This is a genomic window from Bradyrhizobium ferriligni (genome assembly GCF_056837965.1).
This window is the reverse complement of record NZ_JBXEJO010000006.1, coordinates 1-169693: the sequence shown is the minus strand read 5'-3', so window position 1 is coordinate 169693 and position 169693 is coordinate 1. Positions and strand designations below refer to the sequence as shown.

At 58.6% G+C, this 169693-nt stretch carries 124 protein-coding genes and 10 pseudogenes; 59 read left to right on the top strand and 75 right to left on the bottom strand.

Features of this window, described 5'->3' with window-relative positions; translation table 11 throughout:
• The first annotated feature begins 889 nt into the window (after positions 1-889).
• A complete protein-coding gene (locus AC1VNY_RS05350; protein ID WP_482404409.1) occupies positions 890-2323 on the top strand; it encodes an NEL-type E3 ubiquitin ligase domain-containing protein in 1434 nt (477 codons plus the stop codon).
• A 155-nt stretch (positions 2324-2478) separates the two neighbouring features.
• Here the strand turns inward: AC1VNY_RS05350 and AC1VNY_RS05345 are convergent, their stop codons facing one another.
• Positions 2479-2643: a hypothetical protein gene (locus AC1VNY_RS05345; protein WP_482404408.1), complete on the bottom strand. Its 165-nt coding sequence runs from the start codon at positions 2641-2643 to the stop codon at positions 2479-2481.
• Positions 2644-4113: 1470 nt separating this feature from the next.
• Here AC1VNY_RS05345 and AC1VNY_RS05340 point away from each other — a divergent pair.
• Together AC1VNY_RS05340 and AC1VNY_RS05335 are read left to right on the top strand one after the other, a co-directional pair.
• Positions 4114-4641, top strand: a complete 528-nt coding sequence (locus AC1VNY_RS05340) for a GNAT family N-acetyltransferase (protein ID WP_482404407.1) — start codon at positions 4114-4116, stop codon at positions 4639-4641.
• Between the two features lie 1859 nt (positions 4642-6500).
• Positions 6501-6887, top strand: a pseudogene (locus AC1VNY_RS05335) (helix-turn-helix domain-containing protein).
• Between the two features lie 333 nt (positions 6888-7220).
• On the opposite strand, the gene AC1VNY_RS05330 reads toward AC1VNY_RS05335, so the two are convergent.
• From AC1VNY_RS05330 to AC1VNY_RS05270, 13 genes are all read right to left on the bottom strand, one after another.
• Entirely contained in the window at positions 7221-7433 is a 213-nt protein-coding gene (locus AC1VNY_RS05330; RefSeq protein ID WP_482404406.1) for a TetR family transcriptional regulator C-terminal domain-containing protein, read from the bottom strand.
• A gap of 510 nt (positions 7434-7943) precedes the next feature.
• Positions 7944-9704 carry a nif-specific transcriptional activator NifA gene (gene nifA / locus AC1VNY_RS05325; protein WP_482404405.1) on the bottom strand — a complete coding sequence of 587 codons (1761 nt, stop codon included), beginning with the start codon at positions 9702-9704 and terminating at the stop codon, positions 7944-7946.
• Between the two features lie 250 nt (positions 9705-9954).
• Entirely contained in the window at positions 9955-10791 is an 837-nt protein-coding gene (locus AC1VNY_RS05320) for an SDR family NAD(P)-dependent oxidoreductase (RefSeq protein ID WP_482404404.1), read from the bottom strand.
• 611 nt (positions 10792-11402) lie between these two features.
• On the bottom strand, positions 11403-11609 hold the full coding sequence (locus tag AC1VNY_RS05315; protein WP_482404403.1) for a hypothetical protein: 207 nt from the start codon (positions 11607-11609) through the stop codon (positions 11403-11405).
• Entirely contained in the window at positions 11609-12718 is a 1110-nt protein-coding gene (locus tag AC1VNY_RS05310) for a nodulation protein NodZ (RefSeq protein ID WP_482404402.1), read from the bottom strand. The genes AC1VNY_RS05315 and AC1VNY_RS05310 overlap by 1 nt, the downstream gene beginning before the upstream one ends.
• Positions 12719-12886: 168 nt before the next feature.
• The gene (locus tag AC1VNY_RS05305) at positions 12887-14914 is read right to left on the bottom strand and encodes a carbamoyltransferase family protein (RefSeq protein ID WP_482404401.1); all 2028 of its coding nucleotides are present in this window, start codon (positions 14912-14914) and stop codon (positions 12887-12889) included.
• Positions 14915-15189: 275 nt separating this feature from the next.
• On the bottom strand, positions 15190-15981 hold the full coding sequence (locus AC1VNY_RS05300; protein ID WP_482404400.1) for an ABC transporter permease: 792 nt from the start codon (positions 15979-15981) through the stop codon (positions 15190-15192).
• 3 nt (positions 15982-15984) lie between these two features.
• Positions 15985-16902 (bottom strand): nodulation factor ABC transporter ATP-binding protein NodI, encoded by a 918-nt coding sequence (nodI, locus tag AC1VNY_RS05295; RefSeq protein WP_482404399.1) that lies wholly within the window; start codon positions 16900-16902, stop codon positions 15985-15987.
• Between the two features lies 1 nt (position 16903).
• Positions 16904-18613, bottom strand: a complete 1710-nt coding sequence (gene nodU, locus AC1VNY_RS05290) for a nodulation protein NodU (RefSeq protein WP_482404398.1) — start codon at positions 18611-18613, stop codon at positions 16904-16906.
• A gap of 14 nt (positions 18614-18627) precedes the next feature.
• Complete coding sequence (gene nodS, locus AC1VNY_RS05285) at positions 18628-19257, bottom strand: nodulation methyltransferase NodS (RefSeq protein ID WP_482404397.1); 630 nt, start codon at positions 19255-19257, stop codon at positions 18628-18630.
• A 12-nt stretch (positions 19258-19269) separates the two neighbouring features.
• A complete protein-coding gene (gene nodC / locus AC1VNY_RS05280) occupies positions 19270-20643 on the bottom strand; it encodes a chitooligosaccharide synthase NodC (protein WP_482404396.1) in 1374 nt (457 codons plus the stop codon).
• Positions 20644-20659: 16 nt separating this feature from the next.
• A complete protein-coding gene (nodB, locus tag AC1VNY_RS05275; protein WP_482404395.1) occupies positions 20660-21319 on the bottom strand; it encodes a chitooligosaccharide deacetylase NodB in 660 nt (219 codons plus the stop codon).
• Positions 21316-21948: a NodA family N-acyltransferase gene (locus AC1VNY_RS05270; RefSeq protein ID WP_482404394.1), complete on the bottom strand. Its 633-nt coding sequence runs from the start codon at positions 21946-21948 to the stop codon at positions 21316-21318. Before AC1VNY_RS05270 ends, nodB begins: the two co-directional genes overlap by 4 nt.
• A gap of 850 nt (positions 21949-22798) precedes the next feature.
• Here AC1VNY_RS05270 and nodD1 point away from each other — a divergent pair.
• The 11 genes and pseudogenes from nodD1 (at position 22799) to AC1VNY_RS05215 (ending at position 34959) form a co-directional block, all read left to right on the top strand.
• Positions 22799-23743, top strand: a complete 945-nt coding sequence (gene nodD1, locus AC1VNY_RS05265) for a transcriptional regulator NodD1 (RefSeq protein ID WP_482404393.1) — start codon at positions 22799-22801, stop codon at positions 23741-23743.
• Positions 23744-24367: 624 nt separating this feature from the next.
• Entirely contained in the window at positions 24368-25363 is a 996-nt protein-coding gene (nodD2, locus tag AC1VNY_RS05260; protein WP_482404392.1) for a transcriptional regulator NodD2, read from the top strand.
• 616 nt (positions 25364-25979) lie between these two features.
• Positions 25980-26189, top strand: a complete 210-nt coding sequence (locus AC1VNY_RS05255) for a hypothetical protein (RefSeq protein ID WP_482404391.1) — start codon at positions 25980-25982, stop codon at positions 26187-26189.
• A 122-nt stretch (positions 26190-26311) separates the two neighbouring features.
• Complete coding sequence (locus AC1VNY_RS05250) at positions 26312-27028, top strand: MerR family transcriptional regulator (RefSeq protein ID WP_482404390.1); 717 nt, start codon at positions 26312-26314, stop codon at positions 27026-27028.
• Between the two features lie 241 nt (positions 27029-27269).
• Entirely contained in the window at positions 27270-28421 is a 1152-nt protein-coding gene (locus AC1VNY_RS05245; protein ID WP_482404389.1) for a branched-chain amino acid ABC transporter substrate-binding protein, read from the top strand.
• Positions 28422-29080: 659 nt separating this feature from the next.
• The gene (locus AC1VNY_RS05240; RefSeq protein WP_482404388.1) at positions 29081-29263 is read left to right on the top strand and encodes a hypothetical protein; all 183 of its coding nucleotides are present in this window, start codon (positions 29081-29083) and stop codon (positions 29261-29263) included.
• Positions 29264-29323: 60 nt separating this feature from the next.
• Positions 29324-29581: pseudogene (locus AC1VNY_RS05235) on the top strand (transposase); the annotation flags it as partial.
• Positions 29582-29746: 165 nt separating this feature from the next.
• On the top strand, positions 29747-30775 hold the full coding sequence (locus AC1VNY_RS05230) for an LLM class flavin-dependent oxidoreductase (protein WP_482404387.1): 1029 nt from the start codon (positions 29747-29749) through the stop codon (positions 30773-30775).
• 1116 nt (positions 30776-31891) lie between these two features.
• Positions 31892-32266: a NolY gene (locus AC1VNY_RS05225; RefSeq protein ID WP_482404386.1), complete on the top strand. Its 375-nt coding sequence runs from the start codon at positions 31892-31894 to the stop codon at positions 32264-32266.
• A gap of 968 nt (positions 32267-33234) precedes the next feature.
• Complete coding sequence (locus AC1VNY_RS05220; protein ID WP_482404385.1) at positions 33235-33534, top strand: hypothetical protein; 300 nt, start codon at positions 33235-33237, stop codon at positions 33532-33534.
• A gap of 699 nt (positions 33535-34233) precedes the next feature.
• The gene (locus tag AC1VNY_RS05215) at positions 34234-34959 is read left to right on the top strand and encodes an outer membrane protein (RefSeq protein ID WP_482404384.1); all 726 of its coding nucleotides are present in this window, start codon (positions 34234-34236) and stop codon (positions 34957-34959) included.
• A gap of 326 nt (positions 34960-35285) precedes the next feature.
• Here AC1VNY_RS05215 and AC1VNY_RS05210 read toward each other — a convergent pair whose 3' ends face one another.
• From AC1VNY_RS05210 to AC1VNY_RS05200, 3 genes are all read right to left on the bottom strand, one after another.
• The gene (locus tag AC1VNY_RS05210) at positions 35286-36011 is read right to left on the bottom strand and encodes a helix-turn-helix transcriptional regulator (RefSeq protein WP_482404415.1); all 726 of its coding nucleotides are present in this window, start codon (positions 36009-36011) and stop codon (positions 35286-35288) included.
• Positions 36012-36497: 486 nt separating this feature from the next.
• Positions 36498-36791 carry a hypothetical protein gene (locus tag AC1VNY_RS05205; RefSeq protein ID WP_482404383.1) on the bottom strand — a complete coding sequence of 98 codons (294 nt, stop codon included), beginning with the start codon at positions 36789-36791 and terminating at the stop codon, positions 36498-36500.
• A 217-nt stretch (positions 36792-37008) separates the two neighbouring features.
• Positions 37009-37278 carry a hypothetical protein gene (locus AC1VNY_RS05200; RefSeq protein ID WP_482404382.1) on the bottom strand — a complete coding sequence of 90 codons (270 nt, stop codon included), beginning with the start codon at positions 37276-37278 and terminating at the stop codon, positions 37009-37011.
• Positions 37279-37600: 322 nt separating this feature from the next.
• On the opposite strand from AC1VNY_RS05200, the gene AC1VNY_RS05195 reads away from it, so the two are divergent.
• Complete coding sequence (locus AC1VNY_RS05195) at positions 37601-38317, top strand: sulfite exporter TauE/SafE family protein (RefSeq protein WP_482404381.1); 717 nt, start codon at positions 37601-37603, stop codon at positions 38315-38317.
• 873 nt (positions 38318-39190) lie between these two features.
• A complete protein-coding gene (gene hemN, locus AC1VNY_RS05190) occupies positions 39191-40525 on the top strand; it encodes an oxygen-independent coproporphyrinogen III oxidase (RefSeq protein ID WP_482404380.1) in 1335 nt (444 codons plus the stop codon).
• A gap of 236 nt (positions 40526-40761) precedes the next feature.
• On the opposite strand, the gene AC1VNY_RS05185 is transcribed toward hemN, so the two are convergent.
• Positions 40762-41286, bottom strand: coding sequence for a hypothetical protein (locus tag AC1VNY_RS05185; protein WP_482404379.1), 525 nt, complete (start codon positions 41284-41286; stop codon positions 40762-40764).
• 1403 nt (positions 41287-42689) lie between these two features.
• Between AC1VNY_RS05185 and AC1VNY_RS05180 the strand changes: the two genes are divergently transcribed.
• The gene (locus AC1VNY_RS05180; protein ID WP_482404378.1) at positions 42690-44057 is read left to right on the top strand and encodes a carbohydrate porin; all 1368 of its coding nucleotides are present in this window, start codon (positions 42690-42692) and stop codon (positions 44055-44057) included.
• A gap of 348 nt (positions 44058-44405) precedes the next feature.
• Positions 44406-44600: a hypothetical protein gene (locus tag AC1VNY_RS05175; protein WP_482404377.1), complete on the top strand. Its 195-nt coding sequence runs from the start codon at positions 44406-44408 to the stop codon at positions 44598-44600.
• Positions 44601-44626: 26 nt separating this feature from the next.
• On the opposite strand, the gene AC1VNY_RS05170 is transcribed toward AC1VNY_RS05175, so the two are convergent.
• From AC1VNY_RS05170 to AC1VNY_RS05155, 4 genes are all read right to left on the bottom strand, one after another.
• The gene (locus AC1VNY_RS05170; RefSeq protein ID WP_482404376.1) at positions 44627-44812 is read right to left on the bottom strand and encodes a hypothetical protein; all 186 of its coding nucleotides are present in this window, start codon (positions 44810-44812) and stop codon (positions 44627-44629) included.
• A gap of 17 nt (positions 44813-44829) precedes the next feature.
• Complete coding sequence (locus AC1VNY_RS05165; protein WP_482404375.1) at positions 44830-47052, bottom strand: hypothetical protein; 2223 nt, start codon at positions 47050-47052, stop codon at positions 44830-44832.
• A 444-nt stretch (positions 47053-47496) separates the two neighbouring features.
• Entirely contained in the window at positions 47497-48483 is a 987-nt protein-coding gene (locus tag AC1VNY_RS05160) for a pectinesterase family protein (RefSeq protein WP_482404374.1), read from the bottom strand.
• Between the two features lie 266 nt (positions 48484-48749).
• Complete coding sequence (locus AC1VNY_RS05155) at positions 48750-50048, bottom strand: glycoside hydrolase family 28 protein (protein WP_482404373.1); 1299 nt, start codon at positions 50046-50048, stop codon at positions 48750-48752.
• Positions 50049-50565: 517 nt separating this feature from the next.
• Here AC1VNY_RS05155 and AC1VNY_RS05150 point away from each other — a divergent pair.
• Together AC1VNY_RS05150 and AC1VNY_RS05145 are read left to right on the top strand one after the other, a co-directional pair.
• Entirely contained in the window at positions 50566-51489 is a 924-nt protein-coding gene (locus tag AC1VNY_RS05150) for an NAD(P)-binding domain-containing protein (RefSeq protein WP_482404372.1), read from the top strand.
• Between the two features lie 16 nt (positions 51490-51505).
• Positions 51506-51817, top strand: coding sequence for a DUF2478 domain-containing protein (locus tag AC1VNY_RS05145; protein ID WP_482404414.1), 312 nt, complete (start codon positions 51506-51508; stop codon positions 51815-51817).
• Between the two features lie 170 nt (positions 51818-51987).
• Here the strand turns inward: AC1VNY_RS05145 and AC1VNY_RS05140 are convergent, their stop codons facing one another.
• The 5 genes from AC1VNY_RS05140 to AC1VNY_RS05120 form a co-directional block, all read right to left on the bottom strand.
• Positions 51988-52767, bottom strand: a complete 780-nt coding sequence (locus AC1VNY_RS05140; RefSeq protein WP_482404371.1) for a hypothetical protein — start codon at positions 52765-52767, stop codon at positions 51988-51990.
• A gap of 977 nt (positions 52768-53744) precedes the next feature.
• Entirely contained in the window at positions 53745-60587 is a 6843-nt protein-coding gene (locus AC1VNY_RS05135) for a shikimate kinase (RefSeq protein ID WP_482404370.1), read from the bottom strand.
• Positions 60584-60763, bottom strand: coding sequence for a hypothetical protein (locus AC1VNY_RS05130; protein WP_482404369.1), 180 nt, complete (start codon positions 60761-60763; stop codon positions 60584-60586). The genes AC1VNY_RS05135 and AC1VNY_RS05130 overlap by 4 nt, the downstream gene beginning before the upstream one ends.
• Positions 60764-60946: 183 nt before the next feature.
• On the bottom strand, positions 60947-61621 hold the full coding sequence (locus AC1VNY_RS05125; RefSeq protein WP_482404368.1) for a hypothetical protein: 675 nt from the start codon (positions 61619-61621) through the stop codon (positions 60947-60949).
• Positions 61622-62658: 1037 nt separating this feature from the next.
• Positions 62659-62862, bottom strand: a complete 204-nt coding sequence (locus AC1VNY_RS05120) for a hypothetical protein (RefSeq protein WP_482404367.1) — start codon at positions 62860-62862, stop codon at positions 62659-62661.
• A 1459-nt stretch (positions 62863-64321) separates the two neighbouring features.
• Between AC1VNY_RS05120 and AC1VNY_RS05115 the strand changes: the two are divergent.
• From AC1VNY_RS05115 to AC1VNY_RS05100, 4 genes and pseudogenes are all read left to right on the top strand, one after another.
• A pseudogene (locus AC1VNY_RS05115) lies at positions 64322-64578 on the top strand (aminoglycoside phosphotransferase); the annotation flags it as partial.
• A gap of 305 nt (positions 64579-64883) precedes the next feature.
• A complete protein-coding gene (locus AC1VNY_RS05110) occupies positions 64884-65444 on the top strand; it encodes a calcium-binding protein (RefSeq protein ID WP_482404366.1) in 561 nt (186 codons plus the stop codon).
• 480 nt (positions 65445-65924) lie between these two features.
• A complete protein-coding gene (locus AC1VNY_RS05105; protein WP_240536970.1) occupies positions 65925-66764 on the top strand; it encodes a glycoside hydrolase family 12 protein in 840 nt (279 codons plus the stop codon).
• Between the two features lie 1045 nt (positions 66765-67809).
• Positions 67810-68823, top strand: coding sequence for a hypothetical protein (locus tag AC1VNY_RS05100; RefSeq protein WP_482404365.1), 1014 nt, complete (start codon positions 67810-67812; stop codon positions 68821-68823).
• A gap of 219 nt (positions 68824-69042) precedes the next feature.
• Here AC1VNY_RS05100 and AC1VNY_RS05095 read toward each other — a convergent pair whose 3' ends face one another.
• On the bottom strand, positions 69043-69315 hold the full coding sequence (locus tag AC1VNY_RS05095) for a hypothetical protein (RefSeq protein WP_482404364.1): 273 nt from the start codon (positions 69313-69315) through the stop codon (positions 69043-69045).
• A gap of 244 nt (positions 69316-69559) precedes the next feature.
• Positions 69560-69901: pseudogene (locus AC1VNY_RS05090) on the bottom strand (HipA domain-containing protein); the annotation flags it as partial.
• 167 nt (positions 69902-70068) lie between these two features.
• Between AC1VNY_RS05090 and AC1VNY_RS05085 the strand changes: the two are divergent.
• On the top strand, positions 70069-70278 hold the full coding sequence (locus tag AC1VNY_RS05085) for a hypothetical protein (RefSeq protein WP_482404413.1): 210 nt from the start codon (positions 70069-70071) through the stop codon (positions 70276-70278).
• On the opposite strand, the gene AC1VNY_RS05080 is transcribed toward AC1VNY_RS05085, so the two are convergent.
• Complete coding sequence (locus AC1VNY_RS05080; protein WP_482404363.1) at positions 70271-70642, bottom strand: recombinase zinc ribbon domain-containing protein; 372 nt, start codon at positions 70640-70642, stop codon at positions 70271-70273. The genes AC1VNY_RS05085 and AC1VNY_RS05080 overlap by 8 nt on opposite strands.
• A 293-nt stretch (positions 70643-70935) precedes the next feature.
• Here AC1VNY_RS05080 and AC1VNY_RS05075 point away from each other — a divergent pair, with 293 nt between their 5' ends.
• Both AC1VNY_RS05075 and AC1VNY_RS05070 read left to right on the top strand, forming a co-directional pair.
• Complete coding sequence (locus tag AC1VNY_RS05075; protein WP_482404362.1) at positions 70936-72045, top strand: Fic family protein; 1110 nt, start codon at positions 70936-70938, stop codon at positions 72043-72045.
• Positions 72046-72275: 230 nt separating this feature from the next.
• Positions 72276-72545 (top strand): hypothetical protein, encoded by a 270-nt coding sequence (locus tag AC1VNY_RS05070; RefSeq protein ID WP_482404361.1) that lies wholly within the window; start codon positions 72276-72278, stop codon positions 72543-72545.
• 629 nt (positions 72546-73174) lie between these two features.
• Here AC1VNY_RS05070 and AC1VNY_RS05065 read toward each other — a convergent pair.
• From AC1VNY_RS05065 to AC1VNY_RS05055, 3 genes are all read right to left on the bottom strand, one after another.
• Positions 73175-75646 carry an NEL-type E3 ubiquitin ligase domain-containing protein gene (locus AC1VNY_RS05065; protein ID WP_482404360.1) on the bottom strand — a complete coding sequence of 824 codons (2472 nt, stop codon included), beginning with the start codon at positions 75644-75646 and terminating at the stop codon, positions 73175-73177.
• A 717-nt stretch (positions 75647-76363) separates the two neighbouring features.
• Positions 76364-77401: a nucleotidyl transferase AbiEii/AbiGii toxin family protein gene (locus AC1VNY_RS05060; protein WP_482404359.1), complete on the bottom strand. Its 1038-nt coding sequence runs from the start codon at positions 77399-77401 to the stop codon at positions 76364-76366.
• Entirely contained in the window at positions 77398-78576 is a 1179-nt protein-coding gene (locus tag AC1VNY_RS05055) for a type IV toxin-antitoxin system AbiEi family antitoxin domain-containing protein (RefSeq protein ID WP_482404358.1), read from the bottom strand. Before AC1VNY_RS05055 ends, AC1VNY_RS05060 begins: the two co-directional genes overlap by 4 nt.
• Here AC1VNY_RS05055 and AC1VNY_RS05050 point away from each other — a divergent pair.
• Positions 78563-78919: a hypothetical protein gene (locus AC1VNY_RS05050; RefSeq protein WP_482404357.1), complete on the top strand. Its 357-nt coding sequence runs from the start codon at positions 78563-78565 to the stop codon at positions 78917-78919. The genes AC1VNY_RS05055 and AC1VNY_RS05050 overlap by 14 nt on opposite strands.
• A gap of 414 nt (positions 78920-79333) precedes the next feature.
• Here AC1VNY_RS05050 and AC1VNY_RS05045 read toward each other — a convergent pair whose 3' ends face one another.
• The 3 genes from AC1VNY_RS05045 to AC1VNY_RS05035 all read right to left on the bottom strand — a co-directional run bounded on the left by AC1VNY_RS05045 (position 79334) and on the right by AC1VNY_RS05035 (position 82412).
• Positions 79334-79747 (bottom strand): hypothetical protein, encoded by a 414-nt coding sequence (locus AC1VNY_RS05045; protein ID WP_482404356.1) that lies wholly within the window; start codon positions 79745-79747, stop codon positions 79334-79336.
• 610 nt (positions 79748-80357) lie between these two features.
• A complete protein-coding gene (locus AC1VNY_RS05040; RefSeq protein WP_018270149.1) occupies positions 80358-80564 on the bottom strand; it encodes a cold-shock protein in 207 nt (68 codons plus the stop codon).
• 219 nt (positions 80565-80783) lie between these two features.
• Positions 80784-82412: an acyltransferase family protein gene (locus AC1VNY_RS05035; protein WP_482404355.1), complete on the bottom strand. Its 1629-nt coding sequence runs from the start codon at positions 82410-82412 to the stop codon at positions 80784-80786.
• An 828-nt stretch (positions 82413-83240) separates the two neighbouring features.
• Between AC1VNY_RS05035 and AC1VNY_RS05030 the strand changes: the two genes are divergently transcribed.
• From AC1VNY_RS05030 to AC1VNY_RS05020, 3 genes are all read left to right on the top strand, one after another.
• Positions 83241-85481 carry a tetratricopeptide repeat protein gene (locus AC1VNY_RS05030; protein ID WP_482404354.1) on the top strand — a complete coding sequence of 747 codons (2241 nt, stop codon included), beginning with the start codon at positions 83241-83243 and terminating at the stop codon, positions 85479-85481.
• A 330-nt stretch (positions 85482-85811) separates the two neighbouring features.
• Complete coding sequence (locus tag AC1VNY_RS05025) at positions 85812-86990, top strand: MFS transporter (RefSeq protein ID WP_482404353.1); 1179 nt, start codon at positions 85812-85814, stop codon at positions 86988-86990.
• Positions 86991-87005: 15 nt separating this feature from the next.
• A complete protein-coding gene (locus tag AC1VNY_RS05020) occupies positions 87006-87425 on the top strand; it encodes a DUF3088 domain-containing protein (protein WP_482404352.1) in 420 nt (139 codons plus the stop codon).
• Here the strand turns inward: AC1VNY_RS05020 and AC1VNY_RS05015 are convergent.
• The 4 genes from AC1VNY_RS05015 to AC1VNY_RS05000 form a co-directional block, all read right to left on the bottom strand.
• A complete protein-coding gene (locus tag AC1VNY_RS05015) occupies positions 87380-88351 on the bottom strand; it encodes a LysR substrate-binding domain-containing protein (protein ID WP_482404351.1) in 972 nt (323 codons plus the stop codon). The two genes, AC1VNY_RS05020 and AC1VNY_RS05015, sit on opposite strands and share 46 nt — an antisense overlap.
• Positions 88352-88973: 622 nt before the next feature.
• Positions 88974-91013, bottom strand: coding sequence for a prolyl oligopeptidase family serine peptidase (locus AC1VNY_RS05010; RefSeq protein WP_482404350.1), 2040 nt, complete (start codon positions 91011-91013; stop codon positions 88974-88976).
• A gap of 719 nt (positions 91014-91732) precedes the next feature.
• The gene (locus AC1VNY_RS05005) at positions 91733-93553 is read right to left on the bottom strand and encodes an alpha,alpha-trehalose-phosphate synthase (UDP-forming) (RefSeq protein WP_482404349.1); all 1821 of its coding nucleotides are present in this window, start codon (positions 93551-93553) and stop codon (positions 91733-91735) included.
• A 210-nt stretch (positions 93554-93763) separates the two neighbouring features.
• Positions 93764-93922 carry a hypothetical protein gene (locus AC1VNY_RS05000; protein WP_482404348.1) on the bottom strand — a complete coding sequence of 53 codons (159 nt, stop codon included), beginning with the start codon at positions 93920-93922 and terminating at the stop codon, positions 93764-93766.
• Between the two features lie 1771 nt (positions 93923-95693).
• Between AC1VNY_RS05000 and AC1VNY_RS04995 the strand changes: the two genes are divergently transcribed.
• Positions 95694-95894 (top strand): hypothetical protein, encoded by a 201-nt coding sequence (locus AC1VNY_RS04995; protein WP_482404347.1) that lies wholly within the window; start codon positions 95694-95696, stop codon positions 95892-95894.
• 139 nt (positions 95895-96033) lie between these two features.
• Here AC1VNY_RS04995 and AC1VNY_RS04990 read toward each other — a convergent pair whose 3' ends face one another.
• The 4 genes from AC1VNY_RS04990 to AC1VNY_RS04975 form a co-directional block, all read right to left on the bottom strand.
• The gene (locus AC1VNY_RS04990; protein WP_482404346.1) at positions 96034-97203 is read right to left on the bottom strand and encodes a glycoside hydrolase family 18 protein; all 1170 of its coding nucleotides are present in this window, start codon (positions 97201-97203) and stop codon (positions 96034-96036) included.
• Positions 97204-97417: 214 nt separating this feature from the next.
• Positions 97418-97951 (bottom strand): DUF2285 domain-containing protein, encoded by a 534-nt coding sequence (locus AC1VNY_RS04985; RefSeq protein ID WP_482404345.1) that lies wholly within the window; start codon positions 97949-97951, stop codon positions 97418-97420.
• Between the two features lie 58 nt (positions 97952-98009).
• Entirely contained in the window at positions 98010-98201 is a 192-nt protein-coding gene (locus tag AC1VNY_RS04980) for a transcriptional regulator domain-containing protein (protein ID WP_482404344.1), read from the bottom strand.
• Between the two features lie 888 nt (positions 98202-99089).
• Positions 99090-99761, bottom strand: a complete 672-nt coding sequence (locus tag AC1VNY_RS04975; RefSeq protein WP_482404343.1) for a type VI secretion system ImpA family N-terminal domain-containing protein — start codon at positions 99759-99761, stop codon at positions 99090-99092.
• A 657-nt stretch (positions 99762-100418) separates the two neighbouring features.
• Here AC1VNY_RS04975 and aepX point away from each other — a divergent pair.
• From aepX to AC1VNY_RS04950, 5 genes are all read left to right on the top strand, one after another.
• The gene (aepX, locus tag AC1VNY_RS04970; RefSeq protein ID WP_482404412.1) at positions 100419-101288 is read left to right on the top strand and encodes a phosphoenolpyruvate mutase; all 870 of its coding nucleotides are present in this window, start codon (positions 100419-100421) and stop codon (positions 101286-101288) included.
• 454 nt (positions 101289-101742) lie between these two features.
• Positions 101743-102534, top strand: coding sequence for a phosphocholine cytidylyltransferase family protein (locus AC1VNY_RS04965; protein WP_482404342.1), 792 nt, complete (start codon positions 101743-101745; stop codon positions 102532-102534).
• 6 nt (positions 102535-102540) lie between these two features.
• Entirely contained in the window at positions 102541-103149 is a 609-nt protein-coding gene (locus AC1VNY_RS04960) for a CDP-alcohol phosphatidyltransferase family protein (RefSeq protein ID WP_482404341.1), read from the top strand.
• Positions 103150-103360: 211 nt separating this feature from the next.
• Positions 103361-104278, top strand: coding sequence for a branched-chain amino acid transaminase (locus tag AC1VNY_RS04955; protein WP_482404340.1), 918 nt, complete (start codon positions 103361-103363; stop codon positions 104276-104278).
• Positions 104279-104665: 387 nt separating this feature from the next.
• Positions 104666-105052, top strand: coding sequence for a hypothetical protein (locus AC1VNY_RS04950; RefSeq protein ID WP_482404339.1), 387 nt, complete (start codon positions 104666-104668; stop codon positions 105050-105052).
• An 812-nt stretch (positions 105053-105864) separates the two neighbouring features.
• On the opposite strand, the gene AC1VNY_RS04945 is transcribed toward AC1VNY_RS04950, so the two are convergent.
• Positions 105865-106893 carry an aminotransferase-like domain-containing protein gene (locus AC1VNY_RS04945; RefSeq protein ID WP_482404338.1) on the bottom strand — a complete coding sequence of 343 codons (1029 nt, stop codon included), beginning with the start codon at positions 106891-106893 and terminating at the stop codon, positions 105865-105867.
• Positions 106894-107764: 871 nt separating this feature from the next.
• Here AC1VNY_RS04945 and AC1VNY_RS04940 point away from each other — a divergent pair.
• Positions 107765-108589, top strand: a complete 825-nt coding sequence (locus AC1VNY_RS04940; RefSeq protein WP_482404337.1) for a class I SAM-dependent methyltransferase — start codon at positions 107765-107767, stop codon at positions 108587-108589.
• Positions 108590-108992: 403 nt separating this feature from the next.
• Here AC1VNY_RS04940 and AC1VNY_RS04935 read toward each other — a convergent pair whose 3' ends face one another.
• From AC1VNY_RS04935 to AC1VNY_RS04905, 7 genes are all read right to left on the bottom strand, one after another.
• The gene (locus AC1VNY_RS04935) at positions 108993-110081 is read right to left on the bottom strand and encodes a hypothetical protein (protein ID WP_482404336.1); all 1089 of its coding nucleotides are present in this window, start codon (positions 110079-110081) and stop codon (positions 108993-108995) included.
• A gap of 8 nt (positions 110082-110089) precedes the next feature.
• Positions 110090-111370, bottom strand: a complete 1281-nt coding sequence (locus AC1VNY_RS04930) for an extracellular solute-binding protein (RefSeq protein ID WP_482404335.1) — start codon at positions 111368-111370, stop codon at positions 110090-110092.
• A gap of 105 nt (positions 111371-111475) precedes the next feature.
• A complete protein-coding gene (locus AC1VNY_RS04925) occupies positions 111476-112324 on the bottom strand; it encodes a carbohydrate ABC transporter permease (protein WP_482404334.1) in 849 nt (282 codons plus the stop codon).
• Positions 112321-113295 (bottom strand): carbohydrate ABC transporter permease, encoded by a 975-nt coding sequence (locus tag AC1VNY_RS04920; protein WP_482404333.1) that lies wholly within the window; start codon positions 113293-113295, stop codon positions 112321-112323. The genes AC1VNY_RS04925 and AC1VNY_RS04920 overlap by 4 nt, the downstream gene beginning before the upstream one ends.
• Complete coding sequence (locus tag AC1VNY_RS04915; protein WP_482404332.1) at positions 113292-114470, bottom strand: ABC transporter ATP-binding protein; 1179 nt, start codon at positions 114468-114470, stop codon at positions 113292-113294. The genes AC1VNY_RS04920 and AC1VNY_RS04915 overlap by 4 nt, the downstream gene beginning before the upstream one ends.
• Positions 114471-115427: 957 nt before the next feature.
• On the bottom strand, positions 115428-116915 hold the full coding sequence (locus AC1VNY_RS04910) for an alkaline phosphatase family protein (protein ID WP_482404331.1): 1488 nt from the start codon (positions 116913-116915) through the stop codon (positions 115428-115430).
• The gene (locus AC1VNY_RS04905; RefSeq protein ID WP_482404330.1) at positions 116915-118060 is read right to left on the bottom strand and encodes an aminotransferase-like domain-containing protein; all 1146 of its coding nucleotides are present in this window, start codon (positions 118058-118060) and stop codon (positions 116915-116917) included. Before AC1VNY_RS04905 ends, AC1VNY_RS04910 begins: the two co-directional genes overlap by 1 nt.
• 1641 nt (positions 118061-119701) lie before the next feature.
• Here AC1VNY_RS04905 and AC1VNY_RS04900 point away from each other — a divergent pair.
• The 3 genes and pseudogenes from AC1VNY_RS04900 (at position 119702) to AC1VNY_RS04890 (ending at position 123081) form a co-directional block, all read left to right on the top strand.
• Positions 119702-120899: pseudogene (locus tag AC1VNY_RS04900) on the top strand (pyridoxal phosphate-dependent aminotransferase).
• Between the two features lie 57 nt (positions 120900-120956).
• The gene (locus AC1VNY_RS04895) at positions 120957-121757 is read left to right on the top strand and encodes an isocitrate lyase/phosphoenolpyruvate mutase family protein (RefSeq protein WP_482404329.1); all 801 of its coding nucleotides are present in this window, start codon (positions 120957-120959) and stop codon (positions 121755-121757) included.
• A 415-nt stretch (positions 121758-122172) separates the two neighbouring features.
• Positions 122173-123081, top strand: a complete 909-nt coding sequence (locus tag AC1VNY_RS04890) for a LysR family transcriptional regulator (RefSeq protein ID WP_482404328.1) — start codon at positions 122173-122175, stop codon at positions 123079-123081.
• Between the two features lie 604 nt (positions 123082-123685).
• On the opposite strand, the gene AC1VNY_RS04885 is transcribed toward AC1VNY_RS04890, so the two are convergent.
• Positions 123686-125191 carry a porin gene (locus tag AC1VNY_RS04885; protein WP_482404411.1) on the bottom strand — a complete coding sequence of 502 codons (1506 nt, stop codon included), beginning with the start codon at positions 125189-125191 and terminating at the stop codon, positions 123686-123688.
• 1102 nt (positions 125192-126293) lie between these two features.
• Here AC1VNY_RS04885 and AC1VNY_RS04880 point away from each other — a divergent pair.
• Together AC1VNY_RS04880 and AC1VNY_RS04875 are read left to right on the top strand one after the other, a co-directional pair.
• The gene (locus AC1VNY_RS04880; protein ID WP_482404327.1) at positions 126294-128087 is read left to right on the top strand and encodes a ThiF family adenylyltransferase; all 1794 of its coding nucleotides are present in this window, start codon (positions 126294-126296) and stop codon (positions 128085-128087) included.
• Complete coding sequence (locus tag AC1VNY_RS04875) at positions 128048-128620, top strand: M67 family metallopeptidase (protein ID WP_482404326.1); 573 nt, start codon at positions 128048-128050, stop codon at positions 128618-128620. Before AC1VNY_RS04880 ends, AC1VNY_RS04875 begins: the two co-directional genes overlap by 40 nt.
• Before the next feature lie 316 nt (positions 128621-128936).
• On the opposite strand, the gene AC1VNY_RS04870 is transcribed toward AC1VNY_RS04875, so the two are convergent.
• The 4 genes from AC1VNY_RS04870 to AC1VNY_RS04855 all read right to left on the bottom strand — a co-directional run bounded on the left by AC1VNY_RS04870 (position 128937) and on the right by AC1VNY_RS04855 (position 130644).
• Positions 128937-129128: a hypothetical protein gene (locus AC1VNY_RS04870; protein WP_482404325.1), complete on the bottom strand. Its 192-nt coding sequence runs from the start codon at positions 129126-129128 to the stop codon at positions 128937-128939.
• Positions 129129-129400: 272 nt separating this feature from the next.
• Positions 129401-129934 carry a DUF2285 domain-containing protein gene (locus AC1VNY_RS04865; protein ID WP_482404324.1) on the bottom strand — a complete coding sequence of 178 codons (534 nt, stop codon included), beginning with the start codon at positions 129932-129934 and terminating at the stop codon, positions 129401-129403.
• A 13-nt stretch (positions 129935-129947) separates the two neighbouring features.
• Positions 129948-130187 carry a transcriptional regulator domain-containing protein gene (locus AC1VNY_RS04860; protein WP_482404323.1) on the bottom strand — a complete coding sequence of 80 codons (240 nt, stop codon included), beginning with the start codon at positions 130185-130187 and terminating at the stop codon, positions 129948-129950.
• 178 nt (positions 130188-130365) lie between these two features.
• Positions 130366-130644: a DNA -binding domain-containing protein gene (locus AC1VNY_RS04855; RefSeq protein ID WP_482404322.1), complete on the bottom strand. Its 279-nt coding sequence runs from the start codon at positions 130642-130644 to the stop codon at positions 130366-130368.
• Between the two features lie 257 nt (positions 130645-130901).
• Here AC1VNY_RS04855 and AC1VNY_RS04850 point away from each other — a divergent pair, with 257 nt between their 5' ends.
• From AC1VNY_RS04850 to AC1VNY_RS04835, 4 genes are all read left to right on the top strand, one after another.
• A complete protein-coding gene (locus AC1VNY_RS04850; protein ID WP_482404321.1) occupies positions 130902-131126 on the top strand; it encodes a helix-turn-helix domain-containing protein in 225 nt (74 codons plus the stop codon).
• A 650-nt stretch (positions 131127-131776) separates the two neighbouring features.
• Positions 131777-132976, top strand: a complete 1200-nt coding sequence (locus AC1VNY_RS04845) for a pyridoxal phosphate-dependent aminotransferase (RefSeq protein WP_482404320.1) — start codon at positions 131777-131779, stop codon at positions 132974-132976.
• 41 nt (positions 132977-133017) lie between these two features.
• Entirely contained in the window at positions 133018-133860 is an 843-nt protein-coding gene (locus AC1VNY_RS04840; RefSeq protein ID WP_482404319.1) for an isocitrate lyase/phosphoenolpyruvate mutase family protein, read from the top strand.
• Between the two features lie 379 nt (positions 133861-134239).
• On the top strand, positions 134240-135148 hold the full coding sequence (locus AC1VNY_RS04835; RefSeq protein WP_482404318.1) for a LysR family transcriptional regulator: 909 nt from the start codon (positions 134240-134242) through the stop codon (positions 135146-135148).
• A gap of 264 nt (positions 135149-135412) precedes the next feature.
• On the opposite strand, the gene AC1VNY_RS04830 is transcribed toward AC1VNY_RS04835, so the two are convergent.
• The 3 genes from AC1VNY_RS04830 to AC1VNY_RS04820 form a co-directional block, all read right to left on the bottom strand.
• Positions 135413-135937, bottom strand: a complete 525-nt coding sequence (locus AC1VNY_RS04830; RefSeq protein WP_482404317.1) for a DUF2285 domain-containing protein — start codon at positions 135935-135937, stop codon at positions 135413-135415.
• Between the two features lie 67 nt (positions 135938-136004).
• Positions 136005-136196 carry a transcriptional regulator domain-containing protein gene (locus tag AC1VNY_RS04825; protein ID WP_482404316.1) on the bottom strand — a complete coding sequence of 64 codons (192 nt, stop codon included), beginning with the start codon at positions 136194-136196 and terminating at the stop codon, positions 136005-136007.
• A gap of 166 nt (positions 136197-136362) precedes the next feature.
• Positions 136363-136641: a DNA -binding domain-containing protein gene (locus AC1VNY_RS04820; protein WP_482404315.1), complete on the bottom strand. Its 279-nt coding sequence runs from the start codon at positions 136639-136641 to the stop codon at positions 136363-136365.
• Between the two features lie 783 nt (positions 136642-137424).
• On the opposite strand from AC1VNY_RS04820, the gene AC1VNY_RS04815 reads away from it, so the two are divergent.
• Positions 137425-137649, top strand: coding sequence for a helix-turn-helix domain-containing protein (locus AC1VNY_RS04815; RefSeq protein WP_482404314.1), 225 nt, complete (start codon positions 137425-137427; stop codon positions 137647-137649).
• A gap of 22 nt (positions 137650-137671) precedes the next feature.
• On the opposite strand, the gene AC1VNY_RS04810 is transcribed toward AC1VNY_RS04815, so the two are convergent.
• A complete protein-coding gene (locus tag AC1VNY_RS04810) occupies positions 137672-137872 on the bottom strand; it encodes a hypothetical protein (RefSeq protein ID WP_482404313.1) in 201 nt (66 codons plus the stop codon).
• A gap of 179 nt (positions 137873-138051) precedes the next feature.
• On the opposite strand from AC1VNY_RS04810, the pseudogene tnpC (AC1VNY_RS04805) reads away from it, so the two are divergent.
• A pseudogene (tnpC, locus tag AC1VNY_RS04805) lies at positions 138052-138718 on the top strand (IS66 family transposase); the annotation flags it as partial.
• 180 nt (positions 138719-138898) lie between these two features.
• On the opposite strand, the gene AC1VNY_RS04800 reads toward tnpC (AC1VNY_RS04805), so the two are convergent.
• The 8 genes from AC1VNY_RS04800 to AC1VNY_RS04765 all read right to left on the bottom strand — a co-directional run bounded on the left by AC1VNY_RS04800 (position 138899) and on the right by AC1VNY_RS04765 (position 152101).
• Entirely contained in the window at positions 138899-139645 is a 747-nt protein-coding gene (locus AC1VNY_RS04800; RefSeq protein WP_482404312.1) for an SDR family oxidoreductase, read from the bottom strand.
• 881 nt (positions 139646-140526) lie between these two features.
• A complete protein-coding gene (locus AC1VNY_RS04795) occupies positions 140527-142440 on the bottom strand; it encodes a UbiA family prenyltransferase (RefSeq protein WP_482404311.1) in 1914 nt (637 codons plus the stop codon).
• A gap of 1589 nt (positions 142441-144029) precedes the next feature.
• Positions 144030-145040: an NAD-dependent epimerase/dehydratase family protein gene (locus AC1VNY_RS04790; RefSeq protein WP_482404310.1), complete on the bottom strand. Its 1011-nt coding sequence runs from the start codon at positions 145038-145040 to the stop codon at positions 144030-144032.
• A complete protein-coding gene (locus AC1VNY_RS04785; RefSeq protein WP_482404309.1) occupies positions 145037-145474 on the bottom strand; it encodes an EamA family transporter in 438 nt (145 codons plus the stop codon). Before AC1VNY_RS04785 ends, AC1VNY_RS04790 begins: the two co-directional genes overlap by 4 nt.
• Positions 145475-145499: 25 nt before the next feature.
• Positions 145500-146912: an FAD-binding oxidoreductase gene (locus tag AC1VNY_RS04780; protein WP_482404308.1), complete on the bottom strand. Its 1413-nt coding sequence runs from the start codon at positions 146910-146912 to the stop codon at positions 145500-145502.
• A gap of 972 nt (positions 146913-147884) precedes the next feature.
• A complete protein-coding gene (locus AC1VNY_RS04775) occupies positions 147885-148262 on the bottom strand; it encodes a hypothetical protein (protein ID WP_482404307.1) in 378 nt (125 codons plus the stop codon).
• 955 nt (positions 148263-149217) lie between these two features.
• Positions 149218-151017 carry a hypothetical protein gene (locus tag AC1VNY_RS04770; protein ID WP_482404306.1) on the bottom strand — a complete coding sequence of 600 codons (1800 nt, stop codon included), beginning with the start codon at positions 151015-151017 and terminating at the stop codon, positions 149218-149220.
• Between the two features lie 883 nt (positions 151018-151900).
• Positions 151901-152101 carry a hypothetical protein gene (locus AC1VNY_RS04765; RefSeq protein ID WP_482404305.1) on the bottom strand — a complete coding sequence of 67 codons (201 nt, stop codon included), beginning with the start codon at positions 152099-152101 and terminating at the stop codon, positions 151901-151903.
• 85 nt (positions 152102-152186) lie between these two features.
• On the opposite strand from AC1VNY_RS04765, the pseudogene AC1VNY_RS04760 reads away from it, so the two are divergent.
• Positions 152187-152568 (top strand): annotated as a pseudogene (locus AC1VNY_RS04760) (transposase); the annotation flags it as partial.
• A 960-nt stretch (positions 152569-153528) separates the two neighbouring features.
• On the opposite strand, the gene AC1VNY_RS04755 reads toward AC1VNY_RS04760, so the two are convergent.
• Positions 153529-154446 carry a TauD/TfdA dioxygenase family protein gene (locus AC1VNY_RS04755; protein ID WP_482404304.1) on the bottom strand — a complete coding sequence of 306 codons (918 nt, stop codon included), beginning with the start codon at positions 154444-154446 and terminating at the stop codon, positions 153529-153531.
• Positions 154447-155942: 1496 nt separating this feature from the next.
• Here AC1VNY_RS04755 and AC1VNY_RS04750 point away from each other — a divergent pair.
• Entirely contained in the window at positions 155943-156695 is a 753-nt protein-coding gene (locus AC1VNY_RS04750) for an enoyl-CoA hydratase/isomerase family protein (RefSeq protein ID WP_482404303.1), read from the top strand.
• Positions 156696-156996: 301 nt separating this feature from the next.
• On the opposite strand, the gene AC1VNY_RS04745 is transcribed toward AC1VNY_RS04750, so the two are convergent.
• A complete protein-coding gene (locus AC1VNY_RS04745; RefSeq protein WP_482404302.1) occupies positions 156997-157287 on the bottom strand; it encodes a hypothetical protein in 291 nt (96 codons plus the stop codon).
• 107 nt (positions 157288-157394) lie between these two features.
• Here AC1VNY_RS04745 and AC1VNY_RS04740 point away from each other — a divergent pair, with 107 nt between their 5' ends.
• The 7 genes and pseudogenes from AC1VNY_RS04740 to AC1VNY_RS04710 all read left to right on the top strand — a co-directional run bounded on the left by AC1VNY_RS04740 (position 157395) and on the right by AC1VNY_RS04710 (position 161042).
• Positions 157395-157670 carry a transposase gene (locus AC1VNY_RS04740; RefSeq protein WP_482404301.1) on the top strand — a complete coding sequence of 92 codons (276 nt, stop codon included), beginning with the start codon at positions 157395-157397 and terminating at the stop codon, positions 157668-157670.
• Positions 157671-157719: 49 nt separating this feature from the next.
• Positions 157720-157857, top strand: coding sequence for a hypothetical protein (locus AC1VNY_RS04735; RefSeq protein WP_482404300.1), 138 nt, complete (start codon positions 157720-157722; stop codon positions 157855-157857).
• On the top strand, positions 157854-158207 hold the full coding sequence (gene tnpB, locus AC1VNY_RS04730; RefSeq protein ID WP_482404299.1) for an IS66 family insertion sequence element accessory protein TnpB: 354 nt from the start codon (positions 157854-157856) through the stop codon (positions 158205-158207). Before AC1VNY_RS04735 ends, tnpB begins: the two co-directional genes overlap by 4 nt.
• 50 nt (positions 158208-158257) lie before the next feature.
• On the top strand, positions 158258-159820 hold the full coding sequence (gene tnpC, locus AC1VNY_RS04725) for an IS66 family transposase (RefSeq protein ID WP_482404410.1): 1563 nt from the start codon (positions 158258-158260) through the stop codon (positions 159818-159820).
• A gap of 32 nt (positions 159821-159852) precedes the next feature.
• Positions 159853-160083, top strand: a pseudogene (locus AC1VNY_RS04720) (UPF0149 family protein); the annotation flags it as partial.
• Positions 160084-160205: 122 nt separating this feature from the next.
• Entirely contained in the window at positions 160206-160442 is a 237-nt protein-coding gene (locus AC1VNY_RS04715) for a hypothetical protein (RefSeq protein ID WP_482404298.1), read from the top strand.
• 399 nt (positions 160443-160841) lie between these two features.
• Positions 160842-161042, top strand: coding sequence for a hypothetical protein (locus AC1VNY_RS04710; protein ID WP_482404297.1), 201 nt, complete (start codon positions 160842-160844; stop codon positions 161040-161042).
• A gap of 2520 nt (positions 161043-163562) precedes the next feature.
• Here AC1VNY_RS04710 and AC1VNY_RS04705 read toward each other — a convergent pair.
• Both AC1VNY_RS04705 and AC1VNY_RS04700 read right to left on the bottom strand, forming a co-directional pair.
• Positions 163563-164029, bottom strand: a pseudogene (locus tag AC1VNY_RS04705) (IS66 family transposase zinc-finger binding domain-containing protein); the annotation flags it as partial.
• Positions 164030-166040: 2011 nt separating this feature from the next.
• Positions 166041-167035: pseudogene (locus AC1VNY_RS04700) on the bottom strand (transposase).
• Between the two features lie 450 nt (positions 167036-167485).
• On the opposite strand from AC1VNY_RS04700, the gene AC1VNY_RS04695 reads away from it, so the two are divergent.
• The gene (locus AC1VNY_RS04695) at positions 167486-168238 is read left to right on the top strand and encodes an enoyl-CoA hydratase/isomerase family protein (protein ID WP_482404296.1); all 753 of its coding nucleotides are present in this window, start codon (positions 167486-167488) and stop codon (positions 168236-168238) included.
• A gap of 48 nt (positions 168239-168286) precedes the next feature.
• Here the strand turns inward: AC1VNY_RS04695 and AC1VNY_RS04690 are convergent, their stop codons facing one another.
• Both AC1VNY_RS04690 and AC1VNY_RS04685 read right to left on the bottom strand, forming a co-directional pair.
• Complete coding sequence (locus AC1VNY_RS04690; RefSeq protein ID WP_482404295.1) at positions 168287-168691, bottom strand: helix-turn-helix domain-containing protein; 405 nt, start codon at positions 168689-168691, stop codon at positions 168287-168289.
• A gap of 806 nt (positions 168692-169497) precedes the next feature.
• On the bottom strand, positions 169498-169693 hold a 196-nt coding region (locus AC1VNY_RS04685; RefSeq protein WP_482404294.1), incomplete at its 5' end, for a hypothetical protein.

Here is a 169693-nt window from a genome sequence, read left to right as displayed (position 1 = left end):
CTGTCAACGCTTCGAAGTCGCCCTCACGGACGCCTCCGCATGACTCGGGGTCAGGGTGGGTCGCTACTCCTTTCCTGTATCGAACTTTCATCGACTATCCTTCGCCAGTTTCACTGGCGCACTACGCTTCCGTTGACGGCCGCATTGTTTGACGGAGGCGAGCGCTTCAGGTCCTACGGGTCATCCTAGGAGAAGTGCTATGGCGATTTCGCGGGCAAAGGTGACAGATCGGTCGAGCGGCGGCGTCGGTGGTCGCGAGATGAGAGGGAACGGCTAGTTGCAGCATCGCTCGAGCCCGGAGCACTGTTTCCGAGGTGGTTCGCATGGCCGGCCTTCATGTGAGCCAGCTGTTCAGGTGGCGCAAGGAGCTTGAGCCGCCTAATCGGCTGAGACCAACATGTCATGGAGTTCAATGAATACAGAACGGGCCCAGCCTCGCGCTGGCTTACCTTCCGAATCCGAAAGCACCGAGCCAACCTCTGGGGCCGCCGGGCAATCCCCTTCATGCCTGACGCAGTGGGCGTCAGCCCTGACGCGGTGGGCAACAGGAGCGGCCGCCGCCAACCTCGTCTCGTCGCAGGACCGCGTCCTGGCGACCTGGGCAGCGGAAGAGGGGCAGGGCGAAGACGAAAATCGGCAAGAGGGCGTCAACCGGACGAGGGCATGGCGGGACGAAGCTGATGTCGGAGACGAGCTGAATTTGTCGTCATTGTCCCTGACCGCCTTGCCTGCCTCACTCTTGCCCAGGCTCCGGACCCTCAATGTCATCGGTAACCAGTTGAGTAGCCTGCCGGCCCGGCTTCCGGGCGGACTCCGGGACCTCTACGCCTCTGACAACCGGCTGACCAGTCTGCCCGCCCTTCCGGGCAGGCTGCGGCACCTCCACCTCATGGCCAACGAGCTGGCCAGCCTGCCGGCAGAGCTGCCATCCAGGCTCCGCAGCTTGACTGTCGATAGCAACCAGCTCACCGATCTGCCCGCCCTTCCGGCAACGGTCGAGGAGTTCTCCGCCAGCAATAACCAGTTGACCAGCCTGCCCGATCTTCCGGCCAGGCTCCGCCGCCTGGATGTCAGCGAAAATCAGCTGACCAGCCTGCCCGATCTTCCAGCCAGACTGCGCTACCTGGACGCAAGCGACAACCAGCTGACAAGCCTGCCCGATATTCCGGCCAGACTTGGATACCTGAACGTCAGCGAAAATCAGCTGACCAATCTGCCCGAGACACTCCCGGTCGGCCTTGAAATGCTCGGCGCCAGTAACAACCAGCTGACCGGCCTGCCGGAGAGCCTGCTGACGCAACTCGGCAGCGCGTCCAGCATCGACCTGCGGTCTAATCCGATACCGGCCCCGGTGCTGGCCGATTTGGCGTCAGCCACGCGTGGCGCGGATTATGCCGGCCCGCAGGTCTTGCTGTCGATGCCGCTACAACCGGTGGAACATCAGCCGCGGCACCTGCACGAGGTTGTCGCGGACTGGCTCGCGGACGAGCCCGGCGCAATGGCCGCCTGGCAGGGCTTCGCCGCAGAGCCGGGTGCGCAGGACTTCGCACTCTTTCTCGAAAGGCTCGCGGGCACCGTGAACTATGGTCATCAGGCGTTCCGCGACCAGGTGGCCGAGAATCTGCTACAGGCCGCGATGAGGCCGCGGCTGCGCGAGCAGTATTTCGAGCTGGCCAATGGAGCGACTGCGTCCTGCGAGGACCGCATCACTTTGACTTGGAACGGTATGCAGACCGCACGCCTGAACTCTGATGTCAAGGATGGGCTTTATGACAATCAGCTCGACCAACTGCTCCAACACGGCCGTGTCATGTTTCGTTTGGGGGCGCTTGACGATATCGCACGCGAGACGGTCAGCTCGCTCCGTCGTGCCGACCCGGAGGCCAATGTCGACGAGATCGAGGTCTATCTTGCCTATCAGACCCAGCTACGGGACCGGCTGGAACTGCGCCACATCGCCCCTGATATGCGCTTCTTGAATCTCTCTGACGTCACGGCGAACGACGTTGCCAGGGCTGAGACGTCGGTGCGGGAACAGGAAGCGGCGGGTTTCGCGGATTTTCTGGCAACGCGCTGGGAGCCTTGGGATACGGTGGTGAGGCGGATCGCCCCCGATGATCATGCCGCGATGCGGGACCGGCTTGCCGATGCGATGGAAGATGAGTTTCCGACGCGCTTGAACGAACGACTCGCGGAGCCTGGCCTGACGGATGATGTCGATGCCCGGCGGGTGGTCGGAGCCCAGATCCTCGACGAAATCGCCCGTGAGATCAAAGGCGAGCTGATGCATAAGGTTCTCCGGGAGCACGGCCTCGAGCCCTGATCGATGCGATAGCCGCTACATACAGTCTCGTTTGGTCGTTACGGGACGAGCGATTGTTCAGGTTGAATGAATGCGGGCAGTTGCCGTCTGATGACCACCTCCGACCACTTCAGCGTGTTGTTCGCTCGCCGGCCGTACCTAGGAAACCCGCAATTCTAAACTTGTAAGCGATACCAGAGTTCAAGGTCATTGCTCGCCTGGATTTCGGCGAACAGACCATGTTCGCCGGTGCAAGGCTGTGTCAGGCCACGACTGGCATAGCCGGGGTTGAACTTGATCACGCGCAGGATACTTCGACAGCGCGGCCAATGCCGCTTCATGATTCGCTCATGTCGTAACCGATGTCGCTCTCCGCCACCGGGATAATACTTCATCTGGAACCCGTTTGTGACCTCGAGCGGAGTGCGCCGGCAGATCGGGAGCGGAGAACGTCTTGCTGAATCTCCGCTCCAATCGGCGGAAGATCCATAGCTCACTCAACGCCCAGCGCCGCCGGCATTCGTCGAGAACGCGCAAGCTTAAGGGAAACCGGAAATCAACCAAACGCTATATCCGATCATTTCCGGTAGGAAGTAATGGCGACGATAAACCAGGGCGCTCGCCGCAGGGCTACGGGGCCGCACGGCCGCCACTGCTGACCATCCGATAGGGCCTCGCGCGGCTCGCCTCCAGAATGTCGACGATCCAAAGTCACTTCAGCGCTCGCGGCTCGGCACCATGCCCGACGGAGGCCGATGACGTAAGCGTGACGGAAGAGATCGGAACCAATTTCGCCCCGCCCCGAGCGCGAGCAGCTACGCAGCGGCTTCGTCAGCTTTTCGAAAGCTTGCTCGGGTAGAACGTCTGCTCAGGTGATCTTGGACGTGAGGCTAGGTGGACCCGCACAATTCTGATCCATCCAATGTAACAGGTTGGTCGCAGGTTCAGCATGCCACCTCGGAAGAGCAGCAAGAGGGCCGGCGAGCCAATAGGCGTTTGAGCCGTCCTTGGCGACGGCGCTCCCAGCCAGTACCGGTAACTGTCCTCATCAGTCTGAAGAGGGCCGACCCTGAATTGATGACGCGACCAGTAATGCTGCGGCTCGGAATCTTAAAAAGGGGCACATTAGAGCAGTACCACCGAACTTCACCGATTGCTCGATGTTCTCCGCTTTCGACGTCAAGCGTTTGATCTGCGCAAATCAGCAATCCTATCGCTCACGTCAACGAATTCTACTAATCGAAGGATGAAGGCGCCGTTGAGCAATCTTCGCGTTTGCTGCGAGCCAGCTGCTCGCATTGCGATTCCGCCCAGCCCCCCTCAGAGGATGAGGAGAGTTTCATTGAAATGATGACTCGTGCCGATGGGCGCAGCGAGGCCGCCCTTGACCAGTATCACCCTGCTCTTCGCAGATTCTCCGAGGCACTTATCCTCGAGAGCCAGACGATATCTGGACTGGACCACGACTCGCGGGTCAAGTCCGCTCGGAGGCTGTTCCCGCGCGACAAGAATCTCATCTCCGCGTTAAATTTGTTTCGTGCTGCGGAGCTCTGCGCTAAATTTGGTTCGTAACACGGAGCCTACCTTCCGGTCCGGGCGCTTCGAGCGGGCAGCTGAGCATTGCAGCCTTGGCGGAGTAGTCTTCTATAGTCATTTGCCAGCTTCGGTTGGGTTGGCCGACACGGCACGTGACCACTTATGGCATTCAAGAGCATGTCGCTCTGATGGAAACTCGCTATTTCCGTGGCGTTGGCAATTGACCCGTCGTCCGAGCTAGCCGGGGGCGATCGGCTCGCTCCGTCCGAAATCAGATGACGGACGATATTCAGGTACGGCGCATTGGCGCTGATGAAGTGGATAAGCGTTTGGAGCGTCTCGCCGACATCCTCATTGACTGCGTCGCCCACGGCGACTCGGTCAGCTTTCTGCCACCGCTAACTCGACGACGTGCGCTGGTGTACTGGCGTAGCGTCGCGGACGCGGTCATTTGCAATGGATGCGTGTTACTAGCTGCGGAAGATCGCGCAGGTCAGATCGTTGGCACAACCCAGATGGTACCTGCCGCGTCTGAGAACCAATTGCATAGCGCTCGAGTCGACAAAGTCCTGGTTGAAAGAAGTGCACGCCGTCGCGGCGTCGGGCGCCGGATGCTCTCGGCCGTCAGCGAGTTAGCACGAAAAGAGGGAAAGACGTTGTTGACGCTTAGCACTACCACAGGTTCTGCTGCCGAGCGTCTTTACGCCAGCGAGGGATGGCAGCGGGTGGGCATCATCCCCGGGTGCGTGCTCGCCCCTGACGGAACATATCGCTCGGCGACCTTCTTCTACAAGCATCTCTGATACTGCAAAACTGGCTTCACGCTTGCTATCACAGACAAGATCTGTCCGGTCCTGTCCTGATAAATCATCATGGTCGGGGGCATCACTGACATTACCGCTTTATTTTATGACTTTGTGAACAACGACGACTTGGGCTCTCGATATGAGAATCAAACGGATCAGACGGTGGATCACTCAGCCGCCGCACGGCCTGTCATCACAATGGCGAGCAGACGATCGGCAAAGTAACGTCGATTTGCCGCTCTGGTTCTCAATCAACGTCCATAGCGCAGGGGTCGCGGAGCTTGAAGCAATCCCGACCATTGCGCTTGACATACTCACCCAGCTCCTAACATTTCGTCTTGAGTCCTCAAGATAGTGGGCATGTCGCCGCCATCTCAATATGGCGGGCGCCGGCGATTAGCGAATCGTGAACGAGCTCCACTAAGCCGTCGGATTATTTTGCTGCTCGGGCAGCCGTTGGATGAAGTGTGCGAGCCAGGCGAACGACCGCCATAAACTTTCGTATCGTTACGTGCCTCCTTGAGGCGCCCCATTTTTACCAAGGTTCAATTGAGCCCCTGATCACGATCCTCTTAGCTGCATGTGCGGCCGGCCACAGCGACATCTCATTCGTCTTCGCCGGCTTCGTCAACTGATAGCGCATCAGGAGGCCACAAATTCTATTTTTGGTCGGAGTGGCAGCCTATGCCGAGACGTGGATAGAGATACTGATGGAACCATTCGAGCTTGCGTGGTGCGAGTTCGAATACCAACGGGCTCTCAGATGCCTCGAAGCGAGGGAGAACAGGGCAGACGACGTCTGGTCCCGGAGCGCGGAGATTGAACCGTTCTGATCGGTCATGCTGGAGAACCTTGGGCCAAACACTCTATGACAGCGCACGGCCACGCACGCCACGAGCGGCGATACAGCGATCGAAAGCGCGCTCAAAGAATTAAAGAATTAGGCAGCACAGCCCCAATCAAAAGACCATCGCCAAGGAGCGTAAGGGCGCCTTCGTGCACGATGCACCGATGGGCTCAAGACCCTCCGCTCGATTGAGGAAGAGTCAGTCGTCGTTACCTTTCGCAAAAACACCTTGTGAGCCACACAATTCATCGAGAATTGGGTGCCCTTGCTGCGACGAACACAGTACGCAATGAAGACCAGTCTGGTTTCTTACCTAAGCGTGTCGTCTCGGTCCGATCGGAGCGCTTCATGCAGAAGATTCCGCGATCTCGCTTTGACGCTCTACGTTGCCGGAACGGCGGATCGACGTTCCGGGATCCGCTGAGGCATACTATGCGTCCGATGTGCGCTGTACGATCGTGTGATCGCCTTACCAACTTAGCGATATTGCAATCTTGATTGATGCAATGAGACGCGTGTGCACGCTTAAATCCTGCATTTGGTCGCCGTCTTCGTGGGGTTTCGACGCCTCCGAGGTGCGTGGAACGGTACCTACCTGGCGATATCGTCAACTACGAAGGCAATCTGATCGTCGCTTGTCGCTACGCAAGCGTGCCCTCCAGCATCTTGGTCAGCGCGGTTTCGTACGGCCCTCGAACTTCTCAGGCTCGAAAAGCCCTGTCCTATCGAATGCCTCGACTTCGATCATCTGCCGTACGAACAGGCTACCCTGATCATCTCGCAATGGACACTAACCACGGTTGTACGGAGGACGGCCCCCTTGACGTGTTGTAGCTCCGGTAGAGATACAGGAATAAAGCTGCGCCGGTGATAAGCATGCTCACAAATCCATGACAATTGAACTCGCGCTAGTTGCGGTTCGGTCGATATTCTGCCGAGCGTACTGTCGGAATGACGGATCCATGACCTAGAAGGCAGGGACTCTCGATCGTAAGAACGGCTCGCCAGAATGAATAGGTCAGCAGCAAAGAAGATCAAGCAGCGCAGTGCCGGCAAACCCCCGACATTGAGTTGGGCAAGCGGATTCGCCTGCGGCGTGTGGAGCAGACGATTTCGCAGGCCGAACTCGGCGATTAGCTCGGCGTCAGCTTCCAGCAGGTCCAGAAGTAACAGAAGGGCGTCAACCGTGTCGGCGCTGCCCGTCTTAGCAGGTCGCCACGTCCCCGTCACATTCTTCTACGACGATGACAACAATGCGCGCGAGGTTGAGAGCCTCCTGTTCCTGGACACCGCCTTCAGCCTGCGGCTGTTGCGCGCCTACAGCAAGGTCGAGGATCAGACCGTCCAGCGTCTGTTGGTGTCGTTGATGGAATCGATCGCCGCCGACGAGGATTGACCGGCACTCGACGTCAGATCGCGGCACATGGACGCGATCTCGTCTCAGGACCCACTCGCGCGGCGAGAACGGTCGATTGACTTGTACACGCCTCACTTTCAGCCGGTAATCTCAGGGCTGCTCTCCTCGATCACCGGCACCGCGTCCCCGATGTCGATACGCATCTGCTTGACGGATCGAGCGACAATCTGATCTCCGAGCTCGCTAACTCCGCCATTGACATCTCCCTCATGGTGAGGGGCGCCGCCTTGCGGCCGGTCTCCGGACGAAGCGTTGCCTCGCCGAACAAGCCATGAGGTCGAGCACGCGCACCACGTGCGGTCGTTCCCGCCGCTAACGGCCGTCTCGAACCCACGCACGAAAGGCGAAGCCGCGCGACTTGCTATGGAGTGGCGTCGTTGCGGCAGCCGCCAGGAAAAACGGCACGTTCTCCGCCACGTGCGTGCGGGTGTGCGCTCGCACTGCCTTTGGATCTTCGCCGAACACCGCCCGCATCAACAGCGGCGCGATTACGAGTTCGAGTAAGTACTGGGCCGTCTTGGTCACGCGCTCCGAGGTGGAGGCGGCGGAGGCTATGCCGTGCTTCGAGCCTAACGTCCTTTAGGACGCCGGCCGCGTGATGCGTGCCGCGTTTGCACATCATACGCCGACTTTCGCCAGATCGGGAAAGCGGCGCTTCGGTGACTGCCATACGGAAGCAATTTTTCTTCTGGGAAGGAGAAGGTGGCCTAGACGCCATGATCTAGCGACGAACTGGCGGGAAGAGCGGTGAACTTGATCGATGTCGGAGCTGTTGGCTGCCGTTGGTCGGCGACGCGACGGCGTCGGTCAGGGGCGGCACAGTTTTCAACCCCGTAGCGCGCCGACGGGTTCACCACCGCGCCGCTCAGTCCAGTTCTCGCTGCGCTCCAAGCGAACTCGCCCCCGGCCACGGCGGCAGACGGGCGGCTCCTCGCACGCGTGGTCAATCCGCCGCCGAGGGGGGCCGCCCTTTTTCAGATTTTGGTGGGATTGGATGCGCCTCCGAAACCCATTGTCCTCTCATGGTCCGCGCGTTCAGAACCGCTTGATCTCGATTCCGTACTTCCTCAGCGCGTAGCCAATCTGGCGCGGCGTTAGTCCGAGCAAGCGCGCAGCTTTTGCCTGTACCCAACCAGATTTTTCCATGGCCGCAATGACCCGCTCGCGATCGGCGATCTTCGCGCCACTTACGAGGACTGTGCCGAGGGGGGGGGGGTCCAGTGAGGCCAGTTCGCTGCCGACAAGGGGGGACGGCGCGGTCGCTTCTGACAGCGAAGTGATCGGCTTGGCGGGCACTGGGACGGGCGGTGCCGATTGGACTGTCGCCTCCTCCGACGTACTTTTCCACAGCATCGCGGAAAGGCACTGGCCGTGGCAGCATGCAAAATCATTTCTCTCGATCGATGGCCCAGCCGCCAGGGTCGCTGTGCGCTCGATGCAGTTTTCGAGCTCGCGGACATTGCCCGGAAAGCCGCAGTTCATCAACACATCGATCGCGCTCGCCTCCAAGGTCAGCATACGGCCGTTCACGCTATTGAAATTCCTCAAGAACTCGCGGGCAAGCAGCGGAATATCGCTGCGTCTTTCGCGCAACGGCGGCAGCAGCAGAGGAACAACGCTGATGCGATAGTAGAGGTCTGCGCGAAACTCGCTTCTTGCCACAGCTTCTTCAAGATTCTTGTTGGTCGCGGCTATGACTCGAACATCGACCTTTATGGTCTGGTTGCTGCCGACCCGCTCGAACTCCTGCTCCTGCAAGACTCGCAGCAACTTCGCCTGGAACGGGGCCGAAATCTCGCCGATCTCGTCGAGGAACAGCGTGCCTTTGTCAGCAAGCTCGAAGCGCCCCTTGCGCGAGCTGAAAGCGCCAGTAAAGGCACCTTTCTCATGGCCGAACAATTCGGATTCCAGCACTGTCTCAGGCAGTGCCGCGCAATTCAGCTTAATGAAGGGCCGCTTGGCGCGGGACGATGATTCGTGAATAGCCTTGGCTACAAGTTCCTTTCCGGTACCGGATTCGCCGCGCAGCAGAACCGTGCTGTTCGATTTGGCCACGACCGCGATCTTTTCGAGCAACCCACGCAGCGCCGGGCTGTCGCCAATGATCCCATGAACAGGTAGCTTCTTACGCTCTCGTACAGGCTGCCTAAACTCGAATAATTGCTTTTGCAGACGGTCCTTCTCCGCCATCAGCCGCTCGCGATCGCAGGCGAACAAGCGATGAAGCCTCACTGTCTGTCCTACCAGGTTGGCGATCATGGTGAGCAGCCGCGCATCATAATCGAGCCGGAGACTCGACCTTTCGTCACGGACACGGTCGAGCGTCAGTGTACCGACGACTTTCGGATCGATGCGGATCGGAACTCCGATGAACGACACCGGCATATTATCCGAGGCACCCAGCACTTCAAGGTCAGCTGCACTGAACGCTGGCTCTGTTGCCACATTCTCGGCGACAAGAGGCCTGTCGGTCGCAACGATCTGGTCGATTGCCTTCCGTGGCAGGCGCATCCGGAAGCGGTCGTCGCTGCCTTCGCTCCAGCCAGCACCCACGGTAATGTCCGGCATCCCGTCATCGTCGAACAGTGAGACGATACCGTGTCGCATCTGCACAAACGATTGCAGAAGGTCCACGACGTTGGCCAGCGTGACCTCGAGCCGGCAGGGAGCGGTGAGTATTTTCGATATTTCGAAGATTCCGGTCAGCGCGCTCTCGCGCAGCGGCTCGCCCGAGAGCTCGCGCTCCGTCTCTGGATGAGAGGCAGGTATCTCGCGTGCGGAAGCGATATGCAGCATGAGGCGGTCTCCGTTATTTTGATCATCCTCCCTAGCACCTTGTTCGGATTTGCGAGCTTCGTTTTGCATGTCATGCTCGATCTAGCGTCACGAGTTAACGAGATGACATAGAAGGGTAACACCTTTTCATGGCACGACGGTAACCTTACAGTGGCTTGATTTCATTTTTTTCGGGATAGATGCGCGACGTCAGCGTAGAACACGAGCTCCAGCGCTGACGCTCAAGCTAGCTGTTTGCCAGGCTTGCTCATCACAGATGTTGCCCACCATTGATCGGCACCTCGGCCCCCGTAACATAGCTTGCGGCATCCGAGCATAGGAAGAAGATGACCTTGGCCACTTCGTCGGGTGTTCCCACTCTGCGCAACGGGATGTTTGGCACGAGACGCGCTTCCGTGTCGGGCGACAACATGTCCGTCCTGATCTCGCCGGGCGCGATCGCGTTCACGCGAACGCCATGCGGCGCATAATCGTGGGCCATTTCGCGTGTGAGACTCGCAAGCGCAGCCTTCGACGTCGCATAGGCGCTGCCGGCAAACGGGTGCACCCGCGAACCAGCGATCGACGTCACGTTGACAATCGATCCTGACGCGGCCCTTAGCTCCTCAAATAAACCCTTCGCCAGCAGGATCGGGGCCACGAGATTCAGATGGAACACTCTCATCCAGATTTCGGTTGACGTCGTCAACGACGTCAGCCGGTCGCCATCGGACGTCTTCGGCGAGACGCCGGCATTGTTCACTAGTGCGTGCAAGGGTGCGCCCGCCAAGCGTTCCTTAACCTGCGCGACCAAGCGTGGCAGCATTTGATAATCGCTAAGGTCGACCTGGACATGATCCTCGCGCCCGGAGTCCCACGGGCACCACTCGCCATCGAACGGCTGGCGCGCGCAAGAAATGATGCGCCAACCGGCCTCCGAAAACAGCTTGGCAGTGGCATGCCCAATTCCGCGCGATGCCCCAGTGAGCAACATCGCCTTCTGCTCTCCCTGGTGGAGGCGGGCTTTATCGGCGCGAAAGGGACAGCCCAAGTGTGTCTCGGGCAGCGGACCTGCGACCAGATCGTCATTTGGCAGATCGAGACCCACGCCCGCCTCCTCTCCTGTAGCGCCGCTGGCGAACGCGTAGCAGGATTTGGGCCACTACGATGCACGCAAAGACGCTCCGGTTTTGCGTCCTAATGTCGCGCACGCCAAAGGCTTGGCGGATTCGCGACATGGTGCGTGTGCTTTGCGACATCGACGGTGCATCATCCACACAATGCCTGGAGCACTCTCGGTCACTGCTAGGACCAGACACCAAGCCGCGCTCTCGTGATCGAGATCCGAAGGAGCGAGGGATAAAGAACGCTCCTCGTCGAGGCAACGATCGGTCAGGACGGTGGAGACACCCAGTAGCCGTGTCGATATGAAACGAAACCTGACGCTCCAACTCCATATGTTAGGTTTTCTCGCAACTGATACCGAGCTCATCGCACCACATCGCTGCGCTGATTGGTTGCGCGATCACGAGCTGGGACACTGAATGTCCAACTCAATACTCGAACCCGAAGGGTCAGTCTGCGCGAGCGAGTGGCGGCCGCTGCAACGGAACTCACCGGCTCAACGTAACCTCCTTCGAAAACTTAACCCGCGATTGGCCATCGAGAAGCTTCACTTGCGGGTCCTCGCGAGGCCAGCCGAGGACGATATCCACCTCCTTAGCGCGGTGGCAGTCCGCTAATGCCGCTCTTGTCAAGATCGAGCTTCAGCGGACGGCATTCGGCCACCGCATCTTGCTTTTCTCCAGGGCAAGGGCACGTTGGAGCGTCGGTTTGGGCAATCAATTGCCGCCCCGAAACATAGTGGTAGTACTGCTCGATGCAAAAAGTGGCCATCAGATCGATGAGGCGGGTCACGACCTTCATCAAGCCACCAGCTCCTGTGAGGCTTCTTCAATCAAGATCAATCGGCTCGGATCGTTTAAATCGAATTCTATAACGCGTGGCGCAAAGAGGCGCGCGTAGCGCGTGAAAGCGCTGGTCGGAGGGAAACGGATCACGGTATCGCATCGTGCAAGGAGATACATCTCGATGAGAGCGGAAAAGCCGCCCTCGGCTCCGAGCGCCGCGCTGTGCAAAGGTCCGGCCTGGGGAGCCTGGAAGCGCTTTGGAATCGTGAAAACATCGGGAAAAATCGCTGACACCTTCTCAAGGACGAGCGCGCTGTCCGTGCACAGGAAAGCCCTGACAGGTTTTTCATGCGATAACGCCTCGGCCTTGTCGATCGCATTACAGACCTGTCGCAAGGCACGCTCGGGATCAGCCCAGTAGGGCGCATGCCCCATAATATCCTCGCCGTTGCCGTGCCGAACATGAATGCCGATCACGCTGTACGGCTCAAAGTGCTCACGGAAGATGGCGTCAATCCGCCCCTGAACTTCGGATCGCGGCTTGATGCTCCGAAAAATCTCTCGTTCAGCCTCCTCATCGCAGCGCCACATCAGGCAGGCATCACACACAACCGTATTTGCATCGCTATCCTGCTCGCTTTGGAACAGTTGATCCAGTTCATCGCGTTCTTGAAAAATCTGCTCGTCTGGCCGATAGGTGCAATCAAGAGTTGGCCTATTCCACCATTGCGGGAAGAAAGGTCCCGGAAATGAGCGCTGATTGATCTGGTCGTCGCAGATTACCCGTACGCCGGCAATCTCTTGAACCGGCTCGAAGAAGACCGGAAAGGCGTTGGTGAATGGTTGATCGAGATAACAGGACCCCCGCCAATCGATGACCAGCTTCCGTCCGGTCCGCTGGGCAAAACGCCACGCTGCAGCCAGCGACCACAGGCAGTCGCCCAAGCCCGTACGTCGTCGGGAAACAACGAACCGATCATTTTTCCAACCGCCAGGCATTTGCATTGCTTCCTTCCGGACTCCTGGTTGAACAAGAGACGTCATTGGAGACACCCCACATATGGTCCTGGCCGATGTTATGGTCGGCGCTTGTGCTGCTCGCGCGTTGCGTCGGTAGAACTTCATAGCAGCGCTATCCTCGTAGCGGGTTCCCTCAACGCTTGCCTCTTCTCTTCTATTAGAGCTGTTGCGCCGATATACCCGATTTCAACCGGATGCCTCTTGTGCCCTATTCCACTCGACCTAGCCTCCTGTACATGGAGGCGCAGCCTTGGCCATATACATGATCGCCGGTTATGCTTCGCCTAGCGCTTTAATGTGGACGCAAGCGGCGCGTGGCGGATGCAGCCGAACGCCCCGCTGTTCCCACAAGAGCCGCAGTTCCTTGACGAGATCTTCGCGCCGGGGCTGGTCCAGCATAGTTGTGTCGAGAAGCCAGCCGAGCGAGGCCTCCCCCTCGATCCGCACCAGCAGGTCGAAGAGCTCATGCGAGATACGCATGCTCTCGGGCCCCGAATGTCCGATACGGATCTCGCAAACCGTTTCCTGCCGATCTTCCGCTGTGTAGGCGCGAATACGATGAAGGGATGCATACGGAGGCAATGAAACGCCCAGTGTACACCAATCGCGCAGTGTTGCCGGCCGCTTCTTGACGAGGAATGGCCCAACTACAAGTCCGTCCAGGTCGGTCGTCAAGAAGGTGACGATGGCGTCTGAAACGGAATCGACGATCGGCTCGGCATTGTTGTTAAAGGACGTGTTTAGAAGAACCGGGATGCCGGTTCGCTTCTTGAATGCATTAATGACATCCCAATAGGCAGGATTTGTGTTGCGCGAGACCGTTTGCAGCCGAGCAGTTCCATCAACGTGCGTGACCGCACCGAGCACGCCATGGTGGGCCGCACGCACACGAACCACGAAGTTCATGAAGGGAAACTCCCGCTTGCCGCCTGGGAGCTCAAAGAACTCGCTTGCATCCTCCTCCAGCACTGACGGCGCAAACGGACGATAGCCCTCGCGCTTTTTGACCATCGCGTTTATCCGGTTCTTGTTTTCCGCCGGCCGCGGGTCGGCGAGAATGCTGCGGTTGCCAAGCGCACGCGGCCCGAACTCAGAACGGCCCTGAACCCAGCCGATGACAGCGCCATTTGCCATCCAGTCCGCTGCACTGGCTGCGATGTCATCACTACGTTGAAAATCGAGGTGGCCGGACCATGCAATGAGCTCGCGTTCTATGGCATGCTCGGTCCCGAGATCGGGTCCCCAATAGACGTCCGACAATCGCTCGCGCGGCGCGGGCCGACCCAGCTCGTTTGACATCATCAATGCAGCGCCGAGTGCGCAACCGGCGTCGTGCGCCGCGGGCTGGACGAAGATGTCGTCGAAAAGCCCGGAATAGAGCAGCTTACCGTTCATCGTGCAATTGTGGGCTACGCCTCCCGCCAGGCACAAGCGCTTCATGCCCGTCGCTTCGCGATGATGCCGCAGGATATGAAAGATGATCCGCTCCAGCGCTTCCTGCAGCGAAGCGCTGATGTCTCGATGCTGCTGCGTGAATGCCATCCCCTTTCGCCGGACCTGGATACTGCGGATCAAGGCCGGGCCGATTCGATCCAGATGTACCCGATAACCACCATTGTCCAACAATTCGTAGAACTGCGCGAAGAGCTCGCGATAGGGAGCAGGGTCACCATAGGGGGCAAGCCCCATCACTTTGTACTCGTCGAACAACCCGTAGCCGAGATAACGGATCGTCTCGAGATAGAACAGCCCCAGAGAGTTATGTTCTGGAAAGCTTACGAGTTGCGAAATTTCGGTGCCAGACCCCACCGCCAGCAGACCTGAGAGAAAGTCCCCGCCGCCGTCGACCGCAAAGATCAGGCTTTGCTCAAATCCAGACATGGCAAATGCGCTCGCGGCATGCGCTTCATGGTGATTTACGAAGGACACGCGCGACGCATCGACGTCGGTGCCGAATTCCCTTGCCAACAACTGGCGTAGCAACAGTTTGGCGTCCAACGGCACTGGCTGAGAAACAAACAGCCGCTCCAGCATGGTATTGCAGTAGGCTTCAGTCGCGTAGAACGCGATGCGGTCGATCTCGCCTAGCTCAACTCCTGCAGTCGAAAGGCAGTATCGGATCGAGTTGCTTGGGAACTTGTTGGAGTGCTTGACTCGATTGAGGCGCTCCTCTTCGACAGCAGCAAGCACACGGCCATCCCGCACGAGCACCGCAGCGCCATCGTGCAAAAATGTATTGGGCAGCTCGGGCGAGTTCTGATAGATTCTGTCCAGACCGCCACTCACTCCGAGACACAACATTCCGCTCTCCATTTAATCATGACAGGAAGGCCAATCGCCCTCCCAACTAAATCGTCTGTACCGTCACGCTCCTCGGCCACGCGGGCCAGGCAGAACAACCAATGCTCTTGCGAAGTCCGCCCCGGCGCCGAGCCGGCTCCGCCTGTTTAGGTGCTCGGCGTTCCCGCACCGTTCGACCGATCCGGCGGCGTACGCCCGGCTTGTTATAAAGCCATTGCGACTGCTCCTGTCGCAGCTCACGCTGCCTCAACCAAGACAGAGCATTGCGAACTCCGTCAACGCAGCAGACGGCGCCGAAACAATGCCGTCGACACAAAGAAAGGTAATACCGCGTACATGCAGAGCGCACCGACGTGGAAGGCAGCGCCGGCGCTGGCCGGGCGCTCCAGCATCGTCGGACGAATGAGATCGACCGAATGCGCCAACGGCAACAAGCCGGCGACCTGCTGAAAAGAGCTCGGCAGTTGGCTCATCGGAAAGACTGCGCCACACAGAAACACCATGGGTGTCAGGATTAGCGTCTGGTAAAACACGAAGTAGTCGTAACTTGGCGCAAGAGATATGACGACCATCGCCAGACTTGCGAAGACAAGGCCGGTCAGTGCGACCGTCGGCATCGTATACAAAATGGACGCCCAGGACGCATAACCCAGCGTCGCAGCGACAATCCCGATTGCTGTTCCTGCCAGAACAGACTTGCTGGCCGCCCACACCAATTCGCCCAGAACGACATCGCCGAGCGTGAGTTGTGTGGACAGGATTGCTTCCCAGGTTCGCTTGGCATCCATCCGAGCAAAGGTTGCATACATGGTTTCAAAGGTCGCGGACGTCATGGCGCTGGTCGCGACCATGCCAGCCGCCAGAAACGCGATGTACGAAGTCCCGTCAACGCGGCCCACGATTAGCCCAAGACCAAAGCCAAGGCCGAACAGGTTGGTTATGGGATCTGCGAGGTTGCCGAGAACAGATGCGAGTGCGACTTTCCTCCATGCCAGGAAGTTTCGACGCCATACCGCGATCCAGTTGTACGCGTTAGCCGGCATCAACGCCGCATAACTTTCACCCATCGCTCATTTCTCCATCTCGCGCCCGGTCAGCCGCAAGAACACGTCCTCGAGATTCGGCGGCCGCTGCAGAATGCGAAGGCCCGCTCGGCCGCGCAGCTGCACACGTACCTGCTCCGGATAGGGCGCAAAGCAAAACAGCGTCTCTCCACTCACTTCGATGTGCCGAGCATAAGGCCTGAGTGGTTCAACGAACTCATGTGGATCACCGCCATAGATCTCGACCACGTCGCATCCGATATGCTCGGCGATCAAGGCGTCCGGCTTTCCTTCGGCGATCTTGCGTCCACTCTCGAGCACGCAAAGCCGATCGCATAGGCGTTCGGCTTCTTCCATGAAGTGCGTGGTGAGCAGGATTGTCTTGCCACGCGCAAGCAGAACGCGCAAACGTTCCCAGATCAGGTGGCGCGCGTGCGGATCCAGGCCGGTCGTGGGCTCGTCCATCACGAGAAGATGCGGATCATTGATCAGGGCACGCGCCAGTGTCAGCCGACGCTTCATTCCGCCCGACAGATGCGCGACGCGCACGTCCGCCTTGCTTTCGAGCCGCGCAAACGCGAGCAACGAGGGTACGATCGTCTCGATCTTGCGAGCACTCATGCCGAAGTAGCGGCCAAATACCAGCAGGTTCTCGCGTACGGTGAATTCGAGCTCGAGATTATCGAACTGTGGCACAACGCCAATCCGCACACGTGCCACACGAGCGCGTGATGGCACAGGCTCATTGAGGACTGTAATCTTGCCCGCGTCCGGCGAGATCATCCCGAGCAGCATGCGCGCGATCGTACTCTTGCCGGCCCCATTCGGCCCAAGCAGGCCGAAGCATTCTCCGCGCGCGACCGAGAACGACAGCTCATCGACGATGATCTTATCGCCAAATGACTTTCTTACGCCGGCAAGGTCGATTGCGGTGGACATGTTCATCTTAGGCCGACAGAAGCCGTTCAGCGGACGTTGGCTTGCTTACGACCGTTTTGGTCCAGAGCAGACCGTCGCACCACACATGCTCTACGCGCCCCCATTGGCAGGCGGCGGCCGCGTCCGGGAAGAATCCTCGTCCGTGGAGGTTGGCACTCGTGTTGCAAAGCAACGGAATGCCCGTGAGCTGTTCGAACTCGACGAGCAGCTCGGCGATTTTGTGGGGAGAGTTGCGGGCGACTGTCTGCAACCGCGCAGAGCCGTCCAGATGGACGATAGCAGGGACTTTGTCGCGCCACTCCGCTCGGGTCTGGTGATCGAACAGCATATAGGGATCTGGCGTCCCGGGGCTGAAGATCTCAGGCGCCCGATCCTCCAGGCAAATCGGCGCCACCGGCCGGAAATGCTCGCGGCGCTTGATGTCGTTGAGATGATCCTTCATTGCCGGCGAGGTCGCCGCTGCGAGAATGCTTCTGCCACCCAACGCCCGCGGCCCAAGCTCGGCGCGTCCCGAAAGGAAGATTACGGGCGTGTTGTCGGCGAGAATGGCCGCAAGCTCACGGAGAGTGCATGGCGCAGCCTCCCATTCTGACGGACTTTCGCTGGCCTGCAGCGCCGGACCACTGTAGACTGACCATTCCAGCGGCCCGAACCCCTTTTGTGCCGCCATCGCGCTGCAAGCAGCGCCAATTGCCGAGCCGCTGTCATTTGGAAACGGCGGCACCCAGACATCGTCGAACAATCCCGTCGCGCGAAGCGCACTGTTCCACTTGATATTGAGCCCGCACCCCCCGGCTACGCATAGGTTTCTCGAGCCCGGAAGCGACGAGTGCCGCAGCAGAACCATCGCGATTTCCCGGACAAGAAGACGCTCCAGGAATACATGAAACGACGCCAGTACGTCTTCGGCTCGCTTGGCAGTCAAGCGCAGCGCGCTCGCCTCGAAAAACTCGTGCACAGCGGCAAGCGAGGCTTCCGCATTGTTGATGTCCGCGCGGTAGCGACGGGCCTGCTCCGTATCCGCAGCGAAGCGCTTTTCGTAAAGCTCCTGAAACACTGCCACGATGGTTTCGTCGACAGAGCCAAGGGCGATATAAGCCATCAGCTTGCCGGCGATGCCCAAGTCCCAATTAGTGCGATTCGGCTGCCTGTAAGGCCCGAAATGAAGGCCCGCGGCAGCATAGGCATGACCGATCATTGGAAACAGACTGGCAATGAGTCGCGCGCCTTGAGGTTCGACATAGTAGAGACGTGGAAAGATGCAGCCATCCCATACCAGACAGAACGCGGGTTTTCCGGCGCTGGCAAACGGGCTGGTGCTGTATGCCGAGGCGACGTGGCCCGTGACGTGCGGGTAACTCTTATAGGGAAACACCTTGCCGCCGAGGATCAGGCCATAGCCATCGACCGAATCCAGAAGGCCCTCGGCATGGCGCTCGACATATGGCGCCCCCTTCAACGCGATCGGAACCGCACCACTGAGAACCTGGAACTGCGACTCGATCTCTCCATCCCAGCCGTCGATGACGAACTGATCAATATCTCGTGGATCTAAGCCATGCTCAGCCAATGCGAGTACGACTGCATCGAGGTTATCGACGGATTGATACCGTGGATTGTTGCCACGCTTCTCTTGCTCTGTGCAAAAGACAAGCTGCCCGTCCTCGACGACAGCGATTGCCCCGTCATGTGTTAACTTGATGCCACAGATGCGCATATGACCCCCTGGCCCTAATGACCGTAATTTGAATGTTCTGACGAGTTAGTCGGCTTCCGGAACAGCACGAGCAAACAGTCTTCGTTGACCGACTCTGTATGGCAATGAAGACGCTCGATCTCGGATAGGCTTTCATTGAAGAGAGAAATCACTGTTTCAGCACCGGCAGCGTGCCCCCAGCGTCGACACGGGGCATCACGCGCAGATCCGAACACCAAAGCGCCATTTGGTGCAAGCATACCCACCAGGTTGAGGATGGCTGCGTGCATCTCGGCGATGTCCTTGAGGTAGTAAAGAACCTCGGCCACGACGATCAGATCAAACTGCTCGGCGGTCGAGAACCGCTGAATGTCGCAGGTTATCCACGCGATATTTGACCACCTTTTGGTCCGCTGGCGAGCACGCTCGATCGCCTGCGGCATGACATCGACCACGGTGACCCTTTGGCAGTGCGGCGCCAGCATTTCGGTGAATGCGCCGGCCGCACATCCGACTTCGAGGGCATGCACAACGTCGCCGTTGCAACGCGACAGCCGAAGCATCTGCGCGTATCGCTCCTGCTCGAACGAATTGCTGTCGAGCCGCCATGGATCATCGACAGACAATTCGCGCTCCAATAGCTTATAGTTCTTGTCCGATGTCACGGGTCATTCAACCTATTTGTAGGCGCTCGATCGATCGCGACCGCAAGCACTCTCGGTCGCCGCCACGCTCGATGCACGGTGCGAAAGCCCAGGCTTACGAATTGCGGCAGAGCTCACACCACTTTTTGCGGAGCTCATTCCGGCGGCCGAACGCGGGATGACAGCTATATTTTCTCCATCGCTTGACACCATGACTTTACGCGACAGCCAATCGCTATTGCTCAATGTACAAAGCGCGTAGGCTTTCAACGGCAACAAGAGAAAGATATTGATGGGTGTGTGAAGCGAGAAGCCGAGAAAGCGAATATCGCGAGCACGGAACGCTGCCACACTGCACCGGACCATCGTCATGGCCGCAATCGTCAGCACCGTCCACCAGGCCACCGACCCGTCGATGACGAACTGTGCGAGCGCAGCCAGTGATGACAGGGCGAGAAGCAAGGGGCCGAGATTTTGTCCGACAACGTCGAGCGTCAGATAGCGATCCAACTCGGGCAGCAAGCGCAACGCAAGAAACGTGTCCCGAAAGGTACTGCGCGCCCAGCGAAGTTGCTGTCGCAGATATGGTCCAAGGCTGTCCGGCACCACTGTTGCTGCGATCGCGTCGGGGACATACTCGGTTCGAAACCCCGCCTTGAGCATGAGGATAGTTAGATGACGATCCTCGCCGAAATCACTTGGCTTACCACGGAAGAATTGCGTTTCGTATTGATCAAGCAACAAGGCGAGCGCAGAGCGACGATACATGGCACATGGCCCGCAGCAACACATCACCGCGCCGAAGCGTGCCTGTGCCGCGCGCTCTTCGTTGCAGGCCAACCAGTACTCCATATCGATCAGCTTGGTCAGCCAGGTTTCGTTGCGATTGCTCGCTATCAACTGCCCCATGGCCGCGCCGACGTCAGGGTCTTGCATCTTCGATACGAGCTTCGTGACCACGTCGACGGCAATTATCGTATCCGAGTCGACGTTTAGGACCAGATCGCCGGAAGAGCTCCGTATCGCAGCAATCTGCGCCTTCCGCTTTCCGACGTTCTTGGCCATCAAGATGATGCGAAACCTCGGATCGCTCGCATAGATTTTGTGTACGGGTTCCACAAGATCGCGATTTGCGGATCCGTCGTCGACCACAATGACCCGCAGTTTTCCGGCGTAGTCTTGACTTGCAATCGACGCGAGGCATTCGGAGAGTGTGTTTGGGTCCTCATTGAAACAGGGCACGATGACATCCACGCTGGGCAGAACCACCCCGGCTGGTTCGAGATCGTTCTGCGGCGATGAGGGATTTGTCGGCTGAGCGTAAAGCGCCTGCGCGCTCTTGTAGATGGTCGAGAGCAGCGCATAAGACGAGACGGCGACGGCGCTGGTTGTAGCGAGCAGATCCATGGGGTGCCAGTTTTGTTCAGTGAAGTTGAGGAAGCGGATGGATTTCGAACCCGCGCAGTTGCAGTGCCGGAATCAGATATGCCAACGCTCTCACCGTCTGTTCACGCGAGGTGGCGTTGGTGCACGAACTCTCCTCGCCGGGCGGATATCCGTCGTGCAGGAGCACAATCGCGCCCGGGCGAACAGCCGCCAGCACTGAATTCACGATGCTATCAACCCCAGGACGCGACCAATCTTTCGGATCGATCGACCAGTGCATCGCAGCGAGGCCAGCCTTGGCTGACGTAGCAAGCACGTCTTCGGTCCATATGCCGTAGGGTGCCCGTATGTGCCGGGGCAACGCTTGCGGGCATGCCAATCGGATTGCCCTACTCGCCGTTAGCACCTCATCATGTATCTCCGCTGCTTCGCATCTGGACAGATCGGGATGCGTCATCGTGTGGTTTGCAACCTCGTGCCCCTCGGCGATCATTCGTCGAATGAGTTCAGGTTGGTCGGCCGCATACGTGCCGATAACGAAGAAGGTCGCGGGGACCCGATGTTGCGTCAGCACATCGAGGACTAGCGGCGTGCAAAATGGATTGGGCCCATCATCGAAGGTCAAGTAGACCGAGCGACTTCCGCTAACGTCACCGTAGTTGCGTCGCACCGCAGATAGGGGGATGAGTTCGTTCACAGCTCGGGCCCGTTCCGATCGATAATCGTTCCGGCCGGCCACTCGCCCATTGAGCGCCCCACCGGAAACACCACCACGAGCACGTCTTCGATGCGGATCGGCGACATATTGGGATAGACATCTGGCTGGGTGGAGCGGACGCGAATGCCAGACATGAGGGTTGCCAAGCCCTGCCTTCCGACCAGTCTGGTGAGATGCTTCTCAAGCGCAGGCCGGACCGTACCAAAGCCGAACGGCACCCCAAACTCCTGCAGCGCAGGATACATCACGCGCATCGAGTGGCTAATTCCAAGCCCCTCAAGATCTGGACGCACGGCATATAATCCAAGTTCGGCCACGAGAAGATCGACGCCGTCAATCTTGATGAAGCGGCGTAGTAGGCCGATATGAGCAGCGACGCCGCGCGCGTCGTAACCGATTGCGCGCACTTCAGGCCTTGCACCGGCCCAACTTCGATTACCCTCGAATGGCTGCGCATTGAACGCACCGGTCGGCCCATAGCTCTTACGGAAGAAGTCGGCAAGCTCGGCATGATCGGCGAGCTGCAGCTCGTTTTCCCAGCGAAGACTCCACTGGACCTGAGTGCGCGCGGAAGGCTCTTCCGCAGACGGGGGCACGGCAATATTCATGGCGGCCTTCTCTGCGCCAGTGGGGATGAGAGCGGATATGGTCACGTAAGACACTCGCTATTCGCCGAACCGTTGATCAATCTGGAATGTGTTGGCATGCGGCATCCGCGCTCGACTTTGCTCGCCAGGCCGCGCGAGAGCAGACCGAATCGGAATGGCGCCATCGTTGGCGGCGAGACGATCGCGCAGCTCGCGCGTGTCGTTCCGGCAATGCCATGGTCGACATATGCCCGGACATCCCAATGAGGCGATAGGGTTGTCCAGACTCTATCGGCATCCTGGGGGAGCTCCGCCGCGCCCAAGATCACGATCGGCATGAGCGTCTCTGACGGCTGGCCATCGATGCATGAAAGCTCATCGAGGGCGCACGCGGCGAGCACCAGATCAACTTCGGTCCTATGCATCTTCGACCCGCCTTGTATTGCGATGGACAGGCGCGCCATTTGGCCAGTCGCCGGAAATATTCGGCATCTGCGATCTGCGCACGCCGCTTGGTCGCGACACTAAGGTGAGGCTGAGCACGCCCTCAAGTGTACGCGGGTAAACGGCCGATATGGAAAGGGATGGAACACACATACGAAGGTTTATCGGCGCCTGCCTAGCGTCGCATCGCGTGAGAGTCGCACCTACAAGAGGCGCAACTCGCGTGCGGCAGAGATAGCCACTTCGCACACGGAATCGGCAGGTGCTCGCACGTCCAGGATTTCTTCTCGGAGCCCGCGTACGACCAATAGCCATTGTGGCATACCTAATTCATTTTCCAAACTGATGTTTGCTATCCAACCTTCCGCAGTTTGGTAAAATCGATTGTTTCGATAGAACACATCCACACGATGGATAGACTCACGACATGCGGTTCAAGGGACTTGATCTAAACCTTCTCGTTGCGCTCGATGCTCTGATGACGGAGCGCAACCTCACAGTGGCGGCGCGCAAAATTAACCTGAGCCAGCCCGCCATGAGCGCAGCGATCGCGCGGCTGCGCAGCTACTTTCGCGATGAATTGTTTACGATGAGAGGTCGCGAGCTCGTCCCGACACCCGGCGCGGAGGCGCTTGCGGGTCCGGTTCGCGAGACCCTGCTGCACATCCAACTCTCGATCATCTCTCGGGATGCGTTCGATCCGACCCTGTCGAGCCGGCGCTTCAGGGTCATTCTCTCCGATTTCATGACAATCGTGTTTTTTCGGAGAATTGTCGATCGTATCGCACAGGAGGCGCCTGCGGTGCGCTTCGAATTGCTGCCATTTTCCGATGAACCCGGTGAGCTGCTTCGCCGCGGCGAAGTGGATTTTCTCATCTTGCCGGAATTGTTCATGTCGAGCGCGCATCCTAAGGCGACGCTATTCGATGAGACCCTCGTATGCGTGGGATGCCGCACGAACAAGCAGCTATTGCGACCACTTACATTCGAGAAATACAATTCGATGGGGCACGTCACCGCCAAGTTCGGACGGGCGCTGAGGCCCAACCTCGAGGAGTGGTTCTTGCTCGAGCACGGCTTGAAAAGGCGCATCGAGGTTGTTGTGCAGGGCTTTAGCCTGATTCCGCCCATATTGTTGGACACGGGCCGTATAGGAACAATGCCTTTACGTCTCGCCAGACACTTCGAAAAGCGAATGCCCCTGCGGATCGTGGAGCCACCGCTCCCCCTGCCCACATTCACCGAGGCCGTGCAGTGGCCTGCGTTCCACAATACTGATCCGGCGAGCATTTGGATGCGGCGGATACTGTTGGAGGAGGCCTCCAACATGGCATCTGCGCATCGGGAGCCCCCAACGCGCAGGCGCTGCTAGGTTTAAGCGCTCCGCTCCGCGAGATGCAAACATCCTACTCGTCATTGGACGAGCGTGGCGGCTTTCTCATTTAACTTCCCGGGCGTCATGCAGCAAAACGCACGCGCGAGCTGTAAGAGATTGCCGGCTCGTGCGCCTAGTGATCCCGCAAAGCATGGTGTAGTGCGCTTGCAGGCAAAGTTCCGACACCATCGCGCGATCTTTTTGGAGCACGATCGCATTTGGTGACCGCCAATTAAATCGCTTGAACCCGACCTTGCGTCAGGTTGTAGTTTTACCTCCTGACCAACGTTGCGCTGGCGGACGTCGATGGAGCGCATCGGGCGAACTCATGGCTATGACGGGATAGGCACTCTGGCTGGCTTGCCAGTGGTGACTCGACTGATTCGAGTTGCGAGAGCGCCCGGAACCAACAAGCTCAATCAGGTTGGCCCTGCCCAACGGGCCCTAGCCCTAGATTGTCGTCCCAAATCCACGACGCGCCATTCTGCGATGATCCGCGAGCTTTTCTGCGATCGCACGAGAGGAACGGAGTTGATGGGGGCGAGCCAATGACGCCGCTTCAGATGCTGCCGTTGTCGCTTATTGTATGCACCGTAAAGACATCGCCTCGGATAATAAGATATGCGTTTCAACGGCCTGGACCTAAATCTTCTCGTCGCCCTTGACGCTCTAATGACTGAGCGCAGCCTTACCGCGGCAGCACGCAAGATTAATCTCAGTCAGCCGGCCATGAGCGCAGCCGTTGCCCGGCTGCGTTCCTATTTTAGTGACGAGTTGTTTGCGATGAGAGGCCGGGAACTTGTCCCGACCTCACGCGCTGAGGGATTGGCGGCGCCTGTTCGCGAAGCCCTGATGCACATCCAGCTCTCCATTATCGCGCGGGACGCGTTCGACCCGAAGCAATCGAATCGGCGGTTCAGGATCGGCCTTTCCGATTTCATGACGGTCGTATTTTTTCGACATGTCGTCGAGCGCGTCGCGCGAGAAGCACCCGCCGTCAGCTTTGAACTGGTGGCGCTCTCCGATGAGTGCGATGAGCTTCTCCGGCGCGGCGAGCTTGATTTTGTCATCCTCCCGGAACTATTCATGTCCAGCGCGCACCCGCGGATAGCCCTGTTCGAGGAAAGGCTCGTGTGTGTAGGCTGCGGCACGAACGGCGAGCTACGGCGGCGGCTTACATTCGATCGATACATGTCGATGGGCCATGTTGCGGTTAAGCTCGGAGTTGCGCGCAAGCCTCCCATCGAGGAGTCGTTCTTGCTCGATCGCGGTCTGAACCGACGCATCGACATTCTCGTGCACAGCTACGGCATGATCCCGCCCATGCTGATGGGCACGAGCCGGATAGGAACCATGCCTTTAAGGCTCGTTAAGCATTTCGAAAGAACGATGCCTCTTCGGATCGCTGAGCTTCCACGGCCGTTCCCAACATTCACCGAAGCGGTCCAATGGCCGGTCCTTCAAAACAGCGATCCGGAAAGCATCTGGATGCGAGAGATACTGTTGCAGGAGGCGGCTCGGATGACATCTGCGAGTGATGACTGCTCCATGATATACGCTTCAGAACAGGCGGACACTGAAGGACGCCTGACGAGGGTTGCCTCGCGACTATCGTGATTCAAGAACGTGCACGCCCCTATATCCGGCTGCATGTCTCTACAGCCGCACTTTAGACTTCTCCTGATCTAACTCGTTCTTGGATCATCAACGTCCAGCGGCTTCGCTGCCAACGGCAATCATGACGTTGTCGCGAGATTTGCAAGTTGGCATCCCATCCGACGTGATGGTGACGGTTCGAGTCACCTGTTGCGTTGTTTCAAAGGGCCCACCCACACGTCAGAAGCGGCGCACCAAGCGCTCGATACATTGTACGAGCCAGGCCCCGCCTTTGAGCGCGACCTCACGCAGCGGCGTCGTGTACGTGAGCAAGATCGGCTCGGGGCTCGCGCCGTCCGCGCTCAGAGCCAGTCGTGCTCCTAATGCGCGGAGCCGATTCGCTCGCCGACCCGCACGTGACGCGCGGCCAGCGCGCCGAGCGATTGTACAGATGACGGGAATCGCTCGTGCGATATTGCAAAACACCGGGCGCCTGTGTTGCCGTGTCGCATCAGCTTAAAGCGCCCTGCATGTTTATCGCTCTACGCCGCTGATCTGACTTGTTTTGGCCCTACCGCGGCCAAACGTCTTGACGACGTGCGCTGCCTTGGCGCAATGACAAACAAGGAGCCGACCGTTGGAACAGTACAGCGGCGTATTCGATCCGGAAGAACTCTCTGCCTTAGGAAGCCTCTTTGATGGCGCAATCAATGCGTTACCGCCGTCGATGCGAACGCCTGAAAATCGAACGGCAGTCGCCAAACTCATCTTGGATAGTACAGAGAGCGGCGCGTCTAGGCTGGCATGCCTGATGAACTTGTTGATCACCATTTCACCTAAGGGTTGATCGCCAACCATTCTGAGGATAGTCACCATCTCTTACGCTGGAATGGAAGACGATCCAGCTAGAGCTTTGAAATAGCTTGAATCATACGTGACGTCAGGTTGTAGGCTTTGAAATTGAACAACATGAGCAAAGCTACACCACGAAGGCGTCGATGGCGCATTGGCGAACTTGCAGAGGCGACCGGAGTGACGGTACGCACGCTGCATCATTACGAACATACCGGGCTCTTGGCCGCATCGGAGCGTACAGATGGCGGTCACCGGATGTACGATCGTGAAAGCGTCCAACGGGTTCATCAGATTCGCGCGCTACGTGAGCTTGGCTTCTCCCTTCACGAGATACGCAAGGCGATGGAGGGCACGACTTCACTCATTGATCTGCTGCGCACACATTTGGAGCGGATAGAACTTCAAGTCGCTCGAGCGACCCTGTTGCGAGATCGTTTACGCGACATGACGACAGGCAGTGAGATCCAGGTAAGTGTAGATGAGCTGCCTGCCACCCTGGATGCGATGTCTAAGGTCCAGACGCGTAGTCAGACGTCGTCCCGGTGTACGTGCAAATTGGCTGTAGAGCGCGAGGAGCGGTGGCGGCGAATCCGCGACGAACTGCGTGATTGCATGGATCGGGGCGAACACCCTTGCGGTGAGCGAGCGAAAGCTGTGGCGGTTGCAGCGCGGCTGCTGATCAGGGAAATCGCCGGAGCCGATTCGCGCGTTTCGACGATCCTGAAGGTCCTTGCGCGGTTGAGTGCCCCGCGCAGTCTGGCTGGTTGGGATCCTACTCTCATGCAGTATCTCGACCTAGCCCTTGCCGGGCTGGAGGATCAGCCGTACTGACGGCTTGGGCGCAGGCACGCGCGCAGCATCTCGCGGATCTTTCCGCCGAAGCCATGGTTGGATAGTTTCTCACAAAGGGGCTTGAACCGCACGTAACGTCAAATTGTAGGCTCTACCGTGGTCGCGGTGTGGCCAGCTGACGCGCATGACTCCGCGTGACAGAAGAAACCGCATCGAGGCTGGACGCAAGTCGAACCGCGAGCGCTGGCGGTGCACTTCAGCTGGGAATTGGAGCTCTACAATGTTGGGTCGGTGTTACGCTTTAGCTGCCAGTGCAGCACTAGTCTTCTGCGCCGCCGGCTCGACTACGCGCGCCTCCGACGTCAATATTGCCGTGGCTGGTCCCATGAGCGGAAGCAGCGCAGCGTTTGGCGCACAAATGCGCGGTGGAGCGGCGGCCGCCGTCGAGGCTTTGAACGCCTCGGGCACACTTCCCGATACCAAGCTGATATTGACCGTCGTCGATGACGCTTGCGATCCAAAGCAGGCCGTCGCAGTTGCGAATAAGCTCACAACCGAGCGCGTCAGGCTGGTCGTTGGTCATTTTTGTTCTTCTTCGTCGATTCCGGCCTCCGACGTCTACGACGAAGCAGGCATCATTCAAATGTCACCTGGCTCGACAAATCCTCAGCTGACAGAACGTGGCCTTAAGATGGTGTTTCGGATTTGCGGCCGTGACGACCAACAGGGTCTCGTTGCAGCTGAGTACATTCACGCAAATCACCATAACGAGACGATCGCAGTGCTCGACGACAAGAGCACGGCGGGTAAGGGCATTGCCGACGTGGTTGCGGCACAGCTTCAGAAATCCGGCGAGCACGTCATTCGAAAAAGCTATATAGCCGGCGAAAAGGATTACGCAGCACTGGTCTCAAGAATGAAGAAAGATGGGGTGCGGGTCGCCTATATCGGCGGCTATCATACCGAAATTGGACTGATCGTACGCCAGGCGTCAGAAGCAGGTGCTGGCCTCATCGTCATGGCAAACGATCCCCTGATGACCTCTGAATTCTGGGCCATTACCAGCAGTGCGGGAAATGGCACATTGTTCACCTTCATGCCCGACCCCGTCAAGAATGCCAAAGCGGCCGGCATCGTGGCCAGACTCAACGCTGCCAACCTATCAGCCGAAGGATACACGCTTTACGCCTATGCAGCAGTCCAAGCATGGGCAGAGGCGGTGAAGCGGGTCAGCTCTCTCGATGCTCGACGAGTGGCTAGCGCACTTCGCTCGCGGCCGATCGATACCGTGATCGGCCCAATACTGTTTGATCTTAAAGGAGACAACGCGGCTCCTGGATTTCTCGTTTACCGCTGGCGCGACGGGCATGTTGAAGCCGTCGAGCAGGACTGGTCGGGGACGACGCGTAACCTCCCACAATTCAACCCGTGATACAGAAAATGAAACGCCCTCATGACCTTGGTGCAGCCCTACTCGCGTGCACTCTTATACTCGCGGTTTTCGGAGCTTTTTTGGCGTTCGCTGCAGCGCTGGCAGAACTGCCTGACGTCGATCCACTGGGAGATGAGTTGCGTCCGATGATAAAAAAGTAGTGCTTGTGCAAACCCTCAGTGTTGCACGACCACCTTGGCAGGCATGTCTTGATCAGTTCGAGTTTGCTCTTTTTGGCTCACCGGCTCCTCCTCAAGTAGATCTCTACGCCGTCTGCAACGGCTCGGCGGCATCAAGTGTGGTTCCTTCCCACAACGTAGCCATGGAACTCAATTTGCAACGGCAATTTGCACCATCGAGCCGGCATACCGACAGATGCGCATGCACGCTGCACTCTATGAGCAGTCGCGCGCCGCGCGAGGTCCTGCGAACAGCACACGGCAAGACGACCAATTGGCCCTCCGGCCGAATCGCTCTCCACGTGACTTGCGTTGCCATCAATGGGCTCCCATTCCCGCTCTCCGCCGCCGCACTGGAAGGCTCGTTACCGTCCTCGCACAGCAATGCCGACATGCAAGGAAAAGCTCCACCTTGGAGCGATCCGCCGTCAGGCCGGCCGCCGCGACATGCTAATGGGCGGGCTACATGCGAGCCAGAATATGCTCGACATCAATGTGATCAGCCATGCCATCGGCGTCCGCATCTTTGGGCGCCGTTATGCCTTCGCGGACAACCTTCGGCCTGTCGGGCCTGAAAGGCAGGAAGTTGCAGCCGACTTCGCTGAACTTGACCCTTCTGGAGTCCCCTCCGCCCCAAGCGTCGTGCTGGCGCGTGGCAGCTGACCTCTTATTGGCAATTTTCTCCAGCTGGCGTGCAAGTCCTCCCCCGAGAAGGGCGGACGGATGAAGCGACCGAGATTCACGGAAGAGCACATTATCGCGATACTGAGGGAGCATGAGGCTGGCGCGAAAGCGGCCGATCTAGCTCGTAGGCACAGGATCTCTGAAGCGGCGATCTACAATTGGAAAGCCAAATTTGGCGGCTTGGACGTTCCTGCGGCCAAGCGATTGAGGGCCCTGGAAGAGGAAAACGTGAAGCTAAAGATGCTTCTGGTGGAGCACATGCTCGGTGTGGCGGCCCTGCGCGAGCTCCTGTCAAAGTAGTGATCAGACCGCCATTTGCAGATTCTCATGAGCTGATCACATCGTGCAAGCTCAGGCGGCACCCACCGAAGAGATAAAAGCAGTCGAATAACGAACGATCCGTCTTTGAGACCGACGGCATCAGGCAACTGGGACTTCTGTTCCACAAACGGAGATGATCAAGTGAAAAGCACCCCTCCTTCCAGACTAACCTGCGGCATTTTCGACCATTTGGACGACGACGGCCGCGATGTCGCACGACAATACGAAGACCGCCTCAAGTTGGCGGAGGTGTGTGATTCTCTGGGGTTTTACGCTTATCACCTAGCCGAGCATCACTGCACCCCACATGGCAGAGGGCCGTCGCCAAATCTGTTTTTATCCAGCGTCGCGCAGCGCACCCAGAGACTGCGCGTTGGTCCGCTGGTCCTGTTGCTCAACCTCTATCATCCTTTGCGCGCATTCGAAGAGATCTGCATGCTTGACCAATTGAGCGGCGGCAGGCTCGAGCTCGGTATCGGACGTGGCTCTCTGCCGACCGAATGGGGCTATTTCGGCATCAGCGCGGACGCGGCGCGCGAGCGTTATGAGGAAGCCAGCGAAATCCTGAATGCCGCGTTGAAGGGACATACGCTATCCTATCAGGGACGATTTTTTGACCTGAGTGAGATACCGTTGACCATAAGGCCTCACCAGCGTCCGTATCCGCCGACCTGGATCACGAGCAACCGGGCCGAGTCGGTGGAGTGGGCCGCCGCTAATGGCGCCAATCTGGCGTGCCAAGGCCGCTCCTCTGCTGTTCGAAACACTACGAACGCGTTCCGCTCGCATCGGGCGCGCCTGACAGACGCCGACGATCGGGAGCCGTTTCTTGGTCTGCTCCGCATGGTCGTGATTGCGCAGTCTGACCGAGACGCGCATGCGGCAGCGGAAAGCGCCTATCAGCGATGGCTCGAGAGCTTTAAATTTGTTTACGAGCTGAACGCCATTCCGACACCACCTACTCTGCCGCTGACCTTCGACGCAGCGCTCGAGAACGAATTGTGCGTCGTCGGAGCGCCAGCTTCCGTCCGACAGCTCCTTCTTAACCACATGGAGGAAGCAGGCGCCAACTACCTACTTTGCCAGCTTGCATTTGGGGACCTTCCGCTGGAAACTTCTCTATACACCGCAACCACAATCAGATCCGAGATCATCGCCAGCTTTGGCTGACAATGACGATCCGATTTTGGCACCTCAGACAGGCAGCGCGTCGCGACCTCCATCTATGATTGGCCGTCCGGCCGCCCCCGCATATCTAGGGCCTCCTGCCTTACTCAGCAGGAGGTCCAAAGACCGATGAGAACTGAATCTCCTCGATCACCATCGTGGTGCCCTCCCGGCCGATCTCGTCGGCGGTGACGTGCACTGATTTGGAGAGCGGCTGCATGTCAAGCCAACTCTATTCATATGCCGCTGGCCGCATGCATCATCCAGGGCAGGCGGATCTCGATAGCGCCCTATCCGCGAGTTGGATGCATCCCATCAAAACTTTCGATTTTACCGTTCTTAACCAAATACCCCATAGTCAATCGCCGATTTTCGGAAAGCGCCCTCCGCGAACCACGTGTGAAAATGACTCCAATTTGCTTCGAGCATAGTCGCAGGGCATCTTCAGCCACGCGTACCTGCATCCGCAATGGGACTTCCCCGTCGTGCAACTCGCGGCACGTGCCACCCGGTTATAGTCGGATGACGTTTCGCAGCGTCCCACGCGCAATCTACCGCGTAGTCGCCGACCATATTGTCGTCATTCTAAAGGCGCTGCAGGAGATTGGATCTCACGTACTCTTGTCGGTTGGGGTCCATGCGCGCGCCGGCTAGACTTCGGACAAGCGAGGCGCGCCCTAGGCCACGGCAACCCGGATTTGTCGCAGTGAACCGCTTGCCCACACCGTCACGCTGGCGCTACGAGGGCCTTGAGGAAATACCTGGCTGTCAGCTATCTGATCAGTCCATTTGCAGGACATATTTCTCCTGTCACGCGGAGACACTGCTGCCGACTTGCGAGGCTTCGCGCTGTTACTGCGCGCGCGCCTACGTCATCGCGGTCGGGGATTCTCACTCCGCTCGCGCCCTCGGTGCTACTCGGCGCCGTCCGCCTGCAGCTGCTTCCTGCACACCTGCACCGCAGTCATCTCATTCCATGGATTGCTCGCGACTGACTGCACGCGCGCATAGCTTTCTGCAGCTGCAATTCGTTCCAGCCACGGCAGCCCCGCGAACGGGGCAAGCTACGCACCTCATTACTTAGTCTACCCTGCTTTTCAATTACTCTGGAGCAACACCGTGGAACTCGACCCTTCCAATTCACGCATTCAAGACCTGAAGCACCGCATCGACCTGCAACTCGACATCGTTGCCGCCCTCATCGGCGAAGAAGGTGACGCCCTCGACGCGGTCCGGCTGCTTAATGCACTCACAAACGAAATGATAAATGCGGAGCTTACGCTCGGTCAGCTCAGCCATTCGAGGAACGGTGGCCGCCCTGGCGACGGACAAACAGCTCGAATGTCGGCAGACGGCGGCGTCTATCACCCAGAGGACCTTCTGGTTTTGGGCCGGCTTTTCGATCAAGCAGTGGCGGCTTTACCCGAGGCTCTGCGCACGCCCGCCAACCGAACTAAGATCGCAACGTTGATTTTGTCGCGTGCCGGGGGGTGACGTTCGATTGCGTGTTCTCCACCCCGTTGACGACGCGCTGAACATCAATCATGGCTGGGCCGTCGGCGCGCTGCGGTTTTACGCGCCGGGTACCGCGGCAGGGCTCAGGATTGATTGGGCTTATTGTCTCGCGAGCGCGTCGCTTTCGTTTCCCTGACATATTGCGGCCGTCCCCATCACTGCGAAGTGCGCACGGATGCTATCGCGCCGAGACGACACGATTGACTCTCAATTCAGCTGGACCTTCTCGTCTCAAGTACTTCACAGCTGTCTTATATGCCGCAGCTAATTTCTACAATCATAGCGAATGAATGCGAATCAACATATGCGGCGAAGCACAGGCTCCGTTGCCTCGTCCAATCCAATGTTTGACGACGTGGACCCCAATGGTCCGGCGCTGGTGTTGCGGCAACACTCTTGCGTCCCGCAACGCACTACATCCCGTGCGGAACGACACCATAGAGATCATCGCAATCGCCCTGCATCTCTCACCGACTTCTCTACTGCACTCCAGTTGAAGCAAAATGTCACACCAGGGCATTCGCACGGATCGAGCAACGGAAAGACGACCACGCCGTCGACATATGTCAGAACGTCAACAAGCAACGTCCGGAATATGTCAAGCGCTTTGAAGGTAAATCGTACAGAACGGACAATACTTTGGTCCTACCGCTTCGTTTTTTGAGGCTACGAATGTGGGAAAGGTTTCGTCCGCTACGGCCGTGGCGCCGACCAATATGGATCGCGCTGCTTGTTTTTTCAGAATCGTTTGAATTGAGCTTGGCATTACCTCGTTCGGTCATCCGCGCTTCAATAAGCGTCTATATAAATCTGATTGAAGCGTCGAGAGTTGCTTGATGCGCGAGCGCGCCGGCGGACCGATCTCTAGCCTGCTTGATAGGCCACCGGGCGCTCGGTGCTTCGAACCCGCTACTTCTTCGCGTTCAAGATATCGATTGGAGTTTGAGATGGATCAGATCTCATCCGAGCAGATGCAGGCGCCGGAAGCTCTCGCGAGCGTCGCATTTGACAAGGCGTGGCGCTTTGTCGAGAAGGATCCGCTGCTGGCACATAATCACAAGACAGTGCTTCATAACCGATTGCGAGCGTCCCTGGAGTATTCGATAAGGAACGGCGAACGGAATACCTTGCATCTGGCGAACGAGGCGATACGCAAATTGCGCGCGGAACTGGCAGCCTCAACCAAGCAGCAAGATCGCTCCGCGACAAGAACGATCAGCAATGTCACGGCCCGCCCGCCGTCTTAGGTAGCAGCTGAGCATTCTCGATATACCGTTGTCGAATTATCTCTCCACGACCATTCTGCGCCGAACCGCATTCTCAACCAATGTAGCTCCAAGCGCTGGACCAGTCGGCTAGAGTCAGAGCAAACGGCGACGAGCCGGGACAAGCTCGCTCTTCCTTGGCACTTGTGCATACAAAGATTTCATGCCCTACACTCGAAACGAGCTTGTACAGCTTCAGCGTAATGCCTCGTTTAGCGCGGCCGCATTCGCAAGGGCGGAGCAAAATAGCTACTAGGCCAGCCACGCCGCGCTTTTATGATTTTCCTCGGGTGCACAGAGGCCGTCGCGCATCGTGCAAGAGTTGCGGTCGCCGCGGTCGAGCCAGACCAGTCGTGGATTTAGCGGGTTTGCCGAAACCCACATACGGTTCCGTCATATCGTCGGTCATCACCCACGGATCATTTTCGATGAAACAATACGTTGGCCGGTCCATTGCCTTTCATTCATTCGGGGTTGCGTGCTTCGGTTTGACGTTCGCTCATTTTGCGCGCCTCTCGGATCAGGGGAGTGTGACGGCGATGGATATGCGCTGGACAATCTCACGCAGCGTTCGATTCAACCCATTTCTTGCGAAACAATGTTGTGCTGCAGTTACAGCAATTCGCGACGATGTTGTTAAGACGCATAGCGCCGGGGGGCATCAAAAGGAACAACACTCGAATGAAGAATTTGCTGATTCTGACTGCATGCATCGGCGCACTCGCTGCGGCCGCTCCCGCATTAGGCGCGGACTTTGCCGCGCAACCCCTCAACGTCAAGGCGCCTCCGCTGCCGGTTGCAGTCCCAATTACCGACTGGACCGGCTACTATGTCGGTATCAATGGCGGCTGGGGATCGAGCCGCAATTGCTGGGATTTCAATGGCGTCACTCCCGAGGGCTGCCATAATTCGGCTGGAGCCACTATCGGTGGCCAGATTGGCTATCGTTGGCAGATCTTCAATACGGTCTACGGCATCGAAGGTCAGGGCAACTGGGCCGATTTCAGCGGCTCAAATGTCAGCACCGCCTTCCCCGCAGACGTCATTGGCACCAAGACGGATGCGTTCGGCTTGCTCACCGGTCACATCGGCTACGCGTTCAATGCCGTTCTGCTCTACGCTAAGGGCGGTGCTGCGGTGACCAGCAACACCTATCACATCAATTCAGTGACTACTGGAGCCAGGATTACCAGGAACGACGACGTGCGTTGGGGTGGTGCACTAGGCGCGGGAGTCGAAGTCAGCCTCACGCCGACCTGGTCGGCTGGCGTTGAGTATGACCACTTGTTCATGCAGGGCAGCAGCGTGCTCTTCCCAACAACCGGCGTCGGCGATCGCGTCCACCAAGACGTCGATCTCATCTCGGCACGGCTCAATTACAAGTTCAGCCCGGCGTTTGGCAGATAGTGATATCCACACGCTTGTGGCGTCGAACCGAGATCCCCGACCATCGGCCGGGGGTTCTTTCTTCAAGTGCTTTTAACCAACAAGCAGACCTGCCGGATTTTTCGAAGCACCAGCTGTGCTAGCTGGATCATGGGCCGGATGAGACGCATCGCCGTGCTCCAACCCTCGTTGCGGAGCTCCGACTCGACGCGACGAGGGGTTGCGACCGCTTACCTCAACGGAAGCGCTGTCGCTGCATTTCAGTAAAAATGGCCCGCGCAAACACTTGCTGGAAGCCGGGAGCAACAATTAGCCGTTGGCGCTTGCTTCCCATTCGGGTGAGCGATTCAAAGAACATTGAGACGAATCGCCATAACGATTGCCTGGATCCGGCTGGTCGCCCCCAACTTTCGCATCGCATTCTTGATATGGAAATTGACGGTATTCTCGCTGATCTCCAAGATTTTTCCAATTTCCCATGACGATTTTCCCTCCGCCACCCACCGCATGCAACTGATCTCGCGCTGCGACAGAGCCACTTTTTTCTCCCCGCCATTATTGCAGGGACGTGCGATCTCGCCATAGGCGCTATGAAAGAGCGACGCCAAGGCGTTGAGATGGCCGATGCGGTCCTGAGGATCAACGTCGTCGGATGGAGATGCAAACGACACCACCGATACTCGGCCCTGCGGCCCAAACAACGGCACGCTCATACCGTGCTTCAAGCCGGCCTCTCTGGCCTCGTCCAGCACCCGTCTCTCATCGGGTTGAAGTTGATAGTGATCGGCGAGTTGATCCCATAGAAACGGTCGGGAGAGCATCGGCGTGCGCCGTACCACCGGATCGATGGTGTGATACTTGCGTTTGAAGTATCGGTCGCACCATTCTGGCGGCCACTTCACGGCCACGGTTGGGGGCGGATATTCCGCCAGGCGAAGTGGCTCAACGAAGTTGAGGGCGCCATAAGCAACTTCACTGAACCCCTCCTCGCTGGCGCAGTTTACAAGGAGCTCGAACAGTGCTCTGAGCGAATGCGTCTGGTTTGCGCATTCTGTGAAGCTAAAATGATCCATGATCGGCGGCTCAGGAGGCCGATCAAGATCGGTGTCGCTGCGTTCGATTGCGCTTGTTTCAGGCGGAGCCACGTTGCATTCCATGGCCTGAACTCCCGGGTTTGCTCTTTGAGAAGTCTGGAGCGCCCGCATGCTGCCCAGACGCCATTTCGAATTCGGTGCCCTGCCGCCCACTGCCGCGGCATGATCGTCTCCATCAGACAGCCGAGGCGCCGCCGCTATCCTGTGTCTGAAGCCGAACAACGCGGCGCAACCGTAGCGCCGATGCCCTCCAATATGATCTACCCGGCTTGCCAGTGACGCGCTGGCAATCTAGGGGTCGCCGCAGGGTCGGCCACTTTGATTGGCCTGCGCTCTCGATTCCTGACGCCCGCTGGCCCAGAACCGTCCGAGGGCGGGTTTGGCCGGCGTGCGCTGCTCGCGGATTTGAGAAAATGCGGCTGGGCTAACGGTTCAGCCGGCGATGCGAACCAATCGGTTGCGGCGTCAGCATAGGATCGTGCGAAATCCAGGTCCGGCCCGAATGAAGCTTCTCTGCATGTCAAAGCCGAGCACGAGCAGACTATGGGCACCGAGCTTCCTGAACGAGGTGAGCCAGAGCACGCCGACCCGCACGCCGGTGCCGGGTTCCAACTGCGTAATGTCACCGTCGATGCTCTGCTTGCCGCCAAAGGTGGGAGGGGCGTCATTTTTCTTCCTCCTCTTGCGGATTAGCATCGCCAGCACTTGGCCGATCCTGTACTCCGCCGCGGCGTCGAGCACGCGATCGATAAGCAACATGCAACAGAAACCGCAAAAGGTAACGACCTAACATCAATGCGCGGTCACTGCGGGGCGCTGGCGCGCAGGTCCGGCGCGAATAAATCGAAAGGGCGAATAGAAGTGGCGTCAACGATGCAACGAGAGATACGCGATGTCGCGAGAGCTTCTTGACGCAGAGGACACGTTGCATGCGCATCTCCAGAAGGGAGAGGACTTGGGATCTGACCAGCAAGTGTCATACCAATTTTTGTGTTTGCACAATCAATCGTGGAAACAAGGGCTTGGCAAACGGGCCATTCCTGTGCATGGCGCAATGAAGCAATAGCGACATCGGGAGGAAGCGCGACAGCACCATTTGCGCGAGCCACGGCACTAATTGATCCAGGTCAAAAAGAATGCCGTTCTCGCGACGGCAGCAGCCAATTTCTGACCTGAACGCACGGAGACCGGCCGATCCGAGAGGGAGGACAAAGGCGGGTCCGATCGCCGGCAACCGACCCAGCATGTGTAATGGCTCGGACTTCAACCGTGGACGTCAGGCGAGGCCGGGAGTAATGCCTACCCGACATGCGTTGTCCATCCACCGGTGGCTGCCAACGTCTTGCGCAGTCCAGTCAACTACCAACCTTGGCAATTGAGGGAGATGATCGTCACATGGCAATCGTCATGCAATTTGGACTGACTGTCGATCCGGTCGCGCATCCTGACTAAACTCTCGGAATTCAAAGCAACAACCCGACGAGAAAGACAATTGCGCCTCGCTTCGGGAGGGCATCCTTGATGCGGTTCGCAACCAAGGCGAAGGGCCTCGCCAAAGCCGGTGAACTATGTTTTCCCTGGTCCTGGCGATCATCTCACTGCTCTATACGACCGTTGGCCAGGCGGGGGGTACTGCATTCCTGGCGCTAATGGCTTTTTCTGCTCTGCCATCGACAGAGATGCGCCCGACGGCGCTTGGTCTCAACATCGTTGTCGCGACTTACTCTACATGGGTCTTCAACCGCAACAAAGTCGTTGACTGGAAAATGCTGCGTCCGCTTCTGCTTTCATCGACGCCGGCGGCATTTGCCGGCGGCCTTATGGTGCTAGGAGAAGACATTTATAAGACGCTGACCGGGGTCGTCCTTCTGCTGGCAGCAGCCGTGATGATCGTGCGGGGCGGAGGCGCCGCCGATCGCATTCACGAAAGTCCGCTCTGGGGAACGGTGAGCATTGGAGCGGCCATTGGCCTGCTTTCCGGCCTGACCGGCGTCGGCGGCGCAGTGTTCCTCGCTCCGACGCTCATCACCCTGAATTGGGCGTCGCCGAAGCAGACCGCTGCGCTGTCGCCCCCTTTTATTCTGGCTAATTCCACAATCGGCTTCGTTGGAGCTCTTTTCGCTGGTCAATTTCCGTCTTCGTATTTTGGGCTTTACGCAGTCGCCGCACTGGGGGGCGCCGTCGTGGGCACGATGATCGGCCTGAAATGGATGAGTCAGACAACTGTCAGGTTCATCCTCGTGGCGGTTCTATTCGTTGCCGGCATTCAATTGGTTCGCGCTTGATTGCGCAGCTGAAGCGCGACCAATGAGGACCTGAACTGCATAATCTTACGAAGATTGATAAACGGCAACCACGACGCCAAAAACAAGCGACATTAAGCGCTGAGGCGGAACAGAACCGTATCGTCAGATAGCGACTGCGTGTGAGAAGCTCGTCGGGCTCGCATCCGGGATTAGCAAAGCCTGACACTTCGTCGTGAATTGGTGACCTGCTTGTACTCGGCGATGGGACGACGCCGAGCCAAGGCGCCCCGACGCACTTTGCCGGGGTTGGAAGTGCGCCGGGTCCGCCCCAACATCATCAGTACATCCGTGACGATGCTTGCGGCAATGAGACAAGCAGCGTGGCGGAATTGAGGCCCATGCATATTTTTCAGCTTGGCGTCTTAAATGCTTTTGTACGCGGCTCCAAGGGACTTGAATCTCACGTAGCGTCAAGTTGTACGATCTCGCATTTGTCGCGCCTCATCTAATGCGCAACTTCTTGTCCATGGTTCGCCGGCCGAACGCGTCCTGCTCATGGCATTTATCTAAGAGGTGCAGCTTATAGCGAAGGTGAGCGACGAGAAGCCACTCGCCTATCGGACCTGCAATGGATGTAATTTGCCTCGCGGTGATGGTTCGAGATGGTGGATCACATCCATGCTATGCTTATGGGAGAAGTTTATATCTTCGCACGACACGCCAATGATGCGCCACCTGTTCCTGTGTCGCGCGCTCGTCCCTGGATACCCTCTCACGCCACGTCAGTCCCCAGGCAGCGATATCGAGAACGGAATTTCGATTTTGAAAGGTTCGGACCAGTTGACGTAACTCAAAGACACAGGAGGACGCATCGGTCAGCTTTGCGACCATATGATCATGGGAAGCCAAGCCTTGCAGACCGCACTCCTGAACAAATATTGCGATGCTCGCCTGCCTTGGTACACCATTTACCCAACTGTACCGGATTTCTCCACAACGATCGACGCCAAGACTAGTCAGACCTGGTTGAAGCGGCTGCCGGCCGGCGAACCTGTATCGCTCTATCTCCACGTTCCGTTCTGCCGGTCGATCTGCTGGTACTGCGGTTTTCCCACAGCCCGCACTCGCAGCGAACGGCCGATGCGCAATTACTTGACGTCGCTGCGGGAGGAGATTCGTTTGGTTGCAGAGCAACTGCCGCGCGCCTTGCCCGTCAACGACGTGCATTTCGGCGGCGGAACGCCGACCAGCATTGCGGCGGCCGATTTCCTAGCTCTGATGGAGTTCTTACGCCGCTATTTTGCCCTCAGCACATCGGCCAGCGTCGCCATCGAGATCGACCCGCGCGCGTTCACGACCGAAATGGCGGAAAGCTTAGGGGCAGCCGGGGTCAACCGAGCAAGCATCGGCGTGCAAAGCTTCGACCCCGAGGTTCAAAGGGCGGTCAACCGCCTTCAGAGTGAAACGCAGACGGCTTCTGCTGTCGAAAGTCTTCGCCTGCACGGAATAAGCCGCGTCAACTTTGACCTGCTTTTCGGACTACCGCACCAGACGGTGCAGTCCTGTGTGAACTCGGCAAGGACGGCAGTGGCCATGCGACCCGACCGGCTTGCGGTTTTCGGTTATGCGCACGTGCCCTCCTATATGAAACGTCAGCGCCAGATCGATGAGACGGCACTGCCGGACAATGTTGCCCGCGCCGAGCAAGCTGTGGCCATGGCGGAAACGTTGGTGTCTGCCGGTTACCGCCAAATCGGGCTCGACCATTTCGCCTTGCCGGACGACGAGCTCACGCTGGCACAAAAGGCTGGGCGGCTGCGCCGCAACTCGCTGGGTTATTCGGCTGATACCTGCGAGACCGTGATCGGCCTTGGGCCATCAGCCATCGGCCGTCTCCGTGACGGGCACGTCCAGAACGAGCCACAAACCGCTATTTACAGACGGCATATCAGAGCTGGCCGTCTGGCAACGTCGAAGGGCTGCTGTCTCACTGAGGAAGATCGGCTGCGGGCTGCAATTATCGAGCGCTTGATGTGCGATCTGCAGGCCGACGTGCCGGCACTCTGTGCTGCCCACGGATTTGATCCGATCGCGTTTCTCGAATCAGCCGACCGCTTGGAAATGCTCACTGAGGACGGGATAGTGGAGATCCGGTCCGGCTTCATCCGCGTCAAGCCCGAATACCGTTTTGTCGTGCGCGCTGTCGCTGCCGCATTCGACGCGCATCTCGACCGCACACCCTACTAAGCCACGCATCGAGCACGGTTTCGACGCATCACAACGCTGCTTGCGCATGACTGATCGAACAAGCGCAGGGTAATGCTGCCGATTGCATGCGGATCGCCTCGGCGAGCGTGACTTTTGGGGACGAGGCCGCGTTCGTAGGCTTCGGCAATCTATCGCAACAAGCCACTTTGCGAGCGTCGGTTGACTCCGCGAGCGCAGCCAAAAGAGCCGGCCACGCCTCGAACGGCATTAACCTGTCAAGGCTCCCCCATCTTCTGCCCCGCGATCACTGGCGCACCTCCGACGGAAACAGGCCCTTGTGGCTTGGACCGCTCGACGCGCCTCTCGGCGCGCTTCTTGGCCGGACTCGAAGCAGCTTGTAGGGGCGACGAAGAAGTGACGGAAGAAGCAGGAGACACAGGTGCTGGATTCTGCAAGGAATCAATCCGCGAAGCCAGCACCGTGAACTGCTCTAGGATCTCGTTGAGGCCCTTGCGCTGAGCATCGATGTGCCGGCTCAGCTCTGCAATATCATCGCTCACCTTCTCCTGCGCCCAGCGTATCTCGGTCAGGGATGTCCTGTCCTCCGCTGACAGGCCCATTGCGGAATTTGCGGGCCCGGCCGCCGGTGTCTCGACAAACCCTGCGAGGCTGCCGCCAAGTTGGGCTGCCGCCGCATACAAGCCGACAAGGACAAGAAGAAACACCAAACCCCAGCGAGTGCGCCACGACGAGCCATATAAGAGCGGCCGCAGGTCCGAAGTGGCCGCCTGATCAACCATCTCCATCGTCCCTTGCCCGACTCCCCGTTTCGATAGGCTTGTTTGGTTGACGCGAGTGCTCGCGATACTCACGCATCCCCCAGGGAGCTGCAGCCGTCCCGATGACATTCTTCAACTCGCCGACCATTTGCCCCTTGGCGCCAATGAAGCGGTTCGTCTTGACCAAGGCAAAGCGAGCACCCTACGCGGAACTTCCGCCATCATAGGGCTGGCGGTAGGCAAAAGTTCTCGTCTTCCTCGGCCATGGTGCAGCATTTCGCATCATAGTAGAACCTTGCAGATTTTTTAACCTGCCGGCGCCTGATGCGAACCGGCTGTTATTTCCTTCAACGCCGAGCTCTCGGCTTTCCGCGCAGCCGAGACCGGCAACTCCGCGGCGCTACGGAAAAGGCGCTCGAGCAGGCCATTGGAGCGCCAAGTGTTGAGCATGGCCAACTACCAATCCTGGCAGGTTGATCGAGACGACGGACACATGCCAAGCGTGCCCACGAAAGCTACGCGTCACAGCTAGGAACTCGGAATGCACCACAGATTTGGCCGTGCCGATGGAGCGGACGGAATTAGCGACTGCTCGGCCACAGCCACCGAAGCAGCTCGAAACCTGATTCTCCCGCTCTTCTGGGCCTTCATCGTGGACGGTGTGACGCGATCGCTGCGCGAACAGATTCCAAGGCTCTCTGGAATTCGCGGTCGTCGATCGCTTCGTCCTTGGCAGACCACAATACCAAGACAGCTTCGCGAAGCCACGGCTCCGGTTTGGCTGGCATTGCATTCCGGTGGCGGCCACTTCGTCGAAAACGGCATCTTCGAACAAAATGCTCGGCTCGGCTGCAATCCTCTACCCGCTGGTGGATCAACGTCGAGGTTCGAAATGTCTTGGCGGCGAGGACGGCTGCGGCTCCGCGCGCTCGCGGCCAACGGTTCTCGGCCAGCCAGCAAGCGCTGCTCACTCTCGGCAAATCGGGCCTGATGCACACGCAAGGTGCAGACCAGATCGTGCTCGCGCTTACGGGCAACCAGTCAGCAGGTCTAGTGAATCTCGCTGGGATAGACGTCCTGCTCATGAGGTCGTCCTCTCGTCCCCAGACGCCAAGGCTCGGGAGGTCCGTTCAGGACCAGTGAGGCCAACTTCCAATCCATTCATGGGTCGCAAAACAAGGATGCGAAACTACACTGTGTGTGATTGCTTTGTTGCGGCGACGACGCCTCGGACATCTTCGGCTACCACAGCACTTGCCTGCAGCTTGCGATCAGACAAGCCGCAACGGCGACTTGGCGTTGCGCTTTCGCTCGCGGCTTGTTTGGTCGGCCCGCCCGTTTTGGCACAAACTGCCGGTGAGCCTGTCCCCAGGAGCAACGCTGCGGAGCAAGCCACCAAGAGAACAACGCCGACGCGGCCCGATATGGCCACAAAGCTTCGGATCGGCGTGGTCAATCAGCCAATTCGACTTCATGCCTCGGCGCTGGCATCAGCTCCCAACTTGCCTCTCATAAAGCGCGGCAGCGCCGGTCGGATTGCTCAGACGCAAACGCGAAAGACGATCGACCCCTTCGCACGCTTTGATGCTTTCAGAGAAAAGGGGATCTGGCTCAACATACCCGGCCCCGCTGATACGATTGATCAGGACAAGAATGGCGTTAGGTCCGCACTGGCAGACGTCGGCATCGGCTATATCGGCTGGACGCACAACACTTTTGCAAACAACCAGCTGCCGAATGCAGCCAGAAGCAGCATCGCCAACCAGCTCTATATGGGGCAGAATCCGACGTTTGCTACGGCGAACTTCGTGATCGTCACATATGATCTCAGCCGGTTTGGCATTCCCGACGGACAGATTGTCGTTGGAGCCGAGCAGCAATACTGGACATGGAAGCGACCTGGACCAGATCGAGTAGGATTGAATACACTCGCCTACTATCAAACGTTCCTCGATAGGAAATTCGAACTCAAACTTGGCTATCTCAGAAATGCGAATGAGTTCACCGGCACATTGTTTGGAGGAATTTCAGGATCAAACATGTTTGCCCTGTTCCAGGCAGGGATGAGCACCAACGCCGCGCCGACGCCCGCCGCCAACCTGAAGTACAATTTTGATGATCACTTGTACAACAAAGTCTCCGTGCAGCGCTCAATCAGTCCAGATGGTCCCTATGCGCAAATAACCGAAAATCCTTCGGGCTTGAATTGGAGCACAACCAATGCCGGCATTCTGTTCATGGACGAACTTGGCTACAAGAGCAAGGCCGCTCCCGGCGTACCCGACACCTGGCTGCGGGCCGGCATTGGTTTAAACAGCAGCCGCTACAAGAATTTGGTAGATCCGGATCAACAAAGGGAGAGCGGGAATAACTTTCATTACATCGCTGCTGACAGGCAGCTTTGTCAGAGTGACATTGAGGGAACGCCATCTCGCGGCATCTATGGCGGATTCTCCATCATGGGAGCTCCACCTGACCTAAACAGGATCAGCCAGTATTACGAGCTTCGTCTTTATGCGAAGGGACTATTTGACAGTCGGCCCAGTGATTTGATTGCTCTGGTTGCCAACAACACAACCTGGAGCAGGTTTGCAGTGGATGCTGCCTTGGCTAAAGGGCAGCTTACGCATCACGATACCACAGCCATCACGGGAACATATACCGCGCATATCGCTCCCGGGATATATGGAAGCATCGGATTGTCATACATTCATAACCCGACAAGCATCACACACATGCCGCAAACGGAGCACGCCCTCAATCTGTTGGTGTCTACGCTGATATTTTTCTAACTCATCGAGAATGTCCACCACTTCAGCCCCGGACTCTCACCTCTGCTGAATTGCTGCCGATCGCGGCGACGACTGGCGAGACGGACCGCGGAGCGATACGCGCTCGACGACGAGCGCACTATCTGCGCTTTCGTGCCACCGCTTCCAAGTCGGCAGCGGCGCCAGAACTCCAGTTGTGACGCTGCACCCATCGTCGCACTTCTGCCGGGTCGAACGAGTGCCCCTCGGAATGAAGCTTATCGAGCGTGCGCTGGCACAGCGCGCTGGCTTCAGTATCAATTGGGCCTCGACCGATAGACCGCGTACCTGCAAGCGCTTACGAAAGAGCTCGACGATCCCGGCAAGGGCATGCTCGAGGCGTACCTCACGCCATACATCAAGCCCGCCGTCTCCGATCTCAAGGTTCATATTGAGGGCGCCAAAGGCTTGGACGGAGGGATCGGTGACGCGGACACTGTCTATGGACGCAACGACGACCCCGCCGTGAAAGCCCAATACGAACAGCAGCAGCTCAAGCGGGACGAGCAAATCAAGGGCTCCTGATTATTCCGCCTTCGGCCCGATAAGAATTACTCGAACGGAACCTTGAGAAGGCGGCTGATCTCAGAGAGCCTGCTGGCGTAGAGGCGGCTTTTTCCGTATTCGTACTTTTGCACTTGGTGACAGGCAAGATCCAGCCTGTTTGCGAGCGCTTGCTGCGTGCCGTGAGCGGGTCGGTAGTTCAGATGCCCGATCAGCGCATCAAGGGCGCACATGCGAGGATCACGCTTAGCTACACAATTGAAGCCGGAAGCCTCGGTGGAACACCTCGCGCGAGCCGAGCAGTTGGGTTGCAGCCCGCGCAGAATTCTTCAGCCACGTTCAGGATAGATGCGAACGCGCCGGCGTCCCTCGCTTTCATCCAACTCGCCCTGTAGGGCACGCCACGGATCGCGAAATAGGTTGGACGCCCTGCCTCCGGCATGATGCGTTCCCCCTCCAGAACGCGAACAAGGTAAGGCGGAAGCAACCGCTCGCGGTGCTCCCATCCTCCGCGGATCAGATACCCAAGATCCCGTAGACCTCCACGGGGTTGCTCGGCTTGGACAATCCGCGGTGGAAAATGAAGCGGCCGGGATGGCCCGGGTCCGTCGAGGTGGCTCGGGCGCGGATGATGGATCAGGCGGACATCCGTGCGCCCTCCCGGTCCGAATGTGGCCGAGTAGCGCTCACCATTGATCATAAATTGGCTTGGCCCGAACTGGTTTGGCAGCAGATTGATATTGCCGAGGACATCGACCAACACGTCCGAGGCCGCTTGGGAGCCGTGGCGCCAGTCGGAGCCAACGACGGCCCCAATATCCCGCAGTTCCTGGGCGGCCCCGGACGGTCCAGCGAACGACGGCGCTCCGCGAAATTCAGGTGCGGGCGCGGAGCGTGCATCGTCGCGGAAGTCGTGCGGTGTGGACGGATCCAAATCAACCAAGGGATCCAGACCGCTGTAGACGTTTGATGAGGGAGGCCGCACTGACGATGGTGAGGCGGGTTCTTGCATCTGTTGCCCGAACCAATCCCAGGCCCCTTGGCTTAGGCTGGCTGGAGTCGCAGGAAGCCCGTGCGGCAGATTGGGCTGCGGGACCCAATAGGGCGCTTGCACAGGTGCGGCGGGTTGGAGGATCTGCTCGCTGGACCGATCCCAAGCCCCGGCACTCGGGCCGGCCGATGTTGCGGGAAGCTGCTGCGACGAGCTGGCCTCCCAACCGTGATGCGGCGCTGGCAGTGAAGAACTGGGTCCATGGATCTGCTGGCCGAGCCAATCCCACGCTCCCGCGCTCGGCGTGGCTGGCGTTGCCGGGACCTCCTGCGGCGAGTGCGCCTGTCGGGCGGCTTCCGCGACGGGCTGCCCCGCATCCTCGGCAGGATGCAAGCCGAGCGCCCTGTTCGCCTCGAGGATTTGCTGGTAGCGGCCAAGCCTGAGCAAATCAGCTTCGATTTTGCCATCTTCGGCTTCTTGCCTATACTCCGCGACATCCTGATCCAGCCCGGAGCTGAAGAGCCGGCCGGCGATGGCCGGCTTATCGTGCGTTTGCAGCCAATCACTGAGCCTCGACATCCGGCGAGCCTGCCTGTCGATCGTCTCCGGCTCAACCCTGCGTGTCGCCTTTTCCGCCGCGGCCCACATGCCGATGAGGGTCGCGTCAGCGCCATGGGGGGCCAGGCGACGGAGATCGGCTGACAAGGAGTTTCCAGCGCCGACCTCACGAAGCTTTTTTAAGGCAGCTTTGATACGCCTTGCGCGGTCCGCTGCATACGTGTCGACATCCTGGTCGAGCTCCGCCTCCAGCTGGTGGTTTTCCACCTCCGGATCTTCCAATTGCGCATTTTCCAGCTCGCGGCGAATCCGATCCACTATTGATGGCCGGTTGTTCGTGCTCAGGCGCGCGCTCAGATGGCGCAAATCTGCGGCCGCATTCTTGATGGTGCCGTCGCTGAGGTTGCCCGCCGCGTTGTTTCGGAACTCCTTGATGAGCGCCTCGTCCGCCTCAGGAACAGGCCCCCCGCGCGCCCGGCCGGGCTGCCGGGCATAGTCCACTCTAAAATTCGTTGAAAAGACGTCAGGCTGCGCTGCCTTGCGCGAATGCTTTTCGCTGCTGCTCCCTCCAAGAGCCTTACCGACTCCCGACTTGATGCGTGACCACAGTCCACGGCTTTTGCCGCTCTTGGTCTGAACCGCGGGCTCTAGGTCGGGCGAGGAATAGCGTGCGCTACTGAACAGATCATCCTGCAGACTGAACTGCGGGAGATGCGCCAAAGCTCCGAGCTGAATGCGGGGAATGTCTACGCTCCGGCGAGCCCCGCCGCGCGCACTGTCCCTGAGATGGGTGTGTGGCAGCACCCGCATCGAACCGCCGAAATCGTGCCGCCCGACCGTTCGACCGCCTCGCGCAGGAGCCGGATCCGGTGAAGTTGATTTTGCGGAACTCTCATCAGACGAATCGAGCTGCAAATCTTCCATCCGCCGCTCAACGCCTTGCTGGCTTGCGTTGCCCCCTGGCTGCCCCGCTCGCCCCTGTCGGGCGGCGTACACCTCCATCCAAGCGCCTGAATCGAAGAATGGGTCAACTGGATCCATCCTGCTCTCCTTGTGATGGTATAGAGCCTGCGCAATCCGCACGCTTGCACGGCCGCTAAGTGGCCGCTGTGAAGCGAAGTCAGTTTCTGGATTTTTATGGGACCTAGCTTTCGAAAAGCTGACGAGAACAAGAATTCACAGCGAGCAATGCCGTTTTGCGTTGACCTCTTCTGACGGGGCAGCAAGAAGCAGGCGTGGTGCGACGGCCGGGCCCTGCCCCAATTTCAGTTGCTGTCGACGGGACGTCCCAGCGCAAGGAAGATCTCGTCCCTGCTCTCGGCCTGAGCCGCGCAATAATGACAAAACACCCGCAATCTTCCTCTATTCCTATCGGGAAGGTTCGTCGGACAGCCAATCTGTGGCACCTGCGAAGAACGCCTTCAGGAACCATTTCGCGGCTTCGCCGTCGGTCAATTGGTGCGAATAAGGCTCGCGACCTGCGGGATTGGCCCCGACACCGGTGGATTTGTATTCAGCATAGTAGGCCGTCCCCAGCGTATTGGTCGTGCCTGGCGTCCATTCGCGCCACCCCTCGGCGAGGACCGGTGCATCCATCTTCGTCGACAGGAAGATCACCGTGGCATAGGGGCGCCAAGCGCGGCCAAGCGCAACAAAGCGGGCGGAGGGGTCGGCAGTCAGCCTGCAATGATCGAACACATAGGCGCTGTCCTCGTCCGGCGCGGCTTTGCTCTGCGCGGTATAGATGACGGCTTGATTGGCGGTGCCATGCAACTCACAATGTTGGAAATAAGCCTTGGCATTGCCAAATATGAAGTCGACGTGTCCCTCGATATAGCAATTCGAGAAGTATTGCCGCGACATTCGGCCGTTCTGCCCCTTACCGGCGAACAATGTGTCCTGGGCGCCGAGCAGGCGGACGCGGCTGATCATGTCCTTGTCTCCGGTAACGGACAGTGCCACGGCCTGCGAAGCTGGATTGGCCGGGTTGAGTGCGTAGTCGTTTTGAATCGTCAGATTATCGAGCCGGAAGTCATCGCCTGACGCGTCGAGCGTCGCAGAACGGACGGTCCCTCCGACATTGATCGCACCGTCGCCGTACACAATGACCGTATCATCCGGCTTCCTGCCTAAGCCTTTGATATGAACACCGGATTTGAAGACTTTGACCTTCTCGCGATAAATGCCGGGTAGGATCTCGATATCCCCGCCTTGGGCCGGTAACGCGTCGATGGCTGCCTGCACGGAATGATAGGCTGCCCTGTCGCCGTGCGAGACAAGAAGTGGCTGAGCATGGGCTGCCGAGATGCAGAAACATCCGGCCAGAACCGCAGCGAACACCGCGAAAATCCGCATGTGACCTCACCTGTTATCGGGTTCGCTGCACGCTTGATGCAATCGGTACAATGTGCCGCCGCGACCTGGCAGCCGAGCATGATCAAACAACGTTTCCTGCCGAACTGGAACTTACCCGCGATAGCCGAAACGTCCGATCGCGGTCACGCCTGTCGGACTCCTGCAGTATGGCGCGAGCGCCGCCCCGCCATTCGCAAGACCAGCGAATCAAAGCCGTATCAAGGCAGATCTGAGCGGTCTTAAGGCTCGCCATCGAGTTGTTGTGCTTACTGGTTACCGTCGCGGAATGCCCTGGCGCAGCCCTCCCAACCGCGTGGCACCGGTTCTCTTGCTCGCCCGGGCAGCGGCGGCGACACGTCAGAATGATCGGTGGTCACATTCGCATGTTCGAGCTGCCAAGTCGCGGAATCGGCAAATCGAACATCCTCTAGCGTCACGTCAAGCGCATGCCCCTCGTCTAACCCGCGCATCAGTAGCGCACCATTGTCGCCGCGCACGTGGCGCAGAACGATCTGGCGATAGACTGGAATCCTCATGCCTTGGGCACGCGGATCGTACTTTGTATCGAACACGACCGGCCATCGGTTGCCACGCAGACACACATTCTCATAAGTCACGCGCTCGACCAGGCCGCCTCGGCTGACATCGCTCTTGATGCGCAGGCCGGACGTCGTGCCGTCCAGGGTCAGGTTGCGCACGAGTATGTCGCTGGCGCCAGAGTTCACCTCGCTGCCGATCGACATCCCGTGTCCCCACCCGAAATAATTATCGGTGATGGAGATATGGCGAGTTGAACCATTATCGCCGGCTTTGATCGCTACGTTATCGTCCCCAGTGCGGATGAAGCTGTGGGTGATGGTTACATCCTGGCTGGCGCCTGGGTCGATGCCGTCGGTATTGCGGGTATCGGCCGGTGTATCGATAGTCAGACCCCAGACCGTGGCACCTTCGACCCGGTTCATCGCGACATGGAAATTGGGTGCATTGCGCAAGGTGACACCAGAAAGCGTGATGTCCTGCGCATGATCGATCTGGATCAAACGCGGAGCGTTCTGACTACCGCCCTCGGCTTGCGCGCGGCGGGCCAGCTGCCACCAGGTTTCGGCGCTGCCGACCATCGGCGCACTGCCTTGGCCATCGATGATGCCGTCGCCATAAATGCCGCCGCCGCGCGTTTTGGAGAAGCTGATCAACGGCCGGCAACCATCGCCCTTACCTGCGATGCGGCCACACTGTCCGCGGCCCTTGTCGTACGCAGCTGGCTCGGGAATAGCCAAAAGTGTTGCACCGCGTCCAATCCACAAGGTTACGCCCGATCTCATCTCGAGCGGATACGACCGGAACTCGCCACGTCCGAGATAGACCGCAGCACCGGCGGGGCAATGGTCGATGGCATCCTGGAGCCTCGCCGTATCGTTGCTGCCAGATGGCACCGGGCGGTCGCAGACCGTATGAGGTGCAACGGGCTCGGCGACAATGCGGCGATCTTGCGCTTTTGCGCCGGGGCAGACAACCATGGTGGCTACAATGGACATCAGCGTCCATTCGCGAAAATGCTTTGTCATTAACTTCGTCTCTTTGCCGCGAGCATCATCGCCGCTTCGTTATCCTGAGCTGAGCGCTGACCAACCAGCCGCAGCTCGCCTCACAGGCCAACGCAAGATGACATTTATAAGACGCAAAAAAGGCCTAGGTCTTGGGAGTTCACGCGATGAAGAATGAGCGTTCCGCAAGAGATCACAGCTTGTGACGACATGCACTTGAGCGGCAGGTGGTGCTATTGCAGCACGGGTGCGTCTTCAATTGGCGCGCGACACTCGGTTCGAGGCGGCCCAACCTTTACACGGCCTGCACGCCAACGGCGTAGAGATGGTGAGCGGCTCTGATTATCTCAATCCACGCCAATTCCGGATTTATGGTTTTCTGTTCCCTCTGGGCGGAGGTGCCCGCCGGGGTGGCAATTCAGGTGTGGCATGAATTGTGATTGATCTTGCGAGTGAGCGCGTGGCCCACAATTGATGGCTGAGCGCGCGAGAACGGTGACGCAACGCAAACACTCTAATAGCGATCAAGCGGGAACAGATGACACAAGGTTCACAAGCGACGATCATTGGCGCCGGACGCGTCGGGTTAAAGCTCGCTGAACTTCTCACAACGTCTGGCGGACGAGTACGCTTCGTGGATCACAGGCCGATGGCTGAAATAGATCAGAACCTGATCGTGAGCGATGCGATCCACCTGACGCTGGAGGCCAAATCCGCTATTGCGGAGTCCGATATTGTCGTTCTTTCCTTGCCGTTCACGGTAGCAGGAACCGCGTTCGGATCCGCCTGTCGGTGGCTCAAAGGCGACGCATTATTGATCGAGACGCTTTCAGTCAAGACGAAACCCGCCTCCTGGGCGGTCACCTTGCCCCGCGAGGTGGAATATCTTGGCCTCAATCCACTGTTTGGCCCGGAGCTCGGGTGGGCAAATCGTCCGGTCGCGGTGATCGCGTATCGATCAGGACCGCGGCTCGAAGTCTTTCTGCAGCTTTTACGACGCACGAATGCGAGCCTTGTCGCGCTCGATGCTGAAGCTCACGACCGACTTCTTGCGCAGCGTCAGCTGGCTGCGCATGCGCTGCTCCTGTCGCTCGCGAGCATCCTTCGCGACGAGAACACTGAATTTCCGCTTGAGGTCGGTCCGCCTCCTTATCACCTTCTCCTGGCGGGAGTCGGGCGCATGTTGAGCGGCGCCCCCGAAACGTTTGCTGAGATCCAGACGGAGAATCCTTTTGCGGCGACAGTCCGCTTGCGTCTGATCGCGGCACTCGAGAGGCTAAGCGGGGGCGGCCAGGAAGTCCTAGATCACCTTCGCCGTGAGTGGAGCGATCTCGCGCCACGTCTCAAACCGGCCGCCGAGACCTGCGAGCGCCTATTTGCGTGCCCGATTTTCCCTCTAGAGATGAGCGAATACGAGTATCGCTCCGGCGAATGCCGCCTTGCGCGGTGTGATCGAGATTGAAGACATAGGCGTATGACTGTCGTTCCGACAGGGCAAGAAATCTCGATTCCCGGGCTCTCTTTTCGTTTCCCGAGCGCTTCCCGGCCGGGTCGATCTCTCCGCGATCAGCAAACTTCGCCGGGAGGATGCAGCTGGCGGCGGCCTGCGCGGCGAATTCAGGTGCACGGTCGCCCGTGGCGCACCACTGCTGACCGTGATTTCGGCTACGTGTCTTACCGATTTCTGCACCCGATTGCCTTACGTTTATCAAGTCGTGAAGCATTGGTTGCGCGACGTCTCCACGTGTCTAGCGTGTAGCCGATCCCTTGGCGTCGCGTCCAACCCATAGAGATATGCTCGATTTCATCCTGGGTGAATCCGACCGGAGCGCGCCACGCCCGAAATTGACCGCAGTAGTAGTACCGACATCGTACTTCTTGATTGAAGTAGCACTCAGATAAACTTCCGCCTACTTACGGACCGCCCTCGGTGCCTCGCTAAAATCGTTCGGCTGTACCGCTACACTTCCCGACTGGTGTCCAGCCTCCCCCTCTCCATGTGCAAGGCGCTCCAAACCCTGAGGGCTCGCGGTGTGAGGCTGGCACCGGCAAGTTGTTTCCAGGACTTCCGCACCCCGATCCAGCGGCTTTTTCGAGCGGGCAAGGCATCAAGTATTTTTTGGGCAATCGGAGCCAGGTGCGCAGTTTCGGAGTTCGGGTCGCGCTTGGTATCTTCAAGAATTTTAAAAGCGGCCTTTTCGGACCGCGTCCAGCCCGACTCGGTGAACCTGCTCTCCGCGAAATACTCAAAACACGTGCGGAACGTCAAAGCGCGGCCAATGACCGTATGGTTTGGTAGTCCCGCTTGGCTCAGCCACCGCCGGAGATACCAACACCGCTCTTGGCTGCCATTTTCGGGAGGACCGCGAAATTCGAAGCCCAAAAGCATCGTCATGCCAGCGATCTCGCGTCGTATCTCTTCATCCTGCTTTTCGAACCAATCCCTGATTACCTGTAATGGCGTCGCCGGCGGCTTCACGACCGGTGCCGCAGCGGTGCGGTGGAACGAGAGCACGTTTTCCAGCGGAGGCATGCGCGGCCATGGCCTTCCATCTGCGTCCCACAGGACCCACCGCGCTGCAATCTTTTTTGCCTCTTCAGGAGACCTGGTTCGCCAAAGCTCCTTGAGCGCCTCATTGACGTAAAATGAGACGTCAGCTTTCAGGCCACATGTACGTGCTATTGCTGCGCGGCGTCCGGCGTCAATGAGCCGCGCCGCGAAGTTGTTCTCTGCGTTCATTTGCCGAGGCCCTTCATGTCCTTTCTAGCGCGCCCCGCTAATGGCTCTTCGTCGGCGTGATACGGGCCCGCCGGGATCTACATCAGCAGGCGCCGTCTCCGGCTTAAGTTCCACGTGTCGCCAACTTCAGTGGCCAGCCATGGCCTCAACTTGCGATGGTGGCCATGCCAAGTGAGGGCGTCCTGTGCATTCCAAGCGTCTGCATTGTTCGTGCCACGGTAACAGCCCGCGATTCGTATTCGTTGTGTCCCGCTTTGTTTGCTTTGCGACTTGGGCCCGTCTTGTTTCTTTCCACTCATGGACCATCCGTGGCAGCTTCATGTGCCGCCGTGAGGTTATCGATTGTACAAGTGTTCTTCAGCAAGTTCAGACCCGGATGAAGGCTCCGAGCCGGCGTCATCGACGCCGTTTGAATCGGCGTCGTTGCGACGAGTGCGCCGTCATATCTCGGCTCCGCGTTCGGGCGGACATGCGACCAAGGCCTCGTGTTGCGTGAGGGGGCATGTTTTCTCCCGGTTCGCTCTGCCGGAGGATGCTGAAGATACCCCAGCATCCTCAGACAGAGTAACCCGCTATTTCGAGGCAGAGCCCGCTCCTGGTACGCCCGATGGCGATCGTTTCAAAGTGCTTTCCTCGCTCATTGAGGAATGGGAGGACGGGCATTTCTCCACCGCACGCGGCGATCCAGTCGACGTCCTCCATTTTGCGTTTGAGTCTATGGGCAAATCTCAAGCCGCACTCGGCAATCCTATCGGGCGCAATCGCGCGTCTGAAATACTGAACCGAATTCGCCCTCTAACGCTGGAAATGATCCGCACCATTAGCAAGCAGTGGAACATTCCAATTGACGCCCTGATGGCTCAATACGAACTTGTGGGTATACGCCTAAATTCTGAAGGTCCGCCTAGGCGGGCCTTCATCATTCCCGTGCGCCTTCGAGATATACGTGAGTGGCTCACGCGCGATATGCCACCCGCTCAACCAGGTTCGCTGACAACGCCACCGCTCAGCTTCGCATGGAGCTTATCCAGCAACGCATCTGCGCTTTTGTTGATCCTCCGGTCGATCGGGTCAATTTTCAGATCTGCCATCTGATAGACAGGTGCGCGCTCGCGCATCATCTCTTTGATCGTCTCTTCCGGATTGTCGGTTTGCAGGAGCGGACGCGTCGTGTTTTTGACCAAGCGCTTCGTTATGGTCTCCGGATCGGTATTGATCCAGATCGAGATCCCTCTCTCGCGGATACGATCGCGGATCCTCTCGCTCATGAACGCGCCGCCGCCCGTTGCGAGCACCACGGCACCTCGCTCGAGCAATTGCAAAATCTCGCTCTCCTCCAGATCCCTGAAATACTGCTCGCCGTGGTCTTTGAAGATTTCGTTGATCTGTTTGCCCATCCTGGTCTCGATCGATTTGTCGGTATCGACGAAATCGAGGCCCAGCAGCTTGGAGAGCCGGCTGCCGATTGATGACTTCCCAGCGCCCATCATGCCGACGAGCACGATCGGCCTCTCGCCCAAGGCTGCAACGATTTGCCCCGCGATGGGAGAGCGCTTGGGCATCTGGGGCTTGGCACTTCGCAAGGCGAGGACCGCGCTGGAGTCGGCCGTGCCGACCGCTTCCGCTTCCCAGTTGGGGATGCTCGTCGCCTGATCGGGAACTGGCACCTCGTTGACGATCTGTCTTGCGCGCTGCACGAGCTGCTCGGCCCTCGATTGGTCCATCGTCCCTCTGCTGCCTCGCTGCAGCATCTTGTATGTATCGTGATTGGCAAGCTTGGCCTGGTAGCTGGCCGGTGTATGGAACTCGACCTCGAAACGGTAACCTTCTGGTGTTGCAAAGACGGTTTTGATTCCGACATAGGTCGGATTTCGCGTCCTGAACCAATTGGTTGTGCTGAGCTCGGTATAACCCTGCTCCTCAAAGGCGAGCACGGCCTTCCTGAACCCAATTGTAAAAGCGCCGTCAGGGATTTGAAAAACGTGCCGGACGGCGTTGCTGATCAGCTGTGAGGCAGTCCCGGAGGGAAGGCTCTTGCCTGTGAGTTGGTCGCTCAATGATTGTTCTGGCCGCAGGCGATGCTGATCGTGCGGCAGATTCACCTGAATGCCGTGTTGTTGCTGCAAGTTCGCGACGACATCGCCGACCACCTTCCTGATCGTCTCATCTTCGCCTCTCGCCCGATCAGCCTCACGCCTGGCGCGCACGGTGGCCTCCTCGCGACTTAGCGTGATCACCGCACCGTCGTCGTTGGTCGGCCGCGGGGCGGAAGGTTCGGGCAGAATACCACTTTCCACACTAAGCTTGATCGCGGCTTCCATGACGGAGGCTGCCAGCGTCGGATTGTCCTTCAGATCGGCCAAAGTCGCCTCGACGTCCAATCTGCCGCAGTTGAGATGGGCCGCCATGCTCTTGGTATAAGGCACCGATTTCAGAGCCGGGGTTGCCTGCAGCAATTCCTGCAGACGTTTGCTTTTCGCTGCGAACAGCCGGGCGCCGGTGTCGGATTTATAGGCGTCGGTGCCAACCTTGACGCCAAGGCTCAGGAAGTTGTTCGCGCTTTTGACAGGGTCATCGGCAACGTAACCGTCCGGCAAAGCATGGATACGCGTCGGATAGTTGTCGACAAGCAGCTGGATGCGCTCTCGCGGCTGAGCAGCTGCCGGATATGCCTCGGCCAGGTCCGGGAACAATTCGCACAGCTGCGCACTTAGCGTCAGCCTTGCGTCATTCGAACCGTCGGTGGCAACGCCCACGGATTGCCCTTCCGCTGTCCACGCCTCAAGGTCGGCGATGAGTAGATCGGCCATTTCGCGGGCGACCGGGTGTCGTGCCGCCCCCATTTCCGCTCTCGCTTGGTCGAGCTTGCCCTCGATATCGGTCCGGCTCGCCTCCTCCCGGTCAAGCAGATCACGAAGCTCGCGCTTGAGCTGGTGGTGAATGCCCTCGTAGCTGCCGAACAGGGCACGCTCGGCAAACCAGTGGCGCGCCCCAGGCGATTGCGCCAGAAAGCTTCGCAATAGGCCAGTATAAGTTTCCAAGACCCCTTGTGTGGCGGCGAGGATCTGGCTTGTGCGGCTGAATTGATAACGATCGTCCTTGATCGCGGGGGTGTGCGATTTCGGCGGTTTGAGCGAACGCACGCCCTGCGCCTGCTCCTGCTGATCGAATTGCCGCACATGCTGATAAAGCGCGGGACGGTCACCGACGATAATGACGGCGTCGCCGTCGAAATCGCCATCGAGCCGCTTTTGCTCCACAGGCGGAACGGCAACCAGCGAGCCCGGAGCGAACACTTCGGCTGCCTGGAGGACGCCGACAGTTTCGAGCGCTGTGTCCTGCTTCGTGCGGTCCTTCGCGCTCGTCCAGCTCGAATGGATCTTGACGTCTTCAGCAGACATGACGAGGTCGCGGTCGGCAAAATCAGCTGGCCAGATCTCGTCAGGCACCACGATCAGCAAGCCCTTGGCAAAGAAGGTCGGATCGTCCGCGGCCAGTTCGTCATGCGATTTCTGGGCAACATTCAAGCTATATTGAACGGCAATGCACCGATCAAGGAACGCCGCCGTCGGATCTCCATCGGCAGCCGATGTGACTTGCTCAGCTGCAAATGGACGCAGGTTAGGCTTGTCATACGGTGATCGCCCGATCAGCACCCCCGTCGTACCCGCCAAGGTGTCGCTCTTGATGGTCGACACATGCAGACGCCCATCGCTTGAGGGCACGGCAATAGCGGCAGGGGCATCGATGTGTGCAGCCGTTACGGTCCGATAGAGCTCCTCGGACGTGAGCTCCTTGTTCTGTCTGCTATTGAGCCAGTTCCTGGCTTTATCTCTTGCCTCGTCCGCCACCTTTTCGCTGCGCGGATAATGATGCAGCGCCGAGGCAGGCACAGATGCTGTCTTGCCTTCAGCATAGGCGGGTACCCGATCGGGACCATTCCGTTCGCCAGCGAGGCGAACGGCGCGCATCTTCCCAGCCAGTGAGGCCTTGATGAAGCCGGTGCCGTCATGTGGTCGCAACGCGATCGGACCGTTTTGTCCAACGAGCGCGAATGGGTGAGCCCGCTCCGCAGGCCGGTCCGGGAGCAGCGAGATTTTGAAAGCGCCTTCGAGCACGCTGTCCTGGGGCGCGAGGCCTTTGATGGATGGTGAGCCTGCAAATCCCCTGCGCTGGGTATAAAAGTAAGCTTCCTTGAATGGCGCCCAGGCACGCGATAGCTGCTCGAAGTCCGTACCCGCTGCGGTGTCGGCATACGGAATTGCGAGGAGCTTCCCCCCCGCCTGCTCGATCCGCCGCCCGCCAGGCGCGCGCGCACCGACCTGCGCCAGGGTCAATCGCGGCGGCTTCAGCTTGCTGCCGCCGAACAAATCCATACGATACGGGATGCCATCGACACTGAGCGTGCGGGTCAGCATGAAGCTGCTGGGCTTTCCAGGCAGTTGGACCGCAACCACCGGTACTTTCCCCTCAGTCAGGCGATGAAAAACCGAATATCGTATTTCCGGCTCCGTGGTCAGCCGCTGACCTCGCATATCCACGACCGGCAGCTGCATCAATCCGGCATTCCCCTCCGGGCGACGCGGCTCGTGGTCCATGTCGCGCAACACTTGGTGGGTGTTGAATTTCGCGGCAGGACGTTGCGCATGGACTGTCGCGACATTCTGCTCCAAGAACGAATCCAGCGCATTGATGGGGTCGTCGGCCTCGATGTCCGCGATCAGGTTCCAGCTCATGTTGGACAGATCGCGTTCAATCAGATCGCGTGTAGAGCGCAGGATCTCTCTGGTCCCGCGCGCGATGTCCTGCTGTCTGGTCCGCAATTGGGATTGATCGCCTTCGACATAGGGACGTCGATAAAGTTTCTCGAGGACCACCCGGGCCTTAAGGACCTGGTAGATCGACAAAGCGGGGGTGCGGCTCGCGTATGGGCCACGGATCCGTTCCGCATCGGTCGCGGCCAGATGCGCCGTGATCTTGTCGTGCGCGATGCGCTGAATGTCGTTCAACAAGGTCAGCGCTTGCCTGCGGTGCCAGCGCAGCTGCTTCTGCGAGCTGCGCGCCAGGGGCAGCACAGCGACGCTGAGGTGTCCCATGGTCTCAAGGTCATGCTCAGTGGCAAAATCGTCACCGGCGCTCAATTCCGCAAGCCTGGTCAGCCCCAATGGCGCCAGCAAGGACAAATCGTCAAACAGCCGCGCCTTGCCAAAGGCTTTGAAAATGTTGGCGATGCTAAGAACGCCAGCCTGTTGCAGTCGATCGTTGGCATAGTACAGATGGTGCGCGAGCTTGTGCAGGCGGTTCTTCAGAAGGGCGGCTTGATCGCTCTCTCCACGGTCTTCGGCCTCCATCGTGCAGCGCGCCAGAGCATTGGCAAGCATGCCGAGCTCAGGGGTGGTGAAGGCATTAAATCGTCGCGCTCCGGCGCCGACACTGCGCGCGATCTCCATCACCGCCTGCCTGCATGCCTCCTCTTCCGGCCATTTGGCAAAATCGTGCAACAGGGTCGCGACCGCCAGCGGCTCAAAATCGGACAGTCCGGCCTCGCGATGCATCATCTCGCGCGCGATAGCAGCTGTCGCCTCGCCGCAGCGTTCATGCTCGAACTTGCCGAATCCGTTCGCAAGATTCCGCAAATTCTGCTGCGTAAAGCCGGACAGCCCATCTCGTCGGTCGGCGCGGCCGCAGATTTCGGCCGCGATTGCCAACATGGCCTCGCTGCAATTCCTCTCGCGCGGCAACTTGCTGAACCCATTCACGAGGTTTGCAAGTCCTTGCGGGGAAAGCTCGGCGAGCCCACGCTGGCCAGCGGCGTGGCGTGCGATTTCACCGCCTATCAAGGCCATTGCCTGCGCGCAGTCGTCATCTTCTGCGAGCTTGCTCAAACCGTTCGCCAGCATTGACAAATGCTGGCGATCGAAGCTAGCGAGCGAATTGGCGCGATAGTTGAGCAGTTCAGTGGCGATCGAAATCAGGGCTGGACGAGCAGCCTGTTCTGGCCATTTGGAAAAGCCGTTCGCCAGATTTGCCAGGTGCTGCTCAGTGAAATCGGACAGTCCGCTGTCCCGGCCGGCGCGATCGCGGAGCTCGCTGGCAAGCGCTGCAATCACGGGATGGGAGCTCAGCTCGCCGGGCCACTTGCTCAATCCGTTCACAATATTCGCCAAGTCCTGCGGAGTTGCATTTGCAAGGCCATTGCGGTGCTCGGCGCGGCGGCTGAGTTCCGTTGCAATCGACAACGCGGCTTGACCCGCCCGCTCCGGCCATTTGCTGAAGCCATTGACCAGGTTTGCCAGGTGCTGGAACCTAAAATCTGCGAGCCCCTCGATGCTTGTGGCGCGGCGCCGGATTTCGGCTGCGATCGAAGCTATCGCCTGGCCGCAGTCCTCTTCTGTTGGCCATTTGCTGAAGCCGTTCACCAGATTTGCAAGATCCTGCTCACTAAAGCGGGCGAGCCGTTCTCCCCGCGTGGCAGGGACCACGATCTGTCTTGCGATCTCGACCGTCGCGGCCCGGTTGATATCGTCGTCCATCGACATGGTCTTGCTGAACGCGTGCACCAGGCGGGCGAGCTCCCGTTCCTGAAAACGCGAGAGCCGGACGCGACGGCCCACGACTTCGCCTGCGATCGCGCTTATTGCGTGGAACGCTTGCGCGATCTGCGGCCATTTCGCGAATCCGCTCGCCAGGCTGGCCATGTCCTGTGGGTTGAATTCAGACAAACGGGAAGGCCGGTCGGCGCGGCGAAGAATCTCACTGGCTAGCGCGCGCGCAACGTCCTCGGTTGGCAGTTTTCCGTTCAACTTGCCGAACCCGCTGACGAGGTTCGACATATCCTGGGACGAAAAATCAAAGAGCTGAGCTCGACGCTCGGCGCGGCGAACGATCGCCCGGGCGATCTCGGAGCTGGCGCGAACACATGCCTCGTCTTCCGCCCTGTTGGCGAAGCCGTTCAGCAGCATTGCCAGGTCCTTTGGCTTAAAACCGGACAGACCCGACTTGCCGTTTGCACGTCGATCAATTTCAGCGGCAATCAAGGCTTCGGCGCCGCCAAGATTTGCGTCTTGCGGCCATTTGCCAAAGCCGTTGACGAGGTTCGCCAGTTGCTGCTCATCGGCACGAAAGAGCTCAGCTGCGCCGCGACGGACGAGTTCGCTCGCAACCGCAATTGTGGCTCGCTCGCAAGCCGGCTCTTGCGGCCACTTGCTGAAACTGTTCACCAGGGTGGAGAGATGTTGTAAGGCAAAATCGGTCAACAGATCGGCCTCTACATCGTTTGCCACCTTGAGGCCGGCTTCACGGCAGGCCCGCTGTTCGGGCCACTTGCTGAAGCCGTTCATCAGCAGGGAGAGGTCTTGACTGCTTGACTTGTAAAGCACGCCTGGCTCATCGCAGCAGAATTCGGCGATCCGGATCGTCGCATCGCGGCATTCCATGGCCCGGGAGTGGCGGCCAAAGGAGGAAGCAAAGAGGGAGAAGGCTCCGGGAGCGACCCGCTTCATATCGGCATTGTCAAGACGCGAGAGTCGAGCCGCCAGAGCTCTGCAAGCACCTGCCCCGGCCTCACCTGTGCGGCTGATCACGTTGCATGCCGTTGCGTACGCCCAGGAGCAGCCGATGTTGTCTTCGAGCTGCGGGACAAAACGCGCCTCGAAATGTGCAGCCGCCTTTTGCTCGAATTCGGCGAGTTCGTGCCCACGGAACTGTTTGGCATAACGCATCAACACACGCGAGAAGACATCGATGTTGCGAGCGCCCGCAATGTCTGCCAGCGCGGCATTGAGGTCGTCCGAATTCCTAAAATGAGCTTGGGATGTCACATGCTCAACGTTCCGGCCTGTGGCATTGTCACCGCGCCATCCAGGTCCGCGACCTCGTCCCGCGACCGATTGAGGATGCGGTGCAAGCTGGCCTCTTTGCTCAAGATCGGCGCGGCCTTGGCGCCAGGGCTGCTCTTGCGGTCGCAAGTCACCAGCCTCACGGTAAGCTGCGCCACCGGAAGCTCCATAAGGCTGCGGCGAATTCTGATGCGAAGGCGCCGCGTCAGGATGCCATCCGCCCCTCTGGTCCTGCCGACCGGGAAGCGGCCGGGCATGTCGCGGGAGTGCGCTCTGCCGCGAGTTTCCGGCTACTCGATCGCTCCGCCAAGGCTCTCCACCGCGACCCGGAAGACCGTCGTTCATGCCTGGTGCGACATTGCCTCGATAAGGTTGATCGGGGGGTGCGGCATGAAGGGGCGCCGCGGGCGTGCCCTCGAAGCGACGCCAGCCTGGCGCTTCACCGCGCCAATTGGAGGCAAATTGCGATTGCAAGGCAAGCCCCTCACCTTGCGGTGTTCCGGCGGCTCGATCGGCACGCCACGGCCCGCGGTCCGAACGTGACGAGCTTGCATCCGGATGCGGTGCGCCACGGTGACCTTTCCGATTTCGCTCAGGTCCTCGACGGTCGGCGGACGTCGCGGGCAGCTCCTCGAGGCGCCATCCTTGCGCGCCGCTGCCCTGGCCGAAACCGGCTTCGATATGCGAATGCCGCGGCTCTCTCGGGAAGCCGCCAGCGGCTTGATCGCCGTGCCAGGACCTGCCTGAGAAACGCGAAGGGCCAGCATCGCCATCAGGAGCTGCGCCATCGCCTCTGTGAAATCGGTCAGGGCCCGCACCAATATTGTGTGATGGCATATCATCGATGCGCAAGGCCGGCATTTCGCCAGGGCGCGCGAAGCGGCCTTCGACAGTCGGGGCACGGGCGCCTTCTCGCGCGCCTTCCCGCGCGCGATCAGCACGCCAGCGTTCGCCTGCCGGACGTGCGCCGTCTGCGTTGCCTTCTGCCGTGCCATGGCGGGAATCAAATCGCTCACGGAGCGAGCCATCAGGTGCCAGAAAGGGCCTGTTGTTGAAGCTCCAACCGGGCGCCCCGCCACCTCGATCCGAATCGCCGACCCTATACGGCCCGCGCAAGACAATTTGCGAGCTTTCGTCTGGTCGATTGGCACGCCATGGCTCGTCTGCCGAACGCGCGGACGCTGCGCCCGCATTTTGTGCGGGCTCGCGGAATTGATCCGGCCTCCAGGAATCCGGAGCACGCGCGCTCGGCGCGGATCCATCGTCAACGCGCGACCTTCCTGCGACATTCCCCCTGCCGGACCAGCGCCCTTCCTCCCGGAGCGCGCGCCCTGACGAGGCTTGCGCCTGCGGATCATCGAACGAGGATCTTGCACCGGTACGCAGCGCGCCGGCGCCGGAGGAAGAGCGGAGATTCTGATTGCCTCCGGTCGCGGTGTGCAGCGCCTGCACCAACATCCGATGACCAGCTGAAGTTGGACGGACAGGCCGCTCCGGCACACCAGCGCAGGTACGGCGCTCGTCACCAGAGAAGGACGCGGGCCGATCGTCAGGCTCGGAGCGAATTTGATTTACGACCGAGCTGAATGATTGACGCCCTTCACCTTGGCCAGCAGCCGTTTCAACGCGAGCACTATCGGCATTGTCGCCCGCGGTGCGGCCAGCCTCTGAATTGAACGATTTGCTGCCCTCATCAATGCCTCGCATAAACTTTCATCTCCGATCTAGGTGGGACAGCATGACCCATCCGCCACAAACTGGCTCTCCGACGCGGACACTCGCCACGAACGGCGGGGTGAGGTCGATACCAAGTTCCGCTGACGGAAAGCTGACGTGAACTGACCATGAGAACTGACCATGAAAGTGGATTTGTCAGCTCACATGGGAGGCAGACAGATGTCGACGGCGACCGGTGCGAAGTGCCAGCCGCCAGCATTTTCTACTAGGGCGTTGCACTCATGGTCCTAAACACCGCAGATCGTTCCCAAAACGAAGGGCCCCCGCCGGATACGAGGGCCCTTACAGAACTTGGAGGAGGAGACGTCTCCAAGCCCTATGTCGGCGACTGTAAGCCTGAAGACGATACCCATTGATCAATGTCAGCTGCGATCTCCGCCGTCCGCGCACGCTTCAGCAGCTGGTCGCGCGCGATGCCGGGCGGAAGCCGCGCTGCCTTGTGGAAGATATCGTCGGCAAACGCATTGAGCCGGTCCTGAAGCGATGTGGTTTGCTTTGCTCTATTTCTGGTTTTCTTCATAACGCGCTCCGTATTTTCTCGGGAGCGCTGAGGCTCACCTTTGCGATGAGCGTATGAAGTTATAATGAACGTTTCCACAACCTAGGTTAGGACCGCGATAATCCTTTGAGCGAACTCGCGCGAAGAAGACTTCGAAGGTCATGTGCGCGGCATTCGATTTCCGCCTGTAAAAGCAGGCTCGACCCACGTTCCTTGGGTTTTTTGAGCGGCTTACTCAATTTACTTTTTGGGCTAATGACACTGTCCAGTGCCTTGCGAATCTTGCTCGACGTCGTCCGATACCCACCGGTCCCGACCTCAGTTCTTTGCTCCTCCTGTTTTCCGAGGTACAACGCGGCAACAACCCGGCGTTTGATAAATCCGATAACCGGAAAATCGTCCGCCGGACAGTCTTCTCCTTCAGCCAGGCTTCGTTGCGGTCGGAGCGGTACCGGACGTCCATCTTCTATGAAGCGAAGTTGATGGGGCGAAGTTGGGGTAGCAGCGAACCTGCTTTTTCTGAGAGGGGTGTCCGGTGCGCGCCGTCGTGAATGCGGCCGCCAGGATGTAGTGCTCCTGTGATAGTTTACCGACCGGGCGCCCCTGAATCCGTTCTCAGAGGCTACTTTCATAATCATGGCCGCGGGCGATCGAGCAAAGCGCGTCCGCCGTCTGACGGCGCGGCATTTCGCCACGTGCGGTTGCAATCGCTCAGGGCACTGCTCGAAGCTCGATTGCTCCGGGTGCATAGCGTAGCACGTCCGTGAAACGTGTGGACCATCCAACGGATTTGTCGCTTCATCCAAAGCCGTCAGTTTGCGGTCGCTTTGCAGTCCAAGGTACCAGTCTAGCCGATTTAGCTGTCGAGAAGTTGACGCGCTCCCTACTGCTAGGTGCGGCTCATTGAAACGGGCGCAGCATGACGAACGACATCAAAACAATCGAACAATAAAAGCAACGGCATCTCGCTCGTCGATGATCTAGAATTGCAGCGCTTCCAGTGCTGCCGCTACATGGATTCGGTGCGCTGATGGTGGGAAGCGCACTCAAATTGGTACGCCGTATCGACGCCGAGGTTACAACTGACATCACTGATCCAGGCGACGCCTAGTCGAACGAATATTTTGTTTCAGCCGCTGCGCGATATGAGGCGCAGACTGACGTGCTTGCCCTGATTTTTGGTGTGATGGGCCGTTAGGGTACCGGAGCCATTCAAGGCCCGATCGGGATTTTGCATGGGCGCCGATTGCCCGCGCCGCATGGGATGGGTGACACGAGCCGACCAATCCTCGACGGTTGGAAAGGCGATTTGCAGTCGCCGCTATTGAAAGCCGGCTTCGCACATGGCTCGAGGATTACTTGCCGCTGGCCATTGAGAGGATCGGCCGCCTTGGGAGCCGGATCAACTGGTGCTCAAGGGTGGTGACGACGGCGATACCCCGCTTATGTGCGAAGATTCGGCGGCGTGGGCCAGATATACCGGGCCGCATGGGCGCGGCTCGTCAGACGTCAGACCTGCGTCTTTAGCGGCGGTCCGACCCGTGCAACATCGGCATCACCGCAGATCTGGTCGCGCTGACCGGGATAAGATCGCATGTCGACGTCCCCGATCTCGACCTGGTGGCTGCCCCACAGCGCCGCCGGTCTCGACGACGGCGCGCATGACATCGCCGCGCAAGCATCGGCCGCGCGGAAGCTCCCGCCTACTGGAACCGCGAATTTGCAACCAAGCAATAGTCCAGTCTGCCACGTGGAGGGAACAGCGCCCAAGCATGAACTTGGTCAAGTTTGCGCTCCTGTCATTGCCTGCTTGCCAATAGTGCCGGCCTGCGTGATCAAGCCTTCGCCGCTTGCCCAGCTACGACCGGTGTTGTCCTATACACTTGCCTGGACCGACCTCGCGACTTCGCGTACCAATTTTGTCCATGCGGGATCAAAAGTGTGAGCCGCTGGGCTTTCGAAACCATTTGCACAACGGCTCGCCATTGGACGACGCGTTGCAATGGCCTAGCCAAGTCAGGTTTCCGTCAGATCCGATGTGTATGACCATCAACGCGAGCCCGATCACTTCCGCGACGGCTCGCCTGGCAAACACGACACAGGAAAATGACATGGCTGTATTCCGCGGCGCGAACACCAACGATCACATAGTTGGGACTGCTGATAGGGACTTCATTCAGGGTCGGGGCGGGAACGATTTGATCTCCAGTGGTGGGGGCGATGATGAACTGGAAGGCAATCAGGGAGCCGACACAATCCATGGTGGTGCAGGCGACGATTTTCTGTACGGCGGTCAGGGCAACGATGTTCTGTTCGGCAATCAGGGCAACGACAACTTCATGTTCACGAGTGGGAATGGCAAGGATTCCGTGATCGACTTCACGGTGGGGGATAGACTGAATATCGAGGACGGGATCAATCACACCGGTATTCATACGCTTGCCGATCTTGCCAGTCACATCAAGGCGGCTGGCCCTGATACCACGGTCGTTGATCTCGGAGAGGGCAATTCAATCACGCTCTCACATGTGAATGCCGACGATGTTCAGCATCACCCGGACAATTATTTCTCAATCATGCATATCACTGATCAGCCCATCTGATCCTCGCGGCTGTTCTTGTCGGCCGAACATGCCGCACGGGCACGGCGATCGCGTTGGCACACCATCCTGCCGGCGACGACCGCCGTCACCCTCGGCAGACGGTCAAACATTTCCCGATGAGCAGAGACATGGTGGCTACCCCACTTCGATTAATCCCTTTCAGTCGAATGAAGACCGACGAATGATAGAGGTGTCGCCGCTATTGAAATTGGAGGCAGCCGCCAAATTCGTAAACTCCGGCAAGCGAGCTCCCACTCCTTATTGGACGTTGTTCGAACAAGGCTGGTCATCCAATGGAGCGTTCTTTCTGTCTCAGCCTGGCGGCTGGTATCCGAGAGGGAAAACCGGGACGGAGTTCACTTTTTCGTCTCAAGCTCGTCAGCTTCTCGAAAGCCAACCTTCCTAGCATTCGAGCCTAGCTATCGACGCCGCCTGCGACTGAACTGGCCACGAATCCTGCGGATACGTGCTCGGCGGGGTATGCAGGAAACTTTGTTCTCAAAACAGATAGGAGACGCTTTGGAGATCAATCGGATAAGTGGTGCGGGCTCGCCAGGGTCCACAACGGGAAACGTCCAAACGCAGGCGGATCATGACCGATTTAGGCAGGTCGTGAATGAAGCCAAGTCGTCATCAGCTGTCGCACCAGGGTCGGCGAAAGCTCCGATTTGGAGGTCGAGCGCTCCATACGGAAGCTTTTCACGCGGTGACTACTCTTGGAACAACGACGTATGGGGGACGGGCGCTGGGCCTCAGACGATTTCAGTGAGAGCCGTCAACCAGTGGGACGTGTGGTCGAACCAGCCTAACACTCCTGGCATCAAAAGCTATCCGCACGAGACTTTCAACGTCGGAAAGCCGCTCAGCTCCATCAAGAGTTTGACCTCGAGCTTCAGCCAGCAAGTGCCTGGCGGCGGCGCTTGGGACACCGCCTATGATATTTGGGACAGCTCAAACGAGCACGAGATAATGCTCTGGACAAACTACACCGGAAATCCCGACGGTGGCGGCAACGTTAAGCCAATTTCGTATCATTACGCCCCTTCCGGGGCCGCGATTCCAGTCTACAGAAATGTCAACATAGGTGGAGCGACTTGGAACGTGTTTGAAGGCTTCAATGGTCACAAGGTCATCTCACTGCTACCCACCTCGAAGACCAACAACGGCACGGTGGACATCAAGAGTGCCCTGGAGTGGATCAAGTCGAAGGGCTACTTTGGCGACATCAAGGTTGGTAGCGTCCAATACGGTGTCGAGATTACTTCTTCACCAGGAGGAATGAACTTCAATTTCAACAACTGGGCGGTGACTTCGAAGTGAATATCCACAGGGTGAGCTGGCCTGCAGTCACGCCATTGAGCCGCGCCGACTGACGGGCTCAGCTTGCCGCTTACTGTTGAAAGGTCCGACTCCAGTGACACAGCGACCAGAGACCGCACCGCTTGAAGGCACTTACAAAAGAAGAGCCGCTTGCGTTGCCGCAAGCGACCCAAGTCTAGGGAGGAACGCCCAAGGAGGGCAGCGATAGCGGGGCGCTACCGCGCATCCTGAAAATAAGACCATCGTATCGGCGGCTCAATTGAACGTAGGGAAAGGTCGGGCATCTAATGGGGGCATGGAACGATACGAAGGTATATGGTGCCCGCTGGTGAAGCCGACCACTTCCGCACTAGGCGTGGGCTGTCATTTCCGATGCATCACATCGAGCAATGGCAAGAACTTGGTCACCGAGCTGTGGCTGACTTGCCTTGCATTATTCAAACTACATCGGTGAGAAATTCGCGATGAACTTGCCCCCGGACTTAATCCCGTTGCCTCCCGCAGGACAGCCAAGCCCGAGGCTATGCTTATCCTCGTCGGTCAAAGAGCTTGCTGGACGACTGGCGTGGAATGATGCCATCGGGAGGTGACGACCAACCGATTCCTAACCGGGGCCGCCTCCTTCACCTGGGCCATAGCAACATGGACCCATAGTCCCCGAGCCCGCCGCCAGATCGGGCCCTCGTCGAGATCAAGCCGATTGTACATCCATCGGAGATCAACTCGCTTCAGGCCCCAGCGCGACCGCAAGGTGTTTCTTGCCAAGCCGGGCGGCCCAAGCAGCAGCACGTTTCGTCGTCGGCGGCGGTCAATTGGCTGTCGTTTGATTGACAGAGCTTGACAATAGCGAGAGTGCCCTCCTCCCGAGCGTCGACCGCAATTACGTCATCGTGTTCAACGGAGGCAAATTTCTTGACGCTGGTTCGATCTGTAAATCGACGTCACACCGATGACAATCGGGAGGGGAAAAGCGGTATAGAAACACGCACGGCGAGTCATTGCCCCGAAAATGGGACATCTGATACGGAACGACGAGAGACGACAAGTGAATGATCACGTAGGTTTCCAGAGTTACTTGCATAGTGACCCCGCCGACCTGTTGCCCGATGAGGGCGCTCGGCATCGTTTTGAGGCGATCGTGGATCGTGCAGCGGATGCGCGCTCAACGTGGTTGCCGGTTGAGGAGCAGATGCGCGCAACTCGTGCAGAGCTTCATCGCGTCGAGACCCACCGCCAACGGCTGATATTGGCCCGCAGCGCCGACCGTCGCAGCGCGGACAAGGAGGACAAGCAAATCCGTGACCTCGACAAGCAAGCCAGCGAACTGACCGAAAAGTTGCGTCGCCTCATCGCTCGAGAGGCGACCGCTGCTGCCCGCATGCGTAACTGCGAGATCCTGGCATCCCGCTGCCGGGCCTTTCTGGCTCACGGTGGCCAGCCGTCGCGCGCGCGCCTTGCCTCCGTCTCTCCAATCGCGCTGTCGGAGATTCTAGAGCGAGGCGAACGGATCATTGACGCGCTCGAGCGTCTGCGCCTGCACATCCGGGAGCTCGAAGCCGACGCCCACCAGATCCGCAGTGCGCCATTTCCCAGTGAGGCGAAGAAGCGAGACGCCGCGGCGCTGATCGCAGGCCTGGCGGAACGTGGGGCGCCATCTATCTCGGCCATGATTGATGACAACACCAGCGAGATCGGATGGCCTTACACCCTCCAGGAACACAATCTGATTGCTGTCGTCCCCGATGCGAACACGCGGGTTGTGGGCACCGCATCTGGGCAGGTTCCCGATGTGATTGGGCTGCTTTGTTGGGCCCTTCGTGACACTCTGACCGAAAAGGTGAACGAGCTGATCGACATGAACAGCGACGATGCCGCCGCGCTCTCCGCGGATGAGCGTGAAAAGCAGCTGGCCCAAATCGAAGCCGACAAACTGATGACCGAACGCAAAGAGGCCGCCCTGGTACAGGCCGCGCAGGCTGCGGGCGAGGCCGTTGAACACCGCCACGACATCAGCGCTCTGGCCGCGCTCCAGCTCGGGCTGGTCACGCAGTCACGATGAGGTCTGCGACTGCCCTCGGCAGGCATCCCGGCTGCTCGCGGCAGTCCCTCTCGGCGCAATCGTCTCCACGACCAACATCCCGACCACCTGCTTTCATTCCGAAAGTGACGGCAGAAATGGCGCTCTGCTGCGCCAGGAGAACGAAGGGCTGCGCATGGAGCGAGACATTTTAAGAAGGTGATTGCGATTTTTGCCGGAAGCCGGACATGATCTTCCGCTTTATCGAGGACCATCGCGGCGCCTATCGATCTCAGCCCGGCGCCCTTCGTCTGCGTTGACGACCTTGCCTTTGGCGATCCCGGCCTTGATGAAAGCGGCGGCCTGCCTCTCGGAACCGAACACGGGCGGGACCGAATTGCCGCCGCGCCCGCGGATGGCAACCTTGCCCTTGCCGTTCTGACTACGGGTAAAGCGGCGGTCAACGCGATCCTCTTGAGGTTGGCGGGCTTCACGTCGCCGAAATAGCGAGCCGCCTACTGGGATGGCCTGCATGAACGCTCCGACATGCGCCGGATCAATCATCAGGAGGCGTACAGCCTCGACGGCGCTTGCACAATCAGGCTGGGGAGTATTTCAGCCGCCGCCGTCCACCTCAGCAATCTTACCTTCGCCGCCCATGATATCGGCCCACGGATAGCCTTGAAGGCCGTCTCGGCTTCCGCGTCAGTCATGCGGAAACACCTGAGCTAAGCTCAGGGTCCTAATTGTCGCGGCGAGTGGCTGCCGGCCAAAGATCCTGAGCGAAATCTTCGATGTGAATTCGGGTACCTTTGGGTCCACGGTTGAAACGCTTCACCAGCAAGACCTTGCCGGTCGACAATGTGTTGAATTCTTCGGGAATTCCTTCGAAATCGGATTTTTCGACAAGCTCGCGTTCCGGCACGTCCATTCCGAGGATTTCGGACAGCGCCAGAAAGGCGAACTCGTTTTCCGACAATCCGACAAGATTGGGCGAAGGGAATTTTCCGATGTACTGACCTTGCTCGTCGCCGATGGGCAAACTCAGTCCGCCACCCCTGCCCGTATTTTTCATCACGGAGGTCTTCATCTGAACTCCCGCCAAGGAAAACCGCACTTTGATCTCACGTGGATTGTCTGGAACGGCGAGGAAAGCAGACATCCTGCGTTGAGGGGTCAGAAATCGCAAGGATTTGCCAACCATGGATGCTTTCAGGGCCGGCCGCTAACCAATCGAAAATCGATCCGCCTCATGTTCGCGCTGTAAGCTGAATGGGCAAATCAAACATGACAGGATCGGCAATTCTGGAAAACGTGCGTCGCTACCGCGCAATAGCTTCGCTGTGCCGTCAAGCCGCAGCATTCCGCCCACTCCAGCGAGTCTCATTGCTGACGCAGGCCGACGAATGGGAGCAGAGAGCGGTAAGTGAGATCGAAGAATACTTTGATGCCCAAGACTCTCCGATACTCGCTCAGCCCTCAGACAACGTCAATTGAGCGAGAGCTTAGTTAAGAAAGCGCATACGCTTGGCCCACCCCTACCCTTCAAGACAAGGCCGGACTGCTGATGAAGCCCCGCAACGATCCACTGATGGACCTTCTCCGAAAAATGCGGCCGGCCCATCAGTTCGGGGAATCTCGCGGCGATGACCTCCGTACGAACATAGGACTCGCTGCGTTTACCCTTGTAGCCGGTGCAGTGATAATAGATGTATCGCCCCTTGTGGATCTCACCGACGAAGGCACAGCCGCAGTATCCGCAATTCATAAGCCCTGAGAAGGGAAAGTCTCTTGGACCGCGCCGAAGCTTGGTGGCATTGCGCTTGTCCAAGACAGCCCGAACCCGCTCGCGAGGTTTCATCGTTCATGAAAATCCCGTGGATTTTATTGCGGCGCCTCGTTGACGACGGGAATGACCCAACTCAACCTAAGACTGCCTGATAAGACCTCCATCCACCAATGTGGAACAAAATCGTTCCATTTGAGTGTTTGTGGAGCGATGACTTGCCAAGGATCATCTTATAGGTTCACGCGCAAGCCATTGATTTTATTGATATTGCGGAGAATATTACCCCTATTCTCCGCACCTTATACGTAGAATATTATTGCGTTTGCGAGGAATAAGGTGCATATTCTCCGCATGAGGTGCGGTGAATGACGACTTATATCCACGAACTGAAAGACTGGCCGAAATTTACCTGGAATAGCTCAAAGCTGGCCCAGAAGCTGGGAGCTGTCCGTCACCGGCAGGGTCGTCTCACCGGTCGCATGGAAGAGCTCGGCTTTCGGCTGCGAACCGAAGCCAATCTTGAGGCCCTTACCGAGGAAGTCACCAAGTCGAGCGAGATCGAGGGCGAGGTTCTGAGCCGCGATCAGGTGCGATCATCGCTGGCACGCCGCCTGGGTGTCGATATCGGCGCCTTGACGCCCGTCGAGCGCAATGTCGAGGGCATCGTTGAGATGATGCTGGACGCCACCGGCAGATATGACGCTCCCCTCACCTCTGACCGTCTCTTTGGCTGGCATGCCGCCTTGTTTCCGACGGGCCGCAGCGGCATGACGAAGATCGCCGTCGGGAACTGGCCCACGGAGGACACGGGGCCGATGCAGGTTGTCTCGGGGCCAATCGGACGCGAGCGCGTTCACTATGAAGCTCCCAAAGCTGGTTTGCTTCCTGACGAGATGAAAGCCTTCATCGGCTGGTTCAACGGTACGCAGGACATCGATCCAGTTATCAAGGCTGCCATGGCGCATCTATGGTTCGTTACCATCCATCCGTTCGAAGATGGCAATGGTCGTATCGCCCGCGCGATTTCCGAGATGGCGCTGGCGCGGTCAGAGAACAGTTCACAGCGCTTCTACAGCATGTCAGCGCAGATCCGGCAGGAGCGGAACGCCTATTACGATATCCTCGAAGCCACGCAGAAAGGCGATCTCGACATCACGGTATGGCTGGAGTGGTTTCTGGACTGCCTTGACCGGGCCTTTGATCGCGCCGACACCATCCTCGCCTCGGTTCTACGGAAAGCCCACTTCTGGAAGAAGCAAGCGAACCAGAAATTTAACGACCGACAGCGGGCGATGATTGAGCGTTTGTTCGAGGGCTTTGAAGGCAAGCTCACATCTTCGAAATGGGCACAGCTTACCAAATCATCGCAGGATACGGCCCTGCGGGACATCGATGATCTCGTCGCCAGGGGCGTTTTGGCGAAAGACGCGGCCGGCGGGCGTAGTACGAGCTATTCATTGATTGACGAAGTCTGAACACATCAGCGACCTAAGAGGATATTCATGGCGGCCTGAAAGGCGGAAACGCCAGCACCCGAGCTGAGATGGCCGAGCTCTTGTCCGCTAGCAAGAAGTTCCAATGAACGCATACGCGAAACCCTCGCAGTCCGCGCCAAATTAAAGCCCGTTGATTTTTTCGCCTATTTGAGACCCCGGTTTGGTCAACCGAACAGAACTTTCTACGCAAAGATGACAGCGATAACATCATGCACTGGGATTTTCAGCTGAGGGCGGAGAATGCAGACGTTTACATTTGCGGCCATCTCCGAGAAGTTCATTTGATTGTCTCGGAGAAATTGACCGACGAGAAGTGGAGTATCGGCGCGATCAAAGCTGATTTCAGTCGCGTTGCAAAAGAAAAATCAGCAATCTTCAGAGCTTCGAAAAATACATTCTGTTCCAAAACAAATACGCCCGCGATAGCTAACCTCTGTGTCGATCTTCATGCGAGCATTTCGGACGCCCCGGCCCAGTAGACGTAATTTATCCGAGCAAAGCCGAAGCGAGTTTGGAAGAGACAAAGAAGTTGGCCGACGAACGATCCAAGCGGATCGAAAAGCTTTTTGGCGATTGTCTGAAGCTGCGGCTCCTGATGCCGATTATGGCCGGAGACCGCAACGATTAAATGCGTTTGAAGCGGAATGAGCTGAGCTAGCGGTCAAGAAGGCCTTTTGCGCGTTGGCAATCGGTGACGAAATCGCGATCGCTTCAGCATTCGTGGTACATGCTTGTCCCGCAACCGTTGTTCGCGTGCCGCCGCAACTGCCCCGACGGGGCACTTTTCTCCTCGATCTCGTCAGCTTTAACCAGGAAGTCTGACGAAATGCTGACAAGCGCTATGTTGTTGATCAGGAGTCCGATCGCGGTTGTGAGTAGACGAAATATTCGGTCGCTTGCCAAATCTCGAGTCCTTTCCATTTGGGGTCATATCTGGCGGCGAAGAAAATTCGATCCTTGTGCGCCATTCGCTCGTTGATGCAGCGATGGAAACCACACTGGTCTCTCTCGGGAGCCGCGCGGTCGGTGCGCCGGCATCCGAAAACATCATGACGTAGCGAGGGGCGGGTGGAAACAAGATCGAGCCCCTCGCAATTGGATGGCCGCATCACAGTTCAAGCCCGCGGTCCCCAAGCACCTGGCGCATCAGTGCGCCCTTGATCTCGCGGGCGATCTCCTCGCGGATCTGGGCTCCGAGCTGCACCTCGGCCTCGCTGTCTCCGGTTAGGTGATGATCTGCGAGCCGTTGCTCAAGGCGGCTCGGAAATTCCTCGTCCATCGCCTCCCTGAGCCGGACCTGCATCTGTGCATGGGCTTCGGGGGCGATCCGGCTCACCACCATCTCCCAAGGTTGCCAGTGAGTTGCCAGATAGTCGGCGAACCCCGCCTCCTCTTGATTGCGCACCTGCGTCTCGGCTGCGGTGAGATCGTGCTCAGTGACGTAGGAGACTTCATAGAACCGCATGTCCGGCGCGATGAGCTGCAGGTCCAGCCGATCACGTAGCTTGACCTGATAGGCGAGATAGACCTCGATCTCGTCGACGAACCGGAGCGAGTTGACCTTCTGACGGGCGATCGAATCGAGCGCATTCAGGCGGAACAGGACCCGCGCCTGCTGGATGAGTTCACCGAGCCGATCGTCATAGGTGCCATCCTCGACATCAGCCTTCAGACGTGCGGTCTGCATGCCGTTCCAGGTCAGGGTGATGCGATCCTGGCAGGTCTCGCTCGCCCCGAAAGCCAGCTGAAAAAACCGCTGGCGCAATGGCGGCCTGATCGCTGCCTGCCGCAGATCTTCGGCCACCGCCTGTCGGAACTCGGGATTGTCATAATTCACAGTCTTCTGCAGCTTGTCGAGGAAGAGCGCGTATGCCGGGGCACCCGCCTCGTCGGCGAAGTTCTGCCAGGCGGCGATCGCCTCCGGCTCGCCCTTCAACCAGTCCGCTACCGCCTCGGCTAGTGGCCGTTCCTGATCCACCGCCGTTCCCCCGCCCATCGAGAAGAAGACCCGCGGGCCAGCATAGTGCGGGGCATTCAGAGCTCCCGCCAAATTCGTCCGCACCTGCTCGGGCAGCGGATTGTCATCCACATAAACCATGCACCCAGAACCTAGCTGGGTTAGCAGGGTCTCCGGCAAGCCGATCAACCGGTTGTCGCGTGCCTCGAGCACCTGAAGCTCGGCCGGGAGGGTCTCGGGCAGGCTCGTCAGCCTGTTGCCGCTGACGTGAAGTCTCTGGAGCTCGGGCGGGAGTGTCTCGGGCAGACTATTCAGGTGGTTATCGCGGGCGAAGAGTAACTGAAGCTCGGCGGGCAGAGTGTCGGGCAGGCTCGCCAGCCTGTTGCCATCGGCTTCGAGCTCCTGGAGGTCGGGCGGGAGGGTATCAGGCAGGCTGGTCAGCCGGTTGCCGCCGACGGCAAGCAACTGAAGTCCGCTCGGGAGGGCGTCGGGCAGGCTGGTCAGCAGGTTGCCGCGGACATCGAGGTCCTGGAGCCCGACCGGCAGGGTGTCGGGCAAGCTGGTCAGCCGGTTGCTGCTGACGGCGAGTGTCGAAAGACCCTCCGGGAGGGTGTCGGGCAGCCCGGTCAGCTGGTTGCTGCCGATGACGAGTGACTGGAGTCCCGTCGGGAGGGCGTCGGGCAGGCGAGTCAATCGGTTGTTGCTGGCGCCGAGCGTCCGAAGTCCAGACGGGAGAGTGTCAGGCAAGTGCACCAGCTCGTTGTCGCTCACGTTGAGCGATTGGAGCCCGGGCGGAAGGGTGTCGGGCAATGTCGTCAGGCCTAAGTATTGCAGCTCCAGCCCTGCATAGACGTCGCCAGCTTCGCCCCAGGCTCTTATTCGTCTTACCGCCTCTTGCCGATCCTCGCCTTCCGCCTGCCGCTCATCGCAGGCCCATTTGTCCAAGATCTGGTCGAGCCGCGATTCCCTGAGGACGGAGCCTTCGAAGTCCGCCGCGCCGTCTGCAGGGCCAGAGGCCCGTGTGTCATGCAATGCTTCGGTCCACTGCGCTGCGGCCGGGGTGAGCCGGCGGCCTCCTGTTGAGGTATTGGCGTCACCTGGCAGGGGCTGTCGGCCGAGGATTGCTGCCCCGAGATTTTGCTGCCAAGGATTTGCGGGGGTCGTTGCCCACTCCGGCGCTACGTCACCGGCCTCCGCCCACGAATGCTCCGCCTGGCCGACACTATGCGTCGGCCAATCGGCAGCCGCATCCATGCCGTGCCAATAATCCGGCAGACTGAAACTGCCGACTGGCAACTGGCCACCGCGATCCGCGGCCGCAAAGAGCACATGGTGGTGATGGCCCCCTTGTTCCAAGCGGCCTGGCGGATCTGAGGCCAACTGCGAAGTGCCTTCTCCGACGCGCCGCTCATGCGGCATTCTCAAATGATCCGTATCTCTGTTCGACACAACGTCCGCGTCGCCGAGCCTATTTGAACTGGAGGGCGGGCGCCCGTGCGGATGCAACTCGTTCAGGTGATGCGGAAACCCCGCTTGGTCCGCCTGCTGCTCTTCCAGCCCATAATAGTACGCCCGATCGACATCTGGGGCCTCGAATGGGCTGAGGTTGTTGAACGGATCCATCCCATCTCCTTTGACAGATATTAGCTAACGCCGAAGCTGGACAAACACGTTCTCGCTACGAGGCTTAGCTTTCGAGAAGCTGACGAGGAATCAGAATGAGCGTAACTGTCCTGCGGGACGCTTAGCGCTTGATTGCCCGCGCTGGAGTTCGACATGCCGATGCCGGACCATGTCGGCACTTCGAGAAGTAGATTTCTGAGGCTCTCTCAAGAACGTCCGCGCTTGTGGGCGCCGGCAACGCCGAAGACAGCTGGTGGCGATCTCATGGTCAATTCCGTCTAAGCTGAAGCTAGTCTAATGCGCCGCGATCATGACGCCCGCCGGTCAACGCCACACAGGTCTGCAAGACTTGTGAGGGACAGTCGCCGCTGGGCGGGTTATCCGCGCGAGACGCAGGAGATGGTGTTCGACGCCGACGACAGGGCGTTCGCCTGTTCAAGGGCACCGGCGGCCAGCGCGCCCATGTCCCGGATCATCATCGCGCAGACTGTATTCATGCGCTCGCGTCCGTCGCGGCTCCTTTGCGCCTTCGTCCGCTCAAGCATGCAAGTGCGGGCATTCCTTCACTGCGTTACGGCCGCGTCGCGGTGCATCTCTTGCCCCAGCGGAGCGCGGTGACGCCTTCCTCGGCGGTGCCCCAGAGGATGTCGGCGTCTGCCTGCACTTCCTTGGACTAGGTGGGTTCGGGACTGCCAACGGAGACTGAGTTGAATGTCCTCAATCACATCGTGGAGACGGTGGTGGCTTGACGTTCGCGTCTCGAACTCGTCGGTCAGATGCCGGGCTTCCGGCCGAGGTGCTGCGAGACATGTTGAGCTTTCCACCGGAGCGCGGGAAAGGCCTCGATGCGTTTTCTACATCGTCGTTCGCAGGAAGCGTATCGACCTCGATGCTTGCGCGATCGTAGAGCGCGTCGAGGAAGGCCAGCTCTCCGTCATCGTGCTTGAAGAGCGGCGCCAGTTTTTCTTGACATTCCGCTAGAATTCGGTCGCACCATTTCTTCGGGCCGCCCTCCGCGTCAAACATGCCGTTCTTGACTACGGACAGCAGCTTGTTGTTCAGGTCGTTGAGATCGTATTTGTAGTCCTTCAGCGACACCGTGCGCCAATCCAGATCCCTGGAAGCGGCGCCGATCACAAGCGCTCCGACCTTAACTTGCGCCCAATCGATGTTTTCGTTCTGCAGCAGCCTCCAGGCGTCGTACAGATCGCGCGATGCCCGCCGGGCCACCAGGGCGACGATCTTGCCGGCGGCGATTTCGTGGAGGTCGACCACGCCGACGTTCTTCGCTTCGTAGTCGCCGAGCTTTGCGGAATTCATTCTGTCCCAGCCGAAGAACGGCGTCCGGAAGAGATAGTTCACGTCCACTTCCAGCGTGCCCGGGCGCTGATAGGCCGAGACGTACCTAAAGCGCCATTTGCCGCCGGCGTGTTCACCGGAAGGATCGCGGCCGATTTCGTACCCCTTGCTCTGCAGGAGCGCGGGAAGGCGCGTGTTGATGATCTTGGAATCCCGCAGCATGGCTTCCCTATCCGCGGCGCCGACGTAGTTCAGATCGATGTCGACGGAAAGCCGGTCGAGTGCGAGATAGAATAAGTTGAGCGCGGTGCCGCCTTTGAGTGCGAGCAGCTTCCCGAGCTCGCGGTCATTCGCGATCTGGTGGAGCACGTCGATCAACCGGATGACGCGCTCGACCGAGGCCGGTTGGAACGAAACGTCGGTGGCAATCTTTTCGAGGCGTTCGACCGAGATCACGGCATCATCTCCGGTGACATCCCTTCGAAGGACGGGTTGAGGAAATCCGGAGGCAGGACGACGTTCCAGCCTTCCATCGCATGGCCTCGGGCGTTGCTTCCCAACGCAGGTCTTGGTGCCGGCGGGGCGGCACGCTTCAGTTCGTCTAATACCTGCGTGTCGACGAAGAGATCGTCTTTCCGGCTCTCAAGCCAGGCACCGCACACGCCGACGAGCGTCTGGTTGTCGCGACCGAGCGCGAACTTCGCGAATTTGCCAACGTCGAACGCTTTGAGGCTGTGGAGCGCGTTCGCGAGTTCCTCGACGCCGCCGGTCAGGTCCGGGCGCTCGATGCAGTCGACGAGCGTTCGCTCGACGCCGGTCGCGATAACGTCGAGACCGCGGCGGTCCATCGTGATCGTGCCGGACATTTCCTCGGAGCGACGGCGCAGCGAGGCGGGTTGCGCGACGAACCTGACGGGACCAACGAGCGTTTTTATTTCGCCCGGGCGACCTCCGCTGAGGAGTTGGGTCTGAGAGCTTTCCGAATAGGCGAGCCCGTGCAGTTCGAGTGCGGTGTGGTACGCGACGACACCATCGTCGCGTATGCGCGATGCGACCAGAATCCGGTCGGGATGGAAGTTCGCCGGATCCAGGTGCGGCGGGACGGAGGCATACACACCCGGCGCGACATGGCGTATTCGTCCGGAGGCGGCGTGGTACTTAAGCAATGAGTCCGACGACGAGAGCGGCTGGCCGGGAGATACGGTTTTACGGAACTCGGTCCGGGTGAAGACCGGATGTGAGGACAGAAACCTTTCAACTTTCCCTTTCGGTCCCACCATCTCGATGCGCTCCTTGGGGTATATTATACCCCAAAAAATACGCTCCGCAAAAGATAATAAGTTCAATGCGTACAATAGGGTATATAATACCCCAAAAACTACAACAAACACGAGTGCCGAGCTACCCGATCGCGAGGCCCTCGTCCGCCCCTCCGATCCGATGGGCGGCAATCGGGCAACAAAACCGGCGCCATCATGCGCCGCCGGCATTACCCAATGCCGCTGCGGCCGCTCAACGGTCGCCGACTGAAAAGCTTTCGGATTCTTGAACACCCCGCCTAGTAACGATGGGTACCGGGACGTCGCCTTCTGACGATCTCTCGCGTAAATATCGTCGATGACGATCGACATCGATATGGGCTTCTTTGCGCCCGAAGGCTCGATGATCGGCAGCACCCAAAGCTGGCTAGATCTGATGGGGCGACCTCTCGGGCGGCCACCGCAAACGAGCAACACAGGTCCCGGCGCCGGCGCGGGTGGTCGCTCCGTATTGTTTCACGGTTGCCTCGCAGCGTGCCGAAATGCCGTCCAGCATCGCATCGAGCACCGGTTCCTTCAGTTCGCCGGCCCGCGCTTCCTTCACGACGCGCTCAGCGCGTCCGGTATCTTCTCGGCGAGCGCGACCAACGCGATGTTTAATAGGGCTCGCGAAGTCGGGCACTTGCGCTGCGAAGTGCCCGTTGAGCAGGTGTAAGGACTGCGGCAACCTCATATTTGGCTCACCGTCTTGGTAAGTCGGTTATCGCTGATGACACGGGAGTTCCGCCCTACATGCCAGCAGGTCAGCGCGATCTCGGTCTGCTCTTTCTGGCTGACCAACGCGCCGTTCGTAATTGGCGGCCAACTGCAACAAGCGCTTTTTGATGAACGGGTCAGCTTGCCCAGCAAGTTCCCGCACGGTTCGCGCCCTCTCTCTGCAAAACTCGTCGTCCATAGTACCCCACCGAAACTGCCTTCCGGATAATGCCCGTGAAGAAGTGGGACTGCATATGACCCAGGTTACACTGCAAGATATTCTCCGCAGTTTTGATCGACGCTGCGCGAGATCGATAGCATTTTTGCCAAGGTCAGCTGCCGTGCGCGCCTCGCACCTGGTCGGGCTCCCGCTTCATGCTGTACGTCGATTGAATCCAGCTTTCCTGCGGCGTCGCCGCGGCCTCTGACGGCGACTGCGGGGGGTAAGTGATTTTGCCGCATCTGTGACCGCTTGCGCAGCGACTTCGCTGCGCGAGGGGTCGATCGTTGATCGAGGCGGCTCTCTTTGATCGGCGGCGGCCCTTTCGAGCGCAGAGAGGAATTGCCGGCCGTCTTCCGTAATTTCCCAGCCGAACGCATCGCGAAAGACAAACTTCGCCGAAAAGATATTCAGGTCCGGCGCATGTTGGGCCAACCGCTTCATGCGATCGGTCCAGTCACGGCCGCTGTTCATCAGGATCTCCACGGCGCGTCGGACTTCGGCAACAGAAGCTCGCCCGCCAGGCTGGCCGGCCAATACTTTCAGGACGGTCAGCTGGAAGGACACTTGCCGTGTCTCCGATGGCTGTGTGTGTGCAGTTCCCCTGCAATGGATCAATGTCAGGGGCGGATCGTCAACAGCACGACGCCGTTAACCTCAACTATATTGGCTATTCCCGCGGGGCCAGCTCCTGGGATTTGACCTCGCCCTCGCTCAAGCTAATGCACGACTTTTCATCGAGGGCCGGTACGTCAGCGTAGCAGGACGGACCCGCAGCCGGAGCGCTGCGCGCCCATCGTCCATAACGGACGAACTCCACTGTGGGAGCTCCTCCATACGCTACAGCATCGCCCTTCGATCGTGAGCGCCGGTCGGCGCATCGTGACTTCGGGCGATACATGCACCTCTCGACCCGTCGGGCACGGGCGTACGGTTCGGACCGTTCATCGCTACCGACGATTTCCCGCCACGCTCACACCTGCACGAGGAAAATCTGGAACTGCCCTGGCATTGGCGATCGACGGCTTGAATTAAGCCTTCAGGCAGTATTGCAGCATAGCCTTGGCTGGAAACGACAGTCGTACGGCAAGCGTCCGGCGCACCGATGACGAGACATCGCCAGACGCAGGTACGAGAACACGCCTAGCAGGCAGAAGCTTCCCGGAGGCGAACTGGATCAGCCAACCCTAAGATCCTCGGCAGACATCTTGCCCGAGCGCCCGGCCTTGAGCTGGTAACTTACCCGGGCTCCCTCTTCGAGGGTGGTGTAACCGGCCTTTTCGACGGCGCTGATGTGCACGAAGACATCGGCACTTCCGTCCTCCGGCCGAATAAAGCCATAACCTTTGGTCGAATTGAACCACTTCACAATACCCATTGCCACGGCGGCATCTCCATAAGTGAACCGTTGTGATCTAGCGAAGAGTCTCGCAGCCATCAAGGTGGACAAAGAGACATTGGTTCGCTGCGCCCGTCACGCCCGCGACCTCTTTGTCGTATTGCCTACGCGGCCCGAACGCTCTGCGCGGCCGGCAGCAGGACCTAATGCTGAAGCCAGTTCGCCTCAGGGCTTCGCAATCCAAATGACGTCTGAACCTTCGGCTCATTCATCGCGCGTGACCGCGTTACAGGAGAGTTGTAGACCGGAGATCATGGCACGCTCATCCGCAGCCGAGCTGAAGCGAATGGTCCGGTCGCCCTTGCAGAACCAGGCTGCCGTAAACTGCTTCGCACAACCCGGAGCAGGATCACCAATCCGCGCCATGCCGGCATTGAAGGTGCATGCGTCCTTGCCGTTACAGGCTGCTGCAACCGCACCCGTGGCGTTGCCACGCGCCGAAATCCAGCGGCAATTGCCGCCATAAGTGGCAGAAACGACCGAAATCCCTGATTGCGTGACGGCGTCCCCCGCCGCATCGCGCAGCGCATACGTTGCGGCCGCACCGACGAGAGTGGCAAGGCCAACACTTCCCAATCTTACCAGGCGCCTGCGCTGTTCTGGCGAGGCCGCCTGATAGCAGCTGCGAATTCGTCTTCGGGCCGGCACCTCCAAGCCGAAATGCAGCAGGATCGCGACGCAGGTGGCCAGAGTGAAAGCAAGCGCGAGCGCACCGAGATGGCCAAGCAGTTGGCCTGCGGTTTCCCAACGCACCGCCGGAAAACGCTGGTAGATGATGATGTGTACAAGGTAGAGCGCAAAGCTGGCCTCTCCGAGGACGACAAGCCACCTTGCCGACAACAGCCGTCCTGCACTGCTGACCGGCTGAGCCGCCGCAACAAGGATGAGCGCCACCGGTGCCGCCAGAGCGATATTGTTGCGTGCAATATCGAACAGGCTCATGGTCGCCCCAAACGGCGTCTTGTGGGCGGTAAACCAGAACACCCAGCCTATCGCGCCGACACCAACGATTGCGGCGATATCGAGCAGAGCTCGAGATGGTCTGAAATCCTCGGCCAGCCACGCTTCATGGAGCTTCGCCAAGCAACAGCCGAGCACGAATTCCCATAACCTGCAGAACGGCGAAAAATAGACGAGCCAGAGGATGAGCGTGTTCTTCCAGTTCGGCAGAGCCGCATCTGTTCCATAGGCGTGAAGCGCAAACAGATTGATGCGGTCCTGAAGCATAAGCACCGCAAGGTCGATGCCAAGCTCGATTGTGACTGCGCCAATCGCGCATAAGATCGCCGCAGGAACTGTTCTGATCCGCGCAAGTAACGGGCAAACGAACGGAAAAACCAGATAGAAGAACCATTCGGTGCTAACTGACCATGAGACGATGCCGATCTCCTCGTACTGCCAGACGGGGGCAACACCAGCTACATTTGCGAAGAACCAGGTTTGAATCATCCCGAGTTGAAATGGGACAATGTGCCACGAAAATCCCTCGGCTGCCGGCTCAGTTCCGAGAAGCCATGGCCAGACCATCGGTCCAGTCAGGAGTTCAACGAGAAAGAGAACAACAAACAGAGGATAGATTCGCGCTGTGCGCGCCACGAGAAATTCCGGGATCGCCTTGCGCGGACTACCGGCAATCGAGCTGCCATAGTTATATTGAATGACAAAGCCGCTCAGCGTGAAGAAGACGGACATTCCGAGCAGGCCCAGCGTCCCGATAGTGACATCGAGTGCAAGACTGGTACCCTCCAGGAACAGGCTTCCACCGTGAGACAATGCCACCGCTGCTGCCGCGACAAACCGGATGCCGGTCAGCGCGGGTATCGGCTTAACCATCGATGTCGCTCGTCATTTGCGCGATGGGTACAAAGTTTGGCGATCGATGGCACAAGGGCAGTCTGCTGGAAGAGAACGCAATAGAAGCAAGGAGGGCCGATCGCATCGCGCGAGCGTACGTGCCATGCGAGCAGCCGGATTCCGTCGGTAGCTCAAATCTGATCAGAGCGACCGCAGCACCTTATTGGCAAGCCCGCTAACGCTAAAACTCTGCCTTCTGGTAGGATGCCCCCGGATTCGAAGCTCATATTCCGGTCCGCCCGGCCTGGCGCGAGGCACGTCCTTTGACCGCACCGCCATACTCGCCGAACCCGCACATTCGCTTCCTAAAATGACGGGCCGTTGCCGGCCGATTTGCTCGCTGTGCGAGGCGGAGGTTATGGCGCCGAAGGTGCCCGACGCAAGTCCAGGTCGGAGCAGAGCAAGGAACCGCATTGGCGACGCACGACAAAGCCCAGCTCCAGTTACAGCGGATCCAAGCGCCAGATCGGGTCCTTTGGTAGCGCCGGTCTGAGCCGCGCTTTCATTTTCTTTGACAGCGACGGTCAAGGAATCTCGCTGCGGATTGGTGCAGCAACTCATTATTCTTTTCCTGCACGACTGGCCGCGCTTTCGCTTGGCCTAGCGTGCCAGAGAAGGAAAGGAAACGTGATGACAAAGAAGATCGCTGAGATCAAGACCACCATCCGCACCACCACTCCGTACACGGGTACGCTTTAGGGTTGGTTCGACGGATGCCTTGAATGCATCTAGCTGACGAGAGCATAGCGGCATCGGAGGGTGGTCGTTGCGACCACCCTCCTTTGTGAGACGTTTCTTGAGAGTAAGATGGTTGATTTGATTCAGCAGCGCATCGCTCCGGCCATTTTGTCATCCGTCGAGATCAATCCGATCACGATCTTGAAGACGGAGCCCGGCATGGCACCGGTGCCGACGATCAAATCGGCACTCGCCAGCTCTAGCTCCGACCTATCCGTCGCTGACGGCGACTGGCGGACCGGCGGCTATCTTGCCGGCCTGCAAGAGCTGATCGACGCCGAACTGAGGTGGGCCGATGAGAATAGGCCAAAACTGGTTGAGGCGGCACAGCAATCCTTGAAGCGGCTGTTTCCTCTCATGGTCAGCGACGCCTTTACCGTGCCGAAGGATCTCACCAATACCTCAAGTAAAGAAGAGCGTACACGCTTCTATCATCATGAGTATCAAAATAAGCTCCTGGTTGGATTAGCCGAATTCCTGATCAGGTGTGCCCAGGAGCGCAACGAGCGTCACATCATCATTGTCGATCGCGCGGCTGCCCTGTCCGCCCCGGCGAAGAACCTGATCAAGCTGCTCGTCAGGCTGGACGACGATGCGCGCTTGTTTCGCTTTGTCCTGATCGACTACGACCAACGCCTCTATTTCCAGGACGCCAGTGAAGTTCATTTCGGCAGATTTAGCTTACAGGAACTGGCGCCGATCCTGGATCGGGATGTCGCTGCGGAGAAGCAGCGGCAGATCCATGAAGCAAGTGGCGGAAATCCGCTGATTGCGGAGGCTTTAAGCACATGCGTAGCGGCCGGATTGCCGGTCATCGGCTACCTCGACCCCCTCGCGATCGTGGACCTTTATCTCGCCAGCCTCGACACCGGGGAACGGCACAGGCTTCTCAAATCGTACATTGAATCCGACTGCACGACGCCTGATCTTATCGCGCAACGAAACTATGCAACCTTCGACCAGCTGACCGCAGATCATCTGCACGAGCAATCGCACCGCGCTTGCCTCGACCTCTATCTGGCGGGCGCGGCGCCGCTCGTCATGCTGCATGCGCTATCGATACGGGACAAATACAAGCGCCTGGCACTGCTTGTAGAACCGAGTCAGATCCTGCAAATCATCGGCCTGTATGATCTCTGGTTTGGCTACTTCGGTGAAATTTTCGCCGATCCTGCGCTCCCCACCTTTGGCCCGGGAGATGCTCCGGCAGACGCTGCCTTCATCAACGCGGCTTTTGTGCTGTATTCGCTCGGCTGCGGCCGGGTGTCGGTTCCCTATCTGGATGAATTCTACGAAGCATTCCCGAAGAGCCGATACACGCCAACGGTTCTCTATGCCCAATCAATGACGTATGGACGCTATCAGCAGCCGGTCAATCTGACGGTCGCCGAAGAGTACGCGCTGCGAAATCTGGAGACCATCGAACGTGATTTCAAGGATCACGACAAGTACGATTATATCAAGGTGTTTGCAGAGAATGCATATGCCTATATCAAGGCCAAGCAGAAGAAGTATGACGAAGCCCTCACCCTTTGTGCGGAAGGCCATGGCAAGATGCTTAAGGCCTATGGCGAGGAACGTTTCAAGCTTCACCAGTCGATTCTGATCTACAACACCAGCCAGGTCTACGAACTCGTCGACGATCTTCCTCGGGCAGAAAAGCAGCTGCGTGAGGCCATTGCCTACGATCCCTATTACGGCGAGTATCACAATGACCTGGGGAACCTGCTTTCGAAAGTACCCGGAAGGGAAGCTGAGGCTCTACAGGCCTATGCGCGCGCCATTGAGCTTTGTCCCCCCTATTACGAAGCCCATCTGAACAGGGCCGCACTTCGCAACAGAATGGGATATGCCGTAGGCGCCCTGGCCGATCTCGATAGAACGCTTCTCATCAAGCCGAACGAATGGCGAGCTCACTTCCAGAAGGGCAACATCTTGATGCGGCAAGACAGGCCGGAAGCTGCTCTGGAGTCCTATTCTGCGGCAGCCGATATCGATTCCAAGAATCCAGATTTACAGAGCAACCTCGGCCTTGCCTATTCCGAGCTCGGTAAGGGGAGCGAGAGCATCGCGCATTATCTCCGAGCCCTTGAACTCAATCCTCGGCATGCACTCACGCACAACAATCTCGCCATCGAGTACTTCAACGAGGGGCGGCCGGACATATCACTGAACCACGCCACGGTCGCCGTCGAGATTGGGGGAGATCCAGACTACCTCCTCACTCGAGAGCACATCCAGGCGAGCCTACAAGCTGACCTAGCTTCGCGGCGGGACCGAGCTTCTGCGTCTTCCGCCGAGCCCTCATGAGGTGCGGCTTATGGATTCCTTGCCGTCGAAGCCGAGCGACGTCCAGCAGGATCGCCAGGTAGTGGTAGCTGCGCCTGGAAGGCTTTGCGCAGCGTCTAGCGGATCCTGTTGTGCGACAAGCGGTACCCACTCGAAAGCTCTGACCACACAAGGGGAACCGCGTTGACCGGTCCCGAAACGCCGCCCGCCAAAGCAGGGAGGCAGATATGATACCTTTTGACCAGTCGTGCGATTGCGAAAGCGTCCGTCATGCCCGTTCTGGGTCATTTATCTTCGCTTCCGCATCAAGCGATATTCACTCGATGACGTGTCCGATGAGCTAGGTCATAGATGACTGGTACGAGCACACGGCAGTTCGTTTATCTGTCACATTTGATCATTCAGATCGGCGGCTGGGCGTTCCGAATCGGCATCCTGATCGGCCTACTTCAATACGGCATGAGCGCCGCGGGTCTCGGCGTCGCCGTCAGTTTTGCGCCTATCATGCTTGGGAGCCTCTTCTTGTCGCCATTGGTCGACAGACGTAATCCCATCTCCGTCATGATGGTCGTCAATGCTATTCGCATCTGCGCGCTGCTCGCCATCTTCGGCACCGACGGTGCCGATTCCTTTCTGAGCTATGCCTCAATCGCCGTCCTGAGTCTGGTCCAGCCCGTCTACTTGTCTGCAGAAGTTTCTTTCTTCCGGCGCTTCACATCGGAGGACGACATGATATCGGTGCTGCGCAACATTGCCAATATCGACTGGCTCACCTATCTGCTTGGAATGTTTGCAGGTGCCATGCTCTCCGACCGATTGCATTTGCCCGGCGTTTTGGCATTCAACATGTCGGCGATCATCCTGTCCTTGGTCGTGCTCCTTGGCATCAAGCAGCAGTTCAAAAGGACACCGGCAGTCCTTGAGGCGCAGCCTTCCGGAACCATTCTGGACCTGGCACCTCTCTATCCCGCATTCTTGGCTGTCTTTCTGCTCAACCTCGGCGCCGGCATCATCAATGTCTATCCAGCAATACGTGCCACAGCTGACGGGGTTCTCGATAAAAGCGTTCTATTGACGATCGTCATGACCAATGGCGTTTTAGCCCTGCTGGGGGCGCTCGCCGTCAAGCCGATTTTCAACCTGCTCGGCGCCTTGCCAACCATCGCCGGGGCCGCAGTGCTGCTTGCGGCATGCCTTGCGATCATGTCGCTCGACGCTGGCCTGCCCGTAGTCATCGCCTCAAGTAGCGCGATGCTCGGCCTTGGCCAAATATTTGCGGCTGCCGCTCACACCTACATGGTCTCGTCAGTGGCTCCGGATCGGGCCGGTCGCCTTTCGGGATTATTTCAATGTTGTACCTATAGCGGTGTCGCGGGAAACGGCATCGCTTTGTCGCTTTTGAGTGATCGGCTCCCCTTCGGCATGATCGTGTTGCTATGCGCGGCGAGTGCATTTGTTGCTTTCGCCGTCGCGAGCCTTGCCGTAATCAGATCAAGACATTCTCAAGCTTCATGTCCTGTCGCTCGCTAGATCAGGTTGCACACGATGCCATGGGATCAGCTGTTCCTTTTAGAACGCCCCTTTGCAGATCCAACCTTGCCGGGACGAGAATTCTATTGCTGGCAATGCTTGCTGTTGGACGGGATATTGTCCGCATTTCCAAGCCGCGCTGCGAGGCTCGACGTTCGTCGGATTGCCTGGGCCAAGCCACGAACCGCACTCATCGAGAGGCTTGGCCAGGATCATCAGTCCGCGCCCGTTCTCATCTTCGAGAAGAGTGGCCCAGCACCTGAGAATGCGAAGTACACGAACGGGCTCGCCTATGTCGACGATTCATTTGCAATCCTTGATTTCTTGGCTCTGCGCCACGGGTTTCCGGCCCGTTATCCGGGAAGAGTGACGCCTTGCCCATCAGGTCGTCAACGCTTTGACGCCAGCATTGGCCTAACGGGAAGCTCTAATTGAGAGCGGCCCCGCTCGATCTCTCGAGTTGCGACCTGGAAAGACGACAGCGGATCCTGACTGAGTATTTCTGACAGGACCCATCGTTCAAACTCTTTGACAGCCGCCATATTTCGCGCGTGCCCATTGACAAACATGTAGATTGAGCGATTGACCGGCACAAAGCCAAACGGAGCCACAAGTTCTCCCTTCTCAAGGTTGCTTCGGACCAGAATTTGCGAGGATATTGCGGCTCCAAGCCCGCTTTTGGCGGCCTCGACAGCCAAGGAAAATGTATCGAACACGACGTGGCGCGATCCCTGCAAGCATATTGCAGCTGCGCTGGCCCATTCGTTCCAGCCGTCCACCCTGGCGGCCTCGTGAAGGAGAGGAATGGATAGAATGTCTGCCGGGCTTTTGATCGTCTCAAGTGTAGCAGGCGCACAAACTGGACCAATCATCTCGTTCGATACGTGCACCTCACGGATGGGAAGCGGCCGCTTCAACAGGCCGGAAATGAACAACACATCCAGCGCACCAACAGCCAGCGCGTCCAGATCGGCCGCGGTCTCAAAGACAAAATCAATATCCTGGTACTGTTGGCGGAACCGACCGATATGGGGCAACAGGCCGTGCGACAAGAATGTGGTTGAGCACCCCACCACCACTGAACGTCCTCCATCGCTCCTTCGTAGCTCATAGCATCCTTTCTCGAGCATTGTGAACGCGCTCGCACAGCTGCGCTTGAGCTGTTCGCCGTCGGATGTCAGCCGCACGCCCGAGCTATGGCGAACGAATAGCCGCCTGCCGAACCAATCCTCCAGAAGCCGCATCTGGTAGCTTACCGCGCCGGTCGTCATGTTTAACCGCTCGGCTGCCCTTGAGAAGCTTGGAAACTCGCTGACTGTCTCAAACAGATGAAGGCTTTTCAGAATAGGTAGCTTGCGCATCTGACTTACTTCATGCCGTCGCAAACTGCGATGAGTCATTGTTATTGGGCTAAGATGCGCCCGATTTTTTCCCAGCACCAACGATCGCTATTGCTGACTGGCCGGACGCTCTTGGCCACTGAGACCTCTTCGGCCTGGCCTATCAACGCGAGTTCACCGACCAAACTCGCGGCCGCAGCTTCGATCGACTCACGATCGAGGCACATGGACGCTTCGGATCTGATCTTATGGCCCCTGATGCACGATAGCATGAGAAATCCCGCTCGGTGCAGCGTTCATTGCTGTGCAATCTCCTCCAGAGGGGAGCAAACGTAATTTGAGATCTGGAATAGCAAGTCATGGGTCAACTAGGTTCCGCAACATTTTGCCCGTCGACGGAAATACCGCCGGGCCAGCTGCTGCAAGACGAACTGCTGGTTGACGGGCTTGCGTTCGAGCGCCTCCCGCGCTCTTCGAATTCCGTCAATCACTGTCAAATCCCGTACAGCATCCTGCCCGTCGATCGCATGGTTCGCTGTTATCGCCTCGCGTCCGCCTCGATCAATTCAGCCAGGGAACACGGTGACGTAAAGATATGCAATGGCCTGGATTTACCTGCTTCGATTGGTCGCTTGCGCCGAATTTACTCAGAACAAAGCCGCTTCGACGCATAGGTATATTCAAGCGCTAGTCGACGCGCATGTTCGACCAGATTGGCCGCGGCGCTGTGTCCTCCGTCGATGTTCTCGTAGTAGAAGTAAGGCTGGCCGAGCGTCGCTAGTCTCGCAGCAGCCTTGCGGCCGTGCGCCGGATGCACCCGGTCGTCCTTGGTGGAGGTGAGAATAAAAGGAGCGGGATAGGTCTTGCCCGATACCAGCTTCTGATAGGGCGAGTAGGCTTCGATCCATGCGCGCTGCTCGGCGATGGCAGGATCACCGTACTCGGCAATCCAGGAGGCGCCCGCGCCGAGGCTCGTGTATCGTAGCATGTCAAACAGCGGCACCTGGATGATCGCCGCGTTGAACAGCTCGGGCCGTTGCGTGATTGCGGCGCCGACGAGTAGGCCGCCCTGGCTGCCGCCGATTACGCCCAGCCGGCGCGGACTTGTGATCTTGCGGCGGATCAGGTCCTCGGCAACGGCAATGAAATCATCCCATGTCGTCTGCTTCGTTGCCCCCTGGGCTGCCTGATGCCATTGAGGACCAAACTCGCCGCCGCCGCGCAGATTCGCAACGACATAGGCGTTGCCCTGCTCGAGCCAGAGCCGCCCCACGGGTCCGAGATAGGAAGGCAGAAGCGAAGCCTGGAACCCGCCATAGCCATAAAGAAGCGTCGGGATGGCGCCGTCAAACCTCGCGGCCTTCGGCCGCACCAGAAAATAGGGAATTGACGTGCCATCACGCGAAGTCGCTTCGAACTGGTCTACGACATGATTGGACGCATCAAAGGCAGTAGGTGCCGTCTTCAATTCCTCAAGTTTTTGGGTTTCGGCATCAAAATACCAGATTGACGTTGGCCTGAGATAGTTCGAGACGGCGAACATCGCCTGGTCCGCTTGGTCGGACGTGGCTGACAGGCTGACATTTGTATGTTGCGGCAGCTGGATCGGCGTGGCCGACCAGGCTCCCTGATGGTACTTGTAAACGAACGCTTTGCTCTGAACGTTTTCAAGGATCGTCAGGATCAACAAATTCTTTGTGCGACTGACCCCGCTCAGGGCCTGGCGGGGCCTAGGCTGGAAGACAAGCGAGGCTTTGGCCCGCAGGGGATCCTGTTTCCATTCGGCCAGATCATACGAAATCAGCGAGCCGGTCCCAAATCTGACGTGACCGGGCTCCCATTCTTCGTCAAGTTCCACAAGCAGGCGGCCGCTCGCGAGCCCGACTATTGCGGCCTTCTTCGGCAGATTGAGCTTGATGGGCCCATCGGGGCGGAAGACCACATAATCACGCTCGACAGAGCTGATGAAACGGATGGCGCCGGTCGCATGGACTTGACCTTCGCTGTCTCGAAGTACCAGGGGCACCGTCTGAACGTCGGTAGGTTCGCCGCGAAAGATCTCGCGAGCCCCACTCAGCGGCTGAGCGCGTTTGAGCTGCTTCACCACGAAGGGATAGCCGGCCTGCGTCAAAGACCCCTCGCCCCAGTCCCGTGCAACAAGGAGTGTGTCACCATCGACCCAGCTGACGGTCTGCTTGCCTTCTGGAAGATGAAATCCGTCCGCAACGAAGGATTTGGCCTCGGTGTCGAACTCGCGTATGGACGCGGCATCCTTGCCGCCGTCGGAAAGATGAATCAGGCAGAGGCGCTCTTCGGGCGGAAGACAGCCGGCACCTTGAAAGACCCAGTTCCTGTTCTCGGCGACGGCCAACGCGTCCACGTCGAGGATGGTCTGCCACTGTGGATCCTGGCTGCAATAGCTCTCCAGAGTGGTGCGCCGCCAGATGCCACGGACATGATTCTCGTCTTGCCAAAAGTTTTCCAGGCCACGCCGTCCCAACGAAACGTATGGGATCCGATCCTTGGCCTGCAGGATAGAGAGCGCCTGATCGTAGAAGCGCCGATACCGGGGATCTGACTGCAGCACCCCAAGTGTCTTCTCGTTCTCGGCGCGAGCCCAGGCCAATGCGCCTTGTCCTTCGATGTCCTCGAGCCAGAGCGATGGATCATTTGCCGCCGTCATAGTCATTCGCTCCTATGAAAGCGCCGTGGACGTGGCGCGGGCAATCGAAGGCAGCGCGGCGGAGAGGCGTGACGTCTTCATTGACTTTCTCCCGATGAAGCCGGCGAGCCACGCTCGCACGCCTGACGCGTCAAGCAGACGCACGGCGAAAAGCACGCAACGCATGACACAGTGCAGCGATATCTTGCGGATCCATTCACTGCAAACCGCGTGCCGGCTAAAGAGGCGACAGTTTCAGCAGCTCGGGGCTGCACGACCATGTCCGGTTGCCGACATTGGTTGCCAAGCAGACGCGGGTTTCGTGTCGGCGGGATCGCCCTCGGGCTGGTCGGAAGCGAGCGCAAGCCTCGCTGCAAGCCGTTCCGCAATGGTGGGTGTTGCGCCCCTGGACAAGCGCCCATTTTCGGCGCGAAAGGACAACGGGGAGCATCGCTGCCAACTGGTGCTGCGGCCACGCGCATCAGCGTCGTTTGTGGGTAGCGACAATAAGTTGGCCGTATCGCTCCAGTTCTGGTCATGGACCCCTCGCATGATGTGCTTGACGGAGCTCATTAACATACCCGTCATCATCCGGGCCCGCTCGGTCCGCAAGAACCGCGTCAGCTCCCCGGATGTGGACTGTTCCATAGTGGTCCTGCTACAGAAGCGTATAGTCCGCGGTGCTATACTTCCCGCCCGATCGCTCCTCGCCGGCTCCGGACTCTTGTTCGGGACGACGACTAGGCGAAACTGTCCGGTGCCGGCAGGACCCAGAGTCTGTCCTGTGTATGCATCAGTGGAGCCGCTAGCGCCTCAAAACTTGACTTAACATCTGCATAGGCAGCCTCTTTCAAGGCGGCATCCGCGGGGTCGATCTTGTTGTAGGCGGTCAGGGCCTCGGCATGATCCCGGTACAGCGGCATTTGAGCCTCGTTGGTCCAGCCAAGACCGAGATGGTGGAACTGACTAGCGGGAACAGTGACTCGGCTTTTGTCCAGCTCTCGAACATAATCCGCCGACCAATCGTGGATGGTATAGGATTCGATCTTGTCCATCATCGAGCGCCAGCGGGTGATACGCTCCTCAAGCGGCATGTGGGTCGCCTTCGAAATAGCGGCTGCGATCTCTTCAGGGTGGTTCGGATCCACCAGAAGCGCTTCGTTCTCGTTGAAATCTTCCGCCGCGCCCGCAAACTTGGATAGGACCAGCACGCCGGGATCCTTCGGGTCTTGTGCGGCAACATACTCTTTCGCAACCAGATTCATGCCGTCGCGCAACGGGGTCACGACGCCAACATGGGCTGCGCGGTAAAGCCGCGCGAGCGCAGCCTGACTGAACGGCTCATTCCTGAAGTGGATCGGCCTCCACTCGCTTGTGCCATGCTCGGCATTGACCTGGTCGATAGCGCTCACCACGTCGGCTCTGTAGTTTTGATACTCCAGGACGTCGTCACGTGAGGGCGGCGCGATCTGCAACAGCGAGATGCTGTGCGGCTCAGTCCCTAGAAGCTGATTTAGCCCTTCGACCCGCTTGTCGATACCCTTCGTATAATCGAGCCGGTCCACGCCGATCGCAAACTTGGATCCCTCGAAGTTTTGCAATAATGACGAGACTTTCTCTTGCTCTGCGGGAGAGAGGTCTGCAGCGAGATATTCTGCGAACTGCCTCGGATCGATCCCGATCGGAAACTTTTGAAGTCGCGTCTGGCCTCGCGCCGTAATCACGACACCATCCCTGCTCTCCAGCCCGAAATGGGTTCGCAGGCAGGCCGCGAAATTGTTCAGGTCCCGATTCGTCTGAAAGCCCAGCAGATCGTATTCAAGCATCGATTTCATCAGCTCGCGATGGTTGGCTACGCGCCTTATCATGTCGGGCGCCGGCCACGGCGTGTGCAGGAAAAAGCCGGTTGGCCGCTCGATGCCGAGCTTGTGCAACTCGGCCCCGAGCGGAAATAAATGATAATCATGCACCCAGAATGCATCCCGATCCCGCAGCGTGAATGCCGCACGCGCGATGAAATCGTTCGTCTGCCAATAGCTGTCGTAGCCCTCTTCGGTGCGCGACATCCGGTCGGACAGGGAGTGCAATACCGGCCACAACGTTGAATTCGAATAATCTCGATAGTAGCCGGGAAAATGCGCAGCCGGCAGATCGAGCTTGGCGATCTGACCTGCACCAATGTTCTCGAGTGGCAGAGGCCGTTCAGTCCCGTCACCGCGCTCTTTCGATGAGAATATCCAGGCGGCGCCGGAGCGTTCCACGACCGGCTCGAGGGCAGCAGCAAGCCCGCCGGCCTGGGGTTTATCGGGCTCGAACTCGGCGCCGCGGTTCGAAATAATGACAAGCTTCATGTCGGGTTGCTGGTTGACCAAATCCGCCACCTCGTCCGAGGCAATAGAATGGGCGGAACCTGCATCGACTGGTTCATCCAGCTCCGGCGGTATCTCGTCCGGCTGCTGGTCAAAGGCGTGGAGGTTTATGGTTTCATCTTGCTGCGCAGCGCCTGATGTACTGCCGTAAGCCAACGTAACTGTGTCAAGCGCATCATGAATTCGAACCATCTCAAAACTCCGTTTGACGATGTTTGCGTTTGATTCAGTCGCAGATCAGCTCCGAGCGATATCCCCATGATGCCAGGGTGGCAGAGCTAGCTTTCGGGAAGCTGACCAACGTCGAGTCAAGTGGCTGTCGTTCAACACCATGCGTGCACTCGTCAAGGCGATGAAGGCCAACCGTTCAAATCCGAGGTGCAGACGCCTCATCCGCCGCGATCACGCCGTAGTCCTCGATAGGAGAACCGGCGGCGCATCTTCCCAACTATCGTTGCGAAACTTGCGATCGCGCGTCGCCGAATAGACACTGGCGCCATTTTCACGCAGATCCTGCAGGGTTTCATCGAGCTCCTTGGCGTGCCCGAGGCGGCTGGACATCGGCACATTGTCTACGTCAATCAGGTCCGACTCACTGACACGGCCAGAAGCAGACCGGCTTGTCGTCGATCACAATGCGGCCGAACGCCTTCGAGATGCGATTGCCCCTGATGGCGCGCATCGCGGCATCGTCAAGCTTCCGCTACAATATTGGCGCTCGACTGGGCGGGCACGGCATTATCACCAACACAGAAGCTAGCGAGCAACGCCTTGGGACCCTCACGTTAGGGCCTTCGTCGATTGTGAACGACAGGGCAAGCGCCACGGTTTTCTAGGAGCGTGAGCTCGGAACAATCAAGCATATCGCCAACGATATTCCCGACGCCGCTACGAAATGGGCGCCGCGAAAGAAAACGAAGATCGACTGGTATTTGATTAGCGCCAAGATGCAGGAGTTCGCGCTCGACGACTATCTCAGCGAGAATCGAATATCCTCTAAGGTGTCAGAAGGCTGCGAGCTTCAAAAGAACGACCAAATCCTGACTTTTCATCCCGTCCATCCAGCTGTCCTCTGTCCTGGGACTGAGGACAGTACACCATGATTGGCCGCCTCGCGTCAATGAAAGGTTGTTTGGGTTACATAATCTACCCTGAGTAATCCGCGGTGATCACAGCGTGAGTATCCAGCCTTGGCCTTTTTCGACTAAATGAGGAGGCGATAGTCGAGCAACGGGTCACTCAGGGTCTGGATCGGCACGCGGTGTGCTCCTCAATCGGCATCGAAGGGTTGGCCGCGCCGCCCCCGCGACCTCTGTTGCACGATCTCGCCAACCGCCTCAGGTGCTTCCGGTGCACCAAGGCCGGAAGGTGCGAAGGTGCCCCGCCGTGACACCTGCGACCGTCGAGCGAACAGCATATCCCCTTGGCGCAACGCGCAACCTTTAGAGCAACGCTGACTTTAAAGCGACTTGGTAGAGTGGCACCATTATATACTTCTGCGGAATGGCTCTGCTAACTGGTCGAACCTAGCTACTCACGCTTCGCCCGCAGAAGTGATGTGCATGAGCCTTGAAGCCAGGGCTAGGGCCGGAGTTTGAATTAAGCAATGATCAGCAAGGCGGTCAAACAGCCAGGCGATCGCTCGACTGCCACGTGCAGCATCGGCAGTTATGATACCTAGAACGATTGCGAGGTCGTAGAGAAATGACCAGCAATGAACCCGAGGTGAACATTTTGGGGGCGGATACTCCTCTTCGGGCTATCCGATCAATAAGGCCCATGCGGATCGCCTTGGCGCGCGTGGCTACTTCCGTGTCGCGTTTCGCCGCGTTGATCGCGTGACGCCGGTCCGGGTCGTTCGTTTCGATGTCCGGATCGTTGATGAGCCGCTGAAGCCGAGCCCGGCGCCATGACTGCACCTTGCGCAGTCGAACAAGCAGCGGCTTCAAATCCGGGCGCCGCAAGGCCCGCTCACTCCGTACGGGCATGGCCCTTCCCTCTGCGGTTGCGAGCCTAGCCGATTTCGCCCGAAATGTCCTCAGCCGTTTCTTAATCGTTCCCGCCGACACTCGCGTTCTGGTCGTTTGGGCGAGCTTCGTTCGCCCAAGAGCCGCCGCGGCTATCTCAGCCAGCAGCGGCGGCTCAAGCATACGCCGCCTATGTTGCACGGCAAGCGCCACTAAGCTGTTGATTTGTGGTACTTCGTAAGCTCTAGCACTCGTTTTGTTCGCGGTGATTTCGCCCAATTCGTTGCTATTTCGCGGCGTCCTCAAGGTGAGGTAATACGTCGGCAACTCGATCTATGTTTCTGACCAAATATCAGGAGATGAATATGTCCGACCGCACCCCAAGCGCCGGCGCCTCACATACTGAGTTCATGCATGACGAGCTTGCCAAGTTCGAGCGTCGCGAGCGGGAGTTTCGAAGGAAGGACCGCGACGAACGAGCCAAAAGATTGCAGTTGCCGGTGGAAAAGTACGACGCAGAAGATTGGCGCATTCGGAAGCCATCGAGCCCGCTTCATCGAACGTGAGGCCGCGCCTACCGGCAGGCGATCGGATCTTCGGCAATGCCGTTCTCAACCGGGAGTGGCTCTGGTTCCATAGCACCGACCTAGTCGCAGCTGGTTCGAGGCACGCTGATGACGAGCAAGCGGCGCGCTGACCAAACACCTATTCGGATTTTTGCGAAGGAAGGGTGCCGGTGCGGAGTGCCGCGAGCAGTGAATTGTCGTCAGCAAACAGGTCCCAGATCATGATCCCGGCAAGCGCACGGGCGCGCGCGTACATCGCCTTGCGTGCGATGGAGAGCGGATCGTCGTAGCTGATCCATATCCGCCGTTCAGCGTCATAGAGCCACGGCACCTGGGCCTCGTCGCTCCAATACTGGCGAAAGCCCTGCTGAACCGGCCTCCGGGCCAGGAGATCTCGATAGTCGATGCCGTCGCCGCCTCCCCACTCTGCGCTCGCTGTCGTCCCCTTTTGGAAGAGCCCATTGTTCTCCGGCGAAACGCCCGCAACAGTTCGGCCATAGAAGGCCACCCCGAGCGCCACCTTGGCAGGCGGTACGCCGGCTCGGATCAAGGCATTCACACTTGCATCGACATTGAGATCTGGATCTGGATCGCCAGCGCAGGCGAACAGCGGAGCATTGAAGCCGGCAACGGCCGAACCCGCGTGATAGTCATAGGCCATCAGATTGATCCGGTCGACCAGCCGGGCCAGAGCGGCCGCCTCCAGATTAACGATCTTGTCGGGGACGGCTGACACGGCAATGGTGAGCTCCAGCTCCCGGCGCTCCAATGCCGAGAAGTCGGAGAGTCTTCGGCGGAGCTCCGCAATCAGAAGCGTGAAATTGCTCCGGTCTTCAGGACGCCCGAGATTCCCTGGACGCCCTCCCGAGACGGGAAACTCCCAATCGACATCCACTCCATCGAACAGACCCGGATACGGCCGAAAGAACACGTCAATGACGGATTGCGCGAACCGCGCGCGCGAGATAGGCGTGGCAGCGGCTGCCGAGAAGTATTTCGATCCGGTCCAACCGCCCAACGAAATCAGGATCCGAAGCTGCGGATTGATCCGCTTCAGTTCGGCGAGTTGGGCGAAATTGCCACCGAGCGGACTGGGGGGCGCGGCTCCGTCGCAAACTCCTGCATCGACGCAACGATTCGCAAGTTCGGCCAGTCCTTCTGCCGAGACGACACCGAACGCGTACATCAAGTGGGTCAGCTCGCGACCCGGGATCGTCCGGATGCTTGGGCCGCCTGCTCGGGCCTTCCACGGGGCGATGTAGCCGGCGATCACGGGGGGCCATGCCGGCGCGGTTCGCCCCTGCTGCATCAGTGCGTATCCGCACATAAGGGTAGAAAACCCGCCTGCGGCGAATGTTCGACGATTAACCGCCACTGCTCACGACCTTTGGCTCTCCGCCGGGCTGCCGCTTCGTCCCAGCCGACGACATCTTGATCGCCTCCACGATATCGCCGCCTCACAACCGCATCTATGAGCCGCACGCGAACCGACCCCAGCGGACAGCTAGCGATCAGCGAAGACCTCAGGAGGTGTCATCCCTATCTTTGTCCTTTTGACGGAGCAAGTCACGATGGCGGCCCCGCATGAAACTCAGCCCCATCTGGACCAGGCGAATGGTCCGACTGCGTAGATCGTGCGTTTTCCACGCTCGGTCGGGAACGCGAAGCGCGCCAAACAGGCCTTGCGCGATTTGGCGGTAGGTGTTTCCTTCCAACCACCCATCCAGTGCACGCAGGGCAAGGATGTGCCGGTGCCGTGTCGCGATCGATTGCGCGAGAGGGGGAGGTCCAATCGAGCGTTGTTCGAGCGCTCGCCAAAATCGATGTGCCGCCTGCAAACGGATGTCGAAGTTGCGGTCGAGTGGCAGATCGACCGCTGCTAATGAGCCGCTCGATGGAAGTTCTCTTAGCCAAAGGCGATGCTTCGCTCCTCCAAGCGGCACAATAGCATGCCACCCATCTGGTGCCTCACGAAAGTCGCTGCCTGCCAGATTGGCCAGATCAAGCTCATACGGTCTGGACGTTGTCGAGCCGATCGCCGCGCTGATGGCTAGCACGGTCGAAAGCGCCTCTGGAGCCCAGAAAATGGCTTGTTTGTCGAACGTCGTTTGTGGATCAGCCGGGAAACGTCAGTCCCCACTTCCTTCGGAAGTGATCCGTCGCGCCAGATCTCTTGTTGCTGAGGAGCGCCCTAAAGTCCTTGTGATATTCGCCGTCGCGGCGAAGCCATTCCCAGGCTATGTCGACCGTTTCTGCGTTCTTGACCTCGTGGTACGCGCTCTCTGATTTCCAATCCGCACCTGGCATCGTACTATTTCCCCGCATGTTCCGAATGCACGTCAAGGAAACTGTAGCCTTGTGACGATTTCTGGTTGTGCCAACCCAACTATTCCATGTTTGATGCGCTCACGCGATGGAACAACCAACTTTTGCGATTAATAGAAGTCACGTGTGCCTCAGATAGCGTCACTCTCAACTTTGTAACCTCGGCGCAGGGGATCCCCGCCGCGCCTCGACGCTCAGTGGCCTGGATGAGCCTGACAAGGTCGCCGAATACAATGAAGTGAGACCCCACAGGGCGGCACCAATTGTCTCTGGTCCATACGCTTCGATCGACCGTCCAGGCCGTCGAGCCGAGAGACTCGCAGCCGACAGGCGCAGAACTTTGGTCCGCGGCAGTTCAAACTTCCGGTCTCGTTGCAGCCCGCACAGCCCAGCGTCTTAGGCGAGCCAAGAGAGTCTTGTGCGCAAGCGCTGCCGCCCTGCCCGGCGGCGCCGGCTATCCTGCATCATGGGTCTTGTATGATCCTGGGGCAGTCGCGTTTGGCCTCGAACAGGAAGTCCAGACAAGCCTACGCGAAAGGTATCGCCGCAGCCCCAGCGAAGATGGGTGCTATTGTCCTGACAAACGAAGACGGACCGCCCTGACAGAGGATCCGGCTTGGACCGGCAGCAGGTGACGCAGCAGCAATTCCCGCATGAAGCGAGCAACTCGCCGACATCTCCCGAAGACATGCCTAGCCACGGCGTTCAGCTATATGCCGAAGCGCTCAGGGAACTTCACCCTGTTCCTTCAAGACGGGCGAGTGTGTCTCTGAAAGAATGGGTTGCCACAGCATGTTGGTCCAACGGTCCATAAAGGCAGCGCGTTCGCCATCGGCGTGAGGCGACATTCGATGTGCTGTTTGAGCAACATCAGCTGGACGATATGTGTTCCGCCAATGCGCTTCCCATCCATTCGGCGGCTCGGACCGCTTGAGCCGCACGCTCGGTTGCGGCGGCTAGATCGCGGGTGGCTTGTTCGTGATACGATTGCAGCGCCCGGAGCAAACCCTCCGAAGTGAGCCGTCCGCTTTCCAGTTTCCAGCCGAGTTGGCGAGCCAGATCATCAAGCGCATCATAGGCGGCGACTACCGCCAGAGAGTCGGCCGTGGTCGGCGCAATCCCGGCCACGGCCGGCCTAAGGCGACAAACGAGCCAATCGAGTGCTCCGCCCCGGGCACCTTTCTGTTTCAACGGCGGAAATAGCCTCTCCCAATGCGCCTCCACCATGGAGCGCAAGACGCCGAGGCCAACGGCAAGACCCTCGTACCCCTCGACCCGAAACAAACCATAGGTAGCCCAACAGGCGACCAGAATGTCTTTTGACTGGTTAGCCAAGATGTTGAGGGACAGCGTGCTGACGTTGCTCCAATCGACCGCGGCTGGTCCGTCGGCATCCATCCGCCGAACCTCGGCATCGATCCATTTGAATTCGGCTGACTCACGAATATTGACGCCGGCAGGGAATGGACCCGGCACGGGCGCAGCGCCGCGGCGCGTGCGCGCAGCGATGTTGTCGCGAACCATGACCCAATAATCGATCATGCCGACAATACCGCACGCACACTGCGAGACGTTACGTCACTGCGACGGCCAACTTCGTCCTCGTCCCAGACAATCCACTTAGAGCTAATGCTCTTGTAAGCCACCACTGCCACTCCTTGCACAGGCGCTCCTACCTACAAGCTTCAATCAAGGTCCGTGCCAATTGCACGGCTTGATTTGTAAACGCTATTTGCTCGAGCGGACGTGTCATGAAAGCGACAGCATGTTGCATACCTGACATCAGCGCCCGCGGGTCGGCTCCATCACCCCTCACCGCCAAGAGATATCGTACATCCCCATCTTTCGCATCGTTCAACGATCGAGGATGACGAAATGCTGTTGAACTGAACCGGTGCGCAAGCGCGCGGTCTCAGAACCGCAGGAGTGCGGCAAGATGCGAGCGGCTTCCGCCAGAAACGATTAATCATTCGCTGATGGTTTCGCCTCAGCCGAAGTTCCTGCGCATCTACAGCGGGCCCCACAGTTTGTGGGTCTAGTGTCAACTACCAACCCCCGCAATTGATCTAGATGACGGACACATGTCACCTCCCAGATCGTATCGGCCGGCCAAACGCACGAGGAACCAGCATGCAAGACCAATCACCGTCTGTCCTCGCCAATGGCTCGGTTCAATGTGGTGGTTCGTCAATTGCCGGAATGCTGCGTACTCAGGTCTGCTGCAGCGGCAAACTCTCGTTCCTCATGGAAGCGCATGACGGCCTCTCCGCCGCGATCGCTAAGCGCGCAGGTTTCACCGGCCTCTGGGCATCCGGCCTGTCGATAGCTTCCTCTCTGGGATACCGGGACGCCAGCGAAGGATCGTGGAGTCAACTTGTCGACGTCGTCGAGCGAATTGTAGATTCGAGCCAGCTGCCAGTTCTGGTCGACGGGGACGGCGGGTTCGGCAACTTCAACAACGCTCGCCTGCTGGCGCGCAAACTCCGACAGCGTGGCGCTGCCGGAGTCGCTCTGGAGGACAGCTGCTTTCCGAAGCTGAACTCGTTCGTTGGTGATCTACACCCCCTCGCTGACATCGATGAGTTCTCCGGCCGCCTGCGCGCCGTCAAGGATACGGTCGCGCAAGACTTCGTCCTTGTGGCCCGGATAGAAGCACTGATCGGCGGCCACGGAATGGACGAAGCAATTTCGCGCGCTCACGCTTACGCCGACGCTGGGGCCGATGCGATCCTCATTCACTCGCGAAGGACCGCCGCCGACGAGATCCTCGCGTTTGCGCGCGCCTGGCAGAACAGGCTGCCGGTGGTGATTGTGCCTACGAAATACTATCGAACGCCAGTTTCCACTTATCGCAAAGCCCGCATTTCCACGGTGATCTGGGCCAACCATTCCATGAGGGCGGCAATAGCCGCCATGCAGCAGGCCTGCGGTCGCATCTTCGCTGAGGAGAACACTTCGAGCATTGAGCCCGATATTGCGACGCTCGATGAGCTCTTCGAACTGTTTGAGTACAACGAACTGGCCAATGCAGAAGCGCGATATCTGCATTCTGACGACACCCGGCAATAGCCTCATTCGCGCCCGAAGGACTGCCGCCATGCAACCATCTGCTCCGCTACGACATTTCACTTCGCCTTCCGGCGAGGTACCTGCTCACAGTTCTGGCATTGGAGATAGCATCAAATGGCACGAAAATTCCTACCTGGCCGACCCATGCCGCGCTGCAGTGCCCTGCCCGGATCTCCTCGCCCTTCGCAACAACCTGCTGAAATCTACGAGCGCACTGAGCCGGCCGACACGGACGATATTTCGTCGTCGCTAAATAGGGCGTCTCCTTTGCAAGCACTCCCTAGACCTCGCGCCGCACCCGCAACTGCCAGCAGCATCCTGGATCGAGGACGAGCTCTCACGGCGTGAGCCAACGCCGATCGTTGTTTTTGGCTCGAACGGCGCCGGCATAGCGTGTCGGTTTCTAGACGGTTTGGAGCGGAGACGAGATATCCGCGACGACAAAGCGACTGAAATGGCTATCAATGCACCCAAGAATGCCGTCATCCTCGCCGCTGGTGTGGGCTCTCGCCTTCGACCGCTGACTGATCTACGGCCGAAGCCCCTGGTTGAGGTCAACGGCACGCCGATCCTCCACAATGCCTTACGAAACTTGGAAGCTGTCGGCGTGGAAGAGGTGACACTCGTGGTCGGTTACCGCAAGGACGCTATCCAATACGCGTGCGGTCGCCGCTTCGGTACGCTTGGGATCAACTATGTGGAATCGCCGGCTTTTGACCGTACCGGCAGCGCCTATTCGCTCTGGCTTGCGCGTGACGCACTGCTTTCCGGAGATTGCTTCCTGCTCGAGGGCGACGTCTTCTTCGAGGAGGATGTGCTGCGTTATCTGCTGCTCAGCCAAGCGACCGAGGTGGCCGCAATCGCTCCCTTCGACGAATTGATGGAAGGTTCGGCAGTCTTGTTGTCGGATAACGGCTTCATCTCGGAGTTCCGAATGAAGCAAACCGGGGCGAACCTCGTCGCGAATGGGCCACGGCTTTTCAAAACGATGAACCTTTTACGGCTCTCTGCGCCGGCTCTCAAGGCAACGATCGTTCCAGCGCTGGACGAGGTCGTTAGATCCGGAGTGACCCAGGCCTACACGGAGGAGCTTCTCTCTTATCTTGTTGAACTGCGTGGCCTGCGGTTGGCAACGGCGCGATGCGATAACCTGAAATGGTACGAAATCGACACTCCTGAAGATTTGCACATCGCCGAGCGCATTTTCAGAGGAGCGCAGCGTCAGGGCATAACCCGCAGAAGGTGAACTGCAATGCTCAGATATCTCTGGGATCCAGCAAACGCCATAACAACTGGCGGCCTTCTATTTTCGTCTGCCAGCTTATTTCTTGCTCTTTCCGATCGTCTTGAGCTGTCGATAGCCGCGGCACTTTGGGCTGTCCTGTGCGATCACCTCGACGGGATCGTGGCAGCTCGCACAAAGCATCGCCATCCAGATGTCGCAAAAATGGGAAAGAGCCTCGACGGGTTTGCTGACATTATCTACGGAGCCGTTTTGCCCGCCGTAATAGTAATTCAACTCAGCCGAGCCTCCTTTCTTGCCCTGCTGACCGCAACCGGCCTACTCGCAGCAGGGGCAATAAGGCTCAGCTACTTTGCGAACTTCGGCAAATCAGCTGATGGGCGCTTCTTGGGGGTGCCGCTATCGTATGATGTTCCGATAATGGCTGCCGCTTTTGTTGTCCGACCGCTTTTTCCGAGCGAATTATTCGTAACTCTCACGCTCAGCATTTTTCTCGTCCTTGCGGGACTGCACGTCTCATCTGTCCGGGTGCCATCGCCGAATCCTGCCATGTACACCGCCATCACCATCTTCGTCATCGTTGCTTCGACCGTCCTCGCATTGAGGCCCCTCGACTAGACCCATCCGAGCACAAAACATAGACCACGCAAGTTTTGTAGAACCAAGAGGAGTCATCGTGTGCGCATCCGCCGCATGCTCACGGCGTCGGGAGGGTAACATGAAGAAGCCGCGAATCGCCTTCGTCGTACGATCGGCGATGGCGGGGTAGCCGCGGCCTTGCCCAGCGGGTGAACCAAGTCTCGACAGTTCTCATTCGGCAAAGGCAAAGATGGATTCGACGGCACAATTTGCATATCTCAATGGCCACATCATTCCCTGGCATGATGCCAAGGTGCATGTGTTCGCACCGGTAGCGAAATATGGGATAGGTGTTTTCGAAGGAATACGTGGCTATTGGAATGAAGAGGCACGGCAAATGTACCTCTTTCGTCTCACAGATCACCTCGATCGGTTTGCGTTCTCCCAAAAGGCGATGCGGTTCGATCCCGGACCGTCGCGAGAAGAGTTGACAGAGGCACTCATTCACCTATGCCGAGCGAATAAGTTTTGTGCGAACGTGCACATCCGGATGATGGCCTTCATTGACGGGGCTGGCGAAATAGGCGCAACCGGCCCCGTAGGAATTGCGATCACGGCGCTGCCACGGCCGTCCGCGCAGCAATGCATCAGAGGCGCTTCAGCTCAGATTAGCTCCTGGATGCGCATGGCAGATAATGTCATGCCGGCGCGCATCAAATGCAACGCGAATTATCATAATGCTCGACTGGCCATGATGCAGGCACAGCAGGACGGTTACGACGTCGCTTTCCTTCTTAATTCAAGAGGAAAGCTGGCGGAGGCCCCCACGACGTGCGTGTTCATCGTTCGCGATGGTCAACTCATCACGCCGAGCGGAACCAACGACATATTGGAATCGATTACACGTCAGACCGTTATCGAATTAGCACGCAGATATCTTGGGCTACAGACGGTTGAGCGTGATGTCGACCGAACCGAATTGATTCTCGCCGAGGAAGTATTCCATTGCGGGACTGGAGCCGAAATCACTCCGGTGACATCTGTAGATCGTATACCTGTTGGCAGCGGTCAACTTGGAGTCATAACGCAACAATTGATAGAGATCTACCGGGCGATCGTCAGCGGCAAGGATGGCGCGTATGCGTCGTGGCGGACTCCTGTCTTTTGACGGCAAGTATTCGGACGATCCAGAGAGATCATCGCGGGGGTCATGAACAGTGGCCGATGTTCAGGGCATGAGGGTATTTGTGCAGGCCTTCCGGGTTCGGACACGATCCCGTAGAGGTCTTGAGCCTGGAAGTGGCGTTCCGGGCACCATGCTAAACTTCCACGGCGTCAGCCAGTTCAGGCAAAGATTTGTGCGCCCGTAGATGAGGTTGAAGTAGGCCGCTTGTAATGCTCTTACCTTCGGTCCACCATCAGGCCGTTGCGGCCGATGAAAGGCGTTGAGGTGGGGGCCTCGGCCAAATTGCCCTGCTCGTTTGGCAGCAGGGCCCGCTGGTATCCGTCTGCAATAGCCTGCATATGAGCCAGTCGCGAGTTCTGGGAGTTGGCGTTGGCCTGTGACGCCGCCGCTCAGCGAAAACGTGCTGGAAAATATCACCCGCGATACCATTCTCAGGCTCGCCTCGAAAGCATCGGCCTGCTGGTGGAGAAACGAGTTGTGAACCGCTCCGAGCTTTATGCGGCCGACGAGGTTTTCCTGGTTGGGACGGGAGCGGAGGTGACGCCAATCCTCGGCATCGATCGACTTCCACTGGGCGATGGCAAGGCTGGTGACGCGGGACGGCATGGCGCGATCCGGAATCTGCACCCAAGAGCTCACCTGGGCCTGGACACCATCGATTACAGTCTTGGGCACGCGCCGGGCCAGCGCCGTGATAGCAGTGCCGATCGGCTCCCTCACCGTCATGTCTTCCTAGGCCGTCCAGGTAACTCATGATCAGATGTGGATGCTCTCCCGTTACCCGCAGGCCTTGAGCCGGTCTGCGGTCTGCCCCGTCAGTTCCTCAGTCGTGTCGAAGCGTACAGCTTTGTGAACATAGGCCAAGCCGCAGGTGGTCCTCCATCCGGAACAGAAGGAGGCAACCCTGCTGCTCGCTCCAGTAGGCCCGCCCCTCAAAGACTCCGCGGCCGTATTTCGTCGCCGAGCCGAAGACATGCGTTGTGGCTTCTTGCCAGGGAACAATCTATCCTTCAGCGATGCGTAAGGCGCAGGCAGGCTCGTGTTCTCTCCTTAAGGAACGTTGATCGATCAGCCGAGGAAGTCGGCCTCGATCCGCTTTACTGGTTTACTTGCCGCGGGGCAGAAAATCCTCGACGAGACGATCACGTGCGATGCCCTGGTATGCATGGCCCCGTCAGCTCATCTCCGAGGGCCCTTCCGAGCGGGCTCGCGTTCGTTCTGGGCCATAGCCGTTTTCCTAAACGTTGTGCCTTCCCGAGCGCCGAAAACGGCCAGCATATCTATCTGGTCGTGAGTACCTATCATTGCTCTGTCCATCGTACTTGCTGGTCTCCGGCCCGAACTCTTGCAACCACGCGATCTTCGCCAACGAGACCGCGTGCGAGGCCGGATCTTTCGGGAAATGGGGGTCGAACCGTTCATTCAATGTGCCGGTGTGCCACCGCAGCTCGCATCGCCGCAAACAATTCCTGCGCTACCCTCTCTATGTGGCAACGCTCACAATCTCGCGGTACGGATTGCGCTGTTCATAGGCGCTGAAGCCGGGTCCGCGATTTCCGAAGAGCGAGTTACTCCTGCACAAGGGGCCTGAGCGCAGTCAAGGCTTCTCCAAGGCTGGCCCGGGTTTCGGGGCTGCCTATCACGATACGTATGGCCTTGGGGGAATTCTCTTCATCGAGCGCGAACATGCTTCCGGACCGGAGCACTACCCCGACCTCGGCTGCCGCTGCCACGAAGCTCCGCTGTGTCCATCTGCGCGGAAGAGTCAGCCACATATGTAGTGATTCCGGTTTGGCCGAATAGGTCGCATGCTTGAACAGCCCCGTTACCATTTCCTGTCGCGCTACCGCCTCACCGCGTACGGCGAGCAGCACTTTCTCGGCGGTGCCATCGGCAATCCAGCTTTGAGCGACCAACGCAGACAGGGGGGTAACGTGCCAAGTAGAGGTCGTCTGAAAACGGTCAAACGCGCTTGTGGCCGCCTCAGTGGACGGCGTCAAGAGATAGGCAATCTTCAAACCGGGCCCAATGCACTTGGCCAGGCCTGCGGCGTACCAAGTGACGTCCGGCGCTAACGCACTGATCGCAGGCGGAGCTTCCGGTGGGAGGAGGCCATAAACATCGTCTTCAATAATCACGACGCCATATCGCCTCGCGACATCCACGAGTGCGAGCCGTCGTTCATGCGACATCGTGATAGTGGTCGGGTTATGAAGGGTCGGCGTAAGAAATAACGCTTTTGGATTGAGCTTTCTGCACGCATCCTCGAATGCCTCCGGCACTGCTCCGTCGTCATCCATCGCGATGCCCTTGACGGAAATGTTCAAGAAGCTGGCGATCCGCCGCAGCCCATAATAGCTTAAGTTTTCCGTTAGCAACACATTGCCGCTTCCAACCACGTTTACCAATGTGATTAGGAGGCCACTCTGAGTTCCGTTCGTAACGATGATTCGGTCAATCGACGGCGCAACCCCGAAGCGCCTAGCAAGCCAAGCCGCACCAGCTTGGCGATCAGATTCCGTGCCGCGAAAGCGATGATACCTCAAAAGTGTGGCGACATCGTTTCGTTCAGATATCTCAAGCAGCGTTCTCGACAACTCCGCTCCCATCCAGTCTGGTGTCGGCGGAGTGGTTCTTATAAGGCTGATTGGTTCCCTCTTCATTTTACCGATTCCAATTGCGGTAAGCAGTGCAGTGAGACAACGCTATGCTTGCCAGAAGTACCAACGTTCTCGCCTCTTTGATTACCCTTAAAGGCGAATTGAATAGATCAACCTGAAACCGCGAGGCCGTGTTCGGTGAAGAAGCCACCAAGCGACCCCGAAGGCCCGAATTCTCCTCCTCTCGCTCAAGAGCCGCGCGCCGCTAAATGCGAGAGACATCACATCTTGGCGCACGCCGCCCGCTCTCAACGACGAGCCAACCGCAGCAACACAGTGTTGATGCGCCGAGATATTGACTTGACAGGGTCGCCGGCCGAACGTGAGCGTTCCTTTGGACTTCTCTGACACACTTGGTCGGAACCTGGAGTCAGTCACATAGATGAAGCAATTCGCATTCCAATCAACTACCAACGCGGGCAGTTGATCTAGACGAGACGTACGTGAATCATTGAGACGACGAGAGGCCGTGGCTCTGCACGGGACAAATTCATCTCTCTTGCTAGTTGCGGACGAGCCTTCCACCGGCCACTCTCATGTCGCGTGATGCGCATCTAACAGAACATGGGACGCTCTTCATGTGTAGCCGGGGAAGAGCAAACAACCTCTCCGCAGCGCGCTAGCCTAACGGCCCTCCGGTTTTCGACGAACGACGGATTTGCTGCCGAAGGCGTCCCCGGAGGCAGCCGGATCGGCCTCGCATAGCCCGGCCGTTCTGAACGCCTTCCAGGGCACCATCGCCGGAGCTGCGGCGGGTCCATCCAAGCGGGGTGCTTCTTGTTCCGCAACAAGCGATCGGAGATGAAAGATGCGCAATCAACCGGCGGACACCCACTCTTCCTACACTGGGCTTGCCGATGCCTATGATAGCTATCGGCCACATTATCCGGATGAACTAGTCAGCTTCGTTACGGAGCGCTTGAGACTGGAAGCACTTCGCACTTACTCTGTGCTCGATATCGGAAGTGGCACAGGAATCTTTACAAGACAGCTGGCGAGACAGTTGCCCCATTATGCTACCATCATTGCCCTCGAACCCAACGCCGATATGCGTCGGAAAGCCATCTCCGGATCCGCGGACATCGAGAATATCAAGCACACGCCGGGCAGCGCGGAACGGCTTCCAGTCGAGGCCGGGACGATTTCACTGGTGACAGCAGCGAGCGCCGCGACGTGGTTTGATCGACCCAAATTCTATGCGGAGGCAAACCGGGTCCTGGCCCCATCAGGGCTTATCGCGGTGCTCATGATCCGAAGGGATCTGGATAGAAGCGAGATGCTTCGAGAGTACGAGCGTTACCACGAGAAGTACATTCCTGGTTTTGTGATCGGTGGCTTTGAAGGCAGCAACGGACATTATGCACCCGCCAATTTTGTGCGCGAGCTGAACTCATCAGCGCTGTTTCGCAAGGTTCGCCATTTCGCACTTTATTGGACCGACTTGTTAACATGGGAGCAGTTCGAGGGCCTGAGTTTATCCCGTAGCGACACCAAGAAGATTATTGAGATAAATGGCCAGGACGATACGATGAGATGGCACCGCCTGCTCTTTGAGCGATATGCTGCAATGGATGGAACGGTTGAGTTTCCGTGGTCAGCGGAGGTAACGATCGCATTACCCGTGGTTCAATGATGTGTCAGGCCGCCACTGCTTCTCCCTCTTGTGTAGAGCAGCTAGCCCAGCAGCCGCGGAATAGCCGCGCTATACCGGCGCCGCCTACCGCAGTCCTGTTGCCAAATGACCCGCGAAAGCGCTGCAAATGCCTCTTGAAGTATTAACAAATCTAGCAAAATAGGCGGCGCGCCGCGCAAACATCACCGCGTCAAACGGCGCCACCAACGAAGTTCTTAGCCGCCCTTATCGCAGTTCGCGTCAGCCATCATGGCAGTACGCTGAACGCAACCTGCACTCGTCGCTCGCGAGCGACTTGGATCGATAACGGCAATGACGTGTCCAACCTGCAAGATTGGTTTCTCGTTCGATACGCTTCGCAGGAAATCGAGCAGGCCGCTTCGAGCTGCTGCCCACACTGGTCTCAGCACGAGCACGATTTCAGTTCAGATTCGACAGCAAGTATTTCGGTATGAAGCGCAAGAATTGCCTGCGCGGCGGCCCGGGCTCCCTTCTTACCGACGAAGAAGAAATGTCCTCCAATTGCCTCTCGCGACAACCGTTGCGGCAACGACAGAATGAGCGACCGAACTTTATCCAAAGTGTTGGGATCGAATGAAGCGGCGCGCGCCGCGATCACGTTGGCATTGAAAAAAGACCAGTTGGCCTGATCGGTTAGCACGTGATGCCTATCACTCGATGCAGTCGGAATGATGGATGCGCATAGCGGGGCACCGTCAAACTCCACGGCCAGCACATCCCTCGCCGCATCTGACAGGGAATGTTGTATCCGCCCATTGCGCCAGCGGTACGCCTCACCGTGCAGATTGAGCGGTGAATTGCCAACGAAATCATTTAAGTACACCTCTGACGGAATGATTGATCTTCCCTCCAGGCAGTCCTGCTCCGCCAGAGAAGCTAGCCAGGATCGATTGATGGGCGTGACGGGGTCCTCCTTGGATAGAGCGACGAAGGATCGGAAGCCATCTCTCGAAAGCGGCGTTTCCTCGAGATTGACGGGCGACAGACCTGGAATCGGCGGCGTTGCCGCCAAGCTTACGAATGCCTCTATCAAAATGCCTCGCGCGGCGGCCGTTGCAGCCAGACGTGAAATGAACCTGCCCGCCATGCTCCAAGCGACGACAAGGACACGCGGCTTCAGCTCCCATGTTTGCAGCTTTGCCTCTACCAGGTCGATCAAGACTTCCGACCAGGTTGTGACATCCAGTTCGGAATCAGGAGACCTGAACAGGGGGTGTTCGATCGGAGGGGTCGGCACAACCAAATTGTATCCCATCAGATTTAGCCAGTAGGCGAGAAAATCCTTGGGTTCACCATCAGGATAACCATACGAAATCCGGCCCAAATGACCGCCGCCGGTTAAAAAGAGCACCAAGGGGTGCTCTTTTCTCCCAGAACGGCTCCATTCGATATACGGAATGGCGCGGGCTTTCCCATATTGCTCGTCAGGATAAAGGCCCGCACTATCCAGCCTTTCAATTTGCTTGCTCAACTTGAACATCATTTGACGTTGAGAAGCTTTCGAGCTTGCGACGCCATGACTTCGAGCCCCGCTTCGGGCGACTTCTGAAGCGTGAGAACGGAGCGCATAGCGTCCACGATGATCTTGGTCACTTTTGGCGCGTTCTCTCCTGGAAACGCGTACCAGCCCTGAACAATGGGTAGCTGATCAAGACTGGCCCTATAGTTCGAATTCCTTGCAAAATGGTCGGAAAGTTCTTTTGAATCACGGGTGGCGAAGTCGTTCGCCGGGAGCCATCCGGATTTCAGCGCTACAATTTTTTGTCCGACTGGACCGCTCGCAAACTTCATGAACTCCCACGCGAGCTTCTGTTGCTCGGGCTTGGCCGCGAACATCATTGCGATCGATCCGGCCGCGGGAAGCGTCCCGTTCGGCGTCATCAGCGGAAACCTGCCGACGGCAAGCTTGAATTTTCCCCTGCTGTCTTCTTCGAAGCGTAGCTGATTTGAGTTGGAGTCGAAAATCATGCCGACCTTGCCGGCGGCAAACAGAGAGCGAGCCTGGTCTTTCGACATGTCAACTGAAGCTTGTCCCGATTCGCCTATCCGTTTGATGATCTGCAGCGCCTTCAGACCTTCTGGGCCATCGAAAGTAATCTTGCTTTCATCAGAGTTCATCATCGCCGCACTTTGACTAAAGAGCAGGGCGTCCCAGAAAAAATCCTCACTATCGTACTGAAAAATGATTCCTACGCTCCCCTCGCCCAGCCTTGTGATCCTGGAACCAACTCTAATGATTTCGTCCCAAGTCTCGGGGGGGTGAGCAGGATCGCCGCCAGCCTTGGCGAGGAGGTCGAGATTGTAGAAGACGACAGGCTCGGCGACGCCGAAGCCTAGCGCATAGGTATCACCCTTGGATTCTCCGATTTTTGCAACGGCCGGAGAAAGCGCTTTTCTGCTGTCACTCGTGTCGGCATTCAGGAAACGGTTGAGCGGAATGGCAAGATTTCGATCCGTGTAGATCCGCAGACGATTGGCGCCCTGAAACGACACATCCGGCAATGAACCTGTGAGGGAGGCCCGCAGAGTCGCCTGAACGAGATCGTCGTAACCTCTGGTCGAATTATCCAGTTCGACTTTGACGCCGGCATGTTCTTTCTCGAAGGTTCTCGCGAGTTCAACCCACATGGCGTTAAGGTCAGAGGAGGCAGCGGTTACCCTTAAGGTTCTTGCGACCTCTGCGTTCGCCGGATCCATTGTTGCTCCAATGAGTGCTGTAGCGACGGAGGCGACCACAATCGTCTTGATTGAGGACCACATTTGGCTTTCTCCATTTTTGCTAATGTTGTGTATTCTTCGCCGCACCGAGTCCTAGACGCGCAACGCTTTGAGGCGGTGTTCGGCGGCTTCCGATAAGTTTTTCTGTTATTTGATTGCCCCTTTCGCCAAGCCTTCAACGAACCAGCGCTGTGCGGCGAGGAAGGCGACGACAAGAGGCAGAACGACGAGCGTTGCTGCGGCCATGAGCGGGCCGTAGTCGGTGCCGGCCTCCTCGCTCTTGAAGGCCATGATGCCGAGCGGCGGCGGCATCAGTGATTGGTCGCGCACCGCGATCAGCGGCCAGAACAAATCGTTCCAGCGTGAGACAATCGAGAAGGTTGCGAAAGCGATCACGGCGGGCAGCGCCATTGGCACCATGATTTTCCACACGATTGCGATTTCGGAGAGACCGTCGAGCCGCGCGGCGTGGACCACGTCATCAGGAATGGACTTAAAGAATTGCCGGAACAGGAAGATGCCGAATGGCGAGACGACATAGGGCAAGACCAGCGCCGCATAGGTGTTGAGGACGCCAAGCTGATAAGCCAGGATGAACAGCGGCAGCGAAAGCACCTGATGCGGCAGGAGAAGGCCGATCAGCACCAGGCCGAAGAGCCCACCACGGCCGGCAAAGTGGAGTTTGGCGAGCGCGTAGGCGCACGGGGCACAGACAAGGATTTGCAGTGCCAGGATCAATGCGCAGACCATGAAACCGTTGCCGAGGTAGCGCGGCAGCGGCGCCTGGGTCAGCGCCCTTGTGTAGTTCTCGACCCCATAGAACTGGACCGGAAGGAAGGAAAAGCTGGTCCGGAAGATCTCGCCCGGCGGCTTGATTGACAGCGACACCATCCAGACGAAAGGGACCAAGATGAGCGTCCCGGTAGCGAGCAGAACGGCATGCCGGAAGACTGTGGCCGGCGACAACCGGCAGGTGCGAACCGCTCTGGTGCTCATTGGTAGTGCACCTTCCTATCCATGATGCGGGTCTGAACGAGGGTGAGGGTCACGACGATGGCCAGAAAGACGACGGCGATTGCCGCGCCATATCCGGTGCGCAAATACTCGAAACTCTCTCGATACAGCGTGTAAAGCAGCATTTCGGAGGCGTGCCCCGGGCCGCCTTTGGTAAGCACTTTTACGGTGTCGAAGGTCTCGAATGCCCGCAGCGCCACAACGATGACAACGAACATCGAAACCGGGCCGAGCATCGGCAACGTGACGGTGCGCAGGCGGTCCAGCCAAAGATCAGCCCCGTCGACGTCGGCCGCATCGTAGATGTCCTGGGGGATGCTTTTGAGGCCCGCGAGGAATAGCACCATTGCAAAGCCGAGATTCTGCCATATGCCTATCGCGGCGAGCGCCGGCAGCACGGTGTGCTCGTCGCGCAGCCAGTTCGCGGCCGGCAGGCCGATGGCAGACAACGTCTGGTTGACGAGACCGATCGTCGGATGCAGCAGCGCCTCCCAGGCGATCGCCATGGCCGACATCGTCGCCATAAAGGGCAGAAAGTGAATGGCGCGGTACAGAGAGCGGCAGGAGTTGCCGCTTTCGATCAGGAGCGCGATCAGAAGACCGAGGACAACAGTGCCCGGCACGACGATCAAAACGTAGATGACGGTGTTCAGAAGCGAAGTCCTAAATCCTTCCTCGGCGAAGACTTGGCGGAAGTTGGCGAGGCCCACGAAGGAGAGCGTCGGCGCGCCGAACTGCCAATCCGTGAACGCGATGACGAAGACGCCGATCACCGGCAGGCAGAATAGGACGAGCAGAAAGAAGACTGCCGGCCCGGCCAGGGTCCATGCCGCGAGCGCTTCGCTAAGGGCACGCCTGGGCGCCCGGGAGGCGGACGGGGATCGAAATGTTTGCGCCCCACATTCCGAAGGCAATTCGCCGGAAATGCCAGAAATAGCACGTGGCCAGTTCATCGAGCAGCCTCCCGCAGCGGCGTGACCGATGGCCGGCCGGGTTCCGCTTCCCAGCGCAATCGCCGTCCATCGCGGGTAAAGAGAAGCACCCGGTCGGGCCTGACGCCGACATGCAAGGTCTGGCCCGGGGCGATACGAGGCGCGCATTCGGCCGCAAACCTGGCGACCAAAGGCTGCTCGAGGCCCGCCAGATCGAGATGGACGAAGAGATCGGACCCCATATGCTCGATCATGCGGACCGAACCTGTCAGCGCGCCCTGCCCACCCTGGTCGGCCAGATGAAGAGCCTCCGGGCGGATTCCGAGGGTGAGATGCATGCCTGGGAGTGCAGCGGCTTCGATCTTAAGTGTCGATCCGGCCACATCGATCAGGCCGCGGTCGCGCGTCACGCCGTCGAGTATATTGATCTTGGGCGAGCCGATGAATTCTGCGACCCGCCGATCGTTCGGATCGCTATAGATGTCCTGCGGCGGAGCGACCTGCAGCAACTCGCCGTCGAGCATCACCGCGACCCGGTCCGACAGCGTCATGGCCTCGGCCTGATCATGGGTGACGTAGACGAAGGTTACCCCGAGCCTCTGGTGCAGCTCCCTGATTTCGGCGCGCATCTGCACACGCAGCTTGGCGTCGAGGTTGGACAGCGGCTCGTCCATGAGAAAAACAGCCGGATGGCGCACCATTGCCCGGCCAACCGCCACGCGCTGGCGCTGGCCACCGGAGAGCTGCCCCGGTTTGCGGGTCAGCAAGTGGCCGATGCCGAGGGAGTTGGCGGTCCGGGTGATTTCCACGTCGATCTCGGCAGCGATCCGCGCCCTTCCTGGAAGCAGGCGGCCGACAAGAGGAAGCCTCTGGATGGCCGTGAGCCGCCGCATCCGGAGCGGCAGCGCAATGTTGGAGGCGACCGTCATATGGGGATAGAGGGCGTAGGACTGGAACACCATCGCTACGTCCCGCCGGTTCGGCCTGAGGCCGTCCACCACCCGCCCGCCGATCAAGATCGAACCTGCATCCTGGACCTCGAGCCCTGCCAGGACACGTAACAGCGTTGACTTCCCACACCCCGAGGGTCCCAGTAGCGTCAGGAACTCACCGTCCGCTATCGACAGTGAAACATCACGCAAGATGGGCGTCCGGCCGTATTTCTTAACAATTCTATCAATCAACACGGATGCCATTGCCGTTACCCCCATATCAGGAAAGCGTTGCTGAGCACGGCAATGAGATCGCCTACCCCGTTTGGACGTGTTCGCTGTTACGCGGGACCTTTAAGGATCGGACCGCTACAGCCGGATGACGACCATCGAATTATTCGATGTGAAGATGCGCATGCGCGATGACGTCTAGCCGAAACGGAATGTGTCGTAGGAGCAGCGCCCAAAGCGATGAACGCCTTGATGGAGATTGGGAACGAACAAGGCGCAACTCGTATGAGGCCTTGGAACCGGCAGTTCCGTCGGCCAGATCTGGCGGCGGTGGAAATCCATCTCGGCCAAATGCTGTCCGAACGCGCGACCGCAATTGCGAACTCACCGTAAGTCGGCCGACGCATCGTCGCCCTCGCCGAGCGAGGCAAAGCGATCCTGTTTACCCGGCATTGCACGCATCCGCGCGACAAGACGGAAGCGAGCCGCACCCCCGTGCAGACCTCTCACAACCGCTTTCTGAACTCGTTTCAAACCTAAAGGCGCACGCCAAGTGGCGATGAGCCGTGATCAAGATTGTCCATGCACTCGCGGCCTGCTCAGCCTCGGCACGCTGATCACGCGCCGGCCGTTACCGTCGGACGCTTCAGGCCCTTGGGATCTCTATGATGACAACCGGTCCGCGTCTCCGCTACAATGCGCCGCCGGTTCGGACTTACCGTGCTACGCCCGATCTAACCGCCAACGGCAACTTGCAGGCCAGCCCCGCTTCCAGCATCGCTGCGTAGCACGATGATGAAGACCGGCGGCATCCGGGACATCACGCTTCCTGGCGCGTACGACAATGAGAGGAATACACTGACTTCAATCGAGGTCCATCCTGAGGATGGCGCCTTGGCGTAAGCGCTGCCAGCACCACAAGGGCACTCTTGCCCGTCCCTGCTCTTCCTCCTACCGATCGCTTGGGCGTTGAGCCTGCGGCCAAGCCGTTCAAAAAAAGGAACTCCAGCCACCGGCAAGGTAGCAGGCTTCGCCGACGTACTCGCGCCGGAGCACCTGCGTGTAGCCTCCGAGATGCGCCTCGAAGCTCTCTTCGCGTACGGGAATATCGAGGGCCTCGGACGGCCGCAGCAGTTCATGGAGGACCCGTCCGCTCATCGTCTGCGGTGAGTCCATGCCGAGCAGATAGAGAACTGTCGGCGCGATATCGCAAATCCCGGACGTCAAGAAAGATGTGCAACCGATGTTCGGAAACACGGATCCTGCGATCAGGCCCAATGCTGCGAGCTCCTTTGGATGGAGTCCGCCGTGAAGGCCAAGACCGGCCCGGCGGTCATTGTCGTAGAAGGTGCCCCCTACGAGGCCGAACGGGTCAACGGTATCGTCGGCGCGGAAGGAAAACGCGACGTCCGGCGCGCGGGGATGATCCGCAAAGACGAGGCGGTTTGAGAGGCTTCCGGCGGCGATGCCGTTGATGTCGTCCTTTGCACGCGTGAACACCGGCCCGCACCATGGCTCGGATGTAATGGCGGCAACCAGCCGGGCGACGTTCGCCTGATCCGGATCGGTAAGATAGAGCGCGCCGACCTGGCCTGGCACCACGACCGCATCGACATCGGGAGAAGGCGCGGTGCCGGGGCGAATGCCGGCCGCACGCAGGCTATCGGCGACTGAGATACGCGTGTGACCGGTGATATGGCCGTGGTCCGAGATCGCGAAAATCTGAACCCCAGCCCGCTTTCCCTCGGCCTCCCACCAGTCAAGCACACGGCCGAACTGCCGGTCGCAATGAGCGATGATGGAGCGCGTCGCCTCGGCCCCCGTGCCGTGGAAATGCGAGGTGACGTCCGGCTCGCCATAGGAAAGGATCGTCACGTCGGGACGATACTTCGGCCAAACAACATCCAGAAAGGCAGACGTAATCCAGTCCTGTCCGGAGCGGTCCGGCTCGATTTTGGGCGGAGCTGGAGGTAACGGACCGACACGAGTTTCGATTTCGGTGAGCACATCGCCTGGCGTACAGGCCTCGCGAAAATGACCGGATAGACGAACATGACCGAAATGCTCGGCCTTGTGGTGGAAGAGCTGGGTCGTACCGGGCGTATTGGTGGCGAGGACAGCGAGGCTCCGCCCGTTCGCCGCCAAGATCTCGCCGAGCGATGGCGCCGAATAAAGCCGGCCGCCGCTCTCGACATCGATCTGGCGGAGCAGAAGCGCATCGGAAGTGTCGATGTAGCGCGGCGGGGTCACGGCGCGGTCGACGTATTTGTTACCGACCATGCCGTGCCGGTCCGTCGTGGTGCCGGTGACAAGGCTCGGGAACGCCGCTCGGGTCTCGCTCGGATAGATGGTGCGATGGTTCGCAAGGGTCACCCCGGCTGCCTTCAGCCGCCAAAGATGTGGGGTCAATTCCGGGCCGATCAGGTCCGGGCGCAAACCATCAAAGCTCGCGAAAATGAAACGAAGATCGCTATGCATCAATGAACGCCTGACAGAGCCCCTGGATTGCGCGCAGTTTGGAGCAAAGCTCCCACCACAGCCATCGCCATCTGCAACTCGTCGCGGCTCTTTGGGCTGCCGATGACAAGACGGACATGGTTCGAAGAGGACTTCGGATCAGTTGCAAAAATCCGCCCCGGCCGGATCGTCACATGCCTTGAAGCGCATTGTGCAACCAGTTCGTCTTGGTCGATGATTCCCTTGAGATTGACCCACAGAAAAAGTGCATCTCGCCGGGTCCAAAAAGGGATACCGGAGAGCCATTTCGCGGCAATCCTCTGTCTTGCGATCGCTTCTTCTCTGACGCCGGCCACGATCTTCTCCATCGAACCATTGGCGAGCCAGAAGTTCACCAGCTCGACAGAGAATGAGGCGGGAAACCAGGTCGACATGCCATGGAAGCGGTCTAGCGTTGTTTGCGCCGCCTTGCGATCAGGCGCCACGAGGTAGCCGACCCGAACACCAGGGCCGACGCATTTGGCGAAACTTGTGATGTGCCATGTCATGTCGGACGCCAGCGCTCCAAAGGGCGCTGGAACCCCCTCTGGCAGCAGTCCGTACACATCGTCTTCGATGATGCTCACTCCATATTGCCTTGCGATTCGAGTGATCTGCTGCCGTCGCTCGAGCGACATGACGATCGTCGTCGGGTTGTGGACGGTCGGCATCAGAAAAAGTGCTTTGGGCGCGAACCTTCGGCATGCGGCCTCGAACGCCTCTGGTTCGGCGCCATCGTCATCCATAGTTATGGTTTCGGTCCGTATGCCCTGAAGGTGCGCATGTTTGCGAAAACCGTAGTAGGTGAGTGCTTCCGTCAAGATCGTATCGCCCGGTGCCGCGACGGACGCCAGGGCAAGGACCATCGCGTTCTGGGCACCATTGGTCAGGATGATCCGTTCGGGGTCCACAGGCGTTTCGAACCGCGAGGCCAGCCACGTCGCCGCATACGCTTTGTCCGCCTCCGTTCCAGAGAACCGATGCGTTCTCACTCCGTTTTGGATATCCATTGAGTCACTGAGCGCGCGCAGGCCCTCTCTGACTGCATCTTTCAAGTTCGGAGAAGCCGGTGGAGTTGACCGCTCAAGGCTAATAGGCACCTTTCGGGTTTGACTATCTTCAGACATGGCTTTGTCCCCTCGTTTGTGATTGGGTCTGTCGTGATGCGACGCTGAACGGATAGCGCCGCGCAGTGCTTCCGCGAACGCGCCGAGAATAGTTGCCAACGAACAACATCGTCCGAGACCATCCTGCTGACCCACGACGAAGGTGTTTGCAGATATCCTCGCTCGTCGAGCCGTGGCCAACGTGGAACCAACGAGAACCCCAGACATCGCGATCCGGCGCGATTTCCTCAACAAGGGCGCTCGCATCCACGGTCCGCGAGCGCTTCGCCAGCACGTTGGAGCGTGGCCGGACCCACGCTGGACATATCCTTTCACGGCGCTGAAAAGCACCGCCGCCAGCCTCACATCGTGTGACAAGGAACCGTGTGACCACAAACAAGGAGGCCGGCCTGAGCTCAGGCAGGATGAGGTTTGTCGTCGATATCGCGACGTTGCCCGCTGACATCAGGGCGTCACGACCCGAGATCGGCATCTAAAGGGCAGCGCCAACCAGGCAGTTGAACGAATGCTGTCAACAAGTTCGGATCCCAAGACGGTCCTCCCTATCGTGATGAAGATTCGCGGCGCACAGAGGCCGAGATCGCCTCTGTCGTTTCGGCGACGGATGGCCGGAACCTTCAAGACCCGGACTGCTACAGTTGGATGACGTTCATCGAGGAATTCGATGTAACCAGCGCAATCTGAGATCGATGTTCCAGCCGGAAGGAACTGCCGCCCGATGCGGGGACGCCCTCGTAGAGATCGCACGCGAAACGAGCGCGCCGCGCGCCACGAATAATACCCATCTCGCGTCGTAGAACTCACCCAGCTCGAGGCTGATCACGCGCGCTTGACAGTGCTCCTCTAACTCCGCCGGTCCCTCACCGGCCAACGGCTGATTTCTGCAAACGATCCTGTCGGTTGTTTCGCGTATGTGCCGGTTCGATGGACTGAGAGGCGAGCGGACTCGTTCTCCGCACCTGGTTCACGATCCTTACCAGCATGTTTGCCGTTCAAGATCTTCGGTCACTCGCGTCGAAGTGGAGCTGTGATCACCGCACGCGCTCACCATGCTACACCCGGCTGGCCACCCCCTCGACGCGCCAATCACGTGCGAGCCTTCGCCGCAACCCTTCGGGGCCGTTGGAGCATCTATGATGTAATGGACATCGGCTCTGTTGGGCGCAGCGCAATATGTCACCACCCGCCCGAACAGCACTGTGCCCCGCGGCGCGTCGTTGCGCCCGCCTCCCGCGCACATGTCCTAGGCGCCGTAAAACATGCAGGGCGAGGACATCTTGCCAGCGTGGGCGACGGCACAACGATCTGTCACCTGATGATGATTATCACTCCAATTATCGCTTTGCGACAAGTTCATCTCCCGTGCGCTTCCGCGCCCTGCTGCAGGCATGTGGAAAGCAAGCGGTTTCGAGTGCCGAGCCAAGCGGCCGATCGGTGCGCGCTATACTCAATCTCGGCGACGCCTCCTCCGCTGCCCGTGGAAGCCGCGCGCAGAAGCGGCATGTCCGGCGGATGCGGCGATTAACTATCGCCATTTTCGATTACTTCATGCGAAAACAGGATGGCTCGATTGGTTAGGCCGCTTGAGAGCGAGTAGGTAGCTCAAAGATTTCCTCTTTCCAAGCTTGCAGGTTCTCGATCTTGCCTCTTGTTGCAGAACGCCTCCGCGCCGTCCAGCCCTCTGAAACCAAAGCCATGACAGCTCGCGCGGCCGAACTGCGCGATCCGGGCGTCGATGTGATAACGCTCAGTCAAGGCGAACCGGATTTCGATACGCCGGCCGCCATTTGCACAGCCGGCATCCAGGCTATCCACGACCGGCGGACGAAGTACACAGAGGTCGCCGGGATCAAACCGTTGCGCCAGGCGATCCGCGAGAGCTTCGGCCGTGATCACGGGCTCGATTACGGCTTGGATCAGATTACGGTGGGCTGCGGCGCCAAGCAGGTTGTGTTTAACGCGCTCTTCGCCAGCCTCGATCCGGGCGACGAGGTTGTAATCCCGACACCGTGCTGGGTCTCTATCCCGATATGGTGGCACTCGCCGGCGGCAAACCGGTTCTCGTCGCCTGCGATGAACTCCATGGCTTCGAGCTGCGTGGCGAGGCGCTGGAGGCTGCGATCACGCCGCACACCTAGTGGTTGACGCTAAATTCGCCGTGCAATCAGCGGGCGCAATCTACAGCCGAAGTGAATTGCTTGCACTCGCCGTGGTGCTGCGCCGGCACGCACATATCCATGTGCTGTCGGACGACATTTATGAAAAGCTCGTCTATGACGCCGATTTTGCCACCATGGCCGCCGCCGCGCCCGACCTCTACGAGCGCACCGTGACCGTCAATGGCGTGTCCAAGGCCGACGCAATGACCGGCTGGCGTGTTGGTTACGGCGCGGGGCCCCATGCCCTGATCAAGGCCATGAATCTTATCCAGGGCCAGACATCGTCGCACACCAGCTCGATTTCGCAGTACGCCGCCATCGAAGCCCTGTCTGGCGGCCGGCACCATATCGATGAATTCGCGCGCGCCTTTTTGGAGCGCCGGGACCTCGTGGTTAGCAAGCTGAACCAGGCCGAAGGCCTTTCGTGCCGCGTGCCGGATGGAGCCTTCTACGTTTTCCCTTCATGCGCAGGCGTCATCGGCAAGCGCACACCGGGCGGCAAGGTGATCGAGACCGACACCGATTTTGCCATGTATTTGCTCGATGCGTTCGCCGTGGCCGTCGTGCCCGGCAGCGGTTTTATGTCATCGCCCTATATCCGCATTTCATATGCCTCCTCGCTCGAGGACCTCATCCGCGCTTGCGACCGCATCATCGCCGTCTGCGCGGCCCTGTCCTGAAAGATCCTGCCGATGTCCCCCGCCAAACGTCTCCGCGTCCGCATGTCCGAGACCAGGTTGCTCCAGATCATGGCTGCTCATAGCCCAATTTCAGCGATCCTCGCGGAAGAAGCTGGATTTGATGGCCTGTGGGCCTCCGGCTTTGAGCTGTCAGCGCTTTACGGCCTGGCGGACATGAGTCTGATTTCGATGACGCAACATCTGGAGGTGCTGCGGGCGATCACTCGGAGCACGATGCTGTTAATCATCGCCGACATCGACACAGGCTATGGGAATGCGATCAATGTCATCCATGCCATCAAGGAATACGAACGTGCCGGCGCCAGCGCCGTGGTCATCGAAGATAAAACCTTTCCAAAGGTCACGAGCCTTGTTGTCGAAGGGCGGCAGGAATTAACGCGCATTGAGGAATTCCAGGGCAAGATCGAGGCTGCCATCGCGACAAGACGAGATCCGGATTTTCTCGTCATCGCCCGCACCGAAGCCTTGATCGCAGGGCTTGGCGAAGCGGAAGCCCTGCATCGGGCGAAGGCCTATGTGGAGGCAGGCGCCGACCTGATCCTGATCCACTCAAAAAAGAAGGATCCATCCGAGATCGAAAGCTTTTCACGGGCCTGGACCGGATCGGTGCCCCTGGTGATCGTGCCGAATGCCTACCCGGATCTCGACGCCGAACGGGTCAATGCGCTACGCAACGTCCGCATGATGATCTATGGCAATTTCGGCATCCGCGCCTCCGCAACTGCCATGCAGGATACTTTCCGCCGGATCATTGCTGACGGCGGCGTCCAGAATCGTCCACAAGGACATTCTGCCGGTGGAGGAGATTTTCAGGCTCCAGAAGATGCGCGAGCTTAAGGCGGCTGAAGCTCGCTTCCTTCGCTGAACGACGCGATCAGGAACGCCGGTAGTTACCCGGATCTTCGGACGATACTGCGGCGCCCGAGCCCTCGCTCATGCGCTATCCTGCCGCTCTTGGGAGCAATTTGAGTAAAGGGCTTTGTCCTTCAGAAGGCCGCGTTCCGTCGACTGCGAGAACAGTGACCGCGCCGTCCTTCCCAACCGGCGCCAGTAAAAAAGCCGACGACGATCCCTAGCGAGCCGCGAGTTCGATCGTACGCACCGTACCAATGGTACGATTTACGCGCGACGTGGCGTTGATAAGCAGTAATCCGGCTAGACTCATCGGATAATGTGATGGGGCATGCGTCATTTTGTTTGCAGAGCCGGCCACGGCAACGAGCGGACATTTCAGGAGCGACCGGAGCAGAAGATGGCTGTCGAGAACGATGACGTGCCCCTCAACGCGATCCGCGTGTTTGTGACCATCGCCCGGGAAGGAAGCGTAACGCGCGCAGCCAGCACATTGGGAACAACGCAGAGCTCGGTCAGCCGTTACCTAGCCGTGCTCCAGGAGTACCTCGGTACAGATCTCGTGGAGCGGCGGGGCCGGCGGAACGACTTGACGGAATTCGGAAGGCTTTTTGTGAACACCGTTGCCGAACCGCTTGATACAGTGTGTTTCACCGCGAAAAGAATGCGGCGGCGGACTCAGGCAGACGGCAACCGGATTGTGGTCCGCACCTCACTTTCCACCTTCGCTCACTCCTTTCTGATTCCAAATCTTTCGGCGTTCTCAGCCGAGATGGGCGGCGTCATCGTGGACGTGATCAGCTCACTGTCTCCGCCGACATCCTCCGACAATTTCGACATCTTGATCACCCGCGATCTTTCCGTCATTGAACCGGCCGACGATTGGGAAATCTATAATGAGGCAGTCGTGTGCGTGGGCTCTCCAGATCACGTCGCGGGAAGAGCACTCTCAATTGTTCGTTCGATGCCGATTCTTAACATCACATCCCGGCCCGACATACTGCCCACATGGTTACGAGCGATGAACCTGTCCGCCAAGGATATCAAGTCGGGGGCGAGATATGATCACAACTATCTTGCCCTGCCGGCGGTCATAACGGGAAAATGCCTTCTGGTAACGCCTGAAATCCTTGTCGGCGATCTTGTGCGGGGGGGCGTTTTGCAAGTCATACCAGGATCGCGTACTCCCAGTGGCATGCGATATCGGGCCTATGCGGTCGATCGCAGTGACAACCTTGAAATCGCCCGCGCGTTTTGCCGGTGGCTAGCTCGGCTCTGTAAGAAGGCCGCAATTTTGGAAGGAGGCTAACGTCGCATGGGGTTTATGACGGAGGACGGCGGCATCAATTGTCCACGGCGAGGTCGCATCCAAGAATAGCAGATCCACTCGCGCTTGCGACAATTGCCGGCACGCGATGTCGGGTCCGGTCGACACCTATCGGCTGGCAGGCGTGCAACGTTGGCTAGGGAGAGCCCCGTCCAGCACCCGATGCGAACGAAGTGGGGGCAGCCGATGTTCCAGGCGACCACCAATTCGATTGGATGCGCGGTGGACATTAATGTTTCACGCTGCGAAGGGCTGCCGCGGCGCCTGGTATCGACGCTGCTTGCAATCTGCCGCCAGAGGACGGCGCAATCAGACTTGTGAACTTTGGCGGATCTGCGCGCGCCAATGCGGGCGGCATCGATGGATGCCCAGCTTTAACCACTCGTTCTGGAGGTGCTTCGTGCTGAAAGCGAACGCGCGGACGGATTGCCCGAAACACGCAAGCTGATGTCGAACAACCACCGACGCGCGCGCGTCGGTGGCCTTCCTAGGAGATTTTAGCACCGAGCTAGCCGCCAGACCGAGGTAGGCCGCCTCGTTACCTCGCGAGCCATTCGGGAGGATGTCCCCCTTCGAAGGGACTACCTCACCAATTGCGCTGAATGCGCAGCAGCATGCTGACCGCGTTCTGGTTCTTGAGTTCATATACTGCAGCCGGCTTGGCGACTGCCGCGGCCGCGGGCACCGAAATAGTGCCGGAGTATTTCTGATCGAGGAACGTGGCGAACAGATCCGCGGAGAACGTCAGGTTTCTTACCGGCGTCCAGCGCGTGATCGTGCCGACCGCCGCGATGTTGAAGTCCGGGTTGCAAACACTCGTCAACCCGAGTGCGGCCATGCCAGCGCTACTGCAAATCTGAGCCTTGGCCGCATCGGTGTAGCGGACAGCAGCCCACCCGCCGTAAACCGCGGTGTTCCAATAGGGATCCCAGTTATGAATGTAGCCACCGTTGAATCCGTACGTCGTGGTCAGCTGAAGAGCTGTGCCAGTTGCCGCCGTCGTGCCGGAATAGATGGCATCAGAAACGCCAGCGATGCCGAGGCTCTGATACGCATCAGCTCGGCCGGTGCCGCCGTACATCGCCCACCCGGCTGGGATGTTTTCCTGGATGCTAAAGCTGCTTGCACCCTTGGTGTAAGCGCCCTGCAAATTGATAGAGTCACCCGCGCCAGTCGGGATATTCTTGATCGATAGCGCCAGCTGACCGGCCCAGCCCCACTTGTCGTCGGCGTGCCCGGTAACTTCGGACCCACCGTAGTACGCGGCATGGTTGTCGTGCGCCGCGGCCGATGCCTGGAAGAGACCCCACGCCTGATCGATCCGCATCATGCCGACAATGTCAGGAGCCACAGTGCCGCCGTAACTCTGCGATCCGTAGGCACCCGTCACGATACCAGCGGCCGTGGCATTGGTCGTGTTCCAGATATTGGTCTGGTAATAGGCAGTTGGATCCTGCGCAGAAATCGTTGCGGTGACGCCCTGACCGAAGTCAGCGGTATAGCTAAACTGGTTGACACCCGAGGCATCGCCGCCGCCTCCCGGGAGACCGTCGAAGAAGTTGTTGGCCGGGTAGTTGGTCCAGGGAGCGCTGAATTGGGAGATCGCCTTTCCCATCGTGAAGCCTGCGAACTGGATAAAGGCGTACCAGATGCTGAGAGTGCCAAGCCCGACGCCATCACCCGAATACGATGTCGCGCCCGTTCCGGCCGCACTCGTCGAGCCCGTCTTCCAGGTAAAGTTCCCTTCAAAGAAGGTGCGGACCACGCCATATTCGCTTGGTGTGCGCGTGTCGATGCTGAGGTCTGCGCGAGAGCGAGCGGTGTAGGCATTGCTTAGACGGTTGTGCGCCGCGCCGACACTGGAAACGGGATTCAGGACAAAACTATTGCTGCCCAGCATCACGTCGGCGCGCAGAAAACCACCCAGCTTGATGCAGGTGTCGGTGCCCGGGATGTAATAGAATCCGGCACCATACGTGGAGCACACCTTCACGTACTCGATCGCTTTGGCTTTGACGGGAAAATCGGCCGCCTGTGCCCCGCCCGAGGCGATCAGGCTGGCCGCCGAAGCCAGCACAACCAATTTAATGATCGTGTTCGAATAGCGCGGACACTCGTAAGAGTTCGGCTCAATCGCAACAGAGCATAGCTGGCTCTCGGCCACTCTGGTCAACAGGCCCCGACGTCCTTCACGACGGCCGTCCAACGATCGGAAGGATAATATTGAATAGCGGCGTGTCTCATCCGATCTTAGTCCGAAGATTTGTTTCAGCACCGAAGTCCTCCACTCAAAAGCACGCAAACATAGACCCCTATGTTTTTGACGTAGGAAGAGAGAAGTCGTTGATGTCTGTGCGAGGGCGTAAGATCTCTGCGTGGCTAACGAGCGAGAGGCCCGCTCTCATCTCCACCATCTACACGGTCGACTCAGACGACTATCGATCAGGGTGCTTGCAATCCGATAAGGACGAATAGCGCTGGCCGTCCATTCAGGCTGCGCAAGGCCGCAACGATGTAAGCCAACGCACTTAGCTGGAAATGCCATGCCCTATCCTTAAGGCCAGACCCCGTTTCTGCGGCCGCAATATCGTTGGGGAGCAAAAGGCCGGTGACAAGCATCAAGGAATGTGATGGACCATTCTCATTTGGCGATTGATTTGTTCGAACGGCTCTACCGGTCCGCTTAGTGCCACGTCGTCGCCGCCACCTGATAACGACGCACGAACTTTGGCACCCAATCCACGATATCCGTTCGCCGGCGTTCGTAGCGTGAGAGGAATGTTGTTGGTGGGCTCGCGTTGGCAAACTCGATTGCCAGCGAACCGTCGAATCCTAGAGTCAAGGCTACAATTCTGTTCGCAACGTACAGAATGCGCCTTTCATTCCGTCGGTGTATTCGTAATGCAATCTTTCTGTCCGTAGCGGACCAACGATTTTTCTCTGCTTTCTCCAGCGGCATTGTCCGTATTTTTGATTTGCGTTAGGGGAAAATGATGCGGCCGGTTTTGCGAACGATACGGCGCACTCAGAGTGATCAGTTAAGCGAAGCAAAGAAGGAATCTGCCATGGCTAAGCCGCCACACCCACCGCATCCCGACCATCCAGACGTGCCGCCCGGGCCTCCGAGCGAGACGCCGGGCAAGGGTCCGCCGCGCCCCAGCACGCCGCCTACACATCGTCCCGTGGGCTAAGTTTTGCGTAAGCACAACCGCCCCGATGCCGACCAGGATTGGTGGACGCTCTGGCCGGAGGTGTTCAATACCGAACTCGCGGCTTTCGCACGGCTCGGAATTACACCACGAACTGTTCACAAGGCAAACGGGGTCCTAATCCTGGAAGCGGACTGGCCGATACACGGCCAGTCCTCACCTATGCTGTTGCGCATCGGATATTCCCCGCTACATCCTTTCTTTCGCCCCGCGGTGGCAGCGCCGAATGAAAGCTTCGAGCGCCATCAGAACCCTTTCAGCCGCGAGCTGTGCCTGTTGGCGCAGGAGCTGGGCCAATGGGATTCGAATCAGCTTGTCGCGGATTTCATCCGGGAGCAGCTGGATCAGCTTCTGCGCGTCCTTGCCGCTAGAAAAGATGGGCGTTGGGATGATGCAGCCGATCTCGAAGAGCGAGCTGCTGATCCGTTGATGGCGCATTTCGCCGGCGCTGCCGAAGAGGACTCCATCATCCTTATTGACGGTCAAGCGCCGCTCCCCTCCGGCCAACATGGTCTGATTGAGGTGGCCTGCACCGGTCGCCCCACCAGGAGGAACGGCGCCGCCTTCGAAGGCGTCATGCGGCAGCTGAAAACCAGCACCGGCGCCGCGATAGGTAAACATTTTGGGTTTCCGGGCGAGTCCGAAGATGCTCCGGTGATTACCGGGCGATGGGTGAAGTTTACACCACCAGCAACCGCGGATGGCGGAGAACTGCTCCGCCTTGCCGAAGAAGAACTTGCGCGACACGCAGTATTGCAGCCGGCCAGCGTGCAGAAGGTCAATGAAACCGCGCGTGGTCCCTTTTCCATCACCGGCATCGCGTTCCCGGAGGAATCAGAATATGGCCCGCAGAAAAACGGCGCGGGGTGGCTATTTCTGGCGACAAGGCGTGCCCTCGCGGACGAAAGAGCTGGCGTCGCCGAAACAAGGCTCATCCGCGGAGAACGCGCCGGAAAGGACGATATGTTTTCGCGGTTACCCGTCGCAAGGTCTCTTACAACGAAAAGGATTCTTGTCATTGGCTGCGGCGCGATCGGAAGTTTCGCGAGCCTCGAACTGGCTCGCGCTGGCGCCGGCGAGATTGCGCTTCTGGATTTCGACACGGTCCAGCCCGGCAACAGCCTGCGCTGGCCGCTGGGCCGTACCGTCTGGGGAAGTGGCAAGACATCAGCTCTCGCGAACTTCATTGCGTCGAACTATCCATGGACAATTGCCCGGGTTGCTGAGGGACGCCTCGGTACGGCCGTTACCGAACCGGTCAACATTCCCCGCCATCTGCACAACGTTCTTACACCGGTATTTGATGAACTGCGATCCGCGGACGTTGTGGTCGACGCCTCAGCTTCACCAGAAGTACACCTTGCGCTATCCCACTACTGTCGGCGATTTCGGGTGCCGTACGTGATGGGTTATGCGACACTCGGCGTAGCGGGCGGCGTGGTCGCGAGATTCCTTTCGGACTCCGAAGCTTGCTTCGTGTGCCTCCAGGAGCACTGGAAGGACAAGCTCATACCAGAGCCGCGTGTCGATGATGCCGGCGTCATTATCCCGGTCGGCTGCAATGCCCCTACGTTTACGGGCGGTGGCTTTGACCTGCAGGAGATATCTCTGGAAATCGTGCGCACAGTCGTGGGACTGCTCTCGGAGGGGAATTACGATCCTGGCCGTTGGGACCTGGCCGTACTGACGCTCAAGGACGGCGGAGGAGCACGGATGCTGCCTCATTGGAAGGGATTTCAATGCCCGCCGCATCCCCAATGCTGCGGAGCCGGACGGTGATCGTCTGGCTCTCCTCACACGTGCTGCGGCTAATGTGCTCCTACGCACGAGAGCTATCCCCACTTGAGAATGGCGGCATCCTTCTTGGATGGCGATCCGGCGAGGACCACGTCGTCGTCGATTTGCGCGGCCCGGGCCCGCGCGCCCTTCATGGGCGGCATCGCTTCATCCCGGATCACGCCTGGCAGGCGTGTGAAATCAATCGCGCGTTCAAAGAAAGCTTCGGTGACCTCGACTATCTTGGAGACTGGCATTCGCATCCCGACGGGATTGCCGAAATGAGTGATCTCGACTCGGCCACGCTCTTGCGAATGGCCAGACAGGTGAAGGCACCGCTGATGCTAATCGTTGCCGGTAGCGGAGCGGATTGGTCGCCCCAGTGCTGGAAAGGACAGCTTGCGGGTCCGCTCATTTGGCGTCGATTGGTAGCAACGCCGCAGGAGCTCAGGTTCTTTGACTCACCCGCCGCCTGGCCGGGCGCTAGCACAGTGCGTTCCGCATCTCCAGCGATCAGCCAACCTAAGACCTCTTAGAACTAACGATGTAGTGCGTGGCTCGTGCTTGGTCAGGACCGAAGTGATTCAGCTGAGCAGCCACACTTTCGGATCCAAGTAGTCATTCTGCCCTGATGTCGACCGAGTTGCTTCTGGCGAGCTCCTCCAAGCGCGACAGGCAGTTCACTACGATGGTCCTTGTATCCACGTACAAAGGGCGCGGCATGCTCGAGCGCAGTCTCGGGATGACACCATCGCTGGCGTGGGGGCGCAGCTCGCATCGTACCGGGCCGCAACCAAGCCATGGAGCGGTTTTGCTCTCGGTTGCAGTCATGCCTGTTGATCGAATTTGCTTTCACGCGCTGCGCTTGCACCCGACCACCAGGTATTCGAGCCCGCTGAATGCCCAAAGGCCGTCCCGTCTTTGGCCATCGTGTTTTCGACGGCTGCGATCTGAAGCTAACGTATAATTCTGATCGAGCATTGCAGGAACTTGGTGCTGCTCGTTCGCCTCGGCCAGCGCCAGCGCGTTCACCCAGAGCATCATGTCCTTCTCGAGGGAGCGATATCGCCGCGGCGGTGATCTGGCTCGTGGCCACTCCCTTCCCTCCAGCGGGTCCTAGGGCGATAGCAAATCGCTCGTAAAGCGCAGACAGCCTTAGCGATCGCAGCGCTTGGTCTTTGGTCGTATGCGTCGGGCGTGTCCCGCACTCACCCCAAACAATTCGGTAACGAAATGGACCGCTTTGGATTTGAAGCTCTTCATGGATTCTCCAGATGGGAGGTTCTCGTCTGGTTTCGAGCCGATCAGCGAAGAGCTCAGGGGGCGTCGTACTTGTCTTTACCGTTGTGACGGAGCAGTGCGCGATAGCCGCCGCGCATGAGACGCAGCCCCATCTGAACCAAGCGAATGGTCTGGCTGCGCAGATCGTGTGTTTTCCAGCCTCGATCGGGAATGCGAGCTATGCCAAACAGACTTTGTGCGATTTTGCGATAGCTGTTTCCCTCCAGCCACCCATCCACTGCACGCATCGCGAGGATGAGCCGATGCCGGGTCGTAATCGGTAAAGCAAGAGGGGGGCGTCCGAGGGGCCGCTGTTCGAGCGCCTGCCAAAATCGATGTGCTGCCCGCAAACGAATATCGAAATTGCGGTCGAGCGGCAGGTCGACGGCAATCAATGAGCCGCTCGGTGGAAGCTCTCTTAGCCAAAGACGATGCTTCGCGCCTCCGAGCCGCACGATGGCATGCCATCCATCTGGCGCATGACGAAGCTCGCTGCCCGCGAGTTTGGCGATATTCAGGTCGTACCGTTTGGATGCCGCCGAGCCGATGGTCGCGCGGACGGCTAGCACGGTCGACAGCGCCTCAGGCGCCCAGAAAATGGCTTGCTCGTCGTACGTCTTTTGCGGGTCGGCTGCGAAAAGACAACCCCCACTTCTCTTGGAAGTGATCCGCCGTAGCGCTGGATCGTTCGCTGCTGACCAGCTTTCCATAGTCTCTCTGGTACTCGTGAATGCGGCGTAGCCACTCCCAGGCTATCTCCTCAGTCTCTGCTTTCTTGACGTCAGGATATGCGTCCTCTGATCTCCAGTCGGCATCCGGCATCGTACTATCTTCCCTGTGTTCTTAACGCACATGCAAGGAATTGCAGCCCGACAAATGTGACGATTTCTGGTTGCGCTAAGGAACTTATTCATCGTTGATGCAGTCACGCGATGGAACGATCTACTTTTGCGATTGGACCTCAACAAGAAGTCTCGTCTGTTCCAAATGCATTCAGTCTTCACTCGTCACTCTTCGGCCAACCGCGGCGAAGGAGCTCGCGATAGCCGTGACGTGCCACCCACTTGGCGCGAGCAAGATGACTGTCGAAAGTACTGCGCGCGCGTTCCGGCTCAAGGGCGGGATCAATACCAAGCACAATGCGCGCGACTTCGCGCCAGTCAGCGTTATCGGTTTCGGCATCGAGGAGACGCATATAGATAACGGCTTGTTGCTCGTCGTACGGCGTGAGTTGGGGCGCATCGGGCGCCAAATCTGCGATCTTGGGATCAGACGGCACGGTCTGAAACTCCTACCAAGTTGATAAAAGTCGACCTAGCGATGGCAGTGGTATTCAAAGGCTCATCGTAGCGAGCCGATTGTCGCACTGGATTATCCGGAGCAGAATCAGCGACGACAGGATCAAGTGGCGGGATCTGCATGATCTTACAATGCGCAGGAGATTGACCGCAGTTTCCGTTCACAACGGTGCATGGAACGGCGTTTTGTCAAGTATATCGAGGTGCAATATACTGAGCAAGCGGCATCCTTTCCCGCATGGACTTGCGGGAGACTTTCGCCACCAACTTGCGTCGTCTGCGCAATGCGAGGGGATGGTCCCAAGACGAGCTTGCCTTCGAGGCCAATATAAGCCGGGGCTATTTGAGCCAGCTTGAAAAAGGCGAGTACTACGTCAGCATAAAAATCATCGGCCGCCTTGCCGACAAGCTCGACGTTGAGCCCAATGAGTTCCTGAAACGACCTACAAAGAGGTCGCGCTAGCTACACACAGACCGATACCTGCCTTACTTCCAATCCATTGTTTCTGGTCTCTTCCGTAGCTCTTGGAAGCTGGTCTAAGTGATCCGTGAAACGATTGACGAGATTTTAGGTCACCCGTCTCCGCTGAACGAGATCGGCTTCTGGTATTGACGTTAGCGCGAGTCGTCTCGCGGTCGCGGATCAATTCTTGGATGATGAACGCTAAGAGGTTTCGGCGAAATCCGAATCCAAGTTAGGCGCGCTAGCAACTTTCTCATTGACATAGGATCGCTTAAGGTTTCGCTCAGCCGGGCTGTCGGCAAAATGCGAGATGAAGCCTCGCCACCCCGATCTCTGCGGCCAAATATTTTGGGGCGGCGATACTCCGTCCCGAACGCTGTCTTGGGACGAACCTCGACTCCGGGTCGAGTGGCCATCGGTCATAGTTGCAGCCGCGAATCCCACATCTTCAACAGAACACGAACTCGAAATCCGGACGCGGGTAGGCTGCGCCGACGACCTGCTACAACTTGGCGGAGGTTCTACGAAGGCAAATAATCGCAACTTTAGATTATTTCATTCAAAAACACGATGACTAGATTGGTTAGCGTGCCTGAGGGCGGTTAGAGATTGTTCCAACATTTGTTTCGAACTTCGCAGGTGTTTCGAATTTGTCTCTCGTTGCAGAACGGCTCAAGCTTGTCCGCCCCTCTGAAACCAAGGCCATGACAGCGCGCGCGGCCGAGCTGCGCGACCGGGGTTTCGATGTGATCACGCTAAGTCAGGGCGAGCCGGACTTCGAAACACCGACCGCGGTCCGCGACGCCGGTATCCAGGCAATCCGCGACGGGAAGACGAAATACACGCCGGTCGCCGGCATCAAGCCGCTGCGTGAGGCGATCCGGAAGAGCCTGGATCGCGATCACGAGCTCGCTTACGGGATCGACCAGATTACGGTTGGTTGTGGGGCCAAGCAGGTCATCTTCAACGCTCTCTTCGCTAGCCTCGACGCAGGCGACGAGGTGGTGATCCCGACACCGTGCTGGGTCTCCTATCCCGATATGGTAGAGCTCGCCGGCGGCAAGCCGGTTCTCGTCGCCTGCGATGAACTCCATGGGTTCAAGCTGCGTCCCGAGGCATTGGAAGCAGCGATCACGCCTCGCACCAAATGGCTGATGCTGAACTCGCCCTGCAATCCGACGGGTGCGGTTTACAGCCGAAGCGAGCTATTGGCGCTCGCCATGGTACTGCGCCGCCATGCCCGTGTTCACGTGCTGTCCGACGACATCTATGAAAAACTCATCTACAACGTCGACTTCGCCACAATGGCAGCGGTAGCACCAGATCTCTACGACCGCACACTGACGGTCAACGGTGTATCCAAGGCCGACGCAATGACCGGCTGGCGCGTCGGTTATGGCGCAGGGCCACTGCCGCTGATCAAGGCCATGAACCTGATTCAGAGCCAGACGTCTTCGCACACCAGCTCGATTTCACAATATGCCGCGATCGAGGCGCTGTCCGGCGGACGGAAGCATATCGATGAATTTGCGAACGCCTTCCTGCACCGTCGCGATCTTGTCGTTGCCAAGCTGAACCAGGCCCAGGGACTTTCGTGCCAGGTGCCGGACGGCGCCTTCTACGTATTCCCTTCCTGCGCAGGTGTCATCGGCAAGCGCACACCGAATCGCAAGGTCATCGAAACCGACACCGATTTCGCGACGTATTTGCTCGATGCCTCCGCCGTGGCCGTTGTACCCGGCAGCGGCTTCATGGCTTCGCCGTACATCCGTATTTCCTACGCTTCGTCGCTCGCGGACCTCACCCGAGCTTGCGACCGCATCATCGCCGCCTGCGCCACCCTATCCTGAAGGATCTCCCGGTGTCCCCTGCCAAACGCCTGCGCGCCCGGATGGCCGAGACTGGCCTCGTTCACATCATGGCCGCCCATAGCCCGCTGTCCGCGATCCTCGCGCAAGAAGCAGGATTCGACGGCCTGTGGGCCTCCGGCTTTGAGTTGTCAGCGCTCTATGGTCTCGCCGATATGAGCCTGATCTCGATGACGCAGCATCTCGATATGCTGCGGGCGATCGCCGGACGCACGACGCTGCCAATCGTCGCCGACATTGATACCGGCTATGGCAACGCGATCAATGTGATCCATGCCATCAGGGAATACGAGCGCGCCGGCGCGAGCGCCGTCGTCATCGAGGACAAGACCTTTCCGAAGGTGACGAGCCTTGCTGCCGGCGGTCGCCAGGAGTTGCTTCACATTGAGGAGTTCCAGGGCAAGATCAAGGCCGCCGTTGCGACAAGACGCAACCAAGATTTCCTCGTCATTGCCCGCACCGAAGCGCTGATCGCAGGGCTTGGCGAGGCGGAGGCTCTGCGTCGGGCGAAAGCCTACGTGAAGGCTGGCGCAGACATGATCCTGATCCATTCGAAAATGAAGGACCCTTCCGAAATCGAAAGCTTTTCGCGGGCCTGGCCCGGATCGGTTCCGCTGGTGATCGTGCCGAACGCCTACCCGGATCTCAACGCAGACCGAGTCAAAGCGCTCGGGAATATCCGCATGATGATCTACGGCAACTACGGCATCCGCGCTGCGGCTACTTGCATGCAGGAGACCTTCCGCCGGATTATCGCCGATGGCGGCGTCCAAAACGTCCATAAGGATATTCTGCCAGTCGACGAGATTTTCAGGCTTCAGGAGATGCATGAGGTCAAGGCCGCTGAAGCTCGCTTCCTTCGCTGAAGGCCACTCTTAGAATTCTCCGTAACCAGCAAGACCTTGAAACGATCCTCGACGCCCCACTAATCGGACGCCATTCCGATGTTGTCGGCAACACTCCGCTTCTTTCTTAAAAATTGCGGCCATCGCCGGCAGGAACAGCAATCGCGTCGATCATGGTATCGCCGCCTGAAGCTGCAGCTCTGAAGAAAGTCGCCAACGGTGATCAACGTTTGCGATCACAAAAGTGTACGGATCGTACGGCGAGACGATTTTGTGCGCGAAATAGCCTTGATAAGCAGTGATCCCGCTATCCACATCGCATAATGTGATGGAGCATTCATGCTTGGCAATGGCCTGCCGCCGCAACTCGCAGTCATTCCAGAAGCGACCGGAGCGGAAGATGGCTGCCGAACACGATGAAGTGCCCCTCAATGCAATTCGGGCATTTGTCACCATTGCGCGAGAGGGAAGCGTGACGCGGGCGGCTCATGCATTGGGAACAACGCAGAGCTCGGTTAGCCGCTATCTGGCCGTGCTGCAGGGCTATCTCGGCACGGACCTCATCGAGCGCCGCGGTCGGCGGAGTGAATTAACGGAGTTCGGTCGGGTTTTTGCCAATACGGTGGCCGAACCACTCGAAACAATCTGCTTCACCGCCAGGAGAATGCGCAGGCGCAATCGTCCTGACGCCAATCGGATTGTGGTCCGCACGTCGCTTTCTACCTTTGCTTCCTCTGTTCTGATTCCAAATCTGCAGGCATTTTCCGCCGAGGTCGGCGGCGTCACGGTGGATGTCATCAGTTCGCTCTCTCCGCCGGCGTCTTCCGACGACTTCGACATCTTGATCACACGCGACCTTTGCGTCATCGAACCGGCAGACAATTGGGAAATCTACAATGAGGCCCTCGTCTGCGTAGGATCTCCGGATCAAGTCGCGGGAAAAACGCTCTCAATTGCTCGTTCAATGCCAATTCTGAACATCACATCCCGGCCCGACATCCTGCCTACATGGCTGAGGGCAATGAACCTCACTGCGAAAGACATAAAATCGGGAGCTCGATACGATCACAATTACTTAGCTCTGCCGGCTGTCATGACGGGCAAATGCCTGCTGGTCGCGCCTGAAATCATTGTCAGCGAGCTCGTGCGCACAGGAGCGCTGCATGTGTTACCGGGATCGCGCACGCCAAGTGGCATGCAGTATCGGGCCTACGCGGTCGATCGCAGTGACAATCCCGAAATCGCGCGCGCCTTCTGCCGATGGGTCGCTCGGCTCTGCAAGAAGACTGCGGTTTCGGAAGCCGCCTAACAACCTATCCAACGACATCAAACATTCGATCGATGGACTGGATTTGAATGCATTCGCTCAACGTGGGATATCGAGTATCCGTTCAAGCGACGCGACGAATGGTGCAGACGGTTCTGCTCCCCTTGCCTTCGACAATGTCTTTTCCGCCAAGCAATAGCGAGCCGAATGCGAGGCGGATACCGCGCACCTCGATGACCACGGTCAATGATTTGCTAGCTGGCGCTGTCGACGGCCGCAGCATGCAGCTAGCCGATCAGCCAGAGCTCAGGAGGTGTCGTCGCTGTTTTTGCCCTTGCGACGGAGCAGGTCGCGGTAGCCGCCTCGCATGAGACGGAGCCCCATTTGGACCAGGCGAATGGTCCGGCTGCGCAGATCGTGCGTTTTCCAACCTCGATCGGGAATGCGAGAGTTGCCAAACAGGCCTTGGGCGATGTTGCGATAGCTGTTGCCTTCCAACCACCCATCCACTGCACGCAAAGCCAGGATGTGCCGATGCCGGGTTCCGATCGATTGAGCAAGCGGAGGCGATCCAACCGGGCGCTGTTCGAGCGCCAACCAGAATCGGTGCGCGGCCCGCAAGCGGAGGTCGAAGTTGCGCTCGAGTGGCAGATCGACGGCAACCAATGAGCCGCGCGGTAGAAGTTCTGCCACCCAAAGCCGATGCTTCGCGCCTCCGAGCGGGACGATGGCATGCCATCCATCCGGCGCTTCACGGAGCTCGCAGCCTTCCAGGTCAGCGAAGTCAAGATCGTACGGTTTGGACGTAGTCGAGCGGATCGCCGTACGCACGGTTAGCACGGTCGACAGCGCCTCGGGCGCCCAGAAAACGGGTTGTTTGTCGAACGCCTTTTGCGGATCAGCTGGGAAACGTCAGCCCCCACTTCCGGCGGAAGTGAACTGTCGCGCCAAATTGTTTGCGCCCGCGCTGGCTCCCGAAGTCCTTTTGATACTCGCGATCGCGGCGCAGCCACTCCCAGGCGATGTCGGCCGTGTCTGCCTGCTTGACTTCGTGGTATGCGCTCTCTGATCTCCAGTCCGCACCTGACATCGCACTCTCTTCCCCTCATGTTCTTCATGCACACGCAAGGATACTGCAGCCCGACATTTGTGACGATTTCTGGTTGTGCTCTTGCAGCTATTCAGTGTTGATGCATTTGCGCGATGGAACGTTCGACTTTTGCGATTGGAGCGGAAACAACTCCGTTTCGAACGCCTTACCTTTCGCCTTTCGGCCATCCCTGACGCAGGAGATCACGATAGCCGTGACGCGCCGCCCACTGGGCGCGAGCCAGATGACTATCGTGAGCACGGCGCGCACGATCCGGCTCAAGGATCGGATCTACGCCAAGCACAATGCGCGCGACCTCGCGCCAATCAGCGTTATCGGCTTCGGCATCGAGGAGACGCATATAGGTAACGGCGTGCTGCTCGTCGTATGGTGTAAGCTCGGGCGCGCTGGGCGCCAAATCTGCGATCTTCGGATCGGCCGGCACTGCCTGGAACTCCTATCAAACCAAAAAGCCAATAAAAATTGGGGGCGATGCTAGCCGCACTCACGGCATCTTGGTACCGACAAATTGTCGCGAGTCGCACGAATGTTTCCCGCAGAATCTCTGTTTGAACGTACAGCAATATCCGCGCGTCCGTTGTTCCATCGTATACCTCCATTTCGCTCGTCCCTATTTGGTCAGTTTGGACTTGACCATTGGTCCAGTTCGCGGGACGCGATTTGATGTCCTTCAAGCGCCCGCCCGCTTGTTGCCTGTTAGATGGGAGGACACGCTTGATTTGGCGGGCAAACCCGTTGCTTGGTCGCGGGCTGATGAGTTGGCTGTTCGGGCCAGTCGGCTGGTGAGAACGTTATTCTCAGTTTCGAACTCCACGTGGCCATTTGTCATCTGATCGCGCCGCCGCGAAGAAAGCGCGGTTGTCTCCGATGGTCATCCATTTTGCGTTGGCGAAAACGGCCAACGAACGGTTCGCGAGCGCGGGGACTCGTCCCGTTCGACAGGCTGCACGGTCGGAGCGACCTCTGCCCGGTCGAAGTGGCGGCTTTCACATCAAGAGGTCGCCAGCGGGTCACCAAACGCTGCGTGCCATCGGCGGTGAGCACTGACTTATCTAGAGCAAGATCAGCAAGGATTGAGGAGTGGGCGCCCGACGATCTTCCGCACGCGCAGCAGATTGACTCAGTTTCGGTTCACAACACGCAAGAGATGACGTTTTGTGAAGTATATCGAGGTGCAGTATATTGAGCAACTGGCTTCCTTTCCCGCATGGACCTGCGGGAGACATTCGCCACTAATTTGCGTCGTTTGCGCAATGCGAGGGGATGGTCCCAAGACGAGCTTGCATTCGAGGCCAAGATAAGCCGAGGCTATTTGAGCCGGCTTGAAAAGGGCGAGTACTACGTCAGCATCAAGATCATAGGCCGGCTTTCGGAGAAGCTCGATGTTGAACCCGCTGAGTTCCTGAAGCGGCCCGCAAAGAGGGCGCGCTAGGTAGGCACAGCCCAATACGCGTCTACCCAATCCATTTCTGCAGGTCTTTTCCGTAGGCCTTGAAGGCCAGACTGCGTGATTTTCGGCGGCCCGGTATGGCTTTCCCGGCCAACATGATCGAGCCCCGACGCGGGAGCACGTCGACGCGGTCGTTGGAATGGTCGCGACTATCCCCGCGCGCGGCATCGTCAAGACCCAGTTCGGAATGGCCGAACACCTTCAAATGGTTCGCCAGCACTAGGCATCGAATTGGCTTGATGCAGTTCCGAAAAGAGAAAAATCAAGGCGGCGAGCCATCCAGGGTCAAAAATCTGAGAAGGTGCGTGCGCAAGTTCGCCCGTCTCTCGAGCGGATCAATCTTGGCGACATGTTCACAAGGCCTGATACGCCCAAAGTGGAACCTTCGAGCCGCTGTTCGACCCGCAGAAGAAGGTGCTGCCGATTACGCCGGCGTTTTGCTTCGCCCATGCGGCGGGGCTTCTTCGAGCTGGCTGACATCGAGAAGAATGCCCGGGAAGGCAAGAGAGGTAAACCCGTCTCGCCGATCGCGCTGGAGGCGGTCAGGCGCCTGGATGCGTTGTTCGAGATCGAGCGCGCCATCAACGGCTGCGGCGCCGAAGAGCGGCGCGCCGTGCGCCAGGACGAGAGCAAGCCGCTCCTCGGGGACATGCACGCCTGGTTGTTGCGTGAGCGCGAACCCCTCTCGCGCTCCTCCGAGGTCCTGAAGCCTATGAATTACATGCTCAGGCGCTGGGACGACTTCGCCCGCTTCCTCGACGATGGCAGGATCTGCTTGACCAACAATTGTGCTGAGCGCGCATTGAGAGGCATCGCCTTGGGAAGGCGCAACTGGACCTTCGCCGGCAGCCAGCGTGGTGCCGACCGAGCCGCCATCATGCTGACGATGATCACGAGCTGTCGTCTCAACGACGTCGATCCGAAAGCCTGGTTCGCCGACGTACTCGCCCGCATCGCCGATACTCCCGCATCGCGCCTGCACGAACTGCTGCCCTGGGAATGGAAGCTCCTGCGCAAAGCCGACAAACCCGCCGATCAGCAGGCCGCCTGAACTTCACGCAACGCCATCATGGAGCTCGCCGTGCTGGCGCATGCGTCAATCGAGCGGTAGTCGTCGTATGCGTACCAGCATGCAGCCGGCCAAGAGCTCAGGAGCTACCGCTCTTGTTCTTGCCCTTGTGATCGAACAATGCGCGATAGCCTCCCGCATGAGACGCAGCTGCCAACCCGGCTACAACTTAAGTCGTTTGAAAATCCGCTCTGGCATCAGGCGAATGATTAGCATGACGAAGAACCATATGGATCGTGCGTAAATCACGTCCTTGCGCCGGTTTACGCCACTCAGCACAGCTTCACCCAGCTCGATAGGGACGGCCGTGAGCAAAGGCGGCAGTCTCATATGGCTGGTCATTCTGGTTCGAACGAAGCCGGGCTTGACGGTCATCACATGAATGCCGCTGTTGATCGCCAGACGATTTCGCAAGCCGGAAAGAAACCCTGCTAACCCCGCTTTTGCGGAACCATAGACATAGTTGGAGCCCCGTCCACGGTCTCCTGCAACAGACGAGATTCCGACAATGGACCCATGTCCGCGTGCGACAAATCTTTCCGCAAAGAGGCCGAGGATGAGGGACGGGCCTTCGTAATTTGTTCGCATGATCTCCCGAGCATGATCAAGGTCGATTTGGGCGCGCGGCTGCTCACCAAGAAGACCGACCGCTGATATGACGACGTCCGGAAGGTCTGGCAGAGCGTCGACAAATGTTACAAATGATCCGGTGTCGAGTACGTCAAATTGATGGATGCTAACTTGGCTACCCGTGCGAGCCGAGATGTCGTCGGCCTCGCGCTGTAGATGAGGCAGCGAGCGTCCCGCGAGCCGCACCGTCCAGCGGCTCCGGGCGAAGGCGAGCGCTGTGGCTCTGGCAATTTCTGACGTACCGCCCAGGATGAGAACAGCTTTTTCAGCTTGTGCCATCGATCCCTCTCAAATTCCAGTTTGTTCTGCGAAGGCGCGACCTTAGTTTTCAGACCACGTCTCTCCTCTTTCGGACTCGCGGAAGAAAGAAAGATCAGGATAATCTACTTCAAAGATCGCTCGTGGCTGCCGGTCGTCCCTTGCCAGATAAAGCCTGCCGCCTGAGGTGACGACGAGCTCGTCTCGTCCAACGAGGAATGAGCTGCACCCGGTTCTTTTGACACCGGCTTAAGCTAATCCAGCGTTGCGCTTCTTCAGAACAACCAAGAATGAGGATCCGCCACGTCCTTCCAACGGGACGCAGCCGAACCGTCGCCTTGAGGATGGTGCGCTTATCCCATTCCGCCATTGTCAATCGAAACAGATCGGAATGCTGGTGATGCGAAGCAAAACTCGTTCCGCCAGAAGTACGAATAATAGGCTCTCGACAGAGTCCGCAAAGCCCACCTCACGGTGGCGGTACTTGCCGACGGATATCGGCTGTGATCACGCCGTCCAAAGTGCCGACACTTTTGCCGGGAGCGACTTATCGATGGAGTCCGCGCACCAGCGCTACCTACAATTAGGTCACGGAAGCAAGCTTGCTTTTGCGGCCCCCCTTCATCGGGTCGAAAGCTCGCATCAGATGGGGTGATCAAGCGTGACCGCCTGGTGAACACCTATAGCTGCGCCTCCGTAGGCGCGGCCATTGCCGCCTGCAATCGCCTGGTTGCCGTTAGGCATCGCGCGTTGATGGCATCAGTGGTGCCTGGGTGGATTACTTTGGTGTCGATGATAGGATATTGGCTCCAATCCAAAATCGCTGCCACTGTTGTCAGGTCCTCACGGCTCGCCTAGATCGCAAGAATAGGATTTCGACGCCTTAGAAAATCTAGAATCCATCAAATGGCGAAGATAACGACGGCGGCGATGGAGGCGATGGAAACTGCGCTTATACGGTCCCTCAGTGCAAAGACGATAGGATCGTCGTCCATTCGACGCCGGTGCGCCATCATAAGCGCCCTGCCTATCCAATACAGAAGAATTGGACAGATGAGCCATAGTGCCTTCGGATGTCGATAGAGTAGCTGCACATCTGGCGATGTAACATAGAGTGCAAAGATTGTGATAGCGTTCAAGCCGGCTGCAGCAGCTAGAGCGGCAACGATATCAAGGTCGCCAATCCTGTAGTCACGGTCTGGACGATCCGGGAGGCCGCGGTCGAGCCTTTTCGTCAGTTCGACGTAGCGCTTGATGAGCGCTAGCGATGTGAAGATGAACATGGAGAAGATGAAAAGCCACTGCGAAATTTGAATTTCGGCTGCCGCGCCACCGGCGACAATTCGTGTCGTGTAGAGCATCGCCAGGACAATCACGTCCACGAGCATCTGGCGCTTCAAATAGAGAGAATAAGCACTTGTTAGTACAAAATAGCCAACGAGTACGCCGACAAACTTAGGCGAGATTGTCGCTGCCAGCATCAGAGAAAATAGGAGAAACACCGGAACCATAAGCAAGCCGGTCTGAAGTTGGAGGAGGCCACTCGCAAAGGGGCGCGCGCGCTTGCTAGAGTGCGCGCGATCCGACTTAAGATCTAGCAGGTCATTCAGGATGTAGACCGCTGACGCGCAAGCGCAAAAAGCTAGAAAGGCGATCGCATCTGCGATGATGTTAGCCAGCGCAAATTGATGTGAGGTCGCCAATGGCACAAAAACAAGAACATTCTTGACGTATTGGTGGACCCGAACGGCCTTAAACCACGCCAACCTACCCGCATTTCCGCCATCCAATGCGCAGTAGTTGCCCTTGAGCGCGACGAGGCGATGCTTTACTGAGTTAGAAAGGCCAACGCCGTATGCCTTGTCAGCAGTCTCCCAGATCGGGAGATCTGAGGGAGCGTTTCCGATGTAATCAAATCCTTTCTTACCGAAGGCAGCTGTGAGTATCTCGGCCTTCAAAGCTCCCGACAAATTCGTTTCCGCGTCAGAAGCAAACCAACCGTCGAAGACGCCCAAGTGACCCGCGATTGCTTTTGCGTGCTTCGCGTTGGCTGCCGTAGCGAGGTAAACTCTTCTGCCCCGCGCTTTGGCTGCCAAGATTAACTCCATAACGCAGGTATTGTAGGGAAGCGTCGCGTAATCCAGTTCGGACGCGTGGGCAAGATGATGCTTTACGGCCGCTTTGCCGTTGGCTGATGCCTGGATCGCTGCAAAATTCGCACGGAACCCTCTAGGAAAAACGTTCAAAAAAGTCTCGTAGAGCAAATCAGTTAGCAGTAAGGATCCATCTAAATCCGCCACCAACGGTTTATCGCGGGGAAGCTCTATATCTGCGGCCTTAGTATGATCGCTGGAGCGCCGGATACCATTCAGAACATTTAGTAAAACATTTTCGAGGTGGATCGGACGGCCGATATACGCAATGCGACCTCCTTGGTCGACGACGAACGCAGTAGGAATTCCGCAAGTAGAACTGAGTTCCATCCAATCCTGGTTCATTTCTCTCGTGTAGTCGAACGCGACACGAAAGTTCAGACTTGGAACATTTTTGGTCAACCACGCTCCCAGCTTGGTTTGGGCCACGTCCGCCGTTAGAGCACGCTCATGGGCTGCCACTCCGATAACCTGAAGCCCGTCGTCTTTGTATTTCTCTTGCAGCTGCGCCAGATGGGACATCGTCGCGATACATGGCATGGACCAAGTTGCCCAGAATTCGACGACGTACACGTTCCCGGGCTGGAAGCTCATGAGGGGCTGGCCGCGTAGCCAGGTCTCCGCTTTGACTGGAGGAGCTAGGTCCCCCACACGCAGCACCATGTTATTCTCCAGTGCTCTTGCCGTGCGCTGACCGACTTCATGCGCGAACTTGCTTCTCTCTCAAGGACGGGGGCTCACCGTTTTTTTTAGCAAAGGAGACCATCGCTCCTTTTGCGCGTCTATGTGTACTCGCCCTTCGACCAGTGTCGCCGGTCTCATAGCAACGGCCATGCCAGGGTCGTTGCGTGTGTTAAGCTCCTGATTCGTTTTGAAAGAGTTTGTACGCCGCAAACGAGCGGCCATGCTTTCAACCGGATAGCCGTTGCATGTTGTCCGAAACCGGACAAGGATTGGTGTGGTTAGGGCAATTCCGCTGCCACTCTCTGTGATTGATTGACTACGCGACGGACGAGCGACTAGGTCAGTCAGAAGTTTCTTCGGATTGCTGTTTTTCCTTCTCGGCGGTTAAGCCGTCGGGTTCCATTCACTCCGTAACAAGCGTCGCGATCGCGACGACGGTTATGACCGCAGCACGAAAATGGCCGCAGAAAGCCTCTCGAGTTACGCATGGCGTGCGGGCACGGCGCTCGCCGCCGTCCCAGCGTTAATTCCCCTCATTTTCCCGCCAGTTTGCTTTGTCAGGCAATCTGGCTCTTCACGAAATCGTTGCAAGACAAAGGTGATGCCCTCCGCGAGAAGACTGTCGAGAGCATCGATGAGGTCTCGACATGGTCGCTGCAGATCAGCGGCGGCACGAGCCGAATTAGGTTGCGGCTTTGTTCGGTGAAAGCGACCAGCACATCTCAGTCGCGCAGCAGCGAAGCGGGAGGGCCAGCCGCTCCGTTTATCGTCGAGCATGCTGGCCGCGGCACCGCGAGCAATTCATGTCGCCATCGCGCCTGGCTATTGTCGCCGCTATGGCGCTCTTGCTTCACCGGGCGACTTCGTCGGCGTCGTGATCCGGCACTACGCCTAATGGTCGAAGGCCTGGAGTCGGCAGGCACGACCACACCTCATGGGCGCCCCTGATCAGGCCGTGCTGGTCATAGAGTTTACTCAGCTTCTGCCAGTATTCGGCAAGCGCTTGAACGATGCCCCCACCGCCCCCTTAGAAGGAATTCTCGGCATGGACGATCGGACGATCTTCGGCCGAGCCGGCCGCGCTGCGCGTTCGGCGGGCTTGAGCGCGGATTGGATAGCCTCGGAGCCGGAGAACAACCATGTGAAGGTCGCCCGACGACCAGGCAGCTATTTGTGCGAAAGTACCGCCGCACATCGCGACGTAAGGCGACAGCAATCTCGTGCCGCTTCTCGTCCGGCAATCTATTCGGCGCCGCGATGATGCGCGGATGGCTGTGGCTCAGCGCCAGAAAAGTCAACCCTGCCAAAGAAATCCAGTATTTTCCAGCCGTCCCGGTCGTGGTAGTGCATGCTCGCGGTGCGCTGAACCTTCACCTAATGAAAAGCCGAGCAGCTTCATGAAGTGCAGTTAGCCGGGATTGACGTGGATTTTGATGAGGCCTCCTTCATCTTGGCGAGGGACAACGCCTCGACGTCCTTGACGGCCGTCGGATCGGGCAGCACACCGGGCGCGCGCCTCCACCAACGGGTACACATCGTTCGCGGGAGGCTTGGCCATCGGAGAATTCTTACCCGGATGGAGCGTGTTCGGGCGCGGCGACGGCCTTGCCGTCCTTCTTAGCGCGGTATTGGCTGTAGGCGGCGATCAGCATGTCCTCGTCGCGGTATTGCGGCACCCAACCCAGGTCCCGCTTGCCCTTAGAGACGTCGAGCACGCAGATCTCGTCGGCAATCAGGTACTGCTCGGGCTCCATCAGCGGCATGTTGACGAGATCGAGCAGGTCGAGCGTGCGCTTCACCGCCCAGGCGGGTGTCGGCAGCAGGACCGATTTGGAGCCTGCGTGCCTAATTAGGTCGCCAAGCAGCTTGCGCACCGGTGGAGGGTTGAGCGAACCAAGATTGTAGGCCTCGTTCGGCACGTTCGCTCTCCAAGCGAGCCGCGCGGCTTCCGCACAGTCGAAGACGGAGATGAACTGGTAGGGGTTCTTGCCCGTACCGATCATTGGCACCGGAAGGTTCCGGTCAATCAGCTTGAACAGCTTCTCCAGAATGCCGAGCCGGCCAGGACCGATGATCAGGCGCGGCCGGAACAGCGAGATGCGCATGCCGCGCGTGCGCCATTCTTCCGCCATGCGCTCGGTCTTCAGCTTCGACAAGCCGTATTCGCCAAGGGGCCGGACCGGATGTTCCTCGGTCATCGGATGGACAACGGTGTGGCCATAGATCATGTCGGTCGTGAAATGGACCAAGCGCGGCGCATCCACCTTCGCCATGGCTAGAATGATGTGCTTCGTGCCGTGATAGTTGACCGGCCAGAAGAACTCGTGCCGCTTGGCGCGCACCTGGATTGGCGACAGCATCTTGGCCGACAAGTTGTAGACCACGTCGCCGGACTTGATGCCAACCGCCGAGACCGAAGCAGGATCGGTCACGTCGCAGCGCACGAATCGCACCTTGCCGTAATGCGGCAGTTCACTCTTGTTGATATCAGCGACGACCACTTCCTCACCATCGGCCAGCAGTTTTGCGGCGAGGTGGCGGCCGACGAAGCCATCGCCGCCGAAAATAAGGTGTCTCATCGTGCACGCCCGCTAGTCTTGATGGTGTCTGGAGTGGTCGTCGCAGCGGTACTGTCTGCAAGGCTGCGGCCGCTCTGGGCGATCAGCACGGTGCCGGCGCAGATGAAGCCGATGCCAACGATACGGAATGCGCTGAGTTCCTCGCGGAACATGAAATGGGCGAACACCGCCACCGCCACATAGGCCAAACTGAGGAACGGATAGGCGAACGACAGTTCCACCTTGGACAACACGTAGATGTGCGAGGCCATGGAGATGACGATGGTGAGGAGGCCAAGGAAGACCCAAGGGCTGACGACGACTTGCAGGACCTTCAGGATTGGATTGACGCCTACGAAGGACAGCGGCCCGAACTGCATCATGCCATATTTCAGCATCAGTTGCGCGGCGGCGTTTGTCAGGACTGTAAAGAGCACGAAGCCGATATATTTCATGTCTCCCCCACGGCCGCGCCTTCGATCACCGGCCCGATAACAACCGCGATTCAATTGAATGAATTCGCGCTTTGCGTGTCCCACGAATTCCTTCACTCAGCCGCGAGCACCCACTTGTCTCCGTCGACAGCCGCATCGCCGTGCGGCGCCAGAAATCGGACAGGAAAGCAGGATCGCGATGCGCCTCGAGGTTGCGCCAGGCCGGAAACGAGGCGGCGAAGACCTCGGGCGCCATACGTGCGTCCTTGTAGGGGTTTACCGCGCCGCCGGCCTCGACAGTGATCCGGTCGAGCCGCTCCACTAGTGCGAGCGTCTCGACTCCGCGATTCGGAAAATCCAGCGTCAGCGTGTAGCCCGGCCTTGGGAATGAGATGAGCCCTGGCGAGCCGACGTCGCCGAAGCGCTTGAGCACCGTCAGAAAGGAGCCGTGGCTGGCCTCTCGTGACGCGGCGAGCAGAGCCGGAACGATCTTGCGCGCCTCACCGTCCGGAATGACGCTCTGGTGTTGGTAAAGCCCTTTCGGACCGTAGAGCCGGTTCCAGTCAGCGATGCGGTCGAGCGGGAAAAAGAAGCCCTGGTAGCCGGTCTTGTGCTTGCCGCGTGACTTGCTCTTCTTCCAGCGATAGGCGCTGTTGAACAGATTCAGAAACGGGCGGTTCAGTACGATCACTGGCGTCCGGAATGGCACGCCGAGCCCCTTTCGCGCAACGCTTGCCTTGCGCGCGCCATATTCGGCATGATTGCCGGTGATCAACAGCCCGCGCCCTTCTCGCCGGACGGTGGCCAGCTGGTCGGCCCAGGCAACAGCATACTCGTTGGCGTCGTCGGCTGCCTCTGCGAGATCGAAATATTCATCTAGGCCGCGGAAAGGCGTGATCTCCTCCTCAATGTCGAGTGACGGCACCCGCATTAGGCGCACAGTGGCCGAGAGGATCAGGCCGGTCAGCCCCATACCACCGATCGTCACCCCAAAGAGCCGGGACTTCGAGCCTCGCTTCAGGCGGTGGGTCCGTGCGTCCGAGGTGAGCAAGGTTAGCGCCTCGACATGGCAGCCGAAGGTGCCGCGACGATGATGGTTCTTGCCGTGGATATCGTTGGCGATCGCGCCTCCCAACGTAACGAACTGCGTTCCGGGAACGACCGCCGGAAAGAAGCCGTGTGGCGCGACGTGGGCGATGATGTCTGATAGCAACACGCCCGCTTCGGCCTCGATCATCCCGGTCGCAGGATCGAAGGCCAGAATACGATTCATCGACCGCATGTCGATGAGCGCGCCATGTCCGTTGAGGCAGCTGTCACCGTAGCTGCGGCCGTTGCCATATCCGAGCAACGAACCGGCTTCCGCGCTGCCGGTCTTCAGCAGCGCAATCGCGGCTTCGGGGCCGAGCACTTTCGGTACGGCCGGATCGGTCAGGCCGAAGCTACGATAGGAGATCATGGCATCATCACCGCGATCATGAGAAGCAGCACGCTGGTGCGCCCATGTGTGAGCCGCGCCGGTCGCTGATAAGGAAGACTGCTAGTGTGAGTCCAAGAAGGCATCCTCTAACATTTCGACACTCCCGTGCGACTATCGCCGGCCCTGATCCATTTGTAGAAGGGACAAGGCAAGATGTGCGCCAAAGGCAAAGGTCAATAGATAGAAGCAAATCGATCGGATCGGCTGCGTCGTATGTCCGACATTCGTCGGGCGTCCGACATACTGAGCGACATTCACCTGTTGCTGGGCGGGTTGCCAAAGTTGACCGCTACAGTCAGCGACCTGCGACACCCAAGCATGACGTAAGAGCGATGCAAAACGAACGATTGCTGCACGGCTGGAGGGTCAATTTGCGGCGCTCGTCTGGCCGAAGAAACGGTGATCTCGGGATATCTTGCCGAAAAGCAAAGTGCTTGCCGACGCCCGACGAGGACACCGGAGAAGCTGCGCATCGAGATGGATCTGTCTGGTGGAGGGTTGTCTTTGCGCTCGGCATAGGTTGCTGAATAGTTCCGCGGAAGGAGCCTTCAATATAGACGAAGCACGATGCCGAGCCAGCGATGCCACCCATCAAGCCGAGTTTCTGCGGTGAGCGCAACGCTACCCTAGGTTCTTTAGTCTGCTTATTGCTGCGATGAATGACCGAGCAACTTTGTAAGCGAAAGCGATCTGCCCGCCCCTTCTCCAGAAACGGTAGGAAGCACTTTTTCCCTCTGCGCTATATACTCCCCACCGAGACCGACGGCCAACCAAACCAAAAATGCAACCACCCAACAGGGATTCGCGAAACCAGTTCGAACGCCCTAGCGATCGCGATAGCTCCCCGGAGGTTTGGACGTAACAACGGCCGCATATTCAAGAATAGAGATAGGAGTCGCACATGGCACGTCCGAAAACCGACCTCTCCAGGTGCGTTCCCAGACCGTCGGGTCACGCCAAGTGTTTCCGATGAAGCTTACCCGATTGATCCTCATTACTCCACAGCTCGGCACCCAAGCGGCGAACATCAATGTCGCGGTTACCGCGCCCTAGGTCGGCGGCTTGCAGGTAGGCGTGTCGCAGTAGGTGTCGGACGCCGCATACCTTTTTGAACGTTATGAAACGGTGATGAGCATGAAGCATGACAAACCACCTTCGTGCAGCCCCGCAGCCTCGCTCGTATTTGTAGGCAGGAATCGTCGTGGCAACTGGGTTGCCCGCGAACGAAACGGTCTCTTTGGCGGCGTATTCGTGGAACGTGCCCAAGCGCTCAAGTACGCGCTGCTCGAGAATGGCCGTTGCAGAGAAGCCATCATCGAGGTATCGCACGAGATTGAGCTCGATATCCCGAGACGCGGATCGCCAGCGCGAGGTGCGTCCGATCGAAGCATATGATCGATATCATGATTGCACTACGGCAGACATCCAGTTTTAGATACTGAGAACATCGCGGTCAGCGACAGCATGGACACTCGATCTCTCACTAAGACGCCGCGGAATTTGTCGAGGCGAGGCGCCTCCAGCCGATTCTCTGGCATTGGGCGAGCCGCGTGGTCGAGCTGGAAACGCGGCTTGAACCTCTTCTGTTGCGGCTGCTGTGGACACGTGAGCAACGGCTTGGGCTTATCCGAGCGCAGCGGCATGTCCATAGCGTCACGGGCTCAGGTCCTTCGGGCGGAGGGCCGGTTTCGGCGCAGGCTCTCGCCGCAGAAGTCGAGCCGATGGGCGTTGTGGACGAAACGACCGAGAAGGACGTCGGCCGACCAGATCCGTCCCATTTCCAAGGGCTGTATAAGCGCGCTGCATGATTCGGAGCTGGTTTCGCGGACTTCATCAAGGCTAACGACCATGTCTTGGTCGCATCAAAGGGCCGAATACATGACCGCACCCAATCAGTTCAGCCATCAGGACAAACCCCTTGCAAGCCGGGACCATCCATACATGGAATGGACGCCAGTCGCGAGGGACCTGAGCGAAGACGAAAACTGGCTGCGCGACGTCGGCAATGGAAATCGAGGACGGAGCCATATTAGGTGTACGTTGGCGAAGACGGTCCTGACGTTCACTCACTTCGACGTCGAACATCTCATCGAGTTCATCCAAATCTATAGAGAAAATCCGGAATTGCTTAGGCGCTGGCCGTTAGACTTATCCAACCGAGCCCGCGGACTACGCCGGATGCGTACGAAATCGGCTTACCACCGCCCCTCGATCATGGGCTTGGGTCGAAGGTTGCTTTCCTTAGAGATTCTGCTTCCGAAGCCAGCCGCGAGGATCACAGCCTTCACGATCGGCTCCATTTTTGACGATCCGGCCGTTGTCGCCTGGCTTCACGACAGGATTGCTCCGCCAGCACGGCAGGACGCACGGGCTTCAACATAAACTGCTTGCCAGCATTCGGATAATCCCAATCAAAGACGGGCGGAGTGAAAGCAGCAGCGGCAACGTAATCGGCCTGCCCAGCTCCAAAGGAGGCCATGACGCTGACTTGATCAAGATGATATGTGCCCTCTGGCTCAATCAGTACCCACGCTTTGGCAAGATCGGCGCAGTTCTCAAGCCCGAGCGCTTCCACCGCGACTGCGTTACTGCCCGGCTGGCGTCCGACCAGCCATGGTAGACCAAGCGCCCGCGTCTCGAGCACATACAGCAGGCCCGGCGCGAGGCCGGTGAGATCGATCACCGGGGTGCTGACTTCAAGGCCGGCTGCGCGAGCCTGGGTTCTGGCAGAGTCCAAGTAGTCGCGGAATGGCCGCGAGAGCACCAATTTTCCACCACCTGGCATGGGCATGACAGCGGTATAAGCGCGCACATCTTTCGCCTGACGGTACGGCGTGAGGAGGCCACCATTGACTACTGATGCAGTAAGCAACTGTGCCAAGGCCGTCAGGGGCAGTAACGCGGCCACGCTGCGTCCCCGTTGCGCAAGAGGGCTCAGGAAGGCAACGACCGCGAGCATCCAGAACAAGGCATCCTTCGCGCCGACGAACCAGTAATTGAGAGCGGACCCCAGTGCGAATAGATGCGGCAAGACCACAAAAGTTAACGCTAGAGCGATGCTGATCGGCGCCTGGGCGCGCAAAACTAATCCCTCACGGTAGAACACCGCGCCAAAGCATGTGAAGGCCGGCACTAGAAACAGGGCCGAGAGCTTAATGCTGATTGGATCAGTCCCCCGCAGCGCAATCGCTATCGTTAAGATCAACACCGTAGCGAGAGGCAATGACGATAGCAACTTGTGCGAAGGCCCCATGAGCACGCTGAACAGAGTAGCTATCGCCGCGAACATAGCGATAGTGAGTTGCGAGCGATCGGTGGCGAGCCAGTCGATCCGAAACGTGCGAGACATATCGCGAGTGCCCAGCAAGATTTCCATCTCAACGCTGTTGATCATTCGATTCACAAACCCGGTTATGCTGCCGTCGATCAAATAGGTGGTCACGATCAGCAAAGCCAGCGCGACCAGCGCCGCGCCAAGCATCGGCAGCAGCGATGTTCGGTGCAAAACGACGACATAGAGCATAATGACGATGGCAATAGCCGCAGCGGTGGTTGCTTTGGCCATGAAGCAGCACCAGCCCCCAACGCCAATCAGTACCCACCCCAAGACCCGGAGCCCGGGCCTGTCAGCTAGCAGCAAGCCGATCCACACCACCATGAGCGATTGAAACGCCAGTCCGTAGTAATTGGGGGTGAGGAGCCAGCGCTGAAAGTCAAGTAGTGCTTGGCTGGCGATGCCTGCCGACAGCACCACCGCATGTGGCCAATCCGCCGACCAGAGGCGTCGTATCACAAGGAAGCTAAGAACCCAGCCCAGCGCAACGGTAAGCGTGACGTTCGCCATGCGAAGCACTGCGACATCACCATCCGCCCACTGATATGGCCAGTGATACATGAAGCCGAAAAGGGTCGTCGAAAGATTTATTCTGTAGGCGAAGGGGTTCGCGATGGAGTTGAGGTAGAAGCCCTCGTCAGAGAGATCGAGGCCATAACGGCTATAGTATAGCAACCAAGCGAAGAGAACGGCAGTGGTTACGGCGGAGAGAGCCAGCAAAATGCCGTCGAACAAGACTGGCAATGTCATTCCGTTGTTTGACATAGAACCGTTACCGTAAATGACGCCTATTCCAATGGATATCAGCCTCGCGGCGCTTCTAACTGACCTGAGCCTCGCAATCTTCTGCCAAAACTGGTAGCGTCTGATTATCTCTTGGACTGAGATCATTTCTCAGAGCCACCGCAAGCTAGACGTTCTGCACTTCTTTCAGCGAGAACCGAAGCTTGGACCACAAGAGCTTTGCGCCTCTAATCACGTTGGCGGGCTGATTGCGGGTGAGCGGCGCAGGCAATCTACCTCATCGGCGAGGCGGACATACGGTCTTACGCTTCCGACTTGACGAACTTCTGAACATTTATCGGGGGAGAATTGCCCGCGCTACCACAACGATCGCAAGATTCGGTCTCCACTCGCCCGCTAAGGCATTGGCCGGATGGAACTTGCGATCATTGTCCTTTCGCACAGGCGGCGGGCCACCGCGGCACTTTGCACGGCATCAGTGCCGAGGAACGTCGCGCCGGAGCTTTGCAGCAAGTTCGATCGTCGCATCGAAGCTGGCCGATTCGCCGAGAAACTCGGCGATCTCAAAACGCGCGGCGATCACCAGCCAACATCACGATTGCTGTAGTCACGATACCGAGCAGCATCGCGGCCGGACTTCCCGGGAAAGTCGTTGCGGCTGAGAGATAGCCAATCCGCACAGTTGCTGTGCTGCTGTCACAGCGAGGCCGGAGGGATTATGGACACGATTGCCACCTCCCGCGCCGTCTGGTGAGCGGCGAATGCGCTTGTACCTCGTCACAGAGGGTTTGAGTGGTTGATTTCGAGCTATATGAGGATTGGGATTTCTTCTGGAGGAACGAGGAGCCCGATGCTTCGGGCGACCGGGTTGACGTCGGATCAGACCGGCTCATTCGAGGGTGACGACCATCTGGTGAACCGCAGGCGGGCTGACACGAAAGTGGCGCTGCATGTCAGCTTCGGCGGGGGCGCACCGGAACATGTGCGAGTAGGCATAAATGAAGGCGAGGTAGTCGTCCTTCTTGTCGGTGAAGCCTTGCGCGGCGGGTCGGCGAGCGGCGCCTGATTTCCGATTCATTTGTCGATTCATGCCGCTCTCCGACAAGGGGGCCGAGATGAATATACCTTATCGGGTCGAACTGAGCCAAGCTGAACGCGACGAACTGACCGCGATCGAGTTCGTCGATGTCCATTATCCCGATGCCGAGTGCATACCCGTCGTGCTGGACAATCTGTCGATCCACTCCCCGGCGCCCTCTACCAGGCCTTCGCGCCCGCCGAAGCTCGCCGCATCTTGCAGCGCCTGGAGTTCCACTACACCCCCAAGTACGCCAGTTGGCTCAACATGGTCGAAATCGAGATCAGTGTCCTGCGTGGCCAGTGCCTGGGCCGCAGGATCGACGACCCCAACCGCCTCGTTGCCGAAATCGGCACATGGCAACGACAGCGCAACGCCGCATGCGCACGCATCAAATGGATGTTCACAACAGAAAAAGCGAAAAAGCCAGCACCAAAAAAATGGGCCGCGCTTATCCAAATGCGTCCAAAGAGTCATAATCACTGTGACAAGGTACCAGTGGCAGCTGCGAGAACTCGATTCGTAAAGGTCAATGTGCTCACGTGGAATGTCGTAGCTCGACAACCGTCGCAAATCCGACAGTCAGCATCAGTCTCATCAGCCACGTGGACCGCCCTTGAGGCAGGGCGGCGCCAGTAAACTACGGCCAAGTGTAAGGTCTCGCCAGCCACGGTCGCCGGTATCCCAGCGCCGGAGATTAAACTGGATAAGTGGCGTGGGGTGCCGCCGAACAAGCGCCGCTATAAGCGCGAGAATCGAGGTGAGATCAATCAGGCTCGAGATCAAAAAGCTCAGCGTTTCATCGCGTAAACCACCGCATCACCAGCGACCGTACCGGCCCCTAGCAGTAGCCCTGCCCGGACCGGAGATACTCCTGATGAACTCGACGCCTGGTCGCGATACACGACTCGGCTGAGAGAGCGCCCCACTTCTGGTAGGGTACGAGCCTCTTTAAATGCGCCGCCCGCGGACATACTCGATCAACGGCAGAGCGCAGCTGCGTGCATTGGAAACTCGAGATTGCTTCTTCATGATGAAGTGCGGCAGCTCCGCGAATCCGACCACTAATGATCTATTTGTCGGAAATAATGAACAGACTTGTTACTCGATACAGATCGAGCCCGGCCCACCCCGTAAGGGCTCTAATACTGTTCGTAAATCAACCACGCGATAGTGCGGCATTGGACAGCGTGTACACTTACGTTGGCTTAATCGAGCCTGCGCTGACTTGGCCGTTCGTTGGGGTTGAACCAACCCCATCCACGGCATTCAACCGAGTGCTGCATCAAAAAGAGCATTGACATGGCGCGACTTGCCAAGCTGGCAAACATCATCGAGTAGTGGGACATCGCGCCGCCTTGTGGGACGCGAGCGCACTACGTGAGGATAAAGATCTACGTCGGCCGACACTCCGGGAACTGCGAGCGCGCTACGCACCTTCATGGCTGACTGAGCGGTGGCTTGAGGCGTGTTACACTGCTCCGACCATTGACGCCGACCGGAACGTCGCCTTCGATACCGACGAAATGAACGACACGATGCTGGTCGCCGTAATCGTTGGCCGCATAATGCATAGTGGCGCGGTTGTCCCAAATTACGACATCGCCCTCCTTCCAGTTCCAGCGCACGGTGTTTTCGGGCGCTATGATATGAGACTGGAATAGATCGAAGAGCTTCTCACCATCATACTTCGGGATGTCAATGAAACGTTTCAAATAACAGCCCAGCACCAGTGAGCGCTCGCCGGTCTCGGGGTGGACTCGCACGAGGGGATGCTCTGCCTCGTAGGTTGTTGCGGTAAAGACCTCGTCAAAATACTTCTCATCAATTTTGCGGAGCCGAGTCCTTTCAGTGTAATCGAAGACGTTGCTGTGAACGGCCCAAAGTTCGTCGGCGAGCCGCTGTAGCGGCGGTGCAAGGTCCAGATACGCGGCTGCGGTGTTTGACCAGACTGTATCGCCGCCGAATGGTGGGATCACCACGCCCCGCAGCACCGCAATCTTCAGATACGCATCCACGTAGGCGAGATCGATGTGCCACGCGGCGGCCCGGCCGCCACCGAGTGTGGAATCAAGTTCGGAGAACCGCCTCGTTCCCTTGGCAGGACCGTGCATTGGAAGCGACACAAGCTTCCCAAAACGAAAGGCAAAGCGCTCCTGCTCGACGTGGTCGAGATGACCTTGGTCGCGGAAGAAGATAACCTTGTGCTCAAGCAACAGGGAATTTATCGCTCCGATGGTCTGGTCCGGCAAATCACCAGACAACGTGATATTCCTGATTTCAGCACCGACGCGCGCTGCAAGTTTCACGACATTTGTGCGCGGAATGACAGTATCGATTAAAGCTGTTTTGCTCATGGTACATTCTCCAACGTTTGTTCACCAGACAAGGCCATTCAGTCCCAACGCGAACGGATGAAAGCTGGATTGAAGAGATATCCAAGATCTGCGGTGTTCGAGCACGCTGGTACACTGTTGATGCTACGCGCGATCGACGAAGCACCTGCGGTTGATCGGTACAATTTCCCCGCTCGATGAGTTTCTCGCAGTCTCAGGTCAGTTTTGTTCGTTCCAAGCCACTGCGAAGCACGCCTAGCTTTTGATCGGGAGTGGGTGACGCTGTTGGCTTTCATGGATAGGCGACCTCGCGTTATCGAGTGATCCCAGCAAGGGCTGTGCCATTTGCGAAGCGGTTCATCAAGCCTTTCACTTAGCAGGGAGACAGCTCACCTTGCCAACGGAGCGCCGTACCACACTCTACAGCGTCATGCTGTATTGTCGCGTACGCGCCAAATTCAGGAATTCAGGTCGAGATGCAGCCAGAGCGCCGGCCCCCAGCCGTACGAGCGGCACGTTCGTGATCCGCGCATACGTCAATAGGCCGGCTTGAGGGCATTGATTAACGCGTAAGATCGCGCACTTGCTCTCCCGAGCACAAATCAATGCGCGTGCACCTTCAACATCACCCGTTAAAGCCCGTTCTCAGTTGGAGAATTGAACGAAGCCACTTGCGCGAGTCTGTGTAGAGATAGTGATGGGCGAGTGGATATCGTGGCCAGCGCTTAACCTGTCATTCGGCATACAAGATTGCCCCGATGAAAGCGACGGTTGCCACCGCCAGGGCTTCCTCAAAGACCTGGTCAAGGCTATGCCCTACATAATCCACACCGTGCCCCCGGACAACGGCATCCAAATCGCCGACCTGCCCAAGAACTGATCGGGTCCGCCATGTGGCGCGGCCATCCTTTCGACCGAACCTTCAGGGGGCATGGCGTCGAGCATTGTCTCGCCTAACCCAACCTCCCTGGACCAACTGTCAGGCCGAGAGAATGAACCGAAGACGGAAGGAGGCAACCGTCCGGCGGTACCACTATGAGACTAAGCGCCAACTCGAAGATCAACTCGGCGCCTTCTTGGACGCCTACAACTTCGCCAAGCGGCTGAAGACGCTACGCGGCCTAACGCCCTACGAAGCCATCTGTTCAGCTTGGGCAAACGAGCCAGACCGCTTCCAGCTCGATCCCATCCACTTGACCTCGGGGACTGAACACCTAGTGTCCTATCGCGACAATTTCGTGGGCGAAGTCGACGCGGTTGGATTGCGTCTGCCGTAGCAGTCCATCGGAAGGGCTGCCAGGTGGCGTTGCTGCGGTGGGTCCAAAACTCTTTCTTGGTGATCGATGCGCCTTTCAGCCGACGATCGTATGTGTCGGCTCGGAGGGAGCGAGCACATAAGACTTGGAAATAACGCAAACATCTATAGCAAGAATTGGTGGTTGTATGAACCTGGGAAATCGATAGGACTGAGACTAGGCCATAGATTGATCAAGCCGTGAATTAAGGAAGATAGATACATGACAGCGCTGCACGTTTACACGAAGGGTACCGTACTTGTCGCGCAGTTCAATCGCGAAAAGCCGGTAAATCCCCTCAATCGAGAGCTGGAGCGAGACATCATTGAGACTTGTCAATTGGTCCAGAACGAACCCGCCGTGAAGGCAATGGTTCTTACTGGTGGGGTCGACCGCTCCTTTTGTGTCGGCGATGATTTTAACGAAGCAAGCGAAATAAGAACGGAGGCCGAAGTTGATGATCTCATAAATCGGATCACTGAGCTTTGCGTTGCGATTCTAGGCGTAACCAAGCCGACCGTCGCAGGGATTGACGGATATGCCATAGGCGCCGGAGTCCAGATCGCGCTTTGCTGCGATTGGCGTGTGGGGACGCGCACCGCGAAGGCTCTCGGTCTTGAACTCAAGAATGGCATTGCTTGCCCAATGAACGCCTACATGCTCGAGAAATCGCTGGGCCGCGCGGCAATGTCGAACATTGTTTTCGGCTGCGAAGTTGTGCCGGTTGAATGGGCGGCGGAATGCAAATTTTTCAATGAGACCGCTGAATCGAATGACATAGTCGAGAAGGCGATTTCACGAGCCGCCGTTTTTGGCGCTTATCCGGAAGTCGCGTATGGGCGAACAAAGCGGGCTGTTAACCGTTCCTTCATTGCGGGATTGCGAGAGCTTGGTCCGATCACGAAGAGCGCTCATCTGGAGTCACTGCTTAACAACTCCGCAGCGGCCCATTTGACGCGAATTCTGCGACGATGAAGGCCAAAGGTGATAGTACTAAAATGTTTTGGCGAGTGCCCGGTCGTAAGAGCTCAGCCGCAACCTTATTGATGCCGGCTTGACGTTTTGCGGAATCGCCATGGCATGAGGTCTTCGATTCTGCTTTGGGGATGGCCGGCGATGATCGCCTCGAGGTGTTTACGCGATGCAGCCGACGGGGTTCACGTCATTGAGCTTAAAGATGGCAACGATCGACGCAAGCAAGGCCGAATTTTCGGTCCCGAGCTCATGACCGGCTAAGAGTGCATTTTTTGTCAAACACATCGGCCGGATCTTGTTTTCAACCGGATTGGTATGTGTGCATTTGATAAGGTGCACTGTTCTCCCGGTAAAAATCCGGGCCGATAAACTCACGCGCTAGCCGGAGGTACTCGGGACGGGTCAGGAGGTACACGGTGTCGACAACCACGGGATAGCTGTTGTGCGAAAGGGGGTTCGTCGCGATGCGGTGACCGGCTTCTTCGCCGATTTGCCGGCCTGCCTCGTCGACATAGAGGCTTCCCAACGGGGCACACTGTTGGGCCCGCGCGCTCACGGAGCGGGCCATCAGGTGCGGCTGATCAGCGCTCACTTCGGGACACCATATGTCAAATGTAACCGGCATGAGGCCCACACCTAGCCACCCCTCGGCGTGCGCGCGATAGAGCCTGGCATGAGCTAATCGGCGGAGGTGGAACGATGGCAAATGCCATGCTTGATGCCAGGCAGGAAGGTGACTCCTATCGTCGCGTCGAGGTGATCACTGGGGAGCGCCGACGGCGTCGGTGGACGGGCGAGGAGAAGGCCCGGATCGTGGCGGAGAGCTTTGAGGAGGGTGCGAACATCTCCGAGGTGGCGCGGCGCAATGGCGTTTCGCGCGGACTGCTTACGGTGTGGCGACGCCAGGTTGCGGCGGCGGTGGTAGGCAAGGCGCCGAACTTTCGTGCCGATCCAAATTTGTGCCAAGAGCGGTAGCGGGACAGCTGGCGAGCCCGAGCGTATTTCGCCGCTACAGACGAAGTCTTTGGAGATCACCGCGCCGCCGGCCAAGGTTTGCGGGGTGGTTGAGATCGAGGTGAACGGGGCGCGCATTCGGGTCGAACCGGGCGTGGAGCTGGCGACGCTGTCGACCGTGCTGGCGGCGCTTCGGGGCGTCCGGTGATTGCGCTACGATCTGACCTCAAGGTGGTGCTGGCGACACAGCCGGTCGATTTCCGCAAGTCGGTGCACACGCTGTCGGCGCTGGTGAGCGAAGCGCTGCGCGCGAAGCCGTATTGTGGCGACGTCTTCGTGTTCCGCAGCGAACGCATGGACAGAGTGAAGCTTCTGGCGTGGGATGGCAGCGGCATGGTACTGGTGACGAAGTGGTTGCACCAGGGGCATTTCACCTGGCCGCCGATCCGCGACGGCGTGGTGCATCTCAGTGCGACGCAGCTCGCGATGCTGCTCGACGGACTTGAGTGGACACGTGTGTCACCCGAGCCTGTGAAGCAGCCGGCCGTTGTCGGCTGAGGCGTGAGGATTTTGCTGGAGCATGCGGCGCACGCCTGTATCGTCTGATCATGGCGATTCGCCCCGACGCTCTCCCGACCGATCCGGCGGCTCTGACCGAGATGGTGCTCGTGCTCGACGCGGAGAACGAGAAGCTGCGCGCGGCGATGCAGACACTCAGGGAGATGGTCTTCGGGAAGCGTTCGGAGAGGCTTGCGGTACTCGTGGACGAGCAAGTGGCGCTCGAGCTTGATGATCTTCAAACCGACGCCACACGGCCTGCGCCGGCCAACGATGACGCACCTCCGGCGAAGCCGCTTGGCAAGCTGCCGCGCAAGAAGGCGCGCCGCAACATCGGGGCGCTGCCAAAACGCCTGCCGCGCTGTGAGCAGGTGCTGGAGCCGGCGGCAACCGCGTGCCCATGCTGCCAGGGCCAGCTTCACAAGATCGGCGAGGACGTCAGCGAGGTGCTGGACGTGATCCCGGCGATCCTGCGGGTGCTGCGGACGGTCCGTCCCAAATACGGCTGTCGCAGCTGCACCGATGGCGTGGCCCAGGCGAAGGTGTTGCCGCGCCTGATTGAGGGCGGCATGGCGTCGACGGCCCTCGTGACTCACGTGGTGGTCTCGAAGTTCGCCTGGTATTTGCCGCTATACCGGCAGGTGCAGATCCTGGGCGGCCAGGGCATCCATCTTGACCGCGCGACACTCGCTGGCTGGGTCAAGCGTGCCGCCCGGTGGCTCAAGAGCCTTTATGAGCTGCAGCTGCGGATGATTCAGGCCGCGCCGCGCGTGTTCTGCGACGAGACGCCGATGCCGGTGCTCGACCCCGGACGACATCGCCCCCGCATCTGCCAGTTCTGGGCGCATGCCATGGATGACCGTCCCTGGGGTGGGCCCTCGCCGCCGGCGGTGGCCTACGTGTTCGCCGACAGCCGTGGCACCGAGGCGATCGCCGGACAATTGACCGGCTTTTCCGGCATTCTGCAGGTGGATGGGTACGCCGCCTACAAGGCACTCGCCCGCGGTCACGGCGGCGCAATCCAGCTCGCCTTTTGTCTCGCCCATGCCCGCCGCAAATTCGTCGAGGTGTTCAAAACGACGCAGTCGCCGTTCGCGCGCGAGGTGATCGAGCGCCTGCAGGCGGTCTATGCCGGCGAAGCAGAGATCCGTGGCAGCAATGCCGAGCAGCGGCTCGCCGCCCGCCGCACCAGGACCGCTCCGTTGATGGCGGCGCTCAAGGCGCGGCTGACCGAGATGGTCGGCCAGCTGTTCTCCCAGTCGAAGCTGACAGAGGCGATCAACTATGCGCTCAATCACTGGCACGGACTGACGCTGTTTCTCCGCGACGGCCGCATCGAGGTCGACTCCAACACAGTCGAGCGTTCCATGCGCCCGATTGCCATGGGAAGACGCAACTCGTTGTTCAGTGGCAGCGAAGGCGGCGCCGAGAGCTGGGCGATCCTGGCGTCGATCGTGAACACGGCAAAGCTCCATGAACTCGATCCGCAAGCCTATCTGACCGACGTGCTGGAGCGTGTCGTCTCCGGGCGAACCAGGAGCCATCAACTGCACGAGCTGCTCGCCTGGAACTGGAAGGCTGTGCGCCAGCGCACCGCACAGGCCGCCGCGTGAGGGGACGTCGCCATAAACAAGCATCGTCATCGATGGCCGCCGCCGCGATGCCACTTGCGGAGCTCGAGCGCTGGCTGCAGGCTCGCGTCGATCAGCATCCTGCCGCCACTAGTCTCCCCATGCTCGACGGCTACGTCGCCGCAATCGTGGCCGGACCGGTGTCGATGAGCCCACTCGACTGGATCTGCCCGCTGCTCGCGATCGATGCCGATGCATTCAACCACGGCGGCACCCCGGAGTTCGCAGCCATATCGGCTGTCGCTCTGCGCCACAACGACATGAGCAACACCCTCTCGACCGCACCCGACCGGTTCGCGCCGATGCATCGGCGCAAACGAGTCGAGACGTTGATCCGCGACCCTGGTGCCAAGGCTTCTATGCCGCGATGCGGCTCAAGCTATCGGCCTGGGCGCCGTTGCTCGACGCCGGAAACGTCAACCACGGTTTACTTCTGCCCATCCTGCTACATTGTCGCGACGACCAGGGCCGTCCGCTGCTTGGACCACCACGAAGCGGCCGCGAGACCAAGAACTTTCTGCGTAACGTCCACGCCGATATTCCGGCGGCGGTCGAGGCATTGCGGCAATACTGGATGCCGATCCGCTACGCCCGCGCTCGCTGATCACCGCGGACGTGGGAGCTCATACCGATTACTGTCAAATCGAACAAGACGACCAGAACGAGCGGAGGCCATCTGCGAACGGCCGGCCCGCCGTGCATGCGTCCCGTGCTGCCGAAATCAACCGGTCCGCCGGCGAGTGCAGGCCATCCCATCGCATTCGCCGGCGCACATAGTCGTCGACGGGTCAGGCTCGTCAACCAGATTCGCCGTTCATGAGTGAACCGCTAGCGGAGAGTAGAGCGAGCGGCTCGGCAACATCGAAAATCGAAAGCGTCTGGCCTCTGACGGCAACAGCCTTGACCACAACCATAAGCGATAGAAGCTGCCTCAAGAACGGCTGCCAATTCGCGGCTTGGCTTGGTCTGTGCCCACCAAGCGATCCATTGAAGGATAGGCCGCGTGCTCGGCATCAGCAAGCGCGGCGATCGATATCTGCGCACACTGATGATTCACGGCGCTCGCGCCGCTTTAAGCCGAGCTGGCGGCGAGCAGGATTCACGAAGCGTCTGGCTCGGCAAGATGCGGCAACGGCGACATCCCAATATCGCAGCCGCTGCTCTTGCCAACAAGGACGCAAGAACGCGCATCGGTGGAAGGTAGTTGGCCCTGGGCTGAACGGTGGTGTCCACCATCGCTCTTCTGAGATCGAGCGTAACGCGCTCCATATGCCCATCCAGCGGTCGGCCAGCACGAGCTCCCGCTTTGTCGTCAAGGGGCTTGCGCCAATGGCTCAGATCAGAGCGCTCGCAACGCGCCTTTGCGTACTGCAGGCCGGGTCTATAAGGTCAGCCCGATGAGCCCGCAGCGCGGGAATCATGGTATTCCGCGACGTAAGCTCCCGTATATGCTTGACGCCAAGTTCATGACCTCCACATCCGAGCCCTTAGCTCACCGCTGGGCTGCATACGAACAGCCGACTATCGCGATCAGCACGGCAAGAAACGGGCACCTCCGTTCGAACGCATCCCCTTCCCTCTTCTGTGACATGAAGCCAATTCATGCATTTTCAATGCTCGCAACGATGTTTTCTCTCAAGGGCTCATTCTCGGGGCTCATTCTCAATAGAAGTAAAATATTCTACAACTATCTGCAGAGCTATGCCAGTCGACTGACTCTTCCGGTTTTGCCCTGCTGGTTTGGAGGCTTGCGTCGACCGGACTAGCCTCACTCTGGTCGAAGCCCCAAAGCGCGGTCAGCCCTGCCAATTGGCTAAACATGAACTGGGGCGATAAGATTTTGACCCCAATCCTCGCCAACCATCGTCATGGACGATCCGTTGGCAAGCGTCTGCTCCAACCATCCAAAGATACGATCGTCGCTAGTTATGGAGTTTTCGATCTCCGCCACATTGGTCCGGATTATTCCCGGCATAGCCAACTCCAGATCAGCGCGCCGCGTCATATACTCCGCTTGTAGCTTAAGCGCTTCCTGGACGCTGACGATGCCGCGCCCCCCCCCCCCGCCAACCACGAGAGCTGGGCACCTCAACTGCCGTATCGTTCGAGACAGGCGCACCGATACGAATCCTCCATCGATTATACCTGTAGTCCTCGTCATCCAAGCGACAGATGCTAGAGTTCGCCCGCAACTGCAAAGCCCGCCGTCGCAAACAGCCGAAGCAACGCGGCGATCAGAAGTAGCGAAATCAGTCGCTAGAGCAGCCGACAATCCTTCCCCATACACGCCAATCCGAGTGGCATCAACATCAGGCCGAGGTGACAAGTAATCAGAATAGCAAGACAAAAGGCTTCCGATTGGACGCGTGGCTGATTTGAGACGTCGTCGTGAGAGACAACGAGCATCGATAGCCGCCGACCAATGACAACTGGCAATAGCCTTCCGAGTAGCGTCGCCGCGGTTTCTTCTCTTTGCTGATGCAAATGACCGCCGGCGCGCATAGATACGGGTTACCGACGGGCAAGTAATAGGCTGAACCTTCGGTTGCTTGATCGTAGTCTGCGATGTGAACCCGCTCCACCCCACACTCCAGAGACGATCCACACCTCTGAATATCGGCTTGACTTTCGTCGACACGCTTCCGTTTTGTGGATCGTCTTGGTCAAGTAGCCGCCTAGCAACTTCAAAGGCCGTAGCGCTGTTCGTCAGTCTCGAGGGCTTACAGATTCACGGTTGGCGTTCGAGATGCCGAATTGCCGGCTGGCGAACCAGTCTAATCAGGACCGCTCCTTATTCCGTAAGTCTGGGGGCGCCCAGGGGTCTACCGCGGACGGGAAATGTCGTTGCAGCGAACTCGATCCCAAGATGTCTTAGCCGACTTCTCGCTTACTCCCGCCAAATGCCTTGCAAACATCGCCATAAAGCCGTTGGTGGAGATGACGCAGCAACACAAGTCCAATCGCACGGAAGTACGACCGGACAGAGACTGCCGGCCATGGCTCCGATATCCCGAATGGTGGTATGAGCCGGCGATCAGATTCCGTTCCAAAGCGAGCGCGATCGGTACGTGGCGTGGATGCGCGGGGAAAGGGGCTTCGGCCCATCGACGATCCAGCGGTGGCGAGGCCGGGCTCGAGAGTTCCTTCACTGGTGCTCGGCAATCAATCGACAGCTCTCTAACCGGCGACCAAGCGAAGATCTCATCAGTGCAGGAACTCGGCGTTGCTTTCGCATGTCCGCATCCGGCAACGCAGGGACGTTGCGGGTATTTTCCCCGCCACACAGCATCTGAGGGAGGTTTGCGACCCGCGTCTGGCAGCGATCCGCGGTCCTCGCACCATCAGCAGGAGTCATTGACGTTGGTGGAAGTTTTGACAAACCGACCACGCGCCGTATCCTGGACTGGCCCGATGTATCGATATTGTCCGCCCAATACACAGCACCAGGAGGTCTTCATCAACCTGCGGTCACTCCACTGACCAGTGACGCTCGGAGCAATCTACGGGTCGTCAGTCACAGGTTGGTGGCCCCTGGCATTGAGATCGTCCACCGCGGCCTGCAGCCGATGACGCGACTTGGCATGCACCGCATCGTTAGCCAGCAGATCGGTCGCGTCCTTGCCGGCAAACGTATGAGCCGAAATACATCCGGCGCACGACTGCGGTCCACCTGCTGCGTGCCGGCCTCGATCTCAACACCATTCGCTGGAACAAGCCTACTCGGACAGTCGCGACAGGAGAACTTGTTCTGGACGATCTCGACCACTTCCACTAACGCGGCACCACTTCCATCGTCCGAGACACGTCCTCGCCGACCGTGCGCAGACAGTTTCTACCGCAGCGTTCGCAACGTATCGGCCGATTCGACCACCACTCGTGGCAGATACTCCATCCGGCGTTCGTTGCGATTGCGCGAAATCCGCGCACAGTCGTCGTCCGGACATAGCTAGTTCCGCTGCTAGTTCGTCATCGGTGCTTTCGGTTTCCAACTCCTCGAGCGTCAACGCGACTGCTCGATCAGTCGCGGCGAGCGCTCCGACCACCGGCTGCAGATCTGACGCTTTAGCTCGGCTATCTGCAGCTTTTGATAAGCGATCAGCGTCTCATCTTCCGACGCTATCACGCGGCGACCGCGAGCTCACCAGCGATCTCCAAACCCTTCGCGCGCGACCGCCAGAACTTTCGGGGCACTGCTCCAAATTTTGAGTGACGTCCGAGATCGCCGCTGCCAAAAGCACAGCTGCTGCTTCAAGGTTAAGGTCTGATGCCTCAATTTCGGCATATCGAAGCAGGTCAAGAATGGCCAGCAGTTGCTTTCGCCGTCCTTTATTGAGCACAAAGTGATCATTCTCTGCGACAGAATTCCCCTCACTGTATCGCGCGCGTGGCTGTCCCGGGAGCTCGCTAGCGGCCATCTTCGCGCGCCTGAGATAAATCGAAGAAGACTTACGGATCATGTGTTCTCCCAACCTAACGAGGGAACTCGGAATATTTTCGTTGAGGGATTCCCAATAATGGGCTGGCAACATTTTCACCGCTTCTCCGAATAGGGCGGACACAATAGGTCAGTCGATGTCCGATGGTTGAACTTGGAATTCGTCCCCAATTAGATAAATCATTTCTGATCGATCGATGGTCTCCCGCGGCTCCTTTAATAAGGATCTATTGCTCGGACTAGCGGCACTAACATGCGACGTTTCGTCGATAAGTACTCAAGGTAATTTAAGGCACTGGCCTGAACCAGGCCGCGTTCTGGCGATCCGTTGGCGGCCAAACTATTTGTCGATCGTATCAAATCGCCTCCTCGCTCGCCATCTGATTGTTACATCTCTCATATCAGTGCGTCCAAACTTCTGCCGGGCGATTACGATCTTTGACGCTTTCGACCATCATTCTTCCGGGCGACCGCTAACTAGAAATTGCAACGCGTTGGCGCGGGCTCATCGTTGGTCCGATGGCGAAGAATACAGAAAAATATGAAGAAGTCGCCCTACCATTCCTAGGGGAGGTCCAAGACTTCGTATCACAGGCGCTTCAGGCTAGTCTCTCGCATCCACCACGACCTATGGCCGAGAGTTGATGAGGGCGTGAGGTCGATATCATTGCGGATTCGACGATCTCGCCTAGGGTATACCGAGATGATGCCCGTCCAGCATTCCGAGAAGGTCTCGCCCACCCGCGATAATCGCGCTGGCGCTTGGAAGCGTTTTGGGCGATTGGTGTTTCTGCCACTGCGCATACCGGAGTGGCAATGGAATTTGGCCAGATGTGCTGTTTTCTGATGCTGTGCGGAGGCCCGGTAACGCGGTAGCATCGTTGCGCAGCAGCATGCCCAAGGTGCCACGAGCTTAAGCTTTCGGAGTTTGCCACAGGCTTACCAGAGACTGAGGCGGTAGCGGAGCATGAACCAGGAGACTGATAACATAGGAGGAAGGAAAAGCGGCACGGCGAGCTCGAGGGTGCCGTTCGGAGCACTGAGGCGGACCGACCAGCGGGAGCGACGAAGGCCCTTAATTGGGTTAGACGAAAATGATCAGATGAATCGGTCGCATAGTCGAACAACTGGAGACAAGAGGATGTTGATGTGTACGCGTGTCGTGAGCTTCTGTCCCGGCTACAGAGCGTCTATCGGACGGCATTCGTGTAGGGCATTGCTCTCTTTGGTTAGGAAAGTTCGGCCTCGTTCTTGAGCCGACCGAGATCAAATCGGTCGAATTCGGACGGTTCCCGCGCCGACACGCAGGGTAGAGCGGAGCAAAGCGCTGGAGACCTTCCACTTCGTGCGGCTGAGCGAAACGCGAACGGGTAACTTCAAGCTAGGTGCGCGCTGACAAATCTCGCCTTCGGCGCAGCCTTTTCTCACTGCAAGCCTTCACGGCGAATACGACATCACGCGATCGGTGAAGGTCGGCGAAATCATCCCCTTCCTAAGCGGCCACAATGCCCATTACGGCGTCGTCAGATCGGTGTCTCGAGAAGGTGGTACCGCGACGTGGAGAAGTTTCCGTATGTTGCGCAGTTGTAGGTGGCCAGGCCACGCCTGACCTTATGCGATCCCGAACGGCTGGAGGACAGCACCGGCAAAGGCCGGCTCATAACAGTCCGCGAGGGTCCCTCACCGCGCCCTGCCTCCCGCTCTGGGCATCGATATGATCGAGCATCGCTCTTTCAAGGACCCGGCTCGAGTTGTAGTTGACGACGCTCACAGCATGCCGATCATTTCGCGTGCAATGGCGGTGGTGACGACTACCTTTGGTTTGCCGGCCATCGACAAACCGCGATAGCGAGCGCAGAACCTGACCTGCTCCATCCAGGGGATGTCACGGATGACCTGAGGCAAGCACTCGTTACGCTCATGGAGCTTCCGACTGGCGCAGGCTGCATGCGATGGTCCACGCTCCCTTTCGATCAGAGCCCGCTTGGCCAGAATATTGCCGGCCTTGGTGATGGCCCTCGCCAGTTCGTGGCACCGCTCGAATGCTCCGACGGCACGAGGAAGCGATACGGCATCAGCTGACGGAAATTGTTGAAGCGGGCGGAGTCGTCGCCCTCGGCAACCACCGTTGCGACGATGAACGCATGGCCCGCATAGCCTCGACCACCGGGACCGTGCCGTCGACCATTGCGGCGCAAGCTCTTCGATCTTGGTCAGCCGGTCCACCCGAACCTCGGCGTCGGTCACGGCAAGAATGGAATCCTACAGGACGATTTGGCTCGCCGGATGACCGAAGTGCACCGTGGTCAGCCAGCGCCGGTAAGCCAAGGTCCAGTCCTTGGTGCTGGCGTAGATTCGTCCGTGCCGCAGCACGAATGCCAGCAGATGCTGGCGTGCCTTGCCGAGTACACGCATTGCCGCGGCGGGCTCTCACCAGGTCGTGCATACCCTCATACCGCATTGAGCTTGCCGGCCCAGCTCAGTTGGCCAGCACCGCCGCGTCGCGGCGGTCCATCTTGATCCGATCTCCCGTCCTTCATCGGGATAAGCGAGCGCGCCACCGCGATGCCGTCGACCCAATTCCGTCAGTTGCCGATGCAGGCCGCAACTACAGGGGCCAGCTTCGTAGCAAAAGCCGGCTTCTCGGCAAGCTTCGCGATCTGGTGCTATTGAGGGATGATCGCCAGCTAGCGGACTTCACCACCACGCGCTCCTTCGATAACCACAACCGAAATCGTCCCCTTGCGCACATCCGGTCCCACAAAGTGCTATCGTTCATCCGCCCGCTCGTTTGAGGTTCGGCTCCGGCTCATCCCTCGATAGGAGCTTGCCCGGGGCCGGCGCGCCCGTCACCTCAGGACATAGGGTCTAGATCGCGCCCAGAATGATGCGGACTCCCGGCGTACTTCGGCCGTTCTTCCGAGCTAAGCACACGATCACTGTGCCGCCGGAGGCGCCCCAACTTCAAGGCACAATCGCTGGCTCCGTAATGCAGAACATCTCGTTTCGAAAGTGGCGGGCACGCAGAAGGTTGTCGGTTTAAGACCTAACAACGACACGTACCTACACCAGGTGCCAAGCCGAAAAATTCTTATTCTGGTGGTTTCTTGCGATTGACAATTTCTCTTATTTGTTGCACTAGTATTCCGCGATTTTGAATGTCGCGGCCGGGTGAGCCGCGAAAGTAGGTGCGAGCGACTGATGGAGACACCATGGCCATTCTAGAAACGGAAGCTCGAGGAGCGGTGTTGGTCGCGCGGTTCAATCACGCCAACGCTCTTAACCCGATGAGTCTAGAACTGGAGAATGCCATCCGCTCTATATGTCGACACGCAGAGGATTATCCTGCGATACGGGCTTTAGTATTGTCAGGAGGAAACAATCGATCCTTTTGCGCCGGCGGAGATTTAAATGAGGTTGCTCAAGTTTCCGAGCGCGCGGCAGTAGAGGCGGCTATCGACAGGTGGATTGACTTCTATTGCACAATACTCAAGGTCACCAAACCGACTATTGCTGCAGTCGATGGATACGCCATAGGCGTCGGCTTTCAGGTCGCCCTATCGTGCGATTGGCGCGTTGGATCCCCAGAAACCAAGCTGCTTATGTGGGAATTGAAGCACGGGATCGCCTGTCCAGTCGGCGGCTATATGCTCGAGAGCACCGTGGGCCGAGCCGCGGCAGCTGATCTCATTTACGGGTGCGAGGCAGCTCCGATTCCCTGGGCGGCGGATCGCAAATTGCTTCACGAGGTGGTTGATTCGGACGATCTTCTAGAGAGGGCAATCTCGCGAGCACAGATTCTCAGTGAATTTCCGGAAATCTCTTTTCGGCGCACAAAGGAGTCGATTAATCAGCGGCTCATCGCTGGCTTGCAGCATATCGCACCGGAGGCAAAGGAGGCACATGTTGCCGGCGTCGCAAGTAGCGACGCTCAGCGACACTTCAAACACGTACTAAAGCAATAGCCGACGCTCCGATGGGCGTGACGTATGGTGGCGCGTTGGACGCGGCTCTTACCGCTTGGTATTGGACTTTGATAGTCTTACGATCAATGAGAGGATATCCACTCGAGCATCCTCGTCCTTGATCTTTGCGAATGCCGTAACAAGCTCAAGGACTTGCTTTGCCAACTTACCCTTTTGCGCACCTAGTATTGCAGACACGTCCGAGAGTGGCGATGGCCGTCCTGGTGATTTGGGTTGGTCGACGTCGAAGAAATCTGAGATGGGCGTGTTCAGCGCCCGGGCAATCTCGTAGAGCCGACTGGCTGGCACTCTACTCGTCCCATTCTCGTGCTTCTGCAACTGCTGAAAAACTATATCCAGTTGAGCCGCAAGTTCCTTCTGACTGAGGCCGAGTCGTTTTCGTTGGCTTCGAATGCGCTCTCCAATTCTCGCATCAAGATCGGTATATGTCACGGTTCGGCCTTTGGTTTTTTTTAGGTATTAACAAAGTTAAATCATTTCCGAGCAGTTTGTTCAACTGCACCTCCGTTGCGTTATGCCGCGATGGAAGGCTTGACCTCGCAAGCTACCTCACCGGTAGACACGCGTCGGTGACAAGGCGATGGCGTCTTCGTTGTGCTCACGACGTCTGTTGTACTAAGAACACGTAAAACCGGAATTGCTGCACGGCGTGCTAGCGGATGAAATTGGGAAGCCTTCCTCAGTTGCTCACGGCAAAGCTGAGGAAAGTTGCGCGACTGCCGCCGCGTTGGGACCGTCTGTGGACAAAGTACTGAACAAAGTCGACCGCTACCGATTGCGTCCGCGCTATGACCGACTGCGAGATCATGGAAGCCAATAAAACGAGAAGCGGCTGCGTGCCTCAAAACTACGATCCAGGTGAACCGAATCGGACTCATCAGGCATGCTTACAATACGAACTCCCGCTTATGCTAGATTACCACAGCGAACCTGCCGCGCAAGCAATGCAGCCGACGGAACCGTCTCGTCGATCGAGCCGTCGCCCTCAAAACGGCAATGCAGCTAAAACCTTCAACCGAATCTGTGGCACACCCCGCTGCCATCTGCCCTGATTCGATCCGCCCTTTCTGGACGGAATATTTTTTATCGCGCTGCAGAATGGTTATGTTACGCGCAACATAACCATTTATGTCTCGGACGAGATCTGGCGGGCGCTGATCGACTGGAAGTCTGGATGAACGGCTCCGGTCCGGTGCGCCAATCCGAGGGTTGGTTTGCCGACGCGGCTTGTCGCCGGCCTATTCATTCTGAGGACACGCACAATCAGTCGGATGAGGTGTCATATGCCGGCTGGAGCAATAACTCTGATTACCATACTTCTGCGGTGAGTTGAGCGTGAGCGTCACGAGAGGAGCACTGGTGCCCGGGCTTGACTTGCGCGGAATGCTCTGGATAGCCCGGTCGGGATGATTGACGCTGCCGGCGCGCGGTGAT

What these genes read in the sequence shown, in the direction of transcription:
- AC1VNY_RS04795 (WP_482404311.1), bottom strand. Translation starts at nt 142,440, where the DNA reads ATGGTGCTGCGTGTGGGGGACCTAGCTCCTCCAGTCAAAGCGGAGACC.
- AC1VNY_RS05095 (WP_482404364.1), bottom strand. Translation starts at nt 69,315, where the DNA reads ATGCAGGCCATCCCAGTAGGCGGCTCGCTATTTCGGCGACGTGAAGCC.
- AC1VNY_RS04990 (WP_482404346.1), bottom strand. Translation starts at nt 97,203, where the DNA reads ATGCAGCAGGGGCGAACCGCGCCGGCATGGCCCCCCGTGATCGCCGGC.
- AC1VNY_RS04905 (WP_482404330.1), bottom strand. Translation starts at nt 118,060, where the DNA reads ATGTCTGAAGATAGTCAAACCCGAAAGGTGCCTATTAGCCTTGAGCGG.
- AC1VNY_RS04800 (WP_482404312.1), bottom strand. Translation starts at nt 139,645, where the DNA reads ATGGCACAAGCTGAAAAAGCTGTTCTCATCCTGGGCGGTACGTCAGAA.
- nodD2 (WP_482404392.1), top strand. Translation starts at nt 24,368, where the DNA reads ATGCGTTTCAACGGCCTGGACCTAAATCTTCTCGTCGCCCTTGACGCT.
- AC1VNY_RS04965 (WP_482404342.1), top strand. Translation starts at nt 101,743, where the DNA reads ATGGCTATCAATGCACCCAAGAATGCCGTCATCCTCGCCGCTGGTGTG.
- nodU (WP_482404398.1), bottom strand. Translation starts at nt 18,613, where the DNA reads ATGCGCATCTGTGGCATCAAGTTAACACATGACGGGGCAATCGCTGTC.
- AC1VNY_RS05070 (WP_482404361.1), top strand. Translation starts at nt 72,276, where the DNA reads ATGCACTGGGATTTTCAGCTGAGGGCGGAGAATGCAGACGTTTACATT.
- AC1VNY_RS05105 (WP_240536970.1), top strand. Translation starts at nt 65,925, where the DNA reads ATGCAGGAAACTTTGTTCTCAAAACAGATAGGAGACGCTTTGGAGATC.
- AC1VNY_RS05315 (WP_482404403.1), bottom strand. Translation starts at nt 11,609, where the DNA reads ATGAAGGTCGTGACCCGCCTCATCGATCTGATGGCCACTTTTTGCATC.
- AC1VNY_RS05110 (WP_482404366.1), top strand. Translation starts at nt 64,884, where the DNA reads ATGACCATCAACGCGAGCCCGATCACTTCCGCGACGGCTCGCCTGGCA.
- AC1VNY_RS05055 (WP_482404358.1), bottom strand. Translation starts at nt 78,576, where the DNA reads ATGTCGATCGTCATCGACGATATTTACGCGAGAGATCGTCAGAAGGCG.
- AC1VNY_RS04695 (WP_482404296.1), top strand. Translation starts at nt 167,486, where the DNA reads ATGGCCATTCTAGAAACGGAAGCTCGAGGAGCGGTGTTGGTCGCGCGG.
- nodD1 (WP_482404393.1), top strand. Translation starts at nt 22,799, where the DNA reads ATGCGGTTCAAGGGACTTGATCTAAACCTTCTCGTTGCGCTCGATGCT.
- AC1VNY_RS05015 (WP_482404351.1), bottom strand. Translation starts at nt 88,351, where the DNA reads ATGCGCAAGCTACCTATTCTGAAAAGCCTTCATCTGTTTGAGACAGTC.
- AC1VNY_RS04850 (WP_482404321.1), top strand. Translation starts at nt 130,902, where the DNA reads ATGGACTTGCGGGAGACTTTCGCCACCAACTTGCGTCGTCTGCGCAAT.
- AC1VNY_RS04770 (WP_482404306.1), bottom strand. Translation starts at nt 151,017, where the DNA reads ATGACATTGCCAGTCTTGTTCGACGGCATTTTGCTGGCTCTCTCCGCC.
- AC1VNY_RS04975 (WP_482404343.1), bottom strand. Translation starts at nt 99,761, where the DNA reads ATGATCGATTATTGGGTCATGGTTCGCGACAACATCGCTGCGCGCACG.
- AC1VNY_RS04860 (WP_482404323.1), bottom strand. Translation starts at nt 130,187, where the DNA reads ATGCCGGATGCCGACTGGAGATCAGAGGACGCATATCCTGACGTCAAG.
- AC1VNY_RS04980 (WP_482404344.1), bottom strand. Translation starts at nt 98,201, where the DNA reads ATGCCAGGTGCGGATTGGAAATCAGAGAGCGCGTACCACGAGGTCAAG.
- AC1VNY_RS05030 (WP_482404354.1), top strand. Translation starts at nt 83,241, where the DNA reads ATGGTTGATTTGATTCAGCAGCGCATCGCTCCGGCCATTTTGTCATCC.
- AC1VNY_RS05005 (WP_482404349.1), bottom strand. Translation starts at nt 93,553, where the DNA reads ATGGTTCGAATTCATGATGCGCTTGACACAGTTACGTTGGCTTACGGC.
- AC1VNY_RS04835 (WP_482404318.1), top strand. Translation starts at nt 134,240, where the DNA reads ATGGCTGCCGAACACGATGAAGTGCCCCTCAATGCAATTCGGGCATTT.
- AC1VNY_RS05020 (WP_482404352.1), top strand. Translation starts at nt 87,006, where the DNA reads ATGCCATGGGATCAGCTGTTCCTTTTAGAACGCCCCTTTGCAGATCCA.
- AC1VNY_RS04750 (WP_482404303.1), top strand. Translation starts at nt 155,943, where the DNA reads ATGACAGCGCTGCACGTTTACACGAAGGGTACCGTACTTGTCGCGCAG.
- AC1VNY_RS05035 (WP_482404355.1), bottom strand. Translation starts at nt 82,412, where the DNA reads ATGGTTAAGCCGATACCCGCGCTGACCGGCATCCGGTTTGTCGCGGCA.
- AC1VNY_RS05305 (WP_482404401.1), bottom strand. Translation starts at nt 14,914, where the DNA reads ATGTTGTGTCTCGGAGTGAGTGGCGGTCTGGACAGAATCTATCAGAAC.
- nifA (WP_482404405.1), bottom strand. Translation starts at nt 9,704, where the DNA reads ATGCTGCATATCGCTTCCGCACGCGAGATACCTGCCTCTCATCCAGAG.
- AC1VNY_RS05195 (WP_482404381.1), top strand. Translation starts at nt 37,601, where the DNA reads ATGTTTTCCCTGGTCCTGGCGATCATCTCACTGCTCTATACGACCGTT.
- AC1VNY_RS04870 (WP_482404325.1), bottom strand. Translation starts at nt 129,128, where the DNA reads ATGATGCTCTGGGTGAACGCGCTGGCGCTGGCCGAGGCGAACGAGCAG.
- AC1VNY_RS04815 (WP_482404314.1), top strand. Translation starts at nt 137,425, where the DNA reads ATGGACCTGCGGGAGACATTCGCCACTAATTTGCGTCGTTTGCGCAAT.
- AC1VNY_RS05310 (WP_482404402.1), bottom strand. Translation starts at nt 12,718, where the DNA reads ATGAAGTTCTACCGACGCAACGCGCGAGCAGCACAAGCGCCGACCATA.
- AC1VNY_RS05240 (WP_482404388.1), top strand. Translation starts at nt 29,081, where the DNA reads ATGCTCGACATCAATGTGATCAGCCATGCCATCGGCGTCCGCATCTTT.
- AC1VNY_RS04960 (WP_482404341.1), top strand. Translation starts at nt 102,541, where the DNA reads ATGCTCAGATATCTCTGGGATCCAGCAAACGCCATAACAACTGGCGGC.
- AC1VNY_RS05245 (WP_482404389.1), top strand. Translation starts at nt 27,270, where the DNA reads ATGTTGGGTCGGTGTTACGCTTTAGCTGCCAGTGCAGCACTAGTCTTC.
- aepX (WP_482404412.1), top strand. Translation starts at nt 100,419, where the DNA reads ATGCTGCGTACTCAGGTCTGCTGCAGCGGCAAACTCTCGTTCCTCATG.
- AC1VNY_RS05270 (WP_482404394.1), bottom strand. Translation starts at nt 21,948, where the DNA reads ATGAATATTGCCGTGCCCCCGTCTGCGGAAGAGCCTTCCGCGCGCACT.
- AC1VNY_RS05340 (WP_482404407.1), top strand. Translation starts at nt 4,114, where the DNA reads ATGACGGACGATATTCAGGTACGGCGCATTGGCGCTGATGAAGTGGAT.
- AC1VNY_RS05200 (WP_482404382.1), bottom strand. Translation starts at nt 37,278, where the DNA reads ATGCTGGGTCGGTTGCCGGCGATCGGACCCGCCTTTGTCCTCCCTCTC.
- AC1VNY_RS05050 (WP_482404357.1), top strand. Translation starts at nt 78,563, where the DNA reads ATGACGATCGACATCGATATGGGCTTCTTTGCGCCCGAAGGCTCGATG.
- AC1VNY_RS05150 (WP_482404372.1), top strand. Translation starts at nt 50,566, where the DNA reads ATGACACAAGGTTCACAAGCGACGATCATTGGCGCCGGACGCGTCGGG.
- AC1VNY_RS04740 (WP_482404301.1), top strand. Translation starts at nt 157,395, where the DNA reads ATGGCAAATGCCATGCTTGATGCCAGGCAGGAAGGTGACTCCTATCGT.
- AC1VNY_RS05210 (WP_482404415.1), bottom strand. Translation starts at nt 36,011, where the DNA reads ATGGATCATTTTAGCTTCACAGAATGCGCAAACCAGACGCATTCGCTC.
- AC1VNY_RS04940 (WP_482404337.1), top strand. Translation starts at nt 107,765, where the DNA reads ATGCGCAATCAACCGGCGGACACCCACTCTTCCTACACTGGGCTTGCC.
- AC1VNY_RS04910 (WP_482404331.1), bottom strand. Translation starts at nt 116,915, where the DNA reads ATGCATAGCGATCTTCGTTTCATTTTCGCGAGCTTTGATGGTTTGCGC.
- AC1VNY_RS04875 (WP_482404326.1), top strand. Translation starts at nt 128,048, where the DNA reads ATGCCCGCCGCATCCCCAATGCTGCGGAGCCGGACGGTGATCGTCTGG.
- AC1VNY_RS05215 (WP_482404384.1), top strand. Translation starts at nt 34,234, where the DNA reads ATGAAGAATTTGCTGATTCTGACTGCATGCATCGGCGCACTCGCTGCG.
- AC1VNY_RS05025 (WP_482404353.1), top strand. Translation starts at nt 85,812, where the DNA reads ATGACTGGTACGAGCACACGGCAGTTCGTTTATCTGTCACATTTGATC.
- AC1VNY_RS04920 (WP_482404333.1), bottom strand. Translation starts at nt 113,295, where the DNA reads ATGAACTGGCCACGTGCTATTTCTGGCATTTCCGGCGAATTGCCTTCG.
- AC1VNY_RS04765 (WP_482404305.1), bottom strand. Translation starts at nt 152,101, where the DNA reads ATGAATCGACAAATGAATCGGAAATCAGGCGCCGCTCGCCGACCCGCC.
- AC1VNY_RS05120 (WP_482404367.1), bottom strand. Translation starts at nt 62,862, where the DNA reads ATGAAGAAAACCAGAAATAGAGCAAAGCAAACCACATCGCTTCAGGAC.
- AC1VNY_RS05010 (WP_482404350.1), bottom strand. Translation starts at nt 91,013, where the DNA reads ATGACGGCGGCAAATGATCCATCGCTCTGGCTCGAGGACATCGAAGGA.
- AC1VNY_RS05080 (WP_482404363.1), bottom strand. Translation starts at nt 70,642, where the DNA reads ATGAAACCTCGCGAGCGGGTTCGGGCTGTCTTGGACAAGCGCAATGCC.
- AC1VNY_RS05345 (WP_482404408.1), bottom strand. Translation starts at nt 2,643, where the DNA reads ATGAAGCGGCATTGGCCGCGCTGTCGAAGTATCCTGCGCGTGATCAAG.
- AC1VNY_RS05175 (WP_482404377.1), top strand. Translation starts at nt 44,406, where the DNA reads ATGCTCGAGGCGTACCTCACGCCATACATCAAGCCCGCCGTCTCCGAT.
- AC1VNY_RS04785 (WP_482404309.1), bottom strand. Translation starts at nt 145,474, where the DNA reads ATGAAATATATCGGCTTCGTGCTCTTTACAGTCCTGACAAACGCCGCC.
- AC1VNY_RS05185 (WP_482404379.1), bottom strand. Translation starts at nt 41,286, where the DNA reads ATGGTTGATCAGGCGGCCACTTCGGACCTGCGGCCGCTCTTATATGGC.
- AC1VNY_RS04995 (WP_482404347.1), top strand. Translation starts at nt 95,694, where the DNA reads ATGTCCGACCGCACCCCAAGCGCCGGCGCCTCACATACTGAGTTCATG.
- AC1VNY_RS04840 (WP_482404319.1), top strand. Translation starts at nt 133,018, where the DNA reads ATGGCCGAGACTGGCCTCGTTCACATCATGGCCGCCCATAGCCCGCTG.
- AC1VNY_RS05065 (WP_482404360.1), bottom strand. Translation starts at nt 75,646, where the DNA reads ATGGATCCGTTCAACAACCTCAGCCCATTCGAGGCCCCAGATGTCGAT.
- AC1VNY_RS05140 (WP_482404371.1), bottom strand. Translation starts at nt 52,767, where the DNA reads ATGAACGCAGAGAACAACTTCGCGGCGCGGCTCATTGACGCCGGACGC.
- AC1VNY_RS04890 (WP_482404328.1), top strand. Translation starts at nt 122,173, where the DNA reads ATGGCTGTCGAGAACGATGACGTGCCCCTCAACGCGATCCGCGTGTTT.
- AC1VNY_RS05000 (WP_482404348.1), bottom strand. Translation starts at nt 93,922, where the DNA reads ATGTCCAGCCGCCTCGGGCACGCCAAGGAGCTCGATGAAACCCTGCAG.
- AC1VNY_RS05160 (WP_482404374.1), bottom strand. Translation starts at nt 48,483, where the DNA reads ATGCGGATTTTCGCGGTGTTCGCTGCGGTTCTGGCCGGATGTTTCTGC.
- nodI (WP_482404399.1), bottom strand. Translation starts at nt 16,902, where the DNA reads ATGAACATGTCCACCGCAATCGACCTTGCCGGCGTAAGAAAGTCATTT.
- AC1VNY_RS04780 (WP_482404308.1), bottom strand. Translation starts at nt 146,912, where the DNA reads ATGATCTCCTATCGTAGCTTCGGCCTGACCGATCCGGCCGTACCGAAA.
- AC1VNY_RS05155 (WP_482404373.1), bottom strand. Translation starts at nt 50,048, where the DNA reads ATGACAAAGCATTTTCGCGAATGGACGCTGATGTCCATTGTAGCCACC.
- AC1VNY_RS04715 (WP_482404298.1), top strand. Translation starts at nt 160,206, where the DNA reads ATGCGGCTCAAGCTATCGGCCTGGGCGCCGTTGCTCGACGCCGGAAAC.
- AC1VNY_RS05085 (WP_482404413.1), top strand. Translation starts at nt 70,069, where the DNA reads ATGACAGGATCGGCAATTCTGGAAAACGTGCGTCGCTACCGCGCAATA.
- AC1VNY_RS04955 (WP_482404340.1), top strand. Translation starts at nt 103,361, where the DNA reads ATGGATTCGACGGCACAATTTGCATATCTCAATGGCCACATCATTCCC.
- AC1VNY_RS05180 (WP_482404378.1), top strand. Translation starts at nt 42,690, where the DNA reads ATGGCCACAAAGCTTCGGATCGGCGTGGTCAATCAGCCAATTCGACTT.
- nodC (WP_482404396.1), bottom strand. Translation starts at nt 20,643, where the DNA reads ATGGATCTGCTCGCTACAACCAGCGCCGTCGCCGTCTCGTCTTATGCG.
- AC1VNY_RS05170 (WP_482404376.1), bottom strand. Translation starts at nt 44,812, where the DNA reads ATGTGCGCCCTTGATGCGCTGATCGGGCATCTGAACTACCGACCCGCT.
- AC1VNY_RS05300 (WP_482404400.1), bottom strand. Translation starts at nt 15,981, where the DNA reads ATGGGTGAAAGTTATGCGGCGTTGATGCCGGCTAACGCGTACAACTGG.
- AC1VNY_RS05205 (WP_482404383.1), bottom strand. Translation starts at nt 36,791, where the DNA reads ATGTTGCTTATCGATCGCGTGCTCGACGCCGCGGCGGAGTACAGGATC.
- AC1VNY_RS04790 (WP_482404310.1), bottom strand. Translation starts at nt 145,040, where the DNA reads ATGAGACACCTTATTTTCGGCGGCGATGGCTTCGTCGGCCGCCACCTC.
- AC1VNY_RS05075 (WP_482404362.1), top strand. Translation starts at nt 70,936, where the DNA reads ATGACGACTTATATCCACGAACTGAAAGACTGGCCGAAATTTACCTGG.
- AC1VNY_RS04755 (WP_482404304.1), bottom strand. Translation starts at nt 154,446, where the DNA reads ATGAGCAAAACAGCTTTAATCGATACTGTCATTCCGCGCACAAATGTC.
- AC1VNY_RS04825 (WP_482404316.1), bottom strand. Translation starts at nt 136,196, where the DNA reads ATGTCAGGTGCGGACTGGAGATCAGAGAGCGCATACCACGAAGTCAAG.
- AC1VNY_RS05350 (WP_482404409.1), top strand. Translation starts at nt 890, where the DNA reads ATGGCCAACGAGCTGGCCAGCCTGCCGGCAGAGCTGCCATCCAGGCTC.
- AC1VNY_RS05165 (WP_482404375.1), bottom strand. Translation starts at nt 47,052, where the DNA reads ATGGAAGATTTGCAGCTCGATTCGTCTGATGAGAGTTCCGCAAAATCA.
- AC1VNY_RS05220 (WP_482404385.1), top strand. Translation starts at nt 33,235, where the DNA reads ATGGATCAGATCTCATCCGAGCAGATGCAGGCGCCGGAAGCTCTCGCG.
- AC1VNY_RS04930 (WP_482404335.1), bottom strand. Translation starts at nt 111,370, where the DNA reads ATGTGGTCCTCAATCAAGACGATTGTGGTCGCCTCCGTCGCTACAGCA.
- AC1VNY_RS04925 (WP_482404334.1), bottom strand. Translation starts at nt 112,324, where the DNA reads ATGAGCACCAGAGCGGTTCGCACCTGCCGGTTGTCGCCGGCCACAGTC.
- tnpC (WP_482404410.1), top strand. Translation starts at nt 158,258, where the DNA reads ATGGCGATTCGCCCCGACGCTCTCCCGACCGATCCGGCGGCTCTGACC.
- AC1VNY_RS04915 (WP_482404332.1), bottom strand. Translation starts at nt 114,470, where the DNA reads ATGGCATCCGTGTTGATTGATAGAATTGTTAAGAAATACGGCCGGACG.
- AC1VNY_RS05250 (WP_482404390.1), top strand. Translation starts at nt 26,312, where the DNA reads ATGAGCAAAGCTACACCACGAAGGCGTCGATGGCGCATTGGCGAACTT.